Genomic DNA, 229008 nt, shown 5'->3' on the forward strand with positions numbered 1-229008 from the left:
GCGCAAACAGCGAACGGAAAAACACTGACTGGCCCACCGGCACCGCATCACTTACGGCTTTAATACATACCAACATGCCAGCAAACATCAGGCCTGACAGGATCCTGAGCCAGATACCCCAGACGGGTTTATCCTGAAGATTATTCATTGCGCGTTACATTCCCCAAATAAACAAAAACCCCCGGGCGAACCGAGGGTTTTGAGCTTACTATCGACTGATGGCTATCAATTCAGCGTTACGGCTTCATATCTTCAAAAAAGCTTTTCACGCTATCGAAGAAACCGGTCTTCTTCGGCGAGTGGTTGTGGCTGTTGCTGTCGTCGAAGCTCTGTTGCAGCTGACGCAATAGATCACGCTGCTCGTCGTTCAGCTTCACCGGCGTTTCAACCACCACCTTGCACAGTAAGTCACCCGGCATACCGCCGCGTACTGGCTTAACCCCTTTACCACGCAGGCGGAAAAGTCTGCCTGTTTGGGTTTCCGGCGGAATCTTCAGCTTCACACGGCCATCCAGGGTAGGCACTTCAAGCTCGCCACCTAGCGCTGCGTCGACAAAGTTGATCGGCACATCACACTGCAGATGCTTACCGTCACGCTGGAAAATATGGTGAGGTTTGATGGCCACTTGCACGTAAAGATCACCCGGCGGGCCACCGTTGACGCCGCTTTCACCTTCACCGTTCAAGCGGATACGGTCACCGGTATCAACCCCTGGCGGAATCTTGACCGACAGCGTGCGTGTCTCACGTACACGCCCTTCGCCATTACACTTGTGGCACGGCACTTTGATGTGCTGGCCAGAGCCATGACACGTCGGGCACGTTTGCTGCACGGCGAAAAAGCCTTGCTGCATACGTACCTGACCATGACCGTGACAGGTCGGGCAGGTTTCTTTGGAAGAGCCTGGTTCGGCGCCACCGCCATCACAACGGTCACACTCGATATGCCGAGGCACACGAATGTCCACCGTTGTACCGGAGACGGCGTTTTCTAGATCCAGCTCCAGGTTGTAACGCAGGTCGGACCCGCGTGCTGGCGCATTGGGGCCACGACGGCGACCGCCGCCGCCACCAAAGATATCGCCAAACACGTCGCCGAAAATGTCGCTGAAATCACCAGCACCCGCGCCGCCGAAACCGCCACCACCACCTTGGCCATCAACGCCTGCATGGCCAAACTGGTCATAGGCAGCGCGCTTTTCACCGTCGCTGAGCACTTCGTATGCTTCGGACACTTCACGGAATTTTTCCGCAGAGTTGGTATCGTCCGGGTTTCGGTCAGGGTGGAATTTTTGCGCCAGACGGCGATAGGCCTTCTTGATCTCTTTCTGATCGGCCCCTTTTTCAACACCCAGGACTTCGTAATAATCGCGCTTGGACATAGGCCCTACGCCTCCTGGTTAGTTACGCACTCAACTGCACATTACGTGCGCCTTGGCCGCGGAAACAGCAACGCGGGAGTTGCCTCCCGCGTCACCACTTTCCTTGGCAGAAAGAGGTTGTTACTGCTTCTTCTGATCGTCGTTGACTTCTTCGTACTCGGCGTCAACAACATCGTCTTCCGGCTTGGAACCAGTAGTATCGGCGCCTTCACCACCCTCTTGCTGAGCCGCTTCGGCCTGCTCGGCGTACATTTTCTGGGCTAACTGACCAGAGGCTTCGGTCAGCGCGTCCAGTTTTGCCTGGATGTGATCAACATCGTCGCCTTTGACTGCTTCTTCCAGCTCGCTGATGGCGGTCTGAATCGACTCTTTCTCTTCGTCGGTTGCCTTGTCGCCAGCTTCTTCAAGCGTTTTGCGCGTAGCGTGGATCATGCCATCGGCTTGGTTACGCAGTTGCACTAACGCTTCGAACTTTTTGTCCTCTTCAGCGTGTGCTTCAGCATCGCGCACCATTTGCTCGACTTCTTCGTCCGAGAGACCGCTAGAAGCCTTGATGACGATAGACTGCTCTTTACCAGTGGCCTTGTCTTTCGCCGACACGTTCAGAATACCGTTGGCATCCAGATCGAAGGCAACTTCGATCTGCGGCACGCCGCGCGGAGCAGGCGGAATATCAGCAAGGTCAAAACGACCCAGCGACTTATTCTGCGACACTTGCTTACGCTCGCCCTGTACCGCGTGAATGGTCACGGCCGTTTGGTTGTCATCCGCCGTGGAGAAGGTTTGCGTCTTCTTCGTGGGGATGGTGGTGTTCTTCTCGATCAGCGGCGTCATCACGCCACCCAGGGTTTCGATACCCAGGGTCAGCGGAGTGACGTCCAGCAGCAGCACGTCTTTCACGTCGCCGCCCAATACACCGCCTTGAATCGCAGCACCGACCGCTACCGCTTCATCAGGGTTAACGTCTTTGCGTGCTTCTTTACCGAAGAAGTCAGCCGCTTTCTTCTGCACCATCGGCATACGTGTCTGACCACCGACCAGAATCACTTCGTCGATTTCAGACGCAGACAGACCAGCATCTTTCAACGCCATTTTGCACGGCTCTAGCGAACGCTGAACCAGCTCTTCTACCAGCGACTCAAGCTTGGCGCGTGTCACCTTAACGTTAAGGTGTTTCGGGCCAGTGTTGTCGGCAGTAATGTACGGCAGGTTGACATCGGTCTGTTGAGCGCTAGACAGCTCAATCTTGGCTTTCTCAGCCGCCTCTTTCAGACGCTGCATGGCCAGGTTGTCACCCGAGAGATCAATGCCGCTATCGGCTTTGAACTGGTCAACCAGGTAATTAATAAGTGCCAAGTCAAAGTCTTCGCCGCCCAGGAAGGTGTCACCATTGGTGGCCAACACTTCAAACTGGGTTTCACCGTCAACATCGGCGATTTCAATGATCGAAATATCAAACGTACCGCCACCCAGGTCATAAACCGCGATGGTTTTATCGCCGCGCGACTTGTCCATACCGTAGGCCAGTGCGGCAGCAGTCGGCTCGTTGATAATGCGCTTAACGTCTAAACCGGCGATGCGGCCTGCATCTTTCGTGGCTTGGCGCTGGCTGTCGTTGAAGTAAGCCGGCACGGTAATCACCGCGTCGGTCACCGCTTCACCTAAATAGTCTTCAGCGGTTTTTTTCATTTTCTTCAACACTTCCGCGCTCACCTGCGGCGGTGCCATTTTCTTGCCTTTTACTTCAACCCAGGCATCACCGTTATCTGCTTCGGTGATCTTGTAAGGCACCATCTTGATGTCTTTTTGAACGACATCGTCTTTAAAACGACGGCCGATCAGACGCTTGATGGCGTACAACGTGTTCTCTGGGTTCGTCACCGCCTGGCGTTTTGCCGCCTGACCGACCAGCGTTTCGCCGTCGTCGGTATACGCGATGATAGAAGGCGTCGTACGGCCGCCTTCGGCGTTTTCGATTACTTTAGCACTGTCACCATCAAGCACGGCCACACAAGAGTTGGTGGTGCCCAGGTCGATACCAATTATACGTCCCATAGCAATACCTCGAATTCGGTTGTTACAAAACTGAAAATTTAGACTTTTAAAACAAGTTTGCGGGTTTCCCCGCGGGGTTGCCCTTTATTTGGGGGCCGCCGCTAACTTTTCAAGGCCTTTTTTTCATACCTTGTGCTGACATTTGCTTAATTGGCTTTCTGGCTGACGACCACCATGGCCGGACGCACCAAGCGCCCATTGAGTAAATAGCCTTTCTGCATAACGTCCATCACGGTGTTCGGGTCAAGATCCGGGTTGGGCACCATGGTCATGGCTTCGTGCACCTGAGGGTCAAAAGGCTCGCCATGGGGTTCAATGCTTTCAACGCCAAACTTGTTGAGCACGTCCAGCTGCATTTTCAAGGTCATCGAAACGCCTTCACGATGAATGTCGGAGGCGCCTTCTTCCATGGTCTCAAGCGCTTTTTCCAAGCTATCCACGACCGGCAAGAGCTCTTTAACGAACTTCTCAAGCGCAAATTTGCGTGCTTTCTCAGCTTCCTGCTCGGCGCGGCGACGCACATTTTGCGCTTCTGCAGCGGCACGCAGCGCTTGGTCCTTGGCATCGGCCAGGTTTTGCTCTAGCTCGCTTACCTGAGCCGCCAGCATTTCCGCTTCCGGGTTATCAACATTGGCGTCTAATGACTCATCATCGTTGATCAGACCTTCTAGCTCGCCCTCCATCAAGCGATCTTCAGCCACCTTTTCAGCCGCTTGCTCGGCGCCCTCAGCCTCATGCTCGTGGCGGGCCAGTTCGTCATCCATTGGGGTTTGCGGTTCTTTCGCCATGTTGTGCTCCTAAACAGTAACCGTCGGGCGCTGCCACGATGGGCTTTGCGCAAAGATGTAAGGCTTTAAGTCACTAGCTTTAACCCACTATGCACGCTATATGGGGGCCATAAATTTCATCTCAAGAGGTGCATTGAAGTGAGTTATTAACTACTGTATAAATCAACAACTATTGGATAAGTATCCAGCTTCTGTGCCGGACCGCCTCAGGAGGCGCCATGCTTACTCAGCTCGCTATACGAGATTTCGCCATCGTCGATCACTTAGAACTTGATCTGACCGGGGGCATGACCGCTATTACCGGAGAGACCGGCGCGGGTAAATCGATTCTTTTAGGGGCGCTTGGGCTTTGCCTGGGCGAACGCGCCGACGCCGGAAGTGTTCGCCATGGATGCGAACGCACCGACCTTTCTGCGCGCTTTGACATTCAACACCTCCCCGCCGCGTTTGAATGGCTGAAGACACGTGAACTCCCCACGGATGAGTGCTTGCTACGCCGGGTGGTCACCGCCAGCGGCCGTTCTAAAGCGTGGATTAACGGTCAGCCTGCGACTATCTCTGATCTAAAATCGCTGGGTGAACAGCTTATCCAGATACACGGGCAGCATGCACATCACGCGTTAATGCGCGAAGAGACGCATCTAACCCTATTGGACGATTACGCAGGCCTCGGTGATACCGTAGCGGGATTAGCCCTTACGTTCCGAGAATGGCGTCAGGCACGCCGACAGCTCAAGAAACTAAGTGAAGAAGGTAGTGAAGTAGAAGCTAAGCGGCAACTACTGCGTTATCAGGTTGAAGAGCTGGATCAGCTCGGCTTGGCGGATGGCGAATTAGCGACCCTGGAAGAAGAGCAACATACGCTTGCCCACGCCGAAGAAACCCTGCGTGAAACTCAGTTTGCTGCCGACTGCTGCGCAAGCGATGACGGCGGCGCGCTGTCATTGCTCAATCAAGCCTTCGCCCACCTAAGCGCCCTGCCGGGCAGCGACAAAGGCACCTTAGCGAACACACTCGCCATGCTGAGTGATGCACGCATCCAGGTTGAAGAAGCCTCCAGCGAACTCAATCGTCTTGCCAGCACGACCGAGCTCGACCCTGAACGGCTCGCCTGGGTCGAAGAAAGGATGGCCGATGTTCATCGGATTGCCCGTAAACATCACGTTGCGCCTGAAGAATTATGCGCACTGCATGCGGATTTACAGCGCGAAGTCGCGCAGTTAGAAGGGGGCGAAAACGATCTGGAAGCCTTGAGCGCCCAAGTGGTCGAGTATCGCGAACGCTACCGACAAGAAGCTAAAAAACTCAGCGATAGCCGCCAAAAAGCCGCGCTTCGCTTGGGTAAAGAAGTACAACAGCAGTTGGGCTATCTGGCCATGGGCAAAGCCCGCTTTGAAGTGGCGGTCAGTGCAAAAGAAGCACCTTCGCCAGAAGGCCTTGATCGTGTGCAGTTTTTGATTAGCGCCAACCCCGGCCAACCAGCACGCCCCTTAACCAAGGTGGCTTCTGGCGGTGAGTTATCGCGTATTAGCCTGGCGATTCAAGTCGTCGCGGCTACCCATTCGACAGTTCCCAGCCTGGTCTTTGATGAAGTGGATGTGGGTATTTCGGGCGCCACTGCCGAGATTGTCGGCCAATTACTGCGCAAGCTGGGCCAAAACGGCCAAGTAATGACCGTGACCCACCTTCCGCAGGTGGCGGCACAGGCTCATCAGCACCTCCATATCGAAAAGCAGGCAAAACGCGATACCACGCTTACCCAGATGGCGTTGCTAAACGAGCAGGGCCGCATCAGCGAGCTTGCACGCATGCTGGGCGGCGTCACGCTTTCTGACCAAACGCTGGCTCATGCCCGTGAAATGCTACACGCTAGCCAGCGACCCCCGCATTAAGCGCATTAAGTAAAGGGACACGCCGACGCGTTTCTTACACGCAGCCGAAAACGCCCCTGGATAAGGGGCGTTTTAATTTCTGAGCAACGGCTATGACCTACCGACGAACATCATTTCCTGTTCGTCGGCCCGCTATCTTGGCGCGTAACGTCGGAGCCGCGTGGTCGAACGTATAGCACCAGCGCATGGTCGACTAACTCATAACCATGCTCTTCGGCAATTTCTTGCTGACGGCGCTCAATGATTTCATCAACAAATTCGATGATCTCACCGCTTTCAAGGCACACCATATGATCATGGTGATCCTCTTGGGTCATCTCAAACACCGCGTGTCCGCCGTCAAAATTGTGGCGGATGACTAAACCGGCAGACTCAAACTGAGTCAACACTCGGTAGACGGTTGCCAAGCCAACATCTTCACCCGCATCGATGAGTGTTTTATACACTTCTTCAGCGCTAAGATGGTGCTGGCCCGAAACATTTTCGAGAATCTGAAGTATCTTGACGCGCGGCAGGGTCACTTTCAGACCGGCTTTGCGCAATTCATGGTTCTGATCGGCCATGGTCGCTCTTCGCAGTAACAGGTTAGGTCGGGTATGATCAACCGAAACCACGATAGTGAAGAATAGGCCCAAATGCAAAAATTGACTCAAATCATCACGCTCTCCGTTGCCCTTACCGTTGTTAGCGGGTGCAGTTACGTTGGCGTGTATAAGCGCGATATTCCTCAAGGCAACTTGGTGACCCAGGAAATGGTCAGCCAGCTTCAGCCTGGCATGACCCAGGAGCAGGTTACTTATGTGATGGGCAGCCCGTTACTGGAAGCGCCTTTTGACGCCAACCAGTGGGACTATGTCTTTCGTTTAGACAAGGCATACGGCGGCGTAGAACAACGCCGCGTGACACTAACCTTTGATCCTCAAGGGCGGTTGGTCAACATAGAGAAGCAGGGGGATCTGTCGGCCCCGCTACCGCTGAACAAAGAGAGCAGCATGGGACCCGCCACGGAAGGGATTGATCCTCTGGACGCGCTGCCGGAAGACAGCACACAGACGCCCATACCGCCGAGTGAACAGCCTGTCTCGCAACCTTAAGCAATTACCGCTTGGGGTCGCTCGCTTGGCGCTTGGCGCGCTCAAGGCGAGCGGCTTTGGGGTCGATGGCCAACGGCCGGTAAACTTCTACCCGATCCCCTTCGCGTAATGGCTGAGTGTCGGGATCACGCAGCGCCTTACCGAAAACGCCCAGAGGTGCCCGAGCAAACGACTCGCCGGGCACTTCGGGAAATAACGCGGGCAGGTTAGCCAAGTCGACAGCTTGGTGTGCTGTTGTCCCCTCAGGCACGCGTAGCGCCACTATGCGCTGCTTAGAAGGCAAAGCATAGGCAACTTCAATGGCTAGCGTTTCAGTGGCCATACAGCTCATTTGCGCGTTTGGTGAAGGCATCGACCAGCTGACCCGCTATTTGCTGGAAAAGCTTTCCGAACGCCATGCCAAGTAACCGGTTGGCGAACTCAAACTCCATTTCCAAGCTGACTTTACAGGCACCATCTCCCATAGGGATAAATAACCAGCGACCTTTAAGTCGCTTAAATGGGCCTTTTACCAACGACAGTTCAATGCGCTCAGGCGCAAAAAGGTCGTTACGGGTGGTAATGGTTTGCTCGACCCCGGCGCGCCCAAGCGTCATTTCACCAATAAGATGGACGTCATCGCGCTCGATCAAACGCGCATGACGACAACCCGGCAAGAACTCAGGGTAGCGTTCGAAGTCGTTAACCAGATCGAACATTTTCTGGGGGGGGTGCCGCACCAAGGCGGAACGATTGACGGTTGGCATTGACCTCTCCGCTGACTTCACAGTACCCAAAGCGTATCATGGGAAACATTTTTCAGTCCCTAAATGGTATCACGCCTCCCCAAATAACGAAGGGGATGCCACTGACAGATTAACGATGAGGTTCCATGGCCACTAAGAAAGGTAACAGTAAGGGTCCCGGTAGTAGCGTGATTGCGCAAAACAAGAAGGCGCGGTTTGAATACCATATCGACGAAACCTTCGAGGCAGGCTTGTCTCTCGCTGGCTGGGAAGTCAAAAGCCTGCGCGCGGGCAAAGCCCAGCTTACCGACACTTATATTTTGGTGCGCAACGGCGAAGCGTTTTTACTCGGTAGCCATATCATGCCGCTCAATACGGCGAGCACCCATGAGATTGCTGACCCGACCCGTACCCGCAAGCTGCTGCTGCACCGTAAAGAGATCGCTAAAATATTTTCGATCACCCAGGACAAGGGGCATACCTGCGTACCCTTGAAGCTTTACTGGAAGCGCAATAAAGTGAAGTGTGAACTGGCTCTGGTGACCGGCAAACAGCTACATGACAAACGTGCGACAGAAAAAGATCGTGACTGGAGCCGTCAAAAAGGTCGAATTATGCGGGAACATAATAAGGCATAACTGGTCAATGAGCTGTGAGCACGTTAGAATGTTCACCTGTAATAAGGGGGCGACATGGTTTCGACGCCGGTGACAACCCTTGCGGTGCATGCCGAGAGCGTGATGTATCTCGTAAATCCCACATCACGAAAAATAGTCGCAAATGACGAAAACTATGCTCAAGGCGCGCTAGCAGCTTAAACACTGTTAGCTTCTTGTCTGGCCCCAAGGTGATGTGCCTATTCATCACTGCGGGGATATGAGCTAAAGCTGATAGGACCGCGGTTGGTGGTGTCTTCTCGCCAACCGTTAAACTTTAGAAGGCTCGCGTGGCTGAATCCTGATCGTCGGAGTCAGTCGCGTTAAAACAAATGACGAAATCTAAGCATGTAGAGCCAATAGGCGCGTGCTGGCGGACGCGGGTTCAATTCCCGCCGCCTCCACCACCTTACTATGCAAATCAAGCACCTACGGGTGCTTTTTTTGTGTCTTGATTAGCCCTTATTCAACCTTAACCCTCATGCATTGCTAGCCCTTACTCATCTAAGCTGTCGCCTGTCAGCTAAGCGGCCACCACGGCCATGGGCGCTTTATGGCTTCATCGCCATGAGAGAATCGCCCAGTCTCGTTGACGAGCAATGTCGGCCAATACAGGGTCGGGATGAACGGCGTGGGGTTTTTCCACTGATTCAAGTAACGGTAGATCGTTGTGGGAATCAGAATATCCCCACGTTTCCAATAATGGGGTATCGCCAAGCCACTCCTTCAGCGCCGCCAGCTTCCCTTCCTTGAACGTTCGAGTCCCCTGCGCCAGCCCCGTATAGCACCCTTCCTGCTGTTCAAGGTCCGTCGCCAAAGCAACATCACAGCCCAGCCGCTTGGCCAGAGGCAGCACTAACTGGAGGGTGGAAGCGGAAATTATAACGATGGTGTGCCCTTTTTCACGATGCCAGGCTAGCTGAGCCAGCCCTCCCGGAAACAGGCGCGGAATAATACGGCTATCCAGAAACACCTGTACCTGGTTAGCCACGTCTTGCACCTTACGCCCCACCAGCGGGGTGAGTAAAAAAGCGAGATGCGCCTCCATATCCAACGTCCCAGCGGCGTAGTCAACCATGTGGCTGTCCCATATACGCCGATACTCAGAGACATCGGTAATCCATCCCTGCTCAATCAGCCATTCATTCCATAGCCCGGTGATATCACCATCAAGCAACGTGTCATCAAGGTCGAAAAGCGCCAGCCGCAACGCTGAAGGGATCATACTCACTCCTCTAGCTCCTGAACTTCATCCAGATCCACGGTCACCACTACCTCACTACCTTCCGCCAGTAAATGTCGATTGCCGCGGTTAAGCGCATCGACCGACAGCACCACCTCTCCACACTGCACCGCATAGCGCACAATATTACCCAATAACTGGCGACGACGTATCACTCCCTGGCAGCCTGGTCCCGAATGGATCGGCCAATCGCCCCGGCGCTCCTCCTTCTCGGTCGGCTCAAGATAGATCGCTTCAGGACGTAGTGCCACACGAGCCGTATTAAAACCCTCGCCCAGCAGTGAACGGGCCTGGTCGGCGAGAAGCACGTTATAGTTCCCCATGAAACCTGCCGCATGGTGCCCGCGGGGGCGTGTATAGAGCTCTTCGGCATCGCCCTGCTGCAGGATGCGCCCATCATGCATAAGGAAGATACGATCAGACATCATCAACGCTTCTTCTTGATCATGGGTTACAAACACCGTCGTCAAGTCTAGCGTTTTCTGGATATCGCGAATCTGCTCTCTCAAGTGACGGCGAATGCGCGCATCGAGTGCCGATAGCGGCTCATCCATAAGCAGAATACGAGGCTCCACCACTAATGCCCGCGCCAGTGCCACTCGCTGGCACTGGCCACCCGAAAGCTGGTGGGGAAACTTGTTGGCATGATCGTTGAGCTCAACCAGACGCAGCACGTTCTCGACCCGCTGTTGGCGCGCTTCTGGCGGCACTTTCTGCATACGTAGCCCAAACGCGACATTGTCAGCGACCCGCATATTGGGAAACAGCGCATAGTGCTGGAAGACCATCCCCACCCCGCGGCGCTGCGGTGGAAGTGAGGTGATCTCCTCGCCGTTGACGACGATACGCCCCTCATTGAGCTGGGTGAGACCCGCGATGGATCTCAGCAGGGTCGACTTACCGCAGCCTGATGGGCCTAGCAGGGTTACAAACTCACCCTTGGCAATTTCAGCACTGATGTTTGAAAACACAGGCGTCTCGCCAAAGCGCTTGGTCAGGCCTTCCAGGCGCAGATGTGCAGCGCTTTCCGCCGAGTCAGACAGGGCTTCAGAGCCGGAGCTATCTCGCTGAACAGCCGTGCTGTTGGCCAGTGGCACGACACCATGCTCAGAGGGATTAACCGTTACATTGGTCACAAGCGGACCTCCTTGGCAAGCGCGTGGCCAGCCTGGCGATTACCCAGCCAGGTCAGCAACAGCGTAAAGAGAAAGAGCGTGATCACCAACGCGCTGGTGAAGTGACCACTGGCCCCGCGTATGTTGTTGAGATACACCTGAAGAGTTTCGTAGCGTGTCCCGACCAACATGTTAGCGAAGACGAACTCACCCACTAGGAACGAGAAAGAGAGGAAAATAGCTATCTGCACGCCAATGCGAATATTGGGCAAGATGACCAGAAAAAAGGCTTTAAAAGGCGACGCGCCGAGCAGTTGCGCCGCGTCCATCAGAGAGGCGACATCAATGGTGCGCAAGCTGTTGGCGATGGAGCGATAAACGAAAGGTAACGCGATAGTCACGTAGGTAAACATCAGAATCCAAGGAGTTCCCACAAGAGGCAGCGGCCCACCGGCGTAAAGCTGTAACAGCCCTACCGAAGAGACAACTGGCGGTACCGCGAACGGGACAAGAATAAGGCCGTTCATCCAGGCATCCAGCCGCGGATAGCGGGTATGCGCCAAAAAAGCTACCGGCACCACCAGTATCAAACTTAACGCCAAAGCCCCCACGGTCACGAACATTGAGCGGGCGAACGCCCACTGAAAGCGCGGTGTACTCCATAACGACAAGAACCACTTGAGGGTCAATCCCTCTGGTACCAGCGTAGCGCCCCAACTGGTTGCCAGCGCATACCCCAAGGTGGCGACTAGCGGCAGCGCCAGCAAAATGAAGACACTTATCACTACCAGCGTATAGGGCGAAGGCCACCAACGAGACAGCATTGGCAGCCGGGAAATCTTTGGCCTGGGCAACGTTAGGTCATTTGGCAACATGATGACTCCTGCGCAACAGCCACTGCTGAATCAGCGTAACCAGGATAAGCAGGGCTACCAGCACCAACGCCAGCGCACTGGCCAGGTTGGGCTGTAGGAACAAATCTCCCGAGACCAGATTAGCAATGCGAATAGTCAACAGATTGTAATTGGTGTTGACCAGCGCGTAGACAGTGGCATAAGCGCCCATGGCATTGGCGATCAGTATCGTCAGGGTTCCCGCCAACGCTGGCCTTAGCGCTGGCAGCCCAATGTGATACCAGTAAGCAATACGGCCTGCTCCCAACAAACTTGCGGCATCGCGCCAATCAGCCCGCAGCCCCTCGAAGGCGGGAAACAGTAGCAACATGCCCAGCGGGATTTGAAACCAGGTATAAATGACGATTAAACCGTTGCGGGAATAAAGCGAAAAGTTCTCTATCAGGCCCGCACGCTGAAGCATAAGCGTCAGCACGCCGTTGGCGCCCATCAGAATGATAAAAGCGAACGCCAGCGGCACCCCGGCAAAATTACTGGTCATATTGGTAAATGCAATCATCCAACGGCGCAACGGGCCGCTGGTGCGCGTCAAGCTGTGGCAGGCCAGGGCGGCGACCAGTAGCCCAACGAGGCTAGACACTAGCGAGATTTCGAGGCTTCGCCAGATAGCTTGACGAAAGAAGGGTGAACCGAAGATTTGTTGAAAATTCCCTACTCCCCAGCGTCCATCAACATGAAAAGCGCTGATGACAATCCAGCCTAAAGGGGCTAGTTGAAAAGCCAAGAAGACCAGCGCAAACGGCACCAACCACAGCCAAGCGGGAAACAGACGCCTCACGACGTGACCTGCTTGTCTGCCAACAACTCAAGATGACGGGACTTGTCGTGCTCAAGCCCCATCAGGGTCGCCAGGGTGCCACATAGATGCGTTTGGCGAATCACAACCTCGGACTTATGGTCAAACGCATCGCCAAATAACCACAGCGGCACACGACGCTCCTCCTCCAATAAGCCCGAATGAGAGTTATCGGCGTTCATGCCATGATCAGCCGTCACCATCACCTGATAGCCTTCGGCCAACCATCGCGGCAAGTAATCTGACAAGGCGATGTCGGCTCTTCTCGCCGCATTGCGGTATTGAGGCGATTGCCCACCATGATGATGGCCTACATCATCAATATTCATGCTATGCACAAGCAGAAAGTCGGGGGCATTAAGTCGACGCAACGCTTCGGCATCGCTAAACAAGTGATCGTCTGGGTAATGGTCCTGCCAGTAGAACAGCCCGGCCTGTATGGCGCTTTCGGGATTCTGCTGGAAGCGATGCTGCGACGGTTTGAAGGGAGCCTCAACATACAGCTCGCTGACCCAGTGATAAGCCGCCGCCGCTGTCCGTCGCCCCTGGCGTACGGCAAGATCGAAGAGACTGACGCCGGTTGAACGGCGCACTATTTGATTATTTACAACGCCCGAATCTACCGGGCGGTCACCGGTCAACAGGCATTCATAAAGTGGTCGCGACATGGCGGGCAGCTCGCAATCGAGCATCCGGTAGCTACCCCGCCCCGCCTCACAAAGAGCATGCAGGTGGCCCATGGCATGCTGGCCTACGGCGTGGTTGAGACCATCAAGCACCAAGAGAATAACGCGTTGAGACATGCCTCACTCCCAGCCGCCTCCGAAGAGGCGGCGATTGGTTGAGAAAAGAGATGTTATTGCTGGTGGATCATCACCTGGGACTGCCACTGGCTGGGCAGCTGGCGAGCGCTCATTTCCCACGCCTCAAAATTCTCTACGGGTCGTGCATTGGTGTACTGCTCATTAGGCAGCAGCTTAGCGGCGATAGCGTCAGGCAACGTTAAGTGCTCGGCACGGATAGGGCGCGCATAACCATCAGCAAGATTGATCTGCCCTTCATCGGAAAGGATATACTCGCGCGCCAGCTTGGCGGCATTAGGGTGCGGGGCATGCTTGTTGATGATGGTGACGTAGCCCGACGTGACCGACGCATCGGCTGGAATGACAACATCGAAGGCATCGCGATTGATTTGGTCACGGTAGTTCAAGGCGTTGAAGTCCCACATCAGGGCTACCTCAACCTCACCTTTCTCCAGATTGGCAATACTGGGGTCAGCAAGCGACAGGCGGCCTTGGCGTGCCAGTTCAGCAAATAGCTCAAGCCCTGGCATCAGGTCGCTTTCGTCTCCCCCGTTGGCATACGCGGCGGCCAACACAGCGCTGTTAGCCTGAGCCGCTTGGCCCACAGCACCGACTGCCACGGTATAGTCGCCCTCGGTCAGATCAGCGAAGGTAAGCGGACGATCTTCTTCCGCCACCAGCTGCTTGTTGGTCATAAAGGCGATAGTACCGGTATAGCCCAGCATCCAGTGGCCCTCCTCGTCCTTGGCCCAGTCTGGAATCTCTTCCCAGGTAGTCGGCTTGTAGGGCTGGGTCACCCCTTCCGACACCGCGATAGGACCGAAGCTGATACCCACATCGCCGATATCAGCGGTGGCATTCTTGCCTTCAGCCTTGAACTTGGCAATTTCCTCTGCTGAGCTCATATCGGTATCAATGTGCTCCAGACCATAAGTATCGAGCAAGTCGGCCCATGTCGCTTTCCAGTTGGCCCAGGTATCAGGCATGCCAACACTATCGACACGCCCTTCTTGCTGGGCGGCGGCGATCAGTTCTGATAGGTCGGAGGTCGCATGCGCCTGGCTGGCGAACAGGGTTGCCCCCAGGGCAGCCGTCAAGGTGTGGCGAAGAAGAGTTGATTTCACGGTATGGCTCCATTCAGATGGTCGGGAAGAAGCCACTTATTGGTCTAGATCAGAAGCGGCTTTCCAGAAGAATGGTAGGGGCACTGTGTGACAAAAACGTGTCAATTGAATGGCAGGAGCATAACGTTAATAGTAGGCTATATAGTTGATTCAGAAATTTTATGCGTAATTATTAGTGGCACGACTGTCATCGAGGTGACACGTTATTGTCGTTAAAATGACACACAGCTTCATCACACTACTGATCTATACCAGATACGGATTTTTCTTGACTGACATGCCCCCGATTACAACCCCCCAGTCATCCACCTTAACGCCTCCCACCCACCTTACCCTGCAAGCCAGTCGCCTTCGTCAAGGGTTGCTGGGTATGCTGGATCATCAAGCCCTTGCCGGCCGCTTACCCTCAGAACGGCAAATGATGGAGCGCTTTGACACCACCCGCATTACGCTGCGTGAAGCACTGACACAAATGGAAGCCGAGGGGCGTATTTACCGCGAAAGCCGGCGTGGCTGGTTTGTCTCGCCACCCCGCCTGCGCTATGACCTGCTTGCCTGCTTGCCCTTTCACGACATGGTCGAATCGCAGCAACGACGGCCAGAGACGCACGTGCTGGAAGCCACCACGTGCCCAGCCCCCCCTAAGGTCGCGGCTGGCCTGGGCATCGCCGCCGACACGCCGGTTTACCACATTATCCGAACGCGCCGGATTGATGGTCGCCCGGTGCTATATGTAGAGCATTACCTACGCATAGACTGCTTCCCAGGAATTCTTGAGCACGACCTTGCGTCCCGCTCACTGACCGAGCTCTACCGCAGCCACTACGGTATTCGAATCAGTCGCGTCAGCTTCGAACTCTGCTCTACGGTACTCGATGATCGTGCCGCTCATGCCCTTCGTGCCGCCACCCGAAGCCCGGCTCAACGAGTCACCCGGATCAATTACGACCAGAACGGCCGAGCCATCGATTATGATGATGAGCTATGGCGGCACGACGCGATTGAGCTGACCCTGTCGGCAGCGCCTCAAAATGCATCGTTCGACACGTAAAGACAGCCACCTTTTCAAGCCAACGCCACCGATCAAGACATGCCTGGAAATGGTGATTGAGATTAGTGATTGGTGATTGGTGAGAGAACGTGTCCTGTGGCGGGAGCCGGAGCAGTTTCAAACAGGCTTGTTAAAAGAGCACGTCAAGCGGCTAGAACCAATGCAATGCGGCAGACACTAAAACGGATGGTAACGTTGGGCGCTAGCAAGCAACGACATACAAGATATGTTGGCGCCTCTCGCCCAAGGCGCCACATTAAACCACGCTCAAGCCGACTATAAGTCGTTCACTTCATTGGCATTTACTTTAACGATGCCTGACGACAGACAATCTTTGCGCCTTACTCAACGGTCATAAACGGTGTTTCTTCATGGTCCGTAAACGCGTATACCTGATAAGGACTGTCTTGTGGCCCTGGCATACCCGGCGTACCAATCAGCATACCGGCTAAACCGATTCCGTCTACGTCAGGTTGCTCTTCAAATAACCTTTGCACGGCTTCCATCGGTACATGCCCTTCAATCCAATACCCACCTATTTTGATGGTATGACACGACCCAAGACCATAGGGCACCCCCGCCTGCTGCTTGATATCTCCCAGCTCAACGTCATCGACAATAGTGGTATTAACGCCCAGCTCTTCAAGATGACGAGCATAAGCATCGCAGCAGCCGCATTGGGGATTTTTATACAAGGTTGCCTCGGTGGGCAGTGCTGCATACGCTGACGTCGCTCCTAGGAGTAGAGCGCCTGACAAACAGATAGAAGCGGTTAAACGGTTCATAAATGAGTTCCTTGACGAGAAAGACTTAAAAGGTAGCGATTGAGCAGGAAAGCACCAAGCCCACTAAGCGACTCAAGCAGCAGCGACATTAACCGGCAGAATGAATTCACAAGATTCATTCTGCCCTTAACTACACACGCTTATCGCTCACTTAAAACATACAACCTATGGGTAAGACCAAGGTCAAGGTAGTCATCATTTTAACAATGTAATTTTGTCGCAGATCAAATGCACAAGAGCGAGCCTTGCTACTCAACCATTCATGGCTGCTTTTTTATTTCTAAAAACCGCCTTACAAGTATTTTCCCTAGGGACAGCTAAGGTCGCCCTCTTTGCAGCTGGCATGCTCAAGGAGTGTTTGCGTGCGTGTCTGAGTCAAATTTTCAAGGCAGAAGTTGCGTATCATGGGCTGGGCGCTGCCGCCTTCCACGGCGCTACTCTCGAACGCGCATTCGGCATCACGAAAGCCGACCCATTGTCGTTGAGCCTCTCGGAGTTTTTCAAGCGATGCTGAATGATGCTCAAGCCTGTCGACTAGCCGCTTATAGGCCTTATTAAGCTCATCATCGGCGGCTTGGTATGCTTGCGCCGAGCACTCCGTTAACGCTAATTGGGTACTCGCGTTATCACATGCCTCGTTTGCATTCGTAAAGCCGCTTGAGAGCAGAAGCCCAATACTCACGTATAATAGCGATAAACGCATAATCACACCTATTGCTTGATTAAAAGCCAGCGTGGCAACTTCAGCCAGACTACCTTATTACCTTTTTCTTGACCCCAAAAACAAAGCGCCAGCATGTCTGCGGACGCTTTGTTTACTATCTGAACACTTATAAGCGTTTATATACGCTGATACCTACTTAGTGGGCCAGCATCTCTTCGACGATTTCATCACCATTTAAATCAGACGGATAATACGTTGGCCAATGAGTGACTTCTTCCAACAACGCTTCACGATCATCGCCCCAGTAAAGGTGGAAATGGTGCGCATCCGTTGGATAAATATCGTGGTCGCTAAACTGGATATATTGCGGAAGCTCGTCAGAATCTCCTTCCAATTCGAAAATAAACCGTACGCCACGATTGCCTGCTTCGTAGGTCAATATTTCGTAGCCATCGTATTGGTACTCACCGGTATTGTCTTCGCCGTTTTCGTAGAAGGTAACGTTGTTGTCTTCAATCACAATGCGCTCTACATCGGTTTCATAACCGGTGGTGTAGTACTGCTTGTACTCCTCGGCCGTTTTGTCGCCATGCTCCGCTTTGTGTGCAAACACTTCATCTAGCGTGCCGTCTTCCAGATACGGGTAGACAGACTGCCAGTCGCCTTCCCAATCCGAGAGCGGGCGATCAGCAACCTGATCATCATTGAAATGGCCCGAATAGATATCACTGTCATGGCTGTGGTCGTGGTCGTGGTCGTGGTCGTGGTCGTGACTGTGATCGTGACTATGGTCTTGGTCATGGCTGTGATCATGATCGTGGTCCGCGTGTACGCTTTGAACGCCGGTCAGTAGCATGGTGCTTAACGCAAGCGCACCCATCCTTTTAAATGGCAGTGTTGTCATATTCAAGCTCTCCTTTTGGCGATTGAGATGGTCATCGCCAATAAAGATACAATATAACATACCAATCAGTAAACAGATTTTATACTCGCACAAGGCACTAACATTATCGCTATTGGTGCATTTATTGGAGCCGTCAAGTAGCTACGAAGGGAGAGTACGGAGCTTAAGAAAGATATTTTGGTAGGGTTATAACGCATCGGACCCCGCGTAAGCGGGGCCCGATCATCGAATCTAGGCGATTCGAGTACTTACCAGATCACTAACTAAAGAATAGCTAGGATCAAGAAAGCAGCTTGATGTTTGAAGCTTGAAGGCCTTTTTGACCCTGGGTAACGTCAAAAGAAACGTTAGCGCCTTCCGGCAGGGTTTTAAAGCCATCAGACTGAATTTCAGAAAAATGAGCAAAAACGTCATCGCTGCCGTCAGACGGTGCGATAAAGCCAAAACCTTTAGAATCGTTAAACCATTTAACTGTGCCAGTTGCCATTTTATAAATCCTTTCGCAAATCGCGAATTGTAAAAAATCCTGGTGTTACCCAGATAATAGTGAGTAGAACAAGGAATACAATTACAGACGACCGAAAGAATTCGAATGTTTCTGGAACCATGCTGCTTGCTAACTTACTGAGCGCACAGTGCCACGTATGGTTTGGTAGGTCAAAGCCTTTCAATTTTTAATTTATTTTTCACTCGTCAAATCGATATAAAAACGAGCATAAAATAAAAATTATCAGTACTCTTGGCGCTATGCTAGGCACCCTTAATTCGACCGCCTAGCGTGCTTGGCTTGCCCGGTAATTCCCGCGTTATTCGCGACCTGGCGAGCACTCTGAACGAGGTTGTTAGCATGCTTTATGCAGTGAGCTTGTTGGCGGGTATTGTATTACTGACCCTAGGGGGAGAGTCACTCATCCGAGGCGCTGTGGCTGGCGCTCGAAGAGTAGGTGTTTCGCCACTCCTAACGGGCCTGGTGGTGGTTGGATTCGGCACGTCGTCGCCAGAGTTGGTGGTGTCCATTGATGCCGCCATGAATCAACAGCCAGATATTGCGATTGGCAACATTGTAGGCAGCAATATTGGCAATATCTTATTAATTCTGGGCATGTGTGCTGTCATCTGCCCCATGGTAGTCCAACCATTGGCGCTACGCCGTGATGGCTTGGTGGTGGTATTGGCCAGCCTGCTCTTTATTGGTCTCTCTTTCGGTGGCGCCTTAGGGCGCGTAGATGCAGCCATTTTTATAGCAGGACTCGTCGGCTATCTTATCTGGGCTTATGTCAGTGAAAGTCGCCAGCCTATACCTGCGGCCGAGATGCATACGTCAGAAGCGGAAGAAGTGACCAAGCTACCCACATCAGGATGGATGATGGTCGTCGCGCTAGTGGTGGGCCTGGGCATGCTGATTGGCGGCTCTCAACTGCTGCTGTTTGGTGCCATTGGTTTGGCCCAGGCAATGGGGATTTCCGAAGCAGTCATCGGCTTAACTATTGTTGCCGTCGGCACCTCCCTTCCCGAGATGGCCGTATCGGTGATTGCCGCCCTGCGTCGACATGCCGATGTGGCTGTCGGCAATATTTTGGGCAGTAATATTTTTAACCTGCTGGGCATACTAGGCATTTCGGCGTTTTTACAGCCACTACCGCTCGCGCATCGCGTGGCCATGTTTGATCAGTGGGTCATGCTCGGCGCCGCTGCCTTGCTGGTACTATTTTTATATACCGGTATGCGTCTTTCACGCTGGGAAGGCGCCGCTCTACTCGCCGGCTATGTGGCTTATATTGCACTAAGCTTTACTATTTTTTAGCTTTTACCTAGCAGCGCTTCAACACACTCCAGCGGTGACAGACCATCTGCTTACCGTGTATTGCGGACATGGCACGCTGGAGTGGCATGGGTCAACATACACTGAGAGGTAATAGCCATGCGTTAATGGCTAAGCGCTATCTCGCTATAGGTAGCTAATATAAAGAGCTAATACAAAGGGCTAATATAAAGGGCTACCGCAGCTCTTCAGGCACCTTGATACCCGCTTCTAGGTAATAACGCAGAGCGCCCGGGTGCAGAGTGCCCAGCATATTTTCCAGCATGCCGGGCGTAATGCTGCCCCACCATGCAGCCTCTTCGGCCATGGAATCAAGGCGTTCCCAGAACGTTTTGGTCAGCGTATAGGCGGTGTCATCATCCATGAAGGTGGTGGTATAGGCCATTACCGGCAACGAGGTCGTGTCGACATCTTTATCGATGCCTGGGTAGGTGCCACCGGGGATCGTTTGACGGGTAGCGCCCGTTTGTTCGATTTGTTCTTCGCTCAGACTGATCAAGGTCACAGGCATACTGGCAACCGTTTCAATCACATTGGGCGACGGGAAAGAGCTGGCAGTGACGAAACCATCGATCTTACCGCTTTTAAGCGCATCAGGGCCGTTTTCAATAGCCGCATCGGCAATTTTAACCTTAGCATCCAAGCCAAACAGTGTTAGGTAGCGAGCGGCTTCCCGCGCGCCAAACGTGCCTCGGCCAATCAATAGATGCTTGCCATCCAGAGCGGCAATATCCGTCACGCCTGCATCACCAGCCAGCACAAAGTGCATGGTAATCGAGGGAATCGGGAATAAGCCTCGTATCTCTTGAAAACGAGGATTCGGGCGTTCTGCAAAAGCGCCTTCATTTGCCAGGGCCTGGCCCACTAATTCAGAAGGAGCGGTAAACATATAGTTGCCTTGGCGAGCCATCACTTCCATCACGTTTTGTACCGAGCCCTGACTATCTTCCAGGGTAACCACAATGTCATCATCGGTGCCCTGACGGATCGCTTCCGAGAGTTCTACCCCCATCTGATAGTAGGCCGTGCCCGCAGAGGCTGATTTATAGGTGACACGGGTGTCAGCCTGTAGGGAGAAAGCAGTAGCGGCAAACGCCAGCGTAACAGCCGACATGCTAAGCGCGCGGCGAAGGAAGCGAAATGAGATGCGCATCGTTATTTTCCTCAACGTGTTCAGCGGCCGTGGTCAAGCCGCTTCGTTTTAGTCGTACTCACCTTGAGAACAGCAAGCCTCAACATAACACGGCGATGCTAAGCACACACTCCGCCCGCGCCTCCTATGCTATTGCTTACCCAGCGATGATTGCCGCTTAATCGAACAACTAGATCGAGCCACTAGCGAGGTAACGGATAAAGCTTTATTAGCAATCGCCTGTATGACTTCTAGCATTTATTTAATATTACTATTCGGCAATAGTATTATATGTATGTATTTATTAACGCCCACATAAAACTAATGCACTTAGCGTTACCATTACCAAAAAGAATAATTTATTAAAAAAAGATGCCAGTGCGTTAAGAAGGACTACTTTCGTTCGTTTTTATAAGGTATTGCATTGCATTACACACTGATAGACTAAATCTGATTTCACATCCCTCCTAACAACTTAACAATGAGGAAGACCCTCACATGACTATGTTGTTCCAACTCTCCTGCCAGCCTCGATTATATCGTCGCTGGCCTTTTTTGTTAGCCGCCTTACTATTATTGATAAGCCCCTCGGCGTTTGCCGTTACCGGTGAGTTAAATTTAACCACCTCGGCGGTAGGTTTTTTTGCCGTGGCTATCTTTGTTTTGGCTTACGCATTGGTCATGGCAGAAGAAAAAATCCATATGCGTAAGTCTAAACCGGTATTGGTCGCGGCCGGTATTATCTGGGGCCTCATCGGCTGGGTGTATGTCCAAAACGGTATGCCGGAAGCGTCAGAGTACGCTTTCCGCGTCACGCTGTTGGAGTTCACCGAGCTGATGCTGTTCTTGCTGGTGGCCATGACGTACATCAACGCCATGGAAGAGCGCCGGGTTTTTGACGCCCTGCGTTCGTGGATGTTGCGCAAAGGATTTAACTACCGGACGCTGTTTTGGCTAACGGGCGGGCTGGCCTTTTTACTCTCTCCGATCGCGGACAACCTGACTACCGCGCTACTCATGTGCGCTGTGGTGACGAAAGTCGCTGAAGGCGATCAGCGCTTTATTAACGTCGCCTGCATTAATATCGTGGTGGCTGCCAACGCCGGGGGCGCGTTTAGCCCATTCGGCGACATCACCACCTTGATGGTATGGCAAGCGGGCATGGTTGAGTTTCAGGAGTTTTTCATTCTGTTCTTCCCGGCGCTGGTCAACTTCTTAATTCCTGCGGCTATTATGAGCGTGTTTATTAAAGATGAAAAACCCGCCAGTGTGTATGAAGACGTATGGATGAAGCGCGGCGCCCGCCGCATTGTCTTGCTGTTTTTATTGACCATTATTACCGCCGTGCTGTGTCACGTGGTGCTTCATTTACCACCCGTTCTGGGGATGATGACAGGCCTTGGCTATTTGCAATTCTTCGGCTACTACCTACGCCGAAGCCTGCCTCGCTCGCTGGAACGTAAGCGTGAACGCTATAGCCGCCAAGGCGATAACCAAAAGCTTGCTCAGTTGGGTAGCGTAGTACCCTTTGATGTCTTCAACCGCGTCGCGCGCGCCGAGTGGGACACCTTGCTGTTCTTCTACGGGGTGGTGATGTGCGTCGGCGGGCTTGGCTTTATGGGTTATCTCGGCTTGTTATCTGAAGCGCTCTACACCGGCTGGAACGCCACTGCAGCCAACATTACGCTCGGCATTGTCTCGGCGGTTATCGACAATATCCCGGTAATGTTTGCGGTGCTGACCATGGAGCCCGATATGTCTCATGGACAATGGCTGCTCATTACGCTAACCGCGGGGGTCGGGGGCAGTTTACTGTCGATTGGGTCAGCGGCTGGCGTGGCCGTCATGGGGCAGGCACGCGGGTCGTATACGTTTATGGGCCACCTGCGCTGGTCGCCGGTGATTTTGCTCGGCTATATCGCCAGCATTCTGGTTCATATGTGGCTAAACGCTGAGAGCTTTGCGCTTTTCAGCGGTATATAGCGGCACTCCTACCTTTATCCATCAGTCTCCCCTTTTCAGTACGCTGGGAAGGGGTTTAATAACTCGCATTGAATAGCCAGGAGTCAGTAACTCTCGAAAAGATACTCTATGGGCGTTGGGCGGCCAAACAGATAGCCTTGATAGCGGTAGCAACCGTGACCCCTTAGCCAGTCTAGTTGCTCTTTTTTCTCTACCCCTTCGGCAACCACGGTTAACCCCAAACTCACTGCGAGCAAAATGGTGGTATCGACTATCGCCGCGTCCGTCTTATCTGTCAGCAGTTCATTGATGAACGATTGATCAATTTTCAACTCATCGAGCGGTAAACGCTTTAAGTAACTTAGTGATGAGTAGCCGGTTCCAAAATCATCCAGCGCAAAGCGGATGCCTTTTGCGCGTAGCCTCAACATGGTATCTCGTACCCGGACGGGATCATGCATCAACAGGCTTTCCGTCACCTCAAGCACCAAACGGCCAGGTGGCGCCTGCGTTTCTACTAACAGTGTCTCTACATCGTGCACGAACCCTGGCTGCTGAAACTGCACCGAACTGACGTTGACGGAAATGCTCAAGGACGCATACGTCGTTTGACGGGACCACAACGCTAACTGTTCACAGGCTGACCGCAACACCCAATAACCAATGGGTATAATCAGCCGATTCTGCTCGGCAATGGGAATAAACGTTGCAGGGGAAACCCATCCACGCTGGGGATGGTACCAGCGAAGTAGCGCCTCCACGCCCGTAGTAACGCCCTGATGATCAACCTGTATCTGGTAGTGCAAGGCGAGCTCATTACGCTCAAGGGCTTGATGTAAATCCGCCTCCAAACTGACCCTTTCCACAACGCTGGTTTGCATGTCAGCATTAAAAAAACACAGTGAATTCCCGCCCGCCCTTTTAGCCTGCTGCAAGGCCAGATCTGCCTGTCGCAGCACACCGTCCATACTCTGCTCACCACCAGCAAACAGCGAAATACCAATGCTGGCACTGATTGGCAATGAGTTATCCTTTTTTAACTGGGCAATGGTTTCCAGAAGCTGACGAGCCACCCGCTCGGCTTTAACGGCGGCGCCTGTCTGGTATTCGCCTAAGTTGCTCATCAGAACAATGAATTCATCGCTACTAAAGCGAGCCAACGTGGTGTCTGCATCAAGACGCTGGCGTAATTTTTCTGCAACATTGATCAATAATTGATCACCACTTTCATAGCCCTGTATGTCGTTGACCAACCGAAAATTATCCAGATCAATAATCTGTACGGCGCTATAAGATGCCGCCCACTCCTCGTGATCAATAACCGTCGTCAAAGAGTCCATCAACAGGCGACGGTTAGGCAAGCCGGTTAGCGAGTCATAAAATGCTAAAAAGTGAGTACGCGACTGCATCTCCAGATAATCGGTAAGCTCAGTCGAAATACCGCACAAATAGGGAGGTGCCCCAGGAAATATTGAAAGCGGCATTTTAATCGACAAGAACGTTCTTATTCGGCTTTCGCCTTTCAAGACGTTATTCTCTTCTACCGTTACCTTTTTGCCTGACACCAATACACCTAGATCCACCTGCTCCATACTAGCGGCGCTGCCGTTCTCAAAGAATGCATCATCGCGCTTACCGATAATCTGGTCTTCAGGCAGCCCTAATAGTTCGCTAATGCGGCGATTCACATATTGATACTCTAAGGTCGGAGACTTGATATAAATAAACGCGTCGACACTATCCAGAATAGTCGACAGCATCTCTTTATTGGTCTGCAACAGCGCGCGGTTATGCTTCACCCGACGTTTCAATAACACATTGCCTAGCAGCGCTAAAAATAGAATCACCACCAGCAAGAGAACGCCCCACCTCACCACGTAGTCATCTACACGGCGTAAAAGTTTGATGGGATTGGCAGCAGTCGCTAATAGGGCGCCATGGGTCAGCGCATCCACTCCATGCAACGCTGTTCGCTCGTCAGTTAACACAACCACCGACACGGGAGGCAGACTCGCAATGCTTAGCGGTGCATATAGACACGCCCCTATAAACATACTGACGGCTTTTTTTAAGCTTTTAGCCAAGTAGAGAGGAGCGGTCTTTTTTCGCCGTTGTCGGCTGTTATTATTCGCTACCGAAACGCTCATGGTCGCCAGCCACTCACTGGCCAGGCATGGTGAGCGGCCCCGCCCGCTCTACCACTCGTTGCCACGCGGCATCCTGTTCAATGCGTGAGACAAAAGCGGCAATGGCAGGATAGTCATCAAGCGACTGGACAGCGGCTACCGCCTGCAGCGGAAAACTCATCTGGATATCGGCGCCGCTAGGCCAGGGGCCAGCGAAGTTGCCGTGTGAGGATAGATGCTGGTTAATAAAAGTCAGATGTTGCTTTAACTGCGGCATTAAGAAGCGCTTACTTACTGTGTCGCTAATACCTTTTGCTATTGGCTTTATGATCCAGGGTGACTGCTTAGGAAGCTGCCCAAAGACGAGTTTCATCACTAACAAGGGCATTAACGAGCCCTCGGCATAATGTAACCAATAGCGATAATCTACCCACGAGCGCATTTCATCGGTTGATGGTTGGCAACGCCCCTGACCATAGCGTTGCAACAGGTAGTCAATGATCGCGCCGGATTCAGCGATGGTAATATCGCCATCAACGATCACCGGCGACTTACCCAGCGGATGGATTTTTTTGAGTGAAGAAGGCGCTTGCTGCGTTTTGCTATCGCGCTGATAAACCACTAGCTCATAGTCCAGTTCAAGGACTTCTAAAAGCCATAGAATTCGATGTGAACGAGACTTTTCCAGGTGATGAACGTGAATCATATACACTCCATGGGGCTAAGTTGTCAGCCAACGGCGTACTGGCGCTAGCGTTCCTATCTGTCTTCATTTTCAGGTTAGTACCATAAAGACCATCATCATAGGAGCACTTCACTAAGATTAGCACCAATACAGCCTTAAGCCCCATGTCGTGTTTAACAAAAGAGCCGTTAAGCTTAGCGGGGCGACGGACGCCTGCGCACCAGCAAACTCAACGGCGACCATTTACCTTGCAGCCAGGGCGCTAACAGGCGCATGGAGAGCGGAATAAACACCCCCACCATCACAGGCGTTAACATTAAGGTGCTCAGCATTACTCGCGGCACCAGCGCCCAGTCGGCTAGCGCATCACCAAAGAGCCATTGAAACAATAGTGAGACAGGAAAGAACGCCAACCATACGGCGACGGCCTGTTTCCAGCGTGGCGGCGCACTGCTGCCACTGGAAAACCAGGCATCCAGGCCGGTCGCTCGGTGCTCTTGGGGCGCTTCATAAAGCCCGGTGCCACGCACCAGCCAGGCATGACGAGACGCTGAATGCTCCCAAGCCTCCAAGGTGTCGCTGCTGCTAAAGCGAAATATGATTTGATATTCATCGTCATCTGCGGGGGGCGACAATACCCCTGAGCCGAGATAACCGGCGAAATCGGCCGCCAGCTCGCGTCCTTCGTTAAGCCAACGATTAAAATCGGAATAGCGGCCGGCCTCAACGCGACGAGCCACCATCAATGTGACAGGTGAGGTAGACATGGTATATCTCCAAATGTGACGACAGCGAATGCCGGGTAGGCAAGCTGTTTGCCTTCAAGCGGGTAAGCCTGAAAGCCTCATTGACACATTATACAAGCAATGTTGATGCCATGTTACGAATGTTTACCAGGCATGGTGTACCGGCCAGGCACTGGCCCAGGGTGTTCGCCGCGCTGGAAAGCACATACGTGCAGATAGATCTCTATCGCGCTGCGTATCGCCTCGGCTTCTTGCGGATCCGGCTCGATGACTGGACCTTTATGCTCCCCTTGCGCACGCAGAATAGCATCCACCTCAGGCCGATAACGGTTAAGCAAGCACTCTAGATTGATTCTGATACGATGTATTTCCAGCTCAAACGCCTGTCGCTGGTCCGTGCGCTTAAGGATATCCAGTGGATTGTTGGCCGCGTCGATTAAATCTTCCAACGTGGTAAGCACCAACTTTTCGGCACTGGTTAAATGGGGAATGATGGAATAAATAAGTTCATTTAATGTGATGGATGTTCCATGGTGGTGCATAGGTAACTCAGCGTCTTTTGAGGGGAGCAATACCGATAAATCGGCCCTGCTCGGAAAAACTTAATCGATAGATACCGCGCACGCCATCACGACCCACCACCCGTCGAATGGCCTCGGCGGGAAAGATTACCCAACGTCCATCCACACTACGTGTGCGTACGTTAGCAATCCGCCCTTCGTAATGCGCAAGACACTCGTCATAGTTAAGGTTAATGATTACATCTATAGTTAGCATAGCGACGCGCTGTGGTAATTTAATAAAGTCATGGTGTTAGGGCTGATTAACGATTCCGGATGAGACAAAACGCGCAACGCCGCCTTGCACACTAAGCATTACTCGCTAATACTGAATACTATCTTAACTCCTCCTTTTTCGGTAATGACCTATGACCGTTTCTTCCGTGAGTTCTGTTTCTACTTCTGCATGGGCGCAGCCAGTTTCCAGCATCACCTCGCCACGCGTGGAGCAAGCAAGAAATGATAGCGAGCGTGAAGAACAAACGGCGACGTCCGATAAACTCGACAATACCCCCAATGACGAGAGCAGCAGCGACGCAGCAGGCCCCAAACGGGCCGATGGCACCCCGATGGCGGCCGAAGAAATTCAATATGTAGAACAACTGAAACAGACCGATCGCGAAGTTCGCCAGCACGAAATGGCGCATCAGGTAACGGGGGGCGCCTATACCGGCGGCGCCAGCTATGAGTATGAAGTAGGTCCCGATGGCAAGCGTTATGCCGTAGCAGGCGAGGTGCCTATCGATTACGGTCCGGTGCCCGGTGACCCCCAAGCCACTATCGAGAAGATGCAAACCGTCATCGCGGCGGCAATGGCCCCGGCGGACCCCTCCCCCAAAGATTACCAGGTAGCTGCTCAAGCACGTCAGTATCTACTGGAAGCCAAGTTAGAGGCCGCCATGCTGCGTAGTGAAATGGAACAGGCTCGCAACGCAGGAACTGAAACAACGCCGCCCACGCAAGAGCAGGCAGCTTAACAAGCCGATAGAGCCAGCGAGTTCCACTCTTCACGAGCAGGCCACTTCGCCAACCAGGTCGGCAGCGCGTCAGCGGGCATTGGACGCGCGATACCGTAACCCTGCGCCAACTCACATCCCAACGCCATTAGGGCTTTTGCATGCTCCAAGGTTTCCACGCCTTCGGCCAGCATCGGCCGCTTGAAGCGGTTCGCCATGTAAATAACGCTTTCCACAATCGCCATATCGTCTTGATCAATGAGTATATCGCGGACGAAACTCTGATCGATCTTGATCAGACTGACCGGTAGCTGGCGCAGATGAGTTAATGACGAAAACCCCGTACCAAAATCATCAATGGCGAAGCTCACTCCCAGCGCCTGACAGTGGCACATCGTTTTCAGCGCGGCCTGCACATCATGCATGGCCGCGCTCTCCAGCACTTCGAGCTTTAACATGGCCGGTGGCACCTGCGGATGGCGCGCCAATAGTTCACCTAACCGCTGACTAAAATTACTCATCAGCAAATGCGTGGGACTAATATTGACGTTAACCGGCAGTGTGATGCCTTGGGAGTGCCAGTTAGCCAACTGACGGAGCGCCTGTTCAATCACCCACTCACCAAGATCTACTTCCAGCGTGGTGGTATCGATAATGGGTAAAAACTGACCAGGTGCCAGCAGGCCTTCGTCAGGATGCTGCCAGCGAACCAATGCCTCTAACCCCACCACCTTGCCACTGCGCATATCGACCTGAGGTTGGTAGTGCAAGCACAGCTCGTTGTGATTGATTGCATCCATAAAGCGCTGACGCTGCTCAAGGCGCACCTGCAACAAGCGGTCATGGTGCGGATCAAACAAATGATAGGTATCGCGTCCACGCTGCTTGGCACGATACATTGCCTGATTAGCATGACGCAGCAGCACATCGCCCTGGACAGGATCATTGGGATAATGCGTCACGCCAAGGCTAGCCGTGAGCTGAATACTCTGTCCTTCTACTATCAGTGGCTGACGAATAGAGGCTAACAACTTCTCGTAAAACGCTTCGTCGACCCCATGATGCAGCAAGAGCACAAACTCATCGCCCCCCACCCTCGCCAGCACATCATCACCAAAGAGAAGATGGCTTATGCGCTGCGCAAAGGTGGACAGCAATGCATCGCCGGCCGCCGTGCCCAACCGGTCATTAATCGCTTTGAAGAAATCAATGTCCAGCGAGCATACCGCCAGGGGCAGTTGTTTGGTGTCTGCGTGCTGCATTGATTCTTGAATTAACTGCGTCAGCAGATGCAGGTTCGGCAGCCCGGTCAGCGAATCAAAATAGACTTCTCGATTGAGATGTCGAGCATGCGCAGGAATAACCGATAAGTCAGCAAGCACAATCACATGGTGATTAATATCGCCTTTCTCATTACGAATGCGATTAGTGGACATCATCCCAGGATAAAACTGGCCATCGTGGCTGCGATATGACACCTGACTTTTACTGCGATCACGTAGTTGCAGCTCTTCGCGCATCAATCGCGTCGTACGGCTGTCATCCAACGGTAAAATACTGAACGCTTCCGGCGTTTTGCCCTGCACATCCGCCTGCGACATACCGGTTAATTCACAAAAAGCGGGATTCACCGCCACGACTCGATTTTCATGATCGGTAATAATGATCGCTTCGTTGGCACAGCAAAATACTGAGTTTACGTAAGACCCATTAACGTCTAAAGCTGCCGTTGGCATCGCGCCCGAACGCAGAGTAGCGGCTGCCAGGCTAGCATGAGACAAAGACTGCTCCTTCGCTACATTCAAGGATTCACGCATACGTCTTTGCTCTCCTTATCGTTATTGTGAATCCGACACACTCGTCATTTTCATTAAAGTGCCGGTATCGGTCGGCATGATGCCCACTGCTCGTTTTACTCCTCTGCTCAGCGCGGCAAGTGGGCATTTTAACACCAGCTTACAGAAAAAGTACGTTATGCTTAGGTACGTTACGCTGCATAATAATCTATCGGCCAAAGACACGATTAGTTAAGGGCTATCGTCCTCATCGTGGGCATGCTACGTCAATGAGAGGGCGGCATAATGGTCGCCCGGTGACGTGCTACGCACCTGGTAGCGGCTCATTTTACTCGTCATGTCATCGGCTTGATCATCCAGTGAACGGCTCGCCGAGGCGATTTCCTCTACCAGGGAAGCGTTTTGCTGAGTGACGTCTTCCAACTGGGCCAATGCCTTATTAATTTGTTCGATGCCCGCCGACTGCTCATGCGTGGCGGAGGCCATATTTTCCATCAAACTAGCCACTTGGCCTATACGCTTGACGATCTGCTCCAACGTCTCATTGGTTGAGGTAACCAGCCGTTCTCCTTCGGCAATTTTGGTGGCGTTATCGGTAATCAAATGGCGTATCTGGCTGGCTTCCTGTGCGCTGCGGCTGGCCAGTTTGCGTACCTCATCAGCCACCACCGCAAACCCACGCCCATGCTCTCCTGCCCTGGCCGCCTCTACCGAGGCATTGAGCGCCAGCAGATTGGTTTGAAAGGCGATATTGTCAATCGTCGTGACTATGCTGGTCACTTGCTCATTGGCTTGCAGAATAAGCTGCATAGCTTGTTGGGCTTGAGCACTCACCTCCGTCGCCTCGTTGGCTTGATGGGCCATATCCACCGTCGTTTGCTGGGCAAGCTGCGCATTGTCCGCGTTCTGTCGAACCGTGGCGGTCATTTCCTCCATGCTCGAGGCGGTTTGAACCAACGAGGCAGACTGCTCTTCAGTGCGCTGAGCAAGATCTTGATTGCCCTGAGCCATCTGGTTGCTGGCCACCGCTACCGACTGCGCATTTTGTTGGATATCGGCAACCAGCGTCTCGGTCACTTCCAATGAGTCATTGAATGCCTGGTAAAGCTTTGAGAGCTCATCACTGCCCGGCACAGCCAACCGCTGGGTCAAGTCATTGCCACGCGACGCAATGCGGTTAAGCGCTTGATTAAGCGGTGTCGTAATCGCCCGCACCATCAGCACAGCCGCAATAATGGCCAACACACTAGCCGCTAGGGCTATCGTCACATATTGCCAAAGCGAGCGTTGTGCGGCTTCTTGTAGCGCTATGGTGCTCGCCACCACCGAACCGGCCACGGAATCCTCTAGCGCCTTGAGCCGAGCAATTTTAACCGTTTGCCACTCAAACCACTCTTCTGGATCCACGTTATAGCCGCCTTGGCTGGCTTGGCTGATGACCAGTTCACGCCGGGCCAAAAGTCGCTCGATCTCTGCCCCGCTCATCGCTTGCTCGAGCTGTTGCCGACCTGCATTTTCGGCCAGTACGCGAAATCCATCCAAATAGGCCTGTTCCTCGCCCAAAAGCGATAAGAAACGTCTTAATGTTGCCGGGGTAATACTGTCGGCGGCAAACGTACTGGCCAGCAGCGCACGCTCAATACCCGCTAAATCCTTGGCTTCAAGCAACAGATAATAAGCACTTAACTCGCGGGCAATGTCACCTTCACTGGAAAGGTGCCCCAGGGCACCGACAAATGTCATTAGTTGGCTGTTGATGCCGGTGTAGTGGCTCAGCGCATCGCCCATTGAGATATCAAGATTATCAACGCGCGAACGCACCGTTACCTGGCGCTGCCACTGGGCATCGAGCTCATTAAGCTGCTGCTGTAGCGTGGGGGAAAGTAGCGTTTGATCGAGGGCGTTGCGCTGGGTATTAAACGCCTCGGCGGCGGCATCGGTACTGGGGCGCTGCTGGCGCAGACGATTACCAAACGTTGTCCCTTCGCTTCCCAGGAATCCTGCGGTCATGCCCCGCTCTAGCTGCAATTGGTGGATGGCATCGCCCGCTCGCTGCGCAAGCTTTGTTAATTCGTGGAGGCGGTCATACTCCTTCAGTGCCGCACTTCGCTCAATCATGCCATTAACGGCAAACCAGGATAAGGCAAGCAGTGGCAGCAGCAGTACGCACACAAACTTGAACCGCATCGGCATACGGTTAACTATATTTTTCATTGTTCAACCTTTCAGGGGGAATATTAGAGCGTCAAGCAGCGCATTCACATAGTCGTAGTCATTTACTCTGTGATGCTTAGGCGGCACTAATGCTGCTTTTCATCTAACTTAATTTACGAAGTTTCAAGCAACCCTAAAAGGTCAAACAAGCGCCGTATTGGGTGCTAATAACGGTATTTATTGACCCAGATTAACTAAACAATGGATCAGCAAATGCTCATCTTTTAGCATTAGCCACTAAGGGGCAGGGCTGGCAGCGCCCAAGAAGCGCGTTTGCCAATAAGCGACTTCTAACGGCACGCTCACCACGGCGCGGCCATTGCCGGGCGCATGGATCATTTGGCCATCGCCACGATAGATACCGACATGGGTCGCCTTGCGGCGATCACCAAAAAACAACAGGTCACCGGGGCGCGGAGCATCGACGCGAGGTAAAGCGCGGTACTGATCATCTGCCGTACGTGGAACGCGAATACCCGCTGCACGGTAGGTCATCTCGACTAAGCCGGAGCAATCCAGCCCGTCGGGGGTATTGCCGCCAAAGCGATACGGCGTGCCAATAGCCTGCTGCGCATGAGAGAGTATCAACGCGCGCTGCATAGAGATGCCTGCCCGATCCGGTGGCGCCTCAATGGGAGTAAGGTCACGGCTGGCACAGCCCGCCAGCACCATCATCAACACGCCGGGAAGCCACCACTTACCGGATAAGATATCTCCCCAGGAAAAAGCCAGCCGACGCACTAAAGACATGGGTAGGTCTCCGCTACACTTAGGTGTCTGCATCATGACGTAAAGCGTGCACTACGGCCAATGCTGATGACCGGCCACTCCTGGTTACCGACCAATCCACTCGACGAAACTGGTTTCGCCCAGGGCATGCCGCTCATGCCGAACACGGCTCATTGCTGCATACGGTAAATCCATCACCAGCACGCGTGAAAGCGGCTGCTCCATCACCTGCCGCAGCAAGCCATTACAGACAAACAGATGCGCAACGACCAGTATATGTTGACCGGGTGGGTTACTTAGCAGTTGCCGCCACACCTCGGTAAGCCGTGCATCAAAGGCTTGCATGGTTTCCCCCCCGGGAGGCGACACACTGGCAGGATCGTGCCAAAACGCACTCATCCTTTCAGTGCCCTCTTGAGCAAATACCTGGGCATGGGTTTTGCCCTCCCATTGGCCCAAATGCAGTTCGGCAAGATCGTCCTCTACCTGGACAGGCACATCAAACTCCTCGCCTATCCAGAGCGCAAATTCCCGGCAGCGCATCAACGGTGATGTGACCACAGCATCATAGGGCAGCAGCCCTTCCACCGTATGCTGAAGAACCGCATCGGTCGCCTGCTGCCAACCCTTTTCGCTTAGCGTATGATCGGTGGAGCCGCGCAGCATACGTCCACCTATGGGTTCACCGTGGCGCAGTAAATCGATGGTAGTGGCTTTTGCGTCGGGAAAACGCATAACGATAACCTCGCCAGTTTAGGCTGTATGCCGGGTTAAATGATCGCGTGACGGACGCGCGCTGAAATCCATTCCGACACCAGCACAGTAGCGAAAATCATTAAGAAAATGACGCTGACTTGATTCCAGGCCAGGAGATTGATGGAGGCATTTAACTGCAGCCCAATACCGCCTGCACCCACAAGCCCCAGCACCGTCGATTCGCGAATATTGATGTCCCACCGGTAGACACTAATTCCCGCAAACGCAGGCATTACCTGTGGCAGCACACCATAGCTCATCACCTGCAGTCGGCTTGCCCCGGTCGCGCTAATCGCCTCTACCGGCGTTGGATGGATCTCTTCAATCGCCTCGTAGAGTAGCTTGCCCACAAACCCGATGGAGCGCAGGGCAATAGCGATAATTCCCGCCAGCACCCCAGGGCCGAGAATAGTGACCAGCAGCATCGCCCATATTAACGAGTTAATCGAACGCGAAGAGACGATGACCACCAGTGCGGCACTGCGCACCAAGGGATGCGGCGTGGTATTTCGGGCGGCTAGGAAAGCCACCGGAAACGCCATGATAATGCCTAATGCGGTGCCTAAGGTGGCAATATTCAGGGTGTCCCACATGGGCTTCCACAGCACATTGGCATACTCCCACTTGGGCGGCGTCATGCGACTGATCAGATCCGCCCCCTGGCGCCCGGCATCGTCAACAAACACCCACATGGTGTTATCAGAGATTACCTTCCAGCAGATCAAAAATAGACTGACACCCGCAAGCCAAGCAACGTACTGAAGCCATTGAGCACGCGTGGTGCGCCGTCGCCATGCTGGCTGTCCCTGCGCTGTGAATGAAACAGGCATTAAGTTTCTCCAGAAGAGGCTGGTTCAGGAATTACTGGGTCCAACGACGGACATGACTAGAGCTATATTCACAGAGCAGTACAATCGCGATGATAATCAGCAAAATGGCCGCGGAGGTGTCGTACTCGTAGCGGCTAAGCGAGGTGTTCAGCGTGGCGCCAATACCGCCCGCCCCGACGATCCCAATCACCGATGATTCACGAAAATTGATATCCAGACGGTACATGGATAGCCCGATCAAACGCGGCATAACCTGTGGCTGCACGGCGTGATTCATGGTCTGCCACCAGTTGGCGCCCGTTGCGCGCACCGCTTCCACCTGACGCCAGTCAAGGTCTTCAATATCCTCCGCCAGCAGCTTGGCCATAAAACCGATCGTGGCAAACGCCAGGGTAAGCATGCCCGCGAATGGCCCAAAGCCGAACATCACCACAAACAAGATGGCGATGATGATTTCCTGAAAGGTTCGCGACACCGCAATAATGGCCCGGCAAACGACATAAATGGGCAGGGGGGCAATATTGCGTGCCGCTCCCAAGCCTACCGGTATCGCCAGCAATATCCCCAATACCGTCGAGGTCAGGGTCATGGTCAAACTTTCCAGCAGGCCCGCTACGATGTCGTCGTAGCGGCTCACAAAGTCGGGCTGGGTAAAGGCACTTAAAAAATTAACCGCCCGCCCCGCCCCTTCGGCTACCCGCGTCCAGTTAACCTCTACCGACCCCAGCGCCAGCACTAAATACACCAGCGCACCCACCGCGAGCCCCCAGCGCAAACGAGGATTCTGAATCAACGGCAAACGTCGCCATTGCCCTTGCCGTGCCGCGTGCTGGCGTGCCTGCACGTGAGTTAGCGACGCTTCAGCCTGTTCACTCATGGCGCTCCTCCCGCCGCTAACCCCGGCACAGCACGTTCAAAGCGGGGCTTGGCATCGGCCTCATCAGAAGCCTCCTCATCCACCGGCTCGGGGGTAGTATCCCAATCCTCTTCGCCATAAATAGTGGTGAGAATATCGCTGCTAAGCTCGTCAGGATGGCCGTCAAAGACGATCTCACCCGCTCGCAAGCCGACAATGCGATCAGCAAACTGCTTGGCCAGCGCTACATCGTGAATATTGATAATGGCCGCCAGGTCACGCTCAGCGCACAGCTCTCTTATCAAACGCATGATTTGGCGAGAGGTCTTCGGGTCGAGACTAGCGGTCGGTTCGTCCACCAGCAGTAACTTGGGGCTTTGCAATAGAGCACGTGCAATCCCGACACGCTGACGTTGCCCGCCAGACAACGCATCGGCGCGCTTATCGATAGCATGAGGAAGCCCGACGCGCTCAAGCAACCGAAACGCTTCGATAACCGCCGCCTGCGGATAACGACGTAAAAAGCTTCGCCAAAATCCCACATAGCCCAGCTGGCCGGAGAGAACGTTCTCCATCACGGTCAACCGATCAATCAGCGCGTACTCCTGAAAAATCATGCCCATCGCGCGGCGGGCGTGACGCAGCTTATGTCCCGAGAGCTTAGTCAGCTCTACATCATCCAGCCGAATGCTGCCTTGGGTCGGTTCAACCAGCCGGTTCACACAGCGAATCAGCGTGCTTTTACCGGCACCGGAAGGCCCAATAAGTGCCATGACCTGCCCTTTGGGCAGCATGAGGTCAATATCCGTTAGCGCCCGGTCCCCTGTGGGGTAACGTTTACCGACGCCGGTTAGTGTCAACATGGCAGTGCCTCGTTTACATAGCGGTTCGGCCAGAAGGTTGCCCTCCTGGCCGATGGTAGTCATCACTTGCGGTAGATTAATCGCAGTCGTAGGTCACGCCGTTGGCATCGGCGATAGTGCGGATAACTGCCCAGTTATCCTGATAGGTAATCGGAATAAACTGCGCTTCACCCGAATTGGCGAATTCCGCCTCTAAAGGCGTGCCTTCCCAATCGTAGCTGAAGAAAGCATCCTGAATTTTCTCAGCAAGTTCAGGGTTAAGGTTATGCGCCAAACCATACGCCGTGGTGGGGAAGGTTTCAGAGGTGTAGATAACCTCGTAATCACCTTCGTTAACCACACCCCGCGACAACATCCGCTTGGCCACGGAATTGGCAATGGCCGCTGCGTCGTAATCTTTATTAACCACGCCTAAAATGGAGTTGTCGTGAGAACCGGAAAAAGCGGTTTCAAAATCTTCACCGGCTTCCATTCCGTACTCAGAGCGCAGCAATGCCGAAGGCGCGCGGAAGCCGGAGTTTGACGTCTCGGACGTAAACGCTAGTTGCTTGCCCTGCAGGTCTTCTACCGACTCGATACCACTGTCCGGATAAGTGATGATTTCCATCTCGTAACCAAAGCTGCCATCGTCGGCCGCCATCATGGCAAAAGGACGGAACCCGCCGCAGTTAACCGCGACCGGCACACCACCGGTATTAAAGCCGGCTACATGCAAACGACCGGCGCGCAGCGCTTCTTGCTGGGCGGCATTAGACTGCACGGGGAAGAATTGAACCTTTTTGCCAGTGGCGTCGCTTAAGTGATCCAGAAAGTCAGACCATACCTCAGCGTAAACGGCAGGATCTTCTACCGGCGTGTAGGCAAAGATGAGCGTATCAGGATCGACCCACTGAGACTCGTCACTCGGGGCATCTGCCACCATATCGTCATTGTTATCACTATAGCGCGATGAAAGATCTGCCGAGGCATTCACCGCCACCAAGGCGAAGGCACTGGCAACGGCGGCGCTAATCAACGTGCGAGAAAGAGATAAAGACTGCATGGGACACCCAAGAAGTTATTAAAAGATAACAACAATCCTGACCTTGTCCGATGACAGCTATGAGTCACTAACATGACGGTTTGATGGCAGCTTTAAACTATTCTAATTTAGCGATGACTTTCAGGGCCCACGCAACAACCCCGGCGCTCAACAAATAAGCTATTGCCGGGGATTTTTTTGGCTTGATGTTTTAAATCAGACAGTTGAGAAGAAATATCCAGTGCCCGGCAGTGTTGCGTATCGGTAATCGGTTTTACGGCGATAGAGACGCTCACAAAAGGGAAAAAAGACACATCGCCTTGGCGATTTTCAATGTGGATACCGCTTTGCTGGCGGTCGCGCTCCTCATAAAAACCAGGCGCCATCAGTTCGAAAGAGCGCAAAATTTGCTGGCAAACGCCTTCCCAATGAGCGAGCGGCAACAGCATCATGAAATCATCGCCACCGATATGACCAATAAACCCACCGGCACTTTCAGCTTGTGCCTGCAGCAAGCGTGACAGAGAAATAATCACATGGTCGCCGCGGGCATAGCCGTAAGCATCGTTAAAGGCTTTAAAATTATCCAGGTCAATATAGGCCGCTGCAAACCCCACCTCGGCAGCTAAATAGTCAGTCAAGGTTTCGTTAATCAAGATATTGCCTGGCAGGCCGGTCAGTGGGTTGGCATGGCGCGCTTGACGCACCTGAATCGCGGTAATTTCACGCAGCAGATCAACGATATTCCCCATGCCCAGGTAGTCTCCCTCGGCAGTCACGATGACAAAGTCCTCTTGTTCGATATCCCGGCTGTCGGTCAGCTGCTGGCTCAATGTCTCTAGTGGCGTGTCCGCGTCGGCCATCAACATACGGGTATCGGTCACGTCCAGCACGCAGCGCTTGGCATAAAGTGCATGGCTATAAGGGTTGGCAAACAGGGTCAAAAACGCACTGCGGCGTACCACCCCTAACGGTTTTACATTATCCACCACCGCGACACAGTGCAAATGCGGGTGTTGGCGAAACCGTTCCAAGACAAACGGCACCGAGCAATCGGATGCGACGGCGTCGATGGTGCGTACGATTGAGCGCGCGGTACGTCCGGCAGAACATTTTAATTGGGACGCCGCTGGCAGCACCATATCGAGCTGTAAAGGTGGCTGCTGGCTAGGCCGGGAAAAATAGAAGCCTTGTAGCAGCGCAAGTCCGCGATCAAGCTCCCATAAACAGAGATGTTCAGCGGCCGTTTCAACACCCTCGGCAATCAGCTGGCAGTCCAGGCTGCGTGCCACATCAAGTATCGAGCGCAGGAATTCTCGTTTTGCGGGCTCTTGGTCAATACCGGAGATAAAGTGTCGATCCAGCTTGACGAAATCAGGCCGTAGCTCTGACCAGTGGCGCAGGCTTGAATGCCCCGCCCCCAGGTCGTCAAGGGCAACTTGAAAGCCCATATCGCGATAGTGGGCGACCGCCTGACGCATTAATTCGTAGTCATGGATGGGGACATGCTCAGTAAGCTCAATCACCACCCGTTCTGGAGGCAGCCCACTGTCGCGAATAAAGCCTAGCGTCAAGCCTTCACGAAAATCGCGTTCTACAATGGTTAACGGCATGACATTCAGAAACAGCAGGCCGGGCAATTCAAGCTCAGCAAAGCGTTGAATCGCCATCCGACGACAGAGTATATCGAGTTCTACCAACAAGCCCGCTTGGGTGGCCACATCAAATAGCCGTAGCGGTGAATGCAGTGGCGATGTTTTAGGTCCACGAATAAGCGCCTCGTAGCCATAAATTGCCTTTTGGTTGGCATCCACAATAGGCTGAAACAACACATGCAGGTCTTCTCCCGCAATGATTTGGTTAAGCCACTGCGCTTCTTGTGCAGTCATTTTCCTGCTGCCTTATTTATGCGGACCCACCCTGCAGCCCTAAAAATGGCGATTATCCTGGTGACATACAGCCTTCCTTGGATGCTATTGCTAAGCTGCAAGTCTGCGTCATTTTCGTGACGCTATCATGACATCCTGCACATAAGCAGACGTTAATACTCCGCGTTTCAACAGCAGGAAAGTGATAGACAGCGGCGGCTTACAGCCCAAAAGGGTAGGCATCTGGAACACCGCGAAGCGTTTTGCTGTTCAGCGGCGTCACAGCACGGGTTTGGTCAATCCACACGTATTCATCAAACTGATCCGCCAAGCGCGCATTAAAATAGTGGCTGGCCCGCTCGGTGTCGGGGCGGTAAATCACGCCGATGGCCCGCTCAAGATAGGTCTCATGCATCCGTCGATCCAGCTCCGGCGAGGCCGGATGACGTAACGGCAGCATAGCGGCGGGAATTCCCGCCTCGTGGAAGATCCGCTCCCAGCTATCGCGCAGCGAGGGCCTGACCCGTTTGACCTCCATCGGCTCGTCCCAATTCGTGGCGGCGGCGACCGTGCCACTATGGGTACCAAACCCAATCAAGTAGGCATCATCGCCGTAGGCCTCACGACACAGCTGACCCACATTATGCTGACCACGCGCACTCATATCGGTGGCGCTGGCATCGCCGATATGTGAGTTGTGTTCCCAGATCACTGCCTTGGTGTCATGGCCACCGTGGGAAAGCAGGCTATCAAGGGTGTCGAACATGTGCTGATCACGCAGGTTCCAGGAATCGCTGTATCCGCTATACATACTGCGATAGTAACGCTCGGCATTGGCGATAAGTCTCGCGTTGTGAACGGCGTCCATAAAGCGCTCACCATCCTGCTGGGCATACTCCATCCGCTTATTGATCAATGCCACCAGAGTCGCCACCACCTCATCCTCGCACTCGCGATAGCGCCCGGCAGCCGCCGCACGACCGTAGGTAGCCGGGTCGGATTGCCAGGGAGTCAGACAGCCATAGCGCTCCCGCGCTGTCGCTGCTGCCTGAGGATCTACCTCATCAAGGTAATCAAGCACAGCCGCAATCGACGTAAACAAGCTATAGAGATCCAGCCCATGGAAAGCCACCCGCTTGTCGGGGTCACTGATATTCGCGTTATGCTCACGCAGCCAGTCAACAAAGCTGCGCACTTCTTCATTTCGCCACATCCAGGTGGGGAAACGGGAAAAGGCTGTCCACTCCGCGGGCGGCGTTTGCAAGTGACGCACATAGTGATCGATTCGGCTGGCATCAGGCCAGTCGGCTTCCACCGCGACAAAGTCAAAGCCCTTCTTCTCAATCAGCGCTCGGGTAATACGGGCACGAAACCGGTAGAACTCAGACGTGCCATGGGACGCTTCGCCGATAAGCACCACGCGTGAATCGCCGATACGTTCCAGAAGACGATCAATATTGCCCTCATCAATATCATCGATGGGATCGGCCGCTTCGGCTATCAACTCGCTGGTACTCATTGAACTCGCCGCGCGAGGAGACTGGTTGGCGGTTGCTCTGGGAACCGGGGCACGCGTATTGGCATCATTGCCACGGCGATCTTCCCAGCCAGCATCCCCCACCAGGGGCACAAAGCGCACGTCGGTGAGGTGCTCTTCACGAAACGCGTGCTCCGACACACGGGTGACGCGGATCAACGCTTGCTCGGTTTGGCTAGGCCCAATGGGAATGACCAACCGTCCGCCAACCGCTAACTGCTGCTTGAGCGATGTCGGCACGTCAGGCCCACCGGCGGCCACAACGATAGCATCATAGGGCGCCTGGGCAGACCAGCCCAGCGTACCATCGGTATGCACGACCTCGACATTATCGTAGCCAAGCGAGCCAAGTACTTCATGAGCGCTGTCGACGAGGGTTTCGTAACGCTCAAGGGAGACCACGTGATCGCCGATTTCGCCCAACACCGCGGCGGCGTAGCCTGACCCGGTGCCTACTTCCAGCAGGTTCCCTCCCCCAGTGAGCTGCAGCGCGTCAACCATGTACGCCACGATGTAAGGTTGGGAAATCGTCTGCTGCTCGTTAATCGGCAGGGGTGAATCCTCATAGGCGAATTCACGCAGGGAGGCAGGAAGAAATGCTTCCCGTGGCACCTTGCCCATGGCATCGAGCACTACCGATGAGGTAATGCCGCGCTGGGCGATGTGACGCGTTACCATTGCCTGGCGACGCTGTGCATAGACTTGCTGATCGCGTTCCGTTGCCATCGCGCTGTCCTCTTGTCCGACATTGCTGGAAAACAAGATGCGTTAAACCTTGAGGTACTAAACCTGAATGTGGCAAACCTGAATTAGCGTTAGTCCTATATTAGCCAAGCCCTTGTGTTAGCCAAGCCAGTTAGCCTCGCTACTAGCGTAGTACACCCTATGTCGTTGCGAGGAGCGCAGCGACGCGGCAATCTCCACCTAACGCGGAGGCAGGTTGACTGGCGGCGGAAAGACCACCTCATCACCACGGTTGGCATCTAGCTGACGAATATCGGTGGGCCGACCCTGCTCATCAAGGCTGATCAGCCCGATGCCGCTGCCATTCCAAAGCCGCTCACCGGCGCTGGCTTTATCAGGGTCGCGGGGGTAAATGCTGAGTTTGCGCCGCTTAGTCAACCAGTTGAGCGGCGATAGCGGGGCATATAGCCACCGGTTCAGGCGATCAAAGAGATTAAGCAACTGCTCGGGAAAGGAGTTCTTAATCCCACTTGAGGTCACTTGCCATAGCTGCGGCGCCTGGTGTTTGCGACGCACCACAATATCGTAAGCAAATGAATAATGGACATCGCCCGATAAAATAACGAAGTTACCCGGCGTTTTGGAGTGCCGCCAGATTTGCAGCAGCGTATTTGCCGCTCCTGGGTGGGCCATCCAGTTTTCGGCATCCACCATCAGCGGCTTTCCGAAGAGGGTGAACAGCTTTTGAATCGTTTCAATCAACTTGACCCCAAACATCGGCGCGGGCGAGATGATCACCGCACTTTTGGCCCCCAGTAACGCCTGCTGCATCTCCATTAACGCCTCCCAGTCCATAAGGCCTGAAGGTCGTTGCGGACGGCGCTCACTGCGCCAACGGCGGGTACGGGTATCCAGCACGATCAAACAGGGCGTGCCTGGCACCTGAAATTGCCAGCCCTGAAATCGCAGCAGTCGCTCAATCAACGCATCCTGCGCTTCACACTGAAGCGGCTGTTCGCCCTCGCCTAGCAGCGTCTCGGCCTGTTGCACCAACCCGTTCATTTTACTCGGCTCGTTACCCCACGCCTGACAGAGTAAATACGCCACCAACGCGTTACCGATAATACGTTTCGAGAAGGGGTAGCCATAAGCGGCACGCTCCCAATCGGCCGTCAGGTTCCAGTCATCGGTCACATCATGATCATCGAAGATCATCAGGCTGGGAAGGTGGGCCATTAATCGCGCACATTGCGGCAAACCGGCCACAAAAGCGTCTATCACCGTCTTCTCTTGGCGATAAATATCAGCGTCATGTTCATTTAAGGCGGGCGCGTCGAACGTGATCACTTGCCAGGGCACCGGCGACCACACCAAGCAGTACATGGCGAGCATTTCAGCGAGCGTGATTAAATGATTGTGCGCATTGTCTGAGGTAAACACCGGTTTCTTAACGCCGCCGAAAAAGCGTTCACGCAGTGCTGCATTGCTGGTGACATCCGGCAGTAACTCACCTCGGCGATAGTAGCTATCTGGCGATTGATAAAGCGCTTGACTGTCATCCTCGGTGGCGCCTTCCAGCCACTCATCCACCAGCCCCAACTGGTCGATGAACGCATGTATCGCGCGCAACATGGGGCCTGCCACATCGTCAACGTAAACTTGATCACCGGTCATCATTAACCATGCTGGCCATTCGGTGGGGGCGGATTGCTGTTTAGCGAGCCAGTGATCGGCTCGCACCAGACCATCGGCACCATCGTGATGTGGTTTGCGGCAAGACCCATGCATGAGGCGGTGATGACGTGAGGCAATCACAAAAGCAGGATAGTCGGCATCGTCATAACACAGCCATGGCGCCCACTCAGGAAGCGAGCACCACTGCCCCGGGGCGGTTTCTACCTGCAGGTCATACTCGATACGCTCGTCATAGGGCAACGGTGTATCCAGCGCCACATCAATGAGACAGATAAAGGCCCGCTCACCAATCGCTATGCGCTGCTGATAAGGCGCTAGCTCAATTGACCTGGCCTCCTGCTGCCCGGGGCACAACACCAGTGTTAAATTCAGTGGCCGGGTGACAACCATCCACAGCGCCAGCCGCGCCGGGCTGATGCGTCTTAATAGTGGGCCGACTAAAACATCGGGCAGCGTATCAGTACGATTCATCCAATCCGGTCTCCGTTATCCACGCGCTACGACGGGCAGCTCTATCGTCACCTCCAACCCACCAGCGCTGGCGCGGGCAAGATGCATATGACCGCTATACAGAGCCACTAGATCGGTGACGATAGCCAGTCCCAAACCGCTGCCCGAACGCTGTTCGTCCAACCGTTTACCACGCTGTACTGCCTGCTGGCACTCCACCGCCGACATACCGGGACCATTGTCACTGACGGTTAAGCGTAACCGCTGCTCATCCACCGTGACGCTAAGCTGCACTTCACTGCGTGCCCAGCGCAGCGCGTTATCCATGATATTACCCATCAACTCCTGGAGATCCTGATCATCCATATGCACCTTCACCTCACGCGACCAGGCTTGGTGTAGCGCAATACCGCGGCGCTGAGCAAGCCTGTCCAGCCCATTAAGCAAGGGCGCCAAGGTGGCATGCAAATCGATCGGTGCAAAGCGGACGCCTTCACCTACCGCCGAGGCACGGGCCAAATGATGGCGTACCGCGCTATCCATGCGAGCCAACTCAACTTCCCAGGCGGCGCGGTTTGTCTCCGGTAGCTGGCGCAGCTGCAGCCGCATCACGCTGAGCGGCGTTTTCAGCGCATGGGCAAGATTCCCCGCCGTATGGCGTCCCCGCTCAATCAAGCGCTGGTCCCGGGCCAGTACCGCGTTCATTGAGATAGCCAGTGTCGCCAATTCATTAGGCAGCTGAGTATCGAGCTGTTCAGCATTCCCTTGTTCGACGGCGCGCAGGTTAGCATGCATACGCCGTAATGGCGCTAACCCCCAGTGCACCTGCAACGCCAGTACGCCGAGCAGCACGAGGGCAAGCCCTAATAGCCCGCCCCACAGCAGCCGTTGAAACTCATTAATATCGTGAGTGAGCCCATCATCCTGAGCAGCCACACTGAGATGTAAAGGCATTTCTAACGGCGCCAGATAGATATCGCGCTCTACCACACGCAGCGACTGACCTCGCGGCCCCGTTAATGAGCGAGCACTTAGCTGTTCATTGTCGAGCACCGGAAGACGCTGATCCCACAGCGAGCGTGAGACCAGCGTATGCTGATTATTATCAGTTATTTGCCAGTACCAGCCCGAGTACACATGCTCAAAACGCGGGTCACCTAGCGCCCGGTCGTGGACAAGCTGCTGCGCCAGGGCGTCATAAGCAACGCTGGCCGTCATAACGTTAAGCGTGGCGGTCAAGCGGTCATCAAAGGCCTGAGTCGCCAGCACTCGATAGTGGTGGGACAGAAGTGTACCGGCCACGGGTAGCGCCAGCCCAACGATCACTAACACCGCCAGCAGTAGCCGCAGGCTGATGGAGCGCATCGCCCAGCGCCTGAGCCATTGGTGACGCCAAGCCGTATGAGGTGGACTCATTCGGTCGCGGGCTCTTCTGCTAACAGACGATAACCCTGACCGCGCTGAGTGGCGATACGCCAACTGCCCAACTTGCGTCGCAAGCGGCTGACCTGAACATCAATCACGTTTGAATCAGGCTCGTGATCACGGTCATACACGTGCTCGGCAAGCTCGCTACGGCTCACGACTCGGGGGGCCGCGTGCATCAAATAGCCAAGCAGACGGGTTTCCTGGGCGGTTAAGCCTACCGGGCGGCCAGCCAGCGTGACGTGCTGGGTATGGGTATCTAAACTTAGCTCGCCCACTTTCAGTACCGGGTGGGCATGACCGTGGCTGCGACGTACCAGTGCTCTCAAGCGAAACAGCACTTCAGCAGACTCAAAGGGCTTGGTGACATAGTCATCCGCGCCGGCAGTAAACCCCGCCGCTTTGTCAGCCCAGCGTTCGCGTGCCGTCAGGATCAGTACCGGCAGGTCGATACCATCTTCCCGCCACGCGGCCAGCCAGCGAGTACCGTCACCATCGGGTAGGCCGACATCCAAGATCAACGTGTCGTAGGCTTCGGTACGCACCAGAAAATCGGCGTCCTGGCCACTGGCCGCGTGCTCGACCAGCCAGTCACCGTCGCGTAATGCTTGGCTCAGCTCACGCGCAAGCGCTTGGTCGTCCTCTACCAGCAAACACTTCATGGGCTCACTACTCTTTGCTTATGTGATCAGGCATATAGCTCTTTAGGCCGATATTTTTTAGGTCTATGTTTTTAGGTCTATGCGTTTTAGACCAATGTTTTTTAGACCAAGGTTTTTTTAGACTGATGTTTTATCGCCGCATAGCATCGATGCGGACGCCTTCGATAGACATTAACTGGCCGTTATGACCATCAAACTCAAATTCCACGACCTGCCCCTGAGGGCCAAGCAACTTGATTTCGTACTCCACATACCCGCCTTCACGCTCCACTTCAACTTCCAGCACTTCACCTATGTAGCGAGCTTCCAGCCAATCTAAAATGGTGTCGAGCGGCACGACCTCGCCACGGCTCACCTCGCCGTGAAGGGACTCCCAGGATTGATCACCGACCGCGCCTCCCGCCAGCAGTAGCGCAAGCGTAACGGCCGCGGCAGTCCGGCGCTGATATCGCAGACAGCCAGGCCTAAGCGTTGGTAGATAACGTAGTCGTTTACTCATGGTATCAGCATGCCAAAGACAACATGAACGTTAGATGAACAGCTTTGTCAGCTTATGGAAAATAGGCCGATGGTATAAATCCCTCGTGCATTCGCTGAATGCCATTAGCTATGTCAGTAACGACACCAATAACGGTGACATTAACGACGCCATGTATCTGCGTAAGCTGTCATAGAAAACGCTTTTTACCTTAAAGAAGGAACTTGAGATGAACACGATGAAAAAAATGCTGCTGATCCCGGCCTCTGCCCTGTTGCTTACCGCCGCTGCCGGAACAGCTCAAGCTGACACCTTACCGCTAGACCGTATTGATGACGTATTGACCCACGCCAACGACTACGGCTTCAGCCAGTATCAGGAAATTAGCATTGAAAGCCGCAACCGTGTGGAAGTGGAAGGCTGGCTGGACGAAGAGTGGCGCGCCGAAGTGGAATTCTCGCTTGAAAATGGTGAATCGCTGCAAGAGCAGCGTGAGCGCCAAATCACTGGCGCCTGGGGCATGAGCGAAGACGATATACGCCAAGCTTTAGACGTTGCCCGCCAGGAAGGAATGGTCGAATTTGAAGATATGGATATTGATCAGAGCGGCATCATCGATATCGAAGGCCGCGACGACAACGGCCACGAACTAGAAATCAGCGTTAGGCAAGGATCTTACGACGTTACCCAAATGGACCGCGATTGATGCTCAACTGAAGCAATGCTTAGCTGAAGCACTGTTTAACTGAAGTACTGTTTAACTGAAGCACGGTATGGGCTCCCAGCGGGAGCCCACTGCGTTTAGGCGAGCTTAATGGCAGTTCTGGCAGTTACCCCGCGCCATGATGGCCTCGACAATACGCTCTATACCCTGTCGATAGGCTGCCTGACGGTAAGTAATGCCTTCATCGGCAGCGCGGGCAAGTACCTTACTGGCCTCGTCACGCAACAGCGTGTCCAGCCGCTCATTCACCTGCTCTTCGCTCCATTTCTCGCCTGCGCGATTTTGCAGCCACTCAAAGTAGCTGACGATTACCCCGCCGGTATTGGCGAGTACATCCGGCAATACCGGTACGTCACGCTGAGCAAGCGCTTGATCTGCATCGCTGGTGACCGGTCCGTTGGCAATTTCCAAGATAGCGCCTGCCGCGACCTCGTTTACATTATCGGGATCAATTTGGTTTTCCAGCGCCGCCAATGCCAGTACATCCACCTCCAGTGCGAGCAGGTCGTCACCCGATATCGCCTTGCCTTCCTTGCTGGCGGTTACCTTGCCGCTGTTATCCTTGGCCTGCTTAACCCTGGCGATATCCAGGCCATCGGCGTTATAGCACCCACCGCTGGAGTCGGATACCGCCACGATGCGGTAACCGCGCTCGCTGGCCAAGTGGGCGAAATGATAGGCTGCGTTGCCAAACCCCTGCACCGCCACGGTGGTCTCTTCGGGTTTACGCCCGGCACGCTCGGCCCATAAATCGAGCACCTTGAGTGCGCCGCGCCCGGTGGCCGCTACGCGCCCTGGCGAACCGCCTAGCGACAGGGGTTTTCCGGTAATCGAGGCGGGCGATTGGGCACGTATGATGTGCTGGTACTCGTCGATCATCCACCCCATCACTCTGGCATCGGTATTGACATCAGGGGCGGGAATGTCGCGATCAGGCCCGATAATGTCCGCAATGGCGCGAATATAGCCGCGGGCTAAACGCTCACGCTCCAATGAAGAGAGTGCTTTGGCATCTACTTGAACGCCGCCCTTACCTCCACCATAAGGCAACCCCACCACCGCACACTTCACCGCCATCCAGAAGCTTAACGTGGTGACTTCGTGCTGGTTTACCTGGGGATGAAAGCGTACGCCGCCTTTGGCAGGCCCAAGGCTGGTATCGTACTGAACCCGCCACGCGGGGAAGGCTTTTAAGCTGCCATCGTCCATCCGCACAGGAATACTTACCTGCAGCGAGAGGCTGGGTTGCATTAGCCGTGCCTGGGCATCGGGGTGAACGTCGAGCGCTTGGAATACCTCTTCAAGCCGCGAGCGAGCATCCTCAAACAGCGCCGCCCCCACTTCTGGCGTTAACGCCTGCAGCGGCGTTTTCTTTCCTCGTTGTTGAGGCGCTGGATCCTTTTGCGTTTTTGCCTTCTGCTTGTTTGAGGCGCCCTTTTTGTCTTTAGCACTGCCCATTTAACACGCTCCTTTTGTTTGGCCAGATAGGACTTCACCGGTTAACGTTATAACGTGTTGTCAGCTTAGCAGTTCACAGCGCTTCTTGGCGTTCACCTGATCATCCTGTTGAGGAGAAGCCCTTGGCAAATGACGACATTGAGGAGGCGGTGAATGCTGACGCATTCGACACCCTGTTTCAGGATGACGCGGTACGCCGGGATTTAGCTTGGCTAGCCACCACACCTGACCTGGTAACGCTGCCGCCACCGATTCCCTGTGGAGGAAGACCCTCTCTAAAAGAGCTTGGGTTGGAAGAGACCTTGTTAACCTGGCTGACCACGCTGGGCCGACCAGCGTTAGCGGTGCTGAACGGCCAACGCACCACGCGTATGGGCCATTACCATGAACGCTTATGGCACACCTTGCTGGATTATGCGCCCAACACGCGACTGCTCGCCCGCAATGTCCGTATTATCTCTCAACGCACCACCCTGGGTGAGCTGGATATGCTTTATCGCACCCGTGCCAACCCCGCGCCGGTGCACTTGGAAGTGGCGATCAAGTTTTACCTGGGACTACCCGACGGACCGGGCGCGACTAACAGCCAAAGCCGCTGGATTGGCCCTGGCGGGCTGGACAGCCTAGCGATTAAAGGCGCCCATCTGAAGCGGCACCAGCTACCGCTTTCAACGACAGCGCTCGCTATGAAAACGCTTGAACACTGGCTGACGCCACGCGACCTTGGCGCGCTAGAAGGAGCACTAACGACACAACTCACGCAACGATTAGCGATGCCTGGCGTACTCTATTACCCCTGGCACGCGTCGCTGCCTGCGCCGCAGGGCGCCACGCCCAACCATCGGCGTGGCGTGTGGTGCTACTGTCGCGACTGGCCAGCATTGGCCGCCAGCAAAACAGACACCCCCAAGATGGCATGGCTGCAAAAGCCCCACTGGCTGGCGCCACCGCGGCTCAGCAACTTTGGTAATGCCGCTGATCTCATGCCCGCTATCATGGATAACCTCCATGCCTGGCGCTCCCCGCAGCAGGTCATGCTGTATTACGCCACTGAACAGCGCTATGAACGGCTATTTTTGGTACCCGACGACTGGCCACGACAAGTACCGCTTCCTCCACGCCTTCGCTAGCTCACACGATGACAAGATTATCGCGGTGAATAAGCTCATGGGCTTCCACGTAACCAAGAATCGCCTCAATCTGATGGCTGGGCTGCCCCACCAGTTGGCGTGCTTCATCGGCACCATAATTGACCAAGCCTTTGGCCACTGACACGCCCTGCTCATCCACACACACCACCATATCGCCGCGCTTAAAACTGCCCTGCACGTCGCACACGCCCACCGGAAGTAGGCTTGAGCCTTTGTCGCGCAGCACTTTCACCGCGCCGGCATCCAATACCAATGTGCCACGCACCTGCAACTGCCCAGCCAGCCAACGTTTACGTGCGGCAATCGGCACCTGATCTGGACGCAGCAGCGTACCGAGCGACTCTCCCGCCATCACGCGGTTAATGACATCGGGCTGGCGGCCGCTGGCAATCACCGTGACCGCACCGGACCGCGCCGCCAGTTGCGCCGCACGCACCTTGGTGCTCATGCCGCCACGTCCCAGCGCGCCACCGCTACCAGCTACAGCGGCCAGGCGCGGATCATTCGCACGCCCTTCGGCAATCATCTGGGCATTGGCATGGTGACGCGGGTCGGCATCAAACAGGCCTTCCTGGTCGGTCAATAGGAGTAATGCGTCAGCTTCCAGCAGGTTGGCGACCAGCGCGCCCAACGTATCATTATCGCCAAAGCGAATTTCATCGGTGACCACCGTGTCGTTTTCATTGACCACCGGGACCACGCGCATTTCTACCAGCGTGCGTAGCGCTGAAAGCGCGTTAAGGTAGCGCTTGCGGTTGGAAAGGTCATCGTGGGTAAGCAGAATCTGAGCGGTGAGCATGCCATGGCGGGCAAAATGCTGCTCATAGCACTGGGTAAGGCCATTTTGGCCCACGGCAGCCGCTGCCTGTAGCTCATGCACAGCACTCGGGCGCACCTGCCAACCAAGGCGCACCATGCCCGCCGCCACGGCGCCCGACGACACCAATACTACCTCAATGCCTTGCTGATGGAGGGCGGCGATTTGATCGACCCAGCCACCAATGGCGGCTTCGTCCAGACCGCGTCCATCGTTGGTCAATAGCGCGCTGCCGATTTTCACCACTACCCGCCGCGCCCCACTCAGTGCGCTGCGCCCCAACATTTGCTCGTTACTTTCCATGTGACCCCACCTTCTTCAGGCACGACAACTGATCAGACACTTATAAAAAGAGCCGCGCGAACGCAGCTCTTGTTAGCTTACCAATCTATCACGCCCAGCCTATCTGGCTAAGAACCACCTGGCTAAGGGGCGTATTCGACCTCAACATCGTAATCATCGTCATCAAAGTCTTCGTCGTCTTCATCGTCGCGCTTACGACGCCGACCAAGACGCGCTTCGGTACGGGCCACCGACTCTTCTTCCATACGACGGCGCATCTCTTGCTCGCGCGCCAGCGCTTCTTCGTCTTCATTTTCGAGACGACGCTGCTCGGTCAACCAGCGATAGGCCGCCTGCACCAGCTTATCGGTGCCGTCACTACTGATCGCCGAAATACGGAATACCGGGCCTTCCCAGTTAAGCGCCTGAATAATCGCCTGGGCGCGTTCTTCGCGCTCCTCTTCCGGCAACAGGTCAAACTTGTTCAATACCAGCCAGCGCGGGCGTTCAGAAAGCGCCGGTGAGAACTGCCCCAGCTCGTGAACAATCGCCTTTGCGGCTTCAACCGGGTCAGATTCATCAAAGGGTGCCACGTCGACCACATGAAACAGCAACCGTGTACGTGTCAGGTGCTTCAAAAAACGCAGCCCTAAACCAGCACCATCCGAGGCACCTTCGATTAAGCCCGGCACATCAGCCATGACAAAGTGCTCATGCATCCCCAGCTTCACAACACCTAAATTAGGCACCAGAGTAGTGAACGGGTAGTTAGCGACCTTGGGCTTGGCGGCGGACACCGAGCGAATTAGCGTGGATTTACCAGCGTTGGGCATGCCCAGCAGGCCGACATCGGCCATTACCTTCATTTCCAGACGCAGGTTACGGCGGTCGCCTTCAGTGCCAGGAGTGGTACGACGCGGCGCCCGGTTGGTCGACGACTTAAAGTGGATATTTCCCAGCCCACGTCGGCCACCTTCGCCTACCAGCACTACCTGCCCGATCTCGGTAACATCCGCGATCACTTCCAGGGTGTCTTCATCAATCACGGTAGTGCCCACCGGCACTTTTACGTGTAGATCTTCACCGGCCTTGCCGCTCATTTGGCGGCCCATGCCACCCTGACCGTTTTGGGCTTTATAAAAACGCTGGTATTTAAAATCGATCAACGTGTTAAGGGCATCGTCACCGATCAGGTAAACGCTACCACCATGGCCACCATCACCACCATCGGGGCCGCCCCGGGGCACATATTTTTCGCGGCGAAAGCTCAGACAGCCATTGCCGCCTTTGCCCGCCTCAACAATAATCGAGGCTTCATCGACGAACTGCATTGGATTCTCCCGGCCGCTTCCGCCGCCCTAATAAACAATACCTTTCGCCACCTGACGGGTGGAAAAAGGGTTTTAACCGACAAAAAAGCCCCGCCATAGCGGGGCTTTTTCTTCTCGCAACTTTTTTACGCCACTTTCTTCAAGCCATTGCGAGCGCAACGCTACCCGATTAGGCAGAAACGATGCTAACAAACTTACGATTGTTCGGACCTTTGGTCTCAAACTTCACAAAGCCATCGCTCAGAGCGAACAGCGTGTGGTCACGGCCCAGGCCAACGCCAGTGCCCGCGTGGAAACGCGTGCCGCGCTGACGCACGATGATGTTACCCGCAGTCGCCGCTTGGCCACCGAAGAGTTTTACACCTAAGCGTTTGGACTCGGAATCGCGACCGTTACGCGTGGAGCCAGCTGCCTTTTTATGTGCCATTGCAAAATCCTCCTTAAGGGAATTGACCGCTTACGCAGAAATTCCGGTAATTTTGACTTCAGTGAACCACTGGCGGTGGCCCTGACGCTTCATGTGGTGCTTACGGCGACGGAACTTGATGATAGTCACTTTATCGCCACGGCCGTGGGAAACCACTTCAGCGGAGACTTTAGCACCACTAATCATCGGTGCACCGATGTTAAAGTCGTCGCCATCGGCGACCATCAGCACTTCGTCAAACTCGATCGTTTCGCCAGTAGCGACTTCGATTTTCTCGAGTTTGAGCGTTTGACCTTCTTGAACGCGGTACTGCTTGCCACCGCTCTTGATAATTGCGTACATGTCGCTCTCCGGACTTGTCGTTAATGCCGCTTTCGGCAGCGCTCATCGCCTTCCGCTCTTATTGACCTGCTGCGAGTGGCGCCCCTTTTGGCAGCCATCTGACAGGGAGCATGATGAGTGGGTCGCGGATTATAACCACTATCCTCTCTTATCACAAGACTACTGGCGTTTGTCAATTGCCGTTTAGGCTTCTCCAACCGAGTGCGTGTCTTGACGCCTTAAAGGCAGCCCCATAGCATGACCCACATTCTGGGCAGCACTTGCCGCCTCCATCTGCCGCGATGAACGTATCCCATGACCGCCAACGTCTCCTCAGCTCAGCCTGACAGCCCAACGACCTCACCGCTTCACGCGGTAGTGGCCGATGACTTCGCAGCCGTGAACCGTACAATTGTTGAGCAGCTCAACTCTAAAGTGCCGCTGGTTGAAACGATTGGCCAATACATTACGGAAAGCGGCGGCAAGCGTTTACGCCCCCTTTTAGCGCTATTGGCTGCTCGTTCGCTTCATTACACTGGCGACAAGCATATCCCCCTCGCCACGCTGATCGAGTTTATGCACACCTCTACGCTGCTGCATGATGATGTGGTAGACGAATCGCACATGCGCCGGGGCAAGAAAACCGCCAACGACGCCTGGGGCAATGCTCCCTCGGTGCTGGTCGGCGACTTCCTTTATGCGCGTTCCTTTCAGATGATGGTCGATGTGGGCTCTATGCGTATTATGGCGATCCTGTCCGGCGCCACCTGCATTATTGCCGAAGGGGAAGTGTTACAGCTGACCAACATCGGCAACCCCAGCATCACCGAAGAGGACTACTTCGAGACCATTCTGGGTAAAACCGCCATGCTGTTTGAGGCTGCGACCCACAGTGGTGCCGTACTCGCGGAAGCCACCCCGGAACAGGAGCGTGCGCTGCAGTATTACGGCCGCTATCTGGGCCTCGCCTTTCAACTAATCGACGATCTGTTGGATTACCAGGGCGACGCTCAGGCCATGGGCAAAAATGTTGGCGATGACTTGGCCGAAGGCAAACCAACGCTGCCGCTGATTCACGCCATGGAGCAAGGCACGCCCGAGCAGGCCAAACTCATTCGCGAGGTCATTCGCAAAGGCGGGCTCGACCAGCTAGACGCCGTCCTGGCTATTATTCACGCGACCGGCGCCCTCGACTACACCCGCCAGCGCGCCGAAGAGATGGCCGACAAAGCCCTTGAACAACTCGAGGCTCTACCGCCCAGCGTTTACCGCGACAGCATGGCCCAGCTGGCCCGCTTAGCGGTTGATCGACAAGCATAAAAATTCGCCAACGCCATGCGCGGGGGCTTGAAAAAACACGCCTAGCTGAGTATTATCCACCTCCGTTGTTAGGGACAGAAGCGAGCATCTCGGCAACTTTCGGAATATAGCTCAGCTTGGTAGAGCGCTGCCTTCGGGAGGCAGAGGTCGTAGGTTCGAATCCTGCTATTCCGACCAAATAATTCAGACAAAACGGCCACTTAGCTAACACAGCAAGTGGCCGTTTTTTGTTGTGTGAAAAATCGCCGACAGCCAGCACGCACGTATCGCTCATTGCCGTTTCACGCCTCACCCGCTCGCCAATAAGTAGCATGCTATCTATTATGCTAACATTTGCGCTAATGTATTTAGTCCCCTCTTCTTTTAGATATGGAACCAGACTATTAGCCGTTTAACGCACATTAAAGCCGTTTTGCTGTTTGCCAGCACGATGACCGTGATGTCGGGAGCGATCATTGCGCCTGCACTTCCTGGCATCAGCCGTCACTTTGCTGACCAACCACAGGTGCTGATTCAACTCATTCTGACGCTGCCCGCGCTGATGATCACGCTGTTCAGTCCGCTGATGGGTTACCTGGCCGACCGGCTCGGACGCAAGCCTCTGCTGCTGGTCATGCTTTCCATTTACGGCCTGGCAGGTGGCGCAGGTTTCTTGATTGACCGTGTGGATCTGCTGCTGACCTCACGAGCCCTTATGGGGGTGGCCGTTGCGGGTATCCTGAGTATCAGCACGACGCTGGTCGGCGACTACCTCAAGGGGCCAGATCGGGCGCGCTTTCTGGGGTTACAGAGTAGCTGCATGGCGCTTGGCGGGGTTGTCTTTATCAACCTGGGCGGCCTGCTCTCCGACTGGAGTTGGCGCGGCCCCTTCCTACTCTATTTAACCGGCGTACTGCTGCTGCCCTACGCCTGGGCCATGCTCAAGGAGCCCCATCCTCAGAGCAGCGACCCCGCCGACCACGTTGATGAACCGGTGAGCATTGACTATGGCCGTACAGCGCTAGCTTACTCGGTGGGTATGCTGAGTATGATGATGTTCTACATGTTCCCTGCCCAGTTGCCTTTTCTGCTTTCCGAACAGGGCGAAATCAGCGGCTTCGCCATCGGCGTTGCGCTTTCCATGGCGGCGTTCACCGCCAGTATCGTGTCGTTCTGCTACGGCTACTACAAGCCGTTTTTGTCGGTCATGACGATTTATGTGCTGGGTTTTATACTCGCCGGCATCGGCTTTCTAGTGGTGGGATTCACTCATAGCTACAGCATGGCGATTATAGGCGCCGGGATTTCTGGACTGGGCCTGGGTGTGTTCATGCCCAATACCACCGCTTGGCTGATGCGCATCACCCCACAGCGGGTCCGCGGCAGAGTGTTCGGCGGCTTTACCGCCACACGTTCTTTTTCGGCCAGTTTATCTCGCCCATTGCGGTAGCGCCTGCCGTTACCTGGCTGGAATCATTGCGCAATGTCTACCTTGGCATGGCCGTACTCTGCAGTGTGCTGGCCGTGGTGATGATAATCATGGCTAAAACGGCGCTACGCGCAGACAGCAGACTATAAGCGCTGTACTCACTATGCTTGTGAGCTCATCAACCCCACGACACTGACCAGAATCAGCACGGCCCCTAACACGCGAAAGAACAGCCCGGTGTCCGCTTTCAGCATATAGCGGTGGGCTTTTTCGCCCACCAAATGACCGACAAAAGCACATGGCAGCAGCCACAGCTGGTGAGTTAACTGAAGGTCTACGCCCGCGATCAAGAACGAGATCATCTTGATGACCACCAGAATAAACCACAGCACAAACAGGGTATCGCGCAGTTGCGCTTTAGCCACGTGCGTCGCGAACACCGCCACAATCAGCGGCGCGCCGATTAAAGACGTGCCGCTGACGTATCCGCCAAGCGCCAGCAATACGTAGTCCACATACTTGTTTTTACTCTTGAATGGTTTATTCAGCACATAGCCAATGGCATAGATGATCACGATGGCGAAGATAATACTGGTCATCACGTTGGCAGGCAGTGTCAACAGACCCACCACCCCAATCAGCTTGGGGATGATCATGATTTTTAACGCTTTAAGCAGGTAGCTCCAATCGACATTACTTTGTGGCGAAGCGCCTGCCACTTCCTCTTTTCGCAATTGACGATGCCCGTTCCAGGCAATCCAACTGGAGAAAATCAGTAGTTGAATAGCAATAATGGGCAAAAACAGTAGTGGCTCGTTCACCACCAAGAGCAGAAACGGTAGCGCCAGCACCGCACCACCAAACCCCAGGCTGGTGCGTACAAAACCGCTCCAGGCAAAAATTAGTCCAATAAGTGCGTATTGGTACCAAAGAAGATCCGTCATTACTCGTGTTTGTCCCTTAAGGAGAAGTATGGCTACCCAGTTGCCACCAGGTAGGCAACTGGGCACGAACGCGGGGCTGGGCAAAGCGATCATCCATTAATACCACCACCCCTTCATCTTCTGGACCGCGAATCACCCGGCCGGCGGCCTGCACGACCTTGATCAGGCCAGGAATGCGATAGGTGTAGTTATCCCCTTGCCCAAAGCGGGTTTCAAGCCGCGCCTTGAGCGCTTCATTAAAGTCGTTAAACGGCGGCAGACCCAGCGTGGCGATAAATGCGCCAATCAGCCGGTCGCCGGGCAGGTCAATGCCTTCAGCAAAGGCGCCGCCCAATACCGCAAAGCCGATGCCAAGCCCTCCCGGTGTAAAGCGCGTTAGAAACGCTTCACGCTCGGCTTCGCGCATGCCCGGCGTCTGGGCAAATACGGGTATGTCCGGATGCTGCTCGCAAAACCGCGCAAGTGCCGCATCGAGATAGCTGAAACTGCTGAAAAATGCCAGATAGTGGCCCGGCGCCTGCTGATACTGTCGGGCTATCTCGCCCACCATCGGCGCGATCGATGCCTCGCGGTCGCGAAAACGGGTCGAGATATCCCGACGAATGCGCACCTCGAGCTGGCGGGCCACAAAGGGAGAGCACACCTCTCGCCACACGGTATCGGCGGGCAGGCCCAGCAAATCGCGATAGTAGTGTGCAGGGGTCAGCGTGGCGGAAAACAGCACCGTACTGTGGGTGGCCTGAAAGCGCGCGGTCAGGAAATCCGCCGGTATCAGATTCCGCAGGCCGATCAGCGCCCGCCCGCGCCCTTTTTGGGTTACATCGCATAGCGAATGGTCGCCAAAATTTTCCGCCAGACGGCAAAACGCTAACGCCTCGAACAAAAGCTCCTGCAGCTCCAGGGAGATATCTTCCGGGTGTTCGCCCAGGTGGTTGGTGATCGTGGCGGCAGCATTTTGCAGCGCGCCCACCAGCTTCTCGGGTAGCGACTCAAGCAGGTGATAGTTTGCCCGATCCGTATCATCCAGCTTATTTCCGGCGACGTCTTTCACCAACGTCTGCCACTGTCGACCAAGATTTGTCAACGAACGACCAATGGCTGTCGGGGCGTTGCGCTTGACGCGGTTAAAGCGCTGCTGGTCGAGCTCAGCGCTATACATACCGCGTGCCCGCTCGACCATATTGTGCGCTTCATCTACCAGCAGCCCGACCCGCCACTCATTGGCCTGAGCCAGGCCATGGAGCAATGCGTAGCGGTCAAACCAGTGGTTCACGTCGCCAACAATCACATCCGCCCAGCGCGCCAGCTCCTGGCCCAAATAGTAAGGGCAGACGCCATGGGCAAGCGCCACCTTGCGCAGCGCCTCGCGATCCCACCAGCTTTCAGCCACGGCGGCCTGGCGCGCGGCGGGAAGCCGGTCATAGAAACCCGCGGCCAGCGGGCACGCATCGCCGTGGCAGGCGGTTCCCGGGTATTCGCAGGCCTTGTCACGGGCAATGAGTTCAAGCACACGAGGCGCGTCTTGGCCTGAATTCTCGGCGGTCTGTTTATCCGGACGCAGCTGTGCCAAGGCGTCCAGCGCCAGGCGGCGCCCCGGCGTTTTCATGGTCAGGAAAGCAATGCGGTCAAGATGCTGGCGTGGCATGGCGGTGAGCATGGGAAACAGGGTACCCAAGGTCTTGCCGATGCCGGTCGGCGCCTGGGCCAGCAGGCAGCGACCGGTACTGGCAGCCCGGTAAACATCCTCGGCAAGCTCACGCTGACCGGGGCGAAAGCTCGCGTGAGGAAAGCGCAGCATGCCAAGCGCGGCATCCCGCGCGATCCGGTGCGCAGCCTCCTGCTCGGCCCAGGCAATAAAGCGCTCGCACTGGGTGATAAAGAACGTCTCAAGCTCACCGGCACTCGCTTGCTGGCTGAGCAGGGTTTCTTTCTCGGTGGCAATATCCAGATACACCAGCGTCAGCGTGACCTCGTCCAGGTTGCGCGCCTGACACAATAGCGCACCGTAGATTTTTACTTGTGCCCAGTGCAAAGCCCGCTGGTTATCGGCCATGCGCTCAAGGCTGCCACGATAGGTCTTGACCTCTTCCAGGCGGTTTTCTGTCGGGTCGTAGCCGTCGGCGCGCCCGGTAACGGTCAGGCTTTTATACACCCCGGAAAGCGGCATTTCGGCCATATAGCCATCGCCCCGGCGGCTGGCAACAAGCGTATGCCCAACGATCCCTTCCTGAGCACTGGGCGAGGGCGTAAAGCGGTGATCCAGATCACCCTCCCGAGCGGTGAAATCGCACAGCGCGCGTACCGCCACCCGATAACGTGGCTGCTCGCTCATGGCGTTTCTGGCGCATTCAGCCAGCGCACATGGCATACCGCCACAGGAATCGCATGCTGGTGAAAGAACGCCAGCCAGCGGCGCTGGTTATCCTGAAGCCGGTCGCCAGGGCCTTTGACCTCAATTAGCCGATAGCGCGATTCCCCCGACGGCGCGTCAGGGAAAAACTGGATGAGATCCGGCAAACCAGCACGGTTGGCTTTCAGATCGATTAAAAACCGCTCGAAGCAGGCACGAAGATGCTCCGCTGGCAGGCACTCAAGAGCCAGCTCAAGGATCGACTCATCCAGCAATGGCCAGTGCACAAAGGGCGATGCCAGACCGTACTTGGCCTGCCAGGTGTCGTGAATCACCTGCCGGTAGCGTCCGCTTTCCAGGTGCGCCAGGCATTCATCGAAGCGCTCGCGTCGCCTCGCCACGAAGTCATCGCGGTAGAGGTCTGCCGGCCCGTTATGAAAGGGGTGGAAAAAGGCGCCGGGCAGCGGGGCAAAGATCGCTGGCCAGCAAAGCAGTCCGAAAAGCCCGGTAAACAGGGTGTTTTCACTGTAGTAAACAGGGGCATCGGGCGTCGCGAAGTGCAGTGCAACGCCGCGCTCTACCGGCTGCGGGCCAGGGAGAACGAGATCCCAGCGTGTGCAGGCAGGTTCCGCCGCGGCAGGCTCGGCCGCCATTTTCAGCTTGCGGCGCAAGCGCGGGATCAGCCGCCCCAGTGCCTGGGCTTCGGTCTCATTGGGCATGCTGTCGTAAGCGTGCGTCGCCAGTTCGAACGCCTCAGCATGGCGCCCCAAGCGCTCCAGTACACGCAACTGGCGAACACGCGCCTCGCTGCTGGTCGCCTTGGCGTAGCAGTTAAGCGCCAGCTCGGCCTGACCGCTGCGCTCGGCTTCGCGGCCCAGATGTAACAAAAGCCGGGCGCGCCGAGTGGCAAGCCAGGCATTATCCGGGACGGGCGGCACTTCAAGACTTAACGACTCGATCGCTTCGCCCTCCTCCAGCCGCACTCTCAGGCGGTGCAAGGCGAGGTAGGCGTCTACCTCATCACGCCGGTGAAAGGCGCGTGAAGCGTTGGTAAAGGCCACCTTTTCAAAGCGCTGCAGGCCAAGCTCGGTTAACACAAACTCCGCCCAATCCTGGCGCAGGTTGCCAAAGAACATCAGCCGTAGTCGATCGCAAACCGCCATGACCTCAAGACGCACGATAGCCTCAGGCGCCGCCGGCCACCACTGCGCAAGCGGCTTCACTTCGCTAAGCTGAGCGCTCAGGGAAGTCTTGAGCACCGCTTTGCCGGTGGAGGCGCCAAGCCCGGCGTTACGGATAGGCCCGGCCATGGCCTGGCGCAGCTCGGCAAGGCGCAGTTGGTTGAAGAGCTCCTCCCCGCTGAGTGCCGGGTTGTCATTCACCCAGCCAAGCGCCAGCAGTGGCGCGAGCGCGGCAGCGGTATCGCCTATTTCAACGTAGTTGAGTTTGGACACCCGAAAAAGCTCACCCTTGCGCATCACCATGCGCGCAAGCAGTGCCTGGGAGGCGCGGGGCAGCGTCGCGAAGCGGTCGAGAAAGGTGAGTTCATCCTGTGCCAACAGATCGGCATGGCGCTGCCCCACCCACTCCAACACGAAGCGGAAGTTGGTCAGGTAATAAAAGGGGTCATCCAGGGAAGCGGTAGGTGTCGCGAAAGCACTGTTCATTTATCCATTGTAACAGTGCATTGGTGATGCCGTCATCGGCCATTGACGAGGGTTAACCCACTCGATGCTGCTTGAGCACAGTAAGGCTTTGTTCTTCTTCGCTTTGCGGCTGACTGGGCGCATGGCGCGTGCCGACCAGTACGTACCATTCAGCTTCAGACAGATAATGTTGGCACCAGCGGCCAAGGGCCACGGCGCTCTCTTCTCGGCTACAGTCACCGCAACGGTAGTCATTCGCCAAGTGGAGTAGATCATGACGGGCGGTACGCGCTCGCGCAGTGCCGCCGTGCACGTTTGCCAGCGGGCAGCGTCGATCATAGGCGGCGTTGGTCAAGGCGTTAAGCCAACGTTCCAGTTCATGCCCCTGAATTCCACCATACACTGCCACGCTTGAGCTCCCTGCCCCATTGAAAGGGCATTAGCCTGCCCGATTTATAGGCTGCTGTCACGGGTTAACCTTAGTCCCTTACTAGCGACTATTCCATACTTTGTTTAAATCCTTGTAACACATTGACTACATTCACACCGATGGCCTCTACCGCATAACCGCCTTCCATAAGAAACACACTGGGTAGGCCCGCGTGAGCCAGGCGTTTGCCCAAGAGAGTGAAGTCTTCGCTGCTAAAGGTGAACTCACTAATCGGATCATCGACAAAGATATCGACCCCTAGCGAGACGATCAAACACTCACACTTCGCGGCATGAATACGCGCCAAGGCTTGATCCAACGCAGCCATCCAGGTGGCCACGCTCGTGCCAGGCGGCATGGGGTAGTTAACGTTAAAGCCCTCGCCTTGACCCTGACCGTGCTCATCCGCGTAGCCCGAGTAGTAAGGGAAAGTGACCTCCGGGTCGCCATGTAACGAGATAAACAGCACGTCATCGCGTTGGTAAAAGATCTGCTGGGTACCGTTACCGTGGTGAAAATCCACATCGAGAATAGCCACCCGCCCCATGCCGCTATCCAGCGCACGCTGGGCGGCAATGGCGGCGTTATTGAAAAAGCAGTAGCCCCCAAACTGATCATAAGCAGCGTGATGGCCTGGCGGCCGACATAATCCAAAGCTTGGCTCACCGGTTTTCAGGGTATGCTCCACCGCGCCGAGCGCCACGTCCTTGCTTGCCATGGCCGCTTCAAAGGTGCCTTCTGAAATCGAGGTTTCCGCTGCCAGCGCGTAGTAGCCCAGTTGACCACTGATAGCGCGCGGAATACGGTCGCCTCGCAAGGTGCGAGCAGGCCAGATATTGGGGATCGCCTCGCCCTTGTGACCAGCGGAGACCCACTCGGTCCAACAGTTAGCTAAAAACGTCACATAGTCTTTATCGTGCACCGCCTGTACCGGCGCCAGCCCATAGGCATTCGGGGTACGAATCTCGCCAAGGCCTGATTGGCGCAGCTGCTTCAGCACCAAGTCAAGACGCTCAGGGCATTCGAACGGGGTGACCAACGCCCCGTCGTGAAGCTCCGTGCGCGCCTGGCGTAAGCGACTCCCCTCTGAGTAAAACGTCAGCATGTGGGCTCCTTGATGGGTTCCTCTCGGTGATGAGAGACGGACAACGCGTTAGTGGTCTCCAATGGAACAGGCCACTGATTGGCCCAACGGCGTTTTTGAGTCGGTGTTTGCTGCTTTAGCTGGTACTCCGCCCGGCTAGCGGCCGCCCGGTCTTCAAACGGTTCAGCGCCCAGCAGTGCCACGGGTGGGTTGGCACGAGTATAACGTGCGCCTTTACCCGTGCAGTGCGCGCGGTAACGCTTGGCTAGATTATTGGTAATGCCCACGTAAGTCCCTCGCTGGCACTCGAGCAAATAAACATACCAACGATTGAGGTTAAGTTGACGAGACTCACAGGCGCTACTCATTGGCTCGCCTCTTGGTGAATTACCGCGCCCGAGGCTAGCGACCTGATAAATACTTTCAAGGCTTCCAAAGGCATCGGCTTGGCCAGTCCAAAGCCTTGGAATATATCGCATTGATACGCCATCAATCGAAGGTGTTGTTCCTCGGTTTCAACCCCTTCCGCGACTACTTGTAAGCCTAGGTGATGGGCCATGGAAATAATACCCTGAACAATGGCTGCATCATCGCTACTGTGCGTCAGCTCTTGAATAAAACTGCGGTCTATCTTCACGGTACTGATCGGCAGATCTTTCAAGTAGCTTAAACTTGAAAAACCGGTCCCGAAATCATCAATCGATACACCTACCTGCATACTGCGCAGCGCCTGGAGGGTTTCAATCGCGGCTTCGGTATTATTCATCAAAATGCCTTCGGTCAGTTCAAGCGATAATTGAGCTGGTGCTAATGCGGTATCCTGAAGAGTTTGACGCAGCGTCGAGAGAAAGTTCGTGCGATGAAACTGCAGAGGTGAAAGGTTGACGGCTACCCGCACAGACCCGAAACCAGCTTTTTTTAACGCCTGCATGTCCCTGCAAGCACGCGTAAGCACCCACTCACTAATCGGCATAATTTGTCCCGTCGTTTCCGCTAGCGGAATAAAACGTGCCGGTGAAATAAACCCTTTGGAAGGGTGTTGCCAGCGGAGCAACGCTTCTACGCTGACCAATTGGCCGTGACGATTAAGCAACGGTTGGTAGTACAGCTCGAACGCCTGGGCTTCAATCGCTTCCTGCAGATCATTACGCAACACCATGCGCTCGCTGACCGTGTCGGTAAAGGCGTGGGTAAACCATTCGTAGGCATTACGGCCCTGTTGTTTCGCTTTATACATTGCCATATCCGCCTGCTGAATCAGCGTTTTTGGCTCTAGCGTCTCCTGCTGACTTAGCGCAATGCCGATACTCGCGGTGAGATAAAGCTCCTCTCCCTCCATGCAATAAGGCCGTGCCAACACCGACAAAATGCACTCTGCAAGCTCCACCACCTGGGCTTCGTCGACAATATCGGCATGCAGAATGACAAACTCATCGCCGCCTAAGCGGGCCACTGTGTCACTGGGCGCTAACGTCGCTTGCAACCGTTTCGCGACCTCGGTCAATACCCGGTCCCCAATGGCGTGACCCAGATTATCGTTAATGGGTTTGAAATCATCCAAGTCAACGAACAACACTGCCAACCGATGCTTGCCTTGTTGCAGCAGATTAAAGCGTGCAAGCAGCGTGTCTTCAAACAGAGCACGATTGGGTAACTGGGTTAACGCATCGTGTCTCGCTTGGTAGGTTAGCTGCGCTTCGTACGCTTTATGTTTAGAAATGTCGTGCTGAACACCCACAAAATGAGTGGTGTTTCCGTCCTGGTCACGTACCGGCGAAATATAAAGATCATTCCAAAATGGCGTGCCATCCTTGCGATAATTGCATAGCGTCACGTGTATATCGCGCTGCTCATCAATGTGCTGGCGCATCTGCGCGATAATTGCAGGATCGGTTTCTGGGCCCTGTAAAAAACGACAGTTTTTACCGATAACATCTTCCTGGGTGTAGCCCGTCATATGGGTAAATGCTTTATTGGCGTACACAATCGGCATATCCGCTAAGTTGGCGTCAGCGATCAAAACACCATTGACACTGGCCTCGACGCTACGCTCAAGGGTACGTAAGCGGACTTGCTGTTCTCGGCTGGACGTCACATCTTGGGCAATTCCATAGATACCCACAATGTTGTCGTTGATACTAATGGGCAAGGCAATCACGTCTAACAGGTGATGTTGCCCGTCACGATCAATAAGAGGTAGCTCAAAGCGATTGATCTGCCCCTGCATGGCCAGTAGAAAATAATGACCGACACGCGCTATATCGTCTGCGTTAATAAAATGAGCAAAATGCTGATCAAGGATTTCGCTATTGCTATAGCCGGTGATAACCGCGCAGCGCTCATTGGCGCTAACAAAGCGGCCTTCCTGATCAAGTGAAAATACCGCATCGGGGTGATGGGTAAACAATGAACGATAACGCTGCTTGCTTTCTGCCAGTAAATGTTGCGCGGCTGTTAGCTCACGGGTACGCGCAATCCCCATTCCCACTTGTCCAAAACAGAAGGCCAACAGCCAACTCAGTAGTAACCCGCCCATGGCCACTGACACCGGCATAAAACTCATCAAGTACCAATTATAGTGAGCGCCGGGATAGGCATACAATATCAGACTGACCCCGCCCGGTAAGCCGATGCGCCGAGAGGCCAGCGCCTGCTCGGGCGTTAACAGCTGATCGGCGTTAAAGCCTGAGGGGTGCAATATAAACAGTGACTGTTCTTCTCGATTAACGCTGATTTGATAAGGGCCTAACGCCATTCTCAGTTCGTCATTGAGCAACGATGCTAGATCAAACGAGGCTAGCAGCGTTTGGGGACTGTTCAGAATAGGAGCCGCCAGCAACATACGTTCAGGTTGGTTCTCATCAGGGATGATCAGGCGGGGCTGGCTTAATGGAAAACCTAACCAATCGACAACACTTTGTTTGAGTGTCTGCTGTCGAAGCCAATATTGCTCATCAGGGGAACGTATTGTCGACCAGACGATGTGATTGTCTTCATTGAGTAGCGCTATCGCTTTTAAACTGGTCATATCACGCAGATAGTGCTGAGAATCTGTGGCTAATAAAGCGCCCTCAACGTCTCCTCCTGCTGTCTCCAGTCGCTCGGCCATGCGCTGCATTTGATTTAAGTGGGTACGCATTGCCTGCTCGGCATTGAGCTGAACATTATCGAGCAAGTAGGACGCTTGCTGATAAGCAGCCACATGTTGCTGCATGCTCAACAGCAGCCATACGACACTGCTGATGGCCACTCCGGTCAACGCCACGATCATTGTCCAGCGACCTGGATTAAGCGATGTTGATTGCTGGCGCACACCGACTGTCACCAATGCGCTTGCCAATAGCATGGCAAATACCACTACCGCCACGGGCGATGAGGAAAAAAGCGGGTTCTCGACTTCAATTCCGCTCCATAGCCGGTATATCACCACGCCGGTAAAGAGCCACAACACAATGCCTGTCGCCAACCAGCACCCGCGGCGCCTAGAGGTGGAAAACCCCATATACATACACAACGCGACTACCATTAGCACGACAGAAGCGCCGGAAGTAATTCTAAGATGGCCGGTTAACCAAGAACCCGCCTGCCCTCCCGCCCACTGGTTGTGCACTACGCTGTATACCAGTATCGCCAACAATACGCCTGCACTAAGCTGCCTTAGCCGCCGCCAGTATTGCAAGGCTGCCAGCAGCCCTATCCCGAGCAGTAAGGTGATTAAAGCGGCATCAGGTACCAGCGCCGCGGCGAATAACGATTCCTGAGCCCCCATACCCAACGCCAGCCCTGCCACTCCCATGAAAAGTAACGCGGCAGCGACCATTAAAAGCAATGTTTCCAAGGCTAAAACACGGGAATTTATCGGCATGCGCTACAGACTCCTACTTAGCACAACACTGGTTGCTAACGTTCAAACGCGATGTTCTCCGACAGTGACTGTAACAACGTGAACTGATCGTTAAGATATTCGGCATATTCATTTAGCGGACGATAATTAACCAGGGTGCCGTAGTTATGTTCAATCGTACGTGCAAGCGTTGGCTGTTCCAGGGCATATTTAAAAGCATTAGCCAAGGTTGCCAATCGCTCGGGCGGCGTTCCCAAGGGCGCAAACACGCCACGATCAGTAGAATTGACCAGGTCTATTCCCTGCTCATATAAGGTGGGGACGGTTGGCAAACCGGCTAATCTGGCCTCGCTGGCGACACCTAACGGAGTGAGCGCGTTGGCTGCAAACAAAGCATCTGCGGAAGGCTGGTTGAGCATCGCAAAATCGATCTCACCAGCCAGTAGTGCCGCCACTTGCGAACTCGTATCAGGGTAATGAATGAACGCTATATTCTCGACGGCAATGCCCGTTTGGTGAAAAAAATGCAGCCAGAAAAAATGATCCGTTGAACTAGTGATGATGCCAAACCTTAACGGCTCATCCTGCGCAGCAACGAGTGAAGGGATGTCACTCGCGAGATGTGCCTTGTGGCCTGCGTAGGTAGCGGGAATGTTGACCGTTTGGGTGAGCAAGGCAACGGGGGCAAAGGCATGATGTGAGTAAGCGGCCAGCCCCGCCAAGTAAGACAAATCGATGGTTTGGTGGCTACCTAGCAGTGTATGCCCATCGGCCCCGGCATCTTTAACGACTTGGGATCCACGGGTTGCGCCACTGCCTGCTATATTGACGACGGTAATAGGGGTATCGAGATAGTTCTGTGCCACCAAGACGATATCACGCAAAATTATATCGGTTGAACCGCCAGCGCCGAACGGCACTACCAACGTAATTTCTTTGCTGGGGAATGGCTTATCAGCCAGGGTAGCGAAACACCAAGCACACAACCCTACCCCCAAGCACCAGCAAAGCACCTTTCTTAAAGGTTTATTCACGCTCCCATTTCTCCCTTATGACCCCGCGCCAGCCCCGCCGGCGGAGTCATTATTTTGCCTTATTTTTCTTATTTAGCGATGTGTTTACTCACCGCAACATACCTTTATCTTTCGACCACTACCACACAAACATGACGAATTGCGTCCTGGTTTTAAGCGCGTCACGACTGGTTCTCCGCTTACATACAGCCAGCGCTTTTCGGCGTAGCTAAACTGGGATATTTCTTCCAACACATGCCACTGGTGTCTCTCACGAAAATAAGCCTGGAAATGTACCTGACCGCTCTCAGCTACCGCTTTTTCAGCATTGATAATTAATAGTTTTTTCCACTCAGCTTCAGTATCAAGCGCCAGTTCTTTAGGGCGTGTTGAGGGGTGCCACGTCGCTAACAAGTAATCATTGAGACCTAACACAAAAGCCGAATAGCGCGAGCGCATCAAGGCCTCGGGGGTGGGTGCTAACTCGCCTTGATGATAACGACCACAACACAGTTCAAGCGAAAAACCGCTTCCACACGGACAACTTACATTTGTAATATCGGTCATAATAAAAAACTCTTAAACATAATTTATGCTTAGCCTAACCGATAACACCATAGGCGTCGTTCAACGCGCCGTCGTTTTGTTTCGATATTTACGCTACGTTAGGTATATAGTAGTGGGGCAATATATTTAGACGACGGAGTACGAATCACGATTGATCATTCTTTCCAAAATTTTTGGAGGTTCTCCTATGAAGGTCTTTAAACCGGAATGGCAGTGCACGTTTAGCGTAAACGAAGGCGCGGAAGAATCAGCAACTTGGAAAGAGAAAATAGCGTGGCGACTCAGGGGAGTGGCGGATCGATTGGAAGGCGGCGGACGTACGGTAAAAATTGACTACCGGGTAACACCAGCCGTCAGCCAACAGGAAGTCGATACTTGCCTAGGCAAGGGCTTTGAAGTCACTCAGCGCCTGCTAACGCAATTGGCCCAACAGCAAGCGTGCGAAGATGTAATGCGCCATGCCAAAGCTGAGTTGTTTGAACAACACCCCCAGCACTGACACGTTATAAAAGTAGCAGCAAAAAAATCTCGCCCCTAACCGGGGCGAGATTTTTTTATAGAGGGATCACAACGTTACCCAAAAAACCGCTGACGACTCGGCCAACCAAGCGTTTATGCAGGTTTCTCAAGCGCTTTACCCATCTTCTCCAAGAAATTCTCACACGTTTCAAGCTGCTCAATGTCGATATATTCATCCGGTTGGTGCGCCTGGGCAATACTGCCAGGGCCAAGAATAATCGTTTGTAAGCCTTGCCCCTGGAACTGCCCGGCCTCAGTGGCGTACGCCACCGCATGGTTGCAGCAGGCGGTGGGCAAATGATCCTTGGCCAAGCGTAATACCTGGTCGTTATCGCGGTCGGCAAGCCCCGGCACCGTCACGTTCAACGCCTCGGTAGTGATGTCCACCGTCTTGCCCTTGGCGTTAAGCTCCTGGGTTAAATGCTCGCAATAGGCCTCAAAACGCGCGTATATTTCGTCGAAGGTGTCGGTTGGCAGGTGGCGTATTTCCCACTCGAACTGGCATTCCCGCGCCATGATATTAATCGCCGTACCGCCCTTGATTTTACCCACATGCAGGCTGGTATGGGGCACGTTGAACGCTTCATCGATGCGCCCTTCGTCCACCAACGCCGCCATTGTGTCTTCGATAAACGTGACCAGCCTAGCGGCCACATGAATCGCCGATGTTCCCTGATTGACCTGGCTGCTATGCGCTTCGCTGCCAATGACCGTCGTACGTAGATTGGTCGCGCCTTTTTGTGCCACCACTGGCTGCATGCTGGTCGGCTCACCCACAATCACGTGGGCCGTCGTGGAGTAGTGTTCGTAGAAGTGCTTAATCAACGCGGGCGCGCCCACACAGCCAATCTCTTCGTCGTAGGAAAAACCAAAGTAGATAGGCTGTTTAAGTGGCGCCTTGACCCAAGTAGGCACCAGCGCCAATGCACAGGCAATAAACCCCTTCATATCGCAGGTGCCCCGGCCGTAAAGCTTGCCGTCCTGACCGTCGTGAAGGGTAAACGGATCGGTCGACCAGGGCTGACCGGCGACCGGCACGACATCGGTGTGTCCCGAGAGCATCACGCCGCCGGGGGCACTAGGGCCGATACGGGCGATCAAATTGGCTTTGGTGCCGCACGGACTCATTACGCGCTCAGCGCTGACCCCATGTTCAGCTAAATAGGATTCGACGAACGCGATGAGCGCCAGATTGGATTCGCTGGACGTGGTATCAAAGGCGACCAGTTTTTCGAGCAGAGTAATGGCAGAAGACATGGTGTTCTCATTTTAAAATAGCTTATCAACATAGCCTGACCGCTACCCTAACACCCCCTCAACATCACGCCTACTCGGTCTGCTTTTCAGTCCAGACCGCGCGCTCTGTCATCGGGCGTTCATAGCGCATTCATCAAAACGTCATCGTTACTTTCTAATGTTCACTGTACTTAACCATGTTCCTAATAACCATGTTCCTAATAACCATTTTCCTAATAACCATGTACCTAGTGACGATGTTGCTAGAAACCATGCTGCTAGGAACCATGCTGCTAGGAACCATAGTGCCAGTACCGTTTTTTCAAAACGCGCATGTCACAACCACGGATCTAGAAAGCCCAGATCTTGAAAACACAGTCTGCTACCTGACGACCGTCAGGCGCCAAAGGAGCCTTTATGTCTCATTTTACGTTACGCGCCCTGTCCGCTGGCATTGCCGCGGCAAGCCTTAGCCTGTCTGCACAGGCTGCCACCGAGATCACCTGGTGGCACTCCATGGGAGGGGAGCTGGGTGAACGTCTTGGCGCTATCGCCGAAGACTTTAACGCTTCGCAAGATGAGTATCAGGTAACCCCCTCTTACCGTGGTGAGTATGAACAGACCATGGTCAATACCATTGCCGCCTTCCGTGCAGGTGAGCAGCCGCACCTCGTGCAAATTTATGAAGTTGGCACCGGCACCATGATGGCCGCCCAAGGCGCTATCTATCCGGTTTATGAGCTGATGGAAGCGCACGGTAACGACTTTGATCCGTCCGACTATCTCTCTGTTGTCACCGGCTATTACACCGATACCGACGGCAACATGCTGTCCATGCCGTTCAACTCGTCAACGCCGATTCTGTATTACAACAAGGACATCTTCGCAGCGGCTGGCCTGGACCCCGAAACACCGCCCACCACCTGGGCCGAAATGGGCGAAATGAGCCAACAGATTCTGGATGAAGGCGCAGCATCATGCGGCTTTACCATGGCCTACGCAGCTAACTGGGTGGGACTTGAGAACTTCTCGGCACTGCACAATAAGCCAGTCGGTACCCTTGAAAACGGCTTCGGTGGGCTGGAAACCGAATTCAATTTTAATGGCGACCTTCAAGCTCGCTTTTGGGATCAGCTAAAAGAGTGGAGCGACAGCGGCATTTATAGCTACGCCGGCCCAGCCAATGGTCCGGATGCAGCGCCCTCGTTCTACTCAAGCGACTGCGCCATGTACATGAACTCCTCCGCCTCGCGTGCCGATGTATTGGCCAACTCAGACTTCGAGGTCGGTTTCGGCATGCTGCCTATCTACGCTGATGTTGATGGCGCGCCGCAAAACTCGATTATTGGCGGCGCCACCCTGTGGGTGCTTGCTGGCCATGAGGAGAACGAGTACGCAGGCGTTGCCGAGTTCCTGGAGTATCTCTCCTTGCCGGAAGTACAGGCCGAGTGGCACCAGGGTACTGGCTACTTGCCGATTACCACGGCAGCTTATGAGCTCAGCCAGGAGCAGGGCTACTACGACGAGAATCCGGGTTCAGATATCGCCATCGAACAGATCAATCTGAATGAGCCGACCGAGAACTCCAAAGGCCTGCGCTTTGGTAACTATACTCAGGTGCGCATGATCCTGGATGAAGAGTTCCAGGCTGTCCTGTCGGGTAGCAAGAGCGGTCAGGAAGCGCTGGATGATGCCGTTCGCCGCGGTAATCAGATTCTGCGCGACTTTGAAGCGGCCAATAACTAAGCTCGCACCGCTTCGCTAACAAGCCCCGGCTATTAATAGCCGGGGCTTGTGCTATGCCCACCATCCCATAGGCCTGGCAGCGGCCGGGGCTATGGGATGGCTTACTTCTCGGCTCGGTTAGCGGCCGTCAGACAGGATGTACCATGCAGACCAAACGCTCCACCTATCAGAACCGGTGGTTACCCTTTTTCCTTCTCGCGCCGCAGCTAGCCATTACGCTGATCTTTTTTATCTGGCCAGCGAGTCAGGCGGTCAAATCAAGCTTTGAGCGCACCGACGCGTTCGGCTTTAAAACGACCTTTGTCGGCCTGGATAACTACGCGCGTATTTTGTCAGACCCCAGCTACCTGAACGCACTGGGCCGCACCGCCATTTTCGCAGTCTCGGTCACCGCGCTTTCCATGGGCACCGCTCTTTTGCTGGCCATTTGCGTCAATCGCGTACTGCGCTCCTCCAAGTTCTACACCACCCTGCTGGTCTGGCCCTACGCGGTCGCCCCGGTGGTCGCCGGGGTCCTGTGGTGGTTTATGTTTAACCCTACGATTGGTTTGCTCCCGCACATGCTCGATTGGTTTGGCATCAGTTGGAACCATCGCGTGTCGGGCACCCAGGCGATGATATTAATTACCATCGCCGCCGCCTGGAAGCAGATCTCTTACAACTTTCTATTCTTCCTGGCAGGGCTTCAGTCGGTTCCGCAATCATTAATTGAGGCGGCCGCCATCGACGGCGCCACGCCGTCCAAGCGCTTCTGGAGCATCGTGTTTCCGCTTTTATCGCCCACCACGTTCTTTCTGCTGATCATCAATATTAACTATGTGATGTTCGAGACCTTTGGGGTGATCGATGCCACCACAGGAGGTGGCCCCGATCAAGCCACCATGACGCTGGTGTATAAGATCTACACCGATGGGGTCGCGGGCCTCAACATCGGCTCCTCCGCGGCCCAGTCGGTGCTGCTGATGGGTATCGTGATTTTCCTGACGTTCATCCAGTTCCGATACGTGGAACGCCGGGTTAACTACTAGCGCTTAAGGATTTGAATATGGTTGAAAATCGCCCCTTTACCAATGTGTTAACGCATCTGGTGCTGATCATTGGTGTGCTGGTGGTAGCGTTTCCGGTCTATGTCGCGTTTATCGCCTCGACCCACGAATCTAGCGCTTTCGTACGCGGTGTGCTGCCACTGCTTCCCGGCGATAACATGCTCGCCACCTACCACCAGATGCTCAGTGCCGGCTGGCAAGTCGGCGGTGCACCGCCAGTTTGGCTGATGCTGGGTAACTCGATGATCATGGCGCTGACGATCGCCATCGGCAAAATCGCTATCTCGATCATCTCCGCCTTTGCGATTGTCTATTTCCGCTTTCCGTTTCGCATGCTGGCCTTCTGGATTATTTTCATCACCCTGATGCTTCCGGTTGAAGTACGCATCATCCCCACCTATGCCGTGGTGGCCGACCTGGGCATGCTGAACTCCTACGCCGGGCTGACGCTTCCGTTGATTGCCTCTGCCACCGCCACCTTTCTGTTCCGCCAGTTCTTCATGACCGTACCCGAAGAGCTGATGGAAGCCAGCCGGGTGGATGGCGCGGGCCCCATGAAGTTCTTCAAGGACATTCTGTTGCCGGTCTCGATCACCAATATCGCCGCACTCTTCGTGATCATGTTTATTTACGGCTGGGTTCAGTACCTCTGGCCGCTGCTCGTCACCACCCAGGAAGACTATTACACCATCGTGTTGGGCATAAAGCGCTTGATGGCATCGTCGGACCGCGTACCCGCCTGGAACTTGATCATGGCGACGGTCACGCTTGCCATGCTTCCCCCTGTATTGGTGGTGCTGTTTATGCAACGACTATTTGTGAAAGGCCTGACCGAGACGGAGAAATAAGATGGCCAGTATTACCTTGGAAGGGCTTAAAAAAACCTACGCAGGCGATGTGCAGGCCGTCAAAGGCATTGATCTTGAGATACAAGATGGTGAATTTGTCGTGCTGGTGGGCCCCTCGGGCTGCGGCAAGTCCACACTGCTGCGCATGGTGGCGGGGCTTGAAACCATCACCGACGGCACGCTCAAGATTGGCGAGCGGGTGGTGAACAAGCTGGAGCCAGCCGAGCGCGATATCGCCATGGTGTTTCAGAACTATGCGCTCTATCCGCACATGACGGTGTACAACAATCTGGCTTACGGGCTTAAAAACCGCGGATTCAAAAAGCCGGCGATCGAGGAGCGCGTGCGCAAGGCAGCCAAGATGCTCGAAATTGAGGAGTACCTTGAACGCAAGCCGCGTAAGCTTTCTGGCGGCCAACGGCAGCGGGTGGCCATGGGGCGCGCCTTGGTGCGCGAGCCGGAAGCATTCTTATTTGACGAGCCACTCTCCAACCTGGACGCCAAGCTGCGCGTGCAGATGCGCGTCGAGATCAAGCAACTGCAGCGGCGTTTGAAAACCACCAGCCTCTACGTCACCCACGACCAGCTCGAAGCCATGACGCTGGGCGACCGTCTTGTCGTACTCAACGGCGGCCAGATCGAGCAGATTGGCACTCCCATGGAGATCTACGCCCGTCCAGCGTCAATGTTTGTGGCCGGGTTTATCGGCTCGCCCGCGATGAACATGCTGCCCATTGACTATCTACAGGCACGCGGCGCTACCGAGTTACTGGCAGGGTTGCCAACGAATACCGATATTATCGGTATTCGTCCCGATGACATGCGCCTATCGCCCCCCGATGCCCCCCACCTGACCGTCGACTCGACGCTTGAGCTTTATGAAGCGGCCGGGGCCGAAAGCCATCTTTACGTACGCCTGGCTGGTAGCGACCAACCCACGGTGATTCGAGTCAGCGGCCAGCCGCCAGTAAAGGAAGGTGAAACGCTACGCTTTTTTGTGACCCGCGAAGCGCTTCATCCGTTTAATAGTAAAACGGGCAAACGTACGGGTTAGCGCAGCTGCCCGCCTACTGGCGGGCGATATCCACAATGCGCCCTTCTACCGTGGGCGCGACCTCTTGTCGTGCCACCATATAGTCACGTAGCATCTCCCAGTCGGTATTGCCGACGATGGTGCTGCGGTCGTCGTCGAAAGCCGCTTCGAGTGCGGTATGGCTATCACCGCCTGCGGCGGTAAAGTTGTTGGTGGCGATGATGTAGCTACGCTCGGGAATGACCTCCTGCAGCTCGTCGTTTTGCGTTACCTTCAGGCTTATTACCCGCTCGCCGGCCGGTTCGCGGCTGTCGTATACCACCTCAGTGCCGCGGGAGACCTGTAGAAAAGCGCCGCTCTCTTCAGGAGCACTGGCCAGTGCAATCTCGAAGGTTTCCAAAAGCTCTGCGCCGGTCACGTTCATTAACGTAAGGCGATTGCCGAAGGGCTGTACAGCGATCAGCTCGCCCACGCTGACATCGCCTGCGGCAATAGGCTCACGGATGCCACCGCCATTCTGAATGGCGAGTACGGTTTGCGGTTCGACGCGACGGGCGGCTTCTAACTGGCCATCGGCAATCAAGTTGCCCAGCGCCGTTTCGTCGGCGCGCACGCTTTGTGCGTCACCTTTGCCGTGGCGGGGGTTGGGGAGCGTCGCAGCTAAATGCGCGCCTATCCGGGTATCACGCACTTCTTCAATCTGTGCGGTGTAGGGCGCCAGCATCTCAGCAGCCTTAGCATCAGGCTCGCGCTCCTCAGAAGCGAGTAGTTCGCCGCTGGCATCCGTCACGACGCCTTCGTCATCAAAGGTAACCTGCATCACCCCCAGGTACTTGCCGTACTCGTTCGCCTGGCCAATCACCGTCGGCGCCTTGGACTCGCCCAGGTCGTTTTCGGCCACCATGACGGGGGATTCCAGACGTGTATGGCTGTGCCCGCCGATAATCACATCAATGCCATCCACGTGCTGGGCCAGTAGCATGTCATTGCCCACGCCGGGGTCGCTTTCAAAACCCAGGTGAGTGAGCGCGACGATCTTATTAATCCCCTGCGCTTCAAACTCGGCCACCATGGCCTCGGCCGCTTCACGGTAGTCGCCAATCGTAACGTTGCCGGGGCTTGAGATCGTCTCACTGGCCTGCGTACTCAGCCCAAAAATGCCGACTCTCTCGCCGCCATGCTCCACTACAATGCCATCATAAAGGTGGCCAGCCTTAGGCTCGGCGCTGATCGATTCGCCCAGCAATGTTGCAAATTCAGGCGATGTGGAAAAATCCAGATTGGCGCCCAGGATGGGGAAGTCAGCCGCAGCGAAGAACTCAGCCAGTGCCTGATGGCCAGTTTCAGGATCGCCCAGGTCAAACTCATGATTACCGGGCACAAACGCGTCGTACCCCATCAGGTTCATGAACTCGATCGCATCGCTGCCCTGAAACTCATTAAAATATAGCGTGCCTGAAAACACGTCTCCCGCATCCAGTAACAAACCATCCCCAAACTGTTCCCGCGCTTCGGCCAGCGTCGTTATTAGCTGGGGATAGTGGTCGCTGCGACCATGCAGGTCATTGGTATGAAATAGCGTGAGGGTGTAGTGATCAGCAAACGCAGGCGGCACAGCCAATAGCAGCACGGTACCTAGCGCCATTCCTTCGCGATGAATACGCATCTTGAGAGTTCCTTTACCGATGAGGGTTATGAATAACCTAACATCATTTAAAAACATTAAACTTACATAACAACGGTGAAGAAAAAAGCGCGGCATCTCATTAATTTAACCCTATATATCTATTAGCATTTTCGGAACATGCCAATAGTGGTTGAGGGCAGATCCCGTCAGCCTGTTCCTCGTTAGTTAAATAACCGCGATTTTGACAAGTGCGCTGCATCTCCTAGTCTTTGGGGGGATACGACGAAAGATTAATGCTCAACAAACAAGGATGCTGTTGATATGAAATATCGTCCGTTAGGTAATTCAGGTTTATTGGTATCAGAAATGGTGCTTGGCACCGTCCCGTTTGGCGGCAGTGGTGGCTTCGAGAAAGCCGCCAGTGTTGATGTAGAGGGCGCGCGCCGGCTAATTGATATCGCTGCTGATTCAGGGGTGAATTTGATTGATACCGCCGATCTCTACTCGATGGGAGAAGCCGAGGAGATCGTCGGTAAAACGCTCGGCGATAAGCGTCAGGATATGATCCTGGCCTCTAAGGCGCGCAGTCCACTGGGAGACAACCCCAATAACAGTGGCTTCTCACGCTATCACTTAATCCGTGCCTGCGAAGCGAGCCTTAAACGTCTGAATACGGATCACATTGATCTTTATCAGATTCATAATTGGGACGGCGTTACCCCCATCGAAGAGATGCTGTACGCGCTGGACCACCTTGTACATAGCGGTAAGATTCGCTACTACGGCACGTCTAACTTCACTGGTTGGCAGATGATGAAAACCATCGGTAAAGCCGAGCTTCACAACCTGCCTGGCCCTATTAGCCAACAGATTTACTACACGCCTGAGTCGCGCGAGGCTGAGTATGAACTGATGCCGCTGGCGATCGACCAGAATATCGGCACGCTGGTATGGGGGCCGCTTGGTGAAGGGCTGTTTAACGGTAAGGTACGCCGAGGCCAAAAAGCACCGGAAGGTACTCGTCAGGGCAACGGCTGGCCCGAGCCTTATGTGCATGATATGGAGCGCGCCTACGATATTATCGAGCTGCTGGCGGAGATTGGCGACGCCCATAATGCCTCCATCCCACGCACGTGCCTTGCTTGGCTGAAAGACCGTCCGGGGGTGACATCGCTCATTGTTGGGGCACGCAATGAAGATCACTTGAATGATAACCTGGCAGCAACGGAGCTTTCGCTGAGTCAGGAAGAGATTGAGCGTATTGAAGCCGCGACACGTCCGGCGCCGCAATACCCGTACTGGCACCGCGTGGTGGCGGGTATGGATCGCATTGATAAAGCGGAGCAGCCGTTTATCGACAACTACCGTAAAACGATCGATAACCGTAATGACGAGCGTTAATCAGCTCATCCTTACCGTGAACCAGTATCTATTTAACGACCATTCATAAACCTATTTATGTCGGTATGGGTCGCCCATACCGACATAAAGCCCATAAAATGTTATTAAAAGTAACTTAAAAGAGCTGTTTTTATTTTAATAACCGCTTCTTAACGCACGCTTTTAAAATGCCCTGCCTACCCCGCCCCCTGAATGTTAACTTTTGTTGTTTATTTAAATAAATAACGACGCCTCTTTCTATGCTAAACACATTAGAGCATGTCATCAGTTGTTCACATGTTTGACTCGGCAGTGTCACTGCCGCTGCCCACACTGCATAAAAACGTGATAAAGGAAGGGATCGCTAATGCGGCTCTGCATCGTTAGTGAAACATGGTCACCGGATATCAATGGCGTTGCCCATACACTGAGTCGATTAAGCGATGAACTAAATTGGCAAGACGTGCCAGTGGATGTTATTCGTCCTCGCCCTCGAGCCGATGGCAAGGCGTCGGGCATTAACAATGAACTGCAAGTACAACGACTTGCCCTGCCCGGTTACTCCGATGTTCAGGTAGGATTGGTAAGACCCGCCACACTGCGTCATTTTTGGCGCCAACATCGCCCCGACGTTATTTATTTAGCGACTCAAGGGCCGCTGGGATGGGCAGCTCGCCGAGCAGCACAACAGCTCAATATTCCGCTGGTCGCAGGCTGGCACACTAATTTTGACCATTATTGCGAAGACTATGGCGTGACATGGTTAGCTCCCACGGCTCGCCGCTATCTGCGTTATTTTCATAATGGTTGTGGGTTAACGCTGGTGCCCACCCAGCAACAAGCGACGGCGCTTGAGCATCAGGGAATTCACGATGTTCATGTGTTATCACGTGGGCTGGACGGTGAGCGCTTCTCCCCCTCTCACCGTGATGCCCAATTACGCCAGCGCTGGGGCGTCAGCGAACATCAACCGGTTGCATTATATGTTGGCCGCTTAGCTGCAGAAAAGAATCTCACACTGCTGCACGAAAGCTTCCAAGCCATGCGCGAAGTACGCCCTGATATAGCACAGGTGATCGTCGGCGATGGGCCCGCTCGGGCCCAGTTGGAAAAGTCGTTGCCCGATGCCCATTTCACCGGTTTTGTAGGCCAAGAAGCGCTCGCTCGCCACTATGCCAGCGCCGATTTGTTTATTTTCCCTTCACTTTCTGAAACCTGGGGCAATGTGGTGGCAGAGGCCATGGCCAGTGGTTTAGCCGTGGTGGCCTATCACCACGCGGCCAGTGCCGAACTGATCACGAGTGGTCATAACGGTATCACCGTACCCGCTGGGGATAGTGCTGCCTTCCAACAGGCCGCGGTGGAACTTTGCCAGCATCCAGCCGATTACTCTCGTTTAGGTCGGGTAGCCCGCTTACGCGCACTTGAGCAAAGCTGGAAGGGAATTGCCGAGCAGTTTTTGCAGTACTTACAACAAGCCCAGGAGGCTCATCATGCGACCGCGACCGCTTGTGGTATTCGACCGTCTTGACCTACTGGAGTGGCAACTCTGCCAGCGCGTATCGCGTCTATCGCTCTACCGCCCCTGGCGACTCACTCTGCAAGCCGCTAGTCGTTTAGGTGATTGGCCCGTTTGGGTGTTGCTCATTCTCGCTCAGCCTTGGCTTCAGCCTGACGGCGCCTGGCGAGTCATGCAGTACACGGTTATTGCACTGCTTGCTGTGGCTGTTTATCGACTGGTAAAAACGCGCCTGTGCCGTGAGCGGCCCTTCATCACCTATGAGGGGGGCATTGAGTGCTGTGAACCTGCACGTGATCGCTATAGTTTTCCCAGCGGCCATACCATGCATGCGGTGATGTTTAGTGTACTGGTAGCAGCTCACACGCCATGGCTGCTACCGGTGGTATTACCGTTAACGCTGCTGATTGCCATTTCCCGTGTTGGGCTAGGGCTTCATTACGTTAGCGACGTACTGGCGGGTGCTGCCTTAGGCTATGCGTTTGCTCTACTCAGCCTTTACTGGATGGGCTAACGCACAGCGACCAAGTGATAGACCAGAAACGTAAAACGCCCGCATAAGCGGGCGTTTTTTTATTTTCTACTTCCATTTTTATTCTTTTAAAAATAAATACTTACATATCAGGTGGCATATCATCGCGTTCATCAATACGGGCCATAAATGACGTTTTAAACATCATATATACGCCGACACCGGAGAACCCTAAGAACAAAATAAACATGCATAACATCAATGCCATCGCCATAATCTTGTCCCTGATAGTGCGCGGTCGCTACGTTGACGTTTTCTAACCGCTGCATTTTGATTTCACAAAGGATAGACCAAAACGCCACTACTATCTTTACAACAATTATGCGAAAAACATAATGTTTTAAAAAATCGCCAGTTATCATAAGTTTAGAAAGCTGCAGGCATGCAAAAAAACCACCTCATATTGCCGAGATGGCTGTTTCGCATCAGTTCGCTCCCTGAGTTGATGAACACCGCCTCCTTGCGTTGCACCTAGTGAGTGGGCGGAGTTCCTTGGACGTCCTGTCTGTTTGTCGGCTCCCTGCCTTCCTGTTCGCTGCCTGCCCACTCACTCAGCTTCATCTACCTCAGTCTTAGTTTTTTCTATCCCTGGTCACAGTAGGCATCACTAGCTGACCTGTAAGACTGTTACTCTCCTTGATGCGTAATACAACTTCCGTGTTGCTAAACAGTAGTTGCAGGCATTGGGCCAACCTGATCTTAAAATATAAAAAAACTTACAAAACAATGGCTTAAAAAAACAACGCGTGCCACCTATCACTCTACTTGAGAGTGTTTGCATGTATAAAACTGACACATGCGACATAAAAATACTGTTAATAAACCCAATGCTTTGCCTAGCACTGATGAAAACGATAGCTAAAGCTCCCCACAGCGATTATTTTTACTTTCCTACACGACTGATTCATATGTGTGTCGATTGCTTTATTACCTCTCTTCATCGCGACAGCTCAAGGAACTCCCTATGAAACGCATGGTGGCACTTGGCATATTGATCCTGATCACCCTCCTGCTTGTGAGCGGTTGCAATACCATTCGGGGTGCAGGCGAAGACATCGAACAGGGTGGCCAAGCCATCCAACGCTCAGCGGGCTAGCGCTATGATGAGTGTTTATTTATCCCATGGCTTGGAAAGCGGACCGGGAGCACTTAAAACCCAAGCGATGAAAGGGATTGCTGAAAAGCTGGATAACGTTGAGCCCGTGGTTATGGACTATCGCGGGATGGCCGAGCCAGCACAGCGCCTTCAGCATTTGCTAGGCGTGATTGCCGAACGGGGAGACGATCCTGCCCGGCGTGTGCTGGCAGGTTCAAGCTTGGGGGGCTGGCTTAGTGCAGCGGTGAGCGCGCAGCAGCCGGTACTGGGCTGCTTTTTGCTGGCTCCCGCTCTGGGGTTAGTCGACTACCCGGAAACATCACTGACTATCCAGGCCCGCCACACCCATATTATCCATGGCTGGCGGGACGACGTCGTTCCACCCGAACCGGTGATTGAACATGCAAGGCGACAACGGCTATCGCTACGCATGGTAGACGACGACCATCGTTTACATGCAAGCCTTGATACTATTTTGCTCGACTTTGAGCGCTTTTTACGTCAATGCAGTGCGCTTGATGAAGAGGGGGCGTCAGCTTAACGAAAACAAATATTCGACATGGGCCGTCAAAACCTATACAAGTAGTGTACATATAATGTACACACTGAAGGAGAAGGTTCATGTTTGGTCTATTCAAGAGCAACCCTAAAAAGAAACTTCAACAAGACTACGAGCGCAAACTTCAAGCCGCGATGGAGGCCTCGCGCAATGGCGATATGCGTGCCAATGCCACCCTTACCGAGGAAGCAGAAGCGCTGCTGGCTGAAATCAAGCGTATTGAGGCAAACCAGTGACCTGCTGCTGACATTGCTTACACGGCCATACGCCCCGGCGCTTGGCCGAGACGGTGTACCTTACTTACTTGGTGTCGAGCAGTGCCTATTCGTCAGCGAGGGCCGGTAGCAAGGTCTTCAATTTGCGGGTGAGCGTATTACGCCCCCAGCCAAGTAGCTCGGCGGCCTCGCCTTTGCGCCCGCCGGTATGTTTCAGTGCCGTCTCGATCAAAATTCGCTCGAAATCAGGCACTGCCTCTTCCAGCAAATGGGTATGGCCTTCTGCCAGGGCGTGATCCGCCCAGTCTCTAAACGCTGTGCGCCAGTCGCCATGGACACTGCTCTGGGCAGCGCTGGGTGAACGCAGTTCGGGGGGCAAGTCTTCAACCAGGATTTCCCGCCCTGACGCCATCACGGTAAGCCAGCGGCAAATGTTTTCAAGCTGGCGTACGTTGCCAGGCCAGGGCAGCCGCGTTAAGTGAGCCTCAGCATCGCTGGTCAGCACTTTGATATCGGTGGTGAGCTCTTTTGCTGCTTCGGCTAAAAAATGGCGGGTTAAGCGAGGGATGTCTTCACGCCGCTCGGCAAGCTTGGGTAAGTGGATACGAATGACATTCAAGCGGTGGAACAAATCCTCCCGGAATCGTCCATCATCCACCAATACCTCTAAATTCTGGTGGGTGGCGGCGATTATCCGTACATCTACTTTGACCGGTGTATGCCCGCCGACCCGATAAAACTCACCATCGGCCAGCACCCGCAACAGGCGTGTTTGCGTTTCCGCTGGCATATCGCCTATTTCATCTAAAAACAGCGTGCCACCGTTAGCTTGTTCAAACCGCCCCTGGCGCTGCTGCGCGGCCCCCGTAAAGGCCCCCTTCTCATGGCCAAATAGTTCAGATTCGATTAAGTCGCGCGGAATCGCCGCCATATTAAGCGCAATAAACGGCTTACCGGCACGCGGACTATGCTGATGGAGCGCCTGCGCGACACGCTCTTTACCGGTCCCCGATTCACCGTTAATCAACACCGTGATATGCGAGTGGGAAAGCCTGCCAATAGCACGGAACACCTCTTGCATGGCGGGGGCTTCACCAATAATTTCGGCATTAAGGCCTTCTGGCACCGTGACCGGGCGCTGGCGTTCACGAGCATGGGCTACCGCGCGACGCACAAGAGCCAGTGCTTCATCAACATCAAACGGCTTGGGCAAATACTCAAACGCTCCGCCTTGATAAGAAGCCACGGCGCTGTCCAGGTCGGAGTGGGCCGTCATCACAATTACCGGCAGATCAGGATGCGCTTCACGCACTCTCGCCATCAGATCCAGCCCATCGATACCGGGCATCCGTATATCGGTGACGAGTACATCCGGGGGGCTTTCCAACAAACGTGCCAGAGCAACGTCGGCACGCTCGATACATTCTACGTCAAGATCGGGTTGCGCCAGCGCACGTTCCAGCACCCAGCGGATAGCGCGGTCATCATCGACAATGACCACCCGCGCAACATCATTACGTGTAGCCTCAGTCATGACGCTTCTCCGGTGAAATTAATAACCAATGGAATCAGTAAACGAAATTCGGTGTGTCCTGCTCGAGAGTCGCATTCGATCAATCCTTGATGCTGGTGCAATATCGACTGGGCGATAGAGAGCCCAAGCCCGCTACCTTCCGCACGCCCTGACACCATCGGATAAAACAGCGTTTCCTGCAGCGCATCGGGAATGCCGGGGCCGTTATCAATGACCGCCACTTCACTGACTAGCCGGTGACGCTCAGCGCCAAGCGTAAACTGGCGACGCGCGCGGGTGCGGAGTATTAAGGAGGGATCCGGCGTTTGCGCATCGTTCATCGCCTGAACCGCATTGCGCGCCACATTGAGCACCGCCTGGATCATTTGTGCTTCATCCCCGGAAAGGTCAGGCAGGCTAGGATCATAGTCACGGCTAATAACGACACTGGGATGCTCGGCAATCAGCAGTGCCCGCACCCGCTCCAGCACTTTATGAATGTTGACCGGCTCGTGTTTGAGGATTCGATTAGGGCCGAGCATGGAATCCACCAGATCACGCAGCCGATCTACCTCTTCGACGATGATATGGGTGTATTCACGCAGCGCTGGGTCGTCTAAGTCCCGCTCTAATAGCTGAGCTGCACCGCGAATACCGCCCAGTGGATTTTTCACTTCATGGGCCAGCCCCCGGGCGAGTATCTTAATCGTCTCTTGGCGGGTGGTAAGCGCCTCTTCGCGGGAGATTTGCATTAGCCGATCGCGTGGCTCCACTTCTAACAGTAATTCATCATCCGATAACGGCGTGACCGTATAATCGACGGTAAGCTGTTCACTATTTAGCGGTGTAATACGTGCTTCGCGCTGGGTGTAGGGATGAAACGCATCCCGCGCTTTGGCCAACACATCATCAATGCTTTCATCACCGCCAAGCAGGGTGTCCAGGCTAATTCCGTGAACTCGGCTAAGGCTGACCGCTAGCAAGGCTTCAGCAGCCGGGTTCATCCAGCGCACACGCAGGTCGCCGTCCAGCAGCAATACTGCGGTGGTGAGATGCTCAAGCAAACGCTGATGCATGGTGGTGTCCTGAATAGTCGTGTCTTCCATCGCCGTCACAGACCTACCGGTGAATAATCAATGAGGGAACTGCAAAAAGCGCGCCAATTACGCAGCGATGCCTATTTGCACGGCTTGCGAGCAGAGCAGGCAAGCAACGTGACTCGTTTTAGCGCACGACCAACCCAGTACTCACTCCTTTAAGCACCATATTGGTGCATTCAATTTTCAAGCAGGACACTCAAGGAACGATCACGGTCACGACTGCGGTACGATGCTGTAAACGTTGGCTGCTATCCAGCAACTCACCCTGAAGCTCATGTGGCCCTGATGACAACCCCGTTAACCAGAACACATCACTGTGTAGCGCCGACTGGCTGATATGACCATCCACCAGTAGCCGCACCATATGGTCTTCGCGCAACGGCGGTGCAATGGACATTTCCACGGCGGTCATTCCCTCCGCCACAGATGAGCCCTGCTGGGGCAATGCAATCGAAAAGTGGTCATAGGGCATAAATGGCTGACCTGGCTTGCCTCGTGATCGCGCAGGGGCAGGCGTATCCCCATGATTAGCCATTGCCGCTCTTAATGCAGGCGGCAGGCTGGGCAAGGGTGCCAGTTCCAACGCCTCGCCACCCAGGCCAGGATTATCCGTAAAGGTAATGTTGCCGTGTTGATCGGTCACCCGATAAACGGTTTGCCCGAATGCGCCCTCCATACTCCCCATCAGCGCACCTACCACCAGTACCCCGCCCACCAGCAAACTAACCACGCTTACTTTGCTGACGCACCGTTGTAGCGCTCCACACCCGGCAACGGTAGCCAGCGTGCGTTTTATGCTCATTGCGCTCACCGCCATACGCGCTTCTCTCCCTAACGAAAAAACCCCGCCGAAGCGGGGTTTTGGTCACTCTTTAAATCGCTGCTTTAACAGCTATTACACCGCTTCGCTGATAGTAACAGCCAAGGGCGAGTAACGCTGATTAGTAGCTGTACTTAACAGCTGTACTTAACAGCTATAGTACATATCAAACTCAATCGGGTGCGTCGTCATACGAATACGCTCCACTTCTTCCATCTTGAGTTCGATGTAGGCATCGATCATGTCGTCGGTGAACACACCACCTTCGGTCAGGAACGCACGGTCAGCGTCGAGCGCTTCCAGGGCTTGATCCAGGCTGTTGGCCACGGTCGGTACGGACTTGCCTTCTTCTGGCGGCAGGTCATACAGGTTCTTATCCATGGCATCGCCAGGATGGATCTTGTTCTTGATACCGTCGATACCCGCCATCAGCAGGGCAGCAAACGCCAGGTACGGGTTGGCAGTCGGGTCAGGGAAGCGAGTTTCAACGCGCTTACCTTTCGGGCTGGCCGTGTACGGAATACGGATAGATGCTGAACGGTTACGGGCGCTGTAGGCCAGCATGACCGGCGCTTCAAAACCTGGTACCAGACGCTTGTACGAGTTGGTAGAGGCGTTGGTGAAGGCGTTCAAAGCGCGAGCATGCTTGATCACACCGCCAATGTAGTAAAGCGCCATTTCAGACAGGCCCGCGTACTCGTCACCGGCAAACTGGTTCTGGCCATCTTTCCAGAACGACTGGTGTACGTGCATACCCGAACCGTTATCACCTACCAGCGGCTTCGGCATGAAGGTAGCGGTTTTACCGTAAGCGTGAGCCACGTTGTGAATCACGTACTTCATTTCCTGAACTTCGTCAGCCTTCTTCACCAGCGTGTTGAATTTAACGCCGATTTCATTCTGACCCGCATTGGCCACTTCGTGGTGGTGAACCTCGACGGTCTGACCAATCGCTTCCAGCGTGTTACACATGGCGCCACGAATATCGTGGAAGCTATCGACCGGCGGAACCGGGAAGTAGCCGCCTTTAACGCGTGGGCGGTGACCCAGGTTGCCACCTTCAACGCGGCTATCGGTTGCCCAGGCGCCTTCCTCGGAAGTGATTTTGTACATGGAGCCCTGAATATCGGATTTCCAATGCACTTCGTCAAAAATAAAGAACTCAGGCTCAGGACCAAAAAATGCCGTATCGCCCAGGCCGGTTGACTGCAGATAAGCCTCTGCGCGCTTGGCAATAGAGCGCGGATCACGATCGTAGCCCTGCATGGTGGCAGGCTCGATGATGTCGCAGCGCAGAATCAGGGTAGCGTCTTCGGTGAAGGGGTCGAGGAACGCGGTACCATCTTCAGGGCGCAGAATCATGTCGGATTCGTTAATGCCCTTCCAACCCTCGATAGAAGAGCCATCAAACATCTGGCCATTCTCGAAAAACTCTTCGTTTACATCGCGAGCAGGCACGGTCACGTGCTGCTCTTTACCACGCGTGTCGGTGAAGCGTAGATCTACCCATTTAACATCATTTTCTTCAATTAGCGCGAGCGTCTTAGCTGACATAGTGTCCTCCGGAATGAGCGTGGCTTAAAGCTAACGACAGTAAGCTACCGATAAAAGTGTTGTCAGACAAAATACGTGTAAAACCACATGTTTGTCATTTTTGTTCGCTCAACGTTTGCCTGAGAAGGGTGAACAAAACGCTTAGCGAGCCTTTCAGACCGGCTATCGTTTTAGCACGTCGCAAGGCTTATGCCTACGCCCCGCTAACCGCTAAAAAACTTACTACCAATCCTAAGCACATACCATGCCAAAAATGCACCAATATGGCATAAGAAAACCCCAAGCTATTATTTTTAAAGATTTTAAAAATGCCACTTGATGACGCAGCACTCCTTCTAAACGACAAGGAAGTGGTTACTAAAGTCTTTTACGCACCAAATAAGTGCAACAACATCTAAATATGCACCATTTTCAACCACTAATAATAATGAACCCTCATTTTTGGCCCACAAGCTTTTTTACTTGCTACACAAACCAGCCAGATACTACAATAAATTACAATATGATAGATTTGCTCACAATTGGAGTCGGTAGATGGGATCGGTCTGCTTTATAGTTGACACCCTGGTGACGGGGGCAAACTTACCGCGCCATTTACAATCCATACGTGGATCCGGGATCGCTAACGACCTGCTGCCCATTTTGGTGACAGGAACGCACCCTCAGCCGCGCCTGAACGATATTGAACAGCGCTATCATACTTACTGCCTGATTACCCCTGCCCTTCCTCTAGGCACTCGCCTTAATAAGGCGGCGTTTACCAGCCAGGCCGACTGGTTAATCATTGCGGTACAAAAACAGCCGATTCCTGCCCACCAGTGGGGCCTGCTCTACTCGCAATTGAATACCCATACGCTGGATGCATTAATTATTGGCCTTGCCCAACCCTCTTTATCCGAGCGGATCTTGCGGCGTGTGTTGGCAAATACGCTGTTGTTACCCTCCTACATTGCCGTGAGACAGGCGTGGTTTGAGCGCTTAGGCGGGTTTGACCCAGACTTGGATAACGACAGAGCGATTGATGATTTCTTGCAACGCTTACACGCCTGCCCCACCCGTTTAAAAACCTACAATGGTCACTTACAAAGCCAAATGAGCGAGTCATCTCCGCCGGTGCTCACCAAGGTTCCCGACCGCTCCTGTACTCCGCGGCCATAATGCTTCTATTACCGCGCATTCATCGAGTCTCTTTTTCACCATCTTAACGACCCTCGCCACACCAGTGACGCTTTTCACTGTTCAGTTCAATCGCTTACGGTTTACTTAACTTTCAACCGCTTGCCAAATAGCATCGCTCCCAGTGTCGTGATATTGGCGTAGATCTGCCTTTCCCTCTGTATACCCCAAACGATGGACGCCTTCCGCCTAACGCTGTGCGGCGTGACCTTGACCCAGGCGACCATACTTGGCACGACAGGCATGCTAGCCTACCTACTGCGTTTAGCTGCCTATTTAAGTATTTGGGACAAACAAGCGACGAGTCGCCGGAGTAAGAACGAACGGAAAAAGGCCGAGCAGGTAACGCAAGTTCCGAAAGTACGCAGGCGGTAAGCGGTTGAACGCACTACACTAAAGAGACATTCAACACGACAAGGAAGATACCGATGCATCAGCATATCGAATGGGACGCGCCAGGCAGCGCCAGCGTTAGTGAGTATTTTAAAAACGATCCGGATCATCGTGCCCCTGACCCGGGTGACATTATCTCGGCACGCTACCAAGGCGCCATGGTGCGCGTGAAAGTAGAAGCCTACCGGGAAGACGATGCCGTTAGTATTGGCGAAGTCGTCGCCATCATTGATTCCCAAGGCGGCCGTCACCAACACCATCAAAAACTGGAAGTAGGTCATATCGTCCGCTTGCCCGACGACAAACGCGCCATGGAAACAACACCCAAGGACGCCTAACCCCTTCCCGCCCAGCTTCACACCGCCACCCAATGGGGTGGCGGTGTAGTAACGCTCTACCGCAACGAGCCGCGCACACTTATCGCTATTCAGGAAAACGTAGCTTTCATATCAGCATCTATCTCTGAGCTACCGCTGCTGATATGCCGGTAGTATTCACCCCCGCCTGTGCAGAAATCGGAGTACGTGCGAACGGCGGCGAGCTGCTGCTCGCGGTTCATCCCCTCCTTGCAGGGATCGGGACACCTCACGAATCCTTGAGAATGCCTATGTCGCTTCATCCCCGCTCGTTCGGGGATCGGTCTCAATCGGCTCGATAGATGTAATGCGGCTGCGGTTCATCCCCGCCCGTGCGGGGAGCAGACCTCGCTAACAGGGATAATCTGAACGCCGTCCGGTTCATTCCCGCCTATGCAGGGAGCGATCCGCAAGCTGGGGGCTCTTTCAAATAATGGGCGGTTCATCCCCGCCTGCGCGGGGAGCGGCCTCTTGCCATTGACCGCCTGATGGAAGCCTACGGTTCATCCCCGCCTGCGCGGGGAGCGGCGTTTCGAAGCGATGAAGTTGGCTATTCAAGACGGTTCATCCCCGCCTGTGCGGGGATCGGATGTTTTTATCCAGCGCGCCGATTGGGTGATACGGTTCATCCCCGCCTGTGCGGGGATCGGTGCTGTCATAGCCTTGCTTAATCAGCACCAACCGGTTCATCCCCGCCTGTGCGGTGATCGGATCGAGGTCCACGTACTGGCGCACCGACACGTCGGTTCATCCCCGCCTGTGCGGGGATCGGGTATCACCACTCGTAAGGCGGCTTATCGTAGGCGGTTCATCCCCGCCTGTGCGGGGATCGGGCCGACCTAGTTTTAGCCGAGGCCGCAAAGCGCGGCTCATCCCCGCCTGTGCGGGGATCGGTATCCAAGCTAAAAGAGGCATTAGATAACAGCCGGTTCATCCCCGCCTGTGCAGGGATCGGACTAAGGGGGATTTATGAAGCTGCTTGTAATCGCGGTTCATCCCCGCCTGTGCGGGGATCGGTTTGATTTCCTCTTCAGTCGCCTCGCGCACCACCGGTTCATCCCCGCCTGTGCGGGGATCGGGGACGCTGATCTTTTGGTATCTGGCTCACTGGCGGTTCATCCCCGCCTGTGCGGGGATCGGGACGAACTCCGGAAGGGCTAGGCCTCGGTTTCCGGTTCATCCCCGCCGGTGCGGGGATCGGATGTTTGAACTGAATAGCTACGATGCAGACAGCGGTTCATCCCCGCCTGTGCGGGGATCGGGGGTAAGCACGCTCGATACAGATTTACCGCTGCGGTTCATCCCCGCCTGTGCGGGGATCGGGCGCAAGCCGCTTACTCGAAAGCCCTGCACACCGGTTCATCCCCGCCTGTGCGGGGATCGGTGCCGAAGTGCCGACGATCATCGGTGCGCCTGGGGTTCATCCCCGCCTGTGCGGGGATCGGTGATGAACTGTTTGCGCAATTGCGGCGGCATTCGGTTCATCCCCGCCTGTGCGGGGATCGGTTCTCTTGCTCCCGCTTGATCTTGCGCTGCTCACGGTTCATCCCCGCCTGTGCGGGGATCGGTCCGTTTTAAGCGTGGCCATAGTCAGATCGACCGGTTCATCCCCGCCTGTGCGGGGATCGGGACTGAAGCATATGGCTAGAAAAAATGAGAGGCGGTTCATCCCCGCCTGTGCGGGGATCGGCGAGATATCTAACTCGTCGAGGAAGCCGTAACCGGTTCATCCCCGCCTGTGCGGGGATCGGCAGCTGCTCGATCAGCGCTACAAGTTTCAGCGCGGTTCATCCCCGCCTGTGCGGGGATCGGGCGCCATTTGATCGAGTGATGACGCGATCATCCGGTTCATCCCCGCCTGTGCGGGGATCGGGCTGGCAAGATGCTATTGCCCGCATCTATTTCCGGTTCATCCCCGCCTGTGCGGGGATCGGTGCCGAAATTGTCCGGCCGGACGATATGTCGACGGTTCATCCCCGCCTGTGCGGGGATCGGGTGGCTGCGCTAGTGCCCATACCAAGCGTTTGCGGTTCATCCCCGCCTGTGCGGGGATCGGATATGGCATCAATAATCCCGATTTGATCAAGGCGGTTCATCCCCGCCTGTGCGGGGATCGGCTCAGGTGTCTTTTCGGCCTCGGCAGCGTCTTCCGGTTCATCCCCGCCTGTGCGGGGATCGGAGTGTACCTCTACAATGCGCTGATCGGTCTTACCGGTTCATCCCCGCCTGTGCGGGGATCGGACCGACCAACTCATTACGAATTGACCGGAATCCGGTTCATCCCCGCCTGTGCGGGGATCGGTGTCAGTCATGCGGGGGAGTGTTCCTAAACAGCGGTTCATCCCCGCCTGTGCGGGGATCGGCGCTAAGCGTCTTCGTTCTCATGTCTGCTCACCGGTTCATCCCCGCCTGTGCGGGGATCGGATTTCTGGCAGGTCGTCACTGCAGCGATAGCGCGGTTCATCCCCGCCTGTGCGGGGATCGGCGAGTCGGCCAGCACAGCAGCAGGGCGTGAACCGGTTCATCCCCGCCTGTGCGGGGATCGGTAGTCACTACCACGCTGCCCAATTAAACCCGCCGGTTCATCCCCGCCTGTGCGGGGATCGGAGCTCTTTATTATCGGCTTCAAGAGTATCGTGCGGTTCATCCCCGCCTGTGCGGGGATCGGACTTGCGGTAGACAATTGATCTACAAGAAGAAAATAGCAGATAAAAAATCCACCAGCTATTTTGCTTACTTTTTAACCACATTAAATTGTTAAAGATCCAATAAAATCAGTTAGTTAACTTGCGGCGGTAAAAAGCGCACCAAACGTAACCCGTCATGATCGATGGGTTCGCGGCGGTTTTCACCATAGGTTTGAAATTCAAAGCCCGATTCATGGTTGCTAGACCAGGCCATTGCTACATTGCCTTCTTCCGCCAGCGCTTCCACCTGTTCCCAGATCATTTCGCGAATACGCCTGTTAACGTCGCCTACGTAAACGCCCGCCCTAATCTCCAAAAGCCATACTGCTAACCTGCCACGTAAGCGTGGCGGTACGGCTTCGGTAATCACCACAAGCATTGCCATTTATCCGCTCCTGTGGCCAACATCACCAACCGAGGGTGGTTCTGGAATAGCAGGTAGAACCGCATCGGGAGCGGGTGGTGGCGGCTGGATATCACCCGCCGCAAGCACGTCTTCAATCATGGGGATGATTCGCTGAAGTATCCGTGATTGTTTGAAGGCATCCCGGCAGGCTATGCGTACTTCACGTTCAGGCATGGGCGGATTGCGGGCGGCGACACGGAAGGCGGCGGGCACTACCGTTTCAAACTTAACGATGTCAGCGATATCGTAGACAAAACTCAACGGTTTACCGGTGTGCAGATATCCGATGGCGGGTGCGTAGCCAGCGGCCAGAATAGCTGCTTCGGTAATTCCGTATAGGCAGGCAGTCGCTGCGGATAAACACTGATTGGCTACATCGGAGGCGTCCCATTGCTTTGGGTCGTAACGGCGTCCATTCCATTTAACGCCATACTGTTTCGCCAACAGTTGATAGGTTTTGCGAACTCTGGCGCCTTCAATGCCACGCAGTTGCTCAATGCTACGTCGTGAAGGCGGCTCTTCACCAAAACGTAGTTCAAACATCTTGCGGACTACTTTTAGTCGCAGCTTTTCATCTAGCGCCAGTTGCGCCTGATACAACAATTTGTCTGAACGCGCACCACCCGGCTGGCCAGCGCTATATAGCCTTACACCAGCATCCCCTACCCAGATCAGCAAAGTGCCTACCGTAGCGGCCAACTTTACCGCTGCGTGAGAAACTCGCGTGCCCGGCTCTAAAAGTAAGCACGCCACCAAGCCCACGGGTATATGCATGCGCTCACCGTTTACCTCGTCAATAACGACAAAAGCACCGTCGCGCACGTCTATCTGCCCCATCCCAATAAAGATCATCGACATACGGTCTTTTTCGGGAATGGGCTTTAGCGGAATAAAGCCCATGCTGGTCTCCTAAGGTCGGCGCAGCAGTAGCAAGCCGCCGCCAAATGCTTTAGCCCGTCCGATACCGTGAGCCATGGTTTCAATCAGTTTTCCCGGGTTGGTTACTTCCAGCAGACCTTCGTAATCTACAGTTGAGAACTGAACCGGTTTTTCGCTGCCTTTATTCAACACATGCTGACGATAAGCACCTAACTCTGGCGTAAACGGTAATCGGAAACCCCATGTTTCGGAGCGGCTTTCGAGCCACTCACGAGCTTTACCGTTCATGGCATCAACGCATGCTTGGCTGGTGCGCTGGCCGGGCGCAAATGGCTTTTTAGCCGCCATCAACACATCGGCCCGTTGGCCGCGTTTTCCAGGCACGGCCACCGCCATAGTAGGGTTAGCACGCAGGCGGAACGCTAGCCTATCCCCCACGTTTAGTTCGGGTACAAACGGTTTGCTCTCGGCTTCAAGCAAACCCGATACCGACATGGGCTCACGATCTGAAAGAAGGTAAAACAGCGGTAGCCCTTTGGGACCTCTTCCCTCTTCTGTTTCTTCCAGTTCTTGCCGAAAGATAAAGGGTCTTGGTCCTTCATAATCTGGAAATAGCTGCCACAAAAGTTGATGAGCCGTATAAGCTTCGGCACTCATCACATCAAACAGCTTTTCGCGAGAAAGCCCGTTCAGATCAACACGTACGCGTGAGAGATACATCAGCGCGCCTCCTCTACTGATACAGAGCGACGAAACTCCAATCGCGAGCCAAATTGCCAGCGGCGTCGGTTCAGCGGCAAATCCCATACATCGTTGTATTCAGCTGTCTGACCATCGCCATCGAGCGTACTGGCTTCGCCTTCCCATGCATAAAAGACTTCGTCAGGAAAACGCAGTAGCATTTTATCCTGCGAGCTATTAACCAAGGCAGTAAAGGGCGTATCCAGTGCTTCTTTAAGAGTGCTGCACTGACGCTGCTGAGGCGCCAAGGGTGCTGCAGGCGGACACGACTTGCGCCCTAGATAAAGCGGGTAATGAGGCGTTTTTAATGCTTGCGCTAGCGTATCTAGTGACATGTTAGCCGCAGGGTTCAGCCAGACAGCCACTGTCCATAGACCATCGCAGCGGTAGTCACGGCTGGAAAGTATGGTTTTTAGCGTATCACGCGGTGCGCTAAGCTCTTCTTTACGAGTGCGATAGCTCACTTTTGCCTGGGTAGCGGGCACCTGTACCGTGTGGTAGTCACGCATTAATAGGCCAGGCGTGTATTGCTTTACCCCCATGGCAATGCTTTCACGCAGCTGTGTTTGGCCCTGGTCATCATCACGACGAATGCCGAGCGCGGCCCCAAGTAAGCCAAGTACAGCCCCTTTACCTGGGTAGGTAGCCGTTGGGCGTGTTTCACCCACGGCGGCCTCGCCCCAGCTGGCAAGCGGCGCGTAAAGCCGAAAAACAAGATAGTCGGTCATGCCGCCCCCTTATTGATCGGCTTTCAGGAAAGCAATCAGCTCTTTCAGACTGCCTTTTTTAACATCGCCTTTTAGCTGTGGTACGTCATAGTTAGGCTCGGCACTGGTGACAAAACGGCTGTCAGCTCCTGCTTCATAGGCGTCATCAAAGGCCTGCGCTTGACGCTCCAGGTGCTTGATCGCATCAAGCGTTTGATCCTGGCCGGTAACGGGCCGCAGATAAGCGGTGGAGAGTGAGCGTGGCTGCTGACTGCCTTTTTCGGCTAGCACGTAGCTTGCATGGGCGCGCGAACCAAAGCTGTTTTGCTTGCCTTTGGGGGAGGTTTTGGCAGCGGCTTCTGTCAGTGCAGCAATTGCCTGGTCGGCCAACTCACTGTTGCCTTGCAGGTTCTCAATCAACTGCTGGCGATCAATGCAGATATAGAGATAAAAGAGCCCAGCACCAAAGCCCGCTTCACCAATATGTGCCGCGCCCCGGTCTTTATCGCCATTGTTTAAGTCATCTACTGCGGTAAAGTAATCGTCTTCTACTTCGGCGGCATGCACGGTGATGGCATGGGCGACCTGGCAGGCGGCATCCACGTTGTATTCAGGCACGGCGGCCAGCATACGCCCAAATAGTGCCACATCGGCGGCAGCGGGTTTATAACGTAGAAGCTTCAACTCATCATCGTTGGGTTCACGCTTCTCTTCTGCTAACGTTGCTACCAGCTCGCTAATCGCTTGGCGCTCTTCTAGGCCAACATGTACCAGCTGCTCAATTTCGAACTCTTTCGCCTCGCCCTTTTCTACCTTGCGCAACTTACCGAACACACCGGCGATTTTTTCAGCACTGGCTGCGGCGATTTTCTCATCCAGCCCTTTTTCTTTAAGTTCTTTATAGGCTTCCGACCCTAGCCGCTTAGTGCGCGTACCCACGTGCCCTGCCAAGGCTTCTTCAAACAATGTGGAAGTACGCCAAGTGCGCTTAAGGCTTTGTGATGAAACACGCAAGCGCTTGGCGCCGCCCATCAGGGCGGTTTTGGGACGCCCCAGATCATCGCGGTTCAAGTTGGCAGGTGGGTAAGAAGTCAGCAGGTGCAGTTGAATAAAGTGGCTCATGAAATTCCCCTTGGACGCTTATTAATTAAGAGTGACGTGATCAGTCACGGTGGGTATAGCGAGAGGTTGCGGCGAAGTAGTCGTTCGCCAGCACAAAACCGAGGCGTTGGGTTGGCTTGGCGGAAAGACGACCACGGTGCTCGCGCCACCAGAGCGCAATAACGCTTGCCAGTAACACCACGCTAATATCCTGTTTATTGGCCAGCGCCAGCGCCCGGCGTAAGCGCTGAATAAATTCTTCCGGCGTTCGGCAGGAAAGCAGTTGCTGAAAGCGCAGCTCGCTCATTAGCGGTTTACCAGTGCTATCTTTTTGCTGACCAAGCCGCTTGGCCAAGGAAACTCCCTTCTCTTCTTTGCGTAATTCCGCTGAGATCAGAGCGATACATGACCAAACTTGAAGTTGCTCTTCTTGATATTCCGTTTTCTTGGTCGCCTCTGGCAACATCGCCCATAGCTCGCGAAAGCCTTGAGTGAGCATGGCAGCGTCGGCGCTATCGCAACGGCGAAGTACGGCACGGACGCCGCGGGGGAACGATGGCTGGGGAGTTAATGCTTTTAACTCTTGAGGTGTCAGCGTTAACCGTTGCCACCACCGGCGTAAGGCGGCGGCTTCATCACGTTTCAAACCGACTAGCGCCTTTTTTTCCGACTCGGTCAATAATTCTTCTTTTTCCGATGTTTCCGGCGTTACCACGTCACTCATCAGGCGTCTCCTGTCGTTGTTGCCGTAGCGCTCGCATTGCTATTGGCCGTAGCGGATGGATCAAAACCACCTTGCTTGATAAAGTCGCTCACCACTTTGCTGCCTTTGCTCTTGCCACTTAGAAAGTATTGCAATTGCCGGTGGGCAGCGGTGGCGCGCTCAAGGTCCATGCTCTCCTGAGCACCGCTTAGCGCCATATCTTCAAATACGCGCATGGCCTCCTTCTTCAAGGCGAAGTACCACTGTTCGGCGATGCTGGAAGGAATATGGGGTAAGGAGACGTCTTGCTGTAGCGTCTCTTGCAGCGCTAATAAAGTTTTAAAGAAGGCAGATTCTGTCGCATCGTAAAACTGGTTATCGATCGCACTCATATCACCCTTGGCATCCGACGGGCGCGAAAACCAGGCGTTTTTCACCTGAGTACGCACCATCCAGGCGATGTTGCGTGAAAGCTCCGTCAACTTTTGGACCCAGGTGCGAAGCTTTTCCTGCTGGCCTTTTGGTATTTCCACAAGGGGCATTTCAATGCTGTACCAACCGCGCGGTTTCATGTTGTCCATGTCATAGCCGAACACCCATAAACGCGCTTCTGTGAGCAGCTCCTGAATGTCTTCCTGGTAGCGACGCTCCTGCCTCACCAGAACTTGTTTTTCGAGGTAGCCCTTCAGTACCGCTGACGCTATCGCGCCGCTGTTATCTTCATCGTTAAGCACAAAGCCCGACCAATGCCGATAACCCAACCCGCCCGGCTGCCCCTTGCTGGAAAGCGGCAGTTCATTGGGCTTTTTAGGGTCACGCCGATAGGGCGTTAGAGGATGCAGCCAAGGTCCATCGTAATTGGCGCCCTGCTTTTTAGCGCGCAGCTCGCGCACGACGTGCGGCGTTTTCCTTCCGCAAATATCACACGCACATTCGTCAACCTCTTCAAACAACAGTCGAAAGCGCCGCGGCATGGACCAATAAGCGTGTAGAGGATGCGTGTTCTCAGGCAGTACTTCAGTGCCTTTCTTGTCACTGATGCGCGTGTTGGCCATCCAGAAAAATAGCGAAGGCTCTTCAGGATGTGGCGTTGTCCATTGCTGCCCTTTTTGAGTGACCTCACTTCTCGTGATGACATTTAGCCACAGCCGTTCCCATAAACCGGCTGTGGCTAACTCGGGCATGACCAACGTGGTCAGCGGGCCACCTCCCCGCAGGCCTACACGGATACCGGCCCCGCCCGCCGGGGCATTAATCTGCATGGCGTAAAGCGCTATGGCGGCGCAGGACTCACACATCACATCGACACGGCCACGCTTTACGAAAAAATCGGTATTGTTCTTGATGCCGTTGGCGCCAGGCGCATCAATCAACAGGCCACTGACAGTGGCGTTTTTTACATCCTCCAGCAGATCAATATCCTGCATAAAGCGCGGACCATCACCGTCCAGCTCAAAGGCATTTTCGAAAGACGCAAATGCCTTATCCAGTTTGGCAACACTGGGGGGTTCAAGTAATTGATCAAGCCAGTCGTCGTGCGTTTTCGGCGGTAATGCCGTTTGCAGCAGGCCAATCAGAAATTGGTAGGCGGCACCCTGGAAGTCCGCACGCGGCAGAGCAAGATTGATAACCTCAGGATCAGCTACCGCCGAAGGGGGACGATACTCGACCTTTCCGTTACGTAGTAAAAAGGGCAACCAGGGATTGTTAAGTAGATTCATGCACACCTCGATAGTGTCGTCTGGTGTCAATGCTTCGTTTACACTGATACAAATCGGAATCAGTAAGCTGGGGAGGGCCTGAATAATGACGATTCATTACGAGCAAGATGGCTATGCCTGGGCGCTTGAGCAGGCGGGCCTTTTGCGGGCTGGCAAGCTGGACAAGCTGGATCTTGAGCATCTTGCCGAGGAGATCGAGAGCATGGGAAAAAGCGAGCGACGTGCCCTGATTAGCCAATTGGCTCGCCTGTTGATGCATTTGCTGAAATGGGACTATCAGCCGGAGCGGCGTTCGCGCAGTTGGCGGCTGACGATTCAGGATGCGCAAACCAAGGTGGATCGCCTGCTTAATGACAACCCAAGTTTGAAAGCATCGTTGCCTGACCTGATGAATGAGGCCTACATGGATGCCCGACGTGCCGCTGCCATCGAGACCGACCGGGAACCACAGGAGTTTCCCGAGCAGTGTCTTTACAGTTTTGAAGACGCCATGGCCTTCCAGCCAAGCGAGCACTAAGCGCATCATTGCGCTTGTTCCTTGGCGGCCAACCGAACGCCCCACTGGGCATCGTAATGGCATTCAGCATCAGCACCGGCAAGCCACGGTTGGGTGTATTTCAGTGCTTTATAGCGCTCCTGTAATGCAAGCCACTGGCTTTCATAATGGCTGGATAGTGATGCCAGCTTGCCAGCCTGGCTCTGGCGCAGCTTGACTTGGCTGAGCATATCCGTATGGCGACAGCTGCCAGCATAAAGTACAAGCTGGTTATTTTCGGTGAGCATTAGCAGCACCACATTAATGGTGGGCTCATCCACCAGTCGCGTACCTATCTCTTGCTCTTCCTGCCACTGGTCATCTTTTGTGTAGCCTTTCTCCAAATCGAGTGCATTAAACCTCGCCATGGCGCCAGCCGTTTTTTGCATTCCTTTCTGCTCATAACGAGCCGACTGAAGCGCATCAGGAATGTCATCCGATACTTGGCCGTAAACCCCTTCGATAAGCTCCCTCGCATCTTCTGGCATACGAATCGCTTCCAGACGGCGCAACACTTTCTGGGTTAACCAGCTTAACGATGTGTCACGATAAACCGCCTGGGTGCCCGGCAGCGTACGCTTGAGCCAATATTCATCGGGATCATCGACCCAGGGTGGCGCCAGAATCAGCAGGCGCGGTAAACAGCGCGGGCCACGCTGATGGCGCTGCAAGCGCCCTGCTCGTTGAATCAACAAGTCGATAGGCGCGATATCGCTGATCATCACGTCCACGTCGCAATCCAACGACTCCTGAAATACCTGCGTACTAATTAGCACCTGGCTTTTGCGCATCTCGGGTGTTGAGTCCTTACCCAAGCGCTCAATTACCTGCGACTCAATGCGTTGCCTATCGACCATGGCAAAACGACTGTGGAACAGCAGGCAGCGCTCGGGGTCAGGATGCCGAGCGGCGATCGCTTCAAACGCGCGAATGGCGTCATCAACCGTATTACGCACCCAGGCGATACATTCACCGGCCTCCACCGCTGCCAACACCGCGTCAATGGCCTGCTCTTCTTCGCTTAGCCAATCAACATCGACACGTCTGGAAACTTCTTTTCGCGAGCCTAACGGCAGCTCAAGCGGCTCACCTAGGCTCACATGGGTCAGTAGCGGAAAATCCTCTTTTTGTGGTTTCGTTTCCGGCTGTCCCAGGCCTTTTTGCCAAGCCCCCATCAGCGCGCTTCGCATGGTGAGGGGTAACGTGGCGGTTAACAGAATGGCGCTACCGCCCTGGCGCGCATGGTAAGTCAGTAACTGGCTCAGCAGTGTCTGCATGTAATTGTCGTAGGCGTGAACCTCATCGATCACTAATACCTTGCGCGCCAGTCCGTACAAACGCATCGACTGATGGCGAAACGGTAAAACAGCCATTAATGCCTGGTCGATCGTGCCGACACCCACCTCCGCCAGCAGCGCTTTTTTACGCGAGTCCGCCAGCCACTGATTACAACGGCTGGTGGCAGAGAGTTCGCTAGATGAGTAGTCCAGATCGGCCGGCTGAGACGCCGTCACTGCTGCAATAAAGTCATCGTTTAGTTCGCGCGCACCATGGGCAAGCACAAAAGAAGGCATCGACTCGGCGGTATAGAAACGGCGATGCAAATTGCCCAACCGTGAATACATGGCGTTAGAAGTCGCCATGGTGGGAAGTGCAAAATAGAGCCCATCGCCATGACCCGCCGACAGCAGGCGCTGGGTTAGAATACAGGCGGCTTCTGTTTTCCCTGAACCAGTGACGTCTTCCAAAATAAATAGCTGGGGCGTATCTGATATTTTTACGCTTTCAGCGGCATGCTGAAGAGGCGTTGGCGTAATGGACTGCTGGCCAAACCAGCTTGCCATGCCAGCGTAAGGGAGGGGGTTGGGGAGTTCATTAAAGCCTGTTTCTTGCAATGCCCTTTCAGCGCTTTCCAAGGCTATTTGCCAATAATCGGCGAGTGGCATTTTTCCTTGATGGTAGGCGAAATGATCGCGATTGGAGCCCAACCAGTCGCTTAACGTTGCCCAGCCAGCAATACTCCAACTAAGCGTTTTCAGCGCATAAACCCACTCTTCAGAAAATAGCTGCTCAGTTGGCCACTCCGGCGAAACCACGTTGGCCCAGTCGGCAATGAATTGTCGCGTTGCCTCTATATCATCGGCATGTTCATCGCGACAGAAAAATGCATCTACATCGATATTGCCTGCATTAACTGGCTGGCCATGGTGGCCAAAGAAGGGAGCCGTGAGAACCGGGAGAGCGGCGCGTAGCGCCTTGCGCTCCGTACGGCTCGTCGGTCCGGAAGGCCATTTCAGCGCGCCATCTTCCAGCCAATCGAGCCATTTGGTCTCCCATATCACTGCTCCTAGCCGATCATGGCGTTCGGTGTAGGCGTATTGTGCAGCAGGAGGAACTAGCGCTAAGTCTGAAGCTGATTGAAAAAGGGCTTGGAAGGCTCGGGAAAACTTACCGATATCGTGAAGCCCCAGCAAAAAGACCAGCAGATGGCGCAACACGTCTGGCTCAAGACTTAACTGCGCTGCTAGGCGATGAGTCATCGGCTTATCGGGGGAAAGTAGTAACCAGCCCACCGCGGCTACATCCAGGTTGTGATACGGCAAAAGATGACACTCTACAGCGCCTTCCTTTGCTTTAGCCTTACCCCAATAACGATAGTAAGTCACCGTCGACCCCCGCTATTAATCTGCTACCTCATCTAATCATTCTTTATGATCAAACGCTATTGACCTTAGTCATACTTCGCCAGTCTTAAATCCCCCCTTGGCTCATTGGTTTTAAGTGCTACGCTTAGCGCTATTCATTCCCTTAATAGGCTCTCACCATGCATGTGTTTCGTCTCTTCGCTGCGTTGGTTACTTCGTTAGCGGTGGCTCTACCGGCTCATTCACAAACCCACTCACCAAGCCAGGCGCAGGCGGCTCCTCACTGGAATGAATATGACGAGGTGTTTGAGGAAGGTGCACGCCACGCCAACCTTTGGCAGTGGGGATGGACGGGCATTTATGGCACCAGCCTTGCGGTGAATGCTTACCAGTCCAGCGAGGCGAGCGACAGCGATGACCGCTTTGATGCGCGGGTAGGGGTAGTGAAGTCGGCATTGGCACTGGGTGGTATGCTGATGGATCGCCAGCCGCACCCGGCAGCGCTTGCCGAATACAAGCGTTTGAAAGCCAGTGGTGAGCTAAGCGGCGTGCAGGCGCTGGGGCTTGAACTTGCCCAGGCCGAGCGCGAACGGCGTGGCTGGGGAGCCCGGGTGAACTCGCTGGTAGTCAACGGCATCGCTGGTGCAGTCATTGCTGCCGATGGCCGGGAGAGCGATGGCGCGATCAACTTTGCTACCGGCATGCTGGTGAACGAGCTGCAGATATGGACACAGCCGAACGAGGCTTCCTCGGCGATCAATCGCTTCCAGCCCGCTAACCTGACGCTGGGATCAATGACGATTCCCGGCGAATATGCACTGATGGTGTCGCCTCAACAGCTTGGCGCTACCTGGCGCTACTGAGCGCGGCACTTCACCACACGTTACTTTAAACGTTTGAAAGCGAGGCATTTTCGGCGACCCGTCATATTAGCGTATATTAATAAATATGCAGCAATAAGCGCGTATAATTGACGGGCACAATAATGAAAAGAGACGCAAATGGAAACGTTACTATCAGGGGAGAGTGATGGCGTTGTAGTGGACGACGCGCGTCATATTACCGATGTATTAATCAACCTGGATGATCGCTGCGATGCGTTGACCGTTTCGCTCAATGATCAGACATCCCGCTCGCCATTCAATTATCCGGCGCACCTTGATCAGCTAGACCCGGCCACTGGCGAGCTTTCGCTGGTGGTCACCGATGCTGGCAGCCTGAAAGCATTAACACTTGGCGAGCACCGACTGACGCTGCGCGCAGAGAATAATCAGACGCTGCGTTTTGAAGCCATCCGAGTGTTAGAAGCCGAGCGTTTTGGCAATGCCTTGCAGTTGCGCTGCGCGCCTCCCAAACGTCTATTAACCGCCGCCCGGCGCCAGAGGGTGCGTATTACGCTGCGTAAGGATATGACTGTCAGCGCGGCGATGACGTGTTTTGTGGGCCAACCGCCCTTGCAGGCAACGCTGCGTGATATATCCAGCGGTGGCTGCCTGCTTAGTCTGCCGCTTTGCGACTGTGCATCACTAAGCGAGGGCCAGACGCTGCCTGAGGTCATGCTCACCTTCCCCAGCGGCGAGCGCTTTAGCGCAGATGCATCGGTGCGCCATATCACGCCGATGCCGCGCAGCGATCAAGCGGCGGTCGGCCTGGCCTTTAGCCACCTTGACCGTCCTCGTCATCGTCAGTTGGCCCATGTGGTAGCATCCACCGAGCGAGAGATTGCCTGGCGCTCTGGCGAGGGGTCGCGGCTGGCAGCGCCTACTCCGCTCTACACAAGCGCCGACCACCCGCCCCATAAGCAAGTCAAACGTCAGCGACGACGTAGCCCCAGGAGAGTGAGCACGCTGCGGGACATCGCCCGTAATCAGCATCTGTTCCTGCTGGCGTTACAAAATGACCGCCCCCTGCCGGTGGAGCGCCTGGAGCGCAGCGCCAACGAGCTGATACAGCTGTTGAGCAAAGGGCGTCAGGCGTTTTTCTATGGTCTTGCCTGCCTTGGCGACGAACCCCAGTGGATGCAGCATTCGCTTAACGTGGCAGGCCGACTGGCGGATCTGATGCTCGCCGAGCCCGCGCTTGCCGCCGAGACACACCGCGCCGTTCGGGCGGCGTTGATTCATGATATGGGTAAGGCGATGCTGATTGATGAGACGCTACCTTCGCTGGAAAGTGAGATGAGCGACGCTCAGCGCCTTCACCTGCGCGACCATGTGGACACGCTTTTGGCGGCACTTGAGCGTGCGGGTTACCCCCTTGAAGCACTGGAGCGGGAAATAATCAGCGATATCAACGAGCGGCTGGATGGTTCAGGCTACCCACGGGGCGTAACCAAAGAAGCGCTCTCCCCGGTGGCGCGCATGGCGGCGGTCATTGATGTGATTGATGCCATGACACGCCCACGCGGCGACCGCCCGGCATTAGGCGCCGTCGAAGCCTATCGCTATCTCTACAATCGCCCAGCGCGCTTTGACCATCACTGGGTTACCCGCTATGTACAGCGCCATGGCTTCTACCCACTGGGTTGTCTGGTGCGGTTCTCCCACGGTTACCTGGCGTGGGTACTGGCGCTGGATGAGCGCGGCCAGCCCTGCCGGGTGCGGGTAGTGCGCAATACCCGCCGCGAGGGCATCTTTTATGATGACGACATCAATCGGGTCGATTTTGATCAGCTAGGTCGCTTGGTCGAGTCGGTTCAGCCCGAGCGCTACGGCCTGACCCCATAAAAAGCCCATTCTCGGATCTGCTAGTTCCTCGCTGATGATTGCCATCAGCGGGGGAGCGCGTAAAATATCCAGCAATTTTTTGGCTTTGCCAAGTGTTATGTTATAACCTATTTGATATTAGATGAGGCCACTGGATGAGTGAGCATACGCATCACCATAATAAGGAGGGTCCCTGCCACTTCTCCTTGATGTCATTGTCGGCGGTTAAACGGCTGCTATTGGTTGCCATGCCGCTATTGGCGCTTTGGGGGTTGGTGATTTGGGCGAGTGGGTGGTTGGGATGAGTCAGGGCGCTTTATCTCGTTGTCAGCTACACAATCTGCATTTAGCTCAGGCGCGGCGCACGGTACTGGAACATGTCGAAGGTGATTTTCGGCCAGGCGCGATTACTGCCCTGATTGGCGCTAACGGTGCCGGTAAAAGTACGTTAATTCAAGCCATTATGGGTGAGTTACGCCCTATCAGCGGCGAAGTGGTATGTACGGTACCCAAAGAGCGACGGGCGTGGCTTCCGCAGCAACTGGCGTTAGACCTGACCTTTCCCATGAGTGTTGAAGAGTTGGTGATGACAGGCAGTTGGCCAAGCCACGGCGCGTTAACCGGCTACTGCGCGGGGCACTATCGCAAGGGCCGAGAGATCATGGCGCGATTGGGCATTTCGCACTTGGCCCACCGCCCGTTGGGCGAGCTTTCCGGCGGCCAGCGCCAGCGCGCGCTGATTGGACGTACGTTGATGCAGGAGGCCGAGCTGCTCCTGCTTGATGAGCCGTTCGCCAATGTGGATAGCGAAACCGTGGATATTTTGATCCGCATCCTGCGCCAGATGGCGGATGACGGCGCCACGATCATTGTGGTGTTGCACGATATGGACCATTTGCGCCGCCTGGCTGACGACGTATTAATGCTCAATGGCGGCCATTGCCAATGGCTGGCGCCCAGTGCGCTGGCTCAGCATCATGCCCCCGCTCAGGTAGTGCCGTTTACGCTGGGAGGGCGCCATGCTGGATCTGCTTAATACGTGGCTAATTAGCCCGTTCGACTACGGTTTCATGCGCCGCGCGGTGGTCGGTGGTTTAGCGCTGTCATTAGCGGCTCCGCCGCTGGGTGTGTTTTTGGTATTGCGCGGCATGAGCCTGATTGGCGATGCCATGGCGCACGCTATTTTACCTGGGGTCGCGTTGGGGTTCCTGTTGGCAGGCTTCTCGCTACCCATCATGAGCATTGGCGGCGTGCTCTTTGGCTTGATGGTAGCGCTGCTAGCTGGGGCAGTGTCGAAAATGGGCGGTCAGCGCGAAGATGCCGCCATGGCGAGTTTTTTTATTATTTCGCTAGCCGCTGGAGTGATGCTGATTTCGTTGGGTGGCAGCAGTGTCGATCTCACCCACGTGCTGTTCGGCTCTATTTTAGCGATTAACTCGACCGCGCTAATGCTGATAGCAGGCATCAGCACACTGATTGTCGTAACGCTGGCGATCATCTTTCGCGCGTTAGTGGTGGAGTGCCTGGATCCGCTGTTCTTACGCGGACAAAGCCGACGCAGCGGCTGGGTACATAGCGTTTTCCTAGGGCTATTGGTGCTCAATTTAACCGCCGGTTTCCAGACCCTGGGTACCCTGATGGCAGTGGGTTTAATGATGCTGCCCGCCACCTCGGCACGCTTTTGGAGTAAACGCTTGGAAGGGTTGATCGGCATTGCGATTGTGCTGGCGATGGTATCCAGCACGGGTGGCCTGCTGCTCTCGTTCCATCTGGATATTCCTTCTGGGCCAAGCATTATCTTGCTGGCCGGGGCCGGTTATCTGTTTTCGGCCCTGTTTGGTCGTTACCACAGTTTGGCGGCCAAGCTGCGGCGTAAAACCACGCCGTTGGCGGTAGAGCAAGGATCTCTTGAGTCTTAGCCAGCACTTGACGATGTGCTGGGCTTCGCTTTTCTCGTTCATGTCTCATCGTAAGGAGTGCTGTATGTCATTTTCTTCACCGTCGCGCTGGTTAGTCGGCGTTTCCGCCCTGCTGGCGCTGCCTGCGGCTATCGCTAATGAGCGCGTCCAGGTCGTTACCAGTTTTTCGATCCTGGCCGATATGGTAGAAAACGTCGGCGGCGAGCACGTTGATGTTACCTCTCTGGTGCCTGCCGATGGCGATGCCCACGTTTATTCGCCAAGCCCTGGCGATGCACGCTCTCTGGCTAACGCGGATGTAGTGGTGTTCAACGGCCTGCTGTTTGAAGGTTGGATGGAACGTTTGATTGGCGCTAGCGACTACGCCGGTGAACTCGTCACTGCGACTGATGGCATTAAACCGCTTTCCTACGCTGGGCACGATGAGCACGACCATGAGCACGCACACGACCATGGTGGCCATGACCACGACGATCACGATCACGGGCATGCTGAGCACGATGACCATGAGCACGGCGACCACGCTGATCCGCACGCCGGGCACGACCATGGCGATGAAGATCCTCACGCCTGGCAGGATATGCAGCAAGCGAAGGTGTATGTCGCCAATATCCGCGATGGGTTAATCGCCGCTGATGCCGATAATGCCGATGAGTACCGCGCCAATGCCGAGCGCTATCTGCAGGAAATGGCCGACGTAGACGCCGAAATTCGTGCCCTGATTGACGAAATACCGTCGTCCACCAGCGTGATTACCGGACACGACTCTTTTGGCTATTTCTCCAATGCCTATGGCGTAAACTTCCTTTCGCCAGTGGGGCTGTCGACTGAAGCCGACCCCAGTGGCGCCAGCATGGCCGCCCTGGTGGATGTGATTGGGGAAGAGAACGTGGAAGCGCTTTTCCATGAGAACATGACCAATCAGGCGATCATCACTCAACTGGCTGAAGAAACCGGCCTGCCGATTGCCGGTACGCTTTACGCCGATGCGCTGGCCTCCGAGGGCGAAGCCAGTACCTACCTGGGCATGATGCGCCATAATGCCCACGTACTGCATGATGCACTGGCGGTGCCAGGTCACGATGATCATGCCCATCACGACCACGACCACGACCACGACCACGACCACGACCACGACCACGACCACAGTGAGCATAGTCATTAAGCAACGCTAGTCACTCATCAGCGATAGCCACCACACTGATATCGCTCAATGCGCTGCTCCGCTATTAACGCGTCATTTATTAATAGCCGTGAGCAGCCATTCCCGAAAAGACGCCATGGCGTGGGTTTCGGGGCGTGTCTGCAGGCGGGTCAACCAGTACCCTCCCAAACTGACGGTGGTGTCGAAAGGCTGTACCAGCGCGCCGCTGTTCAGTTGCCTAGAAAACATGAGCGGTGGTGCCAGAGCCACACCAACGCCCAGCAGCGCTGCTTCCACCATAGCGATAGAAGAATCAAACACAATGCTTTTCGACATTGGAAAGCTGCGTGATAGCCCCGCCGCCAATAACCACTCTGTCCATTCATCGGCACGATAAGAGCGCAGCCAGGTTTCGTTTACGACATCGGCAGGTGTTTTAAGCCATGCCGCAATAGCAGGTGTGCACATTATCGAGAGCGATGCAGGTAGCAGTGGCTGTGCTGCGGTGCCATGCCAGGCACCTGTGCCAAACCGGATAGCAAAGTCGAGGCCGTCGGCGGCAATATCTGCACGGTTGTTATGCGTGGACAGGCGCACGTCTACAAACGGATGCTGTTGTTGAAAATCAGCCAACCTCGGCAGCAACCAACCAACCGCAAAAGTGCCGACGACACCAAGGTTTAACACTTCTCTGTCGTTACGCTCTCCCACCCGCTCTAACGTATGCGACATCTGGTCGAAAGAACTCGTCAGTACCGGCAACAGCCGCTCGCCCTCTTGGGTAAGCATTAGCCCCCGCGGCAAACGCGTGAACAGCGGCACCTTCAACTGAGTTTCAAGTAACTTAACCTGATGGCTAACGGCGGCTTGGGTGACATGAAGCTCCTCTGCCGCGCGGGTAAAGCTTAAATGCCTGGCCGATGCCTCAAACGCACGCAGCGCCTTCAGCGGCAAGTAAGGACGCACCACACCAACCCCCTAGTTTTTCTAATGGCTCATGCAAAATCTAGCTGTTTGTCAATCTTGTTAGCCCACCGTATGTTAACCGCGGTCACCTCTTTGCGGCTGGCGAAGCTTCCTAGCCGTTATCCTTAAAGGGTTTTATTATGCGCAAGATGTTAGCCGCACAAAGCGGCCTTATCGTAACCTATTCACTCATGATAGGCAGCTCTGCCTGGGCATCAGAAAGGCTTGATAGCCAACAGGTTGAGTCGCTGGTAGGCGACACTATCGCGCCACTCATGGCAGAACACCGTATTCCAGGCATGGCGGTTGCGCTGAGTATCGATGGCCAACAGCATTACTTTTATTATGGGGAAGCCGACCAAGAGGCGGGGGTTCCGGTAACCGAGGAGACCCTGTTCGAACTAGGCTCGATCAGTAAGATCTTCACCGCTGCGCTGACCGGCTATGCGCAATCCAGCGGTGCTCTTTCGCTTTCCGACCCAGCCAGCGAGTACCTGCTCTCCCTTGAAGGCAGTGCCTTTGATGAGATCACCCTACTGGAGCTGGGCACCTACACTGCTGGGGGACTTCCGCTGCAGTTTCCCGATGCAGTACAAAGCGAAGAGCAGATGATCGACTACTATCGCCAGTGGCAGCCTGAATCGCCTCCTGGTAGCCATCGGCTTTACTCCAACCCGAGCATAGGGTTGATGGGCTATTTAACCGCTCAGCGCCTGGGCCAGCCCTTTGAGACACTGATGAAAGAAGCGCTGTTTGCCCCGCTCGGGCTTGAACACAGCTATTACCAAGTACCGGAAGCGCAGCAGGCGAACTACGCCTACGGCTATTCGAAGGAAGATGAGCCCATTCGGGTGAATCCAGGCATGCTGGATGCCCAGGCTTATGGTTTGAAATCCACCGCCGCCGATGTACTCACGTTTGTAGAAGCCAATATGCGTAGCGCAGGGCTTGAGCAAAGTGACGTTAACAACACCCTAGACGAGCCACTCAGCCACGCCCTGGCAGCCACACGCACGGGGTATTTTAGTGTCGGCAAGATGAACCAAGGGCTGGGCTGGGAAAGCTACGCCTATCCAGTAACGCTGGAGCAGTTACTGGCGGGCAACTCCCTGGAGATGATTTTAGAGCCCAATCCCGCCAACCGCTTAAGCCCGCCGCTCGCCCCCAGGCAGGAGGCGCTTTATAACAAAACCGGCGCTACCAACGGTTTTGGTGGCTATGTCGCCTTTGTGCCCAGCGAGCAGATCGGCATTGTATTGCTGGCAAACCGCAACTACCCCAACCAGGCGCGCATCGAAGCGGCGTACCAATTACTCACTGCGCTAACCAAGACACCATCAATGAGATCGCCTCTATAATGACTAACCTCATGCCGCCTTCAGGCGGCATGTTGCGTCTATATCGCGACGATCAAACAACCGAAAGTTGCATTCTGCGCTTTCGATAAGGAGACTATCACCCCTCCCCGTTATTTTACCGTCACTGCGAAGAGCCCTTCCCATGCGTCTAAACGCCGATTTTAGCCACTTTGCCTGTGTTACCCCCGAGCAGTACCAATGGGTCGATTCCCCCAGCGCAGGGGTTGAGCGCATGATGTTTGACCGCATTGGTGACGAAGTTGCCCGTGCAACGAGCCTGGTTCGCTACGCGCCCCACACTCAATTTGAGCGGCACACGCACGGCGGCGGCGAAGAGATCCTGGTACTGGAAGGTGTGTTTGCCGATGAGCATGGCCGCTACGCCGCGGGTAGCTACTTACGAAACCCTATTGGCACTGGCCATACGCCGCAGATTGGCGAGGAAGGTGCACTGATTTTCGTCAAACTGCATCAATTTGATCTAAACGACACGCTCCAGCTCGCCGTGCCTGCCCACCGGCTCCCTTGGCAGCCGGATCGGCGTCCGCGCATTGCTTATAAAATGCTACATACCTATAAGCAGGAGCGCACCAGCCTGGAGCGCTGGGCAGCAGGTACCTCAATTACCTACCCCACGCTGCTGGGCGGGTTAGAGTTGCTGATTCTGGAAGGCTCGCTGAGCGACAGTGAACAGCACTACACGGCGGGCACCTGGTGCCGTTACCCTAGCGGTGCGGCGCCCGCTTTAACCGCGGGTGACGAGGGTGTCAGGATGTACCTCAAGCGAGGACACCTACCAGCCGCTTAGGCTCGCGCCAGGCCTAAAAAGGGTAGTAGTGTCAGCGCGGCAACAAGACCTACCGCTAGCAGCACCAACACCACCTGCAGCGGATGAGCGGCGAGGTGTTTCCATAACGTCATTTGATCGCCCCGTTCAACCGCTGCTGCGTGTTCTCGCTGGGCACGCTCCAGGCGCTCAGCTTGATAGGCGTTCAGCGCGGCAATGGCTGCGTCGTGCTGGTCTGGGTTGCGTAGCCAAATAGCATCGACCCCCAGGCGAAAAAAACCCGCCTGGGTTTCGTAGGTATCTAAACCCTCGGCAGCGAACAAATCGCGTACTTCCTCGGCTTCCTCATCAGTCACGTGTCGTAACCGGAACAGCAGTTCAGCCATTGGCATGCCTCATCAGTCGCTTTTCCCCGCCATCAGGTCTGCTTGAATCACTTCAATCCAATACCCGTCAGGGTCTTTAACGAAGATAACATCCTGCATCTTGCCTTGATCGGCACGCTTGACGAAAGTGACATCGTGGTCGTCAAACCATGCCTGCGCCGCTGCCAAATCCGGCACGCTAAAACAGATATGGCCAAAGCCCTGTGGCTCGGCGTTGCCGTCATGGTAGGCAAAGTCGTGCTGTTTTTCTGTGCCCCAGTTATGGGTCAGCTCCAGCAACCCTTTCTGACCAAAGGTCCAGGTGGTGCGTGCGTCAGTATCCTCTGGCGCACTGTCGCTCGGCTCCAGGTTGGCCAAGAAATAGAGCGAGAACTGCATCTCTTCAAAATCCAGCCGACGCATCACCTGCATACCAAATACCGAGGAATAAAAAGCCAGCGCCCGGGCGGGATCTTTCACCCTCAGCATCGTATGGTTTAAACGAAACCCTTTGGTCTGCGGCGGGGTGGCGACGACGCCAGGATGCTGTTCACCTTGAAATGCCATGTTGCCTCCTTATCGCTAAGATACCTATCGCCCTCATTAATAGCGGCCTTGCCTACCCGCTTAAATCGCTAGCACACACTTGGCGAGGGGCCGCTATTGGAGTTCACGACCTAATCAACCCATAATGAGGGCAGCATGGGGATAATTCTAGCGCCATTGAAAGGAAGGTTTAATGTCTAGAGATCGCAACGTACTGGGTGAACCACTCACGCCCTGCTGTTACGAACCCAAAACCGGTTACTACCGGGATGGATTCTGCCGAGTCGGTTTTGATGATGTCGGTATACACTCGGTATGTGCCGTGGTCACTGAAGAATTTTTGGCATTCTCCAAGGCCCAAGGTAACGACCTGGTGACGCCTCGCCCGGAGCATGGCTTTCCTGGTTTGAAACCTGGTGATCGCTGGTGCTTATGCGCAGGCCGCTGGCTGGAAGCGGCTCAGGTGGGGGTGGCGCCACCCGTGATTCTCTCCGGCACCCATCAAAAAACCTTAACCATCATTCCGCTGATAAAGCTTCAGCAGTACGCGCTGGATGCGCTTCATTAATAGGGCACTCGTCGGTACTGGCAAAATATTATGCAAAACCTCTACAAAAGCTAATCATCGTATGTACACTCTATGGGTGATACGTCATTCATGCTGTACCTAGTGATGCCTACTTTCGGCGTCTGACAGGAGAGTGTTATGAGCTCAATTGATACGACCCTTGGTGACCGCCTTACGTTGAAGCAGCTGTCTATCGCCCTGCAAAACGGTTTTTCACCCATTGTTGAAGTGGAATCGATGGACGGTATCTACAAAGTCCGCTTTCATCACGCCAACGGCGTTACTGATTTATGTAACGACAAAGGGCACGCCAGCACGTTTCTTGGTACCGGCGAGATACGCGATACGCTCGGCCAACTGGGATTGAGTCATGGTGTACTGACGTTTGCCGACCAGTGCGGCGACGAAATGATTGGAGTGGCGGGTAAAGCGATGACGCCAGACGAAATGCTCGCGTACGGCACGCGCATCTCTTTCCGCTAACGCCCCCGGCTTAACACGCAAGGCTTAAGGACAACACGACGGCGGCTATCCGTGTCAGGTGCCAACTCCTTGTTAAGCGCCACGTGCGACCACCGCCCCCTTTACAAGCCTTCGTCGGGCAGGGATAGTCACTGTTCGACAGGGGCGCCCGCTAACATAGCGGGCTGAGAGGCACCCTTTGAACCTGAACCGGATAACGCCGGCGTAGGGAGTCGTGGTGCACGCCCACCACCTCCCTGCCGGGAGGACGCTATGACCCTACTTCCCCTGGGTGATTACCTTGAGGCGCTACGTCACACAACGCCGCTGATTCACTGCATCACCAACTATGTCGCCATGAACAGCACCGCTAACCTGCTGCTAGCGACGGGCGCGTCGCCAGCAATGCTGCACGCCCAAGAGGAAGTCGCTGAGTTCACCGCGCTTTCATCAGGGCTCTCGGTTAACATCGGTACCGTTTCAGCCCCCTGGGCCGAGGCCATGTTAACGGCCACCGCTACCGCCAACCAACACGCGATACCCTGGGTGCTAGACCCGGTTGCCGTTGGCGCAACCACCTACCGCCAGCAGCTGTGTGGCCAATTGCTCGCCATGTCGCCTACGGTCATTCGGGGCAACCCATCGGAAATTCTTGCCCTTAACGGGTTAAAGAGCCAAGGCCGTGGCGTGGACTCAACGTCCACTACTGAGCAAGCCGCAGAGGCCGCGATCGCCCTGGCGAAGCAGCAAGGCTGTATAGTGGCGATGACCGGGGAACGCGACTGGGTCACCGATGGCCGACAGCACTATCAAATTGAGGGAGGCCACCCGTTAATGCCGCGAGTCACTACGCTCGGCTGCGCGCTAAGCGCCCTGGTAGCAGGCTTTGTGGCGGCCAACCGTGACCACCCCCTGGCGGCGACCACCGCAGCGCTTGCCTGCTTTGCGGTAGCGGGCGAGCAGGCGGGCAGTGTGGCGCAGGGCCCGGGTAGCTTTCAGGTCGCGTTGCTGGATGCACTTTATCAACTCACTGCTGACGACTTGTCGGCTAACGCCCGCGTGGTCGCCATCGATGCCATTTGATCTGTCGCTCTATTTAGTCACCGATGCGGCCCTCTGCGAAGACTATGGTCTGGAGCAAACGGTGGAAGCCGCGATAAGAGGCGGCGTCACCATGGTCCAGCTACGCGACAAGCATGCCGACGATGAACACATGGTGGCTCAGGCCAAACGGCTAAAAGCATTACTCGCAGGCAGCGGTGTGCCATTGATCATTAATGACCGTCTAGGCGTGGCGCTCGCAAGCCAGGCAGACGGGCTGCATATTGGCCAGAGCGACGCCGCGGCGCAGGAAGCTCGCGCCGCCATGGGCGAGAACGCCATTATCGGCTTATCAATCAATACATTGGCCCAGCTTCAAGCCGCGCCGATGACGCTACTCAATTACGTCGGCATAGGCCCGGTGTTCGCCACCGTCAGCAAGCGGGATCATGCCCAGCCCATTGGGTTTGGTGGCCTTGCTTCGTTGGTGAAAGAGTGCCCCTTGCCCAGTGTGGCGATTGGTGGGCTTAACGCGAGCCACTCAAGCGCGGTTAAGCGTGCCGGTGCCAGTGGACTCGCGGTCATTTCAGCTATCTGCGGGCAGCCCGACCCAGAAATCGCTGCCCGTGCCTTTGCACATTCTGAGCAGTAAGCGAGTAAGTCATGCTTCAGCTTGAGCCGATTATTGCCTTTGTCCGTGTGGCTGAATTGAAAAGCTATACCCGCGCGGCCGAGGCACTGTCGCTATCGCGCACGCGGGTTTCGCGACTGGTGATGGCGCTGGAAGCCTCGCTGGGCGTGTGCTTGATTCAGCGCACCACTCGGCGCCTGCACCTGACTGCCGAGGGCGAGCGCTACTTGGCACATGCTCAGAGTATTTTGCAGGCGCTTGATGAAGCCGCGGCGGATGTCGGTAGCGGTGCTACCGATATGCGCGGCCGCTTGCGAATCAACGGACCGATGAGCTTTGGGGTTCGCCATCTTTCGCCCCTGGTAGCGCGCTTTATGGTGGAACATCCCGGCCTTGAGGTGCGCCTCGACCTGAATGATCGTCGCGTGGATCTTCTCGAAGAGGGTTACGATATGGCCATTCGTATCGGTAACCTGCCGGATTCAAGCCTGATTGCGCGGCGTTTGACGCGCTGCCGAATGCTGTTTTGTGCGTCTCCTGACTACTTGGCTCGGCATGGCACGCCAACGACTATCAACGCGCTGAAAGAACACCGCTGCTTGCGTTATCGCAGTGGCCCTGTCAGCGGTGATTGGCATATAGGCGATACTACGCTGTTCGCTCAGGGACCACTGGAAAGCAACAATGGTGATGTATTGACCCATGCCGCCGAGGCGGGCCTGGGGATTGCCCATCAACCGAGCTTTCTGGTGATCGACAGCATTATACAAGGTAGCTTGGTGCCGGTTCTAAGTGATGTGGCGCCGACGATGCTGGATATTCATGCGATTTATCCCGCCCGTCGCTTTTTGCCCGCGAAAGTAGAGCGCTTTATTGAACTGCTGGCAAACGCCTGGGGCACACCACCGAGTTGGGAACGCGAAATGGGATTGTCGCCTATAACGCAACAGTGATGTTCATTAATCGTGGATTATCTCTACGGGAAAGCAACGTAGAGTGGCTTCATTGAGATCGCCCCTACCCCTTAATGGAGCAACCTAATGAACGTATCTAATGCGACCCCCACTGCCGCGTCTCCCTCTGTCAATACGCCCCCTGCCACTACTTCCTCAGCGGTTCAGCCGCATGCGATTGCGCTGCTGCGCGTATCGCTGGGCGTTATGGCCTTGGCTCACGGTCTGCTCAAAGTGTTCGTCTTTACCTTACCGGGTACGGTTGGTTATTTTGAATCCTTGGGGCTGCCTGGGTTTCTGGCCTATTTGACCATTCTCGGCGAGTTGGGAGGCGGCTTGGCGCTAATCCTGGGTATTTATACGCGCTGGATCAGCCTTGCCATGATACCGCTGCTGCTGGGCGCCACCTCAATCCACCTGAGTAACGGCTGGATGTTCTCCAACGAGGGCGGTGGCTGGGAATTCCCCTTATTCTGGAGTGTCGCGCTGCTAGTACAGGCAGGTCTGGGCGGTGGAAGCTTTATCCTTAACCGCCGTTTTCGCTAACGCAGCGCCGTTGCTAGCTGCCCCGGTCGCTTGCCGGGGCTTTTTATCAGGAGATGTTGCCATGTTACCCAGTCTGTTTATCTCTCACGGTTCTCCCATGCTAGCGCTCACCCCCACGCCGGCACACCGCTTTCTGCGCGAGCTTGGCCAAACGCTAAGCCCTAAGGCCGTCGTGGTCGTTTCCGCCCATTGGGAGAGCCTTGACCTCAAGGTGAGTACCACCGCCTGGCCGGAAACCATTCACGATTTCGGTGGCTTTCCACGCGAGTTATTCGAGTGCCAGTATCCCGCCCCGGGCGCACCTGAATTGGCCCAACGTTTAGCCACGCTGTTAGATGCCAAAGCGGTGGAGCGCGGCTTCGATCATGGCGTCTGGGTGCCGCTGTCGCTCATGTTTCCCAATGCTGATGTGCCGGTCGTCTCGGTGTCGCTGCCGATGCGCTGGTCTAATGAGGCGTTAACGCAGTTAGGCAGTCAATTGGCCGCGCTTCGTGAAGAGAATATTCTGGTGATTGGCTCGGGCAGCCTAACGCATAATCTTTATGAGACGATGCCTCCCGGCAGCCAGATGCCTTCATGGGTGGATGACTTCGCAGGCTGGGTCAGTGAGCAGCTTGGCCAGAACAACCGCGCTGCCATGCTGGCCTGGGAAGAAGCCCCCGAAGCACGCCGTAATCATCCGACGCCAGAACACTTTCAGCCGCTGCTCGTGGCGATGGGCGCCGGAGGCGATGCCCGTCAGCTACATCATAGTGTCGAGCATGGCGTACTGGCGATGGACGTTTACGCCTTTAGCTGATCGAGACACCCAGCGATTGCGCGGGGGTGGTCTGGGTAGGCGTGAGATCGCGCATTAACAGCGCAAACTCAAGCTGCTCAGGGGTAATGGTGAGACCGGGCACGGGGATACGCACGCGATGCCCCGAACCCGGCGCTGCGGATTGGGCTTCGCCCCGTTGGTTCTCGATATAACCGAGCAAAAAGCGGTGATTGCCCCCAGGCAACATCAGCTCCATGCCATCGCCTACCTCGAAACGATTTTTAACCTCTATTTCAAGCGTTTCGCGTACTGGGTCGTATCCCAGTACTTCACCCACGAACTGTTGATGCACGCCGATGGAGTGGCCCTGCTCGTAATTTTGAAACTCACCATGAACATGGCGTTGATAGAAGCCTTCGGTGTACCCCCTGTTGGCCAGGTTCTCAAGCTCGTCCATTAGCCCGCGATTAAAAGGGCGGCCCGCCACGGCGTCATCAATGGCCTGCCGGTAAACCTGCGCAGTACGCGCAACGTAATAATGCGATTTAGTGCGCCCTTCAATTTTTAGCGACGCCACGCCCATCTGCGTCAGCCGCGCCACGTGTTGTACCGCACGCAGATCCTTGGAGTTCATGATGTAAGTGCCGTGTTCGTCTTCATGCACGGGCATCAGTTTGCCAGGGCGGGAAATGTCTTCGATCAGCGCCGAGAGTTCGTCCTGCTCGGGGGCCGCCGCCGTATGGTTGCCCTGAACGGGTATCAAGTCGCCTTTATCATCGTGGCTGGCGGCCACCGTATTGTAATTCCAGCGACATGCATTGGTGCAGGTACCTTGGTTAGGATCTCGGTGATTGAAATACCCCGACAGCAAGCAGCGGCCAGAATATGCGATACACAGCGCACCGTGGACAAACGTTTCAATCTCCAGATCCGGACACTCGGCACGTATTTCGCCGATCTCATCCAGCGATAGCTCCCGGGATAAAATGATGCGACTAATGCCTTGGCGCTGCCAGAATTTGGCAGCGGCCCAATTCACCACGTTTGACTGTACCGACAGATGAATCACTTGCTCCGGCCAGCGCTCGCGAACCATCATTATCAACCCTGGATCCGACATGATGAGCGCATCGGGTCCTGCCGCCATCACCGGCTCCATATCACGCAGATATGTCTTAAGCTTACTGTTATGCGGCGCAATGTTGGAGGCAACGTAAAACTGCTTGCCTCGTGCATGGGCGTAGTCGATGCCACGATGGAGGTTATCAATTTTAAAATCGTTATTACGTACACGCAGGGAATAGCGTGGCTGGCCCGCGTACACCGCATCAGCCCCATAGGCAAACGCGTAACGCATATTCTTGAAGGTACCGGCAGGAGAAAGTAGTTCGGGGGCTTGCATTAACAGTCACCGTTATCAGGACGATGGTACGCAGCGTACTGCGACGAAAAGGCTGGATTATAACCAGCTCAAGTCCGCTTTCAGGACCAGCTGACCGATTCGATGACATAGATCAAATAGTAATCGTAAGGCGGCGTCTATTACGCCGTCGGGCGACGCTTCAGGCTGGTTCTTCGATCATGATAAGCCACCATCAGCCCACTCCCGATAATCAAAATGCTGCCTACCCACACCCAGAGATCCGGCATTTCGCCCCAAAACCACCACCCCAGCAGCACCGCCCACAGCATCGCGGTGTAATCAAACGGAGCGGCAATGGCGGCAGGGGCAAACCGAAAGGCCAGGGTAATAAAGGCGGTGGCCGCAACGCCCAGCACCCCAGAGGCGAGAAACCCCACCCAGTGCCATGGCTGCGGCGTTTGCCATACCCAGGGCAAACTCAGCGCGGTGATGACTAGCGGCACAAAGGTCATATAAAACAGCATCGCCCATAGATGCTCGCGCGCGCCATAGCGTCGGGCGGTAATCATCATCAGCGCATAGAACAGAGCGGCGCCCACCAATACCAGGGCGCCTACTTGAAAGGCGTCGCCATTAGGCCGAACGACAATCAGCACCCCGACAAACCCCACTAATGACGCAATGAGCACCGGTAGATCTATTCGCTCACCCAATAATGGCACCGACAGCAGAGTAACAAACAGCGGCGCCACAAAGGCGATCGCGGTGGCTTCTGCCAAGGGTAAAAGCGTTAGTCCCCAAACAAAACAGGCCATGGTGGCGGTATAAATTAATCCGCGCAGCAAATGAACACCGGGGCGTTTAGTGCGTAGTTTGCGTAAACCACCGGCAAAATGCGCGAGCAGAGCAATCAGCGGCAGCGAGACTAACGCACGAAAGAAAATAATCTGTAGCGGTGAGTGGGCCTCGCCTAACCATTTGGACACAGCATCGCCCAAGGCTAGAAATAGCACTCCCATACACATGCACAGTATGCCTTTCAGCGAGGTCGTCACCGCGTGCTCCTTGTCATTATAGTGTGTGGCCATGAACCAAACTTGGTAAGCCTTGGCGGCCAGAAACAAAAACCCCGCCAGTTAGCTAACCAATGGCGGGGCCTATGCACAGGGGCGGTACTGATATGGATATCACTAAAGCGTCTGACCAGATTAAAGACTGGCGTTAACCACCATGCAGTCCATGCCCTGCGAGTGTAGCTCGCGACACGCTTGCCTGGCGCGCTGTTCATCCAATGCCATTAAGCGGGCGCGGTAAACTGGGGTCTGGCCTTGCACGGTATCAACAGCCACTCGGCCACCTAAATTCCGGGCGATGCGCTGTGCCGCCTGCTGTGCCAACTGCCTTGCCTGGGTCTCCTGGCTGAAGGCACCAACTTGGACCCCCCATCCGTTGCCAGCGTTAGACGCAGAAGCGAGCTGGCGTTCGCGCTCAATAAAGGCCCGTAATGGATCATCCGACTGCTGCGTTTCGCTCGCAGGCGTGGGTCGTTGAACGCTGGCAATATCGGCCAATTGCTCTTCTAAATCGGCCACAGGTGCTGCCGGGGGGGCATTGGTTGACGGTGATAGTGTGGTGGTGTCAACCGCCGCTAACAACGGCTCGCGAGACTGATGCGAAGGTGGCGCCATTGGCTGCACGGGCGGGGCAAAGGTCATAAATTCTTGAGCGAAATTGGTATCGGCTATCCAATTACGTTGGTCGCGAAGTGCCGCGCGCTGGAAACCACGGTCCAACAAATTGGCCATATGGGTATCGCGAGACTGTGATGAAAAACCACCCATCACTACGGCAACTAAGCGCCGATTACCGTGCACCGCCGTCGTCGCAACATTAAAACCAGAGGCACGAATAAAGCCGGTTTTTAACCCATCGGCCCCGGGATAATCCCGCACAAGCCGGTTGTGACTGGTATGTCGGGTGCCTCGGAAAGTGAATTCTTGTAGCCCAAAGTAATGATAGTACTGCGGAAAATCCTGCATGACGCGTACCGAGAGCGTCAGCATATCGCGTGCGGTGGTGATTTGACCGTCGTCCGGCAAACCGGACGCATTACGAAACGTCGTGGTGTGCATACCCAGTTCACGTGCTTTCGTGGTCATCATTTGGGCAAAGTGAGCTTCGCTTCCGCCCAGGGCTTCAGCCACGACTGCCGCCACATCATTCGCCGAGCGAACCGCAAGTGCCCGAATAGCCGTGTCCACAGGAATAGAGCTACCGGCAGCAAGCCATAGCTTGACGGCGGGCTTGGCAGCTGCGTAAGGAGAAACAGGCAAGGGCTGATCGAGGCGGAGATGACCCGCTTCGAGCGCTTCAAAGGTTAAATAAAGCGTCATCATTTTGGTTAGCGATGCAGGGTAGCGCTGATGATCGGCATTCTCGGCATAAAGCACTTCGCCATTATCCAGATCAACCACGATGCCCGCGTAACGAGGGTTGTTGGCCTGAGCAGTGGTCACCATTGACAGCATTAGCAGTATGACCAAACTCACCGACCATAATGTCGTCATTCCCCTTTCGGTCTGCTTTACCCTCGCGTACATGCCTGCCCCTTGCTTGTTTAACGCACTATGAAAAACCCAATGAACGATTCAATCCACTACCTTGCCACAGTTAAGGCGCAACGCAAGGCCTCTCGCTGCATGGCAATGCTTTATCTCATTATAGGAGGAGTATATACGCGGTGGATATTAGTAAAAGAGCGATAAACGGGACAAGATCGAATCATTCAATGCCATAAAAGTAACACCCATGAAAAAACCGACCACAAGGGTCGGTTTTCATTCGCTGACTAAAAGTTAACCGCAAGGCTTACTCTTCGGCAGCGGCTTCTTCAACAACCGGACGATCGACTAGCTCAACGAGCGCCATAGGGGCATTATCGCCAGTACGGAAACCGCACTTGAGAATACGGACGTAACCGCCCGGACGCTCGGCGTAACGCGGACCTAATTCGTTGAACAGTTTGCCGACGGCTTCTTTAGAGCGCGTACGGGCAAACGCCAAACGACGGTTTGCAACGCTATCCTGCTTGGACAAGGTGATCAGCGGCTCGATAACGCGACGCAGTTCCTTGGCCTTAGGCAGGGTTGTCTTGATGACTTCATGTTCGACCAGCGAGACAGACATGTTCTTGAACATGGCCTGACGATGCGAGCTGGTGCGATTCAGATGACGACCACTCTTACGATGACGCATGGTTGTAATTCCTTACCAAACTGGGACTCAAGTCGACGCTCACGCGGAGGCCTTGTCGTCCTTCAGGCTTGCTGGTGGCCAATTTTCCAACCGCATGCCGAGGGACAAGCCACGCGCTGCCAAAACGTCCTTGATTTCATTCAAGGATTTTTTACCGAGGTTAGGCGTCTTCAACAGCTCCACTTCAGTGCGCTGGATAAGATCACCAATATAATAAATATTCTCGGCTTTTAGGCAATTCGCGCTGCGAACGGTCAACTCAAGATCGTCTACGGGGCGCAATAGAATCGGATCAACGTGATCCTCTTCCTCTTCGACTTCCTGTTCTTTGTCAGCTTCCAGGTCGACGAAGGCGGCCAGCTGCTCTTGCAGGATGGTCGCACTGCGACGGATAGCCTCTTCCGGATCCAGGGTACCGTCGGTTTCCAAATCGATAATCAACTTATCGAGGTCGGTACGCTGCTCTACACGAGCGGCTTCAACCGAGTAGGAAACACGGCGGACAGGGCTGAAGGTGGCATCCAGCTGCAGGCGGCCAATAGCACGAGACTCTTCATCAGAGCCGCGTGAGTCAGCCGGTTCGTAGCCACGACCCAGCGCTACCTTAAGCTGAATTTTCAGCTCGGCACCTTCATTGACATGAGCAATGACGTGGTCCGGGTTGACGATTTCGACGCTATGATCAAGCGCAATGTCGCCAGCGGTGACGACGGCTGGGCCCTGCTTGTTCAGCGTGAGCATCGCCTCATCGCGGCTGTGCATCTTGATCGCAACATCTTTCAAGTTCAGGAGGATCTCTATGACATCTTCCTGCACCCCTTCAAGCGCACTATATTCATGCTCGACGCCGGCGATTTCAGCCTCTACCACGGCACAGCCGGGCATGGATGAAAGTAGAATGCGACGCAGTGCATTCCCCAGGGTGTGACCAAAGCCGCGCTCGAACGGTTCGAGAACGATTTTGGCGTGATGTGCGCTGATTTCTTCGACCTTGATGTCGCGAGGACGGAGAAACTCTGTCACTGAACGCTGCATATGAACACCTTTCAGGCTGCCAAACGGATACTTGGTACTCGGTACGATCTGGCGCGGGCGTTATACCCGCACCAAATTGACAAGAAACAGAAAACTGCTTACTTGGAGTACAGCTCGACGATCAGGTTTTCGTTGATGTCGGCAGTCAGGTCACCGCGTTCAGGCAGAGCCTTGAAAGTGCCTTCCATCTTCTTGGCGTCGATTTCGATCCAAGCGATATCGCCACGGTTGGCCGCAATGGACAACGCGCTTTGGATACGTGCTTGGTTCTTCGCCTTTTCGCGAATGGAAACAACGTCACCCGGCTTCACTTGATAAGAAGCTACGTTAACGGTGCGGCCGTTCACGGAAATCGCCTTATGGCTTACCAGCTGACGCGCTTCAGAGCGAGTCGAGCCGAAGCCCATGCGGTAGACGACGTTATCCAGTCGGGATTCAAGCAACTGCAACAATACTTCACCAGTCGCGCCTTTCAGGCGAGCGGCTTCTTTGTAGTAGTTACGGAACTGTTTTTCGAGCACGCCATACATACGACGTACTTTTTGCTTCTCGCGAAGCTGCAAGCCGTAGTCTGAAAGACGTTGACGACGCTGGCCGTGTACACCCGGGATTTGCTCGGATTTACACTTTTTCTCGAAGGGAGTTACACCACTCTTCAAAAAGAGGTCGGTACCTTCCCGACGAGACAGTTTGCACTTCGGTCCAATATAACGAGCCATGAATCTGTCTCCTTAAACGCGGCGTTTCTTCGGCGGACGGCAGCCATTATGGGGAATGGGCGTCGCGTCTACGATGCTTTGCACGCGGAAGCCGGCGGCATTCAATGCGCGCACGGCGGACTCACGACCGGGACCTGGGCCTTTAACCAGTACGTCTACGTTTTTCACACCATACTCGGCTGCAGCAGTTGCTGCACGTTCGCTTGCCACTTGAGCAGCGAACGGGGTGCTCTTGCGAGAACCACGAAAACCCGAACCACCGGCTGTTGCCCAAGAAAGAGCATTGCCCTGGCGGTCTGTGATCGTCACGATCGTGTTGTTAAAAGAGGCATGGATATGCGCAATTGCGTCCACTACCTGCTTTTTAACCTTTTTACGGTTACTACGCGGGTTAGCCATGTTGATGTCTATTCCTGTCGTTACACCGGCTCTCTATTAAAGAGCCTGCGTATTATTTGCGGATCGGCTTACGCGGGCCCTTACGGGTGCGCGCGTTAGTCTTAGTCCGCTGACCACGCAGCGGAAGACTACGACGATGACGCAGACCACGGTAGCAACCTAAGTCCATGAGACGCTTAATGTTAAGCGTAACATCACGACGAAGGTCGCCTTCTACGGTGTACTTGCCAACTTCAGAACGCAGGGTGTCGACTTCATCAGCCGACAGATCCTGGATCTTGGCAGTAGGCGCGATACCGGCTGCTGCACAAATGTGCTCAGCACGGGTACGGCCAATCCCGAAGATATAGGTCAGCGAGATCGCCGCATGCTTGTTGTCCGGGATATTGACGCCTGCAATACGGGCCATCAGCTTACTCCGAAATTTGAGCGGCTTGCTCGTTTATTCATCTACAAAAGGCGCAACAGCATACCCCTTTAGTTGCCTTATGGCAAGGGGTATGCTGGCACCCGCTTAATACAACCCAGGGGATTAACCCTGGCGTTGTTTGTGCCGTGGTTCGCTGCAGATGACGCGGACAGCGCCATTGCGACGAATGATCTTGCAGTTACGGCACATTTTCTTTACGGAAGCTCGAACTTTCATCGATCTTTCTCCAAAAACCGGCTCGCGGCGCGCCCCTTCTATTTCCATAGGGGAGACGGCGCCTCAGCGCATGATACCGCCGCTACCGTAGCCTTTCAGGTTGGACTTCTTCATCACTGAGTCATACTGATGCGACATGAGATGCGACTGCACCTGGGCCATGAAGTCCATGATGACCACGACTACGATTAACAACGAGGTACCGCCGAAAAAGAACGGCACGTTCCACGCCACAATCAAGAACTGGGGCATCAAGGAAACCGCAGTGATATACAAGGCACCGAACAGGGTCAAACGTGTCATGACCTTGTCGATATAGCGAGCGGTCTGCTCGCCGGGGCGAATGCCCGGCAGGAAAGCGCCTGACTTTTTAAGATTGTCAGCCACATCCTTGGGGTTGAAGACCAGCGCTGTGTAAAAGAAGCAGAAGAATACCACTGCCGCCGCGAAAAGCAAGATGTAAAGCGGTTGACCTGGGCCTAATGCCTGAGATGCACGCTGCAACCACTCCATACCTTCACCGGCACCCACCCACTGGCCAATAGAGGCCGGAAAGAGCAGAATACTGGAGGCAAAAATCGCCGGAATAACACCGGCCATATTAACCTTCAAAGGCAGATAGCTACTTTGCCCTGCATACATCTTATTGCCCACCTGGCGTCGCGGATAGTTCACTTTCAGGCGGCGTTGGCCGCGCTCAATGAACACCACGAATGCCACGGTGGCAATACCTAACACAGACAGCGCTAACAGCGGCAGAACATTCCATGCACCTTCATTACGGGCAAGCTCGAAGGCTTGGCCCACGGCACTGGGCAATCCAGCAACAATACCGGCGAAAATCAGCAGCGAAATACCGTTGCCAATTCCCTTTTCGGTAATCTGCTCACCTAGCCACATCATAAACACCGCGCCTGATACAAACGTAATCACGGCGGTGAAATAGAAGCTTAAGTCAGCACTGTACGCGATGCCTTGGCTAGCCAGACCGACAGACATGCCGGTAGCCTGGACAAGCGCCAGTATCACCGTACCGTAGCGGGTGTACTGGCTAATCTTGCGGCGGCCAGCCTCACCCTCTTTCTTGAGCTGTTCAAGATGAGGGGAGACCGCAGTCATGAGCTGCATGATAATCGACGCCGAAATGTAGGGCATGATGCCCAGGGCGAGAACGCTCATGCGCTCCAGGGCGCCACCCGAGAACATGTTAAACATGCCCAGGATGGTGCCCTGTTGCTCCCTAAACAAGGCAGCAAGCTGGTCAGGATTGATACCGGGAACGGGAATGTGGGCACCAATACGGTACACCACGATGGCGAGGAGCACGAAGCGCAAACGCGCCCACAGTTCACTCAGACCGCTGCCCATCGCCGGCATTTTTCCTGACTTGGCCATTTAGTCCTCTACCTTGCCGCCAGCGGCTTCGATCGCTTCACGGGCACCTTTGGTGACCTTGATTCCGCGAACGGTAACCGCTGTTTTCAGTTCGCCAGAAAGGATGATCTTCGCGTGTTGCGTAGCATCCTTCAGCACGTTGGCTTGCTTCAACGTTTCCATAGTGACGTCGCCACCGGCAACTTTAGCAAGTTCAGCCAGGCGTACTTCTTCAGAGACCAGCGACTTTGCAGACGTAAAGCCGAATTTCGGCAAACGACGCTGCAAAGGCATCTGACCGCCTTCGAAACCGGGCTTAACACTGCCGCCACTACGAGATTTCTGACCTTTGTGACCACGGCCACCGGTCTTACCAAGACCGGAACCGATGCCACGACCCACACGCTTTTCAGCGTGCTTGGAGCCCGGAGCCGGGCTTAAGGTATTAAGTTTCATGGATTACTCTCCCTCAACGCGCACAAGGTAAGTTACCTTGTGGATCATGCCGCGTACGGCAGGGGTGTCTTCCAGTTCAACCGTGTGACCGATGCGGCGTAAACCCAAGCCTTTCATAGTAGCTTTGTGCTTGGGCAAAATGCCGATGGTGCTGCGGATCTGGGTAACCTTGATCGTTGCTGCCATGGTGCCTTACCCCGTGATCGCTTCGACAGACAGACCGCGCTTAGCGGCCACGTCTTCCGGTGCTTGCATGGAGGAGAGACCTTTAACAGTCGCTCGCACCACGTTAACCGGGTTAGTGGAACCGTAGCACTTGGCCAGTACGTCATGGACACCGGCTAGCTCTAATACAGAGCGCATGGCGCCACCGGCGATGATACCGGTACCTTCGGAAGCCGGCTGCATGTACACCTTGGAAGCACCGTGACGGGCTTTTACCGGGTATTGCAGCGTGTGGCCAGCGAGGTTCACCTTGACCATGTTGCGACGAGCTTGATCCATCGCTTTCTGGATCGCGACCGGCACTTCACGCGCCTTGCCACGACCAAAACCGACACGACCTTTACCATCACCAACGACGGTCAATGCGGTGAAGCCGAAAATACGACCACCCTTGACCACCTTGGCGACGCGGTTGACCTGCACTAACTTCTCTTGCAGATCGCCGCTTTGCTGTTCGTTCTTCGCCATCGTAAAACCCTTTAGAATTCCAGGCCGCCTTCACGTGCGGCGTCGGCCAGCGCCTTGACGCGGCCGTGATACTTAAAGCCAGCACGGTCGAAGGCCACCTGGGTGATGCCTGCTTCTTTAGCGCGTTCGGCAATCAGAGCACCGACCTTAGAGGCCGCATCTGAGTTACCAGTCGCACCCTCGCGCAGTGCTTTGTCCAGCGTAGATGCACTGGCTAGCACTTTGCCACCATCCGGCGAGATAATCTGCGCGTAGATGTGACGAGGGGTACGATTGACGCACAGGCGATACACGCCCAGCTCGCGGATCTTGGCGCGAGCGCGGCGGGCACGACGGAGACGAGATTCTTTCTTCGCGTTCATAACCCTGCCTTACTTCTTCTTGGCTTCTTTGCGACGCACCTGCTCGTCGGCGTACCGTACACCCTTGCCTTTATACGGCTCAGGCGGACGGAAAGCGCGGATTTCCGCGGCGCACTGACCGAGCTGCTGCTTGTCCGCGCTTTTCAGCACGATCACGGTGTTTTTCGGCGTTTCCGCTGAGACACCTTCAGGCAGTTCGTAGTCGACCGGGTGCGAGAAGCCCAGTGAAAGATTGAGCGTCTGGCCCTTAGCTTGGGCACGATAACCGACGCCAACAATTTCGAGAGTTCGTGTGAAGCCCTCGGATACGCCCGTTACCAGGTTCTGAACTAAGGCGCGGGTTGTACCGGCCATGGCCCAGCTCTTGGCAGACTCACTCGGGGCGAAGGTCAGCTGTCCATCTTCTTGATTTACCACTACATCAGAGTGGATCGTCATAGATAGTGTGCCCTGGCCGCCTTTGGCGGTTAGCTGGTCAGCATTGATTTTGATGTCAACGCTGGCAGGCACTTTAACCGGATATTTCGCTATGCGGGACATTCCAGCCTCCTAGAATACGGTGCAGATGACTTCGCCACCCACACCCGCTTGGCGCGCGGCACGGTCGGTCATGACACCATTGGATGTGGTGACAATCGCGATACCCAGACCATCGGCAACCTTAGGCAGGTTGTCCTTGCCCTTGTACTGGCGCAGGGACGGCTTGGAAACCCGCTGAATGTGCTCAATAACCGGCTTACCCTCAAAGTACTTGAGAGTTACGGTCAGCTCAGGCTTGACGCCTTCTGCCACCGTAAAGTCGGTGATGTAGCCTTCTTCCTTTAGCACTCGGGCCACTTGCACTTTCAGCTTGGAGGACGGCATGACTGCCGTCTCCTTGGTGGCCATCTGCGCATTGCGGATACGGGTAAACATATCCGCCAGAGTGTCTTGCATGCTCATTTAATGTGCGCTCCTGATGATTCTACGTGGCGTTACCAACTGGACTTTTTCAGTCCAGGAACGTCGCCACGCATGGCGGCTTCACGCAGCTTGTTACGGCCGAGGCCGAACTTGTTGTAAAAACCGTGCGGACGACCGGTGATACGGCAGCGATTACGCTGACGCACCGGGCTTGAGTCGCGCGGCAGTTGCTGCAGCTTCAGCGTCGCCTCGAAGCGGTCTTCCTCAGTCGTATTTACGTCTGAGATGATCTTCTTGAGTTCAGCGCGACGGGTCGCATACTTCGCAACCAGTTCAGTACGCTTAAGCTCACGCTCTATCATACTTTTCTTAGCCATGATCCCACCCCTATTTCTTGAACGGGAAGTTCAGTGCCGCTAATAGCGCACGACCTTCCTCGTCGGTGTTGGCGGTAGTGGTGATAGTGACGTCCAACCCACGGATGCGATCGATTTTATCATACTCGATCTCCGGGAAGATGATCTGCTCACGCACACCCATAGAGTAGTTGCCGCGACCGTCGAAGGACTTCGGGTTGAGACCACGGAAGTCACGCACGCGGGGAATCGCGATGTAAACCAGGCGGTCCAAGAAGTCCCACATACGCTCAGCGCGCAGTGTTACCTTGATGCCGATTGGCCAACCTTCGCGCACCTTGAAGCCCGCGATGGACTTACGTGCCTTGGTCACCAACGGCTTTTGACCAGAGAGCTTCTCTAGATCGCCGATGGCATTGTCAATCAACTTTTTATCGTTGACTGCTTCACCGATACCCATGTTCAGAGTCACTTTCGTGATCCGGGGTACCTGCATAACGTTGGCATAGCTGAACTCTTCTTTGAGTTTAGCTGCTACCTCGTTTTGATAACGTTCTTTCAAGTTCGCCATTTTGCTACCCGACTCGCGTTAGGCGTCGATCTGCGTCTGCGTCGACTTGTAGATACGTACCTTGGTACCGTCTTCCTTCACTTGGAAGCCGACGCGATCCGCCTTACCGGTCTCCGAATTGAAGATGGCTACGTTGGACGCGTGAATCGGAGCCTCACGCTCGACGATACCGCCCTGATTACCCGCCATGGGATTTGGCTTGGTGTGACGTTTAATCATGTTCACACCGGACACCAAAAAGCGGTTTTCTAATACCCGCTTAACGGTGCCACGTTTGCCTTTATCCTTCCCGGCGATGACGATGACTTCATCGTCACGTTTGATCTTTTGCATATCCGCCTCGCTCCTTACAGCACTTCAGGCGCTAAGGAAATGATCTTCATGAACTTTTCATTACGAAGTTCACGAGTCACCGGCCCAAAAATACGGGTACCGATGGGCTGTTCGTTGGTGTTATTCAACAAAACTGCCGCATTTCCATCGAAACGGATGAGCGAACCGTCGGGACGACGGACGCCACTACGGGTCCGGACCACGACCGCTTTTAGCACCTGGCCTTTTTTGACCTTGCCACGCGGAATCGCTTCCTTAACCGTGACCTTGATGATATCACCAACACGAGCGTAACGACGATGTGAACCGCCTAACACCTTGATGCACTGCACCCGGCGCGCTCCGCTGTTGTCGGCGACATCCAGCATTGTCTGAGTCTGAATCATCGGTTTTCTCCAAACCTAATCTGACTGCACTGATTGACAAGCCTCAGGGATTAACCCTTGGCGTGTTCAACCACCTCGACCAGCGTCCAGGCTTTCTTCTTGGAAAGCGGACGGCACTCCTGAATGGAAACCGTATCGCCTGCCTTAGCCTGATTCGCCTCATCATGGGCGTGCAGCTTGGTGGAGCGCTTAACGTATTTTCCGTAGATCGGGTGACGTTCACGTCGCTCGATCATGACGACGATGGACTTGTCCATCTTATCGCTTACCACTTTACCGGTAAGCGTACGCGTTGTTTTCTCTTCGGCCATCTCAATCACCTGCCTTCTCGTTGAGCAAAGTCTTAACGCGGGCGATATCCCGACGGACCTGCTTGAGCAGATGAGTCTGGCTCAGTTGGCCAGTGGCCTTCTGCATGCGCAGGTTAAACTGCTCGCGGAGGAGTTCGAGGAGTTGCTCCTGGAGCTCTCCTGCGGACTTTTCACGAATTTCCTGGGCTTTCATCACATCACCGTCCGTTTCGCAAAGGTGGTGGATAAGGGCATTTTCTGTGCGGCAAGCTCAAACGCTTCACGTGCAAGCTCTTCCGACACGCCTTCAATTTCATACAGGACCCGACCCGGTTGGATCTGGGCAACCCAGTACTCAACAGAACCTTTACCTTTACCCATACGAACTTCGAGTGGCTTCTTGGAGATCGGCTTATCAGGGAAGACGCGGATCCAGATTTTACCGCCACGTTTTACGTGACGTGTGATCGCACGACGGCCTGCTTCGATCTGACGCGCTGTGATGCGGCCGCGACCAGTAGCTTTAAGGCCGTATTCCCCGAAGCTGATCTTGCTTCCGCGATGCGCCAGGCCACGGTTGCGGCCTTTCATCATCTTGCGGAATTTCATACGCTTGGGCTGTAACATCGACTCGCTCTCCCCTTACCTGGAACCTTTCTTCTTGGGCGCGTTGCCGGTAGGCTGCTGCTGCTTAGCCTTGGCACGTACTTCCTCGATACCGCCGAGGATTTCACCCTTGAAGATCCACACTTTGACGCCGATAACGCCGTAGGTGGTGTGAGCTTCGTAAGTGGCGTAGTCGATATCCGCACGCAACGTGTGCAACGGAACGCGACCTTCGCGGTACCATTCGGTACGTGCGATTTCAGCGCCACCCAGACGACCTGACAGCTGAATCTTGATGCCACCAGCGCCAAGACGCATTGCGTTCTGTACCGCGCGCTTCATCGCACGACGGAACATGACGCGACGCTCAAGCTGACCCGCTACGTTAGCAGCGACTAGCTTGGCATCCAGCTCCGGCTTGCGAACTTCTTCGATGTTCACATGCACGGGAACACCCATCATCTGGGTAAGATCGCGACGCAAACGGTCGACATCTTCACCTTTCTTACCAATCACGATACCCGGACGGGCAGTATGAATGGTGATGCGGGCATTGTTCGCCGGACGCTCGATGTGGATGCGGCTAACAGAGGCGCTTTTAAGACGCTCTTCCAGGAAGCTACGCACTTCGAGATCGTTATTGAGCTTATCGGCGTAAGCGCCGCGCTCAGCATACCAGACAGAAGCATGGTCTTTGACGATGCCCAGTCGAATGCCTGTTGGATTGACTTTCTGACCCATCGGTCGTCTCCTACTTCTCGGCTACCTTGACGGTGATGTGGCAGGTGCGCTTCAAGATACGATCCGCACGCCCCTTGGCACGCGGCTTGATACGCTTGAGCGTCATGCCCTCATCGACGCAGATGGTCGAGACACGCAGCTCGTCAATGTCCATGCCGTTGTTTTCTTCCGCATTCGCGATGGCGGACTGAAGCACTTTCTTGACCAACTTGGCAGCCTTCTTCGGTGAGAAGGTCAGCAGGTCAATAGCTTCGGCAACCGGTTTACCGCGCACTTGGTCAGCCACCAAACGGGCCTTCTGTGCGGATAAAGCAGCGCCACTCAGCTTAGCTGTGACTTCCATCTCTCAATCCTCTCTGGCTTACCGTTTGGCTTTCTTATCCGCCGCATGCCCGCGATATGTGCGAGTAGCAGCGAATTCGCCAAGTTTATGACCCACCATTTCCTCGGAGACATGCACCGGGACATGCTGGCGTCCGTTATGGACCGCAATAGTCAGACCTACCATGTTAGGCAGGATCATCGAACGACGCGACCAGGTCTTGATTGGTTTGCGATCGTTCTTCTCCACTGCAGCCTCTACCTTCTTCAAAAGATGAAGGTCAATGAAGGGACCTTTCTTTAGTGAACGTGGCACAGCCGTTACCTCTTAATGTCTTGGCAATTTCGATTAACGCGTCTTGTTACGACGACGAATAATCAGCTTGTCGGTGCGCTTGTTCTTACGCGTCTTGTGACCCTTAGTCGGCACACCCCATGGGGATACCGGGTGACGACCACCACTGGTGCGGCCTTCGCCACCACCGTGCGGGTGATCGACTGGGTTCATCGCGACACCGCGAACAGTCGGACGCACGCCTCTCCAGCGCTTCGCACCGGCCTTGCCAAGTTGACGCAGGCTGTGCTCGGAGTTGCTCACTTCACCCAAGGTTGCGCGGCACTCGGCCAACACTTTACGCATTTCGCCGGAGCGAAGACGCAAGGTGGCATAGTTACCTTCACGAGCAACCAACTGAGCGCTTGTACCGGCACTGCGAGCAATCTGCGCGCCTTTACCCGGCTTGAGTTCGATGCAGTGCACCGTAGAACCCAACGGGACGTTACGCAGCGGCAAAGCATTGCCTTTCTTGATTGACGCGTTAACACCAGATTCCAGCACGTCACCCGCGCTGACACCTTTCGGTGCAATGATGTAACGACGCTCACCATCGGCATACTTCAGCAGCGCAATGTGCGCACTGCGGTTCGGATCGTGTTCCAGACGCTCAACGGTGGCAGGAATGCCATCCTTGGTGCGTTTGAAATCGATCAACCGATAGTGGTGACGATGACCACCGCCCACGTGGCGGGTGGTGATACGACCGTAGTTGTTACGGCCGCCGGACTTGGACTGTTTTTCTAGAAGCGGTGCATAAGCACGGCCCTTAAACAGTTCCTCGCCAACGATCTTGACGACGTGGCGACGACCGGCGGAAGTGGGTTTGGTCTTGACGATTGCCATTATCCGTACTCCTGCCCTTATTCGGCGCCAGAGAAGTCTTCGAGCGTTTCACCCGCAGCCAGGGTCACATACGCTTTGCGGTAACCCTTACGCAGGCCAACGCCGTTCGCAGTACGCTTTGTTTTACCCTTCATGTTCAGTACTTGAACACTGCCGACCTTCTTGCCGAAGAGTGCTTCAACGGCTTTCTTGATCTCGGGCTTGGTAGCATCGCTTGCCACCTTGAAAACGTACTGGTTGCGCTCGGCTGCCATCGCGGCCTTTTCGGTCACGTGCGGTCCAAGCAGAACCTTGAATACGCGTTCCTGGTTCATGCCAGCTTCTCCTCGAATTTACGCAGGGCGGAGACGGTAATCAGGACCTTATCAAAGGCTACCAGGCTTACCGGGTCAGCTGCCGCGACATCCACCACGTCAACGTGGGGAAGGTTGCGTGCGGCTAAATAGAGCTTCTCGTCAATCTCTTCAGTGACGATCAACACTTTTTCAAGGTTGAGCTCTTTCAGCTTGGCAGCTACCTGCTTGGTCTTAGGCGCATCGACGTTAAACTCTTCAATCGCGACCAGACGCTCTTGACGAACAAGTTCAGACAGGATGGAGCGCATCGCTGCGCGGTACATCTTGCGGTTAACCTTCTGGGTATAGTCTTGCGGACGAGCCGCGAAGGTTACACCGCCGCTACGCCATAGCGGAGAGCGGATAGTACCGGCACGTGCACGACCGGTGCCTTTCTGACGCCACGGCTTCTTACCACCGCCACGAACGTCGGAACGACTCTTTTGTGCGCGAGTTCCCTGACGACCAGCCGCTAAATAAGCAGTGACCACTTGGTGAACGAGCGCTTCGTTGAATTCTTTGCCAAAAGTGGCGTCGGCTACTTCAACGGTACCCGCGCCTGCAGCAAGATTCAGATTCATTGGTAATTATCCCCTTCAGCCAGCTTTCACGGCGCTGCGAACGATAACGTCACTACCGGGAGCACCCGGTACGGCGCCTTTGATCAGCAGCAGGTTACGCTCGGCGTCGACACGGACGATCTCAAGGCTCTGCACGGTGCAACGGGCGTTACCCATTTGACCGGCCATTTTCTTGCCTTTAAATACGCGACCCGGTGTCTGACACATACCGATAGAACCCGGTGCGCGATGCGACAAAGAGTTACCGTGAGTCATGTCTTGGGTACGGAAGTTCCAGCGCTTAACAGCACCCTGGAAGCCTTTACCCTTAGAGGTGCCAGTCACATCAACCATTTGACCAGCTTCGAAGAGGGATACGGTGAGTTCGCCGCCCACTTCAGGAATCTCTTCGCCTTCTGCAAGACGAAATTCCATCAGCGCACGACCAGCCTCAACACCCGCCTTGGCAAACTGTCCAGCTTGCGCCTTGGTGAGGTGCTTGGCTTTACGAGAACCAGACGTGACCTGAATCGCTGCGTAACCGTCAGACTCGACGGACTTAACGCGTGTAACACGATTAGGATCAACTTCAATAACGGTTACGGGCACAGACGCGCCGTCTTCGGTAAAGACACGGGTCATCCCGGCCTTTTTACCGACTAAACCGATAGTCATACTCAGTCTCCTATAGTGTACGGGGCTATCACCCGCTATGGCTGCCCTTTCCAGAGCATTCCACTAGCACATTGTATGGCGCCTCACGGCGCGGCGGCTGCTGCTCATGCGAAACAATGATGAGCGCTGGGCCGCAAGTGACTAGTGTAATTAGTTGAGCTTGATTTGCACGTCAACGCCAGCGGCGAGATCGAGCTTCATCAGCGCATCAACAGTTTTCTCGGTCGGCTCAACGATGTCGAGCACACGCTTATGAGTGCGAATCTCATACTGGTCACGCGCATCTTTGTTGACGTGCGGCGAGATCAGTATGGTGTAGCGCTCGCGGTTGGTCGGCAGCGGGATCGGCCCACGAACCTGAGCACCAGTACGCTTAGCGGTTTCAACAATCTCCGCTGTGGACTGATCGATCAGGCGATGGTCGAACGCTTTCAACCGAATGCGAATCTTTTGGTTCTGCATTTGCCCTAAACTCCAATGGATGTCGACGGCGCGAGCCGTCTACCCACGCATTCAAAGGATGCGCATTATATGCACGCCACAAGCACATGTCAAACATTTGCTAATGGTGCGCAGAAAAGGGGGCTCACCAGAGCCCCCTTCTTCATTCAAACATGCACCTTACTTGATGATCTTGGCAACAACGCCAGCACCAACAGTACGGCCGCCTTCACGAATGGCGAAGCGCAAGCCTTCGTCCATTGCGATCGGAGCGATCAAGGTAACAACCATTTGCACGTTGTCACCCGGCATGACCATTTCAACGCCTTCAGGCAGTTCACAAGTACCGGTTACGTCAGTGGTACGGAAGTAGAACTGAGGACGGTAGCCCTTGAAGAAAGGTGTATGACGACCACCTTCTTCTTTGGACAGGATGTAAACTTCTGATTCGAAAACGGTGTGCGGAGTGATGGTACCGGTTTTCGCCAGAACCTGACCACGCTCAACGTCATCACGCTTAGTACCACGCAACAAGGCACCAACGTTCTCGCCTGCACGACCTTCGTCAAGCAGTTTGCGGAACATTTCAACGCCGGTAACGGTCGTTTTGGTGGTGTCGCGGATACCCACGATTTCAACTTCTTCGCCCGCTTTCACGATACCGCGCTCTACACGACCGGTAACAACAGTACCGCGGCCAGAGATAGAGAACACGTCTTCGATCGGCATCAGGAACGGCTGGTCGATAGCACGCTCCGGCTCAGGGATGTAGTCATCCAGAGCTTTGATCAGATTGGCAACGGCGGTGGTGCCCATGCCGTTCTCATCTTCACCGTTCAGAGCCATCAGCGCAGAACCAGTGATGATCGGCGTGTCGTCACCCGGGAAGTCGTACTGGTCTAGAAGTTCACGAACTTCCATTTCAACCAGCTCGAGCAGCTCTTCGTCATCGACCATGTCCGCTTTGTTCAGGAACACAACGATGTACGGTACGCCAACCTGACGAGACAGCAGGATGTGCTCGCGAGTTTGCGGCATCGGGCCATCTGCGGCAGAACATACCAGGATCGCGCCGTCCATCTGCGCTGCACCGGTGATCATGTTCTTGACGTAGTCAGCGTGTCCTGGGCAGTCAACGTGAGCGTAGTGACGCTCTTCAGACTGGTATTCCACGTGAGAAGTAGCGATCGTGATACCGCGCTCGCGCTCTTCAGGAGCGTTATCGATGGTATCAAATTCACGCCAGTCGCCGCCGAAAACCTCAGCAGACACACGGGTCAGGGCCGCAGTCAGTGTCGTTTTACCGTGGTCGACGTGACCAATGGTGCCGACGTTGACGTGCGGTTTGGAACGTTCAAATTTTTCCTTAGCCACTGCTATAACCTCTTTACGTTAGCTAACGGTTAACCGTTTTGATTGATGACGGCTTCAACGACGCTGGAGGGCGCCTCGTCGTACTTCGAGAACTCCATGGAGTAGCTCGCACGGCCCTGGGTTTGTGAGCGCAGATCGGTTGCGTAACCGAACATCTCGCCCAGTGGCACCGTTGCACGAATGACTTTACCAGAAGAGGAGTCATCCATACCCTGCACCAGGCCGCGACGACGGCTCAGGTCACCCATGACGTCACCCATAAACTCTTCGGGGGTCACGATTTCGACCTTCATCACCGGCTCCAGCAGCACGGCCTTGGCCTTCCTGGCACCTTCTTTTACTGCCATAGAAGAAGCAATCTTGAACGCAGTCTCGTTCGAGTCTACGTCGTGGAAGGAGCCGTCGAACAGCGACACTTTAACGTCAATCATCGGGTAACCCGCGATGACGCCGTTTTTCAGCTGTTCATAAGCACCCTTCTCAACCGCAGGGACGTATTCCTTAGGAACCGCGCCACCCACGATCTCAGAGTTGAACTTGAAGAAAATTTCTTCTTCGCCTTCACCCTTCTCTTCTGCAGTCAGCGGCTCAATACGTAGCCAAACGTGACCGTACTGACCACGACCACCAGACTGACGTACGAACTTGCCTTCTTGCTCGATGCTGCCGCGAATGGTTTCGCGATAGGCAACCTGCGGCTTACCGATATTGGCTTCAACCTTGAACTCGCGACGCATACGGTCAACAAGGATATCCAGGTGAAGCTCACCCATACCAGAAATAATCGTCTGGCCGGTTTCTTCGTCGGTCTTAACCTGGAAGGAGGGATCTTCCTGAGCCAGCTTGCCCAGTGCAACGCCCATCTTCTCTTGGTCTGCCTTAGACTTAGGCTCTACGGCAACCGAAATAACCGGATCCGGGAATTCCATGCGCTCGAGAACAATCTTGTTATCGATATCGCACAAGGTATCACCGGTGGTGACGTCTTTCAGACCGATACAGGCGGCGATATCGCCAGCCAGAACCTCTTTGATCTCTTCGCGAGAGTTGGCGTGCATCTGAACGATACGGCCAACGCGCTCTTTCTTCTGCTTAACGGAGTTATACACGCCGTCACCAGATTTCAGAACACCCGAATAGACACGAATAAAGGTCAGCGTACCAACGAAGGGGTCGGTGGCAATTTTAAATGCCAGCGCCGCAAAAGGAGCACTGTCGTCCGCTTCGCGGGTATCAACGGTGCCGTCTTTATCGTCGAGCTCACCTTCGATCGCTTTAACTTCAGTCGGCGAAGGCATGTATTCGATAACGCCGTCCAGCACTGCCTGAACGCCCTTGTTCTTAAAGGCCGAGCCACAGGTAACCAGAACGATATCGTTAGCCAGCGTGCGTGCGCGCAAGCCCGCCTTGATTTCTTCGATCGTCAACTCACCGCCTTCAAGGTACTTCTCCATCAGCTCGTCAGAGCCTTCGGCAGCGGCTTCTACCATTTGTTCGCGATAGGTCTCAGCTGTTTCTTGCAGGTCAGCCGGAATATCGACGAGATCATAATTCATACCCAGGCTTTCCTCGTCCCACAGGATAGCCTTCATCTGAATCAGATCGATAACGCCTTTAAAGTCTTCCTCAGTGCCCCAGTTGATCTGGATTGGCACAGCGTTGGCACCCAGGCGCTCTTTCAGCTGGTTGACAACCATAAAGAAGTCAGCACCGGTACGGTCCATCTTATTGACGAAGACCATGCGCGGTACTTCGTACTTGTTGGCTTGACGCCATACGGTTTCGGTCTGCGGCTGAACGCCGGAAGAACCGCACAGTACGACGACCGCGCCATCAAGTACGCGCAGAGAACGCTCAACTTCGATAGTGAAGTCAACGTGCCCTGGAGTATCGATAATGTTGATACGGTGCTCAGGGAACTGCTTGTTCATGCCCTGCCAGAAACAGGTAGTAGCAGCTGAGGTGATAGTGATACCACGCTCCTGCTCCTGCTCCATCCAGTCCATGGTCGCAGCACCATCGTGCACTTCGCCCACTTTGTGAGAAAGGCCGGTGTAAAACAGTACACGCTCGGTCGTCGTGGTTTTACCCGCGTCGACGTGAGCAACGATACCGATATTGCGATAACGATTAAGTGGAGTCTTGCGTGCCACGGTGAAACTCCCGTTTGTTGGCGATGCTCGTTAATTTAGCGGCGTTTAGGTAAGCGAGGCTTATGCTCCTGCCGCCACCCATGAATGATAGCGGACAGGTATTGCAACAAAGCGACTCAGCAAACATTCGCGATGCTGACCAACGTGCATATATAAATCCGAACTTAAAAACGCCGTACTCAGAAACGCCGATATTAGAAACGGTAGTGCGAGAACGCCTTGTTGGCTTCTGCCATACGATGCACATCTTCGCGCTTCTTAACGGCAGAACCTTTACCTTCAGCGGCATCCAGCATTTCACCAGCCAGACGCTGCACCATGGTTTTTTCACCGCGACGACGCGCCGCATCCACCAGCCAACGCATAGCCAGCGCTTGACGGCGAGACGGACGAACTTCAACCGGCACCTGATAGGTCGCACCACCAACACGGCGCGACTTCACTTCGACCATCGGCTGGATGGCTTCCAGCGCTTTATCGAAGGTCTCCAGCGGATCTTCTTTACTACGCTCGGCAACCTTGTCCAACGCACCGTAGACGATACGCTCAGCTATGGACTTTTTGCCGCTGACCATCAGGTGGTTCATGAACTTCGCCAGACGCTCACTTCCGAACTTAGGATCCGGCAGGATTTCGCGTTTAGCTACTACTCTTCTTCTAGGCATGATAAGCCCTCAATTAAGGATCTTTCAGGTAAACCCGGAACTGGTCTTAGGTACGTGGTACCCAGCGCTGCCCGACCTTACTCTTATCAGACCGTCAAATTCGTAATAATCGTTACTCAGCACACCGACATGGCGGTTGCGCTGTAAAGCCATCCAGTCTTAGGACTTAGGACGCTTAGTACCGTACTTAGAACGACCCTGACGACGATTTTGAACGCCGGAGGTGTCAAGGGCGCCACGAACGGTGTGATAACGCACACCTGGCAAATCCTTTACACGGCCGCCGCGAATCAGTACGACAGAGTGTTCTTGAAGGTTGTGACCTTCACCACCGATGTAGGAAGACACTTCAAAGCCGTTGGTCAGGCGCACACGGCAAACCTTACGCAGGGCTGAGTTAGGCTTCTTCGGGGTGGTGGTGTAAACGCGCGTACATACGCCACGTTTTTGCGGACAGGCCTGCAGCGCTGGCACGTCACTTTTTGTGACGGGGCGCTTGCGCGGCTTGCGCACTAGCTGATTAATCGTTGCCATGGTGTTTAGCTGACTCCAATGGTTGCCTTGCCTTTCAACAAATGCGGGCAGCGGATGCGGGCGCACCCACCCCACTGTTAAAGGCTGCGCATTCTAAAGGCTGACCCTAGGTGGCGTCAAGCCTTGCCGGCGGTTTTACCGGCAAGGTGACGTTTTTCAGGTCAGCTATTCGTTTTTACGTTCACTTTCTTACTTACACTTTCTTACTTACTCTACGCCTGCTTACAGCTCATCGTCAGAATCGAGAGCGGTCAACTGGGCGCCTAGCTCCTGCTCTACCTCGGTCGCTGAGGGGTTGAACAGTTGCTCTACGTCTTCGCGCTTGCGACGACGTTCCGCGTGGTGAGTCAACCCGGTACCTGCCGGGATCAAACGACCCACTACTACGTTTTCTTTCAAGCCGCGCAGGTAATCGCGCTTGCCGGTGACCGCTGCTTCGGTCAATACGCGGGTGGTCTCCTGGAAGGAGGCCGCGGAAATGAACGACTCGGTCGCCAGGCTGGCCTTGGTAATACCCAGCAGCATGCGCTGATACTTGGCTGGGAACTTGCTTTCTTTTTCAAGGCGCTCGTTCTGCTCCAAGACGCGGACCAGTTCTGCCTGATCACCGGTAATGAAGTCAGAATCGCCTGAATCAGTAATCTCTACCTTGCGCAGCATCTGACGCACGATGACTTCGATGTGCTTGTCATTGATGCCAACGCCCTGCAGGCGATAAACGTCCTGCACTTCGGCAGTGATGTACTTGGCGAGTTCCTCAACACCCAATAAGCGCAAGATGTCATGGGGGTTGCTCGGGCCATCAGAAATGACCTCACCCTTCTCGACCGCTTCACCCTCGAAGACGGCAATTTGACGCCATTTAGGGATCAGCGCTTCAAACGGATCGCCGGATTCCGGAGTAATCATCAGGCGACGCTTGCCTTTGGTCTCTTTACCAAAGCTAACCACACCGCTGATCTCGGCCAGAATCGATGATTCTTTCGGCTTACGCGCTTCAAACAAGTCAGCAACCCGCGGCAGACCACCGGTGATGTCTTTGTTTGCCGAAGCCTCTACCGGGATACGGGCTACCACTTCACCTACACCGATGGTGGCGCCATCATCCACAGAGATGATCGAGTTACCCGGCAGCAGGTACTGTACCGGCGTGTTCGAGCCGGAAACCGACACGTACTCGCCTGCGGCGTCCTGCAGCATGACCATCGGGCGCTTGTCGCGTCCCGCCATCGGGCGAGCGGCCGACTCAATGACCTCGATAGAGGACAGACCGGTCATCTCGTCGACGCTACGGTGCATGGTGACACCTTCGTCAAGATCGATGAACTGCGCCTTACCTTCTACCTCTGCCACGATCGGATGCGTGTGTGGATCCCACTTAGCCACGGTTGCGCCGGCATCAACCACATCGCCGTCACGAACAGATAGCTCAGCACCGTAAGGCAGCTTGTAGTACTCACGCTCACGACCATGATCGTCGGCAACGGCCAAGGCACTGGAACGGGATACCACTACCAACTTACCGTCGGCACGCTCAACATGCTTGATGTTGTGCAGGCGAACTTTACCGCCGTGCTTGACCTGTACGCTATCAACCGCTGATGAACGCGATGCCGCACCACCGATGTGGAACGTACGCATCGTCAGCTGGGTACCCGGCTCACCGATGGACTGTGCAGCGATAACGCCCACGGACTCACCGATGTTGACCTGGTGACCACGTGCCAGGTCACGACCGTAACAGGACGAACATACGCCGTGTGGCGTATCACAGGTGATGGTTGAGCGAACAATAATCTCATCCACACCCATGGTGTCGAGTTCTGCACACCACTTCTCGTCGAGCAGCGTATTACGCGGGATCAACACTTCCTCAGTGCCCGGATCAACAACGTCCTGAGCAACCACACGACCCAACACACGCTGGGACAGCGGTACGATGATGTCGCCACCCTCGATGATCGGGTGCAGCGTCAGACCGTTCTCGGTACCACAATCAACCTCGGTAATAACCAAGTCTTGCGCCACGTCGACCAGACGGCGGGTCAGGTAACCGGAGTTGGCCGTTTTCAGAGCCGTATCCGCCAGACCTTTACGTGCACCGTGGGTCGAGATGAAGTACTGAAGTACGTTCAGACCTTCCCGGAAGTTGGCCACGATCGGTGTTTCGATGATCGAGCCATCCGGCTTGGCCATCAGACCACGCATACCCGCCAACTGACGGATCTGAGCGGCAGAACCACGCGCACCAGAGTCAGCCATGATGAAGACGCTGTTGAACGAATCCTGTTCGACTTCGTTGCCATGGCGGTCAACGACGGTTTCTTTGGAGATACCCGTCATCATCGCTTTGGCGACTTTATCATTGGCTTTCGACCAGATATCGATAACCTTGTTGTACTTCTCGCCCGCTGTTACCAGGCCAGAGGAGAACTGGTCTTCGATCTCTTTAACTTCCGCTTCTGCCGCGTCAACGATCTCTGTTTTGGCTTCGGGGATAACGAAGTCGTTAACACCGATAGAGGCACCTGACCAGGTCGCCAGACGGAAGCCGGTGTACATCAGCTGATCGGCGAAGATGACCGTCGGTTTGAGACCCGCACGGCGGTATACTTCGTTGATCAGACTGGAGATCGCCTTCTTCTTCATGGGCTGATCAATCAGCGCAAACGGCACACCTTCAGGCAGAATGCGGAACAGCAGCGCACGGCCAACCGTCGTATCGTAAATACGGCGGTGGAAGCTACGCTCGCCGCTCTCTTCTTCGATATCGATTTCGTCCAGACGCACTTTGACACGGGCGTGCAGCGATACTGATTGAGTACCAAACGCGCGTTCTACCTCATTGAGGTCAGAGAACACCATGCCTTCGCCCTTGGCGTTGATCTTTTCGCGGGTCATGTAATAAAGACCCAGAACAACGTCCTGCGACGGCACGATGATCGGCTCGCCGTTGGCGGGCGACAGCACGTTATTGGTGGCCATCATCAGCGCGCGTGCTTCAAGCTGCGCTTCCAGCGTCAGCGGTACGTGTACCGCCATCTGGTCACCGTCAAAGTCGGCGTTGTAAGCAGCACACACCAGCGGGTGCAGCTGAATGGCCTTACCTTCGATCAGCAGTGGCTCAAACGCCTGGATACCCAGACGGTGAAGCGTCGGCGCACGGTTGAGCAGTACCGGATGTTCGCGGATAACATCGGCGAGGATGTCCCACACTTCCGGCAGTTCACGCTCAACCATCTTTTTCGCGGCTTTAATCGTTGAGGCATAGCCCAGCGACTGAAGCTTGGAATAGATGAACGGCTTGAACAGCTCCAGCGCCATTTTCTTCGGCAGACCACACTGGTGCAGGCGCAGCGTCGGACCTACGGTAATGACCGAACGACCTGAGTAGTCGACGCGCTTACCGAGAAGGTTTTGACGGAAACGACCCTGCTTACCTTTGATCATGTCGGCGAGCGACTTCAGCGGACGCTTGTTAGAGCCCGTGATCGCACGGCCACGACGACCGTTATCCAGCAGCGCATCAACCGCTTCCTGCAGCATGCGCTTCTCGTTGCGCACGATGATATCCGGCGCGTTCAGATCGAGAAGACGCTTCAGGCGGTTGTTACGGTTGATCACACGACGGTAAAGGTCGTTAAGATCGGAGGTCGCGAAGCGGCCACCATCCAGCGGTACCAGCGGACGCAGATCCGGTGGCAGCACGGGCAGCACTTCCATCACCATCCACGCCGGCGCGTTACCGGAGTGATAGAACGCCTCAAGCAGTTTCAGACGCTTGGAAAGCTTCTTGATCTTGGTTTCAGAGTTGGTCTGCGGAATTTCTTCACGCAGCGTATTGATCTCTTCTTCCAGATCGATGTCTTTAAGCAGTTCCTGTACCGCTTCGGCACCCATACGGGCATCGAAATCGTCGCCGAACTCTTCCAGCGCTTCAAAGTACTGCTCATCGTTCAACAGTTGACCACGCTCAAGCGTAGTCATGCCTGGATCGATAACCACAAAGCTTTCGAAATACAGTACCCGCTCGATATCACGCAGGGTCATATCGAGGAACATGCCGATCCGTGACGGCAGCGACTTCAGGAACCAAATGTGAGCGACCGGAGAAGCCAATTCGATATGCCCCATGCGCTCACGGCGCACGGCAGCTTTAGTGACTTCAACGCCACACTTCTCACAAATGATACCGCGGTGCTTCATGCGCTTATATTTGCCGCACAAGCACTCATAGTCCTTTACCGGGCCAAAAATCTTGGCGCAGAACAGACCATCCCGTTCCGGTTTAAAGGTACGGTAGTTGATGGTCTCAGGCTTTTTCACCTCGCCAAATGACCAGGAGCGAATCATGTCCGGCGACGCCAGGGTAATCTTGATCGCGTCGAACTCTTCGGACTGAGACTGCGATTTGAGTACTTTCACCAAATCTTTCATGTGACGGCTCCTAGCTCTCTAACTCGATATCGATGCCCAGCGAGCGGATTTCCTTCACGAGTACGTTAAAGGATTCCGGCATGCCTGCCTGCATGGTGTGGTCGCCATCCACGATGTTTTTATACATCTTGGTGCGGCCTTCGACGTCGTCCGACTTGACGGTGAGCATCTCTTGTAGCGTGTATGCGGCGCCGTAAGCTTCCAACGCCCACACTTCCATCTCACCGAAGCGCTGACCACCGAATTGCGCCTTACCACCCAAGGGCTGCTGGGTAACCAGCGAGTAAGAACCGGTAGAACGAGCGTGCATCTTGTCGTCTACCAAGTGGTTGAGCTTCAGCATATACATGTAGCCAACGGTGACCGGACGGTCAAAAGCATCACCGGTACGGCCATCGAACAAGGCCATCTGACCTGACTCGGGAATGTCCGCCAGCTTCAGCAAATGCTTGATCTCGTGCTCTTTAGCACCATCAAACACCGGCGTGGCCATCGGCACACCGCCTTTTAGGTTCTTCGCCAGGGCGATGATTTCATCGTCAGTCAGCGAATCGAGATCTTCAATGCGTGTTCCCTGCGTATTGTAGATCTGACCTAAGAAATCACGAATTTCAGCGACTTGCTGACCCCGTGCATCGCGCAGCATGGCATCGATTTTGACCCCCAAGCCACGGGCAGCCATGCCCAGGTGAGTTTCAAGAATCTGCCCCACGTTCATACGCGACGGTACGCCCAACGGGTTAAGCACCACGTCAACCGGCTCGCCCTTCTCATCAAACGGCATGTCTTCGATCGGCATGATCGCCGAGATAACACCTTTGTTACCGTGACGACCGGCCATCTTGTCGCCCGGCTGAATGCGACGCTTGACGGCCATATAAACTTTGACGATTTTCAACACACCTGGCGCAAGGTCATCGCCCTGGGTCAGCTTGCGTTTCTTGTCTTCAAAGCGCTCGTCCATTTCCTTACGGCGGTTTTCGAGCTGTTCGTCAGCTTGAGCCAGCAGCTCATTGTAGGACTCATCCTGCATGCGCAGTTTGAACCACTGCTGACGCGGTAACTCATCAAGGTAGGCTTCGTCGAGCACATCGCCTTTCTTGAGGTTCGGACCACCGTTGACGGCTTGGCCATCAAGCGTACGCTGAAGACGCTCGAACGTTGCGTCTTCGGCAATACGGTAGGTCTCTTGAAGGTCCTTGCGAACCTCATCCAGCTGAGTACGCTCAATTGACAGCGCACGTGAATCTTTTTCAACGCCGTCACGGGTGAAGACCTGAACATCAATGACGGTACCCTTCATGCCTGTTGGGGCACGCAAGGAGGTGTCTTTAACGTCAGACGCTTTCTCACCAAAGATGGCACGCAGCAGCTTTTCTTCCGGCGTTAACTGGGTTTCACCTTTCGGCGTTACCTTACCTACTAAAATATCACCCGGGCCAACTTCGGCACCGATGTAAACAACACCCGCCTCATCCAGCTTGGAGAGCGCGGACTCACCCACATTGGGGATATCGGAGGTAATCTCTTCCGAGCCTAGCTTGGTGTCGCGCGATACACAGGTCAGTTCTTGAATGTGGATCGTGGTGAAACGGTCTTCTTGAACTACCCGCTCGGAGAGCAGGATGGAGTCCTCGAAGTTGTAACCATTCCAGGGCATAAACGCGATACGCATGTTCTGACCCAGCGCCAGATCACCCATGTCGACAGACGGGCCGTCGGCGAGAATATCGCCACGCGCCACGTTATCGCCAGGCCGCACGATGGGGCGCTGGTTCATACAGGTGTTCTGGTTCGAGCGGGTGTACTTGGTCAGGTTGTAGATATCAACCCCGGCTTCCCCGCCGATGATCTCATCTTCATTAACCCGTACCACAACACGACGCGCATCGACGGAGTCAATCACGCCGCCGCGATTGGCGACCGCACAGACACCGGAGTCACGCGCAACAAAGCGCTCCATGCCCGTACCTACCAGCGGCTTATCGGCACGCAGCGTCGGTACCGCCTGGCGCTGCATGTTTGAACCCATCAAGGCGCGGTTAGCGTCATCGTGCTCCAGGAACGGAATCAATGCCGCTGCCACGGAAACGACCTGACGAGGTGATACGTCCATCAGCGTCACTTGCTCAGGACGCATAAAGGTCGTTTCACCGCGGTGACGTACCTGAACCAGGTCATCGCTCAGCTTGTTGGACTCATCCACCGCTGCCGACGCCTGGGCGATAACGAAATCGCCCTCTTCGATCGCCGAGAGGTGAACGATGTCGTCGGTCAGCTGACGATCAACCACTTTACGGTACGGCGTCTCAAGAAAGCCGTAGCTGTTAGTGTGACTGTAAGTCGCCAGCGAGTTGATTAGACCGATGTTCGGGCCTTCTGGCGTTTCGATCGGGCATAGACGCCCGTAGTGCGTGGCGTGTACGTCACGTACTTCGAAACCAGCGCGCTCACGGGTCAAACCACCGGGGCCGAGTGCAGACACACGACGCTTGTGGGTAACTTCCGACAGCGGGTTGTTTTGGTCCATAAACTGGGAAAGCTGGCTGGAGCCAAAGAACTCTTTCACCGCTGCCGCTACCGGCTTGGCATTGATCAAGTCTTGGGGCATCAGACCTTCGCTTTCCGCCATGGAAAGACGCTCTTTTACCGCACGCTCGACGCGCACCAAGCCAACACGGAACTGGTTCTCGGCCATTTCGCCAACGCAGCGGATACGACGGTTACCCAGGTGATCGATATCGTCAACGTCACCGAAGCCGTTACGAATATTGATCAGCTCGCGCAGCACATCAAGGATGTCTTTGCGATCCAGCACGCCCGAACCGGTGTCTTCTTCACGACGCAGACGGCGGTTGAACTTCATGCGGCCCACGCCCGACAGGTCGTAGCGGTCCTCAGAGAAGAACAGATTATTAAACAGCGTTTCTGCAGACTCTTTGGTCGGCGGCTCACCGGGGCGCATCATACGGTAAATTTCGACCAACGCTTCAAGCTGGGAATTAGTGGCATCCAGCTTCAGGGTGTCGGAAACAAATGAACCGCAATCCAGATCGTTGGTGTAGAGGGTTTCGATCAGGGTAATACCGCCCTGAGCCATACGCTCCAGCACTTCCGGGGTAATCTCGGTGTTACACGGGCAGATCAGTTCGCCAGTTTTGGCGTCGACTTGATCTTTGGCCAGTGTTTTGCCGAACAGATACTCCATCGGCACATCCAGACGCTCAAGACCGGCTTTTTCAAGCTGGCGAATGTGCTTCTGGGTAATCCGGCGGCCTTCTTCAACGATCACATTACCTTCGCCATCCTTGATGTCGAAAGTAGCCGTCTCGCCGCGCAGCCGCGACGGTACCAGCTCCACAGAGAAACCGGATTTCTCAATGTGGAAGACGCTGGTTTCAAAGAACTCATCCAGGATTTCTTCGGTGCTCATTCCCAGTGCACGCATCAGTACCGAAGCCGGCAGCTTGCGGCGACGGTCAATACGTACAAAGACGTTGTCTTTGGGGTCAAACTCGAAGTCCAACCAGGAGCCGCGGTAAGGAATCACGCGAGCTGAATAGAGCAGCTTGCCGGAAGAGTGGCTCTTCCCTTTGTCATGATCGAAGAACACACCGGGCGAGCGGTGGAGCTGGGAAACGATAACCCGCTCAGTACCGTTGATAACAAAGGTACCGTTCTCGGTCATCAGGGGGATTTCCCCCATGTAGACTTCCTGCTCTTTAATATCTTTGATTGCTTTGTTCGAGGAGTCGCGATCGTAAATGATCAAGCGAACCTTGACGCGCAGCGGAGCGGAGTAAGTCACGCCGCGTAGCTGGCACTCCTTAACATCGAACGCCGGCGTGCCAAAGCGGTAGCTGACATACTCAAGCGCCGCATTGCCAGAGAAGCTCTCGATCGGAAACACGGACTTGAATGCCGCGTGCAAGCCGACTTCGTGCCGCTCGTCGGGCGAACGATCTTGCTGGAGGAAGTCGTAATAGGAATCCAGCTGGATAGCCAGCAAGTAAGGCACATCCATCACTTGGGGCAGTTTGCCGAAATCCTTGCGGATGCGTTTTTTCTCAGTATATGAGTAAGCCATCTGTATTCCCCAGCTTGTTCACCATGGGTGACCGATGCGTGGTCATCTGCCCTGCGGGCGTGTCAGACGCAGACAGCAAGCTCCTGAATGGGTAGCTCGCCGTCGAAAATCTAGTTCGATAACACTGTTTCGATAACACTTTTTTTACGTTTCTGTTGCCAGCATGGTTAATGAAACGCACGTTGCAACAGAAAAAGGCCGGCAGCGGGATATCCCGCCGCCAGCCGTGGAAGCTTACGCAGCGCGTAAAGCCGTCCGCACAAGGTTTACTTGAGCTCGACGGTGGCGCCCGCTTCTTCCAGCTTCGCTTTAGCAGCTTCAGCGTCGTCTTTAGACAGACCTTCTTTGATGGTCGCCGGAGCGCCGTCAACAGCACCTTTAGCTTCTTTCAAGCCAAGGCCAGTGATCTCACGAACTGCTTTGATCACGTTAACTTTCTTGTCGCCAGCAGAGGTCAGAACGACGTCAAATTCAGTCTGCTCTTCTGCTGCCGCTTCGCCGCCAGCAGCCGGGCCAGCCATTACGGCTGCAGCAGCTGAAACGCCGAATTTCTCTTCCATTGCTTCGATCAGCTCGACAACTTCCATTACGGACATGTCGGCTACAGCATTGATGATATCGTCTTTGGACAGTGCCATTGTTTCATTCCTAACTTTGCGGGAGTCTCGGTCAACCGATGACTCAGGATTCATTGCTCGGTTCAGGCAGTGCCCCGCCAATGCAGGTCATGCTGCCCACAAAAAGCGCTGCTTACGCGGCTTCTTGCTTCTGGTCGCGCAGGGCGGCCAGGGTACGAACCAGCTTGCCAGCGGAGGCTTCTTTCATTACCGACATCAACTTGGCAATTGCCTCGTCGTAAGTCGGCAGGGTTGCCAGACGGTCGATGTCAGCAGCCGGAATCAGCTCACCTTCGTAGGCCAACGCTTTTACTTCGAAGTTCTTGTCCGTTTTAGCAAACTCTTTGAACAGACGAGCAGCAGCGCCCGGATGATCAGTAGAGAAAGCCAACAGAGTCGGACCAACGAAGCTATCGTTTAAGCACTCCCACTGAGTGCCCTCGAGAGCGCGGCGAGCCAGTGTGTTACGAACCACACGCAGCTCTACACCATTCTCACGCGCCTGCTTGCGCAGATCGGTCATTTTACCAACCGTAACGCCGCGAGAATCAGCAACTACGACGGAGAGTGCGCCCTTGGCCGCTTCACTGACCTCGGCAACAATCGCTTTCTTGCCTTCAAGTGCTAGTGGCACAGTGATCACTCCTTCGTGCCGGAACCCAGGAAGGTTCCGGTGGTTACCATCTCTTCCCGTGCTTAAGGGCAAGTCCGTTATTAACAACGGGATTGCAGCACGGAAAGCCTTGGGGATGGTGCTCACCAGAAAGCTGTTTCAAGCTTTAACCAACTGGCGGCCACACCATCTGCGCAGGCGCTTAAGGGCAATTAAGCCGCCATTGCATTTGGATAGCAAAGGCGGCACCTGCGGTCTTTGACGATGCCCGGCTAGTATTAGCTACCAAACGGGGACCGCAAAGTTCTTGCTCTGTTACTACTTACAATTGACTACTTACGATCTAGCGATACCCAACCTTATACGAAGGCTGAGTGATCAATCGTTAACCCTGGACCCATGGTAGTGGACAGCGTCATTTTTTTGAAGTAGATACCTTTAGAAGAGCTTGGCTTGAGACGCTTAAGGTCTGCTACCAGCGCTTCCAGGTTGCCATTAATAGAGGCAACGTCAAAATCCACTTTACCCAGTGTGGTGTGGATGATGCCGTTTTTGTCAGTACGGAAACGCACCTGACCTGCCTTGGCATTTTTAACCGCGGTCGCCACGTCAGGCGTTACGGTACCGACTTTCGGGTTAGGCATCAGGCCACGCGGACCCAGGATCTGACCCAGCTGGCCGACAACGCGCATGGCATCGGGAGAAGCGATAACGACGTCAAAATCCATCACGCCTTTTTTCACTTGCTCAGCCAAGTCGTCCATACCCACAATATCGGCGCCTGCTTCTTTAGCAGCGTCAGCATTGGCACCCTGGGTAAACACGGCTACGCGTACATCTTTACCAGTACCATTAGGCATGACGGTCGCGCCACGCACTACCTGGTCTGATTTACGCGGATCAACGCCCAGATTAATGGCAACGTCAACTGACTCTTTGAACTTCACAGTAGACAGCTCGGAGAGCAGCGCTACGGCTTCTTCAATTGAGTAAGCTTTGCGTGTATCTACTTTTTCGCGAATCAGCTTCGCGCGCTTAGATAATTTAGCCATGATCAGAGACCCTCCACGTTAAGGCCCATGCTGCGAGCGCTGCCCGCAATGGTGCGCACAGCAGCGTCGAGATCAGCAGCCGTTAAATCAGGCTCTTTAGTCTTGGCGATCTCTTCAAGCTGTTCGCGCGTCACAGTACCGACCTTCTTCTTGTTCGGCTCACCAGAACCTGACTTGATGCCCGCCGCTTTTTTCAGCAGTACGGCAGCCGGTGGCGTCTTGGTGACGAACGTGAAGCTACGGTCAGAGTAGACAGTGATCACGACAGGCGTTGGTAGACCGACTTCAATGTCTTGAGTCGCCGCATTGAACGCCTTACAGAATTCCATGATATTCACGCCGTGCTGACCCAGTGCGGGGCCGACCGGCGGACTTGGATTGGCTTTACCTGCAGCAACCTGCAGTTTGATATAAGCCTGTACTTTCTTGGCCATGGTAGTTACTCCATTTGGGTAATAGCGCCTTGCGGCTCCCCGGGACTAGCGAGACAGCCAATCGCTGCCTCTCACGAAAATATTACTTTCTCTAACTGCTACTCTTTTTCTACCTGCGAGAACTCAAGTTCAACAGGCGTTGAGCGCCCAAAGATCAGCACACTGACCTGCAGACGACTCTTCTCATAGTTAACTTCTTCGACAACACCGTTGAAATCGGCAAACGGGCCATCGACAACACGCACAGACTGACCCGGCTCAAACATGGTTTTGGGCCGCGGCTTATCGGTGCCATCTTTAACGCGAAGCAAAATAGCATCTGCTTCACGCGAGGTAATGGGTGCTGGCTTTTCTTTTGTACCGCCTATAAAGCCCATGACACGTGGCGTCTCGTTAACGAGGTGCCATGTCTCATCGACCATTTCCATCTCGACCAGTACATAGCCGGGATAGAACTTGCGCTCACTCTTGCGGCGCTTGCCGTCACGCATCTCGACGACTTCTTCTGTGGGCACCAGAATCTCGCCAAAGCGATCTTCCATGCCATACATTTTCACACGCTCTATCAATGAGCGCATGACATGCTTTTCAAACCCAGAATAAGCGTGAACGACGTACCAACGTTTGGACATGAAAACTCCTAACCAATGACGCCGGACATCGCCCAGCCAAGAAGAGTGTCGATCAACCACAGCATAAGCCCCACCACCAAAACCGCCACCAGCACAATAGCAGTGGTTTGAATGGTTTCGGCACGGGTCGGCCATACAACGCGCTGAATCTCTTTCTTGGCGCTTCTGGCAAGCTCCACTAAATCACGCCCTTTGGTTGTGGTCAGTGCGATCAATCCTGCCATCACACACAATACCACTACCCCCAGAACACGGTAGAGCAGGCCAATATCGGCGAAATAGACATTACCAACAATAGCAACGACAAGCAGCGCTACGACCGCCGCCCATTTGAGCCCGTCATGGCGCGACTGTTGCACCTCGGCGCCATGTTTTACAGAACCAGGCTTCATAAAAACGAGACTCCTCAGAGTGCGGCGAACGATAAAAGAAATTTGGAAAAAGACATACCAACCTGGGGAAGGCTGGCAGGCCAGGAGGGAATCGAACCCCCAACCTGCGGTTTTGGAGACCGCTGCTCTGCCAATTGAGCTACTGGCCTGTATCGTCGTACTGATTTTACATCGACTATCTTTGGACCGATTACTTACATCAATCTATAAGCATCTTACCAACGCTTATACTGTCGCCTACACAACAGCGGGCGCCATGGTAGCGGAGAAAACCGCTCCTGACAACCCCTTCTTTACGCCCAGGCACTCCAAACCCACCCAAGCGCAGAAACAAAAAAAGCGAGCTTAGCTCGCTTTATCTGCAATATGGAGCTCATGGACGGAATTGAACCGTCGACCTCACCCTTACCAAGGGTGTGCTCTACCCCTGAGCTACATGAGCCAAACACATCAACTGGAGCGGGCGGCGGGAATCGAACCCGCACCATCAGCTTGGAAGGCTGAGGTTCTACCATTGAACTACGCCCGCGGTACCTGACTTAGAATGACCATCCGCCACGCGCCGCCTGAAAACCTAATTACGTAGACAATGCCCGCTACCGGCTTTTCATTCCACAACATCGACCTTGATCAATGCTGCGTAAACTTGGTGGAGAGAGAAGGATTCGAACCTTCGAAGCTTTCGCGGCAGATTTACAGTCTGCTCCCTTTGGCCACTCGGGAATCTCTCCATCTTTGGCGGCACATTATGCCAGCCTCCAAAACGGTGTCAAGCTAGATATTTACTTAATTTATCGTAGCTTGCGATGCCTGCGCATCGACTGCCTGCTTTGGAACGCGCTGCATTCTGTCAAAGCAGCATAGAGAATGCAAGTCCTGCGCGAATCTTTTCTAGCGCCACCGGTTCTGGCACCCGCGGCGCACCCGACATTTTGCCCGCCCGTTCGGCGAAGGTCATGGGGAAGCATGCTTCCAAACCACCATAGACCATATCGGGCCAGACCGCGTGCGGCACCTGCACGCCCCGTGACACTACGCGCGCATCTCCCCCCGTCAGCAACATGGGCAGCGCCACGCTTTCTTGATCACATACTTCACTATAGATGCGATTAATGGCGCTAACAGCGGCCATATAGATACCGTGATTGACGGCATCGGCCGTGCGCTTACCCGGCTCAAACAGCACGTCAGCCTCGCTATCGGGGTCGATGGCCACATTGCGAGTTCCCAGCTTCAGGCTTTCCTTCATGAGACGCAGCCCAGGAATAATAAAGCCGCCAAGATGGCTACCGCCTGGCAACACGAAGTCGATGGTAATCGCGCTACCACAGTCTACCGCACAGCAACCACCCGCCAATTGATAGCCTGCAAGTGCGCCCATCCACCTGTCGACGCCTAAGCGTCCCGGCTCCTCATAGCCATTAATCACCCCTAGTGCCTCATGGGTCGAGTGCGCCACGTATACATGCTTGACGCGGCGACGTAACAAGGCGACGGTCTCTTCCAACACCGCCGCGCGGGCGACGCTTGAAATACGCACGGCCTCAACGACATCAAGGTCAGGAATATCCGCGCCTGGGCGCCACTCTTCGCGCGTCCATACCGCGCCGCGCGAACGTATCTCGCTACTCTCGGCATCCTTGAGCCGCCATTTGGACAGCGTGTTGCCGATATCAAGATCCAGAATCATAACCGCCTGCGCACGCTGATCTCACCGCCTGCTAGGCGTCGCGAGTGACCGTTTTCGGTAACCCATAGGTTACCACTCTCATCTACTTCCCCTGCGACGGCATCGCTGACTTGCTGCCCCTGAATGACGCATACGGGCAGTCCTTCATAGGCATGCCGCTCGTTCCACGCATCACGCCAGGCACTAAAGCCATCCCGCTCAAAGCTGGCAAGCATCTCCAGCAGCCCGGCGATCACCTCCGATGCCAACTGATTACGTGAGATATCGGGCAATCGTTCGAACAGCGCCGCAACAGGCTGGTCGATAGCTGCTCGCTGGGCGGGAGGTAGCCATAAATTCATTCCCATCCCGATAACTACTTCACAGGGGCCCGCCGCATCACCGGTGACTTCGATAAGAATACCGGCCAACTTGCCTAGGCTATCGTCCGGCCCATCACCCTGCTCGGACAGCAAGATATCATTAGGCCATTTAAGTTTGGGGGCCACACCGTGCTGTTCGAGCACTTGGGCCACCACCACCCCCACCGCCAGGCTCAGCCCTTCCAGCACGGCAATGCCAGATTCAAACCGCCAGCCTAACGACAGCATCAGGCTCTGTCCCCAGGGCGTTGTCCAAACGCGTCCGCGCCGCCCACGCCCTGCGGTTTGCAGCTCTACTAGACACACTTCACCATGCCCAGCGCCGTGCTCAAAGCGTTGGCGCAGATACTCATTGCTGGAAGCTAACTGATCCTCCACAAACAGGCGCGCCAAGTGATGGCGCGCCGAGGCGGGTAAGCGCGCGACAATGTTAGCCCCTTCCAGCGGTTCTAATGGTTGTGCCAGCCGGTAGCCACGCCCCTTAACGGCGACTAACTCAACGCCAAGCGCCTGCAATTTTTTTAACTGCTTCCACACCGCAGCACGAGAAATACCTAGCGTCTCACCCAGCTGTTCACCTGAGTGAACCTCGCCATCGCTTAATAAACGCATCAGATTGCCGATGGTCATGCTCCTGCCCCAATGGGAAAAGCGCCATTCTAGCGGATGGGAGGGTCACTCCGAAACTTTCCGAAGGACGACCAAGGTCGATAAACACGCCAGTAATATCAGCGAAGCCTTCGACATGATAGAATAAACGTTGGACGCAAGCCCTGAGCCAAGATGGTCGGCAATTGCCAGCCCTTGCGACCCGCATTTTCCGACCCGTGGACAAACGGGTGTTCACAAGAGTTCTCTCTCAGCATGCAAAACCAGCAAAACTCCAGCGCGGTTAATAACCTGCGCAACGTCGCGATCATTGCCCACGTTGACCATGGTAAAACCACACTGGTCGACAAACTCCTGAGCCAGTCCGGCACCCTTGACCGTAAAGCAGAAGGTCAAGAGCGCATCATGGACTCAAACGATCAGGAAAAAGAGCGTGGCATCACCATATTGGCCAAGAACACGGCCATTCAATGGCAGGACAGTAACGGTCATGGCTACCATATCAACATTGTGGATACGCCTGGACACGCCGACTTCGGTGGTGAAGTTGAGCGCGTCATGTCCATGGTCGACTCGGTATTATTGTTAGTCGATGCTGTCGACGGCCCGATGCCACAAACTCGCTTTGTTACCCAAAAAGCGTTCTCCCAGGGCCTTAAGCCGATCGTCGTCGTTAACAAGATCGACCGCCCCGGCGCACGCCCTGACTGGGTAATCGACCAGATTTTTGATTTGTTTGACAACCTGGGCGCGACCGACGAGCAGCTCGATTTCCCGATCATTTACTGTTCAGCGCTCAACGGCATTGCCGGTATGGACCCTGAAGCGCTTGCCGACAACATGGACCCGATGTTCCAGGCCATCGTTGATATCGTTGAGCCGCCGAAAGTCGAAATCGACGGTCCTTTCCAGATGCAGATTTCCGCACTGGACTACAACAGCTATGTCGGCGTTATCGGCCTAGGTCGCATCAAACGCGGTAGCGTCAAGCCTGGTCAGCAGATCAGCGTTATCACTAAAGAAGGCGATACGCGTAAGGGCAAGATCGGTCAGGTCATGACCCATATGGGTCTTGAGCGCGTACAAACCAACGAAGCCACGGCGGGCGACATCGTTTGTGTTACCGGTATCGACAACCTGGCGATCTCCGACACGCTTTGCGATGTCAACACGGTCGAGGCCCTACCGCCGCTGTCCGTTGATGAGCCGACCGTTTCGATGACGTTCCAGGTCAATGACTCACCGTTCGCTGGTAAAGACGGCAAGTACGTTACTAGCCGTAATATCAAGGACCGCCTGGAACAAGAATTGATTCACAACGTGGCACTACGCGTTGAAGAAGGCGAAACACCGGAGAAATTCAAGGTATCCGGTCGTGGTGAGCTTCACCTGTCGGTATTGATCGAAACCATGCGTCGCGAAGGTTTCGAGCTTGCGGTTGGCCGCCCGGAAGTCATCATCAAAGAGATCGATGGCGAAAAGCAGGAGCCCTACGAAGAAGTCATCATCGACTGTGAAGAGCAGCATCAGGGCTCTATCATGGAAGAGCTTGGCTACCGTAAAGGCGAAATGACCAACATGAACCCGGATGGTAAAGGCCGCGTTCGTTTAGACTTCATCATTCCTGCGCGCGGCTTGATCGGCTTCCGTGGTCAGTTCCTGACCCTGACCTCCGGCACCGGCATCCTGACCAGCCGTTTTGACCACTACGGCCCGCTGAAGCCCGATGCTTCCATCGAGCGTCGTAACGGCGTGCTGGTCTCTATGGTAGGCGGTAAGGCGCTGGCGTATGCCCTGTATGCGCTGCAAGAACGCGGCAAGCTGATCATTGATCACGCGACCGAAGTGTACGAAGGCATGCTGATCGGTATTAACAACCGTGCCAACGACATGGTGGTTAACCCGACCAAGGGCAAAAAGCTTGATAACATGCGCTCAACCGGTAACGATGAAAACATCGTGTTGACGCCACCGATCAAGTTCACCCTTGAACAGGCGATTGAATTCCTGGATTCCGATGAGCTGGTAGAAGTAACGCCGAGCCATATCCGCCTGCGCAAGAAGCACCTGACCGAAAACGAACGTAAGCGCGCTGGCAAGAAGTAACGCGCCCGTTAGTGGCTATCTAAAACCCGCGAAAGCGGGTTTTTTTATGCCTGATACTCGACGTTAGGGGCCATATTGCGCTGCCAAGCGCTCCCCTTAACGCAGCCTAAACGCTATGGCGCTGGAAAGATGCTGCGTTCTATCGCAAAGTAGCGATAGTTTCAGCGTGACCAAGGAATCTTTGCACCTTGCGGTTCATACGGTCGTTTGGATGTTCGTCAAGCCTGGCGCCCCACCATGAACGCTCTTGCCCATTCGCGCCTGACCATTCGCGCTTGCAACGCGAGAGGTTCAAGAGGCCCTTTTTTCTCGCTGTCGTGTCGTAGCCAGACCAATTATAACAGCGCTCAGACGACGACCTCGTCTTCTGCATGGCGCGGAGGCACCATGAATCCTCTTATTGAAGTACAGCATGTCCATAAAGCATTTGGCGGCTTGAAAGTAATTAACGACTGCTCCATCCAAGTGGAACAGGGCTCGATTACCGGCATGATCGGGCCTAATGGCGCGGGTAAGTCGACGCTGTTTAACCTGATCGCAGGAGCTTTGCCACCCGATAGCGGGCGTATTCTGCTTGATGGTGACGACATTACCGCGCTGAGCGCTGACCAGCGGTTTCATCGAGGGCTGCTGCGAACCTTTCAAATAGCCCATGAGTTCAGCCAGATGAGCGCCTTGGAAAATTTGATGATGGTGCCCCCAGAGCAAACCGGGGAAAGCCTGTTCAGTGCGTGGCTAACGCCTGGCAAAGTACGCCGTGAAGAGGCTGAGGTGCGCCGGCGTGCGCTGGAAGTGATCGACTTCGTGGGGCTTTACCATGTGCGTAACGAGTTGGCAGGTAACTTGTCGGGGGGACAGAAAAAGCTTCTGGAGCTAGGTCGGACGATGATGACCAATGCCAAGGTAGTACTGCTCGATGAGATTGCCGCCGGTGTGAACCGTACGTTGCTGGGTGATTTGATTGGCAATATCGAGCGTCTTAACCGGGAAATGGACTACACCTTTCTGGTCATCGAGCACGACATGGAGATGATCGCCCGCCTCTGCGACCCGGTCATCGTCATGGCCCAGGGTAGCGTGATGGTAGAAGGGCATATCAACGACATTCAGAATAATCCCGAGGTTATTGAAGCCTACTTTGGCACCGACGCTGCTTGAGCGTGATGCTTACTCGATCTGCTGTTAACTACCATGATGTCGCTATCAAGCGACCTTGCTGAGATATTTTTCCTATGCCTTTAATCGACGCTCGCGACGTGCACGGCGGCTATGGCGGCATGAATATCCTTAACGGGGTAAACATGACCCTGGAAGCCGATGAGGTCGGAGTTATCGTTGGCCCCAACGGGGCCGGTAAATCCACCATGCTAAAAGCGATCTTTGGCCTGCTGCATGTCAGCCAAGGCGAGATCCTGCTCCACGGTCAGCCCATCCATAACTTGCCGCCCAATAAGCTGGTACAGCGTGGTATGGGCTTCGTCCCCCAGGAGAAAAACGTTTTCCCGAGCCTGTCGGTGCAGGAAAACCTGGAGATGGGCGCGTTTTTAAAACCGCAAAACGTTAAACGCATGCTGACCCAAGTGTATGAATTTTTCCCCCCGCTGTACGAAAAGCGTCGCCAGCCTGCGGGCGAACTTTCCGGCGGGCAACGCCAGATGGTCGCCATGGGGCGTGCCTTAATGGCCGAGCCAAGCCTCTTGTTGCTCGATGAGCCCACCGCTGGGCTTTCACCGCTTTACATGAATGAAATCTTTGATCGCGTCAAGCAGATCAACGCCGCTGGCGTGGGCATTTTAATGGTCGAGCAGAACGCCAAACAGGCATTGGCAATCGCTGACAAGGGGTTCGTTCTCGCCGCGGGCCAGAACCGTTTTACCGATACAGGGGCTGCTCTACTTGCCGATCCTGATGTCGCCAAAAGCTTTTTGGGCGGCTAGCCCTGGGGAGAAACACGTGAACGAACTGGTCTTTTTTATCAACAACGTGGTGATCGCAGGCAGTGTCAGTGGCTCTATCTATGCCATTGGGGCGGTCGGCGTCACGTTGATCTTCAGCATTATGCGCTTTGCTCACTTTGCCCACGCCGACATGATGACGTTTGGCGCCTTTATGGTACTGCTGCTAACGACGCTTTTTCCGGCAGCAGGGGCAAGCCTTGGCGTGCCGACGGCGGTATTGATGCTGCCGCTTGCGATGCTACTCACCGCGGTCTTGGCGGTCTCCATCGACAAGGTCTTCTACAAGCCGCTACGTGCTCACGGGGTCAAGCCCATCGTGCTGGTGATTGGCTCTCTAGGGGTCACCTTGATTCTTCAGGGGCTGATTAGGCTGTTTTCGGGTACCGGTGGGCAAAGTCTTTATGTGGATGACCGCAAGGAAATTTTCCGCCTGGCACTGCCTTTCGAAGGTGTCCGCGTGCCAATTGTGATTACCGAGCCGCAACTCTATCTGTTCGTATTGACGCTGGTCGCGGTCGTCTCTCTGCATTTTTTCCTTAACCGCTCACGCTTGGGCAAAGCGATGCGAGCCATGTCGGACAACCCTGAATTGGCCCAAGCCTCGGGCATCAATACCAATACCATTGTCGCGGTGACTTGGGTCATTGCCGGCGCGTTAGCCGCCATTGCTGGCACGCTGCTCTCCCTGGATGTCACTTTCAAGCCCGACCTGAGCTTTTTCCTGCTGTTACCCATCTTTGCCGCCGCGATTGTCGGCGGCGTTGGCCATCCTTACGGCGCCATTGCCGGGGGCTTTGTGGTCGGCTTTGCCGAAACGCTGGCGGTGTTTAACTGGCGCGTGCTGCTGCGCCCCTTCCAAGACAGCCTGCCCTCCTGGCTAGAACTGCCCGCCAACCTTGCCTTCGTGGGTACCGAGTACAAAATCGTAGTGCCGTTTTTTATTCTGGTGGCCATTCTGGTGTGGCGGCCGACCGGACTCTTTAAAGGCAAGGTGATCTAATGAGCCATTCAACCAAAACGCGCAACGCTGCTGATATCCCCCAAGACGCCACGTCCACCCGCCGATTTCCGCTGCGTGAACTGGTGCTGTTTGGTGCGCTGATGGCAGCCATTTTGGCGGTTTATGCGCTCATGGGCGCCGCCTACAGCACGCGCATGCTTGTCGAAGCCGCCTGTTACGCCATTCTGGCCCTGGGGTTAACCATTCAGTGGGGTTATGCCGGCCAGTTCAATGCTGGGGTAATGGGCTTTGTCGCCTTGGGTGGCTTTTGCGCCATGCTGTTCAGCGTGCCGGTGAACGATGCGTTCTGGGGCACTGAGCTTCCCGGCGAGTTAGGCCGAGTGCTGCTCTACGGCGTTGCCGCCACCTTCCTGGTAGTGGGCGCGAGCCGACTTGACCGTTTAGGGGTACCGAGAAAGCTGCGCACCCTGATTGCCGTGGTGCTGGCGCTAGTGCTTTATCTGGTGGTGATCAGCCAACTCCGTGAAGTGACCAGTCAGATCCAGTCCCAGGCCGGGTTTATCGGCGGCTTTGGCCTGCCTGCCTGGGTAGGCTGGATAGTGGGTGGCGCGCTTGCCGGCGGCGTGGGCTACTTTATCGGCCATATCTGCCTGGGCCTGCGCAGCGACTACCTGGCGATCGCCACGCTTGGCATTGCCGAAATCATCAAGGCGTTTCTAAAGAATTCCGACTGGCTGACCCGCGGTACCGCCACGGTTTCTCCGCTACCCTGGCCCACCCCTGGCCCGGCTGAACTGGGGTTCACCCTTTCCCGTGCTATCTATCTTTCATTAACGGCAGTGATCATCGCGGTCATCTTCTTTTTGCTTCACCGCGCTTACCACGCCCCTTGGGGGCGGATGATCCGCGCGATTCGCGATAATGAAGTATCCGCGGCGGCCATGGGCAAGGACATCAACAAGCGACGCCTGGAAATCTTTGTGCTTGGCTGTATCTTGATGGGCGTGGGCGGCGGCATCCTGGGCACCTTTAACAGCCTGTTCGACCCGCAGGGCTATTTGCCCCTCAACCATACCTTCCTGGTACTGGTGATGGTGATTCTGGGGGGCCCAGGCAATAACCTCGGCACCATTTTTGGCGCCGTGGCGGTGTATCTTATCTGGATCATGTCGGAACCCCTGGCGCTGTTTTTAATGCAGCTTGCCGTGGCGTTTGGGGAAGGCACGTTCGGCTGGGACGCGCCGAGCAATATCGATAGCCGAGCGCTGCAGGCACGCGTACTGGTCATTGGCTTGCTGATTACCCTGGTGCTGCGCTTTGCACCCAAAGGGCTGCTCCCTGAACAGATCAAAAGCCACAGCTGATCATTCTTAAGTAGGGTCATAAAAAATGCCCGGCTGATATCAGCCGGGCATTATTGTATTTAGAGTCACTAGTCGGTCGGAATAACCCTATGCGGGAGCGCTGTAAACCCATCCATGGGCGCTACTTTCGCCATCTGACCGCCATGGATGGTGGAAATGCCGGAAAAGGAAGGAACACTTTCCGGCCCTGGCGAAAGACCCCCGCTACGGGTTGATTCTGCCCTTAGCTCAAGCTAACTGAACTAATAACATTGTTCTCTTAAAGATCAACCTGTCCTTTACTGGTAAAGGAGCCATCTTCGACGACCATTTCTACCACCACACCAGGTACATCGCCGTTATCATCAAATTCATGCGAGCCTGCCGCCCCTTCATAGTTGATCTCGGTACCGGCAGCAATCAGCTCGACCGCTTTCTCCCATTCGCCTGGCAAGATCACCTCACCAGGTGCGCTGGCAACACTGCGCAAGGCGTCTGATAGCCCTTCGCGCTCCGCGCTGCCATTTTGCTCAATCGCCAGCGCGATCAGGAAAGCGGCATCGTAGGCCTGCGCCGCAAATACCGCACTGGGATCAAGTTCCGCCGCTTCGGCGGCCTCAATAAATAGATCGGTGCCGGGTAGGTCAGGACTGCCGGGGCGGGTAGCGATCATGCCATTTAGGATGTCAGCACCGATAGCCTCGACGAGGCTGTCGCCAACCATACCGTCAGCGCCCACGTATTGGGTGAACATGCCGCTTTCATAGGCTTGACGCAGTACCGTTTGCCCGGAGGTATCGGCGTAGGCCAGCACCACCAGCGTCTCGGCACCACTCACCGATAGCGAGCCTAGCTCTGAGCGGTAGTCGGCGCGGTTATCTTCGTGGGCGAGATTGGCGCTCACTTCACCACCGCCAGCTTCAAACGCGGCGCTGAAGGCATCAGAAAGCCCTTGCCCGTAATCGTTATTAACGTAGGTAACCGCCACGACATCGATGCCTTTTTCGAGCAGCAGCTTGGCGAGCATTTCTCCCTGGAAGGCATCTGACGGCACGGTACGGAACACCAGATCGTTGTCATCCAGCTCAGAAACCGCCGGTGCGGTAGAGGCAGGAGACACCATCAGCACGCCACCGGGGATGGCCGCGTTATTCGCCGCGGCAATGGTGGCGCCGGTACACAGGGCGCCGACAATCGCGGTGACATTTTCAGAGTTGACCATGCGGTCGGCTGCGTTAGAGGCGGCCGAGGCATCCGAACAGGTGGTATCGCCAGACGGCATCACCAAGGTTTGGCCATCTAAGATGCCGCCCTGGGCATTGATTTGCTCAACGGCTAACTGGGCACCTGCAAAAATCGGCGGGGTCAAACTTTCTATCCCGCCGGTAAACCCACCCAAGAAGCCTACCTTAACCTCCGCCTGAGCCATTCCCGTCGTGGCTAGCGCTGCGGCTGTTATAGCGGTGACTAGTGTACGTTTATTGATCATGTTATTCGTCGCTCCCAGTGTGATAAGGATGATTGTTGTGATGATTGCTGTATGGTGCCGCAGCGCTCGATCACCGCGGTTGCTATTAATCTGGAGCGAGAAAGCTAAAAACACAAGCGTCGGTTTCTAACGCTGCTTTGTCTTATCGACTACAGCCAGCGTTCCAGCCCGAGCGTATGGCTTAACCAAGCGTTGAAATGGCGCCAGACACTACCCGGCTCAGTCGTTAACACCTGTTTTTCACCCTCGCGCTCCAAATGCCAGTTCAGCGCGCCCTCCGGCGTCAGGACGACGCGGTAACTCAGTGCAGGATCCTGCCCAAGTGTCACGAGCTCATTAAAGGCCTGCATCAGCGAGTCGCTGCGTAACAATACGCCGACTTCGGTATTCCAGTAGATGGAGCGTGGATCAGCATTGAACGAGCCGACAAACAGTTGATCATCAAAGCGTAGCGCCTTGATATGCAGTGCTGAAGCGGAGGCACCCGGCACCCCCATCTCGTTAGCCTCAGTGCCCGCTTCTTGTTCTGGGCGCATTTCGTAAAGAGCAACGCCGTGCGATAACAGCGTTTTACGCCAGGGGGCGTAAGCGCCATGCACCACGGCAGCATCCGTTGACTCCAGCGAATTAGTAATAATTTCAACGGTGACCCCTTGGTCGGCCAACTGCGTCAAGCGCTCGACACCTCGCTCAGTGGGCACGAAATAGGCTGAAATAATCACCAGGCGATGATCAAGCTGTGTGGCTTCAGTGAGTTCCCCGAGCAGCGTATCGGTCCAGTCCGGCGTACCGCGCTGGGCGACCTTGCCTGGATCATCCCATAGCGCCAGCCCTTCTCCCCAGTGCAGCGTCTCCCAAGGCGGCGCACTGCGCGGCTGGTGACGCAGTTCGGTAAAATAGTCCCAGTCGGCGTGTTCATCTAGCCACGATTCCAGCGCGCTTTTCAGCGTTTGCCAGGCTAGATCGTCTGTCTTGTGATAGCGCTCAATCGGCTGGGCGAGGCCATGATTCCAATACAGGTCGAAACTGCGCGACAGTGCCGGCACCAGCTCACCGATGGTGACGACATCTAAATCGGCAAAGTTGCGTGCGTCATTGGCATTAAAATATTCATCGCCCACATTACGCCCACCCAATATGGCGACGCTGTTGTCGGCGACCCATAGCTTATTGTGCATACGTCGATGCTGCTGAGCTGGGTTGACCACCGACGCTAATACGCGCGTTACGATGTGCCCACGCCCCACCGCTAACGGGTTATAGACGCGCACTTGGATACTCGGATGGCTCGCCAGCGCGGCTAGGCGCTCCCCCTGCCCCACGGCGCCAATATCATCGACCAGCAGCCGCACCCGGACGCCCTCTTCTGCGGCATTCAGCAACTGGGCCAGAAACAGCCGGGTGGTTTGGCCATCGCCCAGCAAGTAGGTTTGAATCGCCAGCTCGCGCTGAGCGTGGCGGATTAAGCCGACCCGGGCAGCAAACGCTTCTTTAGCGTCGGCGAGAAGCGCAAACCCATCAGGGTCAGCCTGCTCCGCGAGGGCCTGATGAGCCTGACTACCCAACCACGTGGCGCGCGCCTCTGGCAGCGCCAACATCGTCTGATGCTCACGCACGACCGCGTGGGTACACCCCAACAACAGAACGCACAACGTCATCAAGGCCAGCCATTGAGCCCCGCGATAGAGCTTAATCATCTTCATGATCATTGAGGCGCTCAGCTCGGCCCTTGCGGGCATGATTACGACGATAAAGACGCATCAGCGCAATCGTTAATGCCGTCGTCAACATGGCGGCCAGCACAACGCCCTGCCAAGGGCGAGCACCATCGCCCATCACCGTGCCGATGGTCATAATGAGTATTAAACCAATTGCTTGGGAGCCGATGGCTAACGCGCGCAGCCTATCGAAAGCAGGAGGGGGCATAACGTCTCCGTAATTGTCAGCTCGCATGGTAAAGTCTGCCAGTGTACCTGCTTCGTACCTGCTTCACGGAAAACTTAATTGAAAACTTAACTGGAAAACCATGAACGCCATTGCTCTCGGCCCGCTCCTCATTTCGTTACCGCGTCTTTATGCCGTTGGCTGTGCGCTACTGCTACTGCTCTGCGCGCGGTTGTTGCTCGGCCTCCCTCGGCGGGCTCAGCAGCGCTGGTTTCTCGGCCTGGTACTTATCTGGCTAGTGGGTGCGAGAGTGGGCCATGTCCTGCTCAACATGGAAAGCTATAGCGTTGCTCCCCTGGATGCCTTGAAAGTCTGGCAACCCGGCTACCACGGCCTATGGGGCATGATCGCAGGGTTAGCATGGACGCTCTGGGCGCTACGTACTCGGCTGTTGGCCATGGGCGGTGCCATGGCTCTGTTAGTGGCGACCTCCAGTCTCTGGCTGGTACTGGTTACCGTGTCTCCGCTGGGCAGTCACTTTGCGGTGGATACGCTGCCGGAGGTAACGCTGGAGGATGTGGAGGGCAATAAGATGGCGCTGTCGTCGCTCACCGACAGTGGCGATCTGATTATCGTCAACCTGTGGGCCACCTGGTGCCCGCCATGCCTGCGCGAAATGCCATTGCTCGAAGAGGCTGATCAGCGCGATGGTGTCAGTGTCGTGGTCGTCAACCAAGGCGAGGAACTGCTTCCCCTGGTGCGCTACCTGGCAGAACAGCAGCTTGAATTTCGCTATGCCCTGCGCGATCCCAGCCAACAGCTGCTGGCTCTTTTTGAAGCGCCGGGCCTGCCCACCAGCGTGCTATTTGATCGCCAAGGCAACACCCTGGATGTACACGTAGGCGAGCTTACCCGCGCCGATCTGGATCGCTGGTTACAAGATTGATGCCGATACACCTTAATCCCCCCGCTGCTTTGCGTTAGAATCCCCCGCCCTATTACCGCCGGTGCTCCCCTACCGTCGGTAGTCGACCCGTTTTTGCAGACTCCTCCGAGGCATCATGAGCGATTTTTCTCCCGGCCAACGCTGGATTAGCGACGGCGAAGCTGAGCTTGGACTCGGCACCGTGCTTAACTGCGACGCCCGTAGCGTTACCATTTTGTTCAGTGCCAGCCAGGAAACCCGTACCTACAATACCCGCCAGGCCCCGCTAACCCGTGTTTTGTTCGGCAGCGGCGACCGCGTGTTCTCCGCTGATGGCTGGCAGATGGTGGTCGATGACAGTAAAGAGCAGCATGGCCTGATTACCTATATCGGTGAAGATAGCGAAGGTAATCTGCGCGAGCTGCCAGAAGCCAAGCTCGCCGATACCATGCAGTTCGATCAGGCCCGTGACCGCCTGCTGACCGGCCAAGTGGATCGCAACGACTGGTTTGACTTGCGCTTTCGCACTCTGCATCACTACCAGCGGATTGAGCAGCACAGCGCATTGGGCTTTTCCGGGCCGCGCATCGATCTTATTCCTCATCAGCTCTACATTGCCAATGAAGTCGCCAACCGCCACGCGCCCCGCGTACTGCTGGCCGATGAAGTAGGCCTGGGCAAGACCATCGAAGCGGGCCTGATTCTACACCGCCTGCTGCTCAACGGCCGCGTTGAGCGTGCGCTGATTCTGGTCCCCGATAGCCTGACTCACCAGTGGCTGGTTGAGCTGCTGCGCCGCTTCTCGCTCAATGTATCGCTGTTGGATGAAACCCAGAGCCAGGCGTACGGTAGCGAAAACCCCTTTGAGAATGCCCAGTTAGTGCTGGCCAGCCAAGGCTGGCTGTTTGCCAACCCACAGCGCCAGGCACAAGCGCTCGATAGCCAATTCGATCTACTTATCGTCGACGAGGCCCATCACCTCGACTGGAGCGAAGAGGGCAGCGGCCCCGGCTATCGGTGCGTCGAACAGCTTGCGGCCGCGATCCCCGGTTTGCTGCTGCTTACCGCCACCCCGGAGCAGATGGGGATCAAGAGTCACTTTGCCCGGCTAAGACTACTCGACGGTGAGCGCTATCACGACCTGGAGCGCTTCAAGGCCGAAGAGAGCCACTACACCGAGGTGGCTCGCGCGATAGATGCGCTGAACGTCCTTCCCGGCGACGCCGAGGCCCGTGCTCACGTCTCTGCGGTGGCCGATGACCGCGACAGCCAAGCGCTGCTGGCCACGTTGTGTAACGCGGAAGCCAGCAAGGAGCAGCAGGACGCCGCCCGCGCCCAACTGAGCGAAGCGCTGCTTGACCGCCACGGCACCGGGCGTGTGATGTTTCGCAACAGTCGCCGTCATGTGGGAGGGTTCCCCGAGCGGCGCCTACACCTTGTGCCGCTGGCACTGCCATCGGCCTATCGCCGCGTCGTGCGCCGCTTAGAGCGTGACGACGACTACCTGGATGAGCTGTTGATCGAGACCGGCATGGATCACCCCGACGTGCTGATCTACCCCGATGCGGCCTACCGCGAACTCAGCAATGACCCGCTCAACGGCGAAGACTGGTGGCACATTGACCCCCGGGTCAACTGGCTGTTGGAGAAGCTGAGCGACGATAGCGAGAGTGGTTTCGCCAACGATAAGGTGTTGGTGATAGCTCACCATCGGGAAACTGCCGAAGGCCTTGCTGAAGGGCTGAGGGTGCTGGGTGGCTACCACGCGCCGGTATTCCACGAAGACCTCTCTTTGCTGGAGCGTGATCGTGCGGCGGCGGCCTTTGCCGATGAAGACGAGGGCGTACAGGTATTGGTATGTTCGGAAATCGGCTCAGAAGGGCGTAACTTTCAGTTCTGCCGCCATCTGGTCATGTTCGACCTGCCCCAGCACCCGGATCAGCTCGAACAACGCATCGGTCGCCTGGATCGCATCGGCCAGCGCCACGCCATTGAACTGCATATTCCCACCTTTGAAGGTAGCCCGGGTGAGCGCCTGCTGCGCTGGTACCACGAAGGCATGGACGCTTTCAGCGCACCCCATGGCGTTGGTAACGACCTGTTTGATGCCTTTGGCGACGCCCTGGCTGACGCGCTGCTGGATGACGAAGCGCTGGACGAAATCATCGTCGAAACCCGCGCCATGTTTAGCGCCAAACTGGCCGAACACGATGCGGGGCGCAACCGCCTGCTGGAGCTGAATGCCTGCCGCCCTGCTCAAGCCCAACAGGTGATCGACGCCGTTCGTGAGCTTGACGACGATCCTGCCTTACCGCGCTACCTTGAACGGGCGCTGGATATCTTCGGCGTGGATAGCCAGGAGATTGGCAGTGGGCTAATGCACCTGCAGCCCAGCCAACATATGCTGGATGGCTTGCCTGGCCTAGTGAAAGGTGAAGAGGGGTTTACTGCCACCTACAGCCGAGCCCAAGCGCTGGCCCGGGACGATGTTCAACGGCTCTCCTGGGAACATCCCTTAATTCGCGAAATGATGGGCCGCGTGCTGGATGGCACCATGGGTAATTCAGCGCTTGCCCTGCTGCGCCACGACGCGATTCCCGGCGGTCGACTGATGGCCGAGCTAGTGTTTCGTACTCACTGTCCGGCGCCCAAGAAGCTGCACCTCAATCGCTTCTTGCCACCCACTGCCGTGCGTCTGCTGCTGGACGAATCGGGAGCCAATCTCACCAGCAAAATCTCTTTCACCGGCCTGGGCAAAAATCTGCAAAAGGTCAACAAGTCGCTAGCCCGTGACTTGATCAAAAGCCGTCACGACCAGTTGCGTGAACTGCTAACTCAGGGTGAAGGCGAAGCCGAGCGTCAGCTGCCCAGTATTGTGGAAAATGCCGAAACGCGTATGCGCGCCCAGCTAGATAGCGAGATTGCCCGCTTGACCGCGCTGGCCGAGCACAACCCCGCAGTGCGCAGTGCTGAAATCGATGCGCTGAAAAACGAACGTCAGGCGCTCAGTACCGCCATTGAGAATACCCGTCTGCGGCTTGATTCAGTACGGGTAGTGATTACGGTCGATGCTGATCGTTAAGCGCTAAGCTAATGTTTCCTAAAGAATCGCCTTGAGCGCCTTGTCGAGCGTGGGGTACTGAAAGGTAAACCCGGCCTCTTCAAGGCGCGCAGGACGCATATCGGCGCCGGTCAGCAGCAGCCGCGACATTTCTCCCAAGCCCGCTTTCAAGACAAAGGCGGGTACCGGGAAAATAGCCGGACGATTGAGCTGTTTGGCCAGGGTTTTGGTAAAGGTGGCATTAGTGACCGGGTGCGGCGCGCTGGCATTGAAGGCGCCGCTCAATTTCTCCTGGTCAATTAAAAACACAATCGCCGCCACCAGGTCTTCTCGGTGAATCCACGGCATAAACTGCTCGCCGCTTCCAAACCGACCTCCTACTCCCATTTTGAACGGCGGCAGCATTTTCTGCAGGCTGCCCCCGCCCGCTTCCAGCACTAAGCCTATCCGCACAATCGCCAGCCTGACGCCCATGGCCTCAATCGGTTGAGCAGCAGCTTCCCATTGCTGACATAGACGATGAGCAAACTCCTCATTGGGTGGCGTTTCTTCGGTGACGACACGCTTACCCTGATCGCCGTAATACCCCATCGCAGAGCCCGACACCATAACGCCAGGCAACGGCTGGCCATTGGCCTTGAGTTGCTCACAAAGCGCGACGAGCTGTTGGGTAGCCCCTACACGCGAGTCTATCAACGTCGCTTTCTGCTCATCGCTCCACCGTTTGCCTGCAATAGACTCACCGGCCAGGTTGACCAACGCATCAGGCGGGGACTCCACAAACGCCTGAGCGCTATCGCGTATATCGCAGCCACTTGGCAAGCGATCTCGAACGTGGTGCGGGCGTCGGGAGACCACTTGCACCTCATGCCCTTGCTCTATTAGTTGCTGGCAAAGCCGCTGGCCAACAAACCCACTGCCTCCTGTCACTAATACGCGCATCGTGCTGCTCCTGTTGGTGCCATCGGTTGTTGATGCCATCGGTGGATGCCGCTTTGGTTAGCTCATCACCACACAATGACGGTGCGATGTCACTCGCTTATCGTCAATTAAATTGTACGGTATTTATACATAACTGCTACAGTATAGGTCTTTTCTACACCCGCTAACTATTCATATAAAATTCAGAGATATTATGGTCACACCGCTCTTGCCACTGACTGCCCGTCACACTGTCGCGATCATCGGGGCAGGTATCTCAGCGCTTGCCTGCGCGCAAGTACTGGCAAGCAGTGGCGCTAGCATTACGCTGTTTGATAAAGCTCGCGGCCCGGGCGGGCGCATGTCAAGCAAACGCAGGTTTGATACAAAGCTTGATTTAGGCGCCCAAACGTTTAGCGTGCGCAGCACCGAGTTTCAATCCGCTGTAGATGCCTGGCTCGATAACGGCTGCGTCGCTACTTGGCCTACACGCACTTATCAGGCTAGTTCAACGGGGTGGCAAACGCTTAATGATGGGCAAACGCGCTACACCGGGGCGCCCAGCATGAGTGCCCTCACCCGCTATCTGGCTGATTCACTAACGACCCTACCTCACGTCGAACTGTATGCGCAGACACTGATCGCATCACTTAAGCGCGTACATAATGGTTGGCAACTGATTGACTCTCGCGGCACTTGCTATGGGCCTTACGATCACGTCGTGATTAGCGCGCCAGCGCCACAGGCTTATTCATTAGTAGCCGAATGGGATCAGACATTGGCATCGGCATGCCAAACGAGGGAGCAGCGTGCCTGTTGGGCAGGATGGGCGATATTTGACCGCCCTCTGCCGCGTCTTACCGATGTCGATCCAGACTGGCAGATGGCAAGAGTTACCCACCCAGCGCTAAGACTGGTATCGCGTAATCAGACCAAACCAGGGCGCGACACTCCGCAAGAAAGTCTAAGTTTACTGGCTCAGCTAGACTGGAGCGAAGCGCATTTAGAAGACGCAGCCGATCTGATCGCAGAGCAGCTAGTCGCTGCATTGAGAAGCATTTTCCCCACGACGGTAACGCTACCTACCCCGATCGATGTAGGCGCGCATCGTTGGCGCTATGCACAGCCAGCCTCCCCTGGTGAGCAAATATACTTATACAACGCAAACGGCTTAGCCTTGTGCGGTGACAGTTATCTCACCGGTCGTGTTGAAGATGCTTGGTTATCTGGTCATCGATTGGGAGAAGCACTCATTAATAGGCCATTATAATTGTTATACTATTTTACTAAGTAAGAAGAGTTCTTATAAAGGTTGTACCAAATAGCGACAAGTTGTACAAATGAGCATACAGTATTGTGCTAATGTTTAGCTCTTTATCAGGCATTTTACATGGAACACGTATCACCTTCGCCACGTCGGACATTGATAGGCCCCTGCAGCATGGCGCTGCAGTTAACCAAGAGGTATTGGCGCCCATGAGCCATAAGGCGACCCACCCACCCGATACACCGCTCTATCCGATACGCGAAGTATCGCGCTTGACGGGCGTGAACTCGGTGACTCTTCGCGCGTGGGAGCGACGCTACGGGCTGATCCGTCCGCAGCGCACCCCAAAAGGTCATCGCCTTTACGCCCAGGACGATATCACCCGCATTGAACGCATTTTGCAGTGGCTTAATCGCGGCGTGCCGGTCAGTCAAGTCGCCGACTTGCTTGACCAGCCAGAAACGATTGAAGTTCCCGCGCAAGAGGCCGGCAATTGGGCCAGCCAGCGTCAGCAACTGCAGGCCATTATCGAAGCATTGGACTTGCCCAAGCTTGAGGCGTTTTACCACCAGAGTCTGGCGCTATATCCGCTAAGCATTGCCATCAACGAGCTGTGGCAGCCGGTTATTTTAAGCCTGGAAGCGAAATGGGCCACTCAGCCGGATCAGCTAATACGCCGCACCTTGGAAGCATTTTTACGTAGCCAGGTAGGCATTCGCCTGCATTATGCCAACCAAACCACCCGTGGCCCGTTGATTTTGCTAAACGCCATGCCCGATGATCCTGGCCCGCTTTGGGTACTAATGTCGGCGTTGATGGCTAGTGAGCAGGGCTACCGGGTACAGATGCTTGACCACTCACTGCCACTGGAGGATCTCCCTCAGGCAGTAGCGCGTCTCCATTCATCCATGGTGCTGCTGTCTAGCGGTCAACGTGAGAGCGACGGCTACATTCATCAGGCGCTGCCTAATGCAGCCGAAACGCTCAATGTGCCCATTGGCGTGTGTGGCGAAGTGGCTCGGCTGCGCGAAGCGGATCTGCGCGACGGCCCTGTACATATGCTGGGCGATGACCTGCCCCAGGCGATTGCTCGCTTGCGCCCTCTACTTCGCGAGTCTGGCGTACTGTAACCAGCGCGCACACCGACTGGCCGTTCGCCTTCGCAGCGACCGGCCATTTTTTTGCTAACGCCGCGCCGGAGTTCCTATGAAACGACAGTTGATTTGGCTGCGCAGCGATCTGCGTATTGACGATAACAGTGCCCTTGCCGCTGCCGCGGCCAAGGGGCCTGTCATCGCCGTGTTTCTGCGCAGCATTCCCCAATGGCAACGCCATGGCCACGGCGCTAACAAGCTGGATTTTTGGGGCCGTGGCGTGGCTGCCGTTCAAACAGCGCTCAACGGTTTAAATATCCCGCTGCTTCATCGCGATATAGAGCACTATGATCAAGCGCCTGAAGTCCTGCTTGAGATCGCTCGCGAACATGATATTGACCAGTTGCACTTTAACGCGGAGTACGCCCTCAATGAGCGTCTTCGTGACCAGGCCGTACAGGAAGCTTTTCAACAGGCCGGTATAGGCGCCCATGGTTACCATGATGCGGTAGCATTTGCGCCGGGTAGCCTGCTAACCGGAAAAGGTGACTACTACGGTGTTTTTACCCCGTTTGCAAAAGCGTGGCACAAGCAGGTTAGTGCCGATCAATTGGCGCTGCGCGATACACCTGCGGTGCAAGCGGCCTTGAATATTGCAAACGACCCACTACCCGCGCTGCCACCGCTGACGACTCCCCCTATTGATGGGCGTAGTTGGCCCGCCGGAGAAGAGGCTGCGGCGGATAACTTAGCGCGCTTTCTGCGCTTTCGTGCCCGTCACTACCATGCTCAGCGCGACTTGCCGAATGTGCGCGGCACCAGTGAATTGTCCGCCTACTTAGCCTTAGGCATGATCTCTCATCGTCAGTGCTTACAGGCGGCAATGGCCGAGAACGGCGGCCACCTGGGCGATGGCGATATCGGCCTGACGACCTGGGTCAATGAATTGGTCTGGCGCGAGTTTTATCAGCATGTGGCGGTGGGTTTTCCCGAGGTGTGCCGCTACCAGCCTTTTCAGAAGCATACCCAGCAGTTGCCGTGGCGCGATGATGACGAGGCCTTTAACGCCTGGTGCGAGGGTCGTACAGGCTACCCGCTTGTCGATGCCGCCATGCGCCAGTTAGTCACCACCGGCTGGATGCACAATCGACTACGCATGGTCACGGCCATGTTCCTCAGCAAACATTTGCTGATCGACTGGCGCCGTGGCGAAGCCTTTTTTATGTACCATCTGGTCGACGGTGAATTCTGCGCCAATAATGGGGGCTGGCAGTGGGCCGCATCAACGGGAACCGATGCCGCCCCTTATTTCCGAATTTTCAATCCCACCACCCAGTCGACTCGCTTCGATTCGGGTGGCGAGTTTATCGCTCACTGGCTTCCTGAGCTGGCACACCTGCCCGCCAAAGCGCGCCATGCTCCACCTCAAGATCTACTGGCGGAAGTCGATTACCCCGCTCCCATCGTCGACCACAAAGCGGCACGCCAGCGCGCTCTGGACGCGTTTAAATCGCTGTCTAAATAGTCACTCATTGTTTTTTACGCTAAGAGGAAACCACCATGGCTACTCCTGAGGCGCTGGAGGCGTTTTGTGCCTTTTTCAGAAAACTAGACAGTTCCTGTACACATAAGCTGTACCAGGTTTATACTGATGATATTATTTTTAGTGACCCGTTACACTTTATTGAAGGACGCGCAGGCGTAGAGCACTATTTTTCCGCCATGTATGCCAATGTCGAGCAGTGCCAATTCACTTATCACACTCAGCAGCTGCAGGATCGGCAGGCATTCGTCACATGGACCATGACGTTTAGGCATCCACGCTTGGCAGGCGGTAAACCGATCAATGTGGAAGGCTGTAGTTCATTGCTATTCGCCGACGATGGGCGCGTTAAGAAGCATCGTGACTACTTCGATGCGGGTGCCATGCTCTACGAACATTTACCGCTAATGGGCCGCCTCATTCGCTGGCTAAAAAGGCGTCTTGCCTAACCACCACAAGGGCGGCAAAGCGCACTGGGAGAGATCTAATGAGCACATGGAAAACGCCCCAACGCATATGGTTGACGGGTGCCACCTCCGGCATTGGAGAGGCGCTCGCAGGCAAACTTATCGCCCAAGGCCACCATGTCATGCTGAGTGCGCGTAATGCTGAGGCATTGAACAAGCTATGCCACGGTCACCCTAATGCTCACGCGCTCCCACTCGATATTAGCGACCGCCAGGCGGTGCTCAAGGCGGGCGAGACCATCCATGAATGCCTTGGCGCATTGGATTTGGCGCTATTTAACGCGGGTACCTGTGAATACCTTAACGCACAGCAATTTGACATGGCGTTGGTTGAGCGCGTGTTTACCCCCAACCTGTTTGGCACGCTATACGGTGTTGAAGCCGCCCTTCCTTTACTACGCGCAGCACGCCAAGAAGGGTTGCCAGCACGCTTGGCCGCGACGTCCAGCGCCTCTGCCTATCTACCGCTGCCACGGGCAGAAGCCTACGGAGCCTCAAAAGCCGCGATAAGCTACTTCTTGGAGTCACTGCGACTAGATCTTGATCAGGAAGGGATTGATGTCAGTCTGATTCACCCCGGCTTTGTCAAAACGCCGCTCACCGAGCGTAATGACTTTCCCATGCCGATGCAGGTCACCGCTGATCAAGCGGCCGACGCAATTATCGCCGGGCTAGTAAAAGGTCGGCTGGATATTCACTTTCCTCGCCGCTTTACCTATCTGGTCAAATTGCTGGGAATTCTGCCTCCCGCCCTGCGCCGTCAAATTGGCCTGCGCATGACGCGCGCTCAAAAGGAGTCGTCATGAGCACTACGCCTGCCAGCACGATGGCCTCACAACGTATTGCCATTATTGGCAGCGGGATCAGTGGCATGGCCGCAGGCTGGTATCTATCGGCCCACCACGAGGTAACGCTGTTCGAAGCAGATGCGCGCCTGGGAGGCCATACCGCCACCATGGATGTGGAGGTAGAGGGTCGGTCATACGCCATTGATACCGGCTTTATTGTGTTTAACGACTGGACATATCCGCACTTCCAGCGCTTGCTTGAAACCCTGGGCGTAGCGTACCAGCCGACTGAAATGAGCTTCTCTGTGCATGAAACAGCACGCGATTTCGAATATAACGGACATACATTGGGATCGCTGTTTGCACAACGAAGTAACCTGCTAAAGCCCTCTTTTTATCGACTGCTGAGCGACATACTGCGCTTTAACAAGCAGGCCACTCAAGCGCTAGAGAGCGGCCAGTTGCCGAAAGATATGACGTTGGGCGCCTACCTTGATCAACACCATTACAACCAGGCCTTTCAGCAACGCTATTTGCTGCCCATGGGGGCCGCTATTTGGTCCGCCAGCATCAGCGATTTACGCGCTTTTCCACTGGCGTTTTTTGTGCGTTTTTTTAGCAATCATGGCCTACTATCGGTCAACCATCGCCCCCAGTGGCACACCTTGGTGGGCGGTTCAAAAAGCTATATCCCACGCTTAACGGCACCCTATGCCTCGCGCATTCACCTCAATACACCGGTCATGCGGATTACCCGCGAGAGCACTGGGGTGACGATTACCACCGCTTCCGGCAGCCAGCGCTTTGACCAGGTGGTACTGGCCTGCCATGCCGATCAGGCGCTGGCCATGCTGGGCGACCCCAGCAGTGCCGAGAAAGAGATCCTTGGCAGCATGCCGTACCAGGAAAATGACGTCGTACTGCATACCGATACGTCGTTACTGCCACGCCGCAAGCGTGCCTGGGCGAGTTGGAACTATCGCCTCGATCAGCGTGGCGACGATGCGCGCGTGTCGGTTACCTACGCCATGAATATCCTGCAGCAACTTGAGAGCGACACGACTTTTTGCGTCACTCTCAACGACACTGACAGCATTGACCCGCGCTGCATTCTTGGTCGCTATCGCTATGCCCACCCGCAGTTCACCCTGGCAGGTCAGGCGGCACAGGCACGTCATGCCGATATTTCGTTATTGGATCGGCGTACGCATTTTTGCGGCGCTTACTGGCGTAACGGCTTCCATGAAGACGGTGTATGGAGCGCTCTGCGGGTCGCCCGTGCATTAGGCTGTGACGAAGCGGTGCCTCCCCCCAGCGAGCCCTCTATGCTGCCTGCCCATGAGTTAGCACCGCAAGGCGTCGAGGACGTGGGATAATGGCAATACCACGCTCGCGTATTTATCGTGGCACGCTACGCCACCGGCGTTTTACGCCCAAACACCACGTGTTCAGCTATCGGGTGTGGATGGCATGGCTGGACCTGGATGAACTGCCCGAGCTATTCGACAAAGTACCCGGCTTTAGTGCCCGTCGGCCTGCATTAGCACGCTTTCGCCGTGAAGATTATCTGGGCCCGGTAGACCGACCACTGAAAACCGCCGTACGTGAAGAGCTCATCCGCCAGTTGGGCAGCGCGCCCAACGGACGTATTTTCGTGTTGACCCAATTGCGCCTGCTGGGCGGCCTGTTCAACCCCATTTCCGTTTATTACGCCTATGATCACCTAGGGCGACTAGCGGCAGTACTTAGCGAAGTCACCAACACGCCCTGGCGTGAGCGCATTCGCTACGCCAGCGCGGTGGATCCTGCCCGGCACAGCCATCAGGCCCATTTCGAAAAAGCGCTTCATGTATCGCCCTTTAACCCTATGGACATGAGCTACCGCTGGAAATTTAACGCGCCCGGCGAGAGGCTGTTGCTGCATATGGAAAACTGGCGCGATCAGCAGCGTCACTTTGATGCCACGCTCACCCTCGACGCCTCACCCGCGACCCGCGGTGTACTGATCAACACCTTGGCACGCCAACCATGGATGAGCCTGATCACCATTGCCGGTATTCATTTTGAAGCGCTACGCCTGTGGCTTAAGCGCGTTCCCGTTTATAACCATCCCAAGGGCAAGGAGACTTCAAAATGACGACCCTGCGTTCCACGCCCCCATCGGTCCCGGTGGCACAAGACCGCTTAACCAGGTGGCTTAAGCCACGTCTATTGGCTCAGTTGGATACCTTTACAGGCGGGCGCATTACGCTGATCGAAGGCAATCAATGCCACCATTTAGGCCAACCGGGCCCCTTACAGGTGACGGTGGTTATCCGCCACTCACGCGCCTGGAAACGACTGGCCTTCGGCGGCACCGTGGGTGCGGCCGAGTCGTATATGGACGAAGACTGGGATGCCGACGATCTGGTTGCCCTGGTACGCCTGTTCGCCGCTAATCTGGAGCAGGTGAACAGTAAGATGGAAAATGGTAGCGCGCGGCTCACCCGGTGGTTGTTGAGTGCCGCCTACCGCTTTCAGCGCAACAGCCTCACTGGGTCCAAACGCAATATTTCAGCCCACTATGATATCGGCAATGAGCTTTTTTCAGTTTTCCTGGATCGTCATCATTGGATGTATTCCAGCGCGGTGTTTCCTTACCCGGAAGCCAGCCTGGAGGAAGCGTCTACCTACAAGCTTGATCTTATGCTTGAAAAGCTCGACGTACAGCCAGAGCATCATTTATTGGAAATTGGGACCGGCTGGGGTGGGCTGGCCATACATGCTGCAAAAACGCGAGGTTGCCGTGTCACTACCACGACTATCTCCAACGAACAGCACGCCCATACCGCAAAACGCATCAAAGAAGAGGGACTAGAGGATAGGATTACCCTGCTCAACCAGGATTATCGAGAATTAACCGGGCGTTACGATCGATTGATTTCAGTCGAAATGATCGAGGCGGTAGGCCATCAATATCTCGATACCTATCTTAACAAGCTCGATAGTCTCTTGACCGACGATGGGCAGGCAATGCTGCAAGCCATCACGATTCGTGATCAGCGTTTTGAAGATGCCAAGCGCGATATGGATTTTATCAAGCGCTACATCTTCCCCGGCGGCTTTCTGCCTTCGCATCACGCCATGCTAAGCAGCGTGATGCGCAAGACATCCTTGAATGTGGTTGCGCTTGATGAAATCGGCCAGCACTACGCTCGCACGCTGCGCGAATGGCGGCACCGTTTTGAAGCAAGCTTGGAACAGGTCCGCCAAATGGGCTATGACGAGCGCTTTATTCGCATGTGGCGCTACTATTTATGCTATTGCGAGGGTGGGTTTATTGAGCGCTCGATCGGCACCTGCCATCTACTGTTGGCGAAGCCTGGAGCCAAGCCCCTTCCCCTGACAGGCGCGCTATAGTGATCGCCCGCCACTGGCAGCGATTGCTTTTTAACGCGCTGCGTTTTGAGGCTGGCTGGCTGTTATGTGTCTTGGGTGGCTCGGTCGTGGCTGCTGTGGCGGGCGCGGGTCTGCTGGGGTGGCACTGGTCACGCCATGCGCGGCCCGGCGAGACTCGCTTTATCCTCGTGTTTACCCTGCTGGGATTGCTCATTGATGGCAGCTTGCATCGGCTAGGCGGGTTTGATTTCAACGACCAGCCATTGGTAATGGGGCTTTTACCGCTTTGGCTATGGATGCTATGGCCGCTGTTTGCCACGCTGGTTTATCACTCACTCGCCTGGCTGTGGCGCTATCCATTACTTGCGGCGCTGTGCGGCGCTATTGGCGGCCCGCTCTCTTATTATGGCGGCGCACTCCTGGGTGAGGTGAGCCTGGCATCTTGGCTACTTCCGGTCCACGCCCTGGTCTGGGCAGCGTTATGTTTAGGTATCAGCCGCTACAAAATCTAAGCCATTACAAAACTTAAGAAGCACTGGGAACGACGGGTGCTGATGATGCCAGATGTTTTTCCAAGTCAGCAGCCGATAGCGGCCGAGCAAAATAAAAGCCCTGCACTGCCGTGCAGCCAGCGTTTACCAGAAACCGGCACTGCTCTTTGGTTTCTACCCCTTCTGCCACCACCCCCATGCCAAGACCTTTTGCCATTGCCAGCACCGCCTGAACAATAGAGGCGTCCGCTTGATCGTGTGGCAACTCTTTAATAAACGCACGATCAAGTTTAATTTTATCAACCGGCAAACGCTTCAAATAGCCAAGCGACGAATAGCCTGTCCCAAAATCATCAATGGCAATGGCAAAACCTTGGTCCCGCAATGCTTGCAGGCGTGGCCCCATATCGCCGGCACGCTCGTCCAGAAGCACCGATTCGGTCAGCTCCAGTCCAATTTGCGAAGGGTTGAGCTGATAGCGCTTGAGGCAAGTTGCCAACTGGGTTTCCAAGTCCCCCTGAAACAGCTGTAGCGCTGAAATATTGACCCAAATAGTGAGTTTAGGCATGGAGCTATTACGCCAGTGGGCCTGCTGGGCGCAAGCCTTTTCAATCACCCAGGCGCCTAGTTGGCTCATTAACCCATGCCGTTCAGCCAGTGGTATGAAGTCTCCAGGGGAGACCATGCCGTCACGCGGATGCCGCCAACGCAATAGCGCTTCCATTCCTACCAGCTCGCCATTACTGGGGTCGTGCTGGGTTTGATAATGTAGCTCTAACTGATCGCCGGAAATAAGCGCGGCCCGCAAATCACTCACCAGCGCTAGTTGAGGGTTATCCTGCTTATCGAGGGCCGGGCGAAACCGTTGGCTAAGGTTACGTCCTAATCGTTTAGCACTATAAAGCGCTGACTCTAAGCGTTGAAAGAGCACGCCTGAGTCAGTGCCATCTTCAGGCGCTCGACAGCTGCCGATGGTCAGTCCCAAGCGTAACGATTGATCGTTGATTTCAAACGGCCGACACATGTGCTCGCGCAGGGCTTCCACCCATACATCGTGATCATCGAAGGTAGTGGTTCGTATGACCATAAACTCGTCGCCGCCCAGGCGTCCGACGATCCCCCCCGCCACATAGCTGGTTAGCCGCTGAGCAAACCTCGCTAGCAGACGGTCGCCCTGCTCAACACCCAGGCTATCATTGACCGATTTCAGCCCATCAATATCGACCAGCGCCATATCCAGGCTCTCGCCTGCACGTATGTGGCGTAGCCGGGTGGCAAGTAAATCATGAAGACGACGACGGTTGGGCAGTCCTGTCAGGGGATCTTCGTAGCCGATACGACGCAAATCACGCTCACGCGCTTTTTGTGCCGAAATATCGGTAAACAAATGAACAAAATGGGTGAGCTTACCGCGCTTGTCTTTGATCGCGCGTACTTTTAGCCACTCGGGATATTCATCGCCATGCTTGCGACGGTTCCACAGCTCGCCTTCCCAACGGCCAGTACTTTCCAACATACTCCAAAAGGCTTGATAGAAGGCTTTATCGTGGCGGGGTGCCGACAACGTTTCCAGCTTCAGCCCTTCTATTTCCTGGCTTGAGTAACCGGTAATTTCGGTAAACGCCGGATTAACCACCTTCACACGATTCTGTGCATCGGTGATCACCATGGCATCGCTGGTGAGCCCTAGCGCATGTTGTGTCAACTGTAAGCGTAGCTTCTGTTGGCGGATCTGATTCGAGCAGTCCCATAGCCCCAGTGCGACCAGCATGGCAGCCACTAAGCGTAGCGTTACGTCAGGTATCCAAATGCAGGCAGGAAGTGCCGTCAGCGCAATCCAAACAAACGGTCGATTGAGGGAAACAGTAGGCAACATGGCGGTTCGTTAGGTCCTATGGAAAATTAACGTCGATATAACATCCGTGTGAGAAACCATGCTGATCATGCCACTTAATGAAAAAGTTGGACATGCTCTATAACTGCGTACGGTGCTTTTATTATGCATAATTGTCAGTTGGTGAACCAAATCACTCATGATATTGCTATCGGCCAACGCACTAAATTCTTTAGATAATGGCGATAAATGGTCAGTTGCGTGCATTCAGCGGTTTCGGGAAGTAGACTAGCTCAACAACCAATTTGATATTCGGAACGATTCAGTGACCAAGCAACACTCCTTTGATCGCGAAGAACTGCTGGCCTGCTCACGCGGCGAGCTTTTCGGCCCAGGTAATGCTCAGCTCCCGGCTCCTAACATGCTGATGCTTGATCGCATCAAGCATATTCACGAGGAAGGCGGTGAACATGGCAAGGGCGAATTGATCGCCGAGCTGGATATCAGCTCTAATTTATGGTTTTTTGACTGCCACTTTCCTGGTGATCCGGTCATGCCTGGCTGCTTAGGATTAGACGCTATGTGGCAGCTGGTAGGGTTCTATCTGGGCTGGCTGGGCCATCCAGGCCGTGGCCGTGCGCTTGGCTGTGGTGAGGTCAAGTTCAGCGGACAGATTCTGCCTGATGCTCAAAAAGTAACCTATAGTATTAATATTAAGCGTATTATTACCCGCCGCCTTATATTGGGCATCGCCGACGGTACGGTATCCGTCGACGGACGGGACATTTATCAGGCTAATGATTTGCGCGTTGGCCTATTTACCTCCACTGCGAATTTCTAAACAGGAGGCTCCCATGCGACGAGTGGTAGTCACCGGCCTTGGCATCGTATCCTGCCTTGGCAACGACCAACGACAGGTCCTGGACGCGCTCAAAACGGGGCGTAGCGGTATTCGTTTTAAGGAAGAGTACGCCGAGCTTGGCTTTCGTAGCCATGTGGCGGGTAGCGTCGATATTGATCTTGACGCACTCATCGATCGTAAGCTTCGCCGGTTTATGGGCGATGCAGCGGCCTATGCCTATATTTCCATGGCTCAGGCTATTGAAGATGCTGGGCTTAGCGAAGCGCAGGTGTCCAACGAACGTACTGGCCTGATTGCCGGTTCAGGCGGTGCGTCTAGCGCCAATCAGGTTGAAGCCGCCGACGTACTGCGTGATAAAGGTCTGCGTCGCGTAGGCCCTTATCGCGTGACACGCACGATGGGCAGCACCGTCTCTGCGTGCCTTGCCACACCGTTCAAAATCAAAGGCGTCAATTACTCGATCTCCTCTGCCTGTGCAACGTCGGCGCACTGCATCGGTAGCGCGATGGAGCAAATCCAGCTCAATAAGCAGGATATTGTGTTTGCTGGCGGCGGTGAAGAAGAACACTGGACGCTGTCTTGCCTGTTTGATGCCATGGGGGCGTTGTCTACCCATTATAACGATACCCCTGAGCAGGCCTCGCGCCCTTATGACAAAACCCGTGACGGCTTCGTCATTGCTGGCGGTGGCGGCATGCTGGTATTGGAAGAGTTTGAGCATGCGAAAGCGCGTGGCGCTAAAATCTACGGCGAGCTGGTAGGTTACGGAGCCACCTCCGATGGCCATGATATGGTCGCCCCATCGGGTGAAGGCGCTATGCGCTGTATGCATCAAGCGATGGCAACCGTCGATGGCGCCATTGACTATATCAATACCCACGGCACGTCCACACCAGTGGGCGATGTGGCTGAGCTAAAAGCGATCCGTGAAGTGTTTGGCAATACGACGCCAGCGATGAGTTCTACCAAATCGCTCACCGGCCACTCTTTGGGGGCTACCGGCGTGCAGGAAGCAATCTATTCGCTGTTGATGATGAAACACAACTTCGTCGCCGCGTCAGCGAACGTCACGGATTTGGATGACCAAGCCGATGGCTTCGATATTGTCACCCAACGCCGTGATGACGTAACGATAGAGCGTGCGTTATCGAATAGTTTCGGCTTTGGCGGCACTAACGCCTGCTTAGTCTTCCAGCGCTACAATGATTAACGCGTAAGCGATCAGTGACAAAAACGGCGCCCAAGGGCGCCGTTTTGGTTAGTCAATAGAGCTTGAACGCTACTTGAACGCTACTTGAACGCTACTTGAACGTTATGCGCGCGAGGTAGGCCGCGGCACGTCGGAAATCTCCTGTAGCTGCGCTTCGATCCACGCCTCCACATCAGCAAGCACCTCATCTGGCATTCGATCCGCTGTTTCAATCGGTGGACCAATGCGCACACGCAGCACGCCAGGCCGCTTAACCCAATAGCGCCCTGGCCAACGCTCACCGGCATTGTGCGCCACTGGCAAAACCGGCACCCCCGCGCGACACGCCACCACACTGCCGCTTTTGTTATAGCGCTTACGCTGCCCCGGATCTACTCGCGTTCCCTCCGGAAAAATAAGCACCGACAAACCGGTACCGAGCCTTTCTACGCCCTGAGTGAGCACTTGCTTCATCGCTCGGGCTGGCTTGGAGCGATCAAGGCTAATCGGGCGTAGCAGACGTAAGCCCCAGCCAAAAATCGGTAGGCGCAGCAATTCGCGCTTAAGCACCGTACATACCGGCGGCTTCATCACCTGCAGAAACACGGTTTCCCATTCACATTGATGATTCGCCTGAATGACACAGGGGCCGCTCGGCAGGTTTTCACGCCCTTGAATGTCATAGCGCACACCGCATGCGATACGGAACCACACCATCAAAAAGTAGTTATACAAATTGAGCAAGCGATAGCGGCCCGCCAGCGGAAGAAACGGCGCAATAGGTAAGAATAGGATGCCGATCATTAGCATGGCAAAAAAGTAGCCAGCATAAAAAACCAAGCTGCGTACCACGTTTATCAAGCCGATGCTCCTGTATCGCTGACACGCTCAGCCTCACGACTTAAACACCACGTATCCAACATGCGTCCTACCTCTAACCGCCAGGGTTTTTGATGAACACCAAAGACATCCAGAACACGGCGGCAGTTTAATACTCGACGTAGCTTGGCATCATGGTGATGCTTGAGGGGCTGTACCTCACTCAGCGTTATCTGCTCACCACGGCCTTCAAGATGCGTCTGAAGCTGGGTTCGCACCATCGAGGTAAAGGTAAAGGCGCTGACGGGTTCAGTGCCTGCGAGGTGATAAGCCCCCCAGGCGTTAGCACCACTGGCCTGCTGCTGCAGCATGCCAATTAGCGCCATCGCCACCGCATCGGCTGACGTAGGGCAACAAATGACATCTTCCGCGGCGCGCACTACCTGGCCGAGCACTAAATTATCGATAATTTCATTCAACCAAGCATGACTGCCTTCCAATGCGAACAGGGGCCCCAAACGAACGATTAAATGATGTTTGAACTCGGCGCGAATACGATCACCGGTTTGAACCAAACGCCGCAAGCTTTCATCGCGCGGCGCAGGCACCACGTGTTCATCAATCGGCACGTCCAACCCATCTTCGTAGAGTTGATCAGACACGCACCACACTAATGCCACGCCAAGTGATTGACAGGCGGTTAAGCAGGCATCTACCGCATCTGCATGGGCCGTTACGTCCGCTGGCGCCATGATCAACGGCTGCGCTAGCGGCGGGATAACCACAGCATCCGGCGCGATTGCTTCAAGGCGCGCCGACGTAATGGTCGAGCCTTGCTCGATCACCAATTCTGTATCGGCGCGACGGCTCGCTTCCCTGACCAGGGCCAGGCTCAAGCAGTGCCCGGCATCCAATATCAGCAGCTTCAAAACCATCTCTCCTTATCACGTCCCGGCCGGCACTGCATGGCAAACGGCATGATCAGAACGGAATCTCGTCGTCAAAGTCGTCAAAGTTACCCGGATCAGGGGCACCATAGCTATTGTTATTGTTATTGTTCTGCTGATTTGGTGGCGCCTGCTGAGGGGCTGGCTGCGCTGGGCGCGGCTGTTGTGAGCCCTGCTGGGGATAACCGCCGCCTTGGTTTTGCTGAGCAGCGCTATTTTGTGCTGGCGCCTGCTGGGGATAATTATTTTGCGGCGCACCGCCGCCCTGGAAATCGCCGCTACGTCCGTCAAGCATTTGCATATCGTTGGCGACGATTTCTGTCGAATAACGATCCTGACCGTTTTGATCCTGCCATTTGCGGGTTTGCAGACGACCCTCAATGTAGACTTTGGCGCCTTTCTTTAGGTACTGCTGGGCGATTTCAGCGGTTTTATTGAACATTACTACACGGTGCCATTCGGTGCGCTCTTGGCGCTGGCCGCTTTGGCGATCCATCCAGGTATCGGTAGTAGCTAAGTTTAAATTAGCCACCGCAGTGCCGCTTGGGGTAAAACGCACCTCTGGGTCCTGACCGAGGTTACCAATCAAAATGACCTTGTTAATGCCGCGAGCCATAAGGCGCTCCTTTACTGGGTATCATGTAGAATTAGTGGCAAGCTGAGCCATAGGGCAGCTCGGTTAAGTGAATATATAACGACGTTAGTTAATAGCTGGCTACGCTAGGATTTGGGCGGTGTCATCAGCTTAGTTAACGCTGCCTGGTCGAGTTGTTGACGGTTGACCTTCAAATAGACTAAACGCTCTTCCGGCACCGCCATGACATCTTCCACGCCGACCACCTCGGCTAAGCGCTCCATGAGTAGGTCAAGTGCATCTACCTGGGCGTCGTCCAACGCAACGACTTCACTGGAAAGTGGCGGCGGCGAAGGCATTTTCCACATAACGATCAACCAGCCAAGCGCCAGCACAGCGCAACCAACAAAGACCGCGTTGAGCCCCCCATAATGGGCCAGCAAACCGCCTAATGTTCCGCCCAAGAAAGCGCCTAAAAACTGGCTAGTCGAGTATACTCCCATCGCGGTGCCCTTAGCGCCAGCGGGGGCAAGCTTACTGAGCATGGAAGGTAGCGTGGCTTCCAGTAAATTAAAGCCGGTAAAGAACAACAATAGCCATACAAACAGCCAATAGCCTGATGATAGCGGCAGGCCCAACCCCGTTAAGCTCACGACAATAGCGCCAATGGCCAGAAGGCACATTAACCGCATGCGCTGTTGCTTCTCTGCCAGGATAATCAATGGCACCATAGCGACAAACGATAGCGCCATAATGCCAAGATATGCCAGCCCATGATACTCAATAGCGATTCCCGTGTTGAGCAGGCGAAAAGGGACCGCCACAAATATCGCCATTAACACGAGATGCAGCGCAAAAATCGACAGATCCAGTCGCCATAAATCAGCGCGGGTGATCACGCTTTTAAACTGCTGTCGATCCATGCCCACATCACGGTGTTGCCGACGCCGAGGCGCTGCCGGCACCCAACGCCACAGCACCAGCAGCCCTACCAGCGTCAGCACCGCGGTAAACCAAAACACTCCCGACAGCCCCGCCCAGGCGGCAAGCCAGGGGCCGAGCACCATGGCAATTGCAAACGACACGCCAATAGAGAGCCCTATAGTCGCCATGGCGGCGGTGCGAATTTCCTCGCGGGTTTGATCTGCCAGCAGCGCCATTATAGCTGCCGCCACGGCGCCGCCGCCCTGCAATGCGCGACCAGCGATCACTCCAAGGATCGTGTCAGAGAGCGCCGCCACCACACTGCCAAGGGCAAAAATGATCAGCCCCATGGCGATTACCCGTTTACGGCCGATGCGATCAGACAGCAAGCCAAACGGGATTTGCAGCGTTGCCTGGGACAAGCCATAAATGCCTAACGCCACGCCTATCAGTAACGGTGTGGCACCTTCCAGTTTGTCGGCATACAGCGCCAACACCGGCAGCACCATAAATAGACCCAGCATACGAGATGCATAAAGCCCAGCCAAACCGCTGATAGCACGACGTTCAGAGGCCAGCAATAGTGCGGAAACCTTGCGCATAATGCCCTTGTGTATAACAAAAAATAAATATTGGAGTGGATAAGCGTCTGGTCACCAAGCCTAACGGCTTGAGATAAACGTCCATTCTAGCGGTTTGAACCCACGCTGGAAACGTCCCTAGTTGACGCAGGTTATTAACACTGTTTTGCCGGGAGGGGTCTGACAAACGTATAATCACGCTTTTGCCGCGCGATTCGAGGTGTTGATGGACAGCATTCTGGTCAGGGGTGCCCGCACCCACAACCTCAAGCAGATCGATGTGGAACTGCCCCGCAACAAGCTTATTGTGATTACTGGCTTGTCGGGATCGGGTAAATCATCGTTGGCGTTCGATACGCTGTACGCCGAAGGCCAGCGCCGCTACGTGGAATCGCTCTCCACGTATGCCCGCCAGTTCTTATCCATGATGGAAAAGCCCGATGTGGACCACATCGAAGGGCTTTCACCCGCGATTTCCATTGAGCAGAAGTCCACTTCCCACAACCCACGCTCGACCGTGGGCACCATCACCGAAATTTATGACTATCTGCGCCTGCTGTTTGCTCGCGCAGGAACGCCCCGTTGCCCAGAACATGGCGAAGACCTGGAAGCCCAGACGATTTCCCAGATGGTCGATCAGGTCATGAATCTTGCCGAAGGCACCAAGCTCATGCTGCTGGCGCCGGTGGTGAAAGGACGCAAAGGTGAGCACCTGCAGCTATTGGCAGAGCTACGTGCTCAAGGATTTGTGCGTGCGTTAATTGATGGCCAAGTCCTGGAACTGGACGATATCGCACCACTGGATAAACGTAAGAAACACGATATTAGCGTCGTGGTTGACCGCTTCAAAGTGCGCGAAGACTTGGCTCAACGCCTGGCAGAATCGTTCGAAACGGCGCTGAACCTTGCTGACGGCACCGCCATGATTCACTTTATGGATGGCGAGCGCGAAGACATGGCCTTCTCGTCACGCTTCGCCTGCCCAGTATGCGGTTACTCGCTGGCTGAGCTTGAGCCACGCATGTTCTCGTTCAACAATCCGGCGGGGGCTTGCCCTACCTGTGACGGGCTGGGCGTACAGCAGTACTTCGACCCTGAAAAGCTGATCAGTCATCCCGAGCTATCGCTGGCCGAGGGCGTGATCAAAGGCTGGGATCGACGCAATATTTACTACTTTACCCAACTGCAGGCGCTAGCCAAGCACTATCGCTTTGAGCTGGAAACACCTTGGCATGAGCTTGCCCGCCACGAGCGGGAGGTTATCTTAAACGGCAGTGGCGACGAACAGATCCCGTTTTCCTACGTGGGTGACCGGGGCCGCAAAGTTACCCGTGAGCATGCCTTCGAGGGGGTGCTGCCCAATATGCAGCGCCGTTATCGCGAAACGGAATCCAACATGGTTCGCGATGATTTAGCGAAATACATTGCCGTTCAGCCCTGCACGACCTGTAATGGCTCGCGACTGCGTAGAGAGTCTCGCCACGTTTATGTGGACGACCACAATATCGCCGACATCGTACGCTTCCCGATTGGTGATGCCTGGCGTTACTTTGCGGCGTTGAGCCTGCCTGGGCGTAAAGGCGAGATCGCCGATAAGATCGTTCATGAAATCCACGCAAGGTTGGAGTTTTTGGTCAACGTTGGATTGGACTATCTCAATCTTGAACGTAGTGCCGACACCCTTTCCGGCGGTGAGGCCCAGCGTATTCGTTTGGCCAGCCAGATTGGTGCGGGGTTGGTCGGGGTTATGTATATCCTGGATGAGCCATCGATCGGCCTTCACCAGCGCGATAATGACCGATTGCTGAAAACGCTCGAACGACTGCGCGACTTGGGCAATACGGTTATTGTGGTTGAGCACGACGAAGACGCCATCCGCGCCGCCGATCATGTACTGGATATTGGCCCTGGGGCGGGTGTTCACGGTGGCGAAATTGTTGCCCAGGGCACCCCTCAGGATGTCATGGACAATCCCGATTCACTGACCGGGCAATATTTATCCGGCACACGGGAAATTGCCGTACCGCCCTATCGTATTCCCGGCAACCCCGACAAGCAGTTGGTGGTTCGTGGCGCGACAGGCAACAACCTACAGGACGTAACCCTGACGTTGCCATTGGGGCTGTTTATCGCCATTACTGGCGTCTCTGGGTCAGGTAAATCAACGTTGATTAACGGTACTCTGATGCCGATTGCGGCCCGGGAACTCAATCGTGCGACCACGCTAACCCCCGCTCCTTATCAAAAAATTGAAGGGCTGGATCAACTCGATAAAGTGATCGATATTGATCAGAGCCCGATTGGTCGTACGCCGCGCTCTAACCCGGCCACCTACACGGGCATTTTCACCCCGATTCGTGAGCTGTTCGCGGGCACCCAGGAAGCACGTTCACGCGGCTACAAGCCTGGCCGTTTCAGCTTTAACGTTAAAGGTGGTCGCTGCGAGGCGTGTCAGGGCGAAGGCATGATCAAGGTAGAGATGCATTTTCTGCCGGATATCTATGTGCCCTGCGATGTGTGTAAAGGTAAGCGCTACAACCGTGAAACGCTGGATATTCATTACAAAGGTAAAACCATCCACGAAGTGCTGACCATGACAGTGGAGGACGCACTGGAATTTTTCAGTCCGGTACCGGCCATCGCGCGCCGCTTGCAAACGCTGCTCGATGTGGGTCTTTCCTATATTCGACTGGGCCAGAGCGCCACCACTCTGTCAGGGGGGGAAGCGCAACGGGTCAAGCTGGCGCGTGAATTGGCCAAGCGCGATACCGGCAAGACGCTGTATATTCTGGATGAGCCGACGACCGGTTTACATTTTGAGGATATTCGCCAGCTGCTGACGGTGCTCCACCGTCTGCGTGATCACGGCAATACCATTGTGGTGATTGAGCACAATCTGGATGTTATTAAGACGGCCGACTGGATTGTCGATCTGGGGCCTGAAGGGGGATCCGGCGGCGGGCAAATCATTGCTGAAGGCACGCCTGAGCAGGTCGTTAAACAAGACGTCTCGCATACGGGGCGCTTTTTAGGGCCTCTGTTGTCAAGGCATAAACGGGCCTAAGCGTTACGATGGTTAACAGGGTGACACTGGCGATCGGTAAGTGGCCGCGTTCGTGTCTACCATTATCGATAATATTACTTGCAGAAGATCGCTAGCAATCTGAGTATGCTATTGAATTGCTTACGGTAATTAGCAATATTAGTTGATATTTGTTAAGCAATGTTCTTGGAGAAAGCACGGTGAGCCAAACCCAAAGCTGCATTATTAAGCACTTCAGCCATTACTGTTCGTTAACTGAGGATGAAAAACAGCTACTGACCACGCTTGAGCAAAGTCCAACCGACATAAAAGCGGGTTCATTGCTGTGGGAAATGGGGGATCCGGCCAATGAATTTTGTACCCTGAAAAGCGGCTGGGCCTACTCTTATCGGCACCTGGAAAACGGTGACCGGCAAATACTAGAAGTGTTTTTGCCGGGTGATATCATCGGCCTTCGCGAGTTTGCTTTTTCTGAGCGACTTGAGAACGTACGCATGATTGATGATGGGGTGGTCTGCCATTTTCCCCATAAGCGAATGCTGAACCTTTTCCGTAATTCGCTCACGCTTACCTCGGTCATGTTTGCCATCGGCAGCCGACAACAGGCACTGCTGACCGAGCGTCTGGTGACCCTGGCGCGACGTACCGCCCGGCAGAAAATGGCGCACTTCCTGTATGAGATGTACTTGAGGCTGCGGCAAACCAACCCAGACATTAGCAACCAATTCCGTCTGCCGCTCTCTCAAGAGCAGTTGGCTGATGTGCTGGGCCTCAGCCCTGTACACGTCAGCCGAACCTTTACCGCACTAAGCGAAGATGAACTGGTATTTCGCGATCGCCACCACCTAACCATTCCTGATCTTGCACTGCTATGCGAAGAAGGTGGGTTCGATGACTGTTATCTCAACGACAGCGTACGTCCATTGCTGGAAAATTCCGCATAACCACCGTGGATGTGCCCAGAGGATTAAGCACCTCTGTGAGGAAGAGACGAAAGTAGCGGGTAGTTTCTTGCCCGGATATAGCTAGGCTGTGGCTAGTCACATCGACTAGCCACATTTCGACCAGCCACAGCCAGCGTAGCAAGTGGGACAGCCATCCATCATGATCAACTCGCCGCGGCATTCTGGGCAGTTACCCACGATAGTGAGCCCACTGCCATCAGGCTTTTTTTCCGTCGCTGCCTTGTCGCTACCCACCGGTTCTACTGTTCCATTATCACCCGGGGCCTCAGAGGCATCTTCTTCTGTATCTGGCTGCCACGCATGACCATGGGTCATCCGGTGAGCATAACGTTCCACCAACTGCTCGACCGGCACTTGGTTTCCATCCCGATCCAGGAAGCCACGACGATACAGAATCTGCTGAATAGACCAGGCAATCGCGGCAACTTCCGAATCGTGGAACATGGGCTTGTTCCAGCGATTCATACCACAGCGTACCAAGCCTTTGTCCCAAGCCACTTTGCGCAAATCGGCCACCGCCTGGGTGGCGTAACCACCCCGTGCTGCCAGCGACAGACTGCGCATGGTGGCGGTAATCCATTGGTGTTCGCTAGAGAGCTGGCCTGACGGGAAGAAGAACTCCACCGGACGCTCTATCACCACGCGTTTGCCTCCGATAACGCCCTCCACCGGCATGAATGACACCAGTAGATAGACCTTCTTGCGCCCTTCCGCGCCTACGTACGAGATCTTTTCTGATACCGCCTCCAACGTGCCTTCGGGACGTGACGGAATCCTCACCGTTAGCGGATTATCTTCCTGAAGCTCAGGCGCGGGCGCCGCTGGCTCCTGCTGTTTGATACGATAGCCGACAATTTTGGAGGTAATTTCAACAGCCATGGGGAGTTCTCTCCGTTTAGCATCCATTTAGCAAATAGTGTGCGTTAGTGAATAGGTGGCGCTATGCGCGGCATCACCATTTGCCGTAGGTGCCTTCTTTTAAGCCATCAAACAGATTGGCAGCGTTATGCTCTTCGCCGTCGTAAACCACCTTCTCATCGCCGGTCAGCTCGAGGGTTTCACCATTTTCCAGCTCAAATACATAGGTGGTGTTTTTAAGATCGTCCTCACGCACCAGTACCCCCTGAAACGCTTCAGGATTAAAGCGGAAGGTCGTGCAGCCCTTCAAGCGGCTTTCATAAGCCTGCAAGTAGAGGTCTTGAAACTGCTCAAAAGGAAACTCGGTGGGCACATTGACCGTTTTCGAGATCGCCGAATCAACCCAGCGCTGAGCCGCCGCTTGAACGGCGACATGTTGTTCAGGTGAGACGGCATCAGCAGTAACGAAGTAATCGGGCAGATCGCTTTCAACCGCGTCAGGCGCTATAAAATGGCGATAGGCCGCCAGCTCAAACGAGACGACCTCGACCTGTTCTTTCGTCTTCTTGCCTGCCTGAATAATATTGCGGAAATAGCGATGCGAGAACGAAGGCTCAATGCCGTTAGAGGCGTTGTTACCCATCGACAGGCTGATCGTGCCGGTCGGCGCAATCGAGCTGTGATGAGTAAAGCGCGCCCCGTGCTCGGCGAGTTGCGCCACCAGTTCGGGATCAAGCTCGGCCACCTGAGCCATGTACTGGCTGTAACGGGCGTGCAGAATACGCCCCGGCACCTGATCACCCACTTCGTAGCCATCTTTAGCTAGCTGGGGGCGCTCTCGCAGCATTTTGGGAGTAATGGTGTGCTCCTGCGCCAGCACCGGTGCCATGCCTTTTTCTTGCGAGAGCTCCAGCGCCTGCTTCCAGCCTTCCATTGCCAACTGACGGCTGACCTCGTCGGTAAAAACCAGCGACTGCTTGGAGCCGTAGGGGATTTTAAGCATTGTCAGCGTCGATCCTAACCCCAAAAACCCCATGCCGTGACGCCGCTTGGCTTCGATTTCACGCTGCTGCTGAGGCAGCGGCAGGCCAGCAATCTCCACGACGTTATCAAGCATGCGGGTGAAAATAGCGACGACTTTGCGATAGCGCTCCCAATCAAAGCGCGGCTCGTCGCCGAAGGGGTCGAGCACAAACCTGGTCAAGTTAACCGAACCTAGCAGACACGCGCCTTCCGGCGGCAATGGCTGCTCACCACAGGGGTTGGTGGCGCGGATATCTTCGCAGAACCAGTTATTGTTCATACGATTGACCTGATCAATCAAAATAAAGCCGGGTTCAGCGTAGTCGTAGGTGGAAGACATGATGGTGTCCCATAATTCACGCGCCTTGATCACTTCCACGATGCGGCAAGCAACTCGGCCTTCGGCGTCGACCGTATAGCCCTCTTCCACTACTGGCCAGTCACGGTAGATTAGGTCTTCGGCACTGACATCCTCTTTCTCACCGGGGTGCAGCGGAAAGGCCAGCGGCCAGTCGCTATTGTTCTTGACCGCCTCCATGAACTCATCGGTGATCAGTAGCGACAGATTAAACTGACGCAGCCGCCCTGCTTCCCGCTTCGCTTGGATAAATTCGCGCACGTCCGGGTGGCCCACGTCAAAGGTACCCATCTGGGCACCACGACGACCACCGGCAGAGGCCACCGTGAAACACATCTTGTCGTAGATATCCATAAACGCGAGCGGGCCGTTGGTGCCTGCGCCCGCGCCGAATACAAACGCGCCTTTGTGGCGTAGCGTGGAGAAGTCGTAACCAATACCTGCCCCCGATTTCAGCGTCATTCCCGCATCGACCACTGAATCAAGAATATCGCGCATGGAATCACGAATAGTGCGTGAGACAGTGCAGTTAATCAGGCTCACAGCGGGTTTATAAGCGTCAGCACCCGCATTGGAAAGAATTCGGCCAGCCGGAATCGCGCCATTTTCCAGTGCCCACCGGAATTTGGGTAACCACTCGTCGGCCTTGTTACCTTCCACCGCTGCCAGGGCCCGCGCCACCCGCTCAAATGTCGCCCCGACATCCTGATCGACGGGGTGGCTATGACGATCTTTTAGACGGTACTTTGCATCCCATATTTCCCGCGACGGAGTCTGCATGGGGACGTCATTAGAGGTCTTCAAAGCCTTGGCAGCGGTACTCATGTTGCAAAACTCCTTCACAACGGGGGTGAATATAGCGCTCGAATGAACTGATTATACGTAGCATCGGAGTGAAGTATAGACGCGCCCAGACACTATATAGGGTTATTTTTAATAATATCACTACTATATATAGGAAAATCAGTGTATTACTCTTTTGCCAACCGCCAACACACGATAGGCTAGCGGTTTTGGTTATATGGCCTTGATGATGCCCACTCCTCACTCCCTGCGTCTTTGCTCGCTCTCGTTCGCCATGGTCATGATGACACCATGGCTGGCTACACCATTAGCCTCTGCCGCCACGTTTAATACCGACGCCGTGGCTAACCATCATCATTGGCAATCAATGACGCTCTCGCTGGGTGATGAACGACACTACCGTGCGGTAGAGAATCATAGCTACTCCGACGCCACGCTTAGCGTGAATGCCACCTCGGGGGTGTGCGACTTACCCTGGCTGGAAATGCGCGTCACTCTGGAACAGCAGCAAGGCGAGAGCAGGACGGTGGATTTAGTCCCTACTCGACTGCGTATAGATGATAAGCCGGTGGTGGATACCATGGCGGAATTTATTACCGAGCGCGGCGACGATGGTTTTTATGCGCACTTTTACTTAACCGATTGGGCAACGCTGCTGGCGGATATGCGCCAGGGCGAGCAGCTCTTTATTGGCTTTGATCAAGCACAAAAAGCGCCGTGGTATATGACGTTTAGCCTGCAAGGCGCCGACGCGGCGATTACCCGTATGCTGGGGCAGTGTGAACAAGGCAACAGGGTTGGCAGCTAAAAAGAAGATAACGGATAGGAGATAACGGATAGGCATGGCCATTGTCAGGCCCATGCTATCGGCTCACCCTTTGAATGGCTGTCTAAGCAACAGTTCTACGCGCCGATTAGCAGCTCGTCCCGCCGCGGTGGCGTTTGGCTCCATGGGCTGAGTATCGGCATAGCCAATGGCCCGCATACGCGAAACGTCGAATCCTTGACGCTCTAAATGACGTACAACAGCGATCGCGCGTGCTGATGACAGCTCCCAATTAGAGGGGAACCGCCGGGTCGAAATAGGCACACTGTCGGTATGACCTTCCACCGATATCTGGCCATCGAAACTGGCCAGAACTGCCATAAGACCTTCGATCACGTCGCGCCCCTGGGGTGTCAGCACGGCTTGACCGCTAGAAAACAGTAGGCTGTCATCAATGCGCAGGGTAACCCCTTCGCGCCCTTGTGAAACGCTGACGCCAGGAATATTAAGCCCTGCCAACTGCGGCTGTAAGCCTTCGTGGCGGGGCTTAATTCCAGTGGCTAGCGTCACCAGCGGCAGCGATGACACGGTACTTACCGTGTGCATAAAAGCCGTCTCCGCGGCGTCACCGCCGCCAGGCGGGGTTAATGACAGCAGCAGCACAAAGAGGGTGATCAACAGCGTCAATACATCAAGGTAACTGGTCAACCACCCGTCTTCACCATCCTCGGAAGAGACCGGTATTTCCAGCGCATGGCGTGTATCACGGTCAAGCATGAGCGCTATCCCTTCGCCGCCGAACTAATCGAGGCATCGGGTCTTGGCTTGACGTTGTTATCACGAATTTCATCGTGATAGTTAGCCACGAACGAGTTAAGGGTTTCTTCAATAAACGATGGTAGACGTCGTTTGGTGATCAGCGAGATGCCTTCCAGTACCATGTTCATGGTAATCAAACGCTCTTCCGTACGGCGCTCCAGCTTTACCGCCACCGGCTTGAATACCAGGTTGGCGAGTAAAATGCCGTAAAACGTCGTTAGTAGCGCCACCGCCATGCGCGGCCCAATGACCTGTAGGTCGCCGGCATCCATGACTTCCAGCATATTCACCAGCCCCACCAGGGTACCGATCATGCCGAACGCCGGCGCGTAGGTGGCCATGGTCCGAAAGATTTGCGCTTCAGCGTGCTCACGCGCTTTAAGCCGAGCGATGCGCCACCGTAGCATGTCAAAAATTTCGTCTTCCTTCGTATTGGCAATTACCAGTTGAATACCCGTACGCAAGAACGGATTACGGGTATGCTCCAGCTCCCGCTCTACGGCTCGCACATCGCCCTTGAACCACAGCCGCGACATATCCACCAACTCACGGATATCGTCACGCATATAGGTATTTTCGCGTCGGAATACCAGCCCTACCAAGCGTACAACGCGAAGCACTTCCCTCAGCGGATAGCTGATGAAAGTCGCCGCCAGCGTGCCGGTCACTACAATCGCGAGCCCCGGCAAATTGATAAAGCTCTCAGGGGACTCTGCAGTGAAGAACAGCACACTGACCAGCAATAGAATACTGGCGAATATGCCTATCAGCGTCGAAGGATTCATCCACGGCTCCTTGCCGGTCACAAGTGGGTAAAAAGCGTTACGCCGAGTCGTGTAAGCGGGCGCGCAAACGACTGACCGCCTGGCTATGCAGTTGCGAAACGCGTGACTCGGTCACACCCAGCACTGCACCGACCTCTTTAAGGTTGAGCTCTTCTTGGTAATACAGCGCCATTAGCAGTTTTTCCCGCTCGGGTAACGCTTCAATCGCGTCAATGAGCGTTTGCCGCTGCTGGCCATTCAATAACTGCTCGAAGGGGGAGTTGCCCGCGTCACTATTGATAGGCTCCCCGCCTTCCGCCACAAGCTCTTCGAACGGCAGCAATTGACCACTGTTAGTATCGTTAAGCAACTGCTGATATTCACTCAACGGCATGTCAAGGTGGGCAGCAATTTCGTTCTCTTCAGGCGCTCGGCCGAGCTGCTGTTCGAGTTGACGAACGGCGTTGTCGACGGACCTCGCTGATCGGCGAACGCTACGCGGTAGCCAATCGCGGGTACGCAGCTCATCCATCATCGCACCACGAATGCGCTGGCTGGCAAACGTAGCAAAGGTGGCGCCCTGGGTGGCATCAAAACGACCAAGTGCTTCCAGCAGCCCCACCATGCCCGCTTGAATAAGATCATCGAGCTCAATGCTCGCTGGTAAACGGACCTGTAGCGTCAAGGCCTGACGTCGCACCAGCGGCATGTATTGCGTCAACAGCTCATTCTGTTTGATCCTGCCTTGTGCTGTGTACATACTCTCGCCTCGCGGCTATACAGCCTTCACTGATAGTTCACAATCATCTGCAATCCCTGAACACGGACAGGCCGCTGACCTGGGCGTAAAGCGAAACGGAAAAATAATGGCGCATTGGCAGTGTGACCCGCTAATGCCGTGGTAGAACCACGCATGCCTGTTAACGCAACGCACTGCTCAGGATGGCACAACCAAGCATTCAACAACGCCCCAGGAGGATGTTGAAACTGCCACTGGATGCGCCCGAGCTGTCCGGACAAAAGGTCGACAGCTGCCGGTGGGGAGACGCGTTGACTGGCGCTAGCCCGGTCACTCATCGCCACCATCAATCCAGGCACCTGCGCACTCCAACTACCGGTGGCCGCCTGCGCGCTGCTCATCAGCAGCGTGGTTAGCACCAGCCCTCCTATCACGCTTAATGGCCAGCTTAGCATGCTTGATGCCCTCGGCGGAGTTTACTCATCGTGCAAGCACCAGCAACTCCATCTTTAAGTAGTAATCGGCTGCTTCACGTAAGTTATCGAGTAATCCCTGGCGCGGCAAGTGCGGCTCATGTAGCGCCAGTAAACGACGCGGGCCTCCCTGTTCATGCAGTATACGCAGGGTACGATACATGTCGGCAAAAGCGCCCGCATCGCTATTCACCCATAGCGCCCAGCGGCTGTACTCATCGCGAAACTTAGCAAGATCCGGCGCCTCAGCCATCACCACATGAATGTCCCAATCGTCAGGGTCGCCAGCCCAACTGCGGCCTAGGCTAGCCCACTGCCCCAGGCGTGCTTTGACCTTACTTACCTGTTGTGCCCGACTGCCCGAGAGACCGACCACCACGAGCGGAAGGCGGGGCCTCGGGGCTACCCGTATGGCAGGCGCCGTCGGCGTGGACAAGGGAGGTGCTGGTTCACTGACGTGTTCAGCCGCGGCGACGTCCGTCAGGGTGTCGGCCTGCTGCTGTTGGCGCTGTAAATCCGCCCATTTACGTAGACCTGCGGCTTGATCTTGACTGCTCACACCAGACCCTCTCGGCTAACGCTGCCCATTTGACGAATAGCATCGCGTGCCATGAAGGCGTAGACCAACGCATCAAGCATAGCGGTATCGCGGCGGCGGCGGCTTGTACCTAGTAGGTTAAGCAGATCTTTTCGCAGTGTTTGCGCCTCGTCATCCTCAACCCCATCAAGGTGCCCAGCGACCGCCGCTACACCACTGGCCATCAGCAGGCGCGCTTCTGCATTGACACCACCGCTGTCGGCCTCTTTTAACTGCTGCCATGCGCGGCGTGTTAACGCTGCCAACCCTTCGCTTTGTAGATGCGTTAATAGTAAAGAGAGCACCTCTGACCCTAACCGAGCAGGCGTTAGCCAATAACGGCGCGTCACCACTTTGGCACTCTCCGGGTCGCGCACCTCTCCATACCAGGCGAGGAGAGCAACGCCAGTGGCGTCTTCAACTTCGGCATAGGCCGTCCATAGCTGCATGGATTGGCCACGCAAACGAACGCCGACATGATGCGTCAGCATACTGTCACTAAATAGCTGACGCATCGTTTGGCGTTGATGGTGAAAGTGTACTCGATGACTAGGGGACACTTGACTGACCCAGGTCAAATGCTGAGCTTCCAGCCATGTCAGTGCATCGGCATCGGGTAGGCAGGGCAATAAATGTACCGCAATTCCCATGGTATTCGTCAGCGCAGCGAGGCGAGGTTGCCACCCTGCCGCATGGCGATGCTGTAACCAGGGGAGCGCCAGCCAAGCACCATTACTATCCAGCCCGATATCGGGCATCGCCCAATCGCAGCCGCGTTCATTGCGGCGTGCTGCCCAGGCGACTCCTAAGGCAGTATTTGGCGCGGGTAGTTGGGCGAGCAGGGCCTCCAGGCGCTCTTCCTGAACACGGTTCGGCATTGAAGCTAGATTCCATACCTCCTCCAATGCCGCAAACCCTGTCACACGTTGACGCAGTCGCATCAATAGAGAAGACAAACGACGCCCTTGTCCTAGCACATCACGTGACCAACGCGGCATCTCCATCGGTGCATCAACCGCTTGATCACGGTTACCGGCTGGTTTCGCTGCGCTCAACGCTTGATCGACCAGCGAGGCAGGCGAGGCAATGGCCATATCTTCAGGTACTTGTTGGCCATAGGAGCCAAACAGCACGCGCATATTGTGGCGCATGACAATATCCAACACCGGCGCGAGGCGTCCCGCTTCATCCTGTTTAGTAATAATGCAATCATCTAACTCGGCGCCCGCGGCACGGGCCGCCTGACGGTAGCGAAGTACGACTTCCTCTAAGGTTTCCGGCTGGCTGGCGGCATTAAGCAGCAGCACCAAACGCACCCGCGAACGCCCTCCCTGAAGGTGGGCGATTTGTTCAATCACTCGCTGATCACGCTGGCTCATGCCTACCGTATCGATAATGACCCACTGTTTACCCTGCAAGCGCCCCAATAAATCATCAATAGGCTGTTCCGCGTCCAGCGCGTACATGGGGATATCCAGCAGGCGAGCGTAAATACGCAACTGCTCGTGAGCACCAATACGAAAACTATCGGTGGAGACCAAGGCCACGGGACGTGTGCCGTGACGCATGACAAAGCGAGCGGCCAGCTTAGCGGTAGTGGTTGTTTTGCCCACGCCAGTGGGGCCTACCAACGCGACAATACCGGTCTGATCGAAAAAGCTGGCTTCGTCGCTTAATACCGAAAGGCGTGCCATTAACTGCTGGCGTAGCCACTCTAGTGGCGCATCGTTATCAGCGCTGATAACGGCTAGCGACTCAGGCAACCCTATCAGCAGCTCATCGGCCAGCTCACTACCAAATCCGACGTTCCAAAGTAGCTGGCGCAACTGTGCGGCAGTGCCCGTGGGGGTTGGCGGGGATGCCTGAGCGCTATGGCCGGGATGGCTATTTGCCAGCAGCGCTCGCATATCCTGCATTTCACGTAGTAAGCGATCACTCATCGCCTGCATGGCGTCTGGCAACGGAGAAGCTAACGGTGCTTCGGGAGTGACCGGCTCTGGCGAAGGCTCAAAATGGTCGATGGCTTCATCCGCCATGGCCAATATCTCAACGCCCCCTTCCGTACGCCGATTGGCGACAATCAGGGCATCTTCACCGAGCGCTTCACGCACTTGGCGCATCACATCACGACTATTGGCTCCCACGAAACGTCTAACGCTCATGACTTACCTATGCCTATTCTGTAAATGGTCGACGCTAGCCTATCACGCCGTGGAAGCATTAACGCCCACCCACCAGCGTGGTCACTCTTAACGTGCGGTCATCGGGAATTTCAGCTTGAGACAACACGGACATATGGCGCAAACGGCGACGTAAAAAACGCGACAATACGGCACGTAGCGAGTGCTGAACCACCAGCACGGGCGGCTCGCCTGAGCTTTCATGACGCTCTAGTGCCTGCTGTGCCTGGGTCATCAGCGTCTCTGCCAAGCCAGGCTCCATCGCGCCATTGCCATTCATGGCCTGAACCAGTACCTGCTCCAACTGAGCATCGAGCCCCATCACATTGAGGGTTTCCTGCCCGGCAAACCACTGCTGAACAATCGCCCGCCCGAGGGAGATACGCACTAGCGCGGTTAACTCGTTAGGATCTTTCTGCTGGGCGGCATATTCGGCCAGGGTGTCCAGTATGGTGCGCATATCGCGAATCGAGACATCTTCATCAAGCAGATTCTGCAAAATGCGCTGCAACACCGTCAGCGAGATGGCCTTGGGAACCACCTCTTCGACCAGTGCTTTTTGATCTTCACCCATCTTATCCAACAATTTCTGCACTTCTTGGCGCCCCAGCATCTCAGGTGAGTGGCGTTGCAGTAAGTGGTTCAAATGGGTCGCTATCACCGTACTGGCATCCACCACGGTATAGCCGTATACCTGAGCATGCTCCCGCTGGTTGGCGTCTATCCATACAGCAGGTAAACCAAAGGCGGGGTCCTGAGTGGGGGTACCCTGAAGCTCTCCAGAAACCTGTCCCGGATTAATCGCCAACCATTTACCCGGTTGCGCCTCGGCACGACCGATTTCAGCCCCCTTCATAGAGAGCACATAGGCGGTGGGAGGCAGCTCCAGATTATCTCGAATATGAACGACCGGGGGCAGAAACCCAACTTCCTGGGCAAACTTCTTGCGCACACTCTTGATCCGGCCAAGCAACTCACCTTTTTGTCGCGAGTCGACCAGTGGGATCAATCGATGCCCCACTTCCAGACCAAGGGTATCGACCAGCTGCACATCTTCCCAGCTCGCTTCGGGCGTCTCTTGCAGCGGCACAGGTTCGGCAGCGATATCATCCTTCACCAGCGCCCGCTCTTTTTGGCGCATCAGCAACCACGCTAACCCCGCCAGCAACGCGGTAAAGAACAAGAATACGAAATTGGGCATACCAGGCACCATGCCCAGCAAGCCCATTACCACGGCGGCCAGAATCAACACCTGAGGATTGACGAATAGTTGGCTGAGCATTTGCTGGCCAATATCTTCGCCTTGATCGGTGCTCACCCGCGATACCGTGACACCGGCGGCGGTCGAGATCACCAGGGCGGGAATTTGCGCCACCAAACCATCGCCAATGGCTAACAACATATAGGTCTGGGCGGCAGCGGGGAAACCCATATCGTGCTGCAGCATGCCGATCATCAACCCACCGATGATATTGACGACCATGATCACCAAACCGGCAATGGCATCACCACGGACAAACTTACTGGCACCGTCCATGGAACCAAAGAAGTCTGCTTCTTGAGCCACTTCCGCGCGGCGCTTTTTAGCGTCCTCTTCGCCGATCAGGCCGGCGTTTAAGTCAGCATCGATGGCCATCTGCTTACCCGGCATCGCGTCCAACGTAAAACGGGCACCTACCTCAGCGATACGCCCGGCACCTTTGGTGATAACCATAAAGTTGATGATGACCAAAATCAGGAAGACCACCAGGCCAACAGCAAAGTTACCACCGACCAAGAACGCCCCGAAGGCCTCGATGACTTTACCGGCCGACGCGCCGCCCTGATGGCCTTCCATTAACACCACTCGGGTGGACGCGACGTTAAGCGACAGGCGTAATAGCGTTGTAAACAACAGCACCGCAGGAAAAGCCGCAAAGTCCAACGGCTTTTTCGTAAACATGCTGACCATCAGTACCATAATGGCCAGCGCGATATTAAAGGTGAAAAGTAAATCCAGCGCGAACGGGGGTAAGGGCACAATCATCATGCCCAAAATCATTAAGATGAGCAGCGGCCCGACCAGCAGCTTCATGCGCACATCGCTCATCCAGTCGCGCTGGCCTATCAACTGACTTAAGCCTTTCATGGTTGGGTCTCGTTACCACCGGCGCCACGTCCGGGGCTTTCCATCTCCGGCGGAACCGGCAGGTTATCGGGAGTTGGCGGCACCTCGCCTCCTTGTTGTGCTACTTGCTTGAGACGATAAGCCCAAGCCATTACTTCCGCCACCGCGGTATAGAGGTCGGCAGGCACCTCCGCTTCCAGATCCACATGATGATACAGGGCACGCGCCAATGGCGCCGCCTCCAAACGTGGAACGCCTGCTTCTTCGCCAATTTCACGAATTTTTGCCGCGACTGCATCTGCGCCCTTTGCCACTAGCCGCGGCGCTCCCATGCTGCCCTCTTGGTACATCAGGGCAATGGCATAGTGGGTGGGGTTGGTAATAATAACGTCTGCCTGGGGCACTTTGCTCATCATCCGTCCACGCGCCATCGCCTGCTGCTGTTGACGAATACGCCCTTTCAACTGCGGGTCGCCTTCTGATTCTTTGTGCTCACGCTTGATCTCTTCCTGACTCATGCGCAGCTTTTTGGCATTGTCCCAAAGCTGGAAAGGGACATCGATCAAAATGACCACGATCAATGCCATCACCATGATTCCCGCCGCTAGGGCCGCCATACGAAGCGCATTGGCAAGCGCTTGTTGGATAGGCTGATCCATCAGCGCCATGAATTTGCCTATGTTGAAGTACAAGAACGTGGCCGCCACCCCGCCTACCAGCACCGACTTGGCAATGGCTTTGGCCAACTCCACCAGCGCCTGAGGGGAGAAAATACGTTTGACGCCTTTAATAGGATCCAACTTGGATAGCTTGGGCTGCATCGATTTTGCCGATATCAGCCAGCCGCCCATCAACCCAGGTGCGACTAACGCAATCACCGTTAGCAGCAAAAACAAAGGCGTCATGGTCATTAGCGTGCGCTGCCCAAGATCCAGTGCATTGACCAGCATGGGGGTGCTTTCCATTGCCTGACGGCGTTCAAACAAAAACGCTTGCTCCATCACCATACCTAGCTGGTCATAAAGCATATTCCCCATGCTCCAGAGGCCGACCACGCCGCCCAGTAGGAGTAGAAAGGTGTTCAACTCGCGGGAACGCGGGACTTGGCCCTCTTCACGGGCTTTTTCTTTTCGCCTGGGCGTGGCCTCTTCGGTCTTTTCCTGGTCGCTATCGTTATCTGCCATGGGGTATCCGGCCAGGTGAGGCGAAGCTTATGACGTATTCAGCCGTCCACAGGGACGGCTGAATGGCGTACTTGCTTGCCCATAGGGCTTTTAAGAGTGTGCGCTAAAAGCCTAATTCGTCCAGTAGGTCGTCTACTTGGTCTTGTCCAGAGACGGTATCAGGCACATTGTCCCTTACTTGTGGACCATTCAAAAGCTCTTCGTTACGCCGTGCATTGTCGCTTTTCCACTGATCCTCGGCCTTGCGCTGCAGCGTTTCTCGTGCTTGAACACCCGGTACGTTATCAATGAGCACCTGCACCAGCTGATGCTCGATTTCACGAATAACGTCCATCATTTTCTTAATCACTTGGCCGGTCAGGTCCTGAAAGTCCTGGGCCATCATGATTTCCATCAACTCTTTATTGGTCGAGGCCGCCATAACTGGCACGTCGCCCAGATAGCCGCGCGTCTCTTTGACCAACGCTTTAGCTTCATCCAGCTCTTTCGGTGCTTCAAACCACTCGGCCCAACGCTTATCCAGTGCTTCAGCTCTGTCAGATAACTGGTCCTGCAGCGGCTGCGCACGGTCAACGGCATTGAGCGCTCTGTCGGCTGCCTGTTCGGTCATGGTAGCGACATAATGCAAGCGGTCACGTGCATCCGGAATTGCCTCAGCCGCTTTCTCGATTTCTTTGTCCAGCCCCAACTCGCGCATGTTGTCGCGCAGCATGCGTGTCAACTTGCCAATACGGTGTATGACGTCTTCAGCAGACTCTTCGGACAGTTTGGCAGAACCGGACTGCTCATTCTGGCTCATGGTGTTGTCTCCTCGTTAACCAGGCACATAGGCCCAGTCGCTCACATGCCCAGTTTGTCGAAGATCTTATTGAGCTTCTCTTCCAGGGTAGCAGCGGTGAACGGCTTGACGACATAGCCGTTTGCGCCCGCTTGCGCGGCCGCAATAATATTTTCTTTTTTGGCTTCAGCGGTCACCATCAGCACAGGAAGGTCTTTCAAGGCGTCATCCTGACGGATCTCTTTTAACATCTCCAAGCCATCCAGGTTCGGCATATTCCAGTCAGAAACGACAAACTCGAATTTACCCGCGCGCAACTTATTGAGCGCGTCCTGGCCATCTTCCGCTTCATCGACGTTAGTAAAGCCCAGTTCCTTAAGCAGACTACGGACAATCCGGCGCATAGTGGGAAAGTCGTCGACTACCAGGAAACTCATATTTTTATCTGCCATTGGTCATCCTCTAATCATTCAGTATATGGCACGGGGGTGACTGAAAAGTACAGTCAGGGGGTTAAAACTCTTCCCACTCTTCGTGGTTATTGCTCATTGCGACAGGACGACGGTCATGCTGCTGGCCGGCCGTGGGGGTAGGTTTAGCCTTCAGCGTAGTCACAGCAGACGGCAGCGTCTGGTGAGAGGCCGCTTGAGCACCGGCGAGCTTAAACACAGCCACTGCCTGCTCTAAGCGATTAGCCTGCTCTTCTAACGAAGCAGCCGCCGCTGAGGCTTGCTGGACCAGGGCAGCATTTTGCTGGGTCACTTGATCCATTTGTCCCACCGCCTGACTGACTTGCTCAATGCCGTCACTTTGCTCTTGGGAGGCAGCAGAAATTTCATCCATGATATCGGTCACTCGGCGTACCGCCGTGACCACATCCGACATGGTCGTACCCGCTTGCTCGACAAGCGTAGAGCCTTGTTGGATTTGGCTCACCGATGCCTCAATAAGGGTTTTGATCTCTTTGGCGGCATCCGCACTGCGGCTAGCCAAATTACGTACTTCACCCGCGACTACCGCAAACCCTCGCCCTTGCTCACCAGCTCGCGCCGCTTCAACCGACGCATTTAGCGCCAAGATATTGGTTTGAAAGGCAATCGAGTCAATCACACCGGTGATGTCGGCGACTTTCTTCGAGCTAGTGGAGATTCCATGCATGGTCTGCACCACTTGCTCGACCACTTGCCCACCGCGTTCCGCCGTGGAAGAGGCATCCGCTGCCAAGGTGCTGGCCTGACGAGCATTGTCGGCATTCTGCTTTACCGTGGCGGTCATTTCTTCCATGCTCGCCGCGGTTTGTTGAATAGACGCGGCCTGCTGCTCAGTGCGCGAAGAGAGATCTGCGTTACCGCTGGCAATTTCACGGGTGCCGTGATGAATCTCGTTACTGCCTTCCCGCACCCGCGTGACGATATTGGTGAGGCTCTGCTGCATCGCGCCCATAGCACCAAATAGTCGGCCAATTTCATTATTGCTCGCGGCCGGCAGCGGGTCCGTCAGGTCGGCTTCTGCTATTGCATCCAGTCGTTGGCTGGCACTTCTTAACGGGACAATCACTGTACGGCGCAGGCCCAGATAGATCACGGCGGTGACCAACAGGGCAAATATCACTATCGCGGCATTAATGAGGTTAAATAGTTCACCCTGAGCTTCCGCCTCATCCTGAATGGTATCAACGCGCTGGAAACCGTAAGTAACGAACGCCGTCATGCTGTTAGCCAAGTTGCTCAATGGCCCCACCAGCTCGACACGCAGGTCGTTGTAGGCGTCTAAATTCTTATTTTGAAATGTGACATACTGCTGCTGAACCAGCCCCATTACCGCTCGGTAATCCTCAATCAAAGCATTTGCTAACGCTTCTCCTTGGGGAGTCCGCGGTGTCGCGGCAAAAAGTTCAAATCGCTCTTCAGCACGCTCGATGCGATTACCGGCAATAGCAACCTGCTCATCCGCTTGCTGGTACTGAAAAGCCAACAAGTAGTTTGAGGCGCTTTCCATCGCCAGCATGGCTTGATTTAACAATGAATCGGCACGGTTGATTTCATTTAGCTGCTTATCACTAATGAGACTCAACGTTGCTATGTTATTTTGCGAACTACGGTCAGCAACATACGCCATGCCTGAGACGATTAGAATCAGAGTGACAAAGCAGACAAGGGCGGCAATTACCGCAGTATGAATACTCAAATTACGTAGTAAACGATTCATTGTTTGTTCCCTTGCGTAAAAAGATTATGTAATTTTTTTATGCTTAACACGTGAACCAGGTGCTTAAGCTAGTTTTTATGATCTGCACTACACACGTTGAGCGCGGCCAGAAGCGGCAATCAACGCCATCATACGGTTAGGAACATCGTCTAAAGCCACTACCTCCACAGCGCCCCCCATCGCAATGGCTTCACGGGGCATACCGAAGACCACACACGTTTGCTCATTCTGGGCAATGGTCTGTGCTCCCGCTTGACGCATTTCCAGCAGCCCTGCCGCACCGTCTTTACCCATGCCGGTCAGGATGACACCCACCGCATTTTTGCCTGCGTGTTGAGCGGCCGAGTGAAACAGCACATCTACCGAAGGGCGATGACGGTTAACCGGCGGACCGTCATCCAACCGTGCGACGTAGTTTGCGCCGCTGCGGGCTAATTTAAGGTGCTGGTCGCCTGGGGCAATGTACGCATGTCCAGGCAGAATTCGCTCCCCGTCGGTTGCTTCTTTCACAGTAATTCTGCATAGCCGGTCTAGCCGCTCGGCAAACGACCGGGTAAATCCACCCGGCATATGCTGGGTTATCAATATTGCTGGCGCGTTGGCGGGCAACGGCTCAAGTACCGCACGAATTGCTTCAGTACCGCCGGTCGATGCGCCAATAATAATGAGCTTTTCACTGGACATTAAGGGCGCTTTCAACGCCTCGGGTGGCGGCGTATTTTTATGCCGTGCCTGCCGGGGCCGAGAGCGTGCGGCAGCGCGCAGCTTTTCGGCAATCTCATTGGCGTACTCCATCATGCCATTGCGAATACCCAGACTTGGCTTGGCGACAAAATCAAGCGCGCCAAGCTCGAGCGCGCGCAGGGTAATTTCCGAGCCGCTTTGCGTTAGCGATGACACCATCAGTACCGGCATGGGACGAAGCCGCATTAAGCGTTCGAGGAAATCCAGCCCGTCCATCCGCGGCATTTCTACATCCAGGGTCAAGACATCCGGATTGTGTTGCTTGATTAAATCTCTGGCGGCGATCGGGTCCGGGGCTACCGCCACGACTTCCATATCGGGCTGTGAATTAATAATTTCCGTTAACAAATCGCGGATTAGGGCCGAATCATCAACACACAGTACTTTGATCTTGGCTGCGCTCAAAGCACGCCTCCTCTTGCTGTAGACGCCTGATGTGTGATTACAACCGCCGGAGCCACCACGCCTGTAGCAATCATAAAGACACGACTATTGTTCATTTTTTAGCCAGGGTATAAACGGTCTGACCACGCAGTTTGAAAGCGTCACTGATATAAGAGAAGTTCTCTGAGTGCCCAGCAAAGAGCAGTCCATCGGGCTTCATCAATGGCGCAAATCGTTTAAGAATTTTTGCCTGTGTATCTTTATCAAAATAAATCATGATGTTTCGACAGAACACCGCATCAAAAAGGCCTTTAATTGGCCATTGCGGCGCCAACAAATTAAGCGGTTGGAATTCCACCAGCGCCGAAACTTCAGGACGAACCCTTGCAAAGCCTGCGTGGTTGCCCGTCCCTTTCTGAAAAAATCGCTTTACCCGCGCCTCATCGAGCTTGCGTACCTGCTCTAAGGGGTAAACGCCTGCTCGCGCCCTGGCTAATGCGTCGGTATCGATATCAGTCGCGATGACCTTGGCCTGTGCCGCTTTGGGGCCCAGTGTTTCCAGTAGCGTCATTGCCAACGAATAGGGTTCCTCGCCTGTTGAGGCAGCCGAACACCAGATCATGACCGGATCCTGTTTGTTCTTTATGTGCTCTGCCAGTAACGGGAAGTGATGCGCCTCACGAAAGAAAGCGGTGAGGTTCGTGGTCAACGCATTGGTAAACGCCTCCCACTCTTTCGCCTCTGGCTGACGTTCGAGGCGAACCAGATAATCGGTAAAGCGTGTCATTCCATGGTGACGTAGCCGCTTTGCTAAACGGCTGTAAACCATCTCTCGCTTATGTTCAGCCAACACAATCCCCGCGCGTTGGTAAATCAACTCGCGAATGCGGGAAAAATCCGCATCGGTCAGGATCAGGTCACGTTCTATCTGATTACTCGACGTCCACTGCCCCGCCTCTGCCACCCCTTCTCGTCGTTCGGTCAAAATTCCTCCCACTCCTCTATTGAGGCTGCTGGCCGTTTAACGGGCGAGTTCAGCGATGGTTTGTTCGTCGGCTGAACAGAAAGTGCACTGGCTGCAGGTGCAGTATGTTTCGCTGCTGTGACCGCTAGCGGGGGGTGCGCCCCTTGCTTATTTAACCGAAATGCTTCTACCGAGAGTGCTAATAAACGTGCCTGCGTCTCTAAGGAGACCGCCGCTCGTGCTGTTTCCTGGACCCGTGCGGCATTGCTCTGAGTACCTTGATCCATTTCGGCGACTGCCTGATTGACCTGGGCAATCCCATGGCTTTGTTCTTCAGAGGCAGCTGAAATCTCGTGCATAATATTTGTCACGCTACGAGCTGCTTCCGCCACTTCGGCGATAGCGGTTTCGGCTTTAGTCACCAATCCCGCGCCCGCGCTCACCTCTCGGTTAGAACCATCAATCAGACCACGAATTTCTTGGGCAGCGCCTGCGCTTCGGCCAGCAAGATTACGTACCTCTTCAGCCACCACCGCAAAGCCACGTCCGTGTTCGCCCGCACGAGCTGCTTCCACAGAGGCATTAAGCGCTAATATGTTCGTCTGGAATGCAATGGAATCGATCACATTGATAATATCGGCCATCTGCTGAGAACTTTGAGTAATCCGCTGCATATTGTCGACCAGCTGCGCCATCAACTCGCCCGTATTGGTAACCTGAGTAGCATTGTTATCGGCTAGGCGTCGGGCTTCTTGAGCGTTTTCGCTGTTTTGTCTTACGGTCGCGGTCATTTCTTCCATGCTGGCGGCCGTTTGTTGCAAAGACGACGCCTGCTGCTCTGTTCGCGACGATAATTCCTCATTGCCGCTCGCAATGTCTTGGGCCGCCGGGGTGACCACATCAATACCGCCTTTTACATCGGCAATGATGCTGCTCAGGCTTTTACGCATCGTGTTAAGCGAGTCCATCAACTGGCCGACTTCGTCGCGCCGCGCAGGGGGAACCTGAGCGGCCAAGTTACCGCCGGCAATTTGCAGCGTAAAACGTGAAGCACTGTTTAAGGGGCGGACAATTGCGCGTAAGGTAAAAAGGCCAATCATCACCAGTAGTAGTAAGCCAATCCCCAGCACCGCGGCCTGAACGGCAAACATCGCGGTTTGCTCTTGCTCTGCATCATTGGCCATCACGTTAGCCATTTGTTGCTTCTGGGCGATCAGTTGGTTAACCATGCCTGCAAGGGTTCGCCCCTCTTCGGTCATGACGCTGATCACCGCCTCCAGGCCGGTAAACGCCTGGTAAGCTTCTTCCGCTTGCAAAACAGCGGCAGCTTGCCCCATGCCGTTTTGCAGAAATGTCTGTAGCCGCTGATCAAACTCGGTGGCTAGCTCGGTATCATTGACGGGACGAGCGTAGTACGCCTGCCATAGCGCAGCGACCGCGGCGGCACTCTCGTCGATGCTCGCTCCCATTTCAAAGCGTTGTTCCATCAACTCCATGCGTTCCGGCTCAATCATCGCTTGGCGGGTTTGGGCAATATTCTGATCAATTTGCTGTAAGCGAATAACGTCGCGCAAACCATCATTATAGAGTTGTCCAAGACGTTCCCCGGAGGTGTTTAAGCCATACAACCCTACGCCACCGCTAATTAAGAGCAGTACACCTGCGACCACAATCATGCCCACCAACTTGGCACGAATAGTATCAAAGCGTATGCCACCCAATCGCCTGAACACCCCTTTTTGGCGTAACCGGCCTTTATCCAAATAGAGGTGCTTATTACGTCCTTCACGTAGACCTGCGTAGGCCCGCTCAGCCTGTTCAATGGCTTGCCGGGACGCTTGAATGCGCACCGAGGTGTAACCCACCACCTGTTCATCTTCGATAATGGGCGTAACGTTGGCATCCACCCAATAATGGTCGCCATTTTTACAGCGGTTTTTAACCAGCCCCCGCCACGTCTCCCCCGCTTTAACCGTTTGCCATAGGTTTTCAAAGGCAGCCGGTGGCATATCAGGATGACGGATCAGATTATGCGGTGCCCCCATCAGCTCTGCGTGTTCAAAACCGCTAATATCGATAAACGAGGGGTTTGCATAGGTAATCCGCCCTTGTGTATCAGTACGAGAGACGAGGAAGTCATCTGGTTTTAATTCAACTTCACGCTGAGAGACAGGCTGGTTATTTCGCATGACACACCTTTGTTAGTATTTTTTTATTTTGTAAAAACGAGTCTGACTAACCAGACAGCTTAAAACGATGCCCACTCTTCAGTTTGATCCACCGGTTGTTTTTCAACGCGAGAAGGCTTGGAAACGGCTGAAGGTAAGGCAACAGAGGAAGGGGAAGAAGGTCTACGTTGAGGTGATGCCTCTACAATACGGAAGCGCTCCACTGCTTCGCGCAAGCGAGCCGCCTCGCTTTCAAGTTCATTGGCACTGCGTGCGGCCTGCTGTACCAACTGGGCATTTTGCTGCACGACCTGATCCATTTGCGCCACGGCCTGGTTGACTTGGCTAATGCCACTGCTTTGTTCTGCAGACGCCGCCGCGATGTCATCCATAATATCGCTGACGCGCTGCACGGCGGCCACTAAATCCTGCATGGTTTGACCGGCTTGATTAACCCGCTGAGTGCCGGTGTCGACTTTATTGAGCGAGGCATCAATCAATGTGCGAATCTCTTTTGCCGCGGAGGCACTGCGACTGGCCAGGCTACGTACTTCCTGAGCCACCACGGCGAACCCTTTGCCATGCTCGCCAGCACGAGCAGCTTCCACCGAGGCATTCAACGCTAAGATATTGGTCTGGAAAGCAATATTATCGATAACGGTGACAATATCGGCCACCTGATGGGAGCTTGCACTAATATCCTGCATGGTATTAACGATCTCGCCGACTTCTTCACCACTGCGACGTGCTGTCTGAGTAGCGCTACCCGCTAGTTGGCTGGCCTGACGAGCGTTTTCAGCATTGTGACTCACCGTGGAGGCCAATTGCTCCATGCTGGAGGCCGTCTCTTCCAATGAAGAGGACTGCTGTTCCGTCCGCGAAGAGAGATCATTATTGCCACTGGCAATATGTTGGGAGCGTTCATAAATCGACGTGCCGCTGGTCCGCACAGTACCCACCGTATGGGAAAGCGCATGTTGCATATGTCCCATGGCACTATAGAGACGGCCTATTTCATTATTACCAGGAGAGGTGATCGTTTGGCTCAAATCACCTTGCGCCATGCGCTCAAAATGGCCTACCAAGCGATCTAGCGGACGCAGTACATTGGCCGTTACCCCCCAGATAACCACGATCACCGTGGCGACGGTCATGGCCACAATACCGAGTAAAGCCCAGCGAATAGTCGCGGCAAAATCATCAAACGCGGCTTGCTGGGCCTGAATATCATTAAAGGCCTGCACAATGGACGCTCCATGGTGCAACGCATACAGACCAATACCGCAGGCAATTAACACCAACACTGACAACGTCGCCAGCACTAATCCCCAACTGAGGCGTACCGTCATATTATTCATTAATTGCCGCATTTGCTGTGTCACAGCCGTATTCTCCGCGCACGTCTAATACTCGCAGGCACTGTCCGTAGCGCGAGAATGTATCGTAAGGTAGAACGAACACGGCACCTCCGTGTGCCGTTGTTAAGCCAGCTTAACGATTGCTGGTACTGTCAACTAACGCCATTTCTTCGCTGGTCAGTAGCTTGTCGATATCGACCAGCACCAGCATACGATCATCCAGGCTGCCTAGACCGCTAAGGAAGTCAGACGAGAGCGTGACACCAAATTCAGGCGCGGGCTTAATCTGATCGGGCGTTAATGTCATCACATCAGAAACGCCGTCAACAACAATGCCAACTACCCGGTCTGCGACATTGACGACGATAACGACGGTTTGACCACCGTACTCAACGTTTTCGAGATGAAACTTAATACGTAGATCAACGATCGGTACGATCACACCGCGCAGGTTGGTGACCCCCTTGATAAAGTCAGGTGCGTTAGCAATCCGCGTTACATTTTCGTAGCCCCGGATTTCCTGAACTTTTAAAATATCAATGGCGTACTCTTCATCACCTAATGAGAACACTAAGAATTCGCGACTTTCAGCTTCTGCGGCTAATACCGCCCCACTGTTGGCTTGACTCATGACGGCTCAGCCTCCTTGAAGAATGTTAGGTTTTGATTGTTCACTACTTTTTTGCCTGCTTCTTTTTTATACCGGCTCAATCGGTGCAAACCGCTTATGTCGAGAATTAACGCAACGCTACCATCACCAAGGATCGTCGCCGCCGAGATTCCCGGCACTTTGCGATAATTGTCTTCCAGGTTCTTGACCACCACCTGTTGCTGACCAATCAATTCATCTACCAGCATGGCGTAGCGGCGTCCTTCCCCTTGCACAATCACCGCAATACTTTTGGTCGGGTCGGTGATCGCGTTGGCCACGTCCAGCACTTCGTGGATCGCGATAACCGGTAGGTATTCGTCGCGAACCTTGATGACCACGTCGTCACCCGCCATGGCGTACATATCGTCTTTCGAGGGTTGTAGCGACTCAAGCACGGTTGATAGCGGGAGAATAAAGGTCTCACCGCCGACCTTAATGGACATACCGTCCAAAATGGCCAAGGTAAGCGGTAATACGATACGGGTATTGGTGCCTTCGCCGAGCTTCGACTGAATTTCAACACGCCCGCCCATGCTCTGAATGTTTCGCTTCACCACATCCATGCCCACGCCACGACCGGATACGTCCGTAACTTCTTTGGCGGTTGAGAAACCGGGAGCAAAAATGAGCTGAAACACGTCTTCATCAGACATGGTGTCAGAGACGTTCATGCCGTTTTCACGCGCTTTGGCGAGCAGGCGATCGCGATCCATCCCCGCGCCATCATCGCGCACTTCGATCAGAATATTGCCGCCTTGATGACGCGCCGATAGCGTTAATTTCCCGATACGTGGCTTGCCAATGGCTTCGCGCACATCGGGCATCTCTACACCGTGATCAAGGCTGTTACGCACCAGGTGGGTTAATGGATCGGTGATCCGCTCAACCAGGCTTTTATCTAATTCGGTCGACTTGCCTTCGGTAATGAGCTCAATTTCTTTGCCCAATTTACCGGCGGTATCGCGCACGACGCGGGGGAAGCGGCTAAATACAAATTCCATGGGTATCATACGAATCGACATGACCGCTTCTTGAAGGTCACGTGCATTTCGCTGCAACAGACTCATGCCATTTTGCAATGAACTATTGCCAACTGACTGATCCTCTAAATCACTTACCGTTTGATCAAGCATCGATTGAGTGATGATTAGCTCACCCACCAAATTAATAATCTGATCGACTTTGTCTACCGACACCCGAATGGAGGATGATTCAGCGGCCGCTTTCTTGGGCTTTTCTTTACTGTCGACCTTTGCTGCTTTAGCTTCTGGTGCGGGCTTTTTCGCCGCCGTCGCCGGGGCGGGCGCTGGCGCAGAGGGGACAGCCTCAGCGGTGGCGGGAGCAGCGCCAGCAGTAACAGTGATCGAGATTTGCTCAGGCTCGATAATAAAGCACATCACAGCTTCAATATCGTCAGCGCTAACGCTGCTACTTAGAACTACCTCATAGCGCTTGCTATCGCCGGACTGGGATTGAACCTCGCCAAGCTGTTCTAACTCTTCCACCAGCAAGATGCGGTCTTTTTCATCCACGTTAAGCAGTGCCACTAACAGATGACCACCGGCTACTGATTCAGCTGCCGTATCTTCGGAACGTTCGCTGTCTGCCGCACTTGGCGCTGGCGGGGCTTTGGCCTGAGTAGCGGGCGTAGCCGGCCCGTCTAGTTGTTGACCAATTTCCTCTAGCGCAATCTGTTGCAGCGTCTGGCAAATACGCTCAAAAGCTTCCTGGTTTGGCTCCTCTTCGCTGCGGTAGGCATCGAGTTGCTCGTGCATGATGTCTTTAGCCTCTAAAAAGGTGTCTACGAGATCGGCTCGCAGCGTCAGTTCGCCCTTACGTGCATAATCAAGAAGGTTTTCTAATATATGCGTGGTTTGCTGCAGTACGGTAAACCCAAAGGTACCCGCTCCCCCTTTGATGGAGTGGGCGGCACGGAAAATAGCGTTGAGCTGCTCGCTATCGGGATCATCAACATCGAGTTCCAATAGATGCTGTTCCATATCCGACAGCAGCTCTTCCGCCTCTTCAAAAAAGGTGTCAAAAAAATCCGCTATATCCATACACCGCTCCACCTTAACGTCGTATTTTATGACTAGCTCAGATCACTCGGGGTCTTGCGACTGAGGCTCGTCTTGTTGTGTTGATTCTATTAGCGCTTCGGCTGTCGCTTCCGGCAATACACGGTCCGACTCCATAATTGTGGGAGAACGAATCGCTTCCGCAATCTCAGGCAAAAGCACCACCAGCTCTATACGTCGATTAATCGGGTCGGATGAGTCAGTCTCTGGCAACAGTACCCGGTCTGCAAAGCCAGAGACGCGTAACAGTTGATCTGGGTCAAACCCGCCGGCAATAAGTTCACGACGCGAGGCATTCGCACGATCAGCCGACAGCTCCCAGTTGCTATAACCGCGGTAACCACCCGCATAGGGAACGCTATCGGTATGACCGCTAATACTTAGTTCATTGGGAAGCTCGTTAAGCAGCGGAGCAATAGTGCGTAACAAACTACGCATATAAGGCGCTACCTGATCACTACCCAGTTCAAACATGGGCCGTTGGTCCGTATCTAACAGCTGAATACGAAGCCCTTCACGGGTTAAGTCAAACCGCATTTGGTTGCGCATCTGACGTAACTCAGGATCGCGCTCAATCGCACGCTCGATACGTTGCTGAACATTTCTTAACCTACGTTGATCTTCAGAGCTTGGCCGAGTGCGCTGCAAGGTATCGATGCGCGCTCGCTCCCCATCACTATGCGTGGGGTCAGGCCCACCGCCTGGGATGACACTAGTACTGCCCGAGCGATCCCCTCCCGTCATAGCAGTTACGAGAGGGGTGCTGAAGTACTCGGCCACGCCTCTGCGCGTCTCTTCACTGGACACACTTAACAGCCATAGCACTAGGAAAAAGGCCATTAAAGCGGTCATAAAATCCGCTAAGGCAATTTTCCAAGCCCCACCATGGTGGGCGTGAACGACCTTTTTGCGCCGAATAACAATCGGACGCTTGTCACCGCCCTTACTCATGCGCTACCGGCCTTTTTTGCATCCCTCACGTACTCTTCAAGCTCTGTAAAGGTGGGACGCTCAGCAGCAAACAGTGCTTTGCGGCCGAACTCAACAGCCAACTGTGGTGCGTAACCATGCAAGCTGGCGAGTAGCGTTATGCGGATACATTGCAGCATCTTTTCAGCTTCTTTAGCCTGCCTGTCGATATAGCTGGCGAGCGGGCTAATAAACCCATAGCCCAGCAAGATACCCAAAAACGTCCCCACCAACGCTTGCCCGATCATAATGCCCATCTGGGCGGGTGTGGCATCGGCATAGGTGAGTGTTTTAACTACGCCCATGACCGCCGCGACAATACCAAAGGCAGGCATGGCATCGCCCACTTTAGAGATGGCATCAATAGGAATATGGGCCTCTTGCTCAAAGACCTCGATCTCGTGCAGCATCAGCTCGTCGATTTCCATCGGCTCCATACCGCCACTGACCATCAAGCGCAGGTAATCCGTCAAAAAATTCATAATATGAGGATCAGCCAATACCGTAGGATGCTCCTGGAAAAGAGGGCTTTCTTGAGGATTATCAATATCTCGCTCGATACCTAACATGCCTTCACGACGAATTTTGGTCAGTAGCTTGAACTGCAGCGCCATTAGTTCCATATAGAGCGCTTTATTATATTTTTTGGCCCGCTTGAGCCTGGGTAAGATTTTAAACGTCGCCTTGATCGCCTTACCGTTATTGGCAGCAATGAACGCGCCAACACCTGCGCCCCCAATGATGAGCAGCTCCAGCGGTTGATAGAGAGGGCCTAATTTGCCGCCTGCCAACACATAGCCACCAAACACAGACAGCAGTACGATTACATAGCCTAGAGGTATCAGCACAAGCAGGATCCTTGCGATATTCAGTATTAATTAAGGGAACCAACGCTTAATCATCTGATCTGACGAATAAGAAACGGTCCATGCCAAGAACAACCTAGCGTAATACTACTAGGTTAAAGCGCTCGCTTAACGAAAAAGTACCAGCGGATTTGGCGGCTATCTAAGCCAATTCCCTCATCATTTAATGCCAAACACTTACTACTGTGCTTTATACCCTAGTTTCAATCCCACGTAGCGTTGCTGATGAGATTGTTACATTTTTTCACTATTATCCTGCTGCACCTTACGTGTTTTGCCCGCACGCGAAGGTGGCTGACATATACCGCAAACATAGTGGTTCGTTGGGCTGTGAGCATGGGCAACGAACTGACCGTTACAGCGGTTACACTTATTCAACTGAAGCAAATCGCTTTCAAAAAACCGCACTAGCGTCCAGGCACGTGTCAGCCCCAGTACAGGTTCTACATTTTCCAGCAGCATTTGCTCGTCATAGAGACGGTAGGCTTTGACAAAGGCATCAATTCGCTCACAGCCGCCTATCTTCTTCAAACTGATATAAATGTTATAAAAAAGTGACGAATGAACATTAGGTAGCCAGGTAATAAACCAATCGGTAGAGAAGGGCAGCATACCTTTAGGCGGCGACATGCCGCGCACTTCTTTATACAGTTTGATTAACCGCGTGCGGCTTAACTCCGTCTCCGTTTCCAGCACCTGTAAACGTGCGCCTAGCTCAATCAATTCGATGGCCAGCTGCACTTGGTGCATCTCATCAACCAAGCTTTTCTGGTTCACATTTTGCCTCCTGGCGGCATCGACTCAAACGTTTCACTAGCCAATAACAGCGATGCATGTAGTCCAGCTAACCCTTGGTCACGAGGATTATCGGTTAGTTGCCGAAGGTGCTCAGCGCTGGTTTGGCTAAACCGGCACAGCAGCTGGTTGGTCCGTGCCAGTTTCGTCAATTGACGAGCATTCAGTGACACAAGCAGCTCGGCAACATCGTTACCTATTTTTAAGCGAAACATGGCGGCCTCTCGATCTTCATGGAGCAAGCGTTGGGCCAACAGTAAATAAGCTAAGTTTATTTCTTGAATTTCATCGATAAAATTGGATTGACTCATAATGTCCCATTAAATGACCTTGGCGCTTTATTGTGTCCTTTATACTGGCGCCATAATGACTTTTTATTACCAGTCCTCATGGTTGCATATAAAGTCTGCAATTGGCTACTCAGGCATTTCACGATGACTTAGCCCTTCATCTGACAGTTCAAACACCCACACCAGGAGTTCTGCAACAATTTGGTAAAGGCCCGGCGGAATCTCCGCGTCTAAGTCGAGCTGCATTAAAAGTGCTACCAGCTCGGGAGCATCGTGCACATATATGCCTTGGCGTTGAGCTTCTGCCATAATGCGCTCAGCTAGATCACCATACCCCTTAGCTACTACCCGGGGTGCACGGTCATTGTCTTGATAAGCCAGCGCCACGGCTTGACGACGGCGCTCGTCAGGCGATGCCAACGTCACTTTCCATGTCAATATAGCGTGAGCGAAGCTGCACTTTTTGCAAATCCAAGGCGCTTAAGCGTTTTTCTAACGCAGGCAGCCCCGCGTCAATCCTTTGCTGTGTCTGCAGGCTGTCGGTAGTGAAATCGATACTTAGCGTTTGCCGGTAGAGCCACAGCGATGCATTGAATGCGCCTAGATTTGGCACCTCCAACCGCATATCTGACCGCCACCCACCCTCAGGCTCGCCCTGTTGCTTGCCTTCTTGCTCTTTCTCGCGAGCAGGCAAATTGACCACTAACGCCATAAAAATACCTGCCCAAACGTCGCCCTCCCAGCGAATCGTTGGCGACACCAGCATCTCGAGCTGCTGACGCACTAAACTTTGCAGGCTTTCGTGTACGACCTCCCGAGCCGGGCGATGGTGCATCAGTTCAGCCATTTCCCTCAGCTCTGCTTTTGCTTGATTAACCTCACGTCCTTCCGCAACTGCAGCGGTGGAGGCAGGGGAAGTAGTCGCAGGAGTAATGCTCGGAGAGGCGGGCGCTCCGTTAGCGCTGGCAGGCGAGGCGACACCCGACGCGACGCCCGGTCGCCCCTGCCCTTTTTCATTAGTAACGGGCACTAACGGGAGGTTAGGCAGGATAACCATTCCCGCTTGACCACCACCTTGAGCGGCTGACGGAGCCAGAGGCGTTAGACCCGCCAGGGTCTGCGCCCCTGTCATACCGGTAGGCAACAGTGGGGCTAGTGGCCGTGGTCCAGCCTGCATTTGAGGCTCTTTAAATAGCTGCTGGCGAGCCCCCTCACCCTGAAACCAACGTTTCAAATGCGACTCATAAAACAGCCCACTGTCGCGAATGCTCGCCTCCAAACGAGTGGCAACAACATTGGCGCTAGGCATTTCTTGACTGGTAAGCAGGGGGGCTTCAGGTCGCATTACGGAAGGGGGCGCAGGAAAACGCATCAGCACATCGGCAATCGTTCGTGCAGCCGGACTAAAGTGTGTTTGTGTTGACCCTGGTGCTTGAGGTTGGCTTTCACCCCGTGGCTGAGCTCGCCCTCCATCAAGCGGAAGAGGCAAACGCTTTAGATCACTTAGGGGTGAGGATGCACGGCCATCCAAACTAGCATCACGCATCAGGGCTCGGGGCCCTTCGCCAGGTGAAACAGGCTTCACCGGCGCATCCAACGCCCGCTGTAACGACACCTCGCCTTGACGCCCCAGCACTTGATGCATGAGCGTATCAATAAGAGGCGTAATACCGCTCACGACGACCTCGTGGCATCGGCATCATCTTTAACATAAATTGCTGAAGCGCCCTGCTGGGGTGTATACGCGCGGTTCAAGTCTCGCTGACGTTGTGATACCCCAATAAGCTTACCCAGCTCATCTCGACGCGCGACCAAGCGACGGCGAATATCTACATCATGCTCAAGAATACGCTCAAGCAGTTCTGCCTTACGCTGCTGGGAAGCAGCATCAAGCATGATGGTGGCATCCAAATCACGCAGCTGCTCCACCAAAATGACATAGTGGGTACGCTGGTCAATGAGTTCTGCCCATTGCTCAGCATTGGCCAATTCGTGCATGTGCTCAACACGGCTCAATAACGCTTCATAGCTAGTGAGCACGGCCTGTTGAGATGCTTTATTTCCAGCGGAAGTAGAAGCTGACATTATTGCCTCACGCGCTCTGCTGTTGACCGATAGCACGCCACGCCGAGGCGATATCTTCAAGCAAACGCTCGGCCTGATTTAAGCTTTCTTGATCATTACGTAGATTAGCCGCTAACAGCAGGCGCGAAATATAATCGTAGAGTGAGGCCAGGCGCTCTGCAATTTCCCCACCCTGCTCCTGATCAAGCGCAGCGGCAAGACCATTATTAACAATATCCAGTGCTTTTGAGATCGATTTACCTTTCTCAGCGGTATTGCCATCCTGCATATGAATGCGAGCTGCACGAATAGCCGTTTGGGCACCATCAAACAACATCACAATAAGTTGATGAGGGTCTGCCGACATCACTCCGCTTTCTACGCCGACGCGCGCATAAGCGTTTGCTCCCCGCCCATAGGCAGCGCCACCGCGAGAGTAAGTCATAATCAGAACTCCTTTACGTGGTTTTCTTATTGCCCTATGGGGGCCCACGAATGTGAAAAAATACAAATAAATAGTGAGCTGTGCTCGACTACTAATAGTTATCGGCGCGAAACAGAAGGACTTTAACGCCTTGGGATGCTTTTTTGTGTCGTAATAAGCAACAGTAAAGCCCCGTTATTCTTTGTTAACTCGCTATCGTTTTTATCATTTCAGGTAGAAACGGGCACCTCGCCTATACACTGGCCCAGCCGTTCAGCGATCCCTCCCCGCACAACTGTATTCACGTTGTCACGCATGGGCGCTTCTGCCTGTGGCGCCAGCAATACTTCAGTTGGGTTACCCTTGGCATCAATGCGCAAGATCCACCCTTGTTGCTGACTGGAGAAGCGCGCCAATGAGCCGACAGGCAGCCCTTTGAAATGTTCGATATAGCGTTTAACCCAGCGCATATCGAACTGTTGCGGACGCTGGAGTAGATGACGATAAATTTGTTGGGTTGTTTTAGCGGCTCGATCTACGCGATCGCGCCGCATTGCCTCCACCACATCAACGATAGCGCTTGCTTTAGACAGTTCACTTAGATCTGCACCGCTCAACCCGCCAGGGTAACCGCTACCATCAATACGCTCGTTGATTCCCCCAATAACCGCCTGCACAATCGCAGCAGACAACCATTGGCAGTTTTGCAGGCGATCAATGAGTAATTGAACATGCTCACTCACCGCCTTACGGTGATTCGCTTCAAAGTGGGGCGCTTTAAACAACACCTGAGGAATCAGCGCCTTACCGAGGTCATGGATAAGACCACTGGCAACAATAGCCTTGCGTAGCTCACGCGGCATGCTGGCACCGACAAAATCGAGCAAATGAATAGCGACCGCAATACCATGTCGCACGATCAGCGGCTCTGGAGATAAACACCGAGAAGCAAAGAGCAACGCTTCTCGATCCTCTTCATGCAGCTCCATGACGCGGTCAGCATAGCGAGAGAGCTGGCGCCCATTAATATCGCCTCCCTGCTGTAACGAAAGTAGCTGTGCATCCAGAAAAGCCGCCACTTTTACCAGCCGACGAGCCATAGGCGTCGCATAGCGCTGGATATCCCGGCGCCCAAGCAACTCTCTGGCGCCAGTGCGCTTATGCGATAGCGCAAACAGCGGGGAGGGCTGCCGCTCGCCTGGCTCTTCTTTTTTATAGCGAACAGCTTCGCGCTCTATTTCACACACAAAGTACCAAATCTGCCGCTCCTGCTCAGGACTACACTCAACGAAGTTGAAGCCAACTCGCAGCAAATGGCGCTCCGCATCTGTCTTTTGATGGCGAGCATTGCCCAGCACTTCAAAATACGTACCGTCAGGAAAGGTAAATGCTAACGTTAAAGGACTCACGGCTTCGGCCAACAGGCCGCTAGCCGCTAACGGCAGCTCAAGCTGGCAGCCGTCTTGGGATATATCCCGCAATTCGCCTTCGACCCGGTCATCACCACTCTGCAAGCTAGCTGAAACCACCATCCCCATACGTAGCTCAGCACGAAAAGACTCTCGCCGCTGCAGCACATCCAGCGTCTCAGGGTAATCACTGCAACATAAAAAGCGTCCGCCCGATTGACGTGTTTCCGTAAGATGCAACAACGGCGTCTGAACGACCTTACCTTGCGCCTGGCCGCGCAAGTAAAAAGCCGCTCCGCTTTGAAGATGGGAAAGCAGGTAGTCAATCGAGGAGAGATCCATCACCAGCGTTTCCCCCTGATGCTGCTCCATCAAAACAATGGGTTCTGGTCGAGCATCAGGTATGGCAAGGCAGAGCGATACACCGCCTGTTTCAATCAACGTATTCAGCAGAGATTCGATCATCGTTGTGTTTGCTGTTGTTTCAAACTCATCCTGCTGGGCTACCATTCTCGCCTCACTTGCTCTTACAGGTTAATTAGTAAACTGTTTTCATCTACTAGAAAGCGCAGCAGCATATCAGAAGCTAACAGCGTGCCGTATGAACAATAGCTATGGTTTTCATGCTTAATATGCAGCCTATTGACCTCAACAATACGCCGCAGGCAGTCACCAGCAAGCAAGGTCGGAATTAATGTCGCTCAAGGTATAAAGTTTTTTATCGAACTACCGATAAATACTTAGAGATACCCGAAAAAACGAGCTATGGCCGCCCTCTCTTGCCACTGCATTACCCGTGGCTGCCAAAGCTTACCCACAAGAGACAGGTGCCCCATGAGTTTACTACCCACTGATACCGTCGCTTCGCTAGCGTTAACAGCCAGCCCCTCCACTCCGAAACAACGACTTGAAAACACGCTGGCTCAGCTCGCCACGACCAATAGCCAACTGAAAAGCGCAGAAACCAATCCCAACAAGCACGAGTTCACATCTGGCGAGCTGATTGAGCCGATTGAGCGCATCAATGCAACGATGCGACCACGTGGATTGGAGTTTGAATTAAGCGAAGAAAGCTCACGCATTATTACACGGGTAGTAGACCGCGAGTCGGGAGAGGTCATACGCCAGATTCCAGCAGAAGAAGTAATAAAGATTGCTGAGCGGCTAGAAGAAATGCAGGGACAGATAATCTCATTAGAAGCTTAAAAACAAGGGAGCAGGCTACACATTGCGCGCCAATGGCCTGCTAACCTTTTAAACTTGCATATTTAAACCTGCATATTTAAACCTGCATATTCATCACGTCTCGGTATGCAGACACCAACCGGTTGCGAACCTGAAGCCCCATCTGAAAAGCAACACTGGCCTTCTGCATATCGACCATCACATCATTAAGCTGCAGGTTAGGATCACCGGCCTGAAACGCCATTGCCTGGCTGTTAGCGGTTTGCTGCAGGCGGTTAATGCGCTGGATGGAGGCCTGTAACTCACCGCCAAAGCCGCCGTTCCCCACAGCGGCTGCCGCCTGTGAACCACTCAATTGCTGAGTAGAGGCAGCCTGGGTTGCCATGCCTTGCATCTGCTGTAGTGCAGCCTGTATAGCGGGAGTACTCATACGCCTGCCTCACTTGTCGATAAAAAAACTAATGCGAAAAGCCTAACATCGAAGCGATTTACCTCATACGGACAAATACGCACAAAAAGCGAAGCTTATCGTTCCTTTAGGCTAGACCAGCCACCGGATAATGGCGTCCATCACAATTCCGCCTCATCTTTTTGGCGGATAACCTCGATTGACGGAAATAGCCTATGCCTTCTTTGGTGATGCGCCTGGGCCGGCGCCAGTTTCGCTTGATCCTACGGAGGGTCGTATGAGCGAGACCGGTGCAACGGCAGGCCGTCAAAACAGTACCAATCAAGCCGCGCCTCGTAGTGGTAATACGACCAGCGGCAATACCGAACGCGATCCTTCAAGCGGTTCGTCTTTTGATCGTGTACTGAAGCAACTGCGCGGTAATCCGCTGGTCGCTCTGCTTATTGCTGGAGCAGCGTCTATTGCGGTGGTGGTGGCGCTCTTTATGTGGGCAAGCAGCCCTGACTACCGCGTGCTTTACAGCAACCTAAGCGAAGCCGATGGCGGGAGTATCATTAACGAGCTTGATGCCCGGGCAATCCCTTATCAATTTAGCCAAAACGGCCAAGCATTAATGGTGCCAAGTGATCAGGTGCATACGTTGCGTCTGCAACTCGCGGAACAGGGCTTGCCCCGTGGGGGCAATCTTGGTCTGGAGTTAATGGATAGCCAAGCATTTGGTATTAGCCAGTTTGCAGAGCAGATTAATTACCAGCGTGGTCTGGAGGGCGAGCTTGCGCGCTCTATTGAATCACTAGGCCCCGTAGAAAAGGTCCGAGTCCATCTGTCACTAGCCAAGCCGTCGGTATTCATTCGCGATCGCGAACCCGCTAAAGCATCCGTCGTACTGACCCTCTTACCCGGCCGCGTATTAGGCGAAGGCCAGGTCAGCGCCATTGTCCACATGGTATCTGGTAGCGTTCCTGAGCTTGCTGCTGAAAACGTCACCGTGGTCAATCAAGACGGTCGATTACTATCAGCCGATACCAGCAATGGCAACGATCTGGACGGCTCGCAGCTTGAGTATATTGCCGAAGTAGAACGCTCTTACCAACAGCGTATCGAACATATTTTAACGCCTATTTTAGGCCGCGATAACGTACGCGCCCAAGTCGCTGCCCAAATAGATTTCTCTCGACGTGAGCAAACGTCAGAGCGCTACGGCCCCAACCAACCACCTAACGAAGCGGCTGTGCGCAGCCGTCAGCTAAGCCTTGCGTATGATGGCGAAGACCCATTGGCCACAGGCATTCCCGGCGCGCTAAGCAATACGCCTCCAGGCACCATGCCCTCACCTATTAACCAGGAAGAGGGAGAAGACGATGCACAAGCAGATAACGGCCAACAGGACGCTGCGCCTGGGGCGCTGCGCAACTTGCGCCAAGACGACGTTATCAATTACGAAGTGGATCGCAGTATCGAACATGTGCAACACCGTCTTGGTCAGGTAGAACGCCTATCTGCAGCAGTCGTCGTAAATTACCGCACCCAACTGAACGAAGAAGGCGAATGGGTTGATGTTGCGCTAACCGACGACGAGGTTGCTCAGATTGAGCGATTGGTTCGCCAAGCGATGGGCTTTTCGGAACGTCGCGGAGATGAGGTTGAAGTGGTTAATTCACCCTTTGCGCGCAGCGTTGATGAAACCGAAAATGTTGAGTGGTGGCAGCAACCGACCACGCTTTCTATTGCGGCCAGCGTGGGACGCTACCTAGTAGTGGCACTCGCAATCTTATTGCTCTACTTACTGATTTTGCGCCCTCTCATTAAGCGCTATACCCAAACACCGATGATGGCGACGGCGATGCCTGGCGGCACCTTCTCCACCAGCGTGGGCAGCGATGACAATGATGAGGGCGAAGAAGCCGCTGACGATAACGATGAGACGTATGCCAAACCAAAACGTCGGCGTAAAAACTCTCTTTATGAGCACAACCTCAACGACCTACGGGAAATGGCTCAAGAAGACCCCCGTATGGTTGCGATGATCATTCGTAGCTGGATGAACGCACATGAGTAGTTCAATTGCTGAAATGAGTGGCGCTCGCAAGAGCGCTATCTTGCTACTTGCCCTTGACGAAGATAGCGCTGCGGAAATTTTCAAATACCTAGGCGCCGCTGAAGTGCAAGAAATTAGTATGGAAATGGCCCGTCTTAATCAGGTCTCGCATGAAGATATGAAAGCGGTGCTTGAGGCATTCCATAAAGAAACTGAAGAGTTTGTCGCGCTTAATCTTAACTCCAGCGACCACATTCGCTCGGTGCTAACCAAGGCGCTGGGCAGCGAGCGTGCCACTAGCTTAATCGAAGATATTCTTGAGACGACGGGCAATAATTCAGGTATTGATGCACTGAACCTCATGGAAGCCTCGATGGTGTCTGAGCTTATCCGTGATGAACACCCGCAAATTATTGCCACGATTCTGGTTCACCTGGACCGTCATCAAGCGTCCGATATTCTTGAGCTGTTTGAAGAAAAACTCCGTAATGACGTCGTACTGCGTATCGCGACGTTCAGCGGCGTTCAGCCGGCTGCCTTACAGGAGCTGACCGAAGTACTCACCAGCATGCTGGATGGTCAAAACCTCAAGCGCAGCAAAATGGGCGGCGTAAGAACGGCGGCAGAAATTCTCAACTTGATGAACTCCTCACAAGAAGAGACGGCTATCGAAACGGTCCGCGCGCACAGCGAAGACTTAGCGCAGAAAATTATCGACGAAATGTTCCTGTTCGAGAATTTACTCGACCTCGACAATCGCGCTATTCAGATGGTACTTCAGGAAGTCGAGACCAACTCGCTGGTAGTGGCGCTCAAGGGCGCGCAAGATGCATTGGTGGACAAGTTCCTACGCAATATGTCACAGCGAGCCGCCGATTTAGTTCGCGAAGATATGGAAGCTCGCGGACCAATTCGCGTTTCCCAGGTAGAAACCGAGCAAAAAACCATCTTGCAGGTTGTACGTCGTTTAGCGGATTCAGGTGAGATTGTCCTGGCAGGCGGAGACGATGAGTATGTCTAATACTCACACTCCTTCATATGATCGTCATGGCGACTGGCGACGCTGGCAAATGGACGAATTGGCGGCACCGGCCAATCATCATAACCCCGCTAATGAGCCCCCCACTGCTCATCAACGCAAAGTGCAAGCGGCCCAAAAAGCAGCTGAACAAGCGCGCCAGCGTGAAGAAAGCGAGCGACAGGCACTTTATGAGCGCATTCGCCAGCAAGCCGAGGAAGAGGGCTACAAAGCAGGTTTTGAAAAAGGCCATGCCGACGGGCTCGAAACGGGATTAGCGGAAGGCGCCCGGCAGGCTCACGACGAGCTGCAGGAGCAAATCCGGCAGACGGTTACGCCGCTTAAAACGCTCGGCAAACAGTTTTCAGATGCCTTAGAGCGCATCGATGACACGATTGCCCATGACCTTGTTGAATTAGCGCTGGCCACCGGCAAGCAGTTGGCGTCCGATGCGTTGCTCAACACCCCCGAGCAGATCTTGGTTATTGTGCGCGAGCTATTGCACACCGAGCCGCCCCTGGTTGGCCAACAACGCCTTTGGCTCAACCCTAAAGATCACGCCTTGGTAGAAGAGCACCTTGGCCACGAACTTAGTGCGGCTAGCTGGAAGCTTCAACCCGATGATCAGCTTGCCCGCGGCGGCTGTCGCGTCACCAGCGCCCAAGGCGAAATTGATGCCACGTTCGAAAGCCGCTGGCTTGCTATTCAAGCCCAGCTACGCAAACGCGGCGTTCAGTCATCATCTTCTAACGCTACTTCATCGTAGGCGGATACGTTATGCCAGAATCCACCTGTCCCCATCAATATCGCTGGAACAAGGCCTTGCTACGCACACAACAACGCGTCAGCCATTTGCCACGTTACCGCAATAGTGGCCGCGTTATTCGGGCGACCGGCATGGTGATTGAGGTGGTAGGCTTACGGGTAGCCGTGGGCAGTGCATGTCGCATTGAGTTGCCGGGTAGCGACGGCCGCTTGGCTGCTAGCGATAAGCACGCGGAAGCAGAAGTCGTGGGCTTTGCTGGTGACAAATTGTTTTTAATGCCACTTGAAGAAGTCACGGGGTTAATGCCAGGCGCTCGCGTTTCACCGTTAGATGAAGGCAGCGGTAATAGCGCCCGCCGTTTTCCCATTGGTGATGGCCTGCTGGGCCGCGTACTGGATGGCAATGGCAACCCGCTTGATGACCGCGAGGCTATCGAAGAAATACCGCGAGCCACGCTCAGTACACCGTCCCTAAACCCACTTTCTCGTGCCCCTATTGAGGCGCAGATCGATGTCGGAATTCGCGCTATTAATGCTTTGCTAAGCGTTGGGCGAGGCCAGCGAATGGGGTTGTTTGCCGGCTCCGGGGTAGGCAAGTCGGTGTTGCTTGGCATGATGGCACGTTACACCAAGGCCGACGTCATTGTGGTTGGCCTTATCGGTGAGCGAGGTCGTGAAGTACAGGATTTTATTGATAATATCCTGGGGCCTGAGGGTCGACGACGCGCAGTGGTGGTGGCGGCACCAGCGGACACCTCTCCTCTACAGCGTCTTCAGGGTGCCGCTTACGCCACGCGGCTAGCAGAAGGTTTTCGCGACGAGGGTCGTAACGTACTGCTGATCATGGATTCATTGACACGCTATGCCATGGCACAACGTGAAATTGCCCTTGCCATTGGGGAGCCGCCCGCCACCAAGGGTTACCCACCCTCGGTGTTTGCCAAACTGCCCGGTTTAGTGGAGCGGGCAGGCAACGCAGAGCGCGGCGGCGGGTCCATAACGGCTTTTTATACCGTTTTGACCGAAGGTGATGATCAGCAGGATCCGATTGCCGATTCCGCTCGCGCCATTCTCGATGGCCACATCGTATTGTCGAGAACTTTAGCGGAAGCCGGGCATTATCCAGCGATTGATATAGAAGCCTCCATTAGCCGGGCGATGACCTCAATTACATCCCCCGAGCAATTGCAGGAAGCGCGTGTTTTCAAGCAGTTATTTTCACGTTACCAGCGCAACCGGGATCTTATCAGCGTCGGTGCCTACAGCCCTGGCCACGACCCTCAGCTAGACGAAGCGGTAAACCGCTTTCCCTCGCTGGAAAGATTCCTGCAACAGAACATTAATGAGTGTGCAACGCTTACCGAGTCGCGCGACGCATTGCATGCACTGGTTGGAGGGCGTACATGAGTACATCACAGCTCGACATGCTTACCGGCTTAGCCCGAGATGCTCGTGATCAAGCGGGAAAAGTGCTGGCTCAAGAGCGACGAACAGAGCAGCAAACCACGGCTCAGTTACAGTCACTGCTTAGTTACCGTGCCGAGTATGCCGAGCGTTTACAAAAGGCAATGCGTGACGGAATCGACCCTGCCACCATGTACAATTATCAACAATTCCTGGCCTCTTTGGATGCCGCCCTAAGCCGTGCTCGGCAAGCTCTTGCGGCTCAGCAGGCAAGCGTTCAACAGAGCCAAAAGAACTGGCAACAAGAGCAGCGCAAGCTCTCATCCTACGATACACTGGCGTCGCGTCGACTGTTAGAAGAGCACCGCCGCAGTGAGCGTCATGAGCAAAAAACTAACGATGATCTGGTGACTAGCCGTTTGGCTCGTCAGCATAACGACACTCCGCATTAGCGGTGCCAGGGGACTGAATATGAACATTCACCAGTTGCTTTCGGCCAGCCAAAGTTCGCCTCAGACACAGTCTCAAGGCGCCTTTAGCCGACCAGATTCAGCCAGCGGCCTTTTCGGACAAGCGCTACTTAAAGCGTCTGATGCCCAGCGTTTATCTGCCCCCATGGGCAGTGCTAACGATGCGGCCTCGACTCGCTCGCTCCAGACACCCTTGATGGCGCTCAATGCGCTTTTATCAGGGGCACTAAGCGTCGACGCCGAAGAATTAAAAACAGCGCTTGAATCTCTAGGGCTTGATATCAGTGAGGGAGATCTCTCTGAACTGTTCGCTCAGCTTCAACAGCCAGCTGCTGGTAACAGCGAAACAATACCGGCACTCAACGATGGTGTGGCGCCAACTCAGCTTGATGACATTGCCGCCCGCCTTGCGCTCATGGCTTCCTTTTCTGACGCGACTCCTCAGCAAGCGCAGTCAGAGGTATCGCTTGCCCCAGCGTTGCTGGAGTCCATCGCTGAGCAGCTCGACATTAGCCAAACGGAGGCCGCTCAGCTTGTTTCGGCACTAAATGGCTTGGTAAATCAGCAACCCACACCTGCCGATCCAGCGAAATCCATGGCAGGTGATATGTCGCGTATTACGGTGACCATGCCGACTATCGATGTACAGACTGCCCAAAGACAAACCGCTAATACTTTCTTTACCCAGGTTAATACTGCTGGAGCAACGTCTCAGATCAGCAGCGACGCTCTAATGGGCGCTCTGTTAACGGCAGACGGAACGATGAAAGGGAATACAAGTAATGAACACTTACTTACTGGTCTAGCCCTAAACGGTAGCAGTCACCCATCAGCGTTGGCGCAGCCTGCTGCAGGTTTAACGCCAACCACACCAACACAAGCCACGTTGGCAACGCCCGTAACGAGTTCTGCTTGGCCTCAACAGCTAGGTCAGCAATTGGTTCAGATTTCACAACGTGGTGGCGATCAGCTTGTACAGCTGCACTTGAACCCTGCTGAACTAGGGCCTCTGTCTATTTCGCTAAAATTTGGTGATCAGGGGGCTCAAGCCCACTTTTTATCCGCTCACGCTCAAGTGCGCCAAGTACTTGAACAAGCGATACCTCAGCTAAGGGAAGCACTAGCTGAGCAAGGTATATCGCTGGGTGAGACATCGGTAGGCGAACAACGCGACCCCAATGCCCAAGCCTTTGCCCAATCCGGTGGCAACCAGAACGCTGAGGGCAGTCAAGGTGGCGATGACAACGCATCCGATGACGCATTATCCCGGGTCGCCGATAGAAGCCCTCTTATTCTTGACGGTAGAGTCGACCTTTATGCTTAAAGGAGGCGCCTGAACAAGCATGACGTTTCAAGCACTCCTCACACGAGATAACTAAACCAAAAGATAGGCTTGCCAAGTGAGCCTGTTCATTTCATTACAGGCAGATGTGTTAGGCATAATACCTGACGAGTGATAAGTACGGAGTTCACAGGAATCACACATGGCAGAAAAAAGCGGTGGGTCTAAAAAGCTGCTCTGGATAATGGTTATCCTGGTATTGCTGTCGTCGGCAGGCGCAGCGGCAGCTATTTATATGGTGATGGATCAGCGCGATGGCGATACGGCCGCAGCAGATACGGAGGAGGCCATGGTGCGTGAGTCTCCCATCTTCATGCGTATTGAGCCATTTACTGTCAATCTTGCCGACGACAGCTACGGATCACGCTTACTCTATACAGGGGTAACGCTTCGCGTGGGCAATGAAGAAAGTAAAATGATTCTCGAAGAACATTTACCTCAAGTACGCAGTCGTTTGTTGATGCTTCTATCCGGCAAGCAGGCTGACGAACTTACCTCAATGGAAGGTAAGCAGCAGCTTACGCAAGAGATTGTTGACCGCCTGAGTGTTCCATTAACGGAAAATCAGCCGGCGCTTGATTTGCGTGAAGTTCTATTCACTGATTTTATTGTGCAATAACCCCGGGAACTGGAGCCGTTCATGTCACAGGACGATCTACTGTCCCAGGAAGAAATAGACGCGCTATTAAAAGGCGTTAGCGGGGACGACGAGCCCTCGCCTTCGGCCTCTCAACAGGCGCAAAATGAAACGCGTATTCGCCCATATGACCCCTCGACTCAACATCGTGTGATTCGAGAACGTCTGCATGCGCTAGATTTCATTAATGAGCGTTTTGCTCGATATTTTCGTACTGGTTTATTTAACCTATTAAGGCGTAGTGCGGACATCACTGTAGAGTCGGTACGCTATCAAAGTTTTAGCGAGTTCTCTCGCAATGTGCCGGTACCTACTAACCTCAACATTGTTTCGATGAAACCACTACGTGGTTCAGCCCTTGTGGTATTCCCTCCCAATTTGGTCTTCATGGTGGTCGATAACCTATTCGGTGGCGATGGCCGTTTTGTGACCAAATCGGATGGACGAGAATTTACCAACACTGAGCAGCGTATTATTCATCGCCTACTTAATCTGGCGATTGATGCCTACCAAGAAGCCTGGAAGGTGGTACATCCACTGGATATTAGCTTTTTACGCTCAGAAGTGCAGTCAAAGTTTGCCAACATTACTAATTCACCCAATGAAATTGTGGTGAATACCAAGTTCAATATTGAAGTGGGCAATCTATCGAGCAATTTCCAGATCTGCATGCCATACGCCATGATCGAGCCATTGCGCGACTTACTAGCGAATCCGATCAATGACAGTAACCATGATCAAGATGGTAGCTGGTCTCGCCGTATGGCGAGTGAGTTGCGCCAATCAGAAATAGAGTTGGTCGCGGAGTTTGCTCAAATACCGAGCCGTATTGCGCATGTGATGGGATTGAAAAAAGGCGACGTACTGCCGCTGGATATTCCGAGCACAATTACCGCCAGTGTTGACGGGGTGCCGGTGATGGAGTGTGAATACGGCAGTCAGCGTCGACAGCATGCGCTGCGTGTTTTACATATGATCGACCATGCCGCTATGAATAACGTATCGTCCAAGGACTTTATTAAAGGGTCTACGCGACAGAAAGCCAAGGAATCCAAAGCATGACTGATCCCAATAAGCCTAATCAGAACGTCTCTGAAGACGATTGGGCGGATGCCATGTCCGAGCAAGAAGAACCTACCTCCAGTGCCGACGCCGCGAGTGAAGAGGATGATCCTTGGGCTGCCGCCATGGCCGAGCAGGAGGCTGCTGAAGAGGTGGAAGACGAGCCTGCCGAGGCAGCGCCGGAAGCACCTGCCTCCAAAGCCAAGTCTGCTAGCGACGATATCTTTCGTCCACTGAGCCCGGATAGCGGCGCATCGTCGGCGCGTGAGCTAGAAATGATCATGGACATCCCGGTGAAGCTAACCGTGGAGCTCGGGCGAACAAAGCTTACCATCAAGCAGCTACTGGAGCTGGCCCAAGGCTCCGTGATTGAACTTGAAGGTCTTGCCGGTGAACCGATGGATATCCTCATAAATGGCTATTTAATCGCCCAAGGGGAAGTCGTTGTTATCGAAGATAAGTACGGTATTAGGATTACTGAAATCATCACCCCCTCTGAACGTATTCACAAATTGAACCGATGAGTGCTGTCCCCACCACTGCGCAAAACGGCTCGCTTGATGCGCTTGGTAACGGTGGCGAGGCATTAGTAGGCATGGCTGTCTTAGGGAAGACAGCCGCTGCTTTAGCGTTAGTCATTGCGATCATATTCATTTGTACATGGCTGTTGAAACGCTGGAGCAATCTTCATACCCGCCAAGGAGC

At 54.7% G+C, this 229008-nt stretch carries 224 protein-coding genes, 5 tRNA genes, 1 other RNA gene, 1 CRISPR repeat array and 1 riboswitch (2 of these 232 running past the window's edge); of the genes, 74 read left to right on the forward strand and 156 right to left on the reverse strand.

The features are described 5' to 3' along the window. From ACFFLD_RS18800 to grpE, 4 genes are all read right to left on the reverse strand, one after another. Positions 1 to 148 carry the start of a DMT family transporter gene (locus ACFFLD_RS18800; protein ID WP_386043047.1) on the reverse strand. The gene continues 752 nt to the left of window position 1, outside the view, so 148 of the gene's 900 nt are visible here — the first part of the coding sequence; it begins with the start codon at positions 146 to 148; the stop codon falls past the left edge of the window. Between the two features lie 88 nt (positions 149 to 236). Beyond that, complete coding sequence (gene dnaJ / locus ACFFLD_RS18805) at positions 237 to 1382, reverse strand: molecular chaperone DnaJ (protein WP_386043048.1); 1146 nt, start codon at positions 1380 to 1382, stop codon at positions 237 to 239. A 120-nt stretch (positions 1383 to 1502) separates the two neighbouring features. Then, positions 1503 to 3437: a molecular chaperone DnaK gene (gene dnaK / locus ACFFLD_RS18810; RefSeq protein WP_386043049.1), complete on the reverse strand. Its 1935-nt coding sequence runs from the start codon at positions 3435 to 3437 to the stop codon at positions 1503 to 1505. A gap of 146 nt (positions 3438 to 3583) precedes the next feature. After that, positions 3584 to 4225: a nucleotide exchange factor GrpE gene (grpE, locus tag ACFFLD_RS18815; protein ID WP_386043050.1), complete on the reverse strand. Its 642-nt coding sequence runs from the start codon at positions 4223 to 4225 to the stop codon at positions 3584 to 3586. Positions 4226 to 4443: 218 nt separating this feature from the next. Here grpE and recN point away from each other — a divergent pair, with 218 nt between their 5' ends. After that, a complete protein-coding gene (recN, locus tag ACFFLD_RS18820) occupies positions 4444 to 6117 on the forward strand; it encodes a DNA repair protein RecN (protein WP_386043051.1) in 1674 nt (557 codons plus the stop codon). Positions 6118 to 6227: 110 nt separating this feature from the next. Here the strand turns inward: recN and fur are convergent, their stop codons facing one another. After that, the gene (fur, locus tag ACFFLD_RS18825; protein ID WP_096276274.1) at positions 6228 to 6680 is read right to left on the reverse strand and encodes a ferric iron uptake transcriptional regulator; all 453 of its coding nucleotides are present in this window, start codon (positions 6678 to 6680) and stop codon (positions 6228 to 6230) included. A 72-nt stretch (positions 6681 to 6752) separates the two neighbouring features. Between fur and bamE the strand changes: the two genes are divergently transcribed. Continuing rightward, positions 6753 to 7211: an outer membrane protein assembly factor BamE gene (bamE, locus tag ACFFLD_RS18830; protein WP_386043052.1), complete on the forward strand. Its 459-nt coding sequence runs from the start codon at positions 6753 to 6755 to the stop codon at positions 7209 to 7211. Between the two features lie 4 nt (positions 7212 to 7215). Here bamE and ACFFLD_RS18835 read toward each other — a convergent pair whose 3' ends face one another. Next, positions 7216 to 7533: an RnfH family protein gene (locus ACFFLD_RS18835; RefSeq protein ID WP_386043053.1), complete on the reverse strand. Its 318-nt coding sequence runs from the start codon at positions 7531 to 7533 to the stop codon at positions 7216 to 7218. Next, positions 7523 to 7957 carry a type II toxin-antitoxin system RatA family toxin gene (locus ACFFLD_RS18840; protein ID WP_386043054.1) on the reverse strand — a complete coding sequence of 145 codons (435 nt, stop codon included), beginning with the start codon at positions 7955 to 7957 and terminating at the stop codon, positions 7523 to 7525. The genes ACFFLD_RS18835 and ACFFLD_RS18840 overlap by 11 nt, the downstream gene beginning before the upstream one ends. Before the next feature lie 125 nt (positions 7958 to 8082). Here ACFFLD_RS18840 and smpB point away from each other — a divergent pair, with 125 nt between their 5' ends. Next, positions 8083 to 8574 carry an SsrA-binding protein SmpB gene (gene smpB / locus ACFFLD_RS18845; protein ID WP_008958772.1) on the forward strand — a complete coding sequence of 164 codons (492 nt, stop codon included), beginning with the start codon at positions 8083 to 8085 and terminating at the stop codon, positions 8572 to 8574. A gap of 45 nt (positions 8575 to 8619) precedes the next feature. Then, positions 8620 to 8999: a transfer-messenger RNA gene (ssrA, locus tag ACFFLD_RS18850) on the forward strand. A 152-nt stretch (positions 9000 to 9151) separates the two neighbouring features. Here ssrA and ACFFLD_RS18855 read toward each other — a convergent pair. Genes ACFFLD_RS18855 through ACFFLD_RS18880 form a run of 6 tightly spaced genes read right to left on the reverse strand, consistent with a single transcriptional unit; the run spans position 9152 to position 14587 of the window. Beyond that, the gene (locus ACFFLD_RS18855; RefSeq protein ID WP_386043410.1) at positions 9152 to 9817 is read right to left on the reverse strand and encodes an HAD family hydrolase; all 666 of its coding nucleotides are present in this window, start codon (positions 9815 to 9817) and stop codon (positions 9152 to 9154) included. A 2-nt stretch (positions 9818 to 9819) separates the two neighbouring features. After that, entirely contained in the window at positions 9820 to 10971 is a 1152-nt protein-coding gene (locus ACFFLD_RS18860) for an ABC transporter ATP-binding protein (RefSeq protein ID WP_386043055.1), read from the reverse strand. Further along, the gene (locus ACFFLD_RS18865; RefSeq protein WP_386043056.1) at positions 10968 to 11825 is read right to left on the reverse strand and encodes an ABC transporter permease; all 858 of its coding nucleotides are present in this window, start codon (positions 11823 to 11825) and stop codon (positions 10968 to 10970) included. Before ACFFLD_RS18865 ends, ACFFLD_RS18860 begins: the two co-directional genes overlap by 4 nt. Continuing rightward, positions 11812 to 12642: an ABC transporter permease gene (locus tag ACFFLD_RS18870; RefSeq protein WP_386043057.1), complete on the reverse strand. Its 831-nt coding sequence runs from the start codon at positions 12640 to 12642 to the stop codon at positions 11812 to 11814. The genes ACFFLD_RS18865 and ACFFLD_RS18870 overlap by 14 nt, the downstream gene beginning before the upstream one ends. Next, positions 12639 to 13463 carry an alkaline phosphatase family protein gene (locus ACFFLD_RS18875; protein WP_386043058.1) on the reverse strand — a complete coding sequence of 275 codons (825 nt, stop codon included), beginning with the start codon at positions 13461 to 13463 and terminating at the stop codon, positions 12639 to 12641. Before ACFFLD_RS18875 ends, ACFFLD_RS18870 begins: the two co-directional genes overlap by 4 nt. A 53-nt stretch (positions 13464 to 13516) precedes the next feature. Continuing rightward, a complete protein-coding gene (locus ACFFLD_RS18880) occupies positions 13517 to 14587 on the reverse strand; it encodes an ABC transporter substrate-binding protein (RefSeq protein WP_386043059.1) in 1071 nt (356 codons plus the stop codon). 277 nt (positions 14588 to 14864) lie between these two features. On the opposite strand from ACFFLD_RS18880, the gene ACFFLD_RS18885 reads away from it, so the two are divergent. Beyond that, positions 14865 to 15638 carry a UTRA domain-containing protein gene (locus tag ACFFLD_RS18885; protein WP_386043060.1) on the forward strand — a complete coding sequence of 258 codons (774 nt, stop codon included), beginning with the start codon at positions 14865 to 14867 and terminating at the stop codon, positions 15636 to 15638. 341 nt (positions 15639 to 15979) lie between these two features. Here ACFFLD_RS18885 and ACFFLD_RS18890 read toward each other — a convergent pair whose 3' ends face one another. From ACFFLD_RS18890 to ACFFLD_RS18905, 4 genes are all read right to left on the reverse strand, one after another. Further along, positions 15980 to 16423 (reverse strand): DUF411 domain-containing protein, encoded by a 444-nt coding sequence (locus ACFFLD_RS18890; protein ID WP_386043061.1) that lies wholly within the window; start codon positions 16421 to 16423, stop codon positions 15980 to 15982. Positions 16424 to 16730: 307 nt separating this feature from the next. After that, the gene (locus tag ACFFLD_RS18895) at positions 16731 to 17126 is read right to left on the reverse strand and encodes a lysozyme inhibitor LprI family protein (protein ID WP_386043062.1); all 396 of its coding nucleotides are present in this window, start codon (positions 17124 to 17126) and stop codon (positions 16731 to 16733) included. Between the two features lie 157 nt (positions 17127 to 17283). Further along, positions 17284 to 17991 carry a metal-binding protein ZinT gene (locus tag ACFFLD_RS18900; RefSeq protein ID WP_386043063.1) on the reverse strand — a complete coding sequence of 236 codons (708 nt, stop codon included), beginning with the start codon at positions 17989 to 17991 and terminating at the stop codon, positions 17284 to 17286. A 280-nt stretch (positions 17992 to 18271) separates the two neighbouring features. Further along, on the reverse strand, positions 18272 to 18478 hold the full coding sequence (locus tag ACFFLD_RS18905; protein ID WP_007111857.1) for a cold-shock protein: 207 nt from the start codon (positions 18476 to 18478) through the stop codon (positions 18272 to 18274). 360 nt (positions 18479 to 18838) lie between these two features. Here ACFFLD_RS18905 and ACFFLD_RS18910 point away from each other — a divergent pair, with 360 nt between their 5' ends. Next, positions 18839 to 19795 (forward strand): calcium/sodium antiporter, encoded by a 957-nt coding sequence (locus ACFFLD_RS18910; RefSeq protein WP_386043064.1) that lies wholly within the window; start codon positions 18839 to 18841, stop codon positions 19793 to 19795. Between the two features lie 193 nt (positions 19796 to 19988). On the opposite strand, the gene ACFFLD_RS18915 is transcribed toward ACFFLD_RS18910, so the two are convergent. Then, the gene (locus ACFFLD_RS18915) at positions 19989 to 20966 is read right to left on the reverse strand and encodes a TAXI family TRAP transporter solute-binding subunit (RefSeq protein WP_386043065.1); all 978 of its coding nucleotides are present in this window, start codon (positions 20964 to 20966) and stop codon (positions 19989 to 19991) included. A 477-nt stretch (positions 20967 to 21443) separates the two neighbouring features. Between ACFFLD_RS18915 and nhaD the strand changes: the two genes are divergently transcribed. After that, entirely contained in the window at positions 21444 to 22928 is a 1485-nt protein-coding gene (gene nhaD, locus ACFFLD_RS18920; RefSeq protein WP_386043066.1) for a sodium:proton antiporter NhaD, read from the forward strand. Between the two features lie 83 nt (positions 22929 to 23011). On the opposite strand, the gene ACFFLD_RS18925 is transcribed toward nhaD, so the two are convergent. From ACFFLD_RS18925 to ACFFLD_RS18945, 5 genes are all read right to left on the reverse strand, one after another. Further along, positions 23012 to 25054, reverse strand: a complete 2043-nt coding sequence (locus tag ACFFLD_RS18925; RefSeq protein WP_386043067.1) for a putative bifunctional diguanylate cyclase/phosphodiesterase — start codon at positions 25052 to 25054, stop codon at positions 23012 to 23014. 13 nt (positions 25055 to 25067) lie between these two features. Then, entirely contained in the window at positions 25068 to 25739 is a 672-nt protein-coding gene (locus tag ACFFLD_RS18930) for a glutathione S-transferase (RefSeq protein WP_386043068.1), read from the reverse strand. Between the two features lie 173 nt (positions 25740 to 25912). Continuing rightward, positions 25913 to 26485, reverse strand: coding sequence for an antibiotic biosynthesis monooxygenase (locus ACFFLD_RS18935; protein WP_386043069.1), 573 nt, complete (start codon positions 26483 to 26485; stop codon positions 25913 to 25915). A gap of 113 nt (positions 26486 to 26598) precedes the next feature. Beyond that, on the reverse strand, positions 26599 to 27006 hold the full coding sequence (locus tag ACFFLD_RS18940) for a hypothetical protein (RefSeq protein ID WP_386043070.1): 408 nt from the start codon (positions 27004 to 27006) through the stop codon (positions 26599 to 26601). 7 nt (positions 27007 to 27013) lie between these two features. Then, positions 27014 to 27241 carry a DUF2835 family protein gene (locus tag ACFFLD_RS18945; RefSeq protein ID WP_386043071.1) on the reverse strand — a complete coding sequence of 76 codons (228 nt, stop codon included), beginning with the start codon at positions 27239 to 27241 and terminating at the stop codon, positions 27014 to 27016. A 151-nt stretch (positions 27242 to 27392) separates the two neighbouring features. On the opposite strand from ACFFLD_RS18945, the gene ACFFLD_RS18950 reads away from it, so the two are divergent. Next, positions 27393 to 28001, forward strand: a complete 609-nt coding sequence (locus ACFFLD_RS18950; RefSeq protein ID WP_386043072.1) for a putative metalloprotease CJM1_0395 family protein — start codon at positions 27393 to 27395, stop codon at positions 27999 to 28001. On the opposite strand, the gene ACFFLD_RS18955 is transcribed toward ACFFLD_RS18950, so the two are convergent. The 14 genes from ACFFLD_RS18955 to ACFFLD_RS19020 form a co-directional block, all read right to left on the reverse strand. Next, positions 27998 to 29797 (reverse strand): putative bifunctional diguanylate cyclase/phosphodiesterase, encoded by a 1800-nt coding sequence (locus ACFFLD_RS18955; protein WP_386043073.1) that lies wholly within the window; start codon positions 29795 to 29797, stop codon positions 27998 to 28000. The genes ACFFLD_RS18950 and ACFFLD_RS18955 overlap by 4 nt on opposite strands. 240 nt (positions 29798 to 30037) lie before the next feature. Next, positions 30038 to 31990, reverse strand: a complete 1953-nt coding sequence (locus ACFFLD_RS18960; RefSeq protein ID WP_386043074.1) for a methyl-accepting chemotaxis protein — start codon at positions 31988 to 31990, stop codon at positions 30038 to 30040. A 237-nt stretch (positions 31991 to 32227) separates the two neighbouring features. Further along, positions 32228 to 32740 (reverse strand): C40 family peptidase, encoded by a 513-nt coding sequence (locus tag ACFFLD_RS18965; protein WP_386043075.1) that lies wholly within the window; start codon positions 32738 to 32740, stop codon positions 32228 to 32230. 84 nt (positions 32741 to 32824) lie between these two features. Continuing rightward, on the reverse strand, positions 32825 to 33454 hold the full coding sequence (locus ACFFLD_RS18970; RefSeq protein WP_386043076.1) for a histidine phosphatase family protein: 630 nt from the start codon (positions 33452 to 33454) through the stop codon (positions 32825 to 32827). A 35-nt stretch (positions 33455 to 33489) separates the two neighbouring features. Further along, positions 33490 to 34305 carry a phosphonate ABC transporter, permease protein PhnE gene (gene phnE, locus ACFFLD_RS18975; protein WP_386043077.1) on the reverse strand — a complete coding sequence of 272 codons (816 nt, stop codon included), beginning with the start codon at positions 34303 to 34305 and terminating at the stop codon, positions 33490 to 33492. A 31-nt stretch (positions 34306 to 34336) separates the two neighbouring features. Beyond that, a complete protein-coding gene (gene phnE, locus ACFFLD_RS18980; protein ID WP_386043078.1) occupies positions 34337 to 35182 on the reverse strand; it encodes a phosphonate ABC transporter, permease protein PhnE in 846 nt (281 codons plus the stop codon). After that, a complete protein-coding gene (gene phnC, locus ACFFLD_RS18985; RefSeq protein WP_386043079.1) occupies positions 35179 to 36024 on the reverse strand; it encodes a phosphonate ABC transporter ATP-binding protein in 846 nt (281 codons plus the stop codon). The genes phnE (ACFFLD_RS18980) and phnC overlap by 4 nt, the downstream gene beginning before the upstream one ends. 76 nt (positions 36025 to 36100) lie before the next feature. Beyond that, positions 36101 to 37066, reverse strand: a complete 966-nt coding sequence (gene phnD / locus ACFFLD_RS18990; RefSeq protein WP_386043080.1) for a phosphate/phosphite/phosphonate ABC transporter substrate-binding protein — start codon at positions 37064 to 37066, stop codon at positions 36101 to 36103. A gap of 107 nt (positions 37067 to 37173) precedes the next feature. After that, positions 37174 to 38934 carry a bifunctional diguanylate cyclase/phosphodiesterase gene (locus ACFFLD_RS18995; protein ID WP_386043081.1) on the reverse strand — a complete coding sequence of 587 codons (1761 nt, stop codon included), beginning with the start codon at positions 38932 to 38934 and terminating at the stop codon, positions 37174 to 37176. Positions 38935 to 39133: 199 nt separating this feature from the next. Further along, positions 39134 to 41176, reverse strand: coding sequence for a protein-L-isoaspartate(D-aspartate) O-methyltransferase (locus ACFFLD_RS19000; protein WP_386043082.1), 2043 nt, complete (start codon positions 41174 to 41176; stop codon positions 39134 to 39136). A 198-nt stretch (positions 41177 to 41374) separates the two neighbouring features. Then, a complete protein-coding gene (locus tag ACFFLD_RS19005; protein ID WP_386043083.1) occupies positions 41375 to 43300 on the reverse strand; it encodes an alkaline phosphatase family protein in 1926 nt (641 codons plus the stop codon). A 15-nt stretch (positions 43301 to 43315) separates the two neighbouring features. Then, positions 43316 to 44695, reverse strand: a complete 1380-nt coding sequence (locus ACFFLD_RS19010; protein ID WP_386043084.1) for an ATP-binding protein — start codon at positions 44693 to 44695, stop codon at positions 43316 to 43318. Further along, complete coding sequence (locus ACFFLD_RS19015; RefSeq protein WP_386043085.1) at positions 44692 to 45366, reverse strand: response regulator transcription factor; 675 nt, start codon at positions 45364 to 45366, stop codon at positions 44692 to 44694. Before ACFFLD_RS19015 ends, ACFFLD_RS19010 begins: the two co-directional genes overlap by 4 nt. 130 nt (positions 45367 to 45496) lie before the next feature. Beyond that, positions 45497 to 45865: a PepSY domain-containing protein gene (locus ACFFLD_RS19020; RefSeq protein WP_386043086.1), complete on the reverse strand. Its 369-nt coding sequence runs from the start codon at positions 45863 to 45865 to the stop codon at positions 45497 to 45499. 208 nt (positions 45866 to 46073) lie between these two features. Here ACFFLD_RS19020 and ACFFLD_RS19025 point away from each other — a divergent pair, with 208 nt between their 5' ends. Then, complete coding sequence (locus ACFFLD_RS19025) at positions 46074 to 46550, forward strand: PepSY domain-containing protein (protein WP_386043087.1); 477 nt, start codon at positions 46074 to 46076, stop codon at positions 46548 to 46550. A gap of 105 nt (positions 46551 to 46655) precedes the next feature. On the opposite strand, the gene ACFFLD_RS19030 is transcribed toward ACFFLD_RS19025, so the two are convergent. Further along, entirely contained in the window at positions 46656 to 48026 is a 1371-nt protein-coding gene (locus tag ACFFLD_RS19030; protein WP_386043088.1) for a Glu/Leu/Phe/Val family dehydrogenase, read from the reverse strand. A gap of 149 nt (positions 48027 to 48175) precedes the next feature. On the opposite strand from ACFFLD_RS19030, the gene ACFFLD_RS19035 reads away from it, so the two are divergent. Then, the gene (locus ACFFLD_RS19035) at positions 48176 to 49156 is read left to right on the forward strand and encodes a DUF1853 family protein (RefSeq protein ID WP_386043412.1); all 981 of its coding nucleotides are present in this window, start codon (positions 48176 to 48178) and stop codon (positions 49154 to 49156) included. Position 49157: 1 nt separating this feature from the next. On the opposite strand, the gene proB is transcribed toward ACFFLD_RS19035, so the two are convergent. The 4 genes from proB to rplU all read right to left on the reverse strand — a co-directional run bounded on the left by proB (position 49158) and on the right by rplU (position 52376). Further along, positions 49158 to 50297 carry a glutamate 5-kinase gene (gene proB / locus ACFFLD_RS19040; RefSeq protein WP_386043089.1) on the reverse strand — a complete coding sequence of 380 codons (1140 nt, stop codon included), beginning with the start codon at positions 50295 to 50297 and terminating at the stop codon, positions 49158 to 49160. 122 nt (positions 50298 to 50419) lie between these two features. Further along, positions 50420 to 51607 carry an Obg family GTPase CgtA gene (gene cgtA, locus ACFFLD_RS19045; protein WP_386043090.1) on the reverse strand — a complete coding sequence of 396 codons (1188 nt, stop codon included), beginning with the start codon at positions 51605 to 51607 and terminating at the stop codon, positions 50420 to 50422. Between the two features lie 169 nt (positions 51608 to 51776). Continuing rightward, positions 51777 to 52034 (reverse strand): 50S ribosomal protein L27, encoded by a 258-nt coding sequence (gene rpmA / locus ACFFLD_RS19050; RefSeq protein ID WP_386043091.1) that lies wholly within the window; start codon positions 52032 to 52034, stop codon positions 51777 to 51779. 30 nt (positions 52035 to 52064) lie between these two features. After that, positions 52065 to 52376, reverse strand: a complete 312-nt coding sequence (gene rplU / locus ACFFLD_RS19055) for a 50S ribosomal protein L21 (RefSeq protein WP_386043092.1) — start codon at positions 52374 to 52376, stop codon at positions 52065 to 52067. 294 nt (positions 52377 to 52670) lie between these two features. Here rplU and ispB point away from each other — a divergent pair, with 294 nt between their 5' ends. The 3 genes from ispB to ACFFLD_RS19070 all read left to right on the forward strand — a co-directional run bounded on the left by ispB (position 52671) and on the right by ACFFLD_RS19070 (position 55104). After that, positions 52671 to 53675, forward strand: coding sequence for an octaprenyl diphosphate synthase (gene ispB / locus ACFFLD_RS19060; protein WP_386043093.1), 1005 nt, complete (start codon positions 52671 to 52673; stop codon positions 53673 to 53675). Between the two features lie 100 nt (positions 53676 to 53775). Further along, a tRNA-Pro gene (locus tag ACFFLD_RS19065) sits at positions 53776 to 53852 on the forward strand. A 262-nt stretch (positions 53853 to 54114) separates the two neighbouring features. Next, the gene (locus ACFFLD_RS19070) at positions 54115 to 55104 is read left to right on the forward strand and encodes an MFS transporter (RefSeq protein ID WP_386043094.1); all 990 of its coding nucleotides are present in this window, start codon (positions 54115 to 54117) and stop codon (positions 55102 to 55104) included. A 140-nt stretch (positions 55105 to 55244) separates the two neighbouring features. On the opposite strand, the gene ACFFLD_RS19075 is transcribed toward ACFFLD_RS19070, so the two are convergent. The 9 genes from ACFFLD_RS19075 to ACFFLD_RS19115 form a co-directional block, all read right to left on the reverse strand. Next, positions 55245 to 56027, reverse strand: coding sequence for a TSUP family transporter (locus tag ACFFLD_RS19075; RefSeq protein ID WP_386043095.1), 783 nt, complete (start codon positions 56025 to 56027; stop codon positions 55245 to 55247). Between the two features lie 16 nt (positions 56028 to 56043). Then, complete coding sequence (locus ACFFLD_RS19080) at positions 56044 to 58359, reverse strand: ATP-dependent DNA helicase (RefSeq protein WP_386043096.1); 2316 nt, start codon at positions 58357 to 58359, stop codon at positions 56044 to 56046. Then, positions 58356 to 60044, reverse strand: coding sequence for a VRR-NUC domain-containing protein (locus tag ACFFLD_RS19085; RefSeq protein WP_386043097.1), 1689 nt, complete (start codon positions 60042 to 60044; stop codon positions 58356 to 58358). The genes ACFFLD_RS19080 and ACFFLD_RS19085 overlap by 4 nt, the downstream gene beginning before the upstream one ends. Positions 60045 to 60096: 52 nt before the next feature. Further along, the gene (locus ACFFLD_RS19090; protein WP_386043098.1) at positions 60097 to 60432 is read right to left on the reverse strand and encodes a hypothetical protein; all 336 of its coding nucleotides are present in this window, start codon (positions 60430 to 60432) and stop codon (positions 60097 to 60099) included. 88 nt (positions 60433 to 60520) lie between these two features. After that, positions 60521 to 61558 (reverse strand): histone deacetylase family protein, encoded by a 1038-nt coding sequence (locus tag ACFFLD_RS19095; protein ID WP_386043099.1) that lies wholly within the window; start codon positions 61556 to 61558, stop codon positions 60521 to 60523. Beyond that, entirely contained in the window at positions 61552 to 61905 is a 354-nt protein-coding gene (locus ACFFLD_RS19100; RefSeq protein ID WP_386043100.1) for a GIY-YIG nuclease family protein, read from the reverse strand. The genes ACFFLD_RS19095 and ACFFLD_RS19100 overlap by 7 nt, the downstream gene beginning before the upstream one ends. Then, positions 61902 to 65402, reverse strand: coding sequence for a putative bifunctional diguanylate cyclase/phosphodiesterase (locus tag ACFFLD_RS19105; protein ID WP_386043101.1), 3501 nt, complete (start codon positions 65400 to 65402; stop codon positions 61902 to 61904). The genes ACFFLD_RS19100 and ACFFLD_RS19105 overlap by 4 nt, the downstream gene beginning before the upstream one ends. 35 nt (positions 65403 to 65437) lie before the next feature. Continuing rightward, positions 65438 to 66415, reverse strand: coding sequence for a Bug family tripartite tricarboxylate transporter substrate binding protein (locus ACFFLD_RS19110; RefSeq protein WP_386043102.1), 978 nt, complete (start codon positions 66413 to 66415; stop codon positions 65438 to 65440). Positions 66416 to 66499: 84 nt separating this feature from the next. Further along, complete coding sequence (locus ACFFLD_RS19115; RefSeq protein ID WP_386043103.1) at positions 66500 to 66961, reverse strand: YchJ family protein; 462 nt, start codon at positions 66959 to 66961, stop codon at positions 66500 to 66502. A gap of 187 nt (positions 66962 to 67148) precedes the next feature. On the opposite strand from ACFFLD_RS19115, the gene ACFFLD_RS19120 reads away from it, so the two are divergent. Continuing rightward, positions 67149 to 67460 carry a hypothetical protein gene (locus ACFFLD_RS19120; protein ID WP_022520780.1) on the forward strand — a complete coding sequence of 104 codons (312 nt, stop codon included), beginning with the start codon at positions 67149 to 67151 and terminating at the stop codon, positions 67458 to 67460. A 113-nt stretch (positions 67461 to 67573) separates the two neighbouring features. Here the strand turns inward: ACFFLD_RS19120 and argE are convergent, their stop codons facing one another. After that, the gene (gene argE, locus ACFFLD_RS19125; protein ID WP_386043104.1) at positions 67574 to 68737 is read right to left on the reverse strand and encodes an acetylornithine deacetylase; all 1164 of its coding nucleotides are present in this window, start codon (positions 68735 to 68737) and stop codon (positions 67574 to 67576) included. Between the two features lie 396 nt (positions 68738 to 69133). Here argE and ugpB point away from each other — a divergent pair, with 396 nt between their 5' ends. From ugpB to ACFFLD_RS19145, 4 genes are all read left to right on the forward strand, one after another. Next, positions 69134 to 70462 (forward strand): sn-glycerol-3-phosphate ABC transporter substrate-binding protein UgpB, encoded by a 1329-nt coding sequence (ugpB, locus tag ACFFLD_RS19130; RefSeq protein WP_386043105.1) that lies wholly within the window; start codon positions 69134 to 69136, stop codon positions 70460 to 70462. A gap of 143 nt (positions 70463 to 70605) precedes the next feature. Then, complete coding sequence (gene ugpA / locus ACFFLD_RS19135) at positions 70606 to 71490, forward strand: sn-glycerol-3-phosphate ABC transporter permease UgpA (RefSeq protein WP_386043106.1); 885 nt, start codon at positions 70606 to 70608, stop codon at positions 71488 to 71490. A 17-nt stretch (positions 71491 to 71507) separates the two neighbouring features. Further along, complete coding sequence (ugpE, locus tag ACFFLD_RS19140) at positions 71508 to 72356, forward strand: sn-glycerol-3-phosphate ABC transporter permease UgpE (RefSeq protein WP_386043107.1); 849 nt, start codon at positions 71508 to 71510, stop codon at positions 72354 to 72356. A gap of 1 nt (position 72357) precedes the next feature. Then, entirely contained in the window at positions 72358 to 73410 is a 1053-nt protein-coding gene (locus tag ACFFLD_RS19145; protein WP_386043108.1) for a sn-glycerol-3-phosphate import ATP-binding protein UgpC, read from the forward strand. Positions 73411 to 73423: 13 nt separating this feature from the next. Here the strand turns inward: ACFFLD_RS19145 and ACFFLD_RS19150 are convergent, their stop codons facing one another. Further along, on the reverse strand, positions 73424 to 75055 hold the full coding sequence (locus ACFFLD_RS19150; protein ID WP_386043109.1) for a bifunctional metallophosphatase/5'-nucleotidase: 1632 nt from the start codon (positions 75053 to 75055) through the stop codon (positions 73424 to 73426). A 282-nt stretch (positions 75056 to 75337) separates the two neighbouring features. Here ACFFLD_RS19150 and ACFFLD_RS19155 point away from each other — a divergent pair, with 282 nt between their 5' ends. The 3 genes from ACFFLD_RS19155 (at position 75338) to ACFFLD_RS19165 (ending at position 78429) form a co-directional block, all read left to right on the forward strand. After that, on the forward strand, positions 75338 to 76417 hold the full coding sequence (locus tag ACFFLD_RS19155; protein ID WP_386043110.1) for an aldo/keto reductase: 1080 nt from the start codon (positions 75338 to 75340) through the stop codon (positions 76415 to 76417). Positions 76418 to 76763: 346 nt separating this feature from the next. Beyond that, the gene (locus ACFFLD_RS19160; RefSeq protein WP_386043111.1) at positions 76764 to 77927 is read left to right on the forward strand and encodes a glycosyltransferase family 4 protein; all 1164 of its coding nucleotides are present in this window, start codon (positions 76764 to 76766) and stop codon (positions 77925 to 77927) included. Continuing rightward, entirely contained in the window at positions 77890 to 78429 is a 540-nt protein-coding gene (locus ACFFLD_RS19165; protein WP_386043112.1) for a phosphatase PAP2 family protein, read from the forward strand. Before ACFFLD_RS19160 ends, ACFFLD_RS19165 begins: the two co-directional genes overlap by 38 nt. Positions 78430 to 78529: 100 nt before the next feature. Here ACFFLD_RS19165 and ACFFLD_RS19170 read toward each other — a convergent pair whose 3' ends face one another. After that, positions 78530 to 78661, reverse strand: a complete 132-nt coding sequence (locus ACFFLD_RS19170; RefSeq protein ID WP_386043113.1) for a hypothetical protein — start codon at positions 78659 to 78661, stop codon at positions 78530 to 78532. A 750-nt stretch (positions 78662 to 79411) separates the two neighbouring features. Here ACFFLD_RS19170 and ACFFLD_RS19175 point away from each other — a divergent pair. From ACFFLD_RS19175 to ACFFLD_RS19185, 3 genes are all read left to right on the forward strand, one after another. Next, positions 79412 to 79543: an entericidin A/B family lipoprotein gene (locus tag ACFFLD_RS19175; protein WP_386043114.1), complete on the forward strand. Its 132-nt coding sequence runs from the start codon at positions 79412 to 79414 to the stop codon at positions 79541 to 79543. Between the two features lie 4 nt (positions 79544 to 79547). After that, positions 79548 to 80084, forward strand: coding sequence for a YqiA/YcfP family alpha/beta fold hydrolase (locus ACFFLD_RS19180; protein ID WP_386043115.1), 537 nt, complete (start codon positions 79548 to 79550; stop codon positions 80082 to 80084). A gap of 80 nt (positions 80085 to 80164) precedes the next feature. After that, a complete protein-coding gene (locus tag ACFFLD_RS19185; protein WP_386043116.1) occupies positions 80165 to 80338 on the forward strand; it encodes a DUF6435 family protein in 174 nt (57 codons plus the stop codon). Positions 80339 to 80423: 85 nt separating this feature from the next. On the opposite strand, the gene ntrC is transcribed toward ACFFLD_RS19185, so the two are convergent. The 4 genes from ntrC to glnA all read right to left on the reverse strand — a co-directional run bounded on the left by ntrC (position 80424) and on the right by glnA (position 85304). Continuing rightward, positions 80424 to 81851 (reverse strand): nitrogen regulation protein NR(I), encoded by a 1428-nt coding sequence (ntrC, locus tag ACFFLD_RS19190; protein ID WP_386043118.1) that lies wholly within the window; start codon positions 81849 to 81851, stop codon positions 80424 to 80426. Further along, positions 81848 to 82906: a nitrogen regulation protein NR(II) gene (glnL, locus tag ACFFLD_RS19195; protein WP_386043120.1), complete on the reverse strand. Its 1059-nt coding sequence runs from the start codon at positions 82904 to 82906 to the stop codon at positions 81848 to 81850. The genes ntrC and glnL overlap by 4 nt, the downstream gene beginning before the upstream one ends. A gap of 220 nt (positions 82907 to 83126) precedes the next feature. Continuing rightward, a complete protein-coding gene (locus ACFFLD_RS19200) occupies positions 83127 to 83732 on the reverse strand; it encodes a DUF4124 domain-containing protein (RefSeq protein WP_386043122.1) in 606 nt (201 codons plus the stop codon). 165 nt (positions 83733 to 83897) lie between these two features. Continuing rightward, positions 83898 to 85304 (reverse strand): glutamate--ammonia ligase, encoded by a 1407-nt coding sequence (gene glnA / locus ACFFLD_RS19205; RefSeq protein WP_386043124.1) that lies wholly within the window; start codon positions 85302 to 85304, stop codon positions 83898 to 83900. Positions 85305 to 85838: 534 nt separating this feature from the next. On the opposite strand from glnA, the gene ACFFLD_RS19210 reads away from it, so the two are divergent. Together ACFFLD_RS19210 and ACFFLD_RS19215 are read left to right on the forward strand one after the other, a co-directional pair. Continuing rightward, positions 85839 to 86462, forward strand: coding sequence for a hypothetical protein (locus ACFFLD_RS19210; RefSeq protein ID WP_386043126.1), 624 nt, complete (start codon positions 85839 to 85841; stop codon positions 86460 to 86462). A gap of 446 nt (positions 86463 to 86908) precedes the next feature. Next, positions 86909 to 87211 carry a hypothetical protein gene (locus ACFFLD_RS19215; RefSeq protein WP_386043128.1) on the forward strand — a complete coding sequence of 101 codons (303 nt, stop codon included), beginning with the start codon at positions 86909 to 86911 and terminating at the stop codon, positions 87209 to 87211. Between the two features lie 273 nt (positions 87212 to 87484). Next, a CRISPR array of direct repeats spans positions 87485 to 89897; the repeat unit is 29 nt; unit sequence CGGTTCATCCCCGCCTGTGCGGGGATCGG. Between the two features lie 110 nt (positions 89898 to 90007). On the opposite strand, the gene cas2e is transcribed toward ACFFLD_RS19215, so the two are convergent. The 7 genes from cas2e to casA are packed head-to-tail and all read right to left on the reverse strand — an operon-like array spanning position 90008 to position 96174. Next, positions 90008 to 90301: a type I-E CRISPR-associated endoribonuclease Cas2e gene (gene cas2e / locus ACFFLD_RS19220; RefSeq protein ID WP_386043130.1), complete on the reverse strand. Its 294-nt coding sequence runs from the start codon at positions 90299 to 90301 to the stop codon at positions 90008 to 90010. Continuing rightward, the gene (cas1e, locus tag ACFFLD_RS19225) at positions 90302 to 91222 is read right to left on the reverse strand and encodes a type I-E CRISPR-associated endonuclease Cas1e (RefSeq protein WP_386043132.1); all 921 of its coding nucleotides are present in this window, start codon (positions 91220 to 91222) and stop codon (positions 90302 to 90304) included. 9 nt (positions 91223 to 91231) lie between these two features. After that, positions 91232 to 91921 carry a type I-E CRISPR-associated protein Cas6/Cse3/CasE gene (gene cas6e, locus ACFFLD_RS19230; protein ID WP_386043134.1) on the reverse strand — a complete coding sequence of 230 codons (690 nt, stop codon included), beginning with the start codon at positions 91919 to 91921 and terminating at the stop codon, positions 91232 to 91234. Next, positions 91921 to 92670 (reverse strand): type I-E CRISPR-associated protein Cas5/CasD, encoded by a 750-nt coding sequence (cas5e, locus tag ACFFLD_RS19235; protein ID WP_386043136.1) that lies wholly within the window; start codon positions 92668 to 92670, stop codon positions 91921 to 91923. The genes cas6e and cas5e overlap by 1 nt, the downstream gene beginning before the upstream one ends. 9 nt (positions 92671 to 92679) lie before the next feature. Then, positions 92680 to 93771 (reverse strand): type I-E CRISPR-associated protein Cas7/Cse4/CasC, encoded by a 1092-nt coding sequence (cas7e, locus tag ACFFLD_RS19240; protein WP_386043138.1) that lies wholly within the window; start codon positions 93769 to 93771, stop codon positions 92680 to 92682. A gap of 40 nt (positions 93772 to 93811) precedes the next feature. Then, positions 93812 to 94474: a type I-E CRISPR-associated protein Cse2/CasB gene (gene casB, locus ACFFLD_RS19245; protein ID WP_386043140.1), complete on the reverse strand. Its 663-nt coding sequence runs from the start codon at positions 94472 to 94474 to the stop codon at positions 93812 to 93814. Then, a complete protein-coding gene (gene casA / locus ACFFLD_RS19250) occupies positions 94474 to 96174 on the reverse strand; it encodes a type I-E CRISPR-associated protein Cse1/CasA (RefSeq protein ID WP_386043142.1) in 1701 nt (566 codons plus the stop codon). Before casA ends, casB begins: the two co-directional genes overlap by 1 nt. An 85-nt stretch (positions 96175 to 96259) precedes the next feature. Between casA and ACFFLD_RS19255 the strand changes: the two genes are divergently transcribed. Then, complete coding sequence (locus tag ACFFLD_RS19255) at positions 96260 to 96691, forward strand: DUF29 domain-containing protein (RefSeq protein WP_386043144.1); 432 nt, start codon at positions 96260 to 96262, stop codon at positions 96689 to 96691. Positions 96692 to 96696: 5 nt separating this feature from the next. On the opposite strand, the gene cas3 is transcribed toward ACFFLD_RS19255, so the two are convergent. After that, positions 96697 to 99375, reverse strand: coding sequence for a CRISPR-associated helicase Cas3' (gene cas3, locus ACFFLD_RS19260; protein WP_386043146.1), 2679 nt, complete (start codon positions 99373 to 99375; stop codon positions 96697 to 96699). A 158-nt stretch (positions 99376 to 99533) separates the two neighbouring features. Between cas3 and ACFFLD_RS19265 the strand changes: the two genes are divergently transcribed. The 6 genes from ACFFLD_RS19265 to ACFFLD_RS19290 all read left to right on the forward strand — a co-directional run bounded on the left by ACFFLD_RS19265 (position 99534) and on the right by ACFFLD_RS19290 (position 105143). After that, a complete protein-coding gene (locus ACFFLD_RS19265; protein ID WP_386043148.1) occupies positions 99534 to 100217 on the forward strand; it encodes a hypothetical protein in 684 nt (227 codons plus the stop codon). 138 nt (positions 100218 to 100355) lie between these two features. Next, complete coding sequence (locus ACFFLD_RS19270) at positions 100356 to 102080, forward strand: HD domain-containing phosphohydrolase (RefSeq protein WP_386043150.1); 1725 nt, start codon at positions 100356 to 100358, stop codon at positions 102078 to 102080. 134 nt (positions 102081 to 102214) lie between these two features. Next, the gene (locus ACFFLD_RS19275) at positions 102215 to 102364 is read left to right on the forward strand and encodes a hypothetical protein (protein WP_386043152.1); all 150 of its coding nucleotides are present in this window, start codon (positions 102215 to 102217) and stop codon (positions 102362 to 102364) included. Continuing rightward, entirely contained in the window at positions 102361 to 103095 is a 735-nt protein-coding gene (locus ACFFLD_RS19280; protein ID WP_386043154.1) for a metal ABC transporter ATP-binding protein, read from the forward strand. Before ACFFLD_RS19275 ends, ACFFLD_RS19280 begins: the two co-directional genes overlap by 4 nt. Further along, complete coding sequence (locus ACFFLD_RS19285) at positions 103079 to 103978, forward strand: metal ABC transporter permease (RefSeq protein ID WP_386043156.1); 900 nt, start codon at positions 103079 to 103081, stop codon at positions 103976 to 103978. Before ACFFLD_RS19280 ends, ACFFLD_RS19285 begins: the two co-directional genes overlap by 17 nt. A gap of 64 nt (positions 103979 to 104042) precedes the next feature. Beyond that, positions 104043 to 105143 carry a metal ABC transporter solute-binding protein, Zn/Mn family gene (locus tag ACFFLD_RS19290; protein WP_386043158.1) on the forward strand — a complete coding sequence of 367 codons (1101 nt, stop codon included), beginning with the start codon at positions 104043 to 104045 and terminating at the stop codon, positions 105141 to 105143. 72 nt (positions 105144 to 105215) lie between these two features. On the opposite strand, the gene ACFFLD_RS19295 is transcribed toward ACFFLD_RS19290, so the two are convergent. Then, complete coding sequence (locus ACFFLD_RS19295) at positions 105216 to 106091, reverse strand: LysR family transcriptional regulator (RefSeq protein ID WP_386043160.1); 876 nt, start codon at positions 106089 to 106091, stop codon at positions 105216 to 105218. Between the two features lie 137 nt (positions 106092 to 106228). On the opposite strand from ACFFLD_RS19295, the gene ampC reads away from it, so the two are divergent. Together ampC and ACFFLD_RS19305 are read left to right on the forward strand one after the other, a co-directional pair. Beyond that, the gene (gene ampC, locus ACFFLD_RS19300) at positions 106229 to 107446 is read left to right on the forward strand and encodes a class C beta-lactamase (protein WP_386043162.1); all 1218 of its coding nucleotides are present in this window, start codon (positions 106229 to 106231) and stop codon (positions 107444 to 107446) included. Positions 107447 to 107588: 142 nt separating this feature from the next. Next, positions 107589 to 108254 carry a cupin domain-containing protein gene (locus ACFFLD_RS19305; RefSeq protein ID WP_386043164.1) on the forward strand — a complete coding sequence of 222 codons (666 nt, stop codon included), beginning with the start codon at positions 107589 to 107591 and terminating at the stop codon, positions 108252 to 108254. Here ACFFLD_RS19305 and ACFFLD_RS19310 read toward each other — a convergent pair. After that, positions 108251 to 108619, reverse strand: a complete 369-nt coding sequence (locus tag ACFFLD_RS19310; protein WP_386043166.1) for a DUF6164 family protein — start codon at positions 108617 to 108619, stop codon at positions 108251 to 108253. The two genes, ACFFLD_RS19305 and ACFFLD_RS19310, sit on opposite strands and share 4 nt — an antisense overlap. A gap of 12 nt (positions 108620 to 108631) precedes the next feature. Beyond that, positions 108632 to 109165 (reverse strand): lactoylglutathione lyase, encoded by a 534-nt coding sequence (gloA, locus tag ACFFLD_RS19315; protein ID WP_386043167.1) that lies wholly within the window; start codon positions 109163 to 109165, stop codon positions 108632 to 108634. Positions 109166 to 109337: 172 nt separating this feature from the next. Here gloA and ACFFLD_RS19320 point away from each other — a divergent pair, with 172 nt between their 5' ends. From ACFFLD_RS19320 to ACFFLD_RS19350, 7 genes are all read left to right on the forward strand, one after another. Then, positions 109338 to 109712, forward strand: a complete 375-nt coding sequence (locus ACFFLD_RS19320; RefSeq protein WP_386043169.1) for a DUF2237 family protein — start codon at positions 109338 to 109340, stop codon at positions 109710 to 109712. Positions 109713 to 109850: 138 nt separating this feature from the next. Next, the gene (locus ACFFLD_RS19325; RefSeq protein ID WP_386043171.1) at positions 109851 to 110195 is read left to right on the forward strand and encodes a hypothetical protein; all 345 of its coding nucleotides are present in this window, start codon (positions 109851 to 109853) and stop codon (positions 110193 to 110195) included. Positions 110196 to 110325: 130 nt separating this feature from the next. Next, positions 110326 to 110423: riboswitch (TPP riboswitch) on the forward strand. Between the two features lie 24 nt (positions 110424 to 110447). Then, on the forward strand, positions 110448 to 111257 hold the full coding sequence (gene thiM, locus ACFFLD_RS19330; RefSeq protein ID WP_386043173.1) for a hydroxyethylthiazole kinase: 810 nt from the start codon (positions 110448 to 110450) through the stop codon (positions 111255 to 111257). Continuing rightward, entirely contained in the window at positions 111247 to 111867 is a 621-nt protein-coding gene (gene thiE, locus ACFFLD_RS19335) for a thiamine phosphate synthase (protein WP_386043175.1), read from the forward strand. The genes thiM and thiE overlap by 11 nt, the downstream gene beginning before the upstream one ends. A gap of 11 nt (positions 111868 to 111878) precedes the next feature. After that, positions 111879 to 112799, forward strand: a complete 921-nt coding sequence (locus tag ACFFLD_RS19340) for a LysR family transcriptional regulator (protein ID WP_386043177.1) — start codon at positions 111879 to 111881, stop codon at positions 112797 to 112799. Positions 112800 to 112886: 87 nt separating this feature from the next. Next, positions 112887 to 113345: a DoxX family protein gene (locus ACFFLD_RS19345; protein ID WP_386043179.1), complete on the forward strand. Its 459-nt coding sequence runs from the start codon at positions 112887 to 112889 to the stop codon at positions 113343 to 113345. Between the two features lie 61 nt (positions 113346 to 113406). Continuing rightward, on the forward strand, positions 113407 to 114144 hold the full coding sequence (locus tag ACFFLD_RS19350) for a DODA-type extradiol aromatic ring-opening family dioxygenase (RefSeq protein WP_386043181.1): 738 nt from the start codon (positions 113407 to 113409) through the stop codon (positions 114142 to 114144). Here ACFFLD_RS19350 and trhP read toward each other — a convergent pair. The 49 genes from trhP to ACFFLD_RS19595 form a co-directional block, all read right to left on the reverse strand. Further along, a complete protein-coding gene (trhP, locus tag ACFFLD_RS19355) occupies positions 114137 to 115507 on the reverse strand; it encodes a prephenate-dependent tRNA uridine(34) hydroxylase TrhP (protein ID WP_386043183.1) in 1371 nt (456 codons plus the stop codon). The genes ACFFLD_RS19350 and trhP overlap by 8 nt on opposite strands. 140 nt (positions 115508 to 115647) lie before the next feature. Continuing rightward, entirely contained in the window at positions 115648 to 116523 is an 876-nt protein-coding gene (locus ACFFLD_RS19360) for a DMT family transporter (protein WP_386043185.1), read from the reverse strand. A gap of 153 nt (positions 116524 to 116676) precedes the next feature. Beyond that, positions 116677 to 118035: a D-alanyl-D-alanine carboxypeptidase family protein gene (locus ACFFLD_RS19365; protein WP_386043187.1), complete on the reverse strand. Its 1359-nt coding sequence runs from the start codon at positions 118033 to 118035 to the stop codon at positions 116677 to 116679. Between the two features lie 301 nt (positions 118036 to 118336). After that, positions 118337 to 118723 carry a 50S ribosomal protein L17 gene (gene rplQ, locus ACFFLD_RS19370; RefSeq protein ID WP_386043189.1) on the reverse strand — a complete coding sequence of 129 codons (387 nt, stop codon included), beginning with the start codon at positions 118721 to 118723 and terminating at the stop codon, positions 118337 to 118339. 39 nt (positions 118724 to 118762) lie between these two features. Continuing rightward, the gene (locus ACFFLD_RS19375; protein WP_386043191.1) at positions 118763 to 119758 is read right to left on the reverse strand and encodes a DNA-directed RNA polymerase subunit alpha; all 996 of its coding nucleotides are present in this window, start codon (positions 119756 to 119758) and stop codon (positions 118763 to 118765) included. 98 nt (positions 119759 to 119856) lie between these two features. Beyond that, on the reverse strand, positions 119857 to 120477 hold the full coding sequence (gene rpsD, locus ACFFLD_RS19380) for a 30S ribosomal protein S4 (protein ID WP_290699868.1): 621 nt from the start codon (positions 120475 to 120477) through the stop codon (positions 119857 to 119859). A 12-nt stretch (positions 120478 to 120489) separates the two neighbouring features. Then, positions 120490 to 120876 carry a 30S ribosomal protein S11 gene (rpsK, locus tag ACFFLD_RS19385; protein WP_007111985.1) on the reverse strand — a complete coding sequence of 129 codons (387 nt, stop codon included), beginning with the start codon at positions 120874 to 120876 and terminating at the stop codon, positions 120490 to 120492. 52 nt (positions 120877 to 120928) lie between these two features. After that, positions 120929 to 121285: a 30S ribosomal protein S13 gene (gene rpsM, locus ACFFLD_RS19390; protein ID WP_386043194.1), complete on the reverse strand. Its 357-nt coding sequence runs from the start codon at positions 121283 to 121285 to the stop codon at positions 120929 to 120931. 123 nt (positions 121286 to 121408) lie between these two features. After that, positions 121409 to 121522, reverse strand: a complete 114-nt coding sequence (gene rpmJ, locus ACFFLD_RS19395) for a 50S ribosomal protein L36 (protein WP_008959154.1) — start codon at positions 121520 to 121522, stop codon at positions 121409 to 121411. 63 nt (positions 121523 to 121585) lie between these two features. Next, complete coding sequence (secY, locus tag ACFFLD_RS19400) at positions 121586 to 122917, reverse strand: preprotein translocase subunit SecY (RefSeq protein ID WP_386043197.1); 1332 nt, start codon at positions 122915 to 122917, stop codon at positions 121586 to 121588. Next, entirely contained in the window at positions 122918 to 123352 is a 435-nt protein-coding gene (gene rplO, locus ACFFLD_RS19405) for a 50S ribosomal protein L15 (RefSeq protein ID WP_386043199.1), read from the reverse strand. Positions 123353 to 123355: 3 nt separating this feature from the next. Then, positions 123356 to 123538 carry a 50S ribosomal protein L30 gene (gene rpmD, locus ACFFLD_RS19410; RefSeq protein ID WP_308322038.1) on the reverse strand — a complete coding sequence of 61 codons (183 nt, stop codon included), beginning with the start codon at positions 123536 to 123538 and terminating at the stop codon, positions 123356 to 123358. Between the two features lie 6 nt (positions 123539 to 123544). Continuing rightward, entirely contained in the window at positions 123545 to 124045 is a 501-nt protein-coding gene (gene rpsE, locus ACFFLD_RS19415; protein ID WP_007111990.1) for a 30S ribosomal protein S5, read from the reverse strand. Positions 124046 to 124056: 11 nt separating this feature from the next. Continuing rightward, complete coding sequence (gene rplR / locus ACFFLD_RS19420; protein WP_008959159.1) at positions 124057 to 124407, reverse strand: 50S ribosomal protein L18; 351 nt, start codon at positions 124405 to 124407, stop codon at positions 124057 to 124059. Between the two features lie 9 nt (positions 124408 to 124416). Beyond that, positions 124417 to 124947, reverse strand: a complete 531-nt coding sequence (gene rplF / locus ACFFLD_RS19425) for a 50S ribosomal protein L6 (protein ID WP_386043203.1) — start codon at positions 124945 to 124947, stop codon at positions 124417 to 124419. Between the two features lie 9 nt (positions 124948 to 124956). Beyond that, on the reverse strand, positions 124957 to 125349 hold the full coding sequence (rpsH, locus tag ACFFLD_RS19430) for a 30S ribosomal protein S8 (RefSeq protein WP_386043205.1): 393 nt from the start codon (positions 125347 to 125349) through the stop codon (positions 124957 to 124959). Positions 125350 to 125381: 32 nt separating this feature from the next. Continuing rightward, a complete protein-coding gene (gene rpsN, locus ACFFLD_RS19435) occupies positions 125382 to 125687 on the reverse strand; it encodes a 30S ribosomal protein S14 (RefSeq protein WP_386043207.1) in 306 nt (101 codons plus the stop codon). Positions 125688 to 125697: 10 nt separating this feature from the next. Beyond that, positions 125698 to 126237: a 50S ribosomal protein L5 gene (gene rplE, locus ACFFLD_RS19440; protein ID WP_386043209.1), complete on the reverse strand. Its 540-nt coding sequence runs from the start codon at positions 126235 to 126237 to the stop codon at positions 125698 to 125700. Between the two features lie 18 nt (positions 126238 to 126255). Beyond that, entirely contained in the window at positions 126256 to 126570 is a 315-nt protein-coding gene (rplX, locus tag ACFFLD_RS19445; protein WP_007111996.1) for a 50S ribosomal protein L24, read from the reverse strand. A 14-nt stretch (positions 126571 to 126584) separates the two neighbouring features. Beyond that, entirely contained in the window at positions 126585 to 126956 is a 372-nt protein-coding gene (rplN, locus tag ACFFLD_RS19450; RefSeq protein ID WP_008959163.1) for a 50S ribosomal protein L14, read from the reverse strand. 50 nt (positions 126957 to 127006) lie between these two features. Next, positions 127007 to 127267 (reverse strand): 30S ribosomal protein S17, encoded by a 261-nt coding sequence (rpsQ, locus tag ACFFLD_RS19455; protein ID WP_096276515.1) that lies wholly within the window; start codon positions 127265 to 127267, stop codon positions 127007 to 127009. 1 nt (position 127268) lies between these two features. Beyond that, entirely contained in the window at positions 127269 to 127460 is a 192-nt protein-coding gene (gene rpmC, locus ACFFLD_RS19460) for a 50S ribosomal protein L29 (protein WP_007111999.1), read from the reverse strand. After that, the gene (rplP, locus tag ACFFLD_RS19465) at positions 127460 to 127873 is read right to left on the reverse strand and encodes a 50S ribosomal protein L16 (RefSeq protein ID WP_007112000.1); all 414 of its coding nucleotides are present in this window, start codon (positions 127871 to 127873) and stop codon (positions 127460 to 127462) included. Before rplP ends, rpmC begins: the two co-directional genes overlap by 1 nt. A gap of 15 nt (positions 127874 to 127888) precedes the next feature. Further along, entirely contained in the window at positions 127889 to 128593 is a 705-nt protein-coding gene (gene rpsC / locus ACFFLD_RS19470) for a 30S ribosomal protein S3 (protein WP_230805198.1), read from the reverse strand. A gap of 10 nt (positions 128594 to 128603) precedes the next feature. Next, positions 128604 to 128936 carry a 50S ribosomal protein L22 gene (gene rplV, locus ACFFLD_RS19475; RefSeq protein WP_009723900.1) on the reverse strand — a complete coding sequence of 111 codons (333 nt, stop codon included), beginning with the start codon at positions 128934 to 128936 and terminating at the stop codon, positions 128604 to 128606. 18 nt (positions 128937 to 128954) lie between these two features. Continuing rightward, a complete protein-coding gene (gene rpsS, locus ACFFLD_RS19480) occupies positions 128955 to 129230 on the reverse strand; it encodes a 30S ribosomal protein S19 (protein WP_009098993.1) in 276 nt (91 codons plus the stop codon). 33 nt (positions 129231 to 129263) lie between these two features. Continuing rightward, positions 129264 to 130094 carry a 50S ribosomal protein L2 gene (gene rplB / locus ACFFLD_RS19485; RefSeq protein WP_008959166.1) on the reverse strand — a complete coding sequence of 277 codons (831 nt, stop codon included), beginning with the start codon at positions 130092 to 130094 and terminating at the stop codon, positions 129264 to 129266. Positions 130095 to 130111: 17 nt separating this feature from the next. Then, positions 130112 to 130408 carry a 50S ribosomal protein L23 gene (gene rplW / locus ACFFLD_RS19490; protein WP_008959167.1) on the reverse strand — a complete coding sequence of 99 codons (297 nt, stop codon included), beginning with the start codon at positions 130406 to 130408 and terminating at the stop codon, positions 130112 to 130114. After that, a complete protein-coding gene (gene rplD, locus ACFFLD_RS19495; RefSeq protein ID WP_386043216.1) occupies positions 130405 to 131010 on the reverse strand; it encodes a 50S ribosomal protein L4 in 606 nt (201 codons plus the stop codon). The genes rplW and rplD overlap by 4 nt, the downstream gene beginning before the upstream one ends. A 15-nt stretch (positions 131011 to 131025) precedes the next feature. After that, complete coding sequence (gene rplC / locus ACFFLD_RS19500) at positions 131026 to 131664, reverse strand: 50S ribosomal protein L3 (protein WP_009288142.1); 639 nt, start codon at positions 131662 to 131664, stop codon at positions 131026 to 131028. A gap of 150 nt (positions 131665 to 131814) precedes the next feature. Then, positions 131815 to 132126, reverse strand: a complete 312-nt coding sequence (rpsJ, locus tag ACFFLD_RS19505) for a 30S ribosomal protein S10 (protein WP_007112007.1) — start codon at positions 132124 to 132126, stop codon at positions 131815 to 131817. Positions 132127 to 132285: 159 nt separating this feature from the next. Then, on the reverse strand, positions 132286 to 133479 hold the full coding sequence (tuf, locus tag ACFFLD_RS19510; RefSeq protein ID WP_386043219.1) for an elongation factor Tu: 1194 nt from the start codon (positions 133477 to 133479) through the stop codon (positions 132286 to 132288). 29 nt (positions 133480 to 133508) lie between these two features. Beyond that, positions 133509 to 135632 (reverse strand): elongation factor G, encoded by a 2124-nt coding sequence (gene fusA / locus ACFFLD_RS19515; protein ID WP_386043221.1) that lies wholly within the window; start codon positions 135630 to 135632, stop codon positions 133509 to 133511. A 194-nt stretch (positions 135633 to 135826) separates the two neighbouring features. Continuing rightward, complete coding sequence (gene rpsG, locus ACFFLD_RS19520) at positions 135827 to 136297, reverse strand: 30S ribosomal protein S7 (protein WP_078089843.1); 471 nt, start codon at positions 136295 to 136297, stop codon at positions 135827 to 135829. 159 nt (positions 136298 to 136456) lie between these two features. Then, a complete protein-coding gene (rpsL, locus tag ACFFLD_RS19525) occupies positions 136457 to 136831 on the reverse strand; it encodes a 30S ribosomal protein S12 (protein WP_008959173.1) in 375 nt (124 codons plus the stop codon). 222 nt (positions 136832 to 137053) lie between these two features. Then, positions 137054 to 141268: a DNA-directed RNA polymerase subunit beta' gene (rpoC, locus tag ACFFLD_RS19530; RefSeq protein ID WP_386043224.1), complete on the reverse strand. Its 4215-nt coding sequence runs from the start codon at positions 141266 to 141268 to the stop codon at positions 137054 to 137056. A gap of 10 nt (positions 141269 to 141278) precedes the next feature. After that, a complete protein-coding gene (rpoB, locus tag ACFFLD_RS19535; protein WP_386043226.1) occupies positions 141279 to 145355 on the reverse strand; it encodes a DNA-directed RNA polymerase subunit beta in 4077 nt (1358 codons plus the stop codon). Between the two features lie 266 nt (positions 145356 to 145621). Continuing rightward, positions 145622 to 145993 carry a 50S ribosomal protein L7/L12 gene (gene rplL, locus ACFFLD_RS19540; RefSeq protein ID WP_386043228.1) on the reverse strand — a complete coding sequence of 124 codons (372 nt, stop codon included), beginning with the start codon at positions 145991 to 145993 and terminating at the stop codon, positions 145622 to 145624. Positions 145994 to 146105: 112 nt separating this feature from the next. After that, positions 146106 to 146606, reverse strand: coding sequence for a 50S ribosomal protein L10 (gene rplJ, locus ACFFLD_RS19545; RefSeq protein ID WP_386043230.1), 501 nt, complete (start codon positions 146604 to 146606; stop codon positions 146106 to 146108). Positions 146607 to 146944: 338 nt separating this feature from the next. Beyond that, complete coding sequence (gene rplA / locus ACFFLD_RS19550; protein WP_386043232.1) at positions 146945 to 147637, reverse strand: 50S ribosomal protein L1; 693 nt, start codon at positions 147635 to 147637, stop codon at positions 146945 to 146947. Positions 147638 to 147639: 2 nt separating this feature from the next. Beyond that, the gene (rplK, locus tag ACFFLD_RS19555) at positions 147640 to 148071 is read right to left on the reverse strand and encodes a 50S ribosomal protein L11 (RefSeq protein WP_386043234.1); all 432 of its coding nucleotides are present in this window, start codon (positions 148069 to 148071) and stop codon (positions 147640 to 147642) included. A gap of 98 nt (positions 148072 to 148169) precedes the next feature. Beyond that, positions 148170 to 148703 (reverse strand): transcription termination/antitermination protein NusG, encoded by a 534-nt coding sequence (nusG, locus tag ACFFLD_RS19560; RefSeq protein WP_386043236.1) that lies wholly within the window; start codon positions 148701 to 148703, stop codon positions 148170 to 148172. A gap of 8 nt (positions 148704 to 148711) precedes the next feature. Further along, positions 148712 to 149095 (reverse strand): preprotein translocase subunit SecE, encoded by a 384-nt coding sequence (gene secE / locus ACFFLD_RS19565; protein WP_386043238.1) that lies wholly within the window; start codon positions 149093 to 149095, stop codon positions 148712 to 148714. A gap of 73 nt (positions 149096 to 149168) precedes the next feature. Next, a tRNA-Trp gene (locus tag ACFFLD_RS19570) sits at positions 149169 to 149244 on the reverse strand. A gap of 218 nt (positions 149245 to 149462) precedes the next feature. Beyond that, positions 149463 to 149537, reverse strand: a tRNA-Thr gene (locus tag ACFFLD_RS19575). A 13-nt stretch (positions 149538 to 149550) separates the two neighbouring features. Then, positions 149551 to 149624: transfer RNA gene (locus ACFFLD_RS19580), tRNA-Gly, on the reverse strand. A gap of 118 nt (positions 149625 to 149742) precedes the next feature. After that, positions 149743 to 149826, reverse strand: a tRNA-Tyr gene (locus ACFFLD_RS19585). Between the two features lie 119 nt (positions 149827 to 149945). Continuing rightward, a complete protein-coding gene (locus tag ACFFLD_RS19590) occupies positions 149946 to 150785 on the reverse strand; it encodes a type III pantothenate kinase (protein WP_386043240.1) in 840 nt (279 codons plus the stop codon). Continuing rightward, positions 150782 to 151777 (reverse strand): biotin--[acetyl-CoA-carboxylase] ligase, encoded by a 996-nt coding sequence (locus tag ACFFLD_RS19595; protein ID WP_386043242.1) that lies wholly within the window; start codon positions 151775 to 151777, stop codon positions 150782 to 150784. Before ACFFLD_RS19595 ends, ACFFLD_RS19590 begins: the two co-directional genes overlap by 4 nt. A 234-nt stretch (positions 151778 to 152011) precedes the next feature. On the opposite strand from ACFFLD_RS19595, the gene typA reads away from it, so the two are divergent. From typA to ACFFLD_RS19620, 5 genes are all read left to right on the forward strand, one after another. After that, the gene (gene typA / locus ACFFLD_RS19600) at positions 152012 to 153862 is read left to right on the forward strand and encodes a translational GTPase TypA (protein ID WP_386043244.1); all 1851 of its coding nucleotides are present in this window, start codon (positions 152012 to 152014) and stop codon (positions 153860 to 153862) included. Between the two features lie 387 nt (positions 153863 to 154249). Then, entirely contained in the window at positions 154250 to 155020 is a 771-nt protein-coding gene (locus tag ACFFLD_RS19605) for an ABC transporter ATP-binding protein (RefSeq protein ID WP_386043246.1), read from the forward strand. Between the two features lie 74 nt (positions 155021 to 155094). Then, positions 155095 to 155799 carry an ABC transporter ATP-binding protein gene (locus tag ACFFLD_RS19610; protein WP_386043248.1) on the forward strand — a complete coding sequence of 235 codons (705 nt, stop codon included), beginning with the start codon at positions 155095 to 155097 and terminating at the stop codon, positions 155797 to 155799. Between the two features lie 16 nt (positions 155800 to 155815). Further along, positions 155816 to 156820, forward strand: coding sequence for a branched-chain amino acid ABC transporter permease (locus ACFFLD_RS19615; protein WP_386043250.1), 1005 nt, complete (start codon positions 155816 to 155818; stop codon positions 156818 to 156820). Continuing rightward, positions 156820 to 158145 (forward strand): branched-chain amino acid ABC transporter permease, encoded by a 1326-nt coding sequence (locus ACFFLD_RS19620; protein ID WP_386043252.1) that lies wholly within the window; start codon positions 156820 to 156822, stop codon positions 158143 to 158145. The genes ACFFLD_RS19615 and ACFFLD_RS19620 overlap by 1 nt, the downstream gene beginning before the upstream one ends. A gap of 259 nt (positions 158146 to 158404) precedes the next feature. Here ACFFLD_RS19620 and ACFFLD_RS19625 read toward each other — a convergent pair whose 3' ends face one another. The 3 genes from ACFFLD_RS19625 to ACFFLD_RS19635 form a co-directional block, all read right to left on the reverse strand. Then, positions 158405 to 159613 carry an ABC transporter substrate-binding protein gene (locus ACFFLD_RS19625; protein WP_386043254.1) on the reverse strand — a complete coding sequence of 403 codons (1209 nt, stop codon included), beginning with the start codon at positions 159611 to 159613 and terminating at the stop codon, positions 158405 to 158407. Positions 159614 to 159762: 149 nt separating this feature from the next. After that, the gene (locus tag ACFFLD_RS19630; RefSeq protein WP_386043256.1) at positions 159763 to 161310 is read right to left on the reverse strand and encodes a phospholipase D family protein; all 1548 of its coding nucleotides are present in this window, start codon (positions 161308 to 161310) and stop codon (positions 159763 to 159765) included. Next, complete coding sequence (locus tag ACFFLD_RS19635) at positions 161303 to 161539, reverse strand: hypothetical protein (protein WP_386043258.1); 237 nt, start codon at positions 161537 to 161539, stop codon at positions 161303 to 161305. The genes ACFFLD_RS19630 and ACFFLD_RS19635 overlap by 8 nt, the downstream gene beginning before the upstream one ends. Before the next feature lie 100 nt (positions 161540 to 161639). Between ACFFLD_RS19635 and ACFFLD_RS19640 the strand changes: the two genes are divergently transcribed. Together ACFFLD_RS19640 and rapA are read left to right on the forward strand one after the other, a co-directional pair. Beyond that, positions 161640 to 162443, forward strand: coding sequence for a redoxin family protein (locus ACFFLD_RS19640; RefSeq protein ID WP_386043260.1), 804 nt, complete (start codon positions 161640 to 161642; stop codon positions 162441 to 162443). A gap of 115 nt (positions 162444 to 162558) precedes the next feature. Then, positions 162559 to 165504: an RNA polymerase-associated protein RapA gene (rapA, locus tag ACFFLD_RS19645; protein ID WP_386043262.1), complete on the forward strand. Its 2946-nt coding sequence runs from the start codon at positions 162559 to 162561 to the stop codon at positions 165502 to 165504. Positions 165505 to 165522: 18 nt separating this feature from the next. On the opposite strand, the gene ACFFLD_RS19650 is transcribed toward rapA, so the two are convergent. Next, the gene (locus ACFFLD_RS19650; RefSeq protein ID WP_386043264.1) at positions 165523 to 166425 is read right to left on the reverse strand and encodes a TIGR01777 family oxidoreductase; all 903 of its coding nucleotides are present in this window, start codon (positions 166423 to 166425) and stop codon (positions 165523 to 165525) included. Positions 166426 to 166618: 193 nt separating this feature from the next. Here ACFFLD_RS19650 and ACFFLD_RS19655 point away from each other — a divergent pair, with 193 nt between their 5' ends. The 9 genes from ACFFLD_RS19655 (at position 166619) to ACFFLD_RS19695 (ending at position 175453) form a co-directional block, all read left to right on the forward strand. Beyond that, a complete protein-coding gene (locus tag ACFFLD_RS19655) occupies positions 166619 to 167674 on the forward strand; it encodes an NAD(P)/FAD-dependent oxidoreductase (RefSeq protein ID WP_386043266.1) in 1056 nt (351 codons plus the stop codon). Positions 167675 to 167880: 206 nt separating this feature from the next. Beyond that, the gene (locus ACFFLD_RS19660; protein ID WP_386043268.1) at positions 167881 to 168801 is read left to right on the forward strand and encodes a MerR family transcriptional regulator; all 921 of its coding nucleotides are present in this window, start codon (positions 167881 to 167883) and stop codon (positions 168799 to 168801) included. 76 nt (positions 168802 to 168877) lie between these two features. Next, the gene (gene phrB, locus ACFFLD_RS19665; RefSeq protein ID WP_386043270.1) at positions 168878 to 170290 is read left to right on the forward strand and encodes a deoxyribodipyrimidine photo-lyase; all 1413 of its coding nucleotides are present in this window, start codon (positions 168878 to 168880) and stop codon (positions 170288 to 170290) included. A 35-nt stretch (positions 170291 to 170325) separates the two neighbouring features. Continuing rightward, positions 170326 to 170757, forward strand: coding sequence for a nuclear transport factor 2 family protein (locus ACFFLD_RS19670; protein WP_386043272.1), 432 nt, complete (start codon positions 170326 to 170328; stop codon positions 170755 to 170757). A gap of 38 nt (positions 170758 to 170795) precedes the next feature. Further along, positions 170796 to 171581, forward strand: a complete 786-nt coding sequence (locus ACFFLD_RS19675; protein WP_386043274.1) for an SDR family NAD(P)-dependent oxidoreductase — start codon at positions 170796 to 170798, stop codon at positions 171579 to 171581. Then, a complete protein-coding gene (locus tag ACFFLD_RS19680) occupies positions 171578 to 172939 on the forward strand; it encodes an NAD(P)/FAD-dependent oxidoreductase (RefSeq protein ID WP_386043276.1) in 1362 nt (453 codons plus the stop codon). The genes ACFFLD_RS19675 and ACFFLD_RS19680 overlap by 4 nt, the downstream gene beginning before the upstream one ends. Beyond that, on the forward strand, positions 172936 to 173700 hold the full coding sequence (locus tag ACFFLD_RS19685) for a DUF1365 domain-containing protein (protein ID WP_386043415.1): 765 nt from the start codon (positions 172936 to 172938) through the stop codon (positions 173698 to 173700). Before ACFFLD_RS19680 ends, ACFFLD_RS19685 begins: the two co-directional genes overlap by 4 nt. Further along, complete coding sequence (locus tag ACFFLD_RS19690; protein ID WP_386043278.1) at positions 173697 to 174962, forward strand: class I SAM-dependent methyltransferase; 1266 nt, start codon at positions 173697 to 173699, stop codon at positions 174960 to 174962. Before ACFFLD_RS19685 ends, ACFFLD_RS19690 begins: the two co-directional genes overlap by 4 nt. Next, complete coding sequence (locus ACFFLD_RS19695; protein WP_386043280.1) at positions 174962 to 175453, forward strand: DUF2878 domain-containing protein; 492 nt, start codon at positions 174962 to 174964, stop codon at positions 175451 to 175453. The genes ACFFLD_RS19690 and ACFFLD_RS19695 overlap by 1 nt, the downstream gene beginning before the upstream one ends. A gap of 13 nt (positions 175454 to 175466) precedes the next feature. On the opposite strand, the gene ACFFLD_RS19700 is transcribed toward ACFFLD_RS19695, so the two are convergent. Continuing rightward, entirely contained in the window at positions 175467 to 177308 is a 1842-nt protein-coding gene (locus tag ACFFLD_RS19700) for a putative bifunctional diguanylate cyclase/phosphodiesterase (RefSeq protein ID WP_386043282.1), read from the reverse strand. A 283-nt stretch (positions 177309 to 177591) separates the two neighbouring features. Here ACFFLD_RS19700 and fabA point away from each other — a divergent pair, with 283 nt between their 5' ends. Both fabA and fabB read left to right on the forward strand, forming a co-directional pair. Next, positions 177592 to 178107, forward strand: coding sequence for a 3-hydroxyacyl-[acyl-carrier-protein] dehydratase FabA (fabA, locus tag ACFFLD_RS19705; RefSeq protein WP_008959204.1), 516 nt, complete (start codon positions 177592 to 177594; stop codon positions 178105 to 178107). Positions 178108 to 178120: 13 nt separating this feature from the next. Beyond that, the gene (gene fabB / locus ACFFLD_RS19710) at positions 178121 to 179338 is read left to right on the forward strand and encodes a beta-ketoacyl-ACP synthase I (RefSeq protein ID WP_386043284.1); all 1218 of its coding nucleotides are present in this window, start codon (positions 178121 to 178123) and stop codon (positions 179336 to 179338) included. Between the two features lie 102 nt (positions 179339 to 179440). Here fabB and ACFFLD_RS19715 read toward each other — a convergent pair whose 3' ends face one another. From ACFFLD_RS19715 to ACFFLD_RS19730, 4 genes are all read right to left on the reverse strand, one after another. Then, positions 179441 to 180178, reverse strand: coding sequence for a lysophospholipid acyltransferase family protein (locus ACFFLD_RS19715; protein WP_386043286.1), 738 nt, complete (start codon positions 180176 to 180178; stop codon positions 179441 to 179443). Continuing rightward, on the reverse strand, positions 180175 to 181065 hold the full coding sequence (locus ACFFLD_RS19720; protein WP_386043288.1) for a sugar nucleotide-binding protein: 891 nt from the start codon (positions 181063 to 181065) through the stop codon (positions 180175 to 180177). The genes ACFFLD_RS19715 and ACFFLD_RS19720 overlap by 4 nt, the downstream gene beginning before the upstream one ends. 52 nt (positions 181066 to 181117) lie before the next feature. Next, a complete protein-coding gene (locus tag ACFFLD_RS19725) occupies positions 181118 to 181699 on the reverse strand; it encodes a single-stranded DNA-binding protein (protein WP_386043290.1) in 582 nt (193 codons plus the stop codon). Between the two features lie 104 nt (positions 181700 to 181803). Further along, a complete protein-coding gene (locus ACFFLD_RS19730; RefSeq protein WP_386043292.1) occupies positions 181804 to 183183 on the reverse strand; it encodes an MFS transporter in 1380 nt (459 codons plus the stop codon). 205 nt (positions 183184 to 183388) lie between these two features. On the opposite strand from ACFFLD_RS19730, the gene uvrA reads away from it, so the two are divergent. Both uvrA and ACFFLD_RS19740 read left to right on the forward strand, forming a co-directional pair. Further along, on the forward strand, positions 183389 to 186226 hold the full coding sequence (gene uvrA / locus ACFFLD_RS19735; protein WP_386043294.1) for an excinuclease ABC subunit UvrA: 2838 nt from the start codon (positions 183389 to 183391) through the stop codon (positions 186224 to 186226). Between the two features lie 179 nt (positions 186227 to 186405). Continuing rightward, positions 186406 to 187149 (forward strand): Crp/Fnr family transcriptional regulator, encoded by a 744-nt coding sequence (locus ACFFLD_RS19740; protein ID WP_386043296.1) that lies wholly within the window; start codon positions 186406 to 186408, stop codon positions 187147 to 187149. A 105-nt stretch (positions 187150 to 187254) separates the two neighbouring features. On the opposite strand, the gene ACFFLD_RS19745 is transcribed toward ACFFLD_RS19740, so the two are convergent. Both ACFFLD_RS19745 and ACFFLD_RS19750 read right to left on the reverse strand, forming a co-directional pair. Continuing rightward, positions 187255 to 188049, reverse strand: a complete 795-nt coding sequence (locus ACFFLD_RS19745) for a ribonucleoside-diphosphate reductase (protein WP_386043298.1) — start codon at positions 188047 to 188049, stop codon at positions 187255 to 187257. 73 nt (positions 188050 to 188122) lie between these two features. Beyond that, entirely contained in the window at positions 188123 to 190234 is a 2112-nt protein-coding gene (locus tag ACFFLD_RS19750; RefSeq protein WP_386043300.1) for an adenosylcobalamin-dependent ribonucleoside-diphosphate reductase, read from the reverse strand. 196 nt (positions 190235 to 190430) lie between these two features. On the opposite strand from ACFFLD_RS19750, the gene ACFFLD_RS19755 reads away from it, so the two are divergent. After that, positions 190431 to 191021 (forward strand): hypothetical protein, encoded by a 591-nt coding sequence (locus ACFFLD_RS19755; RefSeq protein ID WP_386043302.1) that lies wholly within the window; start codon positions 190431 to 190433, stop codon positions 191019 to 191021. 63 nt (positions 191022 to 191084) lie between these two features. On the opposite strand, the gene ACFFLD_RS19760 is transcribed toward ACFFLD_RS19755, so the two are convergent. The 26 genes from ACFFLD_RS19760 to ACFFLD_RS19885 form a co-directional block, all read right to left on the reverse strand. After that, positions 191085 to 191756 (reverse strand): OmpA/MotB family protein, encoded by a 672-nt coding sequence (locus ACFFLD_RS19760; protein ID WP_386043304.1) that lies wholly within the window; start codon positions 191754 to 191756, stop codon positions 191085 to 191087. 5 nt (positions 191757 to 191761) lie between these two features. After that, positions 191762 to 192583 carry a motility protein A gene (locus tag ACFFLD_RS19765; RefSeq protein ID WP_386043306.1) on the reverse strand — a complete coding sequence of 274 codons (822 nt, stop codon included), beginning with the start codon at positions 192581 to 192583 and terminating at the stop codon, positions 191762 to 191764. Between the two features lie 37 nt (positions 192584 to 192620). After that, on the reverse strand, positions 192621 to 193322 hold the full coding sequence (locus tag ACFFLD_RS19770; protein WP_386043308.1) for an RNA polymerase sigma factor FliA: 702 nt from the start codon (positions 193320 to 193322) through the stop codon (positions 192621 to 192623). A 26-nt stretch (positions 193323 to 193348) separates the two neighbouring features. Then, on the reverse strand, positions 193349 to 193720 hold the full coding sequence (locus ACFFLD_RS19775; protein WP_386043310.1) for a flagellar protein FlhE: 372 nt from the start codon (positions 193718 to 193720) through the stop codon (positions 193349 to 193351). 61 nt (positions 193721 to 193781) lie between these two features. After that, on the reverse strand, positions 193782 to 194333 hold the full coding sequence (locus ACFFLD_RS19780; RefSeq protein ID WP_386043312.1) for a hypothetical protein: 552 nt from the start codon (positions 194331 to 194333) through the stop codon (positions 193782 to 193784). Next, a complete protein-coding gene (gene flhF, locus ACFFLD_RS19785) occupies positions 194330 to 196513 on the reverse strand; it encodes a flagellar biosynthesis protein FlhF (protein WP_386043314.1) in 2184 nt (727 codons plus the stop codon). Before flhF ends, ACFFLD_RS19780 begins: the two co-directional genes overlap by 4 nt. Before the next feature lie 58 nt (positions 196514 to 196571). Then, a complete protein-coding gene (flhA, locus tag ACFFLD_RS19790; RefSeq protein ID WP_386043316.1) occupies positions 196572 to 198659 on the reverse strand; it encodes a flagellar biosynthesis protein FlhA in 2088 nt (695 codons plus the stop codon). Continuing rightward, positions 198656 to 199822, reverse strand: a complete 1167-nt coding sequence (gene flhB, locus ACFFLD_RS19795) for a flagellar biosynthesis protein FlhB (RefSeq protein ID WP_386043318.1) — start codon at positions 199820 to 199822, stop codon at positions 198656 to 198658. Before flhB ends, flhA begins: the two co-directional genes overlap by 4 nt. A gap of 103 nt (positions 199823 to 199925) precedes the next feature. Next, entirely contained in the window at positions 199926 to 200621 is a 696-nt protein-coding gene (gene cheZ, locus ACFFLD_RS19800) for a protein phosphatase CheZ (RefSeq protein ID WP_386043320.1), read from the reverse strand. A gap of 41 nt (positions 200622 to 200662) precedes the next feature. Continuing rightward, positions 200663 to 201052 carry a chemotaxis response regulator CheY gene (gene cheY / locus ACFFLD_RS19805; protein WP_022520923.1) on the reverse strand — a complete coding sequence of 130 codons (390 nt, stop codon included), beginning with the start codon at positions 201050 to 201052 and terminating at the stop codon, positions 200663 to 200665. Between the two features lie 61 nt (positions 201053 to 201113). Continuing rightward, complete coding sequence (locus ACFFLD_RS19810; protein ID WP_386043322.1) at positions 201114 to 202808, reverse strand: methyl-accepting chemotaxis protein; 1695 nt, start codon at positions 202806 to 202808, stop codon at positions 201114 to 201116. An 87-nt stretch (positions 202809 to 202895) separates the two neighbouring features. Further along, positions 202896 to 203957 (reverse strand): protein-glutamate methylesterase/protein-glutamine glutaminase, encoded by a 1062-nt coding sequence (locus ACFFLD_RS19815; RefSeq protein WP_386043324.1) that lies wholly within the window; start codon positions 203955 to 203957, stop codon positions 202896 to 202898. A 91-nt stretch (positions 203958 to 204048) separates the two neighbouring features. Then, positions 204049 to 204921 (reverse strand): CheR family methyltransferase, encoded by an 873-nt coding sequence (locus ACFFLD_RS19820; RefSeq protein WP_386043326.1) that lies wholly within the window; start codon positions 204919 to 204921, stop codon positions 204049 to 204051. Beyond that, complete coding sequence (locus ACFFLD_RS19825; protein ID WP_386043328.1) at positions 204918 to 207089, reverse strand: methyl-accepting chemotaxis protein; 2172 nt, start codon at positions 207087 to 207089, stop codon at positions 204918 to 204920. Before ACFFLD_RS19825 ends, ACFFLD_RS19820 begins: the two co-directional genes overlap by 4 nt. Positions 207090 to 207148: 59 nt before the next feature. Next, positions 207149 to 208426 (reverse strand): methyl-accepting chemotaxis protein, encoded by a 1278-nt coding sequence (locus tag ACFFLD_RS19830; RefSeq protein ID WP_386043330.1) that lies wholly within the window; start codon positions 208424 to 208426, stop codon positions 207149 to 207151. A 133-nt stretch (positions 208427 to 208559) separates the two neighbouring features. Beyond that, positions 208560 to 209057, reverse strand: coding sequence for a chemotaxis protein CheW (gene cheW / locus ACFFLD_RS19835; protein WP_386043332.1), 498 nt, complete (start codon positions 209055 to 209057; stop codon positions 208560 to 208562). Next, positions 209054 to 211138 carry a chemotaxis protein CheA gene (gene cheA / locus ACFFLD_RS19840; protein ID WP_386043334.1) on the reverse strand — a complete coding sequence of 695 codons (2085 nt, stop codon included), beginning with the start codon at positions 211136 to 211138 and terminating at the stop codon, positions 209054 to 209056. The genes cheW and cheA overlap by 4 nt, the downstream gene beginning before the upstream one ends. Positions 211139 to 211180: 42 nt before the next feature. Then, positions 211181 to 212107, reverse strand: a complete 927-nt coding sequence (motB, locus tag ACFFLD_RS19845) for a flagellar motor protein MotB (RefSeq protein ID WP_386043336.1) — start codon at positions 212105 to 212107, stop codon at positions 211181 to 211183. Further along, the gene (gene motA, locus ACFFLD_RS19850; protein WP_386043338.1) at positions 212104 to 212973 is read right to left on the reverse strand and encodes a flagellar motor stator protein MotA; all 870 of its coding nucleotides are present in this window, start codon (positions 212971 to 212973) and stop codon (positions 212104 to 212106) included. The genes motB and motA overlap by 4 nt, the downstream gene beginning before the upstream one ends. A gap of 252 nt (positions 212974 to 213225) precedes the next feature. Continuing rightward, on the reverse strand, positions 213226 to 213768 hold the full coding sequence (flhC, locus tag ACFFLD_RS19855) for a flagellar transcriptional regulator FlhC (RefSeq protein WP_386043340.1): 543 nt from the start codon (positions 213766 to 213768) through the stop codon (positions 213226 to 213228). Then, on the reverse strand, positions 213765 to 214097 hold the full coding sequence (flhD, locus tag ACFFLD_RS19860; protein ID WP_386043342.1) for a flagellar transcriptional regulator FlhD: 333 nt from the start codon (positions 214095 to 214097) through the stop codon (positions 213765 to 213767). Before flhD ends, flhC begins: the two co-directional genes overlap by 4 nt. 105 nt (positions 214098 to 214202) lie before the next feature. Then, positions 214203 to 214496, reverse strand: coding sequence for an EscU/YscU/HrcU family type III secretion system export apparatus switch protein (locus ACFFLD_RS19865; protein ID WP_386043344.1), 294 nt, complete (start codon positions 214494 to 214496; stop codon positions 214203 to 214205). Further along, positions 214483 to 215754 carry a flagellar hook-length control protein FliK gene (fliK, locus tag ACFFLD_RS19870; protein WP_386043346.1) on the reverse strand — a complete coding sequence of 424 codons (1272 nt, stop codon included), beginning with the start codon at positions 215752 to 215754 and terminating at the stop codon, positions 214483 to 214485. The genes ACFFLD_RS19865 and fliK overlap by 14 nt, the downstream gene beginning before the upstream one ends. Continuing rightward, positions 215751 to 216161, reverse strand: coding sequence for a flagellar protein FliT (gene fliT, locus ACFFLD_RS19875; protein WP_386043348.1), 411 nt, complete (start codon positions 216159 to 216161; stop codon positions 215751 to 215753). Before fliT ends, fliK begins: the two co-directional genes overlap by 4 nt. Positions 216162 to 216168: 7 nt before the next feature. Further along, a complete protein-coding gene (fliS, locus tag ACFFLD_RS19880; RefSeq protein ID WP_386043350.1) occupies positions 216169 to 216585 on the reverse strand; it encodes a flagellar export chaperone FliS in 417 nt (138 codons plus the stop codon). Between the two features lie 209 nt (positions 216586 to 216794). Beyond that, on the reverse strand, positions 216795 to 218483 hold the full coding sequence (locus ACFFLD_RS19885; protein ID WP_386043352.1) for an HD domain-containing phosphohydrolase: 1689 nt from the start codon (positions 218481 to 218483) through the stop codon (positions 216795 to 216797). Positions 218484 to 218807: 324 nt separating this feature from the next. Between ACFFLD_RS19885 and ACFFLD_RS19890 the strand changes: the two genes are divergently transcribed. After that, the gene (locus ACFFLD_RS19890; RefSeq protein ID WP_386043354.1) at positions 218808 to 219179 is read left to right on the forward strand and encodes a flagellar protein FlaG; all 372 of its coding nucleotides are present in this window, start codon (positions 218808 to 218810) and stop codon (positions 219177 to 219179) included. A gap of 76 nt (positions 219180 to 219255) precedes the next feature. On the opposite strand, the gene fliE is transcribed toward ACFFLD_RS19890, so the two are convergent. Beyond that, complete coding sequence (gene fliE / locus ACFFLD_RS19895) at positions 219256 to 219588, reverse strand: flagellar hook-basal body complex protein FliE (protein ID WP_386043356.1); 333 nt, start codon at positions 219586 to 219588, stop codon at positions 219256 to 219258. A 256-nt stretch (positions 219589 to 219844) separates the two neighbouring features. Between fliE and fliF the strand changes: the two genes are divergently transcribed. The 10 genes from fliF to fliO form a co-directional block, all read left to right on the forward strand. Continuing rightward, on the forward strand, positions 219845 to 221626 hold the full coding sequence (gene fliF, locus ACFFLD_RS19900) for a flagellar basal-body MS-ring/collar protein FliF (RefSeq protein ID WP_386043358.1): 1782 nt from the start codon (positions 219845 to 219847) through the stop codon (positions 221624 to 221626). Further along, complete coding sequence (fliG, locus tag ACFFLD_RS19905) at positions 221619 to 222626, forward strand: flagellar motor switch protein FliG (protein ID WP_386043360.1); 1008 nt, start codon at positions 221619 to 221621, stop codon at positions 222624 to 222626. The genes fliF and fliG overlap by 8 nt, the downstream gene beginning before the upstream one ends. Continuing rightward, positions 222619 to 223389, forward strand: coding sequence for a flagellar assembly protein FliH (locus ACFFLD_RS19910; RefSeq protein ID WP_386043417.1), 771 nt, complete (start codon positions 222619 to 222621; stop codon positions 223387 to 223389). Before fliG ends, ACFFLD_RS19910 begins: the two co-directional genes overlap by 8 nt. A gap of 11 nt (positions 223390 to 223400) precedes the next feature. Beyond that, positions 223401 to 224795, forward strand: a complete 1395-nt coding sequence (gene fliI, locus ACFFLD_RS19915) for a flagellar protein export ATPase FliI (protein ID WP_386043362.1) — start codon at positions 223401 to 223403, stop codon at positions 224793 to 224795. Next, positions 224792 to 225244 (forward strand): flagellar export protein FliJ, encoded by a 453-nt coding sequence (fliJ, locus tag ACFFLD_RS19920; protein ID WP_386043364.1) that lies wholly within the window; start codon positions 224792 to 224794, stop codon positions 225242 to 225244. The genes fliI and fliJ overlap by 4 nt, the downstream gene beginning before the upstream one ends. Before the next feature lie 19 nt (positions 225245 to 225263). Continuing rightward, the gene (locus ACFFLD_RS19925; RefSeq protein WP_386043366.1) at positions 225264 to 226586 is read left to right on the forward strand and encodes a flagellar hook-length control protein FliK; all 1323 of its coding nucleotides are present in this window, start codon (positions 225264 to 225266) and stop codon (positions 226584 to 226586) included. Between the two features lie 160 nt (positions 226587 to 226746). Next, positions 226747 to 227223 carry a flagellar basal body-associated protein FliL gene (fliL, locus tag ACFFLD_RS19930; protein WP_386043368.1) on the forward strand — a complete coding sequence of 159 codons (477 nt, stop codon included), beginning with the start codon at positions 226747 to 226749 and terminating at the stop codon, positions 227221 to 227223. A gap of 21 nt (positions 227224 to 227244) precedes the next feature. Further along, positions 227245 to 228303: a flagellar motor switch protein FliM gene (gene fliM / locus ACFFLD_RS19935; RefSeq protein ID WP_386043370.1), complete on the forward strand. Its 1059-nt coding sequence runs from the start codon at positions 227245 to 227247 to the stop codon at positions 228301 to 228303. Then, entirely contained in the window at positions 228300 to 228827 is a 528-nt protein-coding gene (fliN, locus tag ACFFLD_RS19940) for a flagellar motor switch protein FliN (protein WP_386043372.1), read from the forward strand. Before fliM ends, fliN begins: the two co-directional genes overlap by 4 nt. Next, positions 228824 to 229008: the 5' portion of a flagellar biosynthetic protein FliO gene (gene fliO / locus ACFFLD_RS19945; RefSeq protein WP_386043374.1), read on the forward strand. Its footprint extends 256 nt past the window's final position; 185 of the gene's 441 nt are visible here — the first part of the coding sequence; its start codon is at positions 228824 to 228826; its stop codon lies off the right edge, out of view. The genes fliN and fliO overlap by 4 nt, the downstream gene beginning before the upstream one ends.

Source organism: Vreelandella sulfidaeris (genome assembly GCF_042429665.1).
Classification (GTDB): Bacteria; Pseudomonadota; Gammaproteobacteria; order Pseudomonadales; family Halomonadaceae; genus Vreelandella.

What these genes read in the sequence shown, in the direction of transcription:
- dnaJ (WP_386043048.1), bottom strand. Translation starts at nt 1,382, where the DNA reads ATGTCCAAGCGCGATTATTACGAAGTCCTGGGTGTTGAAAAAGGGGCC.
- dnaK (WP_386043049.1), bottom strand. Translation starts at nt 3,437, where the DNA reads ATGGGACGTATAATTGGTATCGACCTGGGCACCACCAACTCTTGTGTG.
- grpE (WP_386043050.1), bottom strand. Translation starts at nt 4,225, where the DNA reads ATGGCGAAAGAACCGCAAACCCCAATGGATGACGAACTGGCCCGCCAC.
- recN (WP_386043051.1), top strand. Translation starts at nt 4,444, where the DNA reads ATGCTTACTCAGCTCGCTATACGAGATTTCGCCATCGTCGATCACTTA.
- fur (WP_096276274.1), bottom strand. Translation starts at nt 6,680, where the DNA reads ATGGCCGATCAGAACCATGAATTGCGCAAAGCCGGTCTGAAAGTGACC.
- bamE (WP_386043052.1), top strand. Translation starts at nt 6,753, where the DNA reads ATGCAAAAATTGACTCAAATCATCACGCTCTCCGTTGCCCTTACCGTT.
- ACFFLD_RS18835 (WP_386043053.1), bottom strand. Translation starts at nt 7,533, where the DNA reads ATGGCCACTGAAACGCTAGCCATTGAAGTTGCCTATGCTTTGCCTTCT.
- ACFFLD_RS18840 (WP_386043054.1), bottom strand. Translation starts at nt 7,957, where the DNA reads ATGCCAACCGTCAATCGTTCCGCCTTGGTGCGGCACCCCCCCCAGAAA.
- smpB (WP_008958772.1), top strand. Translation starts at nt 8,083, where the DNA reads ATGGCCACTAAGAAAGGTAACAGTAAGGGTCCCGGTAGTAGCGTGATT.
- ACFFLD_RS18855 (WP_386043410.1), bottom strand. Translation starts at nt 9,817, where the DNA reads ATGATCCCTTCAGCGTTGCGGCTGGCGCTTTTCGACCTTGATGACACG.
- ACFFLD_RS18865 (WP_386043056.1), bottom strand. Translation starts at nt 11,825, where the DNA reads ATGTTGCCAAATGACCTAACGTTGCCCAGGCCAAAGATTTCCCGGCTG.
- ACFFLD_RS18875 (WP_386043058.1), bottom strand. Translation starts at nt 13,463, where the DNA reads ATGTCTCAACGCGTTATTCTCTTGGTGCTTGATGGTCTCAACCACGCC.
- ACFFLD_RS18885 (WP_386043060.1), top strand. Translation starts at nt 14,865, where the DNA reads ATGCCCCCGATTACAACCCCCCAGTCATCCACCTTAACGCCTCCCACC.
- ACFFLD_RS18890 (WP_386043061.1), bottom strand. Translation starts at nt 16,423, where the DNA reads ATGAACCGTTTAACCGCTTCTATCTGTTTGTCAGGCGCTCTACTCCTA.
- ACFFLD_RS18895 (WP_386043062.1), bottom strand. Translation starts at nt 17,126, where the DNA reads ATGCGTTTATCGCTATTATACGTGAGTATTGGGCTTCTGCTCTCAAGC.
- ACFFLD_RS18900 (WP_386043063.1), bottom strand. Translation starts at nt 17,991, where the DNA reads ATGACAACACTGCCATTTAAAAGGATGGGTGCGCTTGCGTTAAGCACC.
- ACFFLD_RS18905 (WP_007111857.1), bottom strand. Translation starts at nt 18,478, where the DNA reads ATGGCAACTGGCACAGTTAAATGGTTTAACGATTCTAAAGGTTTTGGC.
- ACFFLD_RS18910 (WP_386043064.1), top strand. Translation starts at nt 18,839, where the DNA reads ATGCTTTATGCAGTGAGCTTGTTGGCGGGTATTGTATTACTGACCCTA.
- ACFFLD_RS18915 (WP_386043065.1), bottom strand. Translation starts at nt 20,966, where the DNA reads ATGCGCATCTCATTTCGCTTCCTTCGCCGCGCGCTTAGCATGTCGGCT.
- nhaD (WP_386043066.1), top strand. Translation starts at nt 21,444, where the DNA reads ATGACTATGTTGTTCCAACTCTCCTGCCAGCCTCGATTATATCGTCGC.
- ACFFLD_RS18925 (WP_386043067.1), bottom strand. Translation starts at nt 25,054, where the DNA reads ATGAGCGTTTCGGTAGCGAATAATAACAGCCGACAACGGCGAAAAAAG.
- ACFFLD_RS18930 (WP_386043068.1), bottom strand. Translation starts at nt 25,739, where the DNA reads ATGATTCACGTTCATCACCTGGAAAAGTCTCGTTCACATCGAATTCTA.
- ACFFLD_RS18935 (WP_386043069.1), bottom strand. Translation starts at nt 26,485, where the DNA reads ATGTCTACCTCACCTGTCACATTGATGGTGGCTCGTCGCGTTGAGGCC.
- ACFFLD_RS18940 (WP_386043070.1), bottom strand. Translation starts at nt 27,006, where the DNA reads ATGCACCACCATGGAACATCCATCACATTAAATGAACTTATTTATTCC.
- ACFFLD_RS18945 (WP_386043071.1), bottom strand. Translation starts at nt 27,241, where the DNA reads ATGCTAACTATAGATGTAATCATTAACCTTAACTATGACGAGTGTCTT.
- ACFFLD_RS18950 (WP_386043072.1), top strand. Translation starts at nt 27,393, where the DNA reads ATGACCGTTTCTTCCGTGAGTTCTGTTTCTACTTCTGCATGGGCGCAG.
- ACFFLD_RS18955 (WP_386043073.1), bottom strand. Translation starts at nt 29,797, where the DNA reads ATGCGTGAATCCTTGAATGTAGCGAAGGAGCAGTCTTTGTCTCATGCT.
- ACFFLD_RS18960 (WP_386043074.1), bottom strand. Translation starts at nt 31,990, where the DNA reads ATGAAAAATATAGTTAACCGTATGCCGATGCGGTTCAAGTTTGTGTGC.
- ACFFLD_RS18965 (WP_386043075.1), bottom strand. Translation starts at nt 32,740, where the DNA reads ATGTCTTTAGTGCGTCGGCTGGCTTTTTCCTGGGGAGATATCTTATCC.
- ACFFLD_RS18970 (WP_386043076.1), bottom strand. Translation starts at nt 33,454, where the DNA reads ATGCGTTTTCCCGACGCAAAAGCCACTACCATCGATTTACTGCGCCAC.
- phnE (WP_386043077.1), bottom strand. Translation starts at nt 34,305, where the DNA reads ATGCCTGTTTCATTCACAGCGCAGGGACAGCCAGCATGGCGACGGCGC.
- phnE (WP_386043078.1), bottom strand. Translation starts at nt 35,182, where the DNA reads ATGAGTGAACAGGCTGAAGCGTCGCTAACTCACGTGCAGGCACGCCAG.
- phnC (WP_386043079.1), bottom strand. Translation starts at nt 36,024, where the DNA reads ATGTTGACACTAACCGGCGTCGGTAAACGTTACCCCACAGGGGACCGG.
- phnD (WP_386043080.1), bottom strand. Translation starts at nt 37,066, where the DNA reads ATGCAGTCTTTATCTCTTTCTCGCACGTTGATTAGCGCCGCCGTTGCC.
- ACFFLD_RS18995 (WP_386043081.1), bottom strand. Translation starts at nt 38,934, where the DNA reads ATGACTGCACAAGAAGCGCAGTGGCTTAACCAAATCATTGCGGGAGAA.
- ACFFLD_RS19000 (WP_386043082.1), bottom strand. Translation starts at nt 41,176, where the DNA reads ATGGCAACGGAACGCGATCAGCAAGTCTATGCACAGCGTCGCCAGGCA.
- ACFFLD_RS19005 (WP_386043083.1), bottom strand. Translation starts at nt 43,300, where the DNA reads ATGAATCGTACTGATACGCTGCCCGATGTTTTAGTCGGCCCACTATTA.
- ACFFLD_RS19010 (WP_386043084.1), bottom strand. Translation starts at nt 44,695, where the DNA reads ATGAGTCCACCTCATACGGCTTGGCGTCACCAATGGCTCAGGCGCTGG.
- ACFFLD_RS19015 (WP_386043085.1), bottom strand. Translation starts at nt 45,366, where the DNA reads ATGAAGTGTTTGCTGGTAGAGGACGACCAAGCGCTTGCGCGTGAGCTG.
- ACFFLD_RS19020 (WP_386043086.1), bottom strand. Translation starts at nt 45,865, where the DNA reads ATGAGTAAACGACTACGTTATCTACCAACGCTTAGGCCTGGCTGTCTG.
- ACFFLD_RS19025 (WP_386043087.1), top strand. Translation starts at nt 46,074, where the DNA reads ATGAACACGATGAAAAAAATGCTGCTGATCCCGGCCTCTGCCCTGTTG.
- ACFFLD_RS19030 (WP_386043088.1), bottom strand. Translation starts at nt 48,026, where the DNA reads ATGGGCAGTGCTAAAGACAAAAAGGGCGCCTCAAACAAGCAGAAGGCA.
- proB (WP_386043089.1), bottom strand. Translation starts at nt 50,297, where the DNA reads ATGGAAAGTAACGAGCAAATGTTGGGGCGCAGCGCACTGAGTGGGGCG.
- cgtA (WP_386043090.1), bottom strand. Translation starts at nt 51,607, where the DNA reads ATGCAGTTCGTCGATGAAGCCTCGATTATTGTTGAGGCGGGCAAAGGC.
- rpmA (WP_386043091.1), bottom strand. Translation starts at nt 52,034, where the DNA reads ATGGCACATAAAAAGGCAGCTGGCTCCACGCGTAACGGTCGCGATTCC.
- rplU (WP_386043092.1), bottom strand. Translation starts at nt 52,376, where the DNA reads ATGTACGCAATTATCAAGAGCGGTGGCAAGCAGTACCGCGTTCAAGAA.
- ispB (WP_386043093.1), top strand. Translation starts at nt 52,671, where the DNA reads ATGACCGCCAACGTCTCCTCAGCTCAGCCTGACAGCCCAACGACCTCA.
- ACFFLD_RS19070 (WP_386043094.1), top strand. Translation starts at nt 54,115, where the DNA reads ATGTCGGGAGCGATCATTGCGCCTGCACTTCCTGGCATCAGCCGTCAC.
- ACFFLD_RS19075 (WP_386043095.1), bottom strand. Translation starts at nt 56,027, where the DNA reads ATGACGGATCTTCTTTGGTACCAATACGCACTTATTGGACTAATTTTT.
- ACFFLD_RS19080 (WP_386043096.1), bottom strand. Translation starts at nt 58,359, where the DNA reads ATGAGCGAGCAGCCACGTTATCGGGTGGCGGTACGCGCGCTGTGCGAT.
- ACFFLD_RS19085 (WP_386043097.1), bottom strand. Translation starts at nt 60,044, where the DNA reads ATGAACAGTGCTTTCGCGACACCTACCGCTTCCCTGGATGACCCCTTT.
- ACFFLD_RS19095 (WP_386043099.1), bottom strand. Translation starts at nt 61,558, where the DNA reads ATGCTGACGTTTTACTCAGAGGGGAGTCGCTTACGCCAGGCGCGCACG.
- ACFFLD_RS19100 (WP_386043100.1), bottom strand. Translation starts at nt 61,905, where the DNA reads ATGAGTAGCGCCTGTGAGTCTCGTCAACTTAACCTCAATCGTTGGTAT.
- ACFFLD_RS19105 (WP_386043101.1), bottom strand. Translation starts at nt 65,402, where the DNA reads ATGCCGATAAATTCCCGTGTTTTAGCCTTGGAAACATTGCTTTTAATG.
- ACFFLD_RS19115 (WP_386043103.1), bottom strand. Translation starts at nt 66,961, where the DNA reads ATGACCGATATTACAAATGTAAGTTGTCCGTGTGGAAGCGGTTTTTCG.
- ACFFLD_RS19120 (WP_022520780.1), top strand. Translation starts at nt 67,149, where the DNA reads ATGAAGGTCTTTAAACCGGAATGGCAGTGCACGTTTAGCGTAAACGAA.
- argE (WP_386043104.1), bottom strand. Translation starts at nt 68,737, where the DNA reads ATGTCTTCTGCCATTACTCTGCTCGAAAAACTGGTCGCCTTTGATACC.
- ugpB (WP_386043105.1), top strand. Translation starts at nt 69,134, where the DNA reads ATGTCTCATTTTACGTTACGCGCCCTGTCCGCTGGCATTGCCGCGGCA.
- ugpA (WP_386043106.1), top strand. Translation starts at nt 70,606, where the DNA reads ATGCAGACCAAACGCTCCACCTATCAGAACCGGTGGTTACCCTTTTTC.
- ugpE (WP_386043107.1), top strand. Translation starts at nt 71,508, where the DNA reads ATGGTTGAAAATCGCCCCTTTACCAATGTGTTAACGCATCTGGTGCTG.
- ACFFLD_RS19145 (WP_386043108.1), top strand. Translation starts at nt 72,358, where the DNA reads ATGGCCAGTATTACCTTGGAAGGGCTTAAAAAAACCTACGCAGGCGAT.
- ACFFLD_RS19150 (WP_386043109.1), bottom strand. Translation starts at nt 75,055, where the DNA reads ATGCGTATTCATCGCGAAGGAATGGCGCTAGGTACCGTGCTGCTATTG.
- ACFFLD_RS19155 (WP_386043110.1), top strand. Translation starts at nt 75,338, where the DNA reads ATGAAATATCGTCCGTTAGGTAATTCAGGTTTATTGGTATCAGAAATG.
- ACFFLD_RS19160 (WP_386043111.1), top strand. Translation starts at nt 76,764, where the DNA reads ATGCGGCTCTGCATCGTTAGTGAAACATGGTCACCGGATATCAATGGC.
- ACFFLD_RS19165 (WP_386043112.1), top strand. Translation starts at nt 77,890, where the DNA reads ATGCGACCGCGACCGCTTGTGGTATTCGACCGTCTTGACCTACTGGAG.
- ACFFLD_RS19170 (WP_386043113.1), bottom strand. Translation starts at nt 78,661, where the DNA reads ATGGCGATGGCATTGATGTTATGCATGTTTATTTTGTTCTTAGGGTTC.
- ACFFLD_RS19175 (WP_386043114.1), top strand. Translation starts at nt 79,412, where the DNA reads ATGAAACGCATGGTGGCACTTGGCATATTGATCCTGATCACCCTCCTG.
- ACFFLD_RS19180 (WP_386043115.1), top strand. Translation starts at nt 79,548, where the DNA reads ATGATGAGTGTTTATTTATCCCATGGCTTGGAAAGCGGACCGGGAGCA.
- ACFFLD_RS19185 (WP_386043116.1), top strand. Translation starts at nt 80,165, where the DNA reads ATGTTTGGTCTATTCAAGAGCAACCCTAAAAAGAAACTTCAACAAGAC.
- ntrC (WP_386043118.1), bottom strand. Translation starts at nt 81,851, where the DNA reads ATGACTGAGGCTACACGTAATGATGTTGCGCGGGTGGTCATTGTCGAT.
- glnL (WP_386043120.1), bottom strand. Translation starts at nt 82,906, where the DNA reads ATGCATCAGCGTTTGCTTGAGCATCTCACCACCGCAGTATTGCTGCTG.
- ACFFLD_RS19200 (WP_386043122.1), bottom strand. Translation starts at nt 83,732, where the DNA reads ATGAGCATAAAACGCACGCTGGCTACCGTTGCCGGGTGTGGAGCGCTA.
- glnA (WP_386043124.1), bottom strand. Translation starts at nt 85,304, where the DNA reads ATGTCAGCTAAGACGCTCGCGCTAATTGAAGAAAATGATGTTAAATGG.
- ACFFLD_RS19210 (WP_386043126.1), top strand. Translation starts at nt 85,839, where the DNA reads ATGGGATCGGTCTGCTTTATAGTTGACACCCTGGTGACGGGGGCAAAC.
- ACFFLD_RS19215 (WP_386043128.1), top strand. Translation starts at nt 86,909, where the DNA reads ATGCATCAGCATATCGAATGGGACGCGCCAGGCAGCGCCAGCGTTAGT.
- cas2e (WP_386043130.1), bottom strand. Translation starts at nt 90,301, where the DNA reads ATGGCAATGCTTGTGGTGATTACCGAAGCCGTACCGCCACGCTTACGT.
- cas1e (WP_386043132.1), bottom strand. Translation starts at nt 91,222, where the DNA reads ATGGGCTTTATTCCGCTAAAGCCCATTCCCGAAAAAGACCGTATGTCG.
- cas6e (WP_386043134.1), bottom strand. Translation starts at nt 91,921, where the DNA reads ATGTATCTCTCACGCGTACGTGTTGATCTGAACGGGCTTTCTCGCGAA.
- cas5e (WP_386043136.1), bottom strand. Translation starts at nt 92,670, where the DNA reads ATGACCGACTATCTTGTTTTTCGGCTTTACGCGCCGCTTGCCAGCTGG.
- cas7e (WP_386043138.1), bottom strand. Translation starts at nt 93,771, where the DNA reads ATGAGCCACTTTATTCAACTGCACCTGCTGACTTCTTACCCACCTGCC.
- casB (WP_386043140.1), bottom strand. Translation starts at nt 94,474, where the DNA reads ATGAGTGACGTGGTAACGCCGGAAACATCGGAAAAAGAAGAATTATTG.
- casA (WP_386043142.1), bottom strand. Translation starts at nt 96,174, where the DNA reads ATGAATCTACTTAACAATCCCTGGTTGCCCTTTTTACTACGTAACGGA.
- ACFFLD_RS19255 (WP_386043144.1), top strand. Translation starts at nt 96,260, where the DNA reads ATGACGATTCATTACGAGCAAGATGGCTATGCCTGGGCGCTTGAGCAG.
- ACFFLD_RS19265 (WP_386043148.1), top strand. Translation starts at nt 99,534, where the DNA reads ATGCATGTGTTTCGTCTCTTCGCTGCGTTGGTTACTTCGTTAGCGGTG.
- ACFFLD_RS19270 (WP_386043150.1), top strand. Translation starts at nt 100,356, where the DNA reads ATGGAAACGTTACTATCAGGGGAGAGTGATGGCGTTGTAGTGGACGAC.
- ACFFLD_RS19275 (WP_386043152.1), top strand. Translation starts at nt 102,215, where the DNA reads ATGAGTGAGCATACGCATCACCATAATAAGGAGGGTCCCTGCCACTTC.
- ACFFLD_RS19280 (WP_386043154.1), top strand. Translation starts at nt 102,361, where the DNA reads ATGAGTCAGGGCGCTTTATCTCGTTGTCAGCTACACAATCTGCATTTA.
- ACFFLD_RS19285 (WP_386043156.1), top strand. Translation starts at nt 103,079, where the DNA reads ATGCTGGATCTGCTTAATACGTGGCTAATTAGCCCGTTCGACTACGGT.
- ACFFLD_RS19290 (WP_386043158.1), top strand. Translation starts at nt 104,043, where the DNA reads ATGTCATTTTCTTCACCGTCGCGCTGGTTAGTCGGCGTTTCCGCCCTG.
- ampC (WP_386043162.1), top strand. Translation starts at nt 106,229, where the DNA reads ATGCGCAAGATGTTAGCCGCACAAAGCGGCCTTATCGTAACCTATTCA.
- ACFFLD_RS19305 (WP_386043164.1), top strand. Translation starts at nt 107,589, where the DNA reads ATGCGTCTAAACGCCGATTTTAGCCACTTTGCCTGTGTTACCCCCGAG.
- ACFFLD_RS19310 (WP_386043166.1), bottom strand. Translation starts at nt 108,619, where the DNA reads ATGGCTGAACTGCTGTTCCGGTTACGACACGTGACTGATGAGGAAGCC.
- gloA (WP_386043167.1), bottom strand. Translation starts at nt 109,165, where the DNA reads ATGGCATTTCAAGGTGAACAGCATCCTGGCGTCGTCGCCACCCCGCCG.
- ACFFLD_RS19320 (WP_386043169.1), top strand. Translation starts at nt 109,338, where the DNA reads ATGTCTAGAGATCGCAACGTACTGGGTGAACCACTCACGCCCTGCTGT.
- ACFFLD_RS19325 (WP_386043171.1), top strand. Translation starts at nt 109,851, where the DNA reads ATGAGCTCAATTGATACGACCCTTGGTGACCGCCTTACGTTGAAGCAG.
- thiM (WP_386043173.1), top strand. Translation starts at nt 110,448, where the DNA reads ATGACCCTACTTCCCCTGGGTGATTACCTTGAGGCGCTACGTCACACA.
- thiE (WP_386043175.1), top strand. Translation starts at nt 111,247, where the DNA reads ATGCCATTTGATCTGTCGCTCTATTTAGTCACCGATGCGGCCCTCTGC.
- ACFFLD_RS19340 (WP_386043177.1), top strand. Translation starts at nt 111,879, where the DNA reads ATGCTTCAGCTTGAGCCGATTATTGCCTTTGTCCGTGTGGCTGAATTG.
- ACFFLD_RS19345 (WP_386043179.1), top strand. Translation starts at nt 112,887, where the DNA reads ATGAACGTATCTAATGCGACCCCCACTGCCGCGTCTCCCTCTGTCAAT.
- ACFFLD_RS19350 (WP_386043181.1), top strand. Translation starts at nt 113,407, where the DNA reads ATGTTACCCAGTCTGTTTATCTCTCACGGTTCTCCCATGCTAGCGCTC.
- trhP (WP_386043183.1), bottom strand. Translation starts at nt 115,507, where the DNA reads ATGCAAGCCCCCGAACTACTTTCTCCTGCCGGTACCTTCAAGAATATG.
- ACFFLD_RS19365 (WP_386043187.1), bottom strand. Translation starts at nt 118,035, where the DNA reads ATGACGACATTATGGTCGGTGAGTTTGGTCATACTGCTAATGCTGTCA.
- rplQ (WP_386043189.1), bottom strand. Translation starts at nt 118,723, where the DNA reads ATGCGTCATCGTAAGAGTGGTCGTCATCTGAATCGCACCAGCTCGCAT.
- ACFFLD_RS19375 (WP_386043191.1), bottom strand. Translation starts at nt 119,758, where the DNA reads ATGCAGCGTTCAGTGACAGAGTTTCTCCGTCCTCGCGACATCAAGGTC.
- rpsD (WP_290699868.1), bottom strand. Translation starts at nt 120,477, where the DNA reads ATGGCTCGTTATATTGGACCGAAGTGCAAACTGTCTCGTCGGGAAGGT.
- rpsK (WP_007111985.1), bottom strand. Translation starts at nt 120,876, where the DNA reads ATGGCTAACCCGCGTAGTAACCGTAAAAAGGTTAAAAAGCAGGTAGTG.
- rpsM (WP_386043194.1), bottom strand. Translation starts at nt 121,285, where the DNA reads ATGGCCCGTATTGCAGGCGTCAATATCCCGGACAACAAGCATGCGGCG.
- rpmJ (WP_008959154.1), bottom strand. Translation starts at nt 121,522, where the DNA reads ATGAAAGTTCGAGCTTCCGTAAAGAAAATGTGCCGTAACTGCAAGATC.
- secY (WP_386043197.1), bottom strand. Translation starts at nt 122,917, where the DNA reads ATGGCCAAGTCAGGAAAAATGCCGGCGATGGGCAGCGGTCTGAGTGAA.
- rplO (WP_386043199.1), bottom strand. Translation starts at nt 123,352, where the DNA reads ATGAAACTTAATACCTTAAGCCCGGCTCCGGGCTCCAAGCACGCTGAA.
- rpmD (WP_308322038.1), bottom strand. Translation starts at nt 123,538, where the DNA reads ATGGCAGCAACGATCAAGGTTACCCAGATCCGCAGCACCATCGGCATT.
- rpsE (WP_007111990.1), bottom strand. Translation starts at nt 124,045, where the DNA reads ATGGCGAAGAACGAACAGCAAAGCGGCGATCTGCAAGAGAAGTTAGTG.
- rplR (WP_008959159.1), bottom strand. Translation starts at nt 124,407, where the DNA reads ATGAACGCGAAGAAAGAATCTCGTCTCCGTCGTGCCCGCCGCGCTCGC.
- rplF (WP_386043203.1), bottom strand. Translation starts at nt 124,947, where the DNA reads ATGTCCCGCATAGCGAAATATCCGGTTAAAGTGCCTGCCAGCGTTGAC.
- rpsH (WP_386043205.1), bottom strand. Translation starts at nt 125,349, where the DNA reads ATGAGCATGCAAGACACTCTGGCGGATATGTTTACCCGTATCCGCAAT.
- rpsN (WP_386043207.1), bottom strand. Translation starts at nt 125,687, where the DNA reads ATGGCTAAGAAAAGTATGATAGAGCGTGAGCTTAAGCGTACTGAACTG.
- rplE (WP_386043209.1), bottom strand. Translation starts at nt 126,237, where the DNA reads ATGGCGAACTTGAAAGAACGTTATCAAAACGAGGTAGCAGCTAAACTC.
- rplX (WP_007111996.1), bottom strand. Translation starts at nt 126,570, where the DNA reads ATGCAAAAGATCAAACGTGACGATGAAGTCATCGTCATCGCCGGGAAG.
- rplN (WP_008959163.1), bottom strand. Translation starts at nt 126,956, where the DNA reads ATGATTCAGACTCAGACAATGCTGGATGTCGCCGACAACAGCGGAGCG.
- rpsQ (WP_096276515.1), bottom strand. Translation starts at nt 127,267, where the DNA reads ATGGCCGAAGAGAAAACAACGCGTACGCTTACCGGTAAAGTGGTAAGC.
- rpmC (WP_007111999.1), bottom strand. Translation starts at nt 127,460, where the DNA reads ATGAAAGCCCAGGAAATTCGTGAAAAGTCCGCAGGAGAGCTCCAGGAG.
- rplP (WP_007112000.1), bottom strand. Translation starts at nt 127,873, where the DNA reads ATGTTACAGCCCAAGCGTATGAAATTCCGCAAGATGATGAAAGGCCGC.
- rpsC (WP_230805198.1), bottom strand. Translation starts at nt 128,593, where the DNA reads ATGGGTCAGAAAGTCAATCCAACAGGCATTCGACTGGGCATCGTCAAA.
- rplV (WP_009723900.1), bottom strand. Translation starts at nt 128,936, where the DNA reads ATGGAAGTCACAGCTAAGCTGAGTGGCGCTGCTTTATCCGCACAGAAG.
- rplB (WP_008959166.1), bottom strand. Translation starts at nt 130,094, where the DNA reads ATGGCAATCGTCAAGACCAAACCCACTTCCGCCGGTCGTCGCCACGTC.
- rplW (WP_008959167.1), bottom strand. Translation starts at nt 130,408, where the DNA reads ATGAACCAGGAACGCGTATTCAAGGTTCTGCTTGGACCGCACGTGACC.
- rplD (WP_386043216.1), bottom strand. Translation starts at nt 131,010, where the DNA reads ATGAATCTGAATCTTGCTGCAGGCGCGGGTACCGTTGAAGTAGCCGAC.
- rplC (WP_009288142.1), bottom strand. Translation starts at nt 131,664, where the DNA reads ATGACTATCGGTTTAGTCGGTAAAAAGGCCGGGATGACCCGTGTCTTT.
- rpsJ (WP_007112007.1), bottom strand. Translation starts at nt 132,126, where the DNA reads ATGCAGAACCAAAAGATTCGCATTCGGTTGAAAGCGTTCGACCATCGC.
- rpsG (WP_078089843.1), bottom strand. Translation starts at nt 136,297, where the DNA reads ATGCCTAGAAGAAGAGTAGTAGCTAAACGCGAAATCCTGCCGGATCCT.
- rpsL (WP_008959173.1), bottom strand. Translation starts at nt 136,831, where the DNA reads ATGGCAACGATTAATCAGCTAGTGCGCAAGCCGCGCAAGCGCCCCGTC.
- rpoC (WP_386043224.1), bottom strand. Translation starts at nt 141,268, where the DNA reads ATGAAAGATTTGGTGAAAGTACTCAAATCGCAGTCTCAGTCCGAAGAG.
- rpoB (WP_386043226.1), bottom strand. Translation starts at nt 145,355, where the DNA reads ATGGCTTACTCATATACTGAGAAAAAACGCATCCGCAAGGATTTCGGC.
- rplL (WP_386043228.1), bottom strand. Translation starts at nt 145,993, where the DNA reads ATGGCACTGTCCAAAGACGATATCATCAATGCTGTAGCCGACATGTCC.
- rplA (WP_386043232.1), bottom strand. Translation starts at nt 147,637, where the DNA reads ATGGCTAAATTATCTAAGCGCGCGAAGCTGATTCGCGAAAAAGTAGAT.
- rplK (WP_386043234.1), bottom strand. Translation starts at nt 148,071, where the DNA reads ATGGCCAAGAAAGTACAGGCTTATATCAAACTGCAGGTTGCTGCAGGT.
- nusG (WP_386043236.1), bottom strand. Translation starts at nt 148,703, where the DNA reads ATGTCCAAACGTTGGTACGTCGTTCACGCTTATTCTGGGTTTGAAAAG.
- secE (WP_386043238.1), bottom strand. Translation starts at nt 149,095, where the DNA reads ATGAAGCCTGGTTCTGTAAAACATGGCGCCGAGGTGCAACAGTCGCGC.
- ACFFLD_RS19590 (WP_386043240.1), bottom strand. Translation starts at nt 150,785, where the DNA reads ATGATTCTGGATCTTGATATCGGCAACACGCTGTCCAAATGGCGGCTC.
- ACFFLD_RS19595 (WP_386043242.1), bottom strand. Translation starts at nt 151,777, where the DNA reads ATGACCATCGGCAATCTGATGCGTTTATTAAGCGATGGCGAGGTTCAC.
- typA (WP_386043244.1), top strand. Translation starts at nt 152,012, where the DNA reads ATGCAAAACCAGCAAAACTCCAGCGCGGTTAATAACCTGCGCAACGTC.
- ACFFLD_RS19605 (WP_386043246.1), top strand. Translation starts at nt 154,250, where the DNA reads ATGAATCCTCTTATTGAAGTACAGCATGTCCATAAAGCATTTGGCGGC.
- ACFFLD_RS19610 (WP_386043248.1), top strand. Translation starts at nt 155,095, where the DNA reads ATGCCTTTAATCGACGCTCGCGACGTGCACGGCGGCTATGGCGGCATG.
- ACFFLD_RS19620 (WP_386043252.1), top strand. Translation starts at nt 156,820, where the DNA reads ATGAGCCATTCAACCAAAACGCGCAACGCTGCTGATATCCCCCAAGAC.
- ACFFLD_RS19625 (WP_386043254.1), bottom strand. Translation starts at nt 159,613, where the DNA reads ATGATCAATAAACGTACACTAGTCACCGCTATAACAGCCGCAGCGCTA.
- ACFFLD_RS19630 (WP_386043256.1), bottom strand. Translation starts at nt 161,310, where the DNA reads ATGATTAAGCTCTATCGCGGGGCTCAATGGCTGGCCTTGATGACGTTG.
- ACFFLD_RS19635 (WP_386043258.1), bottom strand. Translation starts at nt 161,539, where the DNA reads ATGCCCCCTCCTGCTTTCGATAGGCTGCGCGCGTTAGCCATCGGCTCC.
- ACFFLD_RS19640 (WP_386043260.1), top strand. Translation starts at nt 161,640, where the DNA reads ATGAACGCCATTGCTCTCGGCCCGCTCCTCATTTCGTTACCGCGTCTT.
- rapA (WP_386043262.1), top strand. Translation starts at nt 162,559, where the DNA reads ATGAGCGATTTTTCTCCCGGCCAACGCTGGATTAGCGACGGCGAAGCT.
- ACFFLD_RS19650 (WP_386043264.1), bottom strand. Translation starts at nt 166,425, where the DNA reads ATGCGCGTATTAGTGACAGGAGGCAGTGGGTTTGTTGGCCAGCGGCTT.
- ACFFLD_RS19655 (WP_386043266.1), top strand. Translation starts at nt 166,619, where the DNA reads ATGGTCACACCGCTCTTGCCACTGACTGCCCGTCACACTGTCGCGATC.
- ACFFLD_RS19660 (WP_386043268.1), top strand. Translation starts at nt 167,881, where the DNA reads ATGAGCCATAAGGCGACCCACCCACCCGATACACCGCTCTATCCGATA.
- phrB (WP_386043270.1), top strand. Translation starts at nt 168,878, where the DNA reads ATGAAACGACAGTTGATTTGGCTGCGCAGCGATCTGCGTATTGACGAT.
- ACFFLD_RS19670 (WP_386043272.1), top strand. Translation starts at nt 170,326, where the DNA reads ATGGCTACTCCTGAGGCGCTGGAGGCGTTTTGTGCCTTTTTCAGAAAA.
- ACFFLD_RS19675 (WP_386043274.1), top strand. Translation starts at nt 170,796, where the DNA reads ATGAGCACATGGAAAACGCCCCAACGCATATGGTTGACGGGTGCCACC.
- ACFFLD_RS19680 (WP_386043276.1), top strand. Translation starts at nt 171,578, where the DNA reads ATGAGCACTACGCCTGCCAGCACGATGGCCTCACAACGTATTGCCATT.
- ACFFLD_RS19690 (WP_386043278.1), top strand. Translation starts at nt 173,697, where the DNA reads ATGACGACCCTGCGTTCCACGCCCCCATCGGTCCCGGTGGCACAAGAC.
- ACFFLD_RS19700 (WP_386043282.1), bottom strand. Translation starts at nt 177,308, where the DNA reads ATGTTGCCTACTGTTTCCCTCAATCGACCGTTTGTTTGGATTGCGCTG.
- fabB (WP_386043284.1), top strand. Translation starts at nt 178,121, where the DNA reads ATGCGACGAGTGGTAGTCACCGGCCTTGGCATCGTATCCTGCCTTGGC.
- ACFFLD_RS19725 (WP_386043290.1), bottom strand. Translation starts at nt 181,699, where the DNA reads ATGGCTCGCGGCATTAACAAGGTCATTTTGATTGGTAACCTCGGTCAG.
- ACFFLD_RS19730 (WP_386043292.1), bottom strand. Translation starts at nt 183,183, where the DNA reads ATGCGCAAGGTTTCCGCACTATTGCTGGCCTCTGAACGTCGTGCTATC.
- uvrA (WP_386043294.1), top strand. Translation starts at nt 183,389, where the DNA reads ATGGACAGCATTCTGGTCAGGGGTGCCCGCACCCACAACCTCAAGCAG.
- ACFFLD_RS19745 (WP_386043298.1), bottom strand. Translation starts at nt 188,049, where the DNA reads ATGGCTGTTGAAATTACCTCCAAAATTGTCGGCTATCGTATCAAACAG.
- ACFFLD_RS19750 (WP_386043300.1), bottom strand. Translation starts at nt 190,234, where the DNA reads ATGAGTACCGCTGCCAAGGCTTTGAAGACCTCTAATGACGTCCCCATG.
- ACFFLD_RS19755 (WP_386043302.1), top strand. Translation starts at nt 190,431, where the DNA reads ATGGCCTTGATGATGCCCACTCCTCACTCCCTGCGTCTTTGCTCGCTC.
- ACFFLD_RS19760 (WP_386043304.1), bottom strand. Translation starts at nt 191,756, where the DNA reads ATGCTTGACCGTGATACACGCCATGCGCTGGAAATACCGGTCTCTTCC.
- ACFFLD_RS19765 (WP_386043306.1), bottom strand. Translation starts at nt 192,583, where the DNA reads ATGAATCCTTCGACGCTGATAGGCATATTCGCCAGTATTCTATTGCTG.
- ACFFLD_RS19770 (WP_386043308.1), bottom strand. Translation starts at nt 193,322, where the DNA reads ATGTACACAGCACAAGGCAGGATCAAACAGAATGAGCTGTTGACGCAA.
- flhF (WP_386043314.1), bottom strand. Translation starts at nt 196,513, where the DNA reads ATGAGCGTTAGACGTTTCGTGGGAGCCAATAGTCGTGATGTGATGCGC.
- flhA (WP_386043316.1), bottom strand. Translation starts at nt 198,659, where the DNA reads ATGAAAGGCTTAAGTCAGTTGATAGGCCAGCGCGACTGGATGAGCGAT.
- flhB (WP_386043318.1), bottom strand. Translation starts at nt 199,822, where the DNA reads ATGGCAGATAACGATAGCGACCAGGAAAAGACCGAAGAGGCCACGCCC.
- cheZ (WP_386043320.1), bottom strand. Translation starts at nt 200,621, where the DNA reads ATGAGCCAGAATGAGCAGTCCGGTTCTGCCAAACTGTCCGAAGAGTCT.
- cheY (WP_022520923.1), bottom strand. Translation starts at nt 201,052, where the DNA reads ATGGCAGATAAAAATATGAGTTTCCTGGTAGTCGACGACTTTCCCACT.
- ACFFLD_RS19810 (WP_386043322.1), bottom strand. Translation starts at nt 202,808, where the DNA reads ATGAATCGTTTACTACGTAATTTGAGTATTCATACTGCGGTAATTGCC.
- ACFFLD_RS19825 (WP_386043328.1), bottom strand. Translation starts at nt 207,089, where the DNA reads ATGCGAAATAACCAGCCTGTCTCTCAGCGTGAAGTTGAATTAAAACCA.
- ACFFLD_RS19830 (WP_386043330.1), bottom strand. Translation starts at nt 208,426, where the DNA reads ATGAATAATATGACGGTACGCCTCAGTTGGGGATTAGTGCTGGCGACG.
- cheW (WP_386043332.1), bottom strand. Translation starts at nt 209,057, where the DNA reads ATGAGTCAAGCCAACAGTGGGGCGGTATTAGCCGCAGAAGCTGAAAGT.
- cheA (WP_386043334.1), bottom strand. Translation starts at nt 211,138, where the DNA reads ATGGATATAGCGGATTTTTTTGACACCTTTTTTGAAGAGGCGGAAGAG.
- motB (WP_386043336.1), bottom strand. Translation starts at nt 212,107, where the DNA reads ATGAGTAAGGGCGGTGACAAGCGTCCGATTGTTATTCGGCGCAAAAAG.
- flhD (WP_386043342.1), bottom strand. Translation starts at nt 214,097, where the DNA reads ATGAGTCAATCCAATTTTATCGATGAAATTCAAGAAATAAACTTAGCT.
- fliT (WP_386043348.1), bottom strand. Translation starts at nt 216,161, where the DNA reads ATGTCAGCTTCTACTTCCGCTGGAAATAAAGCATCTCAACAGGCCGTG.
- fliS (WP_386043350.1), bottom strand. Translation starts at nt 216,585, where the DNA reads ATGACTTACTCTCGCGGTGGCGCTGCCTATGGGCGGGGAGCAAACGCT.
- ACFFLD_RS19885 (WP_386043352.1), bottom strand. Translation starts at nt 218,483, where the DNA reads ATGGTAGCCCAGCAGGATGAGTTTGAAACAACAGCAAACACAACGATG.
- ACFFLD_RS19890 (WP_386043354.1), top strand. Translation starts at nt 218,808, where the DNA reads ATGAGTTTACTACCCACTGATACCGTCGCTTCGCTAGCGTTAACAGCC.
- fliE (WP_386043356.1), bottom strand. Translation starts at nt 219,588, where the DNA reads ATGAGTACTCCCGCTATACAGGCTGCACTACAGCAGATGCAAGGCATG.
- fliF (WP_386043358.1), top strand. Translation starts at nt 219,845, where the DNA reads ATGAGCGAGACCGGTGCAACGGCAGGCCGTCAAAACAGTACCAATCAA.
- fliG (WP_386043360.1), top strand. Translation starts at nt 221,619, where the DNA reads ATGAGTAGTTCAATTGCTGAAATGAGTGGCGCTCGCAAGAGCGCTATC.
- ACFFLD_RS19910 (WP_386043417.1), top strand. Translation starts at nt 222,619, where the DNA reads ATGTCTAATACTCACACTCCTTCATATGATCGTCATGGCGACTGGCGA.
- fliI (WP_386043362.1), top strand. Translation starts at nt 223,401, where the DNA reads ATGCCAGAATCCACCTGTCCCCATCAATATCGCTGGAACAAGGCCTTG.
- fliJ (WP_386043364.1), top strand. Translation starts at nt 224,792, where the DNA reads ATGAGTACATCACAGCTCGACATGCTTACCGGCTTAGCCCGAGATGCT.
- ACFFLD_RS19925 (WP_386043366.1), top strand. Translation starts at nt 225,264, where the DNA reads ATGAACATTCACCAGTTGCTTTCGGCCAGCCAAAGTTCGCCTCAGACA.
- fliL (WP_386043368.1), top strand. Translation starts at nt 226,747, where the DNA reads ATGGCAGAAAAAAGCGGTGGGTCTAAAAAGCTGCTCTGGATAATGGTT.
- fliM (WP_386043370.1), top strand. Translation starts at nt 227,245, where the DNA reads ATGTCACAGGACGATCTACTGTCCCAGGAAGAAATAGACGCGCTATTA.
- fliN (WP_386043372.1), top strand. Translation starts at nt 228,300, where the DNA reads ATGACTGATCCCAATAAGCCTAATCAGAACGTCTCTGAAGACGATTGG.